224 protein-coding genes, 1 pseudogene and 2 riboswitches (2 of these 227 cut by a window edge) are annotated in these 223,829 nt (G+C 64.6%); of the genes and pseudogenes, 135 read left to right on the forward strand and 90 right to left on the reverse strand.

Features of this window, described 5'->3' with window-relative positions; all coding sequences use genetic code 11:
* Positions 1–768, reverse strand: the 5' portion of a protein-coding gene (gene ftrA / locus MTR66_RS04090; protein ID WP_243918161.1) for a transcriptional regulator FtrA. 213 nt of this gene lie to the left of the window's left edge; only the first 768 of its 981 coding nucleotides appear in the window; the start codon lies at positions 766–768; its stop codon lies beyond the left edge, outside the window.
* 131 nt (positions 769–899) lie between these two features.
* Between ftrA and MTR66_RS04095 the strand changes: the two genes are divergently transcribed.
* On the forward strand, positions 900–1,520 hold the full coding sequence (locus tag MTR66_RS04095) for a glutathione S-transferase family protein (protein ID WP_243918163.1): 621 nt from the start codon (positions 900–902) through the stop codon (positions 1,518–1,520).
* An 18-nt stretch (positions 1,521–1,538) separates the two neighbouring features.
* Here the strand turns inward: MTR66_RS04095 and MTR66_RS04100 are convergent, their stop codons facing one another.
* The 5 genes from MTR66_RS04100 to MTR66_RS04120 form a co-directional block, all read right to left on the reverse strand.
* Positions 1,539–4,331, reverse strand: coding sequence for a tetratricopeptide repeat protein (locus MTR66_RS04100; protein WP_243918165.1), 2,793 nt, complete (start codon positions 4,329–4,331; stop codon positions 1,539–1,541).
* A gap of 113 nt (positions 4,332–4,444) precedes the next feature.
* A complete protein-coding gene (locus MTR66_RS04105; protein WP_243918167.1) occupies positions 4,445–5,113 on the reverse strand; it encodes an energy transducer TonB family protein in 669 nt (222 codons plus the stop codon).
* A gap of 71 nt (positions 5,114–5,184) precedes the next feature.
* Positions 5,185–7,323 carry a TonB-dependent receptor gene (locus tag MTR66_RS04110; protein WP_243918170.1) on the reverse strand — a complete coding sequence of 713 codons (2,139 nt, stop codon included), beginning with the start codon at positions 7,321–7,323 and terminating at the stop codon, positions 5,185–5,187.
* Positions 7,324–7,445: 122 nt separating this feature from the next.
* Positions 7,446–7,850 carry a DUF2946 family protein gene (locus MTR66_RS04115; RefSeq protein WP_243918172.1) on the reverse strand — a complete coding sequence of 135 codons (405 nt, stop codon included), beginning with the start codon at positions 7,848–7,850 and terminating at the stop codon, positions 7,446–7,448.
* A gap of 88 nt (positions 7,851–7,938) precedes the next feature.
* Positions 7,939–9,174 (reverse strand): polyhydroxyalkanoate depolymerase, encoded by a 1,236-nt coding sequence (locus tag MTR66_RS04120; RefSeq protein WP_243918173.1) that lies wholly within the window; start codon positions 9,172–9,174, stop codon positions 7,939–7,941.
* A gap of 128 nt (positions 9,175–9,302) precedes the next feature.
* On the opposite strand from MTR66_RS04120, the gene MTR66_RS04125 reads away from it, so the two are divergent.
* A complete protein-coding gene (locus tag MTR66_RS04125) occupies positions 9,303–9,971 on the forward strand; it encodes a glutathione S-transferase (protein WP_243918174.1) in 669 nt (222 codons plus the stop codon).
* A 96-nt stretch (positions 9,972–10,067) separates the two neighbouring features.
* Here the strand turns inward: MTR66_RS04125 and MTR66_RS04130 are convergent, their stop codons facing one another.
* Entirely contained in the window at positions 10,068–10,892 is an 825-nt protein-coding gene (locus tag MTR66_RS04130; RefSeq protein WP_243918175.1) for a flagellin N-terminal helical domain-containing protein, read from the reverse strand.
* A gap of 254 nt (positions 10,893–11,146) precedes the next feature.
* Between MTR66_RS04130 and MTR66_RS04135 the strand changes: the two genes are divergently transcribed.
* The gene (locus tag MTR66_RS04135) at positions 11,147–12,091 is read left to right on the forward strand and encodes a DUF808 domain-containing protein (RefSeq protein ID WP_243918176.1); all 945 of its coding nucleotides are present in this window, start codon (positions 11,147–11,149) and stop codon (positions 12,089–12,091) included.
* 57 nt (positions 12,092–12,148) lie between these two features.
* Here the strand turns inward: MTR66_RS04135 and MTR66_RS04140 are convergent, their stop codons facing one another.
* Positions 12,149–13,684: a globin-coupled sensor protein gene (locus MTR66_RS04140; RefSeq protein WP_243918177.1), complete on the reverse strand. Its 1,536-nt coding sequence runs from the start codon at positions 13,682–13,684 to the stop codon at positions 12,149–12,151.
* A 197-nt stretch (positions 13,685–13,881) separates the two neighbouring features.
* A complete protein-coding gene (locus tag MTR66_RS04145; protein WP_243918179.1) occupies positions 13,882–15,297 on the reverse strand; it encodes a UDP-N-acetylmuramate--L-alanine ligase in 1,416 nt (471 codons plus the stop codon).
* 134 nt (positions 15,298–15,431) lie between these two features.
* On the opposite strand from MTR66_RS04145, the gene MTR66_RS04150 reads away from it, so the two are divergent.
* From MTR66_RS04150 to fabG, 4 genes are all read left to right on the forward strand, one after another.
* Positions 15,432–16,265 carry an LD-carboxypeptidase gene (locus MTR66_RS04150; protein ID WP_243918181.1) on the forward strand — a complete coding sequence of 278 codons (834 nt, stop codon included), beginning with the start codon at positions 15,432–15,434 and terminating at the stop codon, positions 16,263–16,265.
* A gap of 74 nt (positions 16,266–16,339) precedes the next feature.
* Positions 16,340–17,275 carry an ACP S-malonyltransferase gene (gene fabD, locus MTR66_RS04155; RefSeq protein ID WP_243918182.1) on the forward strand — a complete coding sequence of 312 codons (936 nt, stop codon included), beginning with the start codon at positions 16,340–16,342 and terminating at the stop codon, positions 17,273–17,275.
* 21 nt (positions 17,276–17,296) lie between these two features.
* Positions 17,297–17,899 carry a class I SAM-dependent methyltransferase gene (locus tag MTR66_RS04160; protein WP_243918183.1) on the forward strand — a complete coding sequence of 201 codons (603 nt, stop codon included), beginning with the start codon at positions 17,297–17,299 and terminating at the stop codon, positions 17,897–17,899.
* 9 nt (positions 17,900–17,908) lie between these two features.
* Positions 17,909–18,673: a 3-oxoacyl-[acyl-carrier-protein] reductase gene (gene fabG / locus MTR66_RS04165; RefSeq protein ID WP_243918956.1), complete on the forward strand. Its 765-nt coding sequence runs from the start codon at positions 17,909–17,911 to the stop codon at positions 18,671–18,673.
* A gap of 3 nt (positions 18,674–18,676) precedes the next feature.
* On the opposite strand, the gene MTR66_RS04170 is transcribed toward fabG, so the two are convergent.
* Positions 18,677–19,054, reverse strand: coding sequence for a hypothetical protein (locus MTR66_RS04170; protein ID WP_243918184.1), 378 nt, complete (start codon positions 19,052–19,054; stop codon positions 18,677–18,679).
* Between the two features lie 218 nt (positions 19,055–19,272).
* Here MTR66_RS04170 and dnaN point away from each other — a divergent pair, with 218 nt between their 5' ends.
* Positions 19,273–20,391 carry a DNA polymerase III subunit beta gene (gene dnaN, locus MTR66_RS04175; RefSeq protein ID WP_243918185.1) on the forward strand — a complete coding sequence of 373 codons (1,119 nt, stop codon included), beginning with the start codon at positions 19,273–19,275 and terminating at the stop codon, positions 20,389–20,391.
* A 74-nt stretch (positions 20,392–20,465) separates the two neighbouring features.
* Here dnaN and MTR66_RS04180 read toward each other — a convergent pair whose 3' ends face one another.
* Positions 20,466–21,224, reverse strand: coding sequence for a class I SAM-dependent methyltransferase (locus MTR66_RS04180; protein WP_243918186.1), 759 nt, complete (start codon positions 21,222–21,224; stop codon positions 20,466–20,468).
* 80 nt (positions 21,225–21,304) lie between these two features.
* Between MTR66_RS04180 and MTR66_RS04185 the strand changes: the two genes are divergently transcribed.
* Entirely contained in the window at positions 21,305–22,099 is a 795-nt protein-coding gene (locus MTR66_RS04185) for a helix-turn-helix transcriptional regulator (RefSeq protein WP_243918187.1), read from the forward strand.
* Between the two features lie 126 nt (positions 22,100–22,225).
* Here MTR66_RS04185 and MTR66_RS04190 read toward each other — a convergent pair whose 3' ends face one another.
* On the reverse strand, positions 22,226–23,557 hold the full coding sequence (locus tag MTR66_RS04190) for an FAD-dependent oxidoreductase (RefSeq protein ID WP_243918188.1): 1,332 nt from the start codon (positions 23,555–23,557) through the stop codon (positions 22,226–22,228).
* A 184-nt stretch (positions 23,558–23,741) separates the two neighbouring features.
* Between MTR66_RS04190 and MTR66_RS04195 the strand changes: the two genes are divergently transcribed.
* A complete protein-coding gene (locus MTR66_RS04195; RefSeq protein ID WP_243918190.1) occupies positions 23,742–26,498 on the forward strand; it encodes an EAL domain-containing protein in 2,757 nt (918 codons plus the stop codon).
* Positions 26,499–26,530: 32 nt separating this feature from the next.
* Complete coding sequence (lepA, locus tag MTR66_RS04200; protein ID WP_243918192.1) at positions 26,531–28,348, forward strand: translation elongation factor 4; 1,818 nt, start codon at positions 26,531–26,533, stop codon at positions 28,346–28,348.
* A 259-nt stretch (positions 28,349–28,607) separates the two neighbouring features.
* On the opposite strand, the gene MTR66_RS04205 is transcribed toward lepA, so the two are convergent.
* A complete protein-coding gene (locus MTR66_RS04205; protein ID WP_243918194.1) occupies positions 28,608–28,907 on the reverse strand; it encodes a CcdB family protein in 300 nt (99 codons plus the stop codon).
* Between the two features lies 1 nt (position 28,908).
* Positions 28,909–29,166, reverse strand: coding sequence for a type II toxin-antitoxin system CcdA family antitoxin (locus tag MTR66_RS04210; protein WP_243918197.1), 258 nt, complete (start codon positions 29,164–29,166; stop codon positions 28,909–28,911).
* 264 nt (positions 29,167–29,430) lie between these two features.
* Here MTR66_RS04210 and MTR66_RS04215 point away from each other — a divergent pair, with 264 nt between their 5' ends.
* Positions 29,431–30,450, forward strand: coding sequence for a hypothetical protein (locus MTR66_RS04215; protein WP_243918199.1), 1,020 nt, complete (start codon positions 29,431–29,433; stop codon positions 30,448–30,450).
* Between the two features lie 332 nt (positions 30,451–30,782).
* Here the strand turns inward: MTR66_RS04215 and MTR66_RS04220 are convergent, their stop codons facing one another.
* On the reverse strand, positions 30,783–31,496 hold the full coding sequence (locus tag MTR66_RS04220; protein WP_243918201.1) for a hypothetical protein: 714 nt from the start codon (positions 31,494–31,496) through the stop codon (positions 30,783–30,785).
* A 254-nt stretch (positions 31,497–31,750) separates the two neighbouring features.
* Between MTR66_RS04220 and MTR66_RS04225 the strand changes: the two genes are divergently transcribed.
* The 6 genes from MTR66_RS04225 (at position 31,751) to MTR66_RS04250 (ending at position 36,536) form a co-directional block, all read left to right on the forward strand.
* Entirely contained in the window at positions 31,751–32,317 is a 567-nt protein-coding gene (locus MTR66_RS04225) for a helix-turn-helix transcriptional regulator (protein ID WP_243918203.1), read from the forward strand.
* 75 nt (positions 32,318–32,392) lie between these two features.
* A complete protein-coding gene (locus MTR66_RS04230; protein ID WP_243918204.1) occupies positions 32,393–32,731 on the forward strand; it encodes a hypothetical protein in 339 nt (112 codons plus the stop codon).
* Positions 32,732–32,776: 45 nt separating this feature from the next.
* Positions 32,777–33,289, forward strand: coding sequence for a hypothetical protein (locus MTR66_RS04235; RefSeq protein WP_243918205.1), 513 nt, complete (start codon positions 32,777–32,779; stop codon positions 33,287–33,289).
* Positions 33,196–33,825, forward strand: a complete 630-nt coding sequence (locus MTR66_RS04240) for a JAB domain-containing protein (protein WP_243918206.1) — start codon at positions 33,196–33,198, stop codon at positions 33,823–33,825. Before MTR66_RS04235 ends, MTR66_RS04240 begins: the two co-directional genes overlap by 94 nt.
* A gap of 180 nt (positions 33,826–34,005) precedes the next feature.
* Positions 34,006–35,640, forward strand: a complete 1,635-nt coding sequence (locus MTR66_RS04245; RefSeq protein ID WP_243918207.1) for an alpha-D-glucose phosphate-specific phosphoglucomutase — start codon at positions 34,006–34,008, stop codon at positions 35,638–35,640.
* 128 nt (positions 35,641–35,768) lie between these two features.
* A complete protein-coding gene (locus MTR66_RS04250) occupies positions 35,769–36,536 on the forward strand; it encodes an ion channel (RefSeq protein ID WP_243918208.1) in 768 nt (255 codons plus the stop codon).
* A gap of 222 nt (positions 36,537–36,758) precedes the next feature.
* Here the strand turns inward: MTR66_RS04250 and malQ are convergent, their stop codons facing one another.
* Positions 36,759–38,759: a 4-alpha-glucanotransferase gene (gene malQ, locus MTR66_RS04255; protein WP_243918209.1), complete on the reverse strand. Its 2,001-nt coding sequence runs from the start codon at positions 38,757–38,759 to the stop codon at positions 36,759–36,761.
* Between the two features lie 188 nt (positions 38,760–38,947).
* Between malQ and MTR66_RS04260 the strand changes: the two genes are divergently transcribed.
* The 6 genes from MTR66_RS04260 (at position 38,948) to MTR66_RS04285 (ending at position 45,053) form a co-directional block, all read left to right on the forward strand.
* Positions 38,948–39,826: an alpha/beta fold hydrolase gene (locus MTR66_RS04260; RefSeq protein ID WP_243918210.1), complete on the forward strand. Its 879-nt coding sequence runs from the start codon at positions 38,948–38,950 to the stop codon at positions 39,824–39,826.
* A gap of 14 nt (positions 39,827–39,840) precedes the next feature.
* Positions 39,841–40,668, forward strand: a complete 828-nt coding sequence (locus MTR66_RS04265; protein WP_243918212.1) for a peptidyl-prolyl cis-trans isomerase — start codon at positions 39,841–39,843, stop codon at positions 40,666–40,668.
* A complete protein-coding gene (locus MTR66_RS04270; RefSeq protein ID WP_243918214.1) occupies positions 40,665–41,675 on the forward strand; it encodes a HupE/UreJ family protein in 1,011 nt (336 codons plus the stop codon). Before MTR66_RS04265 ends, MTR66_RS04270 begins: the two co-directional genes overlap by 4 nt.
* Positions 41,676–41,717: 42 nt before the next feature.
* Positions 41,718–43,667, forward strand: coding sequence for a DUF3604 domain-containing protein (locus MTR66_RS04275; RefSeq protein WP_243918216.1), 1,950 nt, complete (start codon positions 41,718–41,720; stop codon positions 43,665–43,667).
* Between the two features lie 226 nt (positions 43,668–43,893).
* Positions 43,894–44,712, forward strand: a complete 819-nt coding sequence (locus MTR66_RS04280) for an arylamine N-acetyltransferase family protein (RefSeq protein WP_243918218.1) — start codon at positions 43,894–43,896, stop codon at positions 44,710–44,712.
* Positions 44,713–44,840: 128 nt separating this feature from the next.
* Positions 44,841–45,053, forward strand: a complete 213-nt coding sequence (locus MTR66_RS04285; protein ID WP_243918219.1) for a DUF4287 domain-containing protein — start codon at positions 44,841–44,843, stop codon at positions 45,051–45,053.
* A 40-nt stretch (positions 45,054–45,093) separates the two neighbouring features.
* Here the strand turns inward: MTR66_RS04285 and moaB are convergent, their stop codons facing one another.
* From moaB to MTR66_RS04300, 3 genes are read right to left on the reverse strand one after another with little or no spacing between them, the layout of a single operon-like run.
* Positions 45,094–45,621 carry a molybdenum cofactor biosynthesis protein B gene (gene moaB / locus MTR66_RS04290; protein WP_243918220.1) on the reverse strand — a complete coding sequence of 176 codons (528 nt, stop codon included), beginning with the start codon at positions 45,619–45,621 and terminating at the stop codon, positions 45,094–45,096.
* A complete protein-coding gene (locus MTR66_RS04295) occupies positions 45,611–47,392 on the reverse strand; it encodes a lytic transglycosylase domain-containing protein (protein ID WP_243918221.1) in 1,782 nt (593 codons plus the stop codon). Before MTR66_RS04295 ends, moaB begins: the two co-directional genes overlap by 11 nt.
* Before the next feature lie 43 nt (positions 47,393–47,435).
* Complete coding sequence (locus MTR66_RS04300) at positions 47,436–48,182, reverse strand: uracil-DNA glycosylase family protein (RefSeq protein ID WP_243918222.1); 747 nt, start codon at positions 48,180–48,182, stop codon at positions 47,436–47,438.
* Between the two features lie 99 nt (positions 48,183–48,281).
* Here MTR66_RS04300 and MTR66_RS04305 point away from each other — a divergent pair, with 99 nt between their 5' ends.
* The 3 genes from MTR66_RS04305 to MTR66_RS04315 all read left to right on the forward strand — a co-directional run bounded on the left by MTR66_RS04305 (position 48,282) and on the right by MTR66_RS04315 (position 51,647).
* The gene (locus MTR66_RS04305; protein WP_243918223.1) at positions 48,282–49,931 is read left to right on the forward strand and encodes an electron transfer flavoprotein-ubiquinone oxidoreductase; all 1,650 of its coding nucleotides are present in this window, start codon (positions 48,282–48,284) and stop codon (positions 49,929–49,931) included.
* Between the two features lie 154 nt (positions 49,932–50,085).
* Complete coding sequence (locus MTR66_RS04310) at positions 50,086–50,901, forward strand: 4-(cytidine 5'-diphospho)-2-C-methyl-D-erythritol kinase (RefSeq protein WP_456094036.1); 816 nt, start codon at positions 50,086–50,088, stop codon at positions 50,899–50,901.
* Positions 50,902–50,921: 20 nt separating this feature from the next.
* A complete protein-coding gene (locus tag MTR66_RS04315; protein ID WP_243918957.1) occupies positions 50,922–51,647 on the forward strand; it encodes an N-formylglutamate amidohydrolase in 726 nt (241 codons plus the stop codon).
* Between the two features lie 13 nt (positions 51,648–51,660).
* Here MTR66_RS04315 and MTR66_RS04320 read toward each other — a convergent pair whose 3' ends face one another.
* Together MTR66_RS04320 and MTR66_RS04325 are read right to left on the reverse strand one after the other, a co-directional pair.
* Positions 51,661–52,557, reverse strand: coding sequence for a hypothetical protein (locus MTR66_RS04320; protein ID WP_243918225.1), 897 nt, complete (start codon positions 52,555–52,557; stop codon positions 51,661–51,663).
* A 92-nt stretch (positions 52,558–52,649) separates the two neighbouring features.
* Positions 52,650–53,081 carry a DUF3806 domain-containing protein gene (locus MTR66_RS04325; protein ID WP_243918227.1) on the reverse strand — a complete coding sequence of 144 codons (432 nt, stop codon included), beginning with the start codon at positions 53,079–53,081 and terminating at the stop codon, positions 52,650–52,652.
* 319 nt (positions 53,082–53,400) lie between these two features.
* Between MTR66_RS04325 and MTR66_RS04330 the strand changes: the two genes are divergently transcribed.
* The 8 genes from MTR66_RS04330 to MTR66_RS04365 all read left to right on the forward strand — a co-directional run bounded on the left by MTR66_RS04330 (position 53,401) and on the right by MTR66_RS04365 (position 60,812).
* The gene (locus tag MTR66_RS04330; RefSeq protein ID WP_243918228.1) at positions 53,401–54,144 is read left to right on the forward strand and encodes a calcium-binding protein; all 744 of its coding nucleotides are present in this window, start codon (positions 53,401–53,403) and stop codon (positions 54,142–54,144) included.
* A 151-nt stretch (positions 54,145–54,295) separates the two neighbouring features.
* Entirely contained in the window at positions 54,296–56,152 is a 1,857-nt protein-coding gene (gene ilvD / locus MTR66_RS04335) for a dihydroxy-acid dehydratase (RefSeq protein WP_243918958.1), read from the forward strand.
* A gap of 83 nt (positions 56,153–56,235) precedes the next feature.
* Positions 56,236–56,616 carry a hypothetical protein gene (locus MTR66_RS04340; RefSeq protein WP_243918231.1) on the forward strand — a complete coding sequence of 127 codons (381 nt, stop codon included), beginning with the start codon at positions 56,236–56,238 and terminating at the stop codon, positions 56,614–56,616.
* A complete protein-coding gene (locus MTR66_RS04345) occupies positions 56,606–58,018 on the forward strand; it encodes an NAD(P)H-hydrate epimerase (RefSeq protein WP_243918233.1) in 1,413 nt (470 codons plus the stop codon). Before MTR66_RS04340 ends, MTR66_RS04345 begins: the two co-directional genes overlap by 11 nt.
* A gap of 48 nt (positions 58,019–58,066) precedes the next feature.
* The gene (locus MTR66_RS04350) at positions 58,067–59,326 is read left to right on the forward strand and encodes a class I SAM-dependent RNA methyltransferase (protein WP_243918235.1); all 1,260 of its coding nucleotides are present in this window, start codon (positions 58,067–58,069) and stop codon (positions 59,324–59,326) included.
* On the forward strand, positions 59,323–59,784 hold the full coding sequence (locus MTR66_RS04355) for a GreA/GreB family elongation factor (protein ID WP_243918237.1): 462 nt from the start codon (positions 59,323–59,325) through the stop codon (positions 59,782–59,784). Before MTR66_RS04350 ends, MTR66_RS04355 begins: the two co-directional genes overlap by 4 nt.
* A 2-nt stretch (positions 59,785–59,786) precedes the next feature.
* Complete coding sequence (locus tag MTR66_RS04360; protein ID WP_243918239.1) at positions 59,787–59,960, forward strand: hypothetical protein; 174 nt, start codon at positions 59,787–59,789, stop codon at positions 59,958–59,960.
* Positions 59,961–60,026: 66 nt separating this feature from the next.
* Positions 60,027–60,812 (forward strand): helix-turn-helix domain-containing protein, encoded by a 786-nt coding sequence (locus MTR66_RS04365; protein WP_243918241.1) that lies wholly within the window; start codon positions 60,027–60,029, stop codon positions 60,810–60,812.
* A gap of 29 nt (positions 60,813–60,841) precedes the next feature.
* Here the strand turns inward: MTR66_RS04365 and MTR66_RS04370 are convergent, their stop codons facing one another.
* From MTR66_RS04370 to MTR66_RS04395, 6 genes are read right to left on the reverse strand one after another with little or no spacing between them, the layout of a single operon-like run.
* Complete coding sequence (locus MTR66_RS04370) at positions 60,842–61,102, reverse strand: hypothetical protein (protein WP_243918243.1); 261 nt, start codon at positions 61,100–61,102, stop codon at positions 60,842–60,844.
* A gap of 7 nt (positions 61,103–61,109) precedes the next feature.
* Entirely contained in the window at positions 61,110–61,538 is a 429-nt protein-coding gene (locus MTR66_RS04375; RefSeq protein WP_243918245.1) for an MAPEG family protein, read from the reverse strand.
* Positions 61,539–61,590: 52 nt separating this feature from the next.
* Complete coding sequence (locus MTR66_RS04380) at positions 61,591–62,568, reverse strand: threonine ammonia-lyase (RefSeq protein WP_243918247.1); 978 nt, start codon at positions 62,566–62,568, stop codon at positions 61,591–61,593.
* 17 nt (positions 62,569–62,585) lie between these two features.
* Complete coding sequence (locus MTR66_RS04385) at positions 62,586–63,230, reverse strand: class I SAM-dependent methyltransferase (RefSeq protein ID WP_243918249.1); 645 nt, start codon at positions 63,228–63,230, stop codon at positions 62,586–62,588.
* Positions 63,231–63,235: 5 nt separating this feature from the next.
* Entirely contained in the window at positions 63,236–63,379 is a 144-nt protein-coding gene (locus MTR66_RS04390) for a hypothetical protein (RefSeq protein WP_243918251.1), read from the reverse strand.
* Positions 63,380–63,383: 4 nt separating this feature from the next.
* Positions 63,384–64,628, reverse strand: a complete 1,245-nt coding sequence (locus tag MTR66_RS04395) for a BtaA family protein (RefSeq protein ID WP_243918252.1) — start codon at positions 64,626–64,628, stop codon at positions 63,384–63,386.
* 186 nt (positions 64,629–64,814) lie between these two features.
* Between MTR66_RS04395 and MTR66_RS04400 the strand changes: the two genes are divergently transcribed.
* The 3 genes from MTR66_RS04400 (at position 64,815) to MTR66_RS04410 (ending at position 68,943) form a co-directional block, all read left to right on the forward strand.
* Complete coding sequence (locus MTR66_RS04400; protein ID WP_243918254.1) at positions 64,815–66,026, forward strand: saccharopine dehydrogenase family protein; 1,212 nt, start codon at positions 64,815–64,817, stop codon at positions 66,024–66,026.
* Between the two features lie 137 nt (positions 66,027–66,163).
* Positions 66,164–67,366: a carboxynorspermidine decarboxylase gene (locus MTR66_RS04405; protein ID WP_243918257.1), complete on the forward strand. Its 1,203-nt coding sequence runs from the start codon at positions 66,164–66,166 to the stop codon at positions 67,364–67,366.
* Between the two features lie 350 nt (positions 67,367–67,716).
* Positions 67,717–68,943 carry a type III PLP-dependent enzyme gene (locus tag MTR66_RS04410; RefSeq protein WP_243918259.1) on the forward strand — a complete coding sequence of 409 codons (1,227 nt, stop codon included), beginning with the start codon at positions 67,717–67,719 and terminating at the stop codon, positions 68,941–68,943.
* A 206-nt stretch (positions 68,944–69,149) separates the two neighbouring features.
* Here the strand turns inward: MTR66_RS04410 and MTR66_RS04415 are convergent, their stop codons facing one another.
* Complete coding sequence (locus MTR66_RS04415; protein WP_243918261.1) at positions 69,150–70,250, reverse strand: NADH:flavin oxidoreductase/NADH oxidase; 1,101 nt, start codon at positions 70,248–70,250, stop codon at positions 69,150–69,152.
* 308 nt (positions 70,251–70,558) lie between these two features.
* On the reverse strand, positions 70,559–71,182 hold the full coding sequence (locus tag MTR66_RS04420; RefSeq protein ID WP_243918263.1) for a glutathione S-transferase family protein: 624 nt from the start codon (positions 71,180–71,182) through the stop codon (positions 70,559–70,561).
* Positions 71,183–71,276: 94 nt separating this feature from the next.
* On the opposite strand from MTR66_RS04420, the gene MTR66_RS04425 reads away from it, so the two are divergent.
* Entirely contained in the window at positions 71,277–71,990 is a 714-nt protein-coding gene (locus tag MTR66_RS04425; protein ID WP_243918265.1) for a helix-turn-helix transcriptional regulator, read from the forward strand.
* A 12-nt stretch (positions 71,991–72,002) separates the two neighbouring features.
* Here MTR66_RS04425 and hemA read toward each other — a convergent pair whose 3' ends face one another.
* The 3 genes from hemA to murI form a co-directional block, all read right to left on the reverse strand.
* The gene (hemA, locus tag MTR66_RS04430; RefSeq protein WP_243918267.1) at positions 72,003–73,217 is read right to left on the reverse strand and encodes a 5-aminolevulinate synthase; all 1,215 of its coding nucleotides are present in this window, start codon (positions 73,215–73,217) and stop codon (positions 72,003–72,005) included.
* Between the two features lie 109 nt (positions 73,218–73,326).
* Positions 73,327–74,124 carry a hypothetical protein gene (locus MTR66_RS04435; protein ID WP_243918268.1) on the reverse strand — a complete coding sequence of 266 codons (798 nt, stop codon included), beginning with the start codon at positions 74,122–74,124 and terminating at the stop codon, positions 73,327–73,329.
* Positions 74,121–74,963, reverse strand: coding sequence for a glutamate racemase (gene murI, locus MTR66_RS04440; protein WP_243918269.1), 843 nt, complete (start codon positions 74,961–74,963; stop codon positions 74,121–74,123). The genes MTR66_RS04435 and murI overlap by 4 nt, the downstream gene beginning before the upstream one ends.
* A 110-nt stretch (positions 74,964–75,073) precedes the next feature.
* Between murI and plsY the strand changes: the two genes are divergently transcribed.
* The 6 genes from plsY to MTR66_RS04470 all read left to right on the forward strand — a co-directional run bounded on the left by plsY (position 75,074) and on the right by MTR66_RS04470 (position 80,823).
* The gene (plsY, locus tag MTR66_RS04445; RefSeq protein WP_243918270.1) at positions 75,074–75,661 is read left to right on the forward strand and encodes a glycerol-3-phosphate 1-O-acyltransferase PlsY; all 588 of its coding nucleotides are present in this window, start codon (positions 75,074–75,076) and stop codon (positions 75,659–75,661) included.
* A gap of 10 nt (positions 75,662–75,671) precedes the next feature.
* On the forward strand, positions 75,672–76,781 hold the full coding sequence (dprA, locus tag MTR66_RS04450) for a DNA-processing protein DprA (protein ID WP_243918271.1): 1,110 nt from the start codon (positions 75,672–75,674) through the stop codon (positions 76,779–76,781).
* Entirely contained in the window at positions 76,781–77,197 is a 417-nt protein-coding gene (locus MTR66_RS04455; protein WP_243918272.1) for a DUF4260 domain-containing protein, read from the forward strand. Before dprA ends, MTR66_RS04455 begins: the two co-directional genes overlap by 1 nt.
* A 98-nt stretch (positions 77,198–77,295) precedes the next feature.
* Positions 77,296–77,949 carry a hypothetical protein gene (locus MTR66_RS04460; protein ID WP_243918273.1) on the forward strand — a complete coding sequence of 218 codons (654 nt, stop codon included), beginning with the start codon at positions 77,296–77,298 and terminating at the stop codon, positions 77,947–77,949.
* A gap of 97 nt (positions 77,950–78,046) precedes the next feature.
* The gene (gene topA / locus MTR66_RS04465; RefSeq protein WP_243918274.1) at positions 78,047–80,647 is read left to right on the forward strand and encodes a type I DNA topoisomerase; all 2,601 of its coding nucleotides are present in this window, start codon (positions 78,047–78,049) and stop codon (positions 80,645–80,647) included.
* Complete coding sequence (locus MTR66_RS04470) at positions 80,644–80,823, forward strand: hypothetical protein (RefSeq protein WP_243918275.1); 180 nt, start codon at positions 80,644–80,646, stop codon at positions 80,821–80,823. The genes topA and MTR66_RS04470 overlap by 4 nt, the downstream gene beginning before the upstream one ends.
* 3 nt (positions 80,824–80,826) lie before the next feature.
* Here the strand turns inward: MTR66_RS04470 and MTR66_RS04475 are convergent, their stop codons facing one another.
* Positions 80,827–82,353, reverse strand: a complete 1,527-nt coding sequence (locus MTR66_RS04475; protein WP_243918277.1) for an ArnT family glycosyltransferase — start codon at positions 82,351–82,353, stop codon at positions 80,827–80,829.
* A gap of 223 nt (positions 82,354–82,576) precedes the next feature.
* Here MTR66_RS04475 and def point away from each other — a divergent pair, with 223 nt between their 5' ends.
* Together def and MTR66_RS04485 are read left to right on the forward strand one after the other, a co-directional pair.
* Positions 82,577–83,149 carry a peptide deformylase gene (gene def, locus MTR66_RS04480; RefSeq protein ID WP_243918279.1) on the forward strand — a complete coding sequence of 191 codons (573 nt, stop codon included), beginning with the start codon at positions 82,577–82,579 and terminating at the stop codon, positions 83,147–83,149.
* A gap of 60 nt (positions 83,150–83,209) precedes the next feature.
* Positions 83,210–84,796: a DNA recombination protein RmuC gene (locus MTR66_RS04485; protein WP_243918281.1), complete on the forward strand. Its 1,587-nt coding sequence runs from the start codon at positions 83,210–83,212 to the stop codon at positions 84,794–84,796.
* A 21-nt stretch (positions 84,797–84,817) separates the two neighbouring features.
* Here MTR66_RS04485 and MTR66_RS04490 read toward each other — a convergent pair whose 3' ends face one another.
* The 8 genes from MTR66_RS04490 to MTR66_RS04525 are packed head-to-tail and all read right to left on the reverse strand — an operon-like array spanning position 84,818 to position 90,629.
* The gene (locus MTR66_RS04490; protein WP_243918283.1) at positions 84,818–85,237 is read right to left on the reverse strand and encodes an META domain-containing protein; all 420 of its coding nucleotides are present in this window, start codon (positions 85,235–85,237) and stop codon (positions 84,818–84,820) included.
* Between the two features lie 50 nt (positions 85,238–85,287).
* Positions 85,288–86,097, reverse strand: coding sequence for a TrmH family RNA methyltransferase (locus MTR66_RS04495; RefSeq protein ID WP_243918285.1), 810 nt, complete (start codon positions 86,095–86,097; stop codon positions 85,288–85,290).
* Positions 86,098–86,102: 5 nt separating this feature from the next.
* On the reverse strand, positions 86,103–86,381 hold the full coding sequence (locus tag MTR66_RS04500; RefSeq protein ID WP_243918286.1) for an HPr family phosphocarrier protein: 279 nt from the start codon (positions 86,379–86,381) through the stop codon (positions 86,103–86,105).
* Positions 86,378–86,782, reverse strand: a complete 405-nt coding sequence (locus MTR66_RS04505; RefSeq protein ID WP_243918288.1) for a PTS sugar transporter subunit IIA — start codon at positions 86,780–86,782, stop codon at positions 86,378–86,380. Before MTR66_RS04505 ends, MTR66_RS04500 begins: the two co-directional genes overlap by 4 nt.
* Positions 86,783–86,830: 48 nt before the next feature.
* On the reverse strand, positions 86,831–87,787 hold the full coding sequence (gene rapZ, locus MTR66_RS04510; protein WP_243918290.1) for an RNase adapter RapZ: 957 nt from the start codon (positions 87,785–87,787) through the stop codon (positions 86,831–86,833).
* 46 nt (positions 87,788–87,833) lie between these two features.
* Complete coding sequence (locus MTR66_RS04515; RefSeq protein WP_243918292.1) at positions 87,834–88,283, reverse strand: HPr kinase/phosphorylase; 450 nt, start codon at positions 88,281–88,283, stop codon at positions 87,834–87,836.
* Positions 88,280–89,872, reverse strand: coding sequence for a sensor histidine kinase (locus MTR66_RS04520; protein WP_243918294.1), 1,593 nt, complete (start codon positions 89,870–89,872; stop codon positions 88,280–88,282). The genes MTR66_RS04515 and MTR66_RS04520 overlap by 4 nt, the downstream gene beginning before the upstream one ends.
* A complete protein-coding gene (locus tag MTR66_RS04525) occupies positions 89,865–90,629 on the reverse strand; it encodes a response regulator transcription factor (RefSeq protein WP_243918295.1) in 765 nt (254 codons plus the stop codon). Before MTR66_RS04525 ends, MTR66_RS04520 begins: the two co-directional genes overlap by 8 nt.
* Positions 90,630–90,863: 234 nt before the next feature.
* On the opposite strand from MTR66_RS04525, the gene MTR66_RS04530 reads away from it, so the two are divergent.
* From MTR66_RS04530 to MTR66_RS04540, 3 genes are all read left to right on the forward strand, one after another.
* The gene (locus MTR66_RS04530; protein ID WP_243918296.1) at positions 90,864–92,480 is read left to right on the forward strand and encodes a phosphoenolpyruvate carboxykinase; all 1,617 of its coding nucleotides are present in this window, start codon (positions 90,864–90,866) and stop codon (positions 92,478–92,480) included.
* A 110-nt stretch (positions 92,481–92,590) separates the two neighbouring features.
* Positions 92,591–92,944, forward strand: a complete 354-nt coding sequence (locus tag MTR66_RS04535) for a hypothetical protein (protein WP_243918297.1) — start codon at positions 92,591–92,593, stop codon at positions 92,942–92,944.
* Positions 92,945–92,978: 34 nt separating this feature from the next.
* The gene (locus MTR66_RS04540) at positions 92,979–93,923 is read left to right on the forward strand and encodes an alpha/beta fold hydrolase (RefSeq protein ID WP_243918298.1); all 945 of its coding nucleotides are present in this window, start codon (positions 92,979–92,981) and stop codon (positions 93,921–93,923) included.
* On the opposite strand, the gene MTR66_RS04545 is transcribed toward MTR66_RS04540, so the two are convergent.
* Positions 93,920–95,815, reverse strand: coding sequence for a DUF885 domain-containing protein (locus MTR66_RS04545; RefSeq protein ID WP_243918299.1), 1,896 nt, complete (start codon positions 95,813–95,815; stop codon positions 93,920–93,922). The two genes, MTR66_RS04540 and MTR66_RS04545, sit on opposite strands and share 4 nt — an antisense overlap.
* A 77-nt stretch (positions 95,816–95,892) precedes the next feature.
* Between MTR66_RS04545 and MTR66_RS04550 the strand changes: the two genes are divergently transcribed.
* Entirely contained in the window at positions 95,893–96,105 is a 213-nt protein-coding gene (locus tag MTR66_RS04550) for a hypothetical protein (RefSeq protein WP_243918300.1), read from the forward strand.
* A 39-nt stretch (positions 96,106–96,144) separates the two neighbouring features.
* Here the strand turns inward: MTR66_RS04550 and MTR66_RS04555 are convergent, their stop codons facing one another.
* A complete protein-coding gene (locus MTR66_RS04555; RefSeq protein ID WP_243918301.1) occupies positions 96,145–96,801 on the reverse strand; it encodes an alpha/beta hydrolase in 657 nt (218 codons plus the stop codon).
* Between the two features lie 145 nt (positions 96,802–96,946).
* Here MTR66_RS04555 and MTR66_RS04560 point away from each other — a divergent pair, with 145 nt between their 5' ends.
* The 4 genes from MTR66_RS04560 to parC all read left to right on the forward strand — a co-directional run bounded on the left by MTR66_RS04560 (position 96,947) and on the right by parC (position 101,768).
* Positions 96,947–97,990 (forward strand): cysteine desulfurase family protein, encoded by a 1,044-nt coding sequence (locus tag MTR66_RS04560; RefSeq protein ID WP_243918303.1) that lies wholly within the window; start codon positions 96,947–96,949, stop codon positions 97,988–97,990.
* Entirely contained in the window at positions 97,987–99,066 is a 1,080-nt protein-coding gene (locus MTR66_RS04565; protein ID WP_243918305.1) for a cysteine desulfurase family protein, read from the forward strand. The genes MTR66_RS04560 and MTR66_RS04565 overlap by 4 nt, the downstream gene beginning before the upstream one ends.
* A gap of 1 nt (position 99,067) precedes the next feature.
* On the forward strand, positions 99,068–99,400 hold the full coding sequence (locus tag MTR66_RS04570) for a 2Fe-2S iron-sulfur cluster-binding protein (RefSeq protein WP_243918306.1): 333 nt from the start codon (positions 99,068–99,070) through the stop codon (positions 99,398–99,400).
* Between the two features lie 79 nt (positions 99,401–99,479).
* Positions 99,480–101,768, forward strand: coding sequence for a DNA topoisomerase IV subunit A (parC, locus tag MTR66_RS04575; protein WP_243918307.1), 2,289 nt, complete (start codon positions 99,480–99,482; stop codon positions 101,766–101,768).
* A gap of 343 nt (positions 101,769–102,111) precedes the next feature.
* Here parC and MTR66_RS04580 read toward each other — a convergent pair whose 3' ends face one another.
* Positions 102,112–102,759 carry a retropepsin-like aspartic protease family protein gene (locus MTR66_RS04580; RefSeq protein WP_243918308.1) on the reverse strand — a complete coding sequence of 216 codons (648 nt, stop codon included), beginning with the start codon at positions 102,757–102,759 and terminating at the stop codon, positions 102,112–102,114.
* Between the two features lie 154 nt (positions 102,760–102,913).
* On the opposite strand from MTR66_RS04580, the gene MTR66_RS04585 reads away from it, so the two are divergent.
* Positions 102,914–103,387, forward strand: a complete 474-nt coding sequence (locus MTR66_RS04585; protein WP_243918309.1) for a hypothetical protein — start codon at positions 102,914–102,916, stop codon at positions 103,385–103,387.
* Between the two features lie 80 nt (positions 103,388–103,467).
* Here the strand turns inward: MTR66_RS04585 and MTR66_RS04590 are convergent, their stop codons facing one another.
* The 6 genes from MTR66_RS04590 to MTR66_RS04615 form a co-directional block, all read right to left on the reverse strand.
* A complete protein-coding gene (locus MTR66_RS04590; RefSeq protein WP_243918310.1) occupies positions 103,468–104,100 on the reverse strand; it encodes a retropepsin-like aspartic protease family protein in 633 nt (210 codons plus the stop codon).
* Positions 104,097–105,242: a CCA tRNA nucleotidyltransferase gene (locus tag MTR66_RS04595; protein WP_268740301.1), complete on the reverse strand. Its 1,146-nt coding sequence runs from the start codon at positions 105,240–105,242 to the stop codon at positions 104,097–104,099. The genes MTR66_RS04590 and MTR66_RS04595 overlap by 4 nt, the downstream gene beginning before the upstream one ends.
* Before the next feature lie 144 nt (positions 105,243–105,386).
* A complete protein-coding gene (locus MTR66_RS04600; RefSeq protein ID WP_243918313.1) occupies positions 105,387–105,995 on the reverse strand; it encodes a CoA pyrophosphatase in 609 nt (202 codons plus the stop codon).
* Complete coding sequence (locus MTR66_RS04605) at positions 105,992–106,537, reverse strand: DUF1285 domain-containing protein (protein ID WP_243918959.1); 546 nt, start codon at positions 106,535–106,537, stop codon at positions 105,992–105,994. Before MTR66_RS04605 ends, MTR66_RS04600 begins: the two co-directional genes overlap by 4 nt.
* 304 nt (positions 106,538–106,841) lie before the next feature.
* A complete protein-coding gene (locus MTR66_RS04610; RefSeq protein WP_243918314.1) occupies positions 106,842–107,360 on the reverse strand; it encodes a GNAT family N-acetyltransferase in 519 nt (172 codons plus the stop codon).
* A 38-nt stretch (positions 107,361–107,398) separates the two neighbouring features.
* Positions 107,399–108,568: a PQQ-dependent sugar dehydrogenase gene (locus tag MTR66_RS04615; RefSeq protein ID WP_243918315.1), complete on the reverse strand. Its 1,170-nt coding sequence runs from the start codon at positions 108,566–108,568 to the stop codon at positions 107,399–107,401.
* Here MTR66_RS04615 and MTR66_RS04620 point away from each other — a divergent pair.
* The 4 genes from MTR66_RS04620 (at position 108,567) to MTR66_RS04635 (ending at position 112,757) form a co-directional block, all read left to right on the forward strand.
* On the forward strand, positions 108,567–109,202 hold the full coding sequence (locus MTR66_RS04620) for a ribonuclease HII (protein WP_243918316.1): 636 nt from the start codon (positions 108,567–108,569) through the stop codon (positions 109,200–109,202). The two genes, MTR66_RS04615 and MTR66_RS04620, sit on opposite strands and share 2 nt — an antisense overlap.
* A gap of 548 nt (positions 109,203–109,750) precedes the next feature.
* Positions 109,751–110,884: a site-specific DNA-methyltransferase gene (locus tag MTR66_RS04625; protein WP_327194478.1), complete on the forward strand. Its 1,134-nt coding sequence runs from the start codon at positions 109,751–109,753 to the stop codon at positions 110,882–110,884.
* Positions 110,885–111,054: 170 nt separating this feature from the next.
* Positions 111,055–112,167, forward strand: coding sequence for a dihydropteroate synthase (gene folP / locus MTR66_RS04630; RefSeq protein WP_243918317.1), 1,113 nt, complete (start codon positions 111,055–111,057; stop codon positions 112,165–112,167).
* Between the two features lie 233 nt (positions 112,168–112,400).
* A complete protein-coding gene (locus MTR66_RS04635; protein ID WP_243918318.1) occupies positions 112,401–112,757 on the forward strand; it encodes a hypothetical protein in 357 nt (118 codons plus the stop codon).
* Positions 112,758–112,829: 72 nt separating this feature from the next.
* Here the strand turns inward: MTR66_RS04635 and MTR66_RS04640 are convergent, their stop codons facing one another.
* From MTR66_RS04640 to MTR66_RS04650, 3 genes are all read right to left on the reverse strand, one after another.
* On the reverse strand, positions 112,830–113,609 hold the full coding sequence (locus tag MTR66_RS04640) for an SDR family oxidoreductase (RefSeq protein WP_243918319.1): 780 nt from the start codon (positions 113,607–113,609) through the stop codon (positions 112,830–112,832).
* A gap of 176 nt (positions 113,610–113,785) precedes the next feature.
* Positions 113,786–114,250, reverse strand: a complete 465-nt coding sequence (locus MTR66_RS04645; RefSeq protein WP_243918320.1) for a nuclear transport factor 2 family protein — start codon at positions 114,248–114,250, stop codon at positions 113,786–113,788.
* A gap of 36 nt (positions 114,251–114,286) precedes the next feature.
* Positions 114,287–115,711 carry a sigma-54-dependent transcriptional regulator gene (locus MTR66_RS04650; RefSeq protein WP_243918321.1) on the reverse strand — a complete coding sequence of 475 codons (1,425 nt, stop codon included), beginning with the start codon at positions 115,709–115,711 and terminating at the stop codon, positions 114,287–114,289.
* On the opposite strand from MTR66_RS04650, the gene MTR66_RS04655 reads away from it, so the two are divergent.
* The 15 genes from MTR66_RS04655 to MTR66_RS04725 all read left to right on the forward strand — a co-directional run bounded on the left by MTR66_RS04655 (position 115,694) and on the right by MTR66_RS04725 (position 128,023).
* The gene (locus MTR66_RS04655) at positions 115,694–115,864 is read left to right on the forward strand and encodes a hypothetical protein (protein WP_243918322.1); all 171 of its coding nucleotides are present in this window, start codon (positions 115,694–115,696) and stop codon (positions 115,862–115,864) included. The two genes, MTR66_RS04650 and MTR66_RS04655, sit on opposite strands and share 18 nt — an antisense overlap.
* A 31-nt stretch (positions 115,865–115,895) precedes the next feature.
* Complete coding sequence (locus MTR66_RS04660; RefSeq protein WP_243918323.1) at positions 115,896–116,030, forward strand: aa3-type cytochrome c oxidase subunit IV; 135 nt, start codon at positions 115,896–115,898, stop codon at positions 116,028–116,030.
* Positions 116,031–116,045: 15 nt separating this feature from the next.
* On the forward strand, positions 116,046–117,185 hold the full coding sequence (locus MTR66_RS04665; RefSeq protein ID WP_243918324.1) for an NAD(P) transhydrogenase subunit alpha: 1,140 nt from the start codon (positions 116,046–116,048) through the stop codon (positions 117,183–117,185).
* 89 nt (positions 117,186–117,274) lie between these two features.
* Positions 117,275–117,652 carry an endonuclease domain-containing protein gene (locus MTR66_RS04670; RefSeq protein WP_327194479.1) on the forward strand — a complete coding sequence of 126 codons (378 nt, stop codon included), beginning with the start codon at positions 117,275–117,277 and terminating at the stop codon, positions 117,650–117,652.
* Complete coding sequence (locus MTR66_RS04675) at positions 117,652–117,954, forward strand: NAD(P) transhydrogenase subunit alpha part 2 (protein ID WP_243918328.1); 303 nt, start codon at positions 117,652–117,654, stop codon at positions 117,952–117,954. Before MTR66_RS04670 ends, MTR66_RS04675 begins: the two co-directional genes overlap by 1 nt.
* Entirely contained in the window at positions 117,954–119,384 is a 1,431-nt protein-coding gene (locus tag MTR66_RS04680) for an NAD(P)(+) transhydrogenase (Re/Si-specific) subunit beta (protein ID WP_243918330.1), read from the forward strand. Before MTR66_RS04675 ends, MTR66_RS04680 begins: the two co-directional genes overlap by 1 nt.
* A gap of 13 nt (positions 119,385–119,397) precedes the next feature.
* A complete protein-coding gene (locus MTR66_RS04685; protein ID WP_243918331.1) occupies positions 119,398–119,715 on the forward strand; it encodes a hypothetical protein in 318 nt (105 codons plus the stop codon).
* 44 nt (positions 119,716–119,759) lie between these two features.
* The gene (locus tag MTR66_RS04690; protein WP_243918332.1) at positions 119,760–120,920 is read left to right on the forward strand and encodes a deoxyguanosinetriphosphate triphosphohydrolase; all 1,161 of its coding nucleotides are present in this window, start codon (positions 119,760–119,762) and stop codon (positions 120,918–120,920) included.
* A gap of 14 nt (positions 120,921–120,934) precedes the next feature.
* Entirely contained in the window at positions 120,935–121,618 is a 684-nt protein-coding gene (locus tag MTR66_RS04695) for an NAD(P)H-binding protein (protein ID WP_243918962.1), read from the forward strand.
* Between the two features lie 63 nt (positions 121,619–121,681).
* Positions 121,682–121,786: riboswitch (glycine riboswitch) on the forward strand.
* Between the two features lies 1 nt (position 121,787).
* Positions 121,788–121,921, forward strand: a riboswitch (glycine riboswitch).
* Between the two features lie 35 nt (positions 121,922–121,956).
* Positions 121,957–123,096: a glycine cleavage system aminomethyltransferase GcvT gene (gene gcvT / locus MTR66_RS04700; protein ID WP_243918333.1), complete on the forward strand. Its 1,140-nt coding sequence runs from the start codon at positions 121,957–121,959 to the stop codon at positions 123,094–123,096.
* A gap of 12 nt (positions 123,097–123,108) precedes the next feature.
* Entirely contained in the window at positions 123,109–123,480 is a 372-nt protein-coding gene (gene gcvH / locus MTR66_RS04705; RefSeq protein ID WP_243918334.1) for a glycine cleavage system protein GcvH, read from the forward strand.
* Between the two features lie 61 nt (positions 123,481–123,541).
* Positions 123,542–124,912 carry an aminomethyl-transferring glycine dehydrogenase subunit GcvPA gene (gene gcvPA, locus MTR66_RS04710; protein ID WP_243918335.1) on the forward strand — a complete coding sequence of 457 codons (1,371 nt, stop codon included), beginning with the start codon at positions 123,542–123,544 and terminating at the stop codon, positions 124,910–124,912.
* Complete coding sequence (gene gcvPB, locus MTR66_RS04715) at positions 124,909–126,462, forward strand: aminomethyl-transferring glycine dehydrogenase subunit GcvPB (RefSeq protein WP_243918336.1); 1,554 nt, start codon at positions 124,909–124,911, stop codon at positions 126,460–126,462. Before gcvPA ends, gcvPB begins: the two co-directional genes overlap by 4 nt.
* 46 nt (positions 126,463–126,508) lie before the next feature.
* Complete coding sequence (locus MTR66_RS04720) at positions 126,509–127,033, forward strand: CcdC protein domain-containing protein (RefSeq protein ID WP_243918338.1); 525 nt, start codon at positions 126,509–126,511, stop codon at positions 127,031–127,033.
* Positions 127,034–128,023, forward strand: a complete 990-nt coding sequence (locus MTR66_RS04725; RefSeq protein ID WP_243918339.1) for a bile acid:sodium symporter family protein — start codon at positions 127,034–127,036, stop codon at positions 128,021–128,023.
* Position 128,024: 1 nt separating this feature from the next.
* Here MTR66_RS04725 and MTR66_RS21155 read toward each other — a convergent pair whose 3' ends face one another.
* The 3 genes from MTR66_RS21155 to MTR66_RS04735 all read right to left on the reverse strand — a co-directional run bounded on the left by MTR66_RS21155 (position 128,025) and on the right by MTR66_RS04735 (position 129,426).
* On the reverse strand, positions 128,025–128,153 hold the full coding sequence (locus MTR66_RS21155; protein WP_268740253.1) for a hypothetical protein: 129 nt from the start codon (positions 128,151–128,153) through the stop codon (positions 128,025–128,027).
* A gap of 92 nt (positions 128,154–128,245) precedes the next feature.
* A complete protein-coding gene (locus MTR66_RS04730; protein ID WP_243918340.1) occupies positions 128,246–128,380 on the reverse strand; it encodes an entericidin A/B family lipoprotein in 135 nt (44 codons plus the stop codon).
* 71 nt (positions 128,381–128,451) lie between these two features.
* Entirely contained in the window at positions 128,452–129,426 is a 975-nt protein-coding gene (locus MTR66_RS04735; RefSeq protein WP_327194480.1) for a DMT family transporter, read from the reverse strand.
* A gap of 44 nt (positions 129,427–129,470) precedes the next feature.
* Here MTR66_RS04735 and MTR66_RS04740 point away from each other — a divergent pair, with 44 nt between their 5' ends.
* Positions 129,471–129,677: a hypothetical protein gene (locus tag MTR66_RS04740; protein ID WP_243918341.1), complete on the forward strand. Its 207-nt coding sequence runs from the start codon at positions 129,471–129,473 to the stop codon at positions 129,675–129,677.
* A 134-nt stretch (positions 129,678–129,811) separates the two neighbouring features.
* On the forward strand, positions 129,812–130,426 hold the full coding sequence (locus MTR66_RS04745) for a YceI family protein (RefSeq protein ID WP_243918342.1): 615 nt from the start codon (positions 129,812–129,814) through the stop codon (positions 130,424–130,426).
* Positions 130,427–130,502: 76 nt separating this feature from the next.
* Here MTR66_RS04745 and MTR66_RS04750 read toward each other — a convergent pair whose 3' ends face one another.
* Positions 130,503–132,047: a CpaF family protein gene (locus MTR66_RS04750; protein WP_243918343.1), complete on the reverse strand. Its 1,545-nt coding sequence runs from the start codon at positions 132,045–132,047 to the stop codon at positions 130,503–130,505.
* 134 nt (positions 132,048–132,181) lie between these two features.
* Here MTR66_RS04750 and MTR66_RS04755 point away from each other — a divergent pair, with 134 nt between their 5' ends.
* On the forward strand, positions 132,182–132,481 hold the full coding sequence (locus MTR66_RS04755) for an HNH endonuclease (RefSeq protein WP_243918344.1): 300 nt from the start codon (positions 132,182–132,184) through the stop codon (positions 132,479–132,481).
* Between the two features lie 255 nt (positions 132,482–132,736).
* Positions 132,737–133,891 carry a sulfatase-like hydrolase/transferase gene (locus MTR66_RS04760; protein WP_243918345.1) on the forward strand — a complete coding sequence of 385 codons (1,155 nt, stop codon included), beginning with the start codon at positions 132,737–132,739 and terminating at the stop codon, positions 133,889–133,891.
* 122 nt (positions 133,892–134,013) lie between these two features.
* Here MTR66_RS04760 and MTR66_RS04765 read toward each other — a convergent pair whose 3' ends face one another.
* The 5 genes from MTR66_RS04765 to MTR66_RS04785 form a co-directional block, all read right to left on the reverse strand.
* The gene (locus MTR66_RS04765; RefSeq protein WP_243918346.1) at positions 134,014–134,271 is read right to left on the reverse strand and encodes an ATP synthase F1 subunit epsilon; all 258 of its coding nucleotides are present in this window, start codon (positions 134,269–134,271) and stop codon (positions 134,014–134,016) included.
* Between the two features lie 3 nt (positions 134,272–134,274).
* Entirely contained in the window at positions 134,275–135,732 is a 1,458-nt protein-coding gene (gene atpD / locus MTR66_RS04770) for a F0F1 ATP synthase subunit beta (RefSeq protein ID WP_243918347.1), read from the reverse strand.
* A gap of 57 nt (positions 135,733–135,789) precedes the next feature.
* Positions 135,790–136,668: a F0F1 ATP synthase subunit gamma gene (locus MTR66_RS04775; protein WP_243918348.1), complete on the reverse strand. Its 879-nt coding sequence runs from the start codon at positions 136,666–136,668 to the stop codon at positions 135,790–135,792.
* Between the two features lie 61 nt (positions 136,669–136,729).
* The gene (gene atpA, locus MTR66_RS04780) at positions 136,730–138,259 is read right to left on the reverse strand and encodes a F0F1 ATP synthase subunit alpha (RefSeq protein ID WP_243918349.1); all 1,530 of its coding nucleotides are present in this window, start codon (positions 138,257–138,259) and stop codon (positions 136,730–136,732) included.
* 14 nt (positions 138,260–138,273) lie between these two features.
* Positions 138,274–138,828 (reverse strand): F0F1 ATP synthase subunit delta, encoded by a 555-nt coding sequence (locus MTR66_RS04785; protein ID WP_243918350.1) that lies wholly within the window; start codon positions 138,826–138,828, stop codon positions 138,274–138,276.
* A 282-nt stretch (positions 138,829–139,110) separates the two neighbouring features.
* On the opposite strand from MTR66_RS04785, the gene MTR66_RS04790 reads away from it, so the two are divergent.
* Together MTR66_RS04790 and ada are read left to right on the forward strand one after the other, a co-directional pair.
* Positions 139,111–139,524 (forward strand): DUF1203 domain-containing protein, encoded by a 414-nt coding sequence (locus tag MTR66_RS04790; protein WP_243918352.1) that lies wholly within the window; start codon positions 139,111–139,113, stop codon positions 139,522–139,524.
* A gap of 14 nt (positions 139,525–139,538) precedes the next feature.
* Entirely contained in the window at positions 139,539–140,582 is a 1,044-nt protein-coding gene (gene ada, locus MTR66_RS04795; RefSeq protein ID WP_243918354.1) for a bifunctional DNA-binding transcriptional regulator/O6-methylguanine-DNA methyltransferase Ada, read from the forward strand.
* On the opposite strand, the gene MTR66_RS04800 is transcribed toward ada, so the two are convergent.
* On the reverse strand, positions 140,567–142,732 hold the full coding sequence (locus tag MTR66_RS04800) for a primosomal protein N' (protein ID WP_243918356.1): 2,166 nt from the start codon (positions 142,730–142,732) through the stop codon (positions 140,567–140,569). The genes ada and MTR66_RS04800 overlap by 16 nt on opposite strands.
* A gap of 317 nt (positions 142,733–143,049) precedes the next feature.
* Here MTR66_RS04800 and fsa point away from each other — a divergent pair, with 317 nt between their 5' ends.
* From fsa to MTR66_RS04830, 6 genes are all read left to right on the forward strand, one after another.
* Complete coding sequence (gene fsa / locus MTR66_RS04805; RefSeq protein ID WP_243918358.1) at positions 143,050–143,700, forward strand: fructose-6-phosphate aldolase; 651 nt, start codon at positions 143,050–143,052, stop codon at positions 143,698–143,700.
* A 192-nt stretch (positions 143,701–143,892) separates the two neighbouring features.
* Positions 143,893–145,707, forward strand: coding sequence for a cobaltochelatase subunit CobT (gene cobT / locus MTR66_RS04810; protein WP_243918360.1), 1,815 nt, complete (start codon positions 143,893–143,895; stop codon positions 145,705–145,707).
* Positions 145,704–146,609 carry an EamA/RhaT family transporter gene (locus MTR66_RS04815; RefSeq protein WP_243918362.1) on the forward strand — a complete coding sequence of 302 codons (906 nt, stop codon included), beginning with the start codon at positions 145,704–145,706 and terminating at the stop codon, positions 146,607–146,609. The genes cobT and MTR66_RS04815 overlap by 4 nt, the downstream gene beginning before the upstream one ends.
* 33 nt (positions 146,610–146,642) lie before the next feature.
* Positions 146,643–148,118: a cysteine--tRNA ligase gene (gene cysS, locus MTR66_RS04820; protein WP_243918363.1), complete on the forward strand. Its 1,476-nt coding sequence runs from the start codon at positions 146,643–146,645 to the stop codon at positions 148,116–148,118.
* Complete coding sequence (locus MTR66_RS04825) at positions 148,115–148,576, forward strand: RES family NAD+ phosphorylase (protein ID WP_243918365.1); 462 nt, start codon at positions 148,115–148,117, stop codon at positions 148,574–148,576. The genes cysS and MTR66_RS04825 overlap by 4 nt, the downstream gene beginning before the upstream one ends.
* Positions 148,577–148,692: 116 nt before the next feature.
* Entirely contained in the window at positions 148,693–150,372 is a 1,680-nt protein-coding gene (locus MTR66_RS04830) for an acetolactate synthase large subunit (RefSeq protein WP_243918367.1), read from the forward strand.
* A gap of 42 nt (positions 150,373–150,414) precedes the next feature.
* Here the strand turns inward: MTR66_RS04830 and MTR66_RS04835 are convergent, their stop codons facing one another.
* Together MTR66_RS04835 and MTR66_RS04840 are read right to left on the reverse strand one after the other, a co-directional pair.
* On the reverse strand, positions 150,415–150,714 hold the full coding sequence (locus MTR66_RS04835) for a hypothetical protein (RefSeq protein WP_243918966.1): 300 nt from the start codon (positions 150,712–150,714) through the stop codon (positions 150,415–150,417).
* A 64-nt stretch (positions 150,715–150,778) separates the two neighbouring features.
* On the reverse strand, positions 150,779–150,979 hold the full coding sequence (locus tag MTR66_RS04840) for a hypothetical protein (RefSeq protein WP_243918369.1): 201 nt from the start codon (positions 150,977–150,979) through the stop codon (positions 150,779–150,781).
* 101 nt (positions 150,980–151,080) lie between these two features.
* Between MTR66_RS04840 and MTR66_RS04845 the strand changes: the two genes are divergently transcribed.
* Positions 151,081–151,719, forward strand: a complete 639-nt coding sequence (locus MTR66_RS04845) for a S24 family peptidase (protein WP_243918371.1) — start codon at positions 151,081–151,083, stop codon at positions 151,717–151,719.
* A gap of 57 nt (positions 151,720–151,776) precedes the next feature.
* On the forward strand, positions 151,777–152,454 hold the full coding sequence (locus MTR66_RS04850) for an MBL fold metallo-hydrolase (protein WP_327194481.1): 678 nt from the start codon (positions 151,777–151,779) through the stop codon (positions 152,452–152,454).
* On the opposite strand, the gene MTR66_RS04855 is transcribed toward MTR66_RS04850, so the two are convergent.
* A complete protein-coding gene (locus MTR66_RS04855) occupies positions 152,451–152,843 on the reverse strand; it encodes an MAPEG family protein (RefSeq protein WP_243918373.1) in 393 nt (130 codons plus the stop codon). The two genes, MTR66_RS04850 and MTR66_RS04855, sit on opposite strands and share 4 nt — an antisense overlap.
* 162 nt (positions 152,844–153,005) lie before the next feature.
* Here MTR66_RS04855 and rpmF point away from each other — a divergent pair, with 162 nt between their 5' ends.
* The 5 genes from rpmF to MTR66_RS04880 all read left to right on the forward strand — a co-directional run bounded on the left by rpmF (position 153,006) and on the right by MTR66_RS04880 (position 156,063).
* On the forward strand, positions 153,006–153,185 hold the full coding sequence (gene rpmF / locus MTR66_RS04860) for a 50S ribosomal protein L32 (protein WP_039284222.1): 180 nt from the start codon (positions 153,006–153,008) through the stop codon (positions 153,183–153,185).
* Between the two features lie 29 nt (positions 153,186–153,214).
* Positions 153,215–154,276, forward strand: coding sequence for a phosphate acyltransferase PlsX (gene plsX, locus MTR66_RS04865; RefSeq protein WP_243918375.1), 1,062 nt, complete (start codon positions 153,215–153,217; stop codon positions 154,274–154,276).
* Positions 154,276–155,244 (forward strand): beta-ketoacyl-ACP synthase III, encoded by a 969-nt coding sequence (locus MTR66_RS04870; RefSeq protein ID WP_268740255.1) that lies wholly within the window; start codon positions 154,276–154,278, stop codon positions 155,242–155,244. The genes plsX and MTR66_RS04870 overlap by 1 nt, the downstream gene beginning before the upstream one ends.
* Positions 155,245–155,359: 115 nt before the next feature.
* Entirely contained in the window at positions 155,360–155,656 is a 297-nt protein-coding gene (locus tag MTR66_RS04875) for an integration host factor subunit alpha (protein WP_243918378.1), read from the forward strand.
* Positions 155,657–155,670: 14 nt separating this feature from the next.
* Entirely contained in the window at positions 155,671–156,063 is a 393-nt protein-coding gene (locus MTR66_RS04880) for a MerR family transcriptional regulator (protein WP_243918380.1), read from the forward strand.
* 151 nt (positions 156,064–156,214) lie between these two features.
* Here MTR66_RS04880 and MTR66_RS04885 read toward each other — a convergent pair whose 3' ends face one another.
* The gene (locus tag MTR66_RS04885) at positions 156,215–156,760 is read right to left on the reverse strand and encodes a SixA phosphatase family protein (RefSeq protein ID WP_243918383.1); all 546 of its coding nucleotides are present in this window, start codon (positions 156,758–156,760) and stop codon (positions 156,215–156,217) included.
* Positions 156,761–156,803: 43 nt separating this feature from the next.
* Entirely contained in the window at positions 156,804–159,518 is a 2,715-nt protein-coding gene (locus MTR66_RS04890) for an ATP-dependent DNA helicase (RefSeq protein WP_243918385.1), read from the reverse strand.
* A gap of 158 nt (positions 159,519–159,676) precedes the next feature.
* Here MTR66_RS04890 and MTR66_RS04895 point away from each other — a divergent pair, with 158 nt between their 5' ends.
* On the forward strand, positions 159,677–160,348 hold the full coding sequence (locus MTR66_RS04895) for a PadR family transcriptional regulator (protein WP_243918387.1): 672 nt from the start codon (positions 159,677–159,679) through the stop codon (positions 160,346–160,348).
* The gene (locus tag MTR66_RS04900) at positions 160,345–160,635 is read left to right on the forward strand and encodes a DUF2218 domain-containing protein (protein WP_243918389.1); all 291 of its coding nucleotides are present in this window, start codon (positions 160,345–160,347) and stop codon (positions 160,633–160,635) included. The genes MTR66_RS04895 and MTR66_RS04900 overlap by 4 nt, the downstream gene beginning before the upstream one ends.
* 70 nt (positions 160,636–160,705) lie before the next feature.
* Here the strand turns inward: MTR66_RS04900 and MTR66_RS04905 are convergent, their stop codons facing one another.
* On the reverse strand, positions 160,706–161,569 hold the full coding sequence (locus MTR66_RS04905; protein WP_243918391.1) for a mechanosensitive ion channel family protein: 864 nt from the start codon (positions 161,567–161,569) through the stop codon (positions 160,706–160,708).
* A gap of 110 nt (positions 161,570–161,679) precedes the next feature.
* On the opposite strand from MTR66_RS04905, the gene MTR66_RS04910 reads away from it, so the two are divergent.
* Entirely contained in the window at positions 161,680–163,278 is a 1,599-nt protein-coding gene (locus MTR66_RS04910; protein ID WP_243918393.1) for a lysine--tRNA ligase, read from the forward strand.
* Positions 163,279–163,311: 33 nt separating this feature from the next.
* Here the strand turns inward: MTR66_RS04910 and MTR66_RS04915 are convergent, their stop codons facing one another.
* A complete protein-coding gene (locus MTR66_RS04915; RefSeq protein ID WP_243918395.1) occupies positions 163,312–163,977 on the reverse strand; it encodes a prolyl hydroxylase family protein in 666 nt (221 codons plus the stop codon).
* Positions 163,978–164,085: 108 nt separating this feature from the next.
* Between MTR66_RS04915 and MTR66_RS04920 the strand changes: the two genes are divergently transcribed.
* Positions 164,086–164,628 (forward strand): cytochrome b, encoded by a 543-nt coding sequence (locus MTR66_RS04920; RefSeq protein WP_243918397.1) that lies wholly within the window; start codon positions 164,086–164,088, stop codon positions 164,626–164,628.
* 87 nt (positions 164,629–164,715) lie between these two features.
* Here MTR66_RS04920 and MTR66_RS04925 read toward each other — a convergent pair whose 3' ends face one another.
* Together MTR66_RS04925 and ettA are read right to left on the reverse strand one after the other, a co-directional pair.
* A complete protein-coding gene (locus MTR66_RS04925) occupies positions 164,716–165,612 on the reverse strand; it encodes an RcnB family protein (RefSeq protein WP_243918400.1) in 897 nt (298 codons plus the stop codon).
* Between the two features lie 202 nt (positions 165,613–165,814).
* Positions 165,815–167,494, reverse strand: coding sequence for an energy-dependent translational throttle protein EttA (gene ettA, locus MTR66_RS04930; protein WP_243918402.1), 1,680 nt, complete (start codon positions 167,492–167,494; stop codon positions 165,815–165,817).
* Positions 167,495–167,681: 187 nt separating this feature from the next.
* Between ettA and MTR66_RS04935 the strand changes: the two genes are divergently transcribed.
* From MTR66_RS04935 to MTR66_RS04945, 3 genes are all read left to right on the forward strand, one after another.
* Positions 167,682–168,233 (forward strand): heme NO-binding domain-containing protein, encoded by a 552-nt coding sequence (locus MTR66_RS04935; protein ID WP_243918403.1) that lies wholly within the window; start codon positions 167,682–167,684, stop codon positions 168,231–168,233.
* A 16-nt stretch (positions 168,234–168,249) separates the two neighbouring features.
* Positions 168,250–169,788, forward strand: coding sequence for a putative bifunctional diguanylate cyclase/phosphodiesterase (locus MTR66_RS04940; protein ID WP_243918404.1), 1,539 nt, complete (start codon positions 168,250–168,252; stop codon positions 169,786–169,788).
* 62 nt (positions 169,789–169,850) lie between these two features.
* A complete protein-coding gene (locus MTR66_RS04945; protein WP_243918405.1) occupies positions 169,851–171,239 on the forward strand; it encodes a M28 family peptidase in 1,389 nt (462 codons plus the stop codon).
* Positions 171,240–171,304: 65 nt separating this feature from the next.
* On the opposite strand, the gene MTR66_RS04950 is transcribed toward MTR66_RS04945, so the two are convergent.
* Positions 171,305–172,198: an HpcH/HpaI aldolase/citrate lyase family protein gene (locus tag MTR66_RS04950; RefSeq protein WP_243918406.1), complete on the reverse strand. Its 894-nt coding sequence runs from the start codon at positions 172,196–172,198 to the stop codon at positions 171,305–171,307.
* Between the two features lie 357 nt (positions 172,199–172,555).
* The gene (locus MTR66_RS04955; RefSeq protein WP_243918407.1) at positions 172,556–173,440 is read right to left on the reverse strand and encodes an SDR family NAD(P)-dependent oxidoreductase; all 885 of its coding nucleotides are present in this window, start codon (positions 173,438–173,440) and stop codon (positions 172,556–172,558) included.
* Between the two features lie 360 nt (positions 173,441–173,800).
* Here MTR66_RS04955 and MTR66_RS04960 point away from each other — a divergent pair, with 360 nt between their 5' ends.
* From MTR66_RS04960 to MTR66_RS04980, 5 genes are all read left to right on the forward strand, one after another.
* Positions 173,801–174,031 (forward strand): biotin/lipoyl-containing protein, encoded by a 231-nt coding sequence (locus tag MTR66_RS04960; protein WP_243918409.1) that lies wholly within the window; start codon positions 173,801–173,803, stop codon positions 174,029–174,031.
* Between the two features lie 62 nt (positions 174,032–174,093).
* Positions 174,094–174,639, forward strand: coding sequence for a peroxiredoxin (locus tag MTR66_RS04965; protein ID WP_243918411.1), 546 nt, complete (start codon positions 174,094–174,096; stop codon positions 174,637–174,639).
* A 127-nt stretch (positions 174,640–174,766) separates the two neighbouring features.
* Positions 174,767–175,894: a peptide chain release factor 2 gene (prfB, locus tag MTR66_RS04970; RefSeq protein WP_243918413.1), complete on the forward strand. Its 1,128-nt coding sequence runs from the start codon at positions 174,767–174,769 to the stop codon at positions 175,892–175,894.
* Between the two features lie 82 nt (positions 175,895–175,976).
* Positions 175,977–176,714 (forward strand): class I SAM-dependent methyltransferase, encoded by a 738-nt coding sequence (locus tag MTR66_RS04975; RefSeq protein WP_243918414.1) that lies wholly within the window; start codon positions 175,977–175,979, stop codon positions 176,712–176,714.
* A 51-nt stretch (positions 176,715–176,765) separates the two neighbouring features.
* Positions 176,766–178,172 (forward strand): NAD(P)H-dependent flavin oxidoreductase, encoded by a 1,407-nt coding sequence (locus MTR66_RS04980; RefSeq protein ID WP_243918415.1) that lies wholly within the window; start codon positions 176,766–176,768, stop codon positions 178,170–178,172.
* Positions 178,173–178,194: 22 nt separating this feature from the next.
* Here the strand turns inward: MTR66_RS04980 and MTR66_RS04985 are convergent, their stop codons facing one another.
* The 3 genes from MTR66_RS04985 to MTR66_RS04995 form a co-directional block, all read right to left on the reverse strand.
* The gene (locus MTR66_RS04985) at positions 178,195–178,716 is read right to left on the reverse strand and encodes a DUF805 domain-containing protein (protein ID WP_243918416.1); all 522 of its coding nucleotides are present in this window, start codon (positions 178,714–178,716) and stop codon (positions 178,195–178,197) included.
* A gap of 31 nt (positions 178,717–178,747) precedes the next feature.
* Entirely contained in the window at positions 178,748–180,052 is a 1,305-nt protein-coding gene (locus tag MTR66_RS04990) for an ammonium transporter (protein WP_243918417.1), read from the reverse strand.
* A 127-nt stretch (positions 180,053–180,179) separates the two neighbouring features.
* Positions 180,180–181,199: a 2-hydroxyacid dehydrogenase gene (locus MTR66_RS04995; RefSeq protein ID WP_243918418.1), complete on the reverse strand. Its 1,020-nt coding sequence runs from the start codon at positions 181,197–181,199 to the stop codon at positions 180,180–180,182.
* Positions 181,200–181,279: 80 nt separating this feature from the next.
* Between MTR66_RS04995 and MTR66_RS05000 the strand changes: the two genes are divergently transcribed.
* From MTR66_RS05000 to MTR66_RS05010, 3 genes are all read left to right on the forward strand, one after another.
* A complete protein-coding gene (locus tag MTR66_RS05000; protein WP_243918420.1) occupies positions 181,280–181,768 on the forward strand; it encodes an SH3 domain-containing protein in 489 nt (162 codons plus the stop codon).
* A gap of 233 nt (positions 181,769–182,001) precedes the next feature.
* A complete protein-coding gene (locus MTR66_RS05005; RefSeq protein WP_243918422.1) occupies positions 182,002–182,214 on the forward strand; it encodes a cold-shock protein in 213 nt (70 codons plus the stop codon).
* A gap of 82 nt (positions 182,215–182,296) precedes the next feature.
* Positions 182,297–182,512: a hypothetical protein gene (locus MTR66_RS05010; protein ID WP_243918424.1), complete on the forward strand. Its 216-nt coding sequence runs from the start codon at positions 182,297–182,299 to the stop codon at positions 182,510–182,512.
* Between the two features lie 86 nt (positions 182,513–182,598).
* Here MTR66_RS05010 and MTR66_RS05015 read toward each other — a convergent pair whose 3' ends face one another.
* Positions 182,599–183,792, reverse strand: coding sequence for an acetyl-CoA C-acyltransferase (locus MTR66_RS05015; protein WP_243918425.1), 1,194 nt, complete (start codon positions 183,790–183,792; stop codon positions 182,599–182,601).
* A gap of 472 nt (positions 183,793–184,264) precedes the next feature.
* Between MTR66_RS05015 and MTR66_RS05020 the strand changes: the two genes are divergently transcribed.
* From MTR66_RS05020 to MTR66_RS05110, 19 genes and pseudogenes are all read left to right on the forward strand, one after another.
* Positions 184,265–184,639 (forward strand): NADH-quinone oxidoreductase subunit A, encoded by a 375-nt coding sequence (locus MTR66_RS05020; RefSeq protein ID WP_243918426.1) that lies wholly within the window; start codon positions 184,265–184,267, stop codon positions 184,637–184,639.
* Positions 184,636–185,193: a NuoB/complex I 20 kDa subunit family protein gene (locus MTR66_RS05025; protein WP_243918427.1), complete on the forward strand. Its 558-nt coding sequence runs from the start codon at positions 184,636–184,638 to the stop codon at positions 185,191–185,193. The genes MTR66_RS05020 and MTR66_RS05025 overlap by 4 nt, the downstream gene beginning before the upstream one ends.
* Positions 185,194–185,308: 115 nt before the next feature.
* Positions 185,309–185,920 (forward strand): annotated as a pseudogene (locus MTR66_RS05030) (NADH-quinone oxidoreductase subunit C); the annotation flags it as partial.
* 14 nt (positions 185,921–185,934) lie between these two features.
* On the forward strand, positions 185,935–187,146 hold the full coding sequence (locus MTR66_RS05035; RefSeq protein ID WP_243918429.1) for an NADH-quinone oxidoreductase subunit D: 1,212 nt from the start codon (positions 185,935–185,937) through the stop codon (positions 187,144–187,146).
* Positions 187,143–187,343: a hypothetical protein gene (locus MTR66_RS05040; RefSeq protein WP_268740257.1), complete on the forward strand. Its 201-nt coding sequence runs from the start codon at positions 187,143–187,145 to the stop codon at positions 187,341–187,343. Before MTR66_RS05035 ends, MTR66_RS05040 begins: the two co-directional genes overlap by 4 nt.
* Positions 187,336–188,004: a complex I 24 kDa subunit family protein gene (locus MTR66_RS05045; protein ID WP_243918432.1), complete on the forward strand. Its 669-nt coding sequence runs from the start codon at positions 187,336–187,338 to the stop codon at positions 188,002–188,004. Before MTR66_RS05040 ends, MTR66_RS05045 begins: the two co-directional genes overlap by 8 nt.
* Positions 188,005–188,007: 3 nt before the next feature.
* Positions 188,008–189,309, forward strand: a complete 1,302-nt coding sequence (gene nuoF, locus MTR66_RS05050; RefSeq protein ID WP_243918433.1) for an NADH-quinone oxidoreductase subunit NuoF — start codon at positions 188,008–188,010, stop codon at positions 189,307–189,309.
* Complete coding sequence (nuoG, locus tag MTR66_RS05055) at positions 189,309–191,327, forward strand: NADH-quinone oxidoreductase subunit NuoG (protein WP_243918434.1); 2,019 nt, start codon at positions 189,309–189,311, stop codon at positions 191,325–191,327. Before nuoF ends, nuoG begins: the two co-directional genes overlap by 1 nt.
* Positions 191,324–192,367 (forward strand): NADH-quinone oxidoreductase subunit NuoH, encoded by a 1,044-nt coding sequence (gene nuoH, locus MTR66_RS05060; RefSeq protein ID WP_243918435.1) that lies wholly within the window; start codon positions 191,324–191,326, stop codon positions 192,365–192,367. Before nuoG ends, nuoH begins: the two co-directional genes overlap by 4 nt.
* The gene (nuoI, locus tag MTR66_RS05065) at positions 192,364–192,849 is read left to right on the forward strand and encodes an NADH-quinone oxidoreductase subunit NuoI (RefSeq protein WP_067732060.1); all 486 of its coding nucleotides are present in this window, start codon (positions 192,364–192,366) and stop codon (positions 192,847–192,849) included. The genes nuoH and nuoI overlap by 4 nt, the downstream gene beginning before the upstream one ends.
* 15 nt (positions 192,850–192,864) lie before the next feature.
* Positions 192,865–193,482: an NADH-quinone oxidoreductase subunit J gene (locus tag MTR66_RS05070; RefSeq protein WP_243918436.1), complete on the forward strand. Its 618-nt coding sequence runs from the start codon at positions 192,865–192,867 to the stop codon at positions 193,480–193,482.
* Positions 193,479–193,784 (forward strand): NADH-quinone oxidoreductase subunit NuoK, encoded by a 306-nt coding sequence (gene nuoK / locus MTR66_RS05075; protein WP_243918437.1) that lies wholly within the window; start codon positions 193,479–193,481, stop codon positions 193,782–193,784. The genes MTR66_RS05070 and nuoK overlap by 4 nt, the downstream gene beginning before the upstream one ends.
* A gap of 4 nt (positions 193,785–193,788) precedes the next feature.
* Positions 193,789–195,813, forward strand: a complete 2,025-nt coding sequence (nuoL, locus tag MTR66_RS05080) for an NADH-quinone oxidoreductase subunit L (RefSeq protein ID WP_243918439.1) — start codon at positions 193,789–193,791, stop codon at positions 195,811–195,813.
* A gap of 4 nt (positions 195,814–195,817) precedes the next feature.
* Positions 195,818–197,350: an NADH-quinone oxidoreductase subunit M gene (locus tag MTR66_RS05085; RefSeq protein ID WP_243918441.1), complete on the forward strand. Its 1,533-nt coding sequence runs from the start codon at positions 195,818–195,820 to the stop codon at positions 197,348–197,350.
* Positions 197,350–198,813, forward strand: a complete 1,464-nt coding sequence (gene nuoN / locus MTR66_RS05090; RefSeq protein ID WP_243918443.1) for an NADH-quinone oxidoreductase subunit NuoN — start codon at positions 197,350–197,352, stop codon at positions 198,811–198,813. The genes MTR66_RS05085 and nuoN overlap by 1 nt, the downstream gene beginning before the upstream one ends.
* Before the next feature lie 15 nt (positions 198,814–198,828).
* A complete protein-coding gene (locus tag MTR66_RS05095) occupies positions 198,829–199,551 on the forward strand; it encodes a biotin--[acetyl-CoA-carboxylase] ligase (protein WP_243918445.1) in 723 nt (240 codons plus the stop codon).
* A 14-nt stretch (positions 199,552–199,565) separates the two neighbouring features.
* Positions 199,566–200,345 (forward strand): type III pantothenate kinase, encoded by a 780-nt coding sequence (locus tag MTR66_RS05100; RefSeq protein ID WP_243918447.1) that lies wholly within the window; start codon positions 199,566–199,568, stop codon positions 200,343–200,345.
* On the forward strand, positions 200,342–201,967 hold the full coding sequence (locus MTR66_RS05105) for a ribonuclease J (protein WP_243918449.1): 1,626 nt from the start codon (positions 200,342–200,344) through the stop codon (positions 201,965–201,967). Before MTR66_RS05100 ends, MTR66_RS05105 begins: the two co-directional genes overlap by 4 nt.
* An 11-nt stretch (positions 201,968–201,978) precedes the next feature.
* Positions 201,979–202,266, forward strand: coding sequence for a DUF1467 family protein (locus MTR66_RS05110; protein ID WP_243918973.1), 288 nt, complete (start codon positions 201,979–201,981; stop codon positions 202,264–202,266).
* A gap of 292 nt (positions 202,267–202,558) precedes the next feature.
* Here MTR66_RS05110 and MTR66_RS05115 read toward each other — a convergent pair whose 3' ends face one another.
* Positions 202,559–203,275 (reverse strand): CPBP family intramembrane glutamic endopeptidase, BDIM_20840 family, encoded by a 717-nt coding sequence (locus tag MTR66_RS05115; RefSeq protein ID WP_243918450.1) that lies wholly within the window; start codon positions 203,273–203,275, stop codon positions 202,559–202,561.
* Positions 203,276–203,302: 27 nt separating this feature from the next.
* A complete protein-coding gene (locus MTR66_RS05120; RefSeq protein ID WP_243918451.1) occupies positions 203,303–206,026 on the reverse strand; it encodes a coiled-coil domain-containing protein in 2,724 nt (907 codons plus the stop codon).
* 69 nt (positions 206,027–206,095) lie between these two features.
* Between MTR66_RS05120 and MTR66_RS05125 the strand changes: the two genes are divergently transcribed.
* The 4 genes from MTR66_RS05125 (at position 206,096) to MTR66_RS05140 (ending at position 210,056) form a co-directional block, all read left to right on the forward strand.
* Positions 206,096–206,398, forward strand: a complete 303-nt coding sequence (locus MTR66_RS05125; RefSeq protein ID WP_243918452.1) for an Hpt domain-containing protein — start codon at positions 206,096–206,098, stop codon at positions 206,396–206,398.
* A 90-nt stretch (positions 206,399–206,488) separates the two neighbouring features.
* Positions 206,489–207,667: a hypothetical protein gene (locus tag MTR66_RS05130; RefSeq protein WP_243918453.1), complete on the forward strand. Its 1,179-nt coding sequence runs from the start codon at positions 206,489–206,491 to the stop codon at positions 207,665–207,667.
* Between the two features lie 50 nt (positions 207,668–207,717).
* The gene (locus MTR66_RS05135; protein WP_243918454.1) at positions 207,718–208,671 is read left to right on the forward strand and encodes a hypothetical protein; all 954 of its coding nucleotides are present in this window, start codon (positions 207,718–207,720) and stop codon (positions 208,669–208,671) included.
* Complete coding sequence (locus tag MTR66_RS05140) at positions 208,671–210,056, forward strand: sensor histidine kinase (RefSeq protein ID WP_243918975.1); 1,386 nt, start codon at positions 208,671–208,673, stop codon at positions 210,054–210,056. Before MTR66_RS05135 ends, MTR66_RS05140 begins: the two co-directional genes overlap by 1 nt.
* 12 nt (positions 210,057–210,068) lie before the next feature.
* Here the strand turns inward: MTR66_RS05140 and MTR66_RS05145 are convergent, their stop codons facing one another.
* On the reverse strand, positions 210,069–210,371 hold the full coding sequence (locus MTR66_RS05145) for a hypothetical protein (protein WP_327194483.1): 303 nt from the start codon (positions 210,369–210,371) through the stop codon (positions 210,069–210,071).
* A gap of 81 nt (positions 210,372–210,452) precedes the next feature.
* Here MTR66_RS05145 and MTR66_RS05150 point away from each other — a divergent pair, with 81 nt between their 5' ends.
* Together MTR66_RS05150 and MTR66_RS05155 are read left to right on the forward strand one after the other, a co-directional pair.
* Entirely contained in the window at positions 210,453–212,585 is a 2,133-nt protein-coding gene (locus MTR66_RS05150; RefSeq protein WP_243918979.1) for a transglycosylase domain-containing protein, read from the forward strand.
* 155 nt (positions 212,586–212,740) lie between these two features.
* Positions 212,741–213,415 carry a c-type cytochrome gene (locus MTR66_RS05155; protein ID WP_243918455.1) on the forward strand — a complete coding sequence of 225 codons (675 nt, stop codon included), beginning with the start codon at positions 212,741–212,743 and terminating at the stop codon, positions 213,413–213,415.
* Between the two features lie 95 nt (positions 213,416–213,510).
* Here the strand turns inward: MTR66_RS05155 and MTR66_RS05160 are convergent, their stop codons facing one another.
* Together MTR66_RS05160 and gltX are read right to left on the reverse strand one after the other, a co-directional pair.
* Positions 213,511–214,794 carry a citrate synthase gene (locus MTR66_RS05160; protein WP_243918456.1) on the reverse strand — a complete coding sequence of 428 codons (1,284 nt, stop codon included), beginning with the start codon at positions 214,792–214,794 and terminating at the stop codon, positions 213,511–213,513.
* A gap of 12 nt (positions 214,795–214,806) precedes the next feature.
* Positions 214,807–216,249, reverse strand: coding sequence for a glutamate--tRNA ligase (gltX, locus tag MTR66_RS05165; protein ID WP_243918457.1), 1,443 nt, complete (start codon positions 216,247–216,249; stop codon positions 214,807–214,809).
* A 29-nt stretch (positions 216,250–216,278) separates the two neighbouring features.
* Here gltX and MTR66_RS05170 point away from each other — a divergent pair, with 29 nt between their 5' ends.
* The gene (locus tag MTR66_RS05170) at positions 216,279–218,459 is read left to right on the forward strand and encodes a ComEC/Rec2 family competence protein (protein WP_243918459.1); all 2,181 of its coding nucleotides are present in this window, start codon (positions 216,279–216,281) and stop codon (positions 218,457–218,459) included.
* 19 nt (positions 218,460–218,478) lie between these two features.
* On the opposite strand, the gene lexA is transcribed toward MTR66_RS05170, so the two are convergent.
* From lexA to MTR66_RS05205, 7 genes are all read right to left on the reverse strand, one after another.
* Positions 218,479–219,165: a transcriptional repressor LexA gene (gene lexA, locus MTR66_RS05175; RefSeq protein ID WP_243918461.1), complete on the reverse strand. Its 687-nt coding sequence runs from the start codon at positions 219,163–219,165 to the stop codon at positions 218,479–218,481.
* Positions 219,166–219,262: 97 nt separating this feature from the next.
* On the reverse strand, positions 219,263–220,483 hold the full coding sequence (locus MTR66_RS05180; protein ID WP_243918463.1) for a molybdopterin molybdotransferase MoeA: 1,221 nt from the start codon (positions 220,481–220,483) through the stop codon (positions 219,263–219,265).
* Positions 220,483–220,965 (reverse strand): cyclic pyranopterin monophosphate synthase MoaC, encoded by a 483-nt coding sequence (moaC, locus tag MTR66_RS05185; protein WP_243918465.1) that lies wholly within the window; start codon positions 220,963–220,965, stop codon positions 220,483–220,485. Before moaC ends, MTR66_RS05180 begins: the two co-directional genes overlap by 1 nt.
* Before the next feature lie 186 nt (positions 220,966–221,151).
* Positions 221,152–221,940 (reverse strand): indole-3-glycerol phosphate synthase TrpC, encoded by a 789-nt coding sequence (gene trpC, locus MTR66_RS05190; RefSeq protein WP_243918467.1) that lies wholly within the window; start codon positions 221,938–221,940, stop codon positions 221,152–221,154.
* A 145-nt stretch (positions 221,941–222,085) separates the two neighbouring features.
* Positions 222,086–223,078, reverse strand: coding sequence for an anthranilate phosphoribosyltransferase (gene trpD / locus MTR66_RS05195; protein WP_243918469.1), 993 nt, complete (start codon positions 223,076–223,078; stop codon positions 222,086–222,088).
* Entirely contained in the window at positions 223,075–223,671 is a 597-nt protein-coding gene (locus MTR66_RS05200) for an anthranilate synthase component II (protein WP_243918471.1), read from the reverse strand. Before MTR66_RS05200 ends, trpD begins: the two co-directional genes overlap by 4 nt.
* A protein-coding gene (locus MTR66_RS05205; RefSeq protein WP_243918473.1) for a phosphodiester glycosidase family protein crosses the window boundary here: on the reverse strand, positions 223,668–223,829 show its end. Its footprint extends 621 nt past the window's final position; 162 of the gene's 783 nt are visible here — the last part of the coding sequence; the start codon falls outside the window, past its right edge; it ends in the stop codon at positions 223,668–223,670. Before MTR66_RS05205 ends, MTR66_RS05200 begins: the two co-directional genes overlap by 4 nt.

Consider the following 223,829-nt stretch of genomic DNA (forward strand, 5'->3'; position numbering starts at 1 on the left):
GCGGATGTGCCGCTGCACGCTGCGCACGCTGACGCGGGCCTCCTGCGCCATGCGCTCGACCGGCCAGGCTTCGCCGAGGCGCCCGCGGATCGTGTCCAGCAGGGCGGAAACCTGCCGTCCCGACGGCGGCACCAGCGGGCGCTGCACGAACTGGGATTGCCCGCCGTCCCGGTGCGGCGCGATCACCAGCCTGCGCGCCACGCTGTTGGCGGCGCGGGCGCCGAAATCCTTGCGCACGATATGAAGGCACAGATCCAGCCCCGCCGCGCTTCCGGCGGAGGTGAGGATGTCGCCGTCATCGGCATAGAGCGTGTGCGGATCGACTTCGATATCGGGGTGCTCTTGGGCGAGCCGGTCCAGATGCATCCAGTGCGTCGTGACTCGCCTGCCCGTCAGAAGCCCGGCCTGCGCGAGGACGAAGGTGCCGCCGCATATCGAAACGATGCGCACGCCGCGCGCATGGGCCCGGCGCAGGGCTTCCAGCAAGGGGACAGAGGCCTTGACGCCGGGGCCGCACCACCCCGGCAGGACGAGCGTGTGCGCTTCCAGCATGAGATCCAGCCCGCCGTCCGGGTGAACCGTGATCCCGCCGCGCCCGCGAACCGGGCCCGGTTCCGCGGCGACAGTGGCGAAGCGGTACCAGTCCGGCCCCATGTCATCGCGGCGAAGGCCGAAGACTTCGTAGGCACATCCGAACTCGAATGTGGTCAGCCCGTCATAGACGAGGACGGCAACGAGGGGTCCTGTGGTCGAGCTGCGTTTTGGCATGATCCTTACGATAATGGCTAAATAGGCCACTGGCTAGGCCGAAGGATGCGCGCCAAAGGGTTGGTTCCTCACTCTTTCCGGCGTCCGTGCTGTGGTTGCAGGACGGACGGCCAATGAACCTGGAAACGCCCATGAAACTGATTGGAATGCTGGATTCGCCTTATGTCCGCCGCGTTGCGGTGTCGCTGACGATGCAGGGCATCCCCTTTGCGCATCAGCGGCTTTCGGTACTGTCCGAGTTCGATGCTTTCGCAGCCGTCAATCCGGTGGTGAAGGCACCGACGCTGATAACCGGCGACGGGGTCATGCTGATGGATTCCACGCTGATCCTGGAATATGCGGCACGGCTGGCCGGTCCGGAACACAGCCTTGTTCCTAACGATCTGCCGAGCCTCGCCCGGGCGCAGCGGATCACCGGCCTTGCGCTCGCCGCTTGCGAAAAGACGGTTCAGATCGTCTACGAACGCAACTTGCGCCCGCCGGAAAAGCAGCATGAGCCCTGGCTGGACAGGGTTCATGGCCAGCTTGCCGCCGCCTACCGGCTGCTGGAGGAGGAGATCCGGGAGGCTGCCGGTCCCTGGCTGTTCGGGAACCGGCCCCTGCAGGCGGATATCACCAGCGCCGTGGCGTTCCGGTTTACCCGCGATATCCTGTCCGGCACGCTCGATGCGAAAACCTGTCCCGCGCTTGCCGCGCTGTGGGAGCGGGCAGAGGGGCTGGAGGCCTTCAAGGCGTTTCCCTATCCGTCGTGACGGGCCGGGGCGGCAGCCTTACGGCTTGATGCCCGCACGGTCATAGAGCGCATGGACATCGGGATCGATCCTGAGCGCAGTGGCCAGATCCTTCTGGCCTTCGGGCTTGCGCCCGAGCCGGGCCAGGACGATCCCGCGCATGTACAGGCTCGACGCCTGGCCCGGGGCATCGCGCAGCGCGGCATCGAGATCGCGCAGGGCATCGTCGAACCGGCCCAGCCGGAAGAACACCACCGCGCGGCTGTCGAGCGGCCCTGCCGGGCTGGCGGACAGTTCGATGGCGCTGGTGCACTCGCGAACGGCGGATTCCACCTCGATCCCGCGCAGCGCCTTGATCCAGCAGCCGATGCCCAGCAGGCTTGCACTCTGCGGGCGGCGGTCCTTGAGATCGCCAAGCAGAGTCAGCGCCTCACCGGCATCGGCATAGACGCCCAGCGTCTGGACCTTTTCCATTTCCCAGTTGCGGCTGTCGTCTCCGCCCAGCGCGATCTTCTCGTCAAGCATTGCGCGGGCCTCGTCCGCCTTGCCCTGGCGGGCCAGCAATTCGGCGGTCATCTGCGTGGCGCCGTTCATCGACGGATCGAGCTGCATGGCCTCGCGGGCATCGGCCAGGGCGGCAGGAATGTCCCCCAGCGAACGATTGACCCTTGCCCGCTGCATATATGTCCATGCGTCGCTGGAATGGTCGATTGCCGTCGTGAAGTCCGCGAGGGCGCCCTTGAAATCGCCGATGCCCTGCCGCAGGCTGCCGCGGGCGATCCAGGGGGCCTGGTCCGGGTCTTTCTCCGCCATCTTCTTGTCCAGCACGGCTTCGATGCCGGTCATCTGGCTTGATTTCATCGCGGCCTTGTCCAGATTCCAGCGGCGCGTCGCATCCGCGGGGGCCACGACTTGCGCGATCTGTGCCTTGGCCTTGGCCAGGCGTGCGCGGTTTGCCGAAATCTCGTCCACAGGCACTTCGGCGCCTGTCCGGTCCTGCCGTTCGTCGTAAGTGAACAGGCCGCCGTTCAGGCTGGCATGGCTGACGAAGTGGGAGCCGGCCACTGTTACGTCAGTGTCGGGCGCGCCTTCGAGCGTGAAGCCCTTGCCCTTGTCCGGCAACTGAATCCGCACATGATAGGCGGCGCTGAAGGGGGCGGGCGTGGCCACCGGGATATTGCGCCATTCGGCGCGGGCACGGTCCGGCGAGAACGTGAAGTTAGCAAGCGGGCCGTTGAGGCGGCGCACTCTGACGCGGTCGCGCGGGCTCCAGTTCGTGGTCAGGATACCGCGGCCCTTGATCACGGCCATGGCATCTTCCGTAGACGTTTCTACCGAAACATCCGTGAACTGCCCGTCTCCCACGACCTTCCTGAGATAGGACTCGATGAACTCGTCCCGTTTCTCGGTATCGAGAGCGTTGATGCCAATGCCCAGTTTCAGTGCTTCGGCTCCGCGGATCGTGACGGTGGCAGTGGCGACGGACGGGAGATCGTAGCTGGTGCTTTCATCGTAATCGATCGAGACCTCGTAGGAGGGGCGGGCATCGGCATGCGTTTTCAGCATTTCCGGCTCGGCCCCGGCCATACGCAGCGGCAGGATATAGCCCAGATCCGGGGTGTTGTGGATGTCCTCGATCCGTGAGCCGATCCGCGTCCCGTCCAGCCACAGCGGCTGGCCGTCCACCGTCGCGCGCACCAGGACATGGTCGAAAGTGGCCGCACTGGGAATGTGGCGCTGCAGGTCATGAACGCCGCTGGCTTTGGCGAGGACGGCCTCGGCCTTGATCCCCAGACGGTCAAGCAAGGCGAGCAGCAGCAGCGTTTTGGCCTTGCAATCGCCGTAGCGCAGTTTCCAGGTCTCGGCCGGGGCTTGCGGCGTGTAATTGCCTGCGTTCATGTTGACCGCGAGATAGCGGACCTGATCCTGCACAAGCTGCAGGGCCGCCTGCGTGCGTTCGAGCGGATCCTGCGTGGCGGCCGCGATCTTGTCTGCCTCCGCCGCGAGCGGGCTGCCGTCCGCGATCTTGCCTTGCGGCTGATAGAGTGGGGCGAACACGCGCGAGACGTCTCCCCAATCCTGGAATGTGGACAGTTCGAGGACCGGCAGCGGCTTGAACCGCGCGGGCGCATCGTCCGGCATTTCCGGCTGCTTGGGCACGGGCAGGGGCAGTTCCAGCTCCATCATGCTGCCGTGCCGTTCGGGCTTGGCGGTAACGTCCTTGGCAAGGACCTGCCACTTCGCCTTTTCGGCAGCGGGCCAGATCGCCCTGACGCGCCCGGTTCCAAGGCGCAGCGGACTGGCGGGAAGGCCCGTGATGCTTTGCACACGCTGGCCCAGCACCTCGTCGCGCGATGTGACCGAATAGCGCAGGCGGAAGATGTCGCCCACACGCAGCCCCTCGATCGCGGCCGTGGCGCTGAGAATGCCGGTGAGCTGGCGCTGTTCCAGCAGTTCTTCCCGGCGCAGCACTTCCAGCTTCATGCCTTTGGCCAACAGATCGATCGTCTGCCCGTCGCGCAGGATCGAGGCTTCGTGGATGATGAGGTCGCCTTTGTCGGGAGACCATTGCGCGCCGATGGTGGAAAATTGCCCCAGCATTTCGGGGGAGGCGATCTTCACCGCGGTGTCCTGATACCGCCAGAGCTGACCATCCTGGATCCGTTGCTGCAGATCGAACACCAGCAACGGCGAGCTGTTATCCGGCTGCTCCGCTGGTATCTGCGCTTCTTCGACCCACTTGGGCTGGTCTTGATAGAGAATTGTCTCGCCAGCAAATGCAGGTCCTGGAACCAGAGCCAGGACGGCCAGCGATACCTTGTGCAACTTCACTCTGTCATACCCCCCAATCAATAGCGGGCCAGTGTTATCGGCTGGAGCGCGTGTTGCAATCCTGTAAGCGCGCTATTTCAATTCTTTCATCGTGTTGTGGGGCATGTCTTGTTCTACTTGTGAAATGCCACTGGCACTGTGAACGTCAGTGCAGCATCGTCCATTCCGGCGGGCGGTGCCGGGAATGGCGCGGCTTTGCGCACGGCCTGCAGAGCCATGCGGTCGAGCATGAACTGGCCGCTGGAGATGCTCACATCCGCCGAAACCAGCGCGCCGCTGCGCCCGATCCGGAAACGGACGGTGACAGTGCCCGCACCGCGCGCGCCGCGCGGGCGGGCGGCGAGGATGCGTTGCCACACCTGCTGGCGGTAGGCGGCGATCCGGCTGGAAGGGGGATCGTTCTGCCGGGGGGCGGACAGCAGCACGGGCGGTGGCGGAGAGGATGGCACCGGTTCTGCCTCGGGAGGCTGTGCGGTCTGCGGGGGAGTGCTGACGGGCGCCAAGCCGGGTGCTTCGGGCAGGACCGGGGCCGGTCTGGGCTCCGGCATGGGCGGAGCGGGTATGGCGGCTTGTCTGGCCTCGGGCTCCGACACTGGCGGCGGAGGGGCTGTCTTGCGTGGGGCGGGGGTGATGGAAATGGTTACCAGCGCGGACCGGGCGCCGGGGGCAGGGGCGTCCGGTCCGCGCATGGCGGCAACCACACCGGCGAGCAGCAGAAGGTTCAGCAACATGCTGCCCGCCAGTGCGGCGCCCCGCCGGGTGAGCGGAAGATCCGAACGCATGCCAATGCCCCGGCCGGGGGTGTAATGGCCGGAGCCCCTGTCTTTGGGGAAAGCAGGGGGCATGCGCATGATCAGAACTTCGTGCTCAGCCCGACGTTGATCGAACGGCCCCGGCCCGGGACGGGACGCAAAGTGCCGGTGTTCTTGAAATCGCCCAGCGAAACCCCGCCGAGCGGCAGGTCATAGCCCTTGTCGAACAGGTTCTGCGCCTCCAGGCTCAGACGCCATCCGGCCAGCCTGTAGGCGGCGTTGAGATTGACGAGAGCATAGGCTGCCGTTTCGGGCTCGTTGCGGCGCGGATCGACGCGGTCCTTGCGGTCCACCCATTCCACTTCGCCGCCCAGTTCCAGCGCGCCCGCGCGGTGGGTGAGGCCGAGCTTCGCATTGAGCGGCATCTGGTGATAGAGCGGCAGGTTCTGGCTGAGGTTCTCGCCATGGACCCATGCCAGCGAGGCCGAGACCATGGTGCCGTTCTCGCGCGTGCCGGCCAGCACGGCATCGCCCGAAACCTCCACGCCGTAGAATTCGGCATCGAGATTGGCGAACTGCAACTGCACGAACCCGGTGGGCATGCCCATCATGTCCGTGAAGGCCTGCAAATAGACCGCGTCGATGTAGTCGTTGACGTGGGTGTAATAGGGCGAGATCTTCAGCGAGACGCCTTCGGCCAGAGCCACGGAGAGCGTGGCGCTTACCGTATCGGCGCGTTCGGGCTTGAGCGCGAGGTTGCCGACATAGCCGTTGCCGTCACCGAACCAGCCGATCATCCGGCTCGCCATCGAGCCCCGGCCCCAGGTGTAGCGCTCGTAGATATTGGGCGAGCGCACCTTGTGGGCATAGCCGAGTTCGACTTTGAGCGTATCCACCGGCGCCCAGGTGACGATGGCCGAGTCGCTCCAGTTGTTGTCGTTGCGGCCGTGGCTCGCGGCGTTGAAGGCATTGGCGGCCATCACGTCGGCCATCTGCATCATCGAGGTGCCGTAGGGCTGCACGTCACCGGTGTTCATCTCGACCCGGTCGAAACGCGCGCCCACCACGCTGGAGAGCGTGTCCGACCACTGCGCCTGCCATTCGGCATAAGCGCCGATGCGGTTGCGGTGGCCCTTGTTGATGTTCACGAACGTGCCCGGGCCCATCATCATCGATCCCGCGACCGGCGGCCAATAATCGTTCAGCCACTGGTGATGGTATTCGAGGCCCAGCTTCACGGTGTCGCGCTTCGACAGCGGCAGTTCGAACTTCGCCGCGCTGGTAAAGGTGTGAACTTCGGTGTTCATCGGCATGTCGCCGGGGAGCTTGTCGGCGAGGAAGTTCATCTTGTGGTCGGTGTCGCGGTAGCTGGCCGAGAGGTCCACATTGCCCCAGTCGAACACGCCCCGGTAGCGGCCCTGCACGAACCAGCTCTTGTTGGAGGTCATGTCCATCCACTGGTTGGCGAAGCCTTCGTAAGGGCTGAAGTGATAGCCGCCCTTGATCTCCCACAGCCCCGCCGCGTTCTGCCAGGCGAGCGCGAGGGCATGGTCGGTCTTGGCATATTCGGTGGAGCGCACCGTGCCTCTCTTGCCGCCGCCCTTGTAGTTGTCCGCCTGGGTATAGGAGCCGGTGTAGGTGGCGCTGAGGTTCTCGCTGGCGGCAGTCAGCGTCACCGCGCCGCCGAAACCGTCTCCGTTCGAGCGGTAGAAGGCGGAAGCCTCGCCGGTCAGCAGCAGAGTGCCGTCAGTGGAAAAGCGCGGTTCGGGGCCGGAGACCCAGATCACGCCGCCGATGTTGTCGCCCCCCAGACTCACCGGCGCGACGCCGGGGATCACCGAAACCGAAGCGATGGTCTGCGGGATCGTGTAGGACAGCGGCGAATTCATGTCGTTGGGGCAGGCCGCATCGATGGGCTGGCCGTCCACCAGCACTTTGATGCGCTGTTCCGACAGGCCGCGAATGGCAGGCATCGAGGAGAAACCGCCGCCGCTGTTGACACTGACGCCGGGGATGGCGGTGAGGGCCTTGGCCGTGTCGCTGGAGGTGGGGCTGGCGTCCTTCAGATCCTGTGCCGAAAGGGCGGTTTCGGCCAGCGGCTGACCTGCGGTTACGCCGCCCGAGGTTTCGACATCGACAGTGGGAAGCGGCGTTTCGCTGTCCTGCGCGAAGACCGGCGTGGAAAGTAGAGTGGAAGTGGCGAGAAGAGCAGCGCGCAGGGCGCGGGTGTGGTGAAACATCGTCTATTCCTGAATCAGCATGGGAAAGCGGCATGGCCTCACGCCCGCGCGCGAAAGCGGGGCATGCGGCGATGCGCGTCATGTCAGCTCGTGCGCGTCCTTCGGAGCGCGTGCGGCCGGTTTCAGGAAAGCGCTGGTGGTCCTCGCAGCGGTGGGGTCAGGAAGCCGATGCGCGAAAGGCGCAGTGGCGAGACGGGCGCAAAGCCCAGCGCCAGAATGAAGGCCAGCGCCAGAACCAGCAGGCCATCGTCGGCCCCGGCCAGCAGATGCATCGACAGCGCGGTGAAAGGGCAGTCCTTCGCCGCCTTCGTATGCTCGTCCGCCGCATTGTGCGGCTTGCCGGGAATGGTCAGTTTGGAGAGCACCGAGCCGCCCTGGCCATCGCAGATCTCGATGGTGAACGACTTGGCGGCGCTGGACCCGATCATGTACCCGGCGGGCACGAACGCCTTCATCGCCAGCGCAAGCGCCAGGATCATGGCCGCGACACGGATATGCCGCTGCAGAAAGGCTCGAATCAGGTGCATCCGCTGGTCCCGTATCGTCCCTTGCCCGCGTTGTCATCGGTCTGAGTCAAGAAACCGGGATGGCGGTGGCGGGTATCAGTGCCCCGGATCAATGCACGGCGAGGACCATGTTGCGCACTTGCGGATAGACCTGCTTTTCCCACTTCGAGCCCGAGAACACGCCGTAGTGCCCGACGCCGGGCTGCAAGTGATGGCGTTTCAGATGCGGGCGCAGGCTGGTGCAGAGCAAGTGCGCCGCCGCCGTCTGCCCGACGGCGCAGATATCGTCGCGCTCGCCTTCTACCGTGAGCAGGGCGGTCTTGCGGATGGCGCCGCAGTCCACGGTGCGGCCGCGGTGCTGCAATTCGCCTTTGGCCAGCAGCGCGCGCTGAAACACCTTGTCTATCGTTTCGAGATAGAATTCCGCCGTCAGGTCCAGTACGGCGAGATATTCGTCGTAGAAACCGGCGATCTTGGCGGCTTCGGCCTGCTCCACATCGGCGATATGCTGGTAGAGCTTGCGGAACTGGCTGGTGTGGCGGCCCATGTTCATTGCCATGAACGCCATGAGCTGGATGAAACCGGGATAGACCTTGCGCCCCGCGCCCTTGTGGCGCCAGGGGACGGTGTGGATGAGGTTCGCCTCGAACCACTCGAAGCTCTGGCTGGTTGCCAGCTCGTTAACCACGGTGGGGGATTCGCGGGTGTCGATCGGGCCGCCCATCAGCGTCATCGAACGGGGCTGGAGCGGATCGTTATCCTGCGCCATCACGGCAACAGCCGTGAGTACCGGCACGCAGGGCTGGCACACGGCCAGTACATGTGCGCCCCGGCCCGTTTCGGCATCGCCGAGTTCCTGCAGGAAGCGGATCACGTAGTCGGTATAGTCCTCGAACCCGAAAGGCCCGGCCGAAACCGGCACGTCGCGGGCATTCTTCCAGTCGGTGAGATAGACGTCGTGATCGCGCAGCAGCGTTTCCACGGTATTGCGCAGCAAGGTGGAGAAGTGCCCCGAAAGCGGTGCGACGACGAGAATTTTCGGCTGCGGCGCGGTGACTTCGGGCTTGGCGAAGTGAAGCAGGTTGCCGAAAGGCAGGTCCAGCGCGATCTCTTCGTGCACTTTGACCAGCGTGTTGCCGGTGAGGATTTCGCCGATGTCGTAAGGCGGGCGGTGGTGCGTGATCGCGGCCTTGTGGAATACTTCGGCCAGCGCGAACAGGCGGCGGGCGAAAGGCATGTCCTCGGCCCCGCCCAGGAACCGGTCGCGGAAACCCGTCGCGGCCCGTGCTGCGAGGCGTGCGGGCGCCATCATGTCGCAATAGGCCTGATATGCCTGATAGAGCATGTGCAACATTTCCCCGGCTGGCCTTATATGCCGGGAATCGCGCCCCAGCATGCAATCGGCTCTGGATTTATGCTGCACTGCGGCATAGGCTGATGCAAGCAAAACCAACCTGCCAAGGGTAAATGCCGATGACCGATGAGGCCACGATCGGGGCCATGCTCACGATTTCCAGCAAGACCTACTCGGCCTGGTCGCTGCGCGGCTGGCTGCTGTGCAGGCTGGCGGGGCTCGACGTTACCGAACGGCAGGTTCCCAACGATGCGGCGAACCGGGCGGAACTATTGCTGTTGTCCCCTTCCGTGCTGGTGCCGCGTCTGACCTATCAGGGGGCGAGCGTGTGGGATACGCTGGCGATTGCCGAATTTCTCAACGAGCAGTTCCCCGAGGCGCAGATGCTGCCGGCCGATCCGATCGCGCGGGCGCATTGCCGCTCAATTTCGGGCGAGATCCATTCGGGCTTCACCAACTTGCGCTCGGCGCTGCCGATGAACCTGAAAGTGAAGCATGAAGCCTTTCCGGTCTTTTCCGGCGCCCGGCCGGATATCGAGCGGATCGAGACGATCTGGACCGATTGTCTGGAGCGCTACGGCGGGCCGTTCCTGTTCGGGGCCAAGCCCACGGTGGCCGATGCGATGTATGCCCCGGTGACGACGCGTTTCGTGACGTATGCGGTGCCGCTTTCCCCGCCGTGCGAGGCCTATTGCCAAACGATCGCGGACTGGGCGCCGATGCAGGAATGGACAGCGGCGGCGAAGGCGGAGCCGGAGGAGATCGAGGAACTCGACGTCGAGTTCTGAGGGGCGGCCATTTTTACAGGCCCCAGACGCCAGTCGACCCGGCGGGCATGTGTTGCCCACCGGGTCTTTCGGGACCTGGTTTGGTCTCGCTGGGGATTACTTGAGCAGGCTCAGGACATTCTGCTGGCTCTGGTTGGCCTGCGAGAGCATCGCGGTGGAAGCCTGCGAAAGGATCTGCGCCTTGGCCATCGCGGTGGTTTCCAGCGAGTAGTCGGCGTCTTCGATCCGCGAACGGGCGTCCGAAAGGTTCGTCACGTTGCTGGTCAGGTTGGTGATCGCCGATTCGAGGCGGTTCTGGCCTGCACCCAGCGAAGCGCGGGTTGCGTTCACATCGTCGAGGGCGGCATCGACATTGTCGAGCGTGGTCGACGCAGCACCGCTCGTCGAAACGTCCAGCGCCGTGGTGGACAGGTTCGTGCCGTCGATTGCGGTCGAGGTGAGAGCCACGGTCTCGCCGGAGTTGGCGCCGGTCTGGATGTTGAAGCTGACGTCCGAACCCGAAGTGGTCGAGAACAGCGTGTTGCCGTTGAAAGTGGTCTGCGCCAGAACGTCGTCGATCTGAGCGGTCAGTGCGGAGACTTCCGACTGCATCGCGTCACGGTCGGTGTTCTGATAGGTGCCCGAGGAGGACTGCACGGCCAGTTCGCGAACACGCTGCAGCATGTTGGTGACTTCCGAGAGCGCGCCGTCGGCGGTCTGGGCCAGCGAGATACCGTCGTTGGCGTTGCGGATGCCCTGGTTCATGCCCTTGATGAGCGAGGTCATCGAGGTGGCGATCGCGAGGCCGGCGGCATCATCCTTGGAGCTGTTGATGCGCTTGCCGGTGGAAAGGCGTTCCATCGAGGTGCCAAGCATCTTGTTGGCTGAAATCGAAGCATTCGAAGCGCGGATGGCGCTGATATTCGTGTTGATAACAGACATGATTAATTCCCCAGTTTTCAGTCGCTTGTGAGCGCCGTTTCGGGGCACCCGTTGGACATGAAGGAGAACGGCGGGGGTGGCGGGGGTTTTAAGGGATTGACGGCGATTAACCGCATTTCGCAGCATTACAGTCATCCATCAGGCCGCCGAAATGCGTGATATTTCCATGGCTTCCAGCACTTTGGCTTGATCGCGGAAAAATTCGCCCGCATGTCACTTTTTATCAATTTTCATGAACGGGGAATCAGCGTTCCATGCCTTCCGGTCTTGTTGCCCTGCTCGATGATGTCTCGGTAATCGCCCGCGCGGCTTCCGCATCGCTTGACGATGTCGGGGCAGGGGTGGCCAAAGCGGGCAGCAAAGCCGCCGGTGTCGTGATCGACGATGCCGCGGTCACGCCGGGCTATGTCACAGGCTTCACCCCGGACCGTGAATTGCCGATCATCTGGAAGATCACCAAAGGCAGCTTGCGTAACAAGCTGCTGATCCTGCTGCCGCTGGCGCTGTTGCTGAGCGCCTTGCTGCCTTCCGCGATCATCCCGATCCTGATGCTGGGCGGGTGCTATCTCTCGTTCGAGGGGGCGGAGAAAGTGATCGAGAAGCTTGGCGGCCAAAAGCATGGCGAAACGCTGGAGGATCCGATCGAGGATGCCGTCAGCTTCGAGAATGCGCGCGTTTCCGGCGCCATTCGCACCGACCTGATCCTGTCCGCCGAAATCATGGCGATCGCTCTGTCACAAGTCGAAGACACCACGCTGCTGACGCGGGCGGTGGCGCTGGCCGCGGTGGGCGTGCTGATTACGGCGGGTGTCTATGGCGCAGTGGCGCTGATCGTGAAGATGGACGATGTGGGACTGCATCTGGCGCAAAAGACCGGCGCCGCGGCGCAGGCCACCGGACGGTTCCTGCTGCGGGCGATGCCGGTGGTGTTGCAGCTCCTGGGCAGCGTCGGGACGCTCGCCATGCTCTGGGTAGGCGGCGGGATCATCCTGCACGGGCTGGAGGAACTGGGGCTTCCGCAGCCTGCGCATGTCGCCCATGGCATCGAACATGCGCTGGCGGGGATCGGCGGACCGCTGGGCGGGGCGCTGGGCTGGCTGGGCTACGCCACGGTTTCGGCGCTGGCCGGGCTGGCGCTCGGGACGGTGATTGCCGTCCTGGCGCATATGGCGGGGGCATTGCGCGGCAAGCCGCACTGAGAAGAGGTGCCCTGCCAAAACGGGCTCTGAGCCTGCTCAGAGCCCGGGAGAGTTCTTTCAGAATTCGGACCAGTCGTCCTGTGCTACTTTGACGGCGGCTGCACCGCCGCCCGCCACGGCGCGCAGCGGTGCGGCGGCCGGACGCGGCGCTGCCGCCGGTCTGGGGGCGAAGGCTGCAGTCTGAGCCTGATTGCCGCCAAGCTTGAACATTTTCACCAGGCTGGCGAGTTCCTCTGCCTGCGATGCCAGATTGCGGGCTGCCGCAGTGGCTTCCTCGACCATGGCGGCGTTCTGCTGGGTCATGCGGTCCATATCACCAACGGCGGAGTTGACCTGCCCGAGCTGCCCGGCCTGATGATGCGCCTGTTCGGAGATCTGGGACGCCAGGCTCGTAATCCCAGTGACCTTTTCGACGATACGATGGAAGACTTCGCCGGTGCGGCCCACAAGAGTCACACCGCGCTCCACCTGCTGTTCGGAATCGTTGATCAGATTCTTGATGCTCTGCGCAGCCTCGGCGGAGCGCTGCGCCAGCGCGCGCACTTCGGTGGCCACGACGGCGAAGCCTTTGCCGGCATCGCCTGCACGCGCGGCTTCGACCCCGGCGTTCAGCGCCAGCAGATTGGTCTGGAAGGCAATCCCGTCGATCACGTTGACGAAGGCGCCGATTTCCTGTGCTGACTTCTGAATGCCGTCCATCGCCTCGACCGCATCTTCAACGACCTTGCCGCCTTCGCGGGCTTCGTTTTCGGCCTGTCCAACCGACTGGTTGACTTCGCTTGCGCCTTGCGCGGCGGATTGCACGCCCGACGTCAGCTGGTTCAGCGCGGCGGCGGATTCCTCCAGCGCCGCAGCCTGGCTTTCGGTTCGCCGGGACAAATCGTCGCTGGCGGAACGGATTTCCGAGGAGCCGACGCGGATCTGATCGGAGGCGGCCTGCACGCTGCCCAGGGCTTTGGTGATCGCTTCGCACATCGTGGCGAAATCGCTCTCGATCTGCGCGAACTCCTCAGGCAGGTCTTCGACGCGCACGGTCAGATCGCCTTGGGCGACGCGTTCGAGCGCGGTCGAGAGGTTCTCCAGAACCCTTTCCCGGTTTTCGTCCTTGGCCTTGAGGTAGGATGACGTCGCGAGTTCCATATCGAGCAGCGCCATCTTGATCAGAGTGCCGATCTTGCGCGCCTTTGCCCGGCCGAACATGCCGCCGATCGATTGGCTCAGATCCGCTTCGATCAATTCGGCAAGAATCGTCGCGTAGCCGCCGATGTAGAAGCTGGGATCGAGGCCGATCTTGGCGTGGATCTGGCCGATGCGTTCGGCGCGCTCCAGGTAGTTGCTGTCCACCGTGCCGGAAAACAGATCGCTCCAGTGCTTTAACTGGCGGGAGCGGGCGCTGTCCATCAACTGCTGTGAGGGGAAGAACTTCCGCCGTGCCGGATCGGCTTTCACCGCCGTGTAGAACTTGTCGAGTATTTTCGGCGCCAGCCGTTCAATCGAACGCCCGATGCTGGAAAAGCGTGCGAAATCGACCGAGTCCAGCGAAAAGGAGCGGAGCTTGGAGGAGATGTCGGGCTGGGAGGACGAGTTGGACATGCAGGTTCCTATGGATTTGCCGAACCTTGCCGCTAGCGGCCTCATCCCCTATTTCGCGTATGTAAATGGCTAAGTACTATCCCCGTGACCTGTTGGACGGGCAGCCTCTTTCTCGTTGAAAACATGACGGCTCATGCCATCAGGCTATGCCATATACATCCATTTTGGACCGTTTTCTGGCTTCGTGCAGGCCGCTTTTAGCGCTCCAGCCGTGTGAGAATCCCGGCGGCAAAGGCGCTCAGGGTATCGTCGCGCGCGCCCATGATGACGATACGGTCCCCCGGCCGGGCCATGGCCGCGATCCGCTCGCCGCAGTCCGCGCGCGAGGGGATATATTCTGCTGAACCTCCGGCCTCGCCGATCAGGCGCACGATCCGTTCGCTGCCTTCGCTGCGGTCCACGGTGCCGCCGAAATAGACCGGATCGCATAGCACAGTCACGTCGTCCGGCCCCAGTTTGCGGGCGAAGACTTGCGCCAGCTCCGCGCCCATCTGGCGCAAGGGGCCGTAGCCGTGCGGCTGAAAGAAGGCGATCACCCGGCCGGGGTGCGCCTTGAGCGTCGCCAGCGTGGCCGAGACCTTGTCCGGATTGTGGCCGAAATCGTCGATCACGGTGATGCCGCTGGCGCTGGTGCCGACGATATCGAAACGGCGGGCAAGGCCGGAGAAGCTGCCCAGCGCGGCGACGGCTTCGGCCACGGGCACGCCTGCGGCATGGGCTGCCGCGATGGCCGCCAGCGCATTGTAGAGGTTGTGCCGCCCCGGCACTTTGAGGTGGAGCGGATAGACGCTGCCGTCGCGCCGATCTAGCACGGTGGCGGTCAGCGCAGTGGCCTGCTCCACGATATCGATGGCGCCGATCTGCGCGTCCGGCGCGGTGATGCCGAAGGTCAGCACGGTCTTGGCGCGCGGGGCCAGCGCGGCGGTTTCCGCATCGTCTAGATTGATCGCCGCCACATCGGCGCGGGCGATGAAGTCGCCGAAGAGCTGGCGCAGTTCCTCCAGGCTCTTGTGATCGAGGCTGACATTGCCGAGCACCGCCACCTTGGGCCGGTAGAGCGCGATCGAGCCGTCGCTTTCGTCGACTTCGGAGACAAAGATATCGCCTTGCCCCACACGCGCGCTGGCGAAGGGCGCATCGGGGGTGACGAAGTTCTTCATCACCGCGCCGTTCATGATCGTGGGATCGCGGCCCGCCTTAGTCATGATCCACCCGGTCATGCCGGTAACGGTGGACTTGCCCGAGGTGCCGCCGATGGCGATGCCGGAAGGCGCGGCGTTGAACAGCGTGGCCAGCAGCTCGGCCCGGCTCATCCGCGCGCAGCCTAGTTCTTTCGCGCGCACGACCTCGGGCACTGTGTCTTCCACCGCTGCCGATGCGACAAGCGTCTGGTCCGCCGAAACGATGCCGCTGCCGTCCTGCGCGAACAGATCGAAGCCCAGACTTTCGAGCCAGGCGAACTTTTCGGGCGTGCGGCCCTGATCGCGGCTGCGGTCCGACCCGGCGACTGCAGCGCCTTGCCCTTTCAGGATCAGCGCAAGGGGCAGCATACCGGAGCCGCCAATGCCGCAAAAGAACCAGGGATGGGAAGTGAGGGCGCGCGCGTCTGTCATGCCCGCATCGGTATGCGGCCTTGGCCGCCAAGACAACTGCCATGCCGCGAAAGGGGGTAGGCGCCTGCCTGCCTGTCGTGGATAAGCAGGGACCCCGCTTTCATGGGGATGTCCGAATGAGGTAGGCCGCCAGCATGACCCGTATTGCCGTCTGCGCGCCGTCCGCGCCTGTCGCCCGCGAGGATGCGGAGCGCGTGAAAGCGCTGGCGCTCGCGGAATTTCCGCAAGTGGAACTGGTGATCCACGATCAGTGCTTCGCCGTGGAGGGCCATTTCGCGGGCAGTGACGCGGTGCGGCTGGAAGCGCTGGTGGAATGCGCCAACGATCCCACGGTGGATGCTGTTTGGTTCGCACGCGGCGGTTATGGCGCCTGCCGGATCGCGGAAGAGGCGTTGGAACGGCTCGACCATGCCGCGCAAGCCAAGACGTTCCTCGGCTATTCGGATTCCGGTTATCTGCTCGGCGCCCTCTACCGCGAGCGGATCGGCAAGCCGGTGCACGCGCCCTTGCTGGCGGACGTGCGGCGCGAGGGCGGCGAGCAGGCGGTGCGGCGCACGCTCGCCTATCTAGCGGGAGACCGCTCGGGCCTGGAACCGTCGCTGGCGGAAGAAAAGCATCCCGTCGCCGCTTTTAACCTGATGACGCTGGCGATGCTGTGCGGCACGCGGCTGATGCCGGGCCTCGCCGGGCATGTCGTGATGGTCGAGGAAGTGTCCGAATATCTCTATGCCGTCGACCGGCTGTTTTTCCACGCGACGGCGCACCTTGGCGGCATTGCCGGGCTGCGGCTCGGGCGGGTCAGCGACGTGCCCGAGAATGACCGCCCGTTCGGCACCGGGGCGCTCGATATCGCCCGTTACTGGTGCGAGCGCCATGCCATTCCCTTTCTGGGAGAGGCCGATATCGGCCATGACGCCGCCAACAGGATTGTGCCCTTCGGGCTTGCGGAGGCGGGCCAAGGGCAATAACCCGCCGCGCCACACCTCAGATTCGCAAACGGCAGGTGCATCGAAGCCTGCCGGACAGACATGGAGCGGCCGCAATGCGTGCATTCGTTTTTCCCGGGCAGGGCAGCCAGAAGGTTGGCATGGGCGCGGACCTTGCCGCCGCGAGCGCCGCGGCGCGTGAAGTCTTTGAGGAAGTGGACGAAGCGCTCGGCCAGAACCTCTTCAAGCTGATGAGCGAAGGCCCCGAGGATCAGCTCACGCTGACCGAGAATGCCCAGCCCGCGATCATGGCTAATGCCATCGCCGTGCTGCGCGTGCTCGAAAAGGAAGGCGGCATTGCGCTTGCGGACAAGGCGGATTTCGTCGCCGGTCACTCGCTGGGCGAATACACCGCGCTCTGCGCTGCCGGGGCTTTCAGTCTTGCCGATACCGCGCGCCTGCTGAAGCTGCGCGGGCGGTCGATGCAGGCGGCCGTGCCGGTGGGCGTGGGCGCCATGGCCGCACTGCTCGGCGCCGATATCGAGAAGGCTACGGCCCTGGCCGAAGCCGCCGCCGAAGGGCAGGTCTGCACCGTCGCCAATGACAACGATCCGGGGCAGGTCGTGCTCTCGGGCCACAAGGAAGCGATCGAGCGCGCCATTGCACTGGTGAAGGAGCACGGCATCAAGCGCGGCATCCTGCTGCCCGTCTCGGCACCGTTCCACTGCCCGCTGATGCAGCCCGCCGCCGACGCCATGGCCGAAGCGCTGGACAAGACGCGCCCGGGCACGCTGAACGTCGCACTCTTCGCCAATGTCACCGCCAGCGTTGTGACTGATCCGGCCGAAGTGCAGCGCCTGCTGGTCGAACAGGTCACGGGCCGCGTGCGCTGGCGCGAAAGCGCGATTGCGATGAAGGAGGCTGGCGTCGACAGTTTCGTCGAACTGGGCGGCAAGGTTCTCGGGCCGATGATCAAGCGTTCGGCGGGCGAGGTGGAGGTGACTTCCGCCGTGTCGATGGAAGACATCGAGGCGCTGGCCAAGGCGCTTTGATCCCGGCTAGAAGCCCTCTTCATGTGGGATGACCGTTTCAGCGAGCCGGGCTATGCCTATGGCACCGAGCCCAACGATTTCCTGAGGGAACGCGTGGCGCAGCTCAAGCGCGGGCGCTGCCTGTGTCTGGCCGAAGGGCAGGGGCGCAACGCGGTATGGCTGGCGGAGCAGGGCTTCGATGTCACGGCGATGGACCAGTCGCCCGCGGGCATGGAGAAAGCGCGCGAACTGGCGGCAAGCCGGGGTGTCACGATTGCCACGCAAATTGGCGATCTGGCCCATTTCGACATGGGCGAAGGCGCGTGGGACAGCATTGTCGCCATCTTCGTGCATCTGCCGCCGGCCTTGCGCGCCGATGTCCACGGCCGCATCGCGCTGGCGCTCGCACCCGGCGGCACCGTGCTGCTGGAAGCCTATACGCCGGACAAGTTCGACTATCCCGGTTTCGGCGGGCCGCCGCGGGATCAGCTTGACCGCACGTTTACCCGGCCGATGCTGATCGACGATTTCAAGGGCCTCGATGTCATCCACGCCGAAGAGACGGTGCGCGATGTCAACGAGGGCAAGTACCATCACGGCCGCAGCGCGGTCGTCCAGTTCCTCGCGAAAAAGCCAGGAGAATAGGAAATGAGCATGTTCGACCTGCATGGAATGACCGCACTCGTGACGGGGGCGTCGGGCGGAATCGGCTCGGCCATCGCGCGCGGCCTTGCATCGCAGGGCGCGCGGCTGGTGGTCTCGGGCTCGAACGCGGAAAAGCTGCGCGCGTTCCGCGACGAGCTGGACGAGCACACCCCGCAGCACCTGCAGGAAGTCGATCACGCGGCCATCGCCTGCAACCTCTCGGACCCCGAGCAGGTCGAAAAGCTGGTGCCCGCCGCGCTCGATACGCTGGGCAAGATCGACATTCTGGTGAACAACGCGGGCATCACCCGCGACAATCTCGCCATGCGCATGAAGGACGAGGAATGGGACGCGGTGATCCGCGTGAACCTCGAATCCACCTTCCGCCTGATGCGCGCGGTGACCAAGCCGATGATGAAGGCGCGCTTCGGCCGCATCATCAATATCACCTCGATCGTCGGCACCACCGGCAATCCGGGCCAGATGAACTATTGCGCGGCCAAGGGCGGCATCACCGCGATGTCGAAGAGCCTGGCGCAGGAACTGGCGACCCGCAACGTCACCGTGAACTGCATCGCCCCGGGCTTCATCCGCACCGCCATGACCGACGTGCTGCCCGACGCGCAGAAGGAAGCGCTCAACACCAAGATCCCGGCAGGCCGCATGGGCGAGGGCGAGGATATCGCCGCCGCCACCGTGTTCCTGGCGAGCAAGGATGCGGGCTACATCACTGGCCAGACGATCCACGTCAACGGCGGCATGGTGATGGTCTGACCGTCAGGCGGGGGTGATGCCTGAGACGATGGTTTCACCCCTGTCATCATGGATTCCGGCATTGAGTTCACTGGCCAGCTTGCGGGCAAGGGGAAGGACGGGATCTCCATCCATTTCCGGTTCGGCGAAGCGCACGGTGCCATCGGGTGTCCAGAACAGGGCGCGCAGCCACCGTTCGCAATCCTTGCGGAACACCTCCGCATCGCCGCCCCGGTTGGGCAGCGTCACGATCTGTTCGGTCAGCGGATTTGGTACGGCGGCATCGCCACAGGCCATGCGGACGCCGTCCACATGGCCGACGGCCTCGGACCATTCTTCCAGCGTGATCGCTTCGTGCCTGCCTTCGGCATCCTGCCGTTCGATGTGAAGATTGCGGACCAAGTCTATTACCTCCGGTCTTTCGTGCCGTTCGCGGCCTGTTCGCGCGAATAGCGGCCCAGTTCATTGGTATAACGCAATAAACCCCGATTTTATCCCCAGATTCGCGGATTTGCAGGTACAACATGCTTGCCGCAGGCTATGGCCGCGTTAGAGATATCTGTCCTGAATTTGGGGATCGACTGTTTCCCAAGGCCTACCAAAGGGGACCTGAGGCTGTCATGAAGGCCACAATCGAACGTTCCACGCTCCTGCGCTGCTTGTCCCACGTGCAGTCCGTCGTTGAGCGGCGCAACACTATTCCGATCCTTTCCAACGTCCTGATCGAGGCGTCCGCTGGCGGCGCGGTGAAGATCATGGCGACCGACCTCGATCTGCAAGTGATCGAAACCCTGGCGGCCGTCTCCGTGGAGCAGCCGGGCGCGATCACGGTATCGGCACACTTGCTGTTCGACATCGCGCGCAAGCTGCCCGAAGGCAGCCAGGTCAGCCTCGATGCGGCGGAGAACCGGATGATCGTGAAGGCCGGACGCAGCCGCTTCACGCTGCCGACGCTGCCGCGCGACGATTTCCCGGTGATCGCGGAGGGCGAACTGCCCACCAGCTTCGAGATTCCGGCGGCCACGCTGGCGCAGATGATCGACCGCACGCGCTTTGCGATCTCGACCGAGGAAACGCGTTACTACCTGAACGGCATCTTCCTGCATGTGACGGAAGACGACCTGAAGGCGGCCGCCACCGATGGCCACCGCCTCGCGCGCTTCACCATCAAGCGCCCGGATGGTGCCGATGGCATGCCGGACGTGATCGTGCCGCGCAAATGCGTGGCCGAACTGCGCAAGCTGCTGGAAGAAGCGCTGGATACCAACGTGTTGGTGGACCTGTCCGCCAGCAAGATCCGCTTCACGCTCGGCGGTGAGAATGGCGTGGTGCTGACCAGCAAGCTGATCGACGGCACGTTCCCCGATTACACCCGCGTGATCCCGACCGGGAACGACAAGCTGCTCAAGGTCGATCCGCGCAGCTTCTTCGAAGGCGTGGACCGCGTGGCGACGATCGCCACCGAAAAGACCCGCGCGGTGAAGATGGCGCTGGAGCAGGACCGCATCGTCCTTTCGGTCACGTCGCCGGACAACGGCACGGCCGCCGAAGAAGTGCCTGCGGACTATTCCTCGGACGGTTTCGAGATCGGCTTCAACGCCAATTATCTCAAGGACGTGCTGGGCCAGATCGAGGGCGACTCGGTGGAACTGCATCTCGCCGATGCAGGCGCGCCAACGCTGATCCGCCAGGACGAGAAGAGCCCGGCGCTCTACGTGCTGATGCCGATGCGGGTGTAATCCCGCTTGCCTTGGCAGGCCATTGAAAGGGCCGGGATCTTCGGATTCCGGCCCTTTCTGCGTGGATATGAGGTTCAGCGTGCTTCGATCAGCACGGTGTCGAGCGTGAACGATCCGTCCTGTTCGATGGCGAAATGCTTGCGCACGTCCGCGCTGGCCAGTTTCTGCAGAGCGCGGATCGCTGCGGACCGTTCGGGCGGCGTGCCCATCCGCGCGGTCCAGCTGGCGAAGTCCATGCGCAGCCGCGCCGTGGCGAGCGTCACGATGGTGAATCCCGCCCGTTCGAGCATGGAGGCCCATCCGGCAGCGGTGTGATTGCGAACATGCGAGGGATCGCGCAGCAGTTCGATAGCTTGCAGATGCGTATCCGCCGCCGCTGAGGGCGGGGCCACGACATCGGCGAACAGGGCCGGAGCCCCGGAGGCCAGAACCCGCCGCGCTTCGCGCAGACCGGCCTGCGGATCGCGCCAGTGGTGCGTGGAAAAGCGGCACGCGAGGAAATCGAAAGTGCCGTCCGCAAAGGGCAGCGCCTCGGCGGCAGCTTCGCACATGGCGATATTGCCGATGGCGCGTTGCCGCGCTTCTTCCGCAACCGCTGCCAGCATTTCGGGCGCAAGGTCGCTGGCGGTCACGTTCCCGGCATAGGGGGCGATGGCGTAGGCCACATGGCCGCCGCCCGTGCCGAGGTCCAGCGCGTGGTGCGGACGGGAATGCCCGGCATGCGCGGCGATGGCGGCGAGGTCGTCTCCGTTCGCGTGGACGGCGCTGGACACATAAGCGGCGGATGCCGCGCCGAACTGGTGGCGGACCAGGGTTTCGTGTTGATCGGTCATGGTTGTCTCCTTGTCCGGTCCGTCTGATCTCACATTTAAACTGTTACAATGAACATATTTATCCTGTTATAAATGACGCCATGCAAACGGATGAACAACGCGATCTGCTGGGGGCTTTCGTGCGGCAGCGGCGCGAAAGCATGGCCCCGCAAGGGCTGGCGCGCCGCCGCCGGACACCGGGGTTGAGGCGCGAGGAACTGGCGGAAAGGGCCGCGATCAGCACCACCTGGGTGACCTGGATAGAGCAGGGCAGGGCCGTGCGCCCTTCGGCGGAAACGCTGGCCCGGCTGGCCGAGGGACTGGCGCTTTCTCTTGCCGAGCGGCGCTATCTGTTCGAACTGGCCGGGCGCCGCGATCCGTCCGCACCGGGGGCTGGCGATGCCGGAGCGGCGCCGCCAAGTATTGCGGCGCTGGTGGGCTCGCTGGCCTGGCCTGCCTACGCGCTTGATCCAGCATGGAGCGTGTGTTGCGCGAATGCCGCTGCGCGGACGCTTTTTACCGGGTTGTTCGATGAAGGACCGGCCCCGAACCTGCTGGTCTATGCTTTCACCCATCCCGCAGCGCACGCGCTGATGCCTGACTGGGGCACCCGGGTCCGGCGCCTGCTGGCCGAGTTTCGCCACGACTACAGCCGGACCATGCGCGATCCGCGTGTGAAGGCGACGGTGGAATGGTTGCTGGCAAACAGCCCGGAGTTTCTGGAAAGCTGGGAAAACCAGTCGGTTCTCACGCGTGAGGGCGGCTCGCGGGCATTTCGCGGGCCGGATGGGGGCATGGCCGAATATATCCAGCACACGCTGGCCGATGTCGAACGCGGCGATTTTCGCGTGGTGTTCCTTGAGCCGGCGGGGGCGGGAGAAGGGGCGAAAGCATGATCATCTTTGAATGAACCACACGTCATTGCGAGCGAAGCGACGCAATCCAGGGCAGTGCCACTGCGCTCTGGATTGCCGCGGCCCTGCGGGCCTCGCAATGACGATTCAAAGTGAAATGATCACGCTCTAGTCCTTGCTGCCCGAGGCTTCGATCATCTGCTCCACCGCCACGAATTTCTCCCGCGGGGCGCCTTCGCGGGCGTTGGCAATTTCGGCTTCGTCGATCTTCTGCCAATCGGTGAATTTGACCACATGGACGCCGCGTTCCTGCGCGAGCGCATCGAAGCCCGGACGGCCCGTTTTACCGCTGCTTTCGCCGGTGCCTTCGCCAATATCCTCGGCGATCTTTTCGATGATTGCGAAGCCATCTGGGCGGTTGGTGCCGATCGTGCCGCTGGGGCCCCGGCGGGCCCAGCCCACACAGTAGAGTCCGGGCCGGATGCGGCCTTCCTCGTTGGCAAAGCGCCCGCCTTTTTCGTCGAAGGGGACATCGGGGATTTTCGATGTCTGATAGCCGATGCAGATGATCACCAGCCCGGCGGGAATGCGATAGATCTCTCCTGTGCCCACGGCCCGCATGCCATTGGGACCATCTTCCAGCCGGGTCCGTTCGACTTCCACTTCCTCGACGCGTTCCGTGCCGGTGATGGCCTTGGGCGAGGCGAAGAAATCAAATTCGACGGCGACGTCCCGTTCCGGGCAGGGGGCTGCCGAGGCAAAGGCCCGCAAGTGCCCCACGGCCTTGCGCTGGCCGGGATCGAGCGCGGCATCTTCCGCCTCTGCGGGCAGATCGGCGGGATCGACGCGCGGGCAGGCGCGGGTAAGGTGCGCGAGCTCGCCCAGTTCCTTGGGTGTCATCGCGATCTGGTGCGGCCCGCGCCGCCCCAGGATGACGATCCGCCGGACTTGCGAGGCATCGAGCGCGGTCAGCGCATGGGCGACGATGTCCGATCCGGCGAATTCATCCTGCGATTTGGCGAGGATACGGGCCACGTCGAGTGCGACATTGCCATTGCCGATGACGACGGCGGTATCGTGGCTGAGCGCCGGATCGAGACCGGCGAAATGCGGATGGCCGTTGTACCAGCCGACGAAGGAAGCCGAACCGAAGACATTGGGCAGATCCTCGCCCGGCAGGCCCAGCTTGCGGTCATTGGGGGCGCCGGTGGCCAGGATCACGGCATCGTAGAGGTCTTGCAGTTCGGCGATCGATACGTCCTGCCCGATCGTGACGTTTCCAACGAAGCGGACATTGTCGGTCAGCGCGGTGGTTTCGTACCGGCGCGAGACGCCCTTGATCGACTGGTGATCGGGGGCAACGCCGGTGCGGATCAGGCCGAAAGGCACCGGCAGCGTATCGAAGATATCGACCCGGACCGAATCGCCCCACTGCTTGAGCGCGGCTTCGGCCGTGTAGTAGCCCGCAGGCCCCGAACCGACGATGGCAATGTGCCGCATGTAAGTCTCCCGCCAGGTAAGATCGAATGCTGTTCTGTTTGCGGCAAGCAAACATGCCGGGGCGCTTTGGGCAAGAAAAATCACGATGAAATGGGGCTTTGCAGAGGCGGCGGGCGCGATAATTGTTAATCGATTTGCGGCTGCGGTTAACCGTTTTGAAATGGCCGCACAGGCATGAGGAGGAATGGCCAGACAGGGGCTTCGCTCATCCTCCGCTGCGGCACGCTCCGGTGCCGGATTCGCGCGCGCTATCGCGCGCCGCGCGCGTGCAGGCGCGGGCCATGCGGAAAGAGCGGATAGAAAGGAACCGGCGGCCGGCCGCGAAGCGCCTGACACAGCCGGTGCAGCGCGTTTCCTTTCCAGGCCTGCAAGCGACCCACTCCATTCTTTCGTGCCTTTCCGCTGGATCGCGATGGCGCCGTCACTGATCGTTCTTGCCTCTTTGATGGGGCTGTTCGCCAGGAACGTGCCGGGGCCGGATACCGCCGTCTGGATAGGCGTGGCTTCGCTGATCTGCCTTTGCGCGCCGATTCTGGCGCGGATTGAGGCGACTCTGGAGCATCGCGACTGGCGGCGCTATCCGGTGATGATCGCCGCGGTCGGATTGCCGATGGCGCTGTTCGGCGCCGGCATGGCGCGCTGGGCCTCTCATCTTCCCCCATCCGGCTGGGACTTGACGGTTCTGGTCTGCGTGATTGCGGTGCTGATTGGCACCGCGCTGCTCAACAAGCGTCTCACGCCGATTGTCGTGGCTACGATCGCGGTGTGGGGTGGAACTGTCCTTGTGAGAGCCGAAATGGCCTCTTTCCTGATGCTTGCCGCCGGTGCCGCGCTGGGGCTGCTGACGGCGGTTCGCGATGCCCGGCACGCGGCGAAGGAAACCGCCCTGCGATCTGAGCAGATGCGGGAGCAACGCCGAGCCGAGGAACTGCTGACCGAATACGAAGAGACCGGGCACGGCTGGTTCTGGGAAACCGACCGGCGCGGGCATGTTACGTATGTAACGCCGCGCATTGCCCATCTGCTCGGCAAGCAGCCGCATGAACTGGAAGGCAAACCCTTTACCGGCTTGTTCGCAATGGAGGCGCATGGCCAGGAGAGCGAGCGCACGCTGCCTTTCCACCTTTCGACCCGGTCATCCTTCCACGAGCTTTCGGTGCGCGCTGCGACGGGCGAGGAGGATGAGCGCTGGTGGTCCATTTCCGGCCGCCCGGTGATGGACAAGTTCAACAATTTCATGGGTTTTCGCGGATCGGGCACGGATCTGACGGAAACCCGCAAGTCGCAGCAGCATGCCACGCAACTGGCGCGTTTCGATTCGCTGACCAAGCTCGCCAACCGCTTTCAGATGTCGGAATGGCTGGAGAAAGTGCTCAGCGCGCCGCGCGTGGAAAGCCGGGCCTGTGCGGTATTCCTGCTCGACCTCGACCGTTTCAAGCAGGTTAACGACACCATGGGCCATCCGGCCGGTGATGCTCTGTTGAAGCAGGTGGCCGAGCGGTTGACGCGCACAGTCGGCGACATGGGCCGGGTCGGCCGCCTTGGCGGTGACGAGTTCCAGATGATCCTGCCCGGCCACCACCAGCGCGAGGGGCTGGCGCATCTGGCGCGGCGCATCATCGAAAACCTGTCGCAGCCCTATTCGATTGATGGCGCGCGCGTTGTTATCGGCGCTTCGGTGGGGATCTCGATCTGCCCCGAAGACGGCACCAGTTCCGAAGAACTGATTCGCAACGCCGACCTAGCGCTCTATGCGGCAAAAGGCGGCGGCCGCGGCCGCCACCACTTCTATGACGACGATCTGCATTCCGATGCCAAGGAACGCCAGGAGCTGGAAGAAGACCTGCGCGATGCGATCGCCAATGGCGCGCTGGAACTGCACTATCAGCCGCAAGTGCGCACCGTCACCGAGAAGATCACCGGCTTCGAGGCCCTGCTGCGCTGGAAGCACCCGAAGCACGGCTACATGTCACCCGCCAAGTTCGTGCCCATTGCCGAGGAAACCGGCCTGGTGGCGCAGATCGGCGAGTGGGCACTGCGCACCGCCTGCCGCGATCTGGCGAAATGGCCGGATAGCGTGCGCGTCGCCGTGAACGTCTCGCCCCTGCAGTTTGCCAATCCGGCGCTGCCCGCGATCGTCGCCAATGCCATTGCCGCAACGGACATCAGCCCGTCCCGTCTCGAACTGGAAATTACCGAAAGTGTATTCCTGGGTGACGACAAGTCGACCGAGACGATGTTCGCCGCGCTCAAGGCCATCGGCGTGCGGCTGGCGCTCGACGATTTCGGCACCGGATATTCCTCGCTGGGCTATCTCAAGAAAGCGCCGTTCGACAAGATCAAGATCGATCAGAGCTTCGTGCGCGGCGCCACGATCGAGGGTAGCCGCAATGGCGCGATCATCTCCTCCATCGTCAGCCTGGCCGAGGCGCTGGGCATGGAAACGACGGCCGAAGGCGTCGAAACCCTGGACGAACTGGATCTCGTCCGGATGCTGGGCTGCAGCCATGTCCAGGGCTACATCTACGAGAAGCCGCTGACTGTGCAGGCTGCGGGGCAGCGGCTGGAGCAGGGCCTCTCCGCCGTGGCCAAGGGGCCGCGTTCGGCCCGGGCGCCGCGCCAGACGATGCTGCGCAATGTCGTGCTGGAGCACGGCAGCCATGTCTACAACGGCACCATCCGCAATATCTCGCAGACCGGGGCGCTGATCGAAGGGCTGTGGAACGTGCCGCCGGGCACCGAATTCGGGATTCATCTGGCCGAAGGCTACATGATGATGGCCACCTCGCGCTGGAGCAAGGAAGACCGCATGGGCGTGCAATTCGCCCAGCCGATGGAGCTGGATGCGAGTGGCAGTGTGGTGTTCACACCGCCCCATCTGAGGCGGGAGCACAAGGCGCCGCAGAGCGCTGCGCAGGCCGGGATGAAAAGGGCTGGCTGACAGGGACGAAAAGCGCTGCTAACGGCGCTTTCATGACAGACCTCGCCCAGATCCGCAATTTCTCGATTATTGCCCACATCGACCACGGCAAATCGACGCTCGCCGACCGGCTGATTCAGTTCACCGGCGGCCTCACCGAGCGCGAAATGTCGGCGCAAGTCCTTGATAACATGGACATCGAGAAAGAACGCGGGATCACCATCAAGGCGCAGACGGTGCGCCTCAACTACACCGCTCAGGACGGTGTGACCTATGAGCTGAATCTCATGGACACCCCCGGCCACGTCGACTTCGCCTACGAAGTCAGCCGCAGCCTTGCCGCTTGCGAAGGCGCGCTGCTGGTGGTGGACGCGGCGCAGGGCGTGGAAGCGCAGACGCTCGCCAACGTCTACCAGTCGATCGAGCACGACCACGAGATTGTCCCCGTCATCAACAAGATCGACCTGCCCGCCGCCGAGCCGGAAAAGGTCAAGACCGAGATCGAGGACATCATCGGCATCGATGCCAGCGAGGCGGTGCTCGCCAGCGCCAAGTCCGGCATCGGCATCGAGGAAACGCTCGAAGCCATCGTCCAGCGCATCCCCGCGCCCAAGGGAGACCGCAACGCGCCGCTCAAGGCGCTGCTGGTCGATTCCTGGTACGATCCCTACCTCGGCGTGGTCATCCTCGTGCGCGTGATCGACGGGGCCATCAAGAAGGGCCTCAGCGTCAAGTTCATGCAGGGCGGCACCGAACACCTGATCGACCGCGTCGGCTGCTTCACCCCCAAGCGCGTAGACCTGCCCGAACTCGGCCCCGGCGAGATCGGCTTCATCACCGCGCAGATCAAGGAAGTGGAGCAGGCCAAGGTCGGCGACACCATCACCACCGTGAAGCAAGGCGCCACCCAGGCGCTGCCCGGCTACAAGGAAGTGCAGTCCGTGGTGTTCTGCGGCCTGTTCCCGGTGGACGCGGCCGATTTCGAGAAGCTGCGCGAATCGATCGGCAAGCTGCGCCTCAACGACGCCAGCTTCACCTACGAGATGGAAACCAGCGCCGCGCTCGGCTTCGGCTTCCGCTGCGGCTTCCTCGGCCTGCTGCATCTGGAGATCATTCAGGAACGCCTCAGCCGCGAATACGATCTCGACCTTATCACCACCGCCCCTTCGGTCGTCTACCGCATCCAGCTCTCCAAATCGAAGAACGAGGAGGCGGCCACCATCGAACTGCACAACCCGGCCGACTACCCCGATCCCAACCGCATCGAGATGATCGAGGAGCCGTGGATCAAGGCGGTGATCTACACGCCCGACGAATACCTGGGCCCCATCCTGAAACTGTGCCAGGACCGCCGCGGCATCCAGACCGACCTCACCTATGTCGGCGGCCGCGCGCAAGTGACCTACGAACTGCCGCTCAACGAAGTGGTGTTCGATTTCTACGACCGCCTGAAATCGATCAGCCGCGGCTATGCCAGCTTCGACTACGAGCAGATCGGCCTGCGCGAAGGCGACCTCGTGAAGATGAACATCCTCGTCAACGGCGAGCCGGTGGACGCGCTCTCGATGATCGTCCACCGCTCGGTCGCCGAGGAACGCGGCCGCGGCATGTGCGAGCGCCTGAAAGACCTGATCCCGCGCCACTTGTTCAAGATCCCGATCCAGGCCGCGATCGGCGGCAAGGTGATCGCCCGCGAAACCATCGCCGCCCTGCGCAAGGACGTGACCGCCAAGTGCTACGGCGGCGACATCACCCGCAAGAAGAAGCTGCTGGAAAAGCAGAAAAAGGGCAAGGCAAGGATGCGCGAGTACGGCAACGTGAGCATTCCGCAGGAGGCGTTCATCGCGGCGCTGAGGATGGGCGAAGAATAAAACCTCGCGCGGCAAAGCCGCCGCGAGCCCACAATCTCCCCTCCCGGCATCCTGAGCTTGTCGAAGGGGGGAGGGGCCGGGGGAGGGCTTGTCCCCCATAAAGGCGCTGCAAATCCTCCCCGATACGGGGAGGGGGACCATGCGAAGCATGGTGGAGGGGCACAGGCGGTTTACAGAACGCAGAAGAAAAGATGCGAGGGTCACAGACCCTCGCGCTCCCCATACCGTCGTCCTCGCGCCTTGCAGCCCTGTTCGGCTGTCAAACCCCGGAAAGCAGCACGTCAATGGCGTCGACTATCTCGACATGCCGGTCTGCGAGCGACGCCACCGCCGGGCCCAGATCGCGCCGCCGGATGGCGCCAGCCGACTGCGTCAGCATCACGTAATCCGCACCGTCCACCTGAAATACAGGATTGAGCCGTGCTACGGGCGGCGGAGCCTGCTTCACCGGCAGCAGCGGAACGACGAACCTGCTGTCGATATGATCGAGCAGGTCCGACTGGCAATTGAGGACAAGGCCATGGCCATTCGCCAGTCTGTGAAGGTCGAACTGTGCCATGTCAGAACAGGCGCAGGTTTTCGAGCGGAAGCCCGTTTTCCTCGACGTAGCGATTGTAGGAATCCAGCGCTTCGCGGTTTTCCTCCAGCCAACGCGCCGCGCGCACTTCGGCAATGGTCTCCACAAGCCCGCGCTCGCAGGCTTGCGAGATATTGATGCCCAGATCGCGCGCTTCTGCCAGATGGTCGCGATTGAGCGAAACATTGGTGGCGCGGCGGGTTTGGTTGCCCGTTGCGGTAGCTGGAAGGGGGTTGGCCATGCGTACGTATTATGCGCATGGCGCGTTAGAGGCAAGGAAGTACAAGATGGCGTAGCGGTAGCCAAGTGCATCGTGTTAGGCTTTGGCTTTGGGCATTTAGGGGATGATGCACCTGACACAGCAATCCCCTGCCCATTGCCTGATTTTGGCCGGTAAGCGGAATGTCGGTTTTTCGGTGGCAGCACTGTGGAAGCGGCTGCTATTTGTTCGCCGATCGCCAACTAAATGCGGCACCGAAAAGTTGAACATTGGACAGGACATCAAATGGCTGCCGAAGATAGGTTTAAGAAGCCCGTAGTCGAGATGTTGGCAAAACGAGCCGGCAATCGGTGTTCAAATCCCGATTGCCGGGCTTTCACCAGCGGCCCCGCTGACGACACCGAGCGCGCTGTGAACGTAGGAGAGGCGGCGCATATCTACGGTGCGAATCCTGGCTCTGCCCGGTATGACGTTTCAATGGAGTCTGTGGATCGCGGAGCGATCACCAATGGCATATGGCTCTGCGGGAACTGCCATAAGGTGATCGACGATGATCCGAACCGCTATCCGGCGGGTTTACTTTTCGAGTGGCAAAAGAGTCACGCGTCGTGGGTTTCAGAACAGGTAGGCAAAACGGGGGCGGTGGTTAGGCGTCGCTACGAAGAGCGGCACTTGGAAGAGTTTGGAAAGCTAAGTTACCTAGCGGAACGCATAATTTCTGAGAAAGGTGATGGTTGGGAATACCATCTTACCGCCGAGGTGCTGAGATATGAGATGACGCCGGTTCTTCGAAGATGGAGCGCTTTGAAGAAGGGGTTCTACATGAAGCCGCCTTTGCCGGTCGGCCTGCGGGAATTTCCCGACTGGCTATCGGTGCGGATGAATGAAGCTCAGGGCATCGTTTCTGCATTTGAAGGATTGATTAGCGGCGAGTTCGAAAGAGCTTGGGGTGATCCGGGCGTTCCGGGGAACGATAGAGATATCGTCGAAACGTGCCGTCTTTTTGGCGAGATGTGCGCGAGTGCCCTTTTGTGGGAAGAGCAAGTTCGGTTTGTCTCAGTTCAGGATGAGTGGCAACAGGTGGCGGAGTTACTTCGAGGGGCGGCGGGGGCAATCATTGAAGAGGCTTTTAAACTGCCGGAATTTATCGAAGAAACTGTAAATGATCCGGTCGCTACTGGAACCTATAAATTGACTTTGGTTCTCCAACTGCCAGATCAGTGGTCTGAAAATTTGGAGGCTGCTATGGCAATTGCAAGAGATAGCATCATCGCGGGAATTCAGTCTGGCGACATTGACTGGTGAATATCGCAATGGGTGGAGAGTATTTCACCTAGAAAGGTGCATGAAAACGGTTGTGGTGATGCTTTACTTAACTTCCATATTCACTCCATCCGTTCAATCAATGCCAACGTGCCACCGGGGCCGCATTTACCATGCTCAACAGGGTGCGCGGCTATGGGGTGTCTAGCTACCGGGCTGCAAGGCGCCACGCCGACAGTAAGGGGAGCGCGAGGGCGATGGCCCTCGCCCTCGCACCTTTCCTTTCTTCCTTCCTGAAACGTCATGCTGTGGGGCCTGTGCCCCCTCCACCACCCTTCGGAAGGTCCCCCTCCCCGGGGTGGGGAGGATCTGGTTCAATCCTCTCTATAGTCGTCCTCTTCCTCATCGCCGTTCGGGGCGGGGAGGGCGCGGGAGCGGCGGGAGTCGGCTTCGGTGCTTTTCTGGTAGGCTTGCCAGAGGCGGCGGGTTCGTGCGCTCATCGTGGCTTGGTGGCGTTGGCGCATCTTGTCGATCTGGGCGTCGATGCTGTTGAGGATTTCTTCCGAGCTCTGGCTGGCTTCGGCCTGTTTTTCCTCTTCCCATTGCTGGCGCCATTCCTTCTTGAGCCGCCGGAGGCTGGACTGGGTGGCGGCGTCGAGGTTGTGGAGGCTGTCGGCGGCGAAGCGGTGGGGGGCGCGGTTGCGCAGGAGGAACATCAGCAGGGCGTCGTTGAACACGCGGCGGGTGCCGATCACTTTGCCGTAGCAGTACACCGGCACTTCGATCCCGTAGAGGGCGCGTTCCATGGCGGCGTCTTCCAGCCGCTGGACGCCGAATGACAGCGCGGCCTGCCAGGCCTTGCGGAAGCTTTTGCCTTCGGGGTGGCGGCGCAGGAGGTAGGCGCCTTCGGGCGTCATGTTCACGGCGTGGGCGGCGGCGCGGACCGAGTCGGTGTCGGCCAGGGCTTCGATGAAGCCGCGCTGGCGTTCCGCCGTCCAGCCGTCGTGGCGTTCGCATTTGCGGGGTACGGGGGTGAAGGCGGGCAGGGACTTGGGGCGGCGCTCGGGGCGGGGTGTCTTGTCGATCATCGGGCGGCTCCGGTTTGCGTGTGGGGGGAGCGATTGTGCCCGAGTCGGCTTGTTGTAGGACAGTGTTTTCTGGGGATGCGATGTCGCGGGAGAGAGGGGCAACTTACGGAAATTGCTCGATTGTGGAGGAAGACGCGGTGACATTTTTGTAATCAGGGGGGTGCATCGTCCGGTGGACCTGGGCTATTATGCCTCCGATGCGATGGTGGGATGGACATGGATCATGAGGCAGCGTCCAGGACGGCAGGCGTGCCATGTCTGTTGAAGGTGAGGCGTTGCGCGGCCGGCCGGAGCGGGATGGCGATCCGGGCTCCCGGCTGCGGCGCATCTTTCCCAAGCTGACGGTCAAGCAGCATGAAGTGCTGCGTTTTGTCTCGGAAAACCGGACAAGCAAGGAAATCGCCTATGAGCTGGGGATCTCCGAAAGCGCGGTGAACCAGCGGATCGAGGCAGTGCGCGGCCGGGCTGGGTCTCCGCCGCGGGCCGAGCTGGCGCGGGCTTACCGCCAGTATCTGCAGGACCTGGAAGAAGCCTGTAAGCCAGTACCAGATAAGATTCCTCAGGTTCCCGATCGGGACGCCGTGCCGCAATCCCGGCGTCAGGACGGGCCTGCCGAGGAGCTGTCCCTTGCCGACGCGGTGACCTTTACGCTGACACCGCCATGGCAGGGGGAACGCATCGGCCGGGTCGTCCCGGAGGTGCTCGACGGCCCGCACGCCGGTCTCAGCCGCACTGCCGCCATGATCGTGATTGCCGGGGGGATGCTCCTCGTTGCCATGATCGGTCTGGGGGTGGTCGAGGCGCTGAGCGATCTGATCTGACCGGCGCGGGCGGACCTCCAGACATGCTTTTTGCAGGCGCATCGATCGGGCCGGTGCTGCGGATGGAGGGTTCTTATGTCGATCTCGATTGCTGCTGCCACGGCGCGCATCTCGCGCCAGCTTCCCGAAGCCGAGCTGTCGCTCGATTCCGCGCTGCTTGCTTCGACGCGGCTGATGGAATCGATGCTGCTGGCGCGCGGGGCCGAAGGTGTCGAGGCTTTCACCGGACAGAGCGCGCTGCTGCGCCTCGCCCGCAGCCAGCGTTCGCTGATCGAGAGCCAGAACGACATGATCCGCGTCCACCGCGAACTGCTCAAGACCGGGCGGGAAATCAAGGCGATCGACGACGAAGTCAATTCCTGTCCGGAACTGGCGGGCCTCAACGAAGCGGAACCGCAGCGCCTGAGTGCCTGAACCCATGCCCGGGCCGTCCGGAGCCGCCGTCATGGGGGATGAGCCATGTTTGAGTGGCTTTGGACGACCAAGCAGGATTTGCAGCACTGGTGGTTCGCGGCGCTGTTCCTCACCGCATTGTGGAAAGGGGCGGCGCCGGAGCGAATCCTATCGGGGGTATTTGCAGGGGTTGTGGCCGTGCATCTGCTCTACCATCTGGCGGTTGGCGGCTCGATTGTCTGGCATCATCTCGAACTGGGTCACCTTGCGATTGATTGCGCGATTTTCGCCATCACTGTGCCCGTGGCGCTTCAGGCCAACCGGACGTACCCGCTATGGATAGGAAGTGCACAGATCATCGCGGTTATGGCGCACGTCTACCGGTTCTCGCTGACGGAGATCGACCGTTTTGCTTATTACATGATGTCGATAGCGCCTTCCTACATCCAGCTCATCGCGCTGACGCTGGGGCTCGGGTTTCACATGTGGCGGCGGAGGATGCTGGGCAGCTATCCGTCCTGGCGGAGCTCCTTTTCCCCTGCGCCGGCGCTGAAGCCGAAGAGGCGGCCCGGCGGCTGATCCGGCATTTCGGATCGCTGCGCACGATCTGGTCCGCCTCGTCCGAAGCGCTCGACCATGCGCTGGCGGAGATTGGGCACGACCGGGCTGCCATCCGGGCCGCTATCGTTGCTGCCCGCCACCTGGCCGAGGCCGCCGCGCGCGAGGCGCTGGTGGGGGAGGCGATCGACACCCGGGCGGCGGAATTCCGCCATTATCTCGTCCGCCGTCTCGGCTTGCGGCGCGAGGAGTGCGTGATGGTCCTTTTCTTTACCGGTGAAGGGCTGTTCATTGCCGAGGATTTCTATTGCGGCGGCCAGCGCGGGGAGGCGGTGATCCCCCTGCGCCGCACCGTGCGCCGGGCTTTCGATCTCGATGCGCGGCGGCTGGTGCTGGCGCATAACCATCCTTCCGGAACGGCTCTGCCAAGCAATGCCGACATTGCGGCGACCGCGAAGCTGCGCAATGTCACGGAGGCGCTGGAGATCGGGCTTGACGATCACTGCATCGTCGCCGGAAATGCCATTGCCAGCATGCGTACCATGGGCCTTGTCTGAGAGGCCGTTCCCAAAGCCGCTTGCCGGCGGCCTTTGAACGGGCGCCTGGCATCACACTGCCGATTGCCGCTTGCCGAGCTATCGAGCGTTTGACATGCATGCTCCGGCACGAAACTGTCCGATGCGCCATTTAGGCGAGCACTTCGCGCCAGGATTTCGCGGCAGAATGGAGATTACCGCTTGAGCCAGATCGTCACGGTCCCCACCCAGCCCTACGAAGGACAGGCCCCCGGTACTTCGGGCCTGCGCAAGAAAGTGAAGGTCTTCGCGCAGCCGAACTACGCCGAGAACTTCATCCAGTCGGTGTTCGATGTGGCCTCTCCCGAACCGGGCGCGGTGCTGGTGATCGGCGGTGACGGGCGCTTTCACAACCGCACCGTGATCCAGCAGGCGATCCGCATGGCGGCGGCCAACGGCTATGGCAAAGTGCTGGTGGGGCAGGGCGGCATCCTGTCCACCCCGGCCGCCAGCAACGTGATCCGCAAGTACCAGGCGAGCGGCGGCCTGATCCTGTCCGCCAGCCACAATCCCGGCGGGCCGGACGAGGATTTCGGCATCAAGTACAATATCGCCAATGGCGGCCCGGCGCCGGAAAGCGTGACCGGGGCGATTCTGGCCCGCACACAGGAAATCGACCTGTGGCTCACCGTCGAGGCGGACGATATCGATCTCGACACGCTGGGCGATGTGCAAGTGGGCGCGATGACCGTTTCGGTGATCGATCCGGTGGCCGACTATGCGGACCTCATGGAAAGCCTGTTCGATTTCGGCGCGATCCGTGCGGCGGTTGCGGAGGGCTTCACCATGCGCTTCGATGCGATGAGCGCGGTGACGGGCCCTTATGCCACCGAGATCCTCGAAAACCGGCTGGGCTTTGCCAAGGGCACGGTCATCAATGGCACCCCTCTGGAGGACTTCGGCGGCCACCACCCGGACCCGAACCTGATCCATGCGAAAGCGCTTTACGACCTGATGATGGGCGAGGGCGCCCCCGATCTCGGTGCCGCGTCGGACGGCGATGGCGACCGCAATCTGATCATCGGGCGCGGGCGCTTCATTACCCCCTCGGATTCGCTGGCGATGCTGGCGGCCAACATCGAATGCGCGCCGGCTTACAAGGGCCGCCTTGCCGGCATTGCCCGCTCGATGCCGACCAGCGCGGCGGCCGACCGTGTGGCCGAGGCGCTGGGTGTGCCGTGCTTCGAGACGCCCACCGGCTGGAAGTTCTTCGGCAACCTGCTCGATGCGGGCATGGCGACGATCTGCGGCGAGGAAAGCGCGGGCACCGGTTCCGATCATGTGCGTGAAAAGGACGGGCTGTGGGCAGTGCTGCTCTGGCTCAACATCCTGGCCGTGCGCAAAGTGAGCGCCGATGCGCTGGCGCTTGAGCACTGGGCCCGTTTCGGCCGCAATTACTATGCGCGCCATGACTACGAAGGGATCGAAAAGGCCGGGGCCGATGCGCTGATGGCGGGCCTGAAAGACCAGCTCGGCACGCTGCCCGGCCAGAGCTTCGGGCCGCTGACGGTCGCCGTGGCGGATAGCTTTTCCTACACCGATCCGGTCGATGGTTCGGTCAGTGCCAATCAGGGCATCCGGGTGCTGTTCGAAGGCGGCAGCCGCGTGGTGTTCCGCCTCTCGGGCACCGGCACGCAGGGCGCCACGCTGCGCGTCTATCTGGAAAACTACACCGGGCCGCAGGGTGATCTGGATGCCGAAACGGGGGACATGCTCGCGCCCCAGATCGCGGCGGCCGAGGCGATTGCCGGGATCGCGCAGCATACCGGACGGACGGCGCCGGACGTGATTACCTGACGGCGGATTGCCTCCGCTCGTCCGATCGGCGGGGGCGTTGACGGGCATCAATGCCGGGCATCTCGTTTCTGGCATTGGACATTGGGGCTGGCAGCAGAAAAACTGTCACGGGCCAGGGAGGGGCACGGGTGACGGCAAACGGTATTTTGTCACGGCTCTATGAGGACGGGGAGACCACGTCCCGGGGCTATGGCTATTTCCTGCTGGTGTTTGACACGGCGATGATCCTCTACGTCATTGTCTCGTCGTTCTTTGCCGGTTCGCCCATGATCGAGGCGGTGGATTTCGCGCTGGGTATTTTCGTGGTGTTCGATTACGCCGCGCGGATCGCGGCCAGCCGGACCCGGTTGCGGACCGCGTTCGGGTTCTGGGGGCTGGCGGATCTGATCGTGATCCTCTCTCTGCTGGCGCCCATTGCCGGGGAAGGCTTTGCCTTCCTGCGCGTGGTGCGCACGTTCCGGCTGCTGCGTTCCTATCACCTGTTGCGGCAGTTGCGGTCCGATTTCTCTTACTTCCGCCGCCATGAAGCGAGTGTCTTCGCCGGGATCAATCTGGCGCTTTTCATTTTCGTGACGACGGCGCTGGTCTTCGAGACCCAGCACGGCGCCAATCCCGCCATTCACGATTATGCCGATGCGCTCTATTTCACCGTCACGACGCTGACCACCACCGGGTTCGGCGACGTGACTCTGGCGGGCCCCAGCGGGCGGCTGCTGTCGGTAGTGATCATGATCTTCGGTGTTTCGCTGTTCGTCCGGTTGATCCAGGTTTTGTTCCGGCCGCCGAAGATGGAATACGAATGTCCGGACTGCGGGCTGTTCCTGCATGATCCGGATGCCATTCACTGCAAGCATTGCGGGCGCGTGCTGCACATCCGGAATGAAGGGGTGAGTTAGGAACCCGGCGATGCCGGGATCACTTGCTTGAAATCTTCCCCCATCGGGGGAGGGGGCAGGCGCGCAGCGTCCGACGGAGGGGCGGGTGTTACACACACTCTATGCGCGCAAGCCCCCTCCACCACCCTTCGGGCGGTCCCCCTCCCCCGATGGGGGAGGATCTGATGAAAATCGTCTGCAAAGCGGGGAGAGCTTCGCACACCAACCCTCGCGGGGGCAGGGCTACGCCTTGCGTGCCGTGTCCAGCGCCGCGATCCGGGCGGCGTTGGCCGGTTCGTCCAGCAATTCGCCAAGAGGGGCGGCCAGCCGCCTCCGCCAGTTGGGGTGCTCTGTCACCGTGCCGGGCAGGTTGGGTTGTTCGCGCCCGGCCAGCAGATCCTCCAGCGGGGCAATGGCCAGCGCGGAGGCCGAATGGCCGATGTGGCGCAGCGCGGCAGTGACGGCGGGTTCGGGGTGGTCCGGTTCAGGGCGCGGGATCGTATTGTGGGTGAGCGTCGCCCAAAGCAGGCCCCGGTCCCATTCGCGGCGTTCGGCTTCCTGTTCGGAGCTGGAGTCCGTGGGCAGGCGGCCCAGCTTTTCCGCCCATTCCAGATCGCGCCCGCTCCACCAGCCCGCGACTGTGGCGGTATCGTGGGTACCGGTCATGGCGAGGCTGTCTGGCGTGTAGTCCTGCCCGCCGATGAAGCCTTGGTCGGCGGCGCGCTCGAACCACAGCACGCGCATTCCCAGCATCTTCTTTTCAGCAATGGGTTCGGCAAAGCCCCAGGGCATGGTGCCCAGATCCTCGGCCACGATCAGCGCTTTTGCCCGGTGCGCTTCGAGCGCGGTGAGGCGGATCAGATCGAGGAAGGGATAGGCCAGGTAGGCGCCCGCGCTGGACTCTTCGCCTTCGGGCACGACCCACAGGCGCGAGAGGCCGAAGGCGTGGTCTATCCGCAGCCCGCCCGCCCGGCTGAGCGCGGCGCGGATCATGGTGATCCACGGCGCATAGCCGCTGCGTTTCAGCCCTTGCGGGGAAAAGCCGGTGAGCTGCCAGTTCTGCCCGTGCGGCCCCAGCGGATCGGGCGGGGCGCCGATGGTGAGGCCTTGCAGCATGGTATCGCGCATCTGCCAGCTATCGGCGCCGCCGATATGGACGCCCACCGCCAGATCCGCGAGCAGGCCGATGGCCATGCCATGCGCGCGCGCATCCGCCTGTACTTTGGCGAGGCTTTCGCGGGCGAGCCATTGGGTGAAGAGGTGGAACTCCACTTCCGGTGCGTTTTCCGCCGCAAAGGCAGCGGCGGCAGGGCCATTCGGATCGTGATAGGCTTCGGGCCACTGCCGCCAGCCGTCGGCGCCTTGGGGGCGGAAATGAACGTCGAGCGCGTCGAACAGCGCCTGCCGCTGCAGGCCTTCGCCGTGCGGGGCGTTGTCGCGGGCGATGCGGGCGCGGGTTTCGGCATCGAGGCTGTCGAACAGGGCGCGCAAGTCCGCGAGGCGGCGGGGCAGGGCGCTTTCCCAGTCGATCAGGCAGCCGGCCGGATCGTCGCCTTCGCGCGCGGGCAGCGGCGGCAGGCCGAGCAGTTCGGGCGCACCCATCGCGCTGTTGAGATAGAGACGGCTGGAGGGCGAATAGGGCGAGAAACCCTTGCCGTTGCCCGGAAACAGCGCGTGGACCGGGTTGATCGCCAGCACGTCCGCCCCGTGCGCGGCGAAGAGGCGCACGGCCTCGTCCAGTTCCCCGAAGCTGCCGAAGGGGCGGGCGGCGTCGGCGCGCAGCGCGGGGATCTGAACCGCCGGGCCCCAGAGCTTGCCGGGCGCGAAATCGTGCACCGTGGGGCAGCTCTTCGGCGCGACGGCCAGCGTGCAATCGTGCCCGGCGAGGGACAGGCGGTAGTACCCGGGCTCTTCAATGGGCGGCAGCGTCCAGCGATCGACTGGCAGTGCCACCGTGCGGCCGTCCTCTCCGGTCAGTTCGGCGCGGGCCAGGCTGGCGGGAAGCGGCGTGGGCTGGCCGACTTCGGTGACGATCATCGCCGGGGGCTGGCGGCGTTCGGCTTCCAGTTGGGCCAGACTCTGCGCGATCTGTGCGGCGCTGCCCGCCGGATAGCCCAGTGCGCCCGCGATGCTGGCCAGCGAGGTATCGGAAACGGTCTGCTGCGCGCCGTCCACGTCCCACCATGTGCGGGCAAGGCCAATCGCTTCGGCAAGCCTGTGCAACTGCTCCATCACTGCGGCCATATCTGCCTCCACCGTTCGCGCAGAGGTGGACCCGCAACGAAGCGAAGGCGCAAGTCTAGCGTGCGCGCCGCCTGGCGGCAATCGCGGGAGCGCCGGGGCGTTCCCCTCTGCCGGGCGTTCCAATCTAGGGACTTGCGCGGGCGCGGCGGGCAGGGGACCATGGCCGCACAAGAAACGGGGAGAGTGACGTGCCAAAGATCGCAATTGGCCTGACCGGCGGCGAAACCGGCATTGCCTACGAACTGATGGGCAAGGAGGGCGATCCGCCGGTCGTGCTGACGCCGGGCGGGCGCTTTACCATGGACGTGCCTGGCCTGCGCGAAATGGCCGAGGCCTTCGTGGCGGCGGGCAAGCGCGTGCTGATCTATGACCGGCCGAACTGCGGGCTGTCCGATGCCTGCCTGCTGGGCGAGAGCGAATCCGAAATGCAGGCCGAGGCGCTTACCGGCCTGATCCGCAAGCTTGATCTGGGGCCGGTGGTGATCGCGGGCGGGTCCGGCGGCAGCCGCGTCTCTCTGCTGGCGGCGGCGCGCGATCCGGAGATCTGCTCGCACCTGGCGATCTGGTGGATTTCCGGCGATCCCATCGGGCTGATGCAGCTTGCCACCTATTACTGCGGGGAAGCGGCTTCGCTGGCGAGCGCGGGCGGCATGGAAGCGGTCCTGAAAGCCACGAGCTGGGCGGAAAACTTCGCCAAGAGCGAGCAGGCGCGCGCATACATCCGGGGCTGCGATCCGGACAAGTTCATCGCGGTGATGCAGAAATGGGCAGCGGCCTATGTGCCTTCGCCGATCACGCCGGTGCCGGGCATGACCCCGCGCGACTTCGCCCGGCTGACGATGCCCGCGCTGGTCTTCCGCAGCGGCCGCAGCGACCTGTCGCACACCCGCGCCACGTCCGAATGGGTGCACCGGCTGGTGCCGCATTCGCTGATGCTCGATCCGCCGTGGGAGGATGACGAGTGGAACATGCGCTCCGCCCAGACCATGGCGGGGACCGAGGGGCACACGCTGTTCCGTTCCTGGCCGAAGCTGGTGCCGCAGATCCTGGCGTTCCTGGAAAGGTGATTGGCCGGGGCGTGATGATGCGGATTGCCCGTGAGCCGCTGACGCATTTCCTGATCGTGGGGCTGGTCTTCTGGCTCGCCGCGGCGCACTATCGCACGGTAACGGACGGCCACCGGATCGAGGTGACGCGCCAGACGGCCGAACGCCTCACCGCCGGATACCGCGCCGAATATGGCGCGGCGCCGTCGCCCGCGCGGCTGGAGCAACTGGTGGATCAGTACGTGACCGGCGAGATTCTCTATCGCGAAGGCATGGCGCGCGGCCTTGCCGAGCGCGACGAGATTGTCCGCCGCCGCGTGATTCAGAAAACCGCTTTTCTGGAAGATGGCACGGGGAACCCGCCCGCGCCCACACAGGCCGCGCTGGAGGCTTGGTATCGAGCCCATGCGGCGGACTATGCCGCGCCCGGCAGAGTGCGTTTCAGCCATGTCTTTTTCGCCATCACACCCGGAGACGAGGCGAAAGCCCGCGCCCGTGCGGCAGCGGTGCTGCGCCAGCTCGATCCCGCTACCGTCCGTGCGCCGGACGAGGGCGATCCATTCCCCGATCTTTATGATTTCACCGGCTTCGGCCCCGATGAGGCGCGCCGCCTCTTCGGCGATAGCGAAATGGCGACGGCCCTGTTCGCCGCGCCTGCCGGGCGCTGGTCGGGGCCGTTCCGCTCCGCCTATGGCTGGCATCTCGTGCGCGTCTCGGCTGCCGAACCGGGCCATGCCCAGCCCTTCGAGGCGGTGCGCGGCAGAGTGCTGGCCGACTGGACCGAAAATGCCCGCAACCAGGCCGGGAACCGCCGCATGGCCGCGCTGCGTGCCCGTTACACCGTAGTGAGGAGCGATCGATGAAGAAGCTGTTCGCCTTGCTGATGGCCCTGTGCGGCCTGCTGTCCCTCCCGGCCTTCGCGCATGAAGTGCGTCCGGCCTATGTCCGGATCGTGGAGACGGCGCCGGACCATTGGGACGTGACGTGGACGCAGCCGGTCATGGGCGAGCGGGCCGTCCGGCTGACGCCGCACTTGTCCAACGGCTGGCTGGCACGGACTCCATCGCATGAGGAACTGACCGCGACGCATTACCTGCGTGGCTGGAGCATCGATGCGCCAGCGTCCGAGCTGGACGGCGCGCGGCTTTCCGTCGATGGCCTGGCAGGCACGATCACCGACGTCATCGTCCATGTCCGCACGCGCGGCGGGAAGGGCGCGGACACGATCCTGCGGCCGGACAGGTCCAGCATGAACCTTTCCCTTTCGCAGCCCTCGCCGCCTGCCGTTCCGGCCTATTTCCGCCTGGGGGTGGGCCATATCCTGAGCGGGCTCGATCATCTGGCTTTCGTCGCCGGGCTGGTGCTGCTGGTGCGCAGCGGGCGGCGGTTGGTCGGCGCGGTGACGGCCTTCACCGTCGCCCATTCGCTAACGCTGGCGGCTGGCACGCTGGGCTGGGTGCAGGCGCCCACCGCGACCATCGAGGCATTGATCGCGTGGAGCGTGCTGTTCCTCGCCTTCGAACTGACACGGCGCGACGGCGGCGCGCAGGGGATCACCGCGCGGCTGCCGTGGATCGCGGCCTTTGCCTTTGGCCTGCTCCATGGCTTCGGCTTTGCCGGGGCGCTGGCCGAAACCGGGCTGCCGCACACCGAAATTCCGATGGCGCTGCTGCTGTTCAATCTGGGCGTCGAGGCGGGGCAGCTCCTGTTCGTAGGCGTATTGCTGGGCGCCGCATGGCTGTGGCGCCGTGCTGCCCGCGCGGACTGGCGCGGGATCGAGCCGCTGATGCTGCGCCGGATCGCCCCTTATGGTCTGGGGTGTTACGCTGGTTTTCTGTTCGTCGAGAGAACGGCCCGGGTCTTCGCCTGAGGCACGTCGAAGTGCGAACAAACAAACAGGGAGAGGAAGAGGATGATCCGCAGAAGGGGAGCCGCCATCGCGGCCTGGGCGGCGCTGGGCGCAGGCCTTGGCGCCTGTTCGCAAAGCACGCCGCCGGAAACGCCGCCGCTCGCCGTCGAGGCCGAACCGGCGGCGGCGCGCGCTCCTGCCGCGCCGGAAACGCGCCGGGCCTATTTCGGCGAGCTGCATTTGCACACAGGGTACTCCTTCGATGCCTATGCGCTGATGGGCAGCCGCGCCGATCCCGACGAGGCCTATCGTTTCGGCCGGGGCGATGCCGTGACTTATCTGGGCGATACGGTGCGCCGCTCGCGCCCGCTCGATTTCATGGCAGTGACCGACCACTCCGAATATCTCGGCAGCTTCATGCGGATCGACCGCGAGCCCGATGGTCCGCTGGCGCAGAGCAAGGGCGGCAAGCTGATGGCGGCCAACCCGCTCGCCGCCGCGCTGGGGCAGCTCGTTTCCGTGTTGAGCGCGGACAAGCCGACCAGCACGGCGATGGACGAAGCCATGGCCTCCGCCTGGCAATACGAGGTGAACACGGCGAACCGCTATAACCAGCCGGGCAAGTTCACCACCTTCGTCGCTTACGAATGGACAACGATGCTGGACGGCAAGTACAACCTGCATCGCAATGTGATCTTCGCGGACAAGGGGCCGGCCGCGCCCTTCACCGCGACCGACAGCCGCCGCCCGGAAGACCTCTGGGCTTTCCTCGATGCGCAGCGCGCCATCGGGATCGAGGGACTGGCGATCCCGCACAATTCCAACGCCAGCGGCGGGCTGATGTTCGATTGGAAAAAGAGCGACGGCCATCCGATCGACGAGGCCTATGCCCAGCAGCGCGCGCTCAACGAGCCGCTGGTGGAAGTCTATCAGCACAAGGGGCAGAGCGAGACGTCGCCGCTGCTTTCGCCCGAGGATAATTTCGCCAACTTCGAACGGTCGGAGGCGCTGCTCACCGGCGGCCCGAGCGCGGTCAACGGCAGCTTCACCCGGCAGGCGCTGGGGCGCGGGCTGGTGCTGGGCCAGAAGCTGGGCACCAATCCGTTCGCCTTCGGTTTTGTGGGTTCGAGCGATTTTCATAACGGCCTCTCGGACTCGGCGGAGAGTGCCTATGCGGGCAATGGTCTCAACAGCACCGATCCGCATGTGAACCTGCCCGATCCGGCCTTTGCCAAAGCCATCCTCTCGCAGAAGGTGAACCCGGCGGGAGAAGCGGCCCCGGCGGCGAACCTGCACCGGCCCAGCGATTCCGAGGCCCTGCGCCACACGCCCGCGCTGCTCAATTGGTCGAGTGCGGGGCTGACGGGCGTATGGGCGGAGGAAAACACCCGCCCCGCGATCTTCGCCGCGCTGCGCCGCCGGGAGACTTTCGCAACTTCCGGCACCGAGCTGCGCCTGCGCATGTTCGGCGGCTGGAACCTGCCTTCGGGCATGATGCAGCAGGCGGGCTGGGTGGCGCGTGCCTATCGCATGGGCGTGCCGATGGGGGCGGACCTGCCGCTCCACCGCGAAGGCAATCCCGCGCCCACGCTGCTGCTCGAAGCCGCGAAAGACCCGATGGGCGCCAATCTCGATCGCATTCAGGTGATCAAGATCTGGCTCGACGGCGATGGCTACAAGGAGAAGGTCTTCGATGTGGCCTGGTCTTCCGAGCGCCAGCGCGATCCGCGCACCGGCAAAGTGCCGCCCGTGAAGAACACGGTGGACCTCAAGACCGCGAAATATGCCAATTCGGCAGGCGCCACCGTGCTGCGCGTGCAGTGGAGCGATCCCGAATTCGATCCGGCGGTTCCGGCTGTCTACTATGCCCGCGCGCTGGAAATCCCGACACCGCGCTGGCCCACCCTGCTGGCCGTGGCGCGCGGGCTGCCGCTGCCGGAAGGCGTGCCGCCCACCTTGCAGGAACGCGGGATCAGTTCCCCAATCTGGTACACGCCGGGGAAGGGGAGCTGAGCTTTCTCACAGCTTGTCCGCAGGTTATGCACAGACTTGCCCACGGGGGGACAAGTTGCCTTTCTGTTACCCTTCCAAGTCCGCTCACCCTGAGCTTGTCGAAGGGTGTTGGTTCCAGCGTCCTTCGACAAGCTCAGGACGAGCGGGCTTGGAGCATGATGAGCATTGTCTGCGCGAGTACCGTTCGTTTTGCTTTTCCTGCACGCCGTTTTAGGGGAGGCGCATCATGGACCTTGACCGCTATCTCGCCCGCATCGGCCTCGATGCCCGTCCTGCACCCGATGCCGAGGGACTGGCCTTGCTGCAATCCGCGCACCGCCGGGCGATCGGGTTCGAAAATCTCGACATTCCGCTGGGACGGGGCATCCGCATCGACAGCGAAAGCGTGTTCGACAAGCTCGTGGTGCGCGGGCGCGGCGGGTACTGTTTCGAACAGAACCGGCTCTATGCCGACGCGCTGGCGGAACTGGGCTTCCAGACGCGGCCGCTCTTGGCGCGGGTGCGGCTGGGGCTGCCGGAAGGGGTGACGCCGCCGCGCACGCATATGCTGCTGCTGGCCGATCTGGGGGGCGTGCCGTGGATTGCAGACGCAGGCTTTGGCGGCAGTTTCGTTCCGCCCCTGACGCTGGAAGACGGCGTGCAAGTGGCTACGCGGGACGGCGCGCGGCACCGTTTACGCAAGACGGGCACTCCCGGCTCGCTCGGCGGCGAATGGCGGCTCGAACGCGCGGCGCCCGGCGCACAAGGCGTCTGGCAGGCGCAATATACATTTGACCTCTCCGAAGTGGCGGCGGACGATCTGGAACAGGGCAACCATTGGACCTCGACCCGTCCGGACACGCGCTTCACCACGCGGCATGTCGCCAGCATCGCCTTGCCGGACGGCTTCGCCGGGATGAGCGACCGGCAACTGACAGTGTCTCAAGGCGCCGCCAGCGAAACGCGCACGATTGCCGATGCGGCGGACTATGCGCGGACGCTGCGCGAGGTGTTCCGGATTGCGTTGAGTGAGGAAGACGCGGCAGGGTTGGCGTTGTTTGCCTGAGCGCAGGCCAGGGAGCATTGCAAACCCGGCCGTAGTTCATTCGTGAGCCGGCTCGATCTTCAGGTTGTGTTTGCCCTGTTTCGCTGGAATTGTGCCTTGGGGGATCAAGGATCGAGGAACTTCGCTCGATGACGGATGATGCAGTAAAGGGCCCCGCTTCGTACTTTCCTTCGATTGAGAAGAAATACGGGCGGCCTATCGAGGAATGGAAAGACTTGGTGCGCAAGCGGCTTCCGGCAAAGCACATGGAACTGGTGGCGATGCTGAAAACCGAGCATGGATTGGGGCACGGCCACGCAAACGCGTTGGTTGCGCACACGTTGGTCGAAGAAAAGGATTAGGGGCCGAAGAAGAGGAATAAGGTCTGGGCGATAAGCCCGCTCAAACCTCCCGCAAACGCGGCATCAATTCCACGAAATTGCAGGGCCGGTTGCGGTTGTCGAGCTGTTCGGCGAGGATGCCGTCCCAGCCGTCCTTCACCGCGCCGTTGGAGCCGGGCAGGGCGAAGATGTACGTCCCGCGCGATACCACTGCCATGGCGCGGCTCTGCACGGTCGAGGTGCCGATGGACTTGTAGGAGAGCCAGCGGAACAGCTCGCCGAAGCCCGGGATGTCCTTTTCCTTCACCCGGTCGAGCGCTTCGGGGGTGACGTCGCGGCCGGTGAGGCCGGTGCCGCCGGTGGAGACGATCGCATCGATGCCCTGATCGTCGATCCAGTTGTTGAGGCGGCTGGCGATGCGGGCGGCATCGTCCTTTTCGATCGCGCGCGCGGCCAGCTTGTGCCCGGCATCCTTGATGCGCTGGGCGAGGATGTCGCCCGAAGTGTCATCCTCGGGGCCTCGGGTGTCGGATACGGTCAGGAGCGCGATGTTGATGGGCTTGAAGGTCCGGTCCGTGTCAATGGCCACGCAATATCGCTCCGTTTGCAGCCATGCGCACGCCTTGCGATCCGGAGAGTCCGGGGAAGGTCGGCCACATGTCCTGTGCCAGTTCCATCCGGCTTTCCGAGGGGCCGCCGGCCTGACGCTCGTACATCCAGTAATTGCGCAGGACAATATTCACGTAGCCGCGGGTTTCCCAATAGGGCAGCGATTCCATCCAGAGCAGAGGATCGCCCTGGTCCTTCACTTCGGTGTTCCAGCGCGTGACGGGCACGGGGCCCGCGTTGTAGGCCGCCATGACTTTCAGCAGCAGCCCCTGCGTTCCGGAGGCGTGATCCAGCGCCAGCAGGTGCTGCTGGCCGAAGGCAAGGTTGACTTCGGGATTGTTGAGATCGCGCGACGAGCCCGAAACGCCAAGGTCCGCCGCATGGTCCTTCGCGGCGGCGGGCATGATCTGCATCAGCCCGCGCGCACCGGCGGGGCTGACGACGCTCGTCCGGAACAGCGATTCCTGCAGCGTATGCGCATAGACCAGCGCAGGATCGACTTTCCAGCCGCCCACCGGGGTCCATTTCGGCGTCGGGAAACGGGTGGCCGGTTCGGGCTTGCCGCCTTGCGGCGCGTTGTAGGCCATCCATAGCTGGGTGGAAGGCAGGCCAAGATCGCGGGCAAGGCGTGAGAGCGGCGCGTATTGCGAGGCCTCGCCGATGCGGGCCTGATGGCGCAGCACTTCGTCGGCCAGGCCGTCCTCGCCGATTTCGGAAAGTTCCACGGCGGTGCGGACATTGGGATTGGTGCGCAGGCGCTGCCAGTCGGTCTGGGTGAAATCGGCCTCGGAATGCTGCTCGGGCAGCTTCATGCCGAGCTGTTCGGCGGCGAGCATGCCGTAGAGCGTCTCGTCGCGGGATGCGGCAGAGCGCAGAACACCGGCGGCACGGTCCGGATGGCGGGAACGGACGAAGGCGCGGCTCTGCCAGTATTGCGCAGCGCTGGTCAGCTCGGCGTTGGTGGAGGTTCCCGCGCACTTCCCGAAAGCATCGGCGGCGCCGTCGTAATCGCCCAGGCGCCATGCGGCGAGCCCGGCGGTCCACCACGCCTCGCCCACCCAGGGGCCGCTGCCCATCGCGGCAAGCTGTGCCATCTGGTAAGCGGAGCTGTCCTGGTTCTCGATATAGAAGCTCCAGGCCACGCGCTGGCGCCATTCCGCGCGGGCGGCATTGCTGAGGCCCGCATCGATCCCGTCCAGCAGAACGCGCGCGCCTACCGGATCGTCATTCTTGATGCGGTCGAGAATACCGGCGGAAATAGACCCGGGCATGGTGCCGTCATCGATCGAGCGCGGGAGCACGCGGCGCGGCATTGAGGGCAGGCGGGCAAAGCTCTGCTCGGCAGGCAGGCTGGGCACAGTGCTGGCCCCGCGCTTGAGGGCAAGGCGGCTGATCTGGTCGGCGCCGGGAAGCTCCGTGCCTTGCGCGAGCCAGGCTTGCAGATCGGGCAAGTCTATCTTCGGCGAACCGGCGGCCAGATAATATTCGGCGCGTGCCTGCTGGTGCAGCGGACCGTCCGGCCGGTCTGCCAGCATCTTCTGCACGGCGTGCCAGTCCTTGGAATCGATCGCGTCGAAGATCTGCTTGTAGTAAGCGCGATCATCCTGGCTCAGCAGCGAGGGCACTGCGGTGTTGTCTGCCCGCGACCGGAAATAGTCTACCGCCGCGCTGTTGGCGTAGGCCGGTGCCGCCATCGCGGTGGCGGCGGCCGCCATGCCGAGCCCTGCGAAGAATCCTGCCCTGCGTCTCATCGTCTATTCCATCCCTGCATCGCGCGATTTTTCCGCCCGCGCGTCAGGCGGTCCATTCCAGCCAGGCTTTCCACAGGACCGGCTTTGCACGCGGCTGTCGCATCAGCGCGGGCAGGCCCCAGGCAGCCAGCATGGGTATCGATCGTTCTTCTTGGTTAAATTTTCTTAAAACGGCAGGCCGTTGCGGTGATTCGTGGCCGATGAGCGGCAAAATGCCGCCACCGAACACCAGCAGCCGTTCCGGAGCCGCCAAAGCCACATGGCGCGCGAGCACGTGCCCGATTCCGAATTGATTCAGCGCGTTCCAGTCCGGCGCAGGTGTATGGCGGGGCAGGGCGCTGGCGAGATAGACCTCTTCGCGCCGCATGCCGAAGGCGGAAAGGATCGCATCGAGCAGCTTGCCCTGCGGCCCGCTCAGCAGCGTTTCGCGGTCTTCCGCCTCCGGTTCCTCGACCACCACCATCAGCTTCGCGCCTGCCGCGCCCTGCGGCGCGACACGGCCCGCGGTGGCGCCGCCGTCGAGCAGCGGCTCGCTCATCCACCAGGGCGTGAAAGCCGCAAGCTCCGCCGGGATCGCGGCCGGATCGAGGCGCGGCGGGCCTGTGTCGGCAGGCTCCACCGGCTGGCGCCGTTCGGGCGGGCGGCGGGGGGCTGTGCCGTCTTCCTCTTCGGGCACGGCCAGCCACTCGCGCGGTTCGTCGAGGAAGTCGTGATCCACGCCCGCCTCGCGCCACCAGTCGAGCGCGCCTGTGATATCGGTCAGAAAATCGGGATTTGCCGCGTGATCCATCAGTGCGGGTCTTGACCTGCCGCGTGCAAGCAATCAAGGCACAACGGGCAATTAATCGGCCAGCTAAAGGGCCGGATGGACAGGTTTCGGGGGATACCCATGATTGAACGCGAAGAGATGCCTTATGACGTCGTCATCGTCGGCGGTGGCCCGGCGGGGCTGTCGGCGGCGATCCGGCTGAAGCAGGCGGACCCGGAACTCTCGGTCTGCGTGCTTGAAAAAGGCTCGGAAGTGGGCGCGCATATCCTTTCGGGCGCGACGATCGATCCCAAGGCGCTCGACGAGCTGCTGCCCACCTGGCGCGAGGACGGCTGCCCGCTGGCGGAAACCCCGGTGACGGACAACTGGCACTGGCACATGACCAGGAAGGGCAAGTTTTCGCTGCCCCACATCATCCAGCCGCCTTTCATGTCGAACCACGGCAATTACACCGGCTCGCTGGGCAACTTGTGCCGCTGGCTGGCCGAAAAGGCCGAGGAGCTGGAAGTCGAGATCTTCCCCGGCTTCCCGGCGGCCGAGATCCTCTATGACGATAACGGCGCCGTCATCGGCGTGCAGACCGGCGACATGGGACTCGACCGGGAAGGCAACCCCAAGGGCGATTTCCAGCCCGGCATGAACCTGCTGGGCAAGTACACCGTGTTCTGCGAAGGCGCGCGCGGCCACCTGACCAAGCGGCTGAAGGCCAAGTACAGCCTCGATGCCGAATGCGAACCGCAGATCTATGGCCTGGGCATCAAGGAGCTGTGGGACATCGATCCGGACAAGCATGTGCCGGGCCGCGTGATCCACACCCAGGGCTGGCCGATGAGCGAGAGCGACAGCTGGGGCGGCGGCTTCCTCTATCATCAGGCGAACAATCAGGTCGCGCTCGGTTTCGTGACCGCGCTCGATTACAAGAACCCTTACGTCTATCCGTTCGAGGAATTCCAGCGCTGGAAGCAGCACCCGGAAATCCGCGCGATTCTGGAAGGCGGCAAGCGCGTGGCCTATGGCGCGCGCGTGATCAACGAGGGCGGCTGGCAGTCGGTGCCGCAACTGGCGTTCCCCGGCGGCGTGCTGGCGGGCTGTTCGGCCGGTTTCGTCAACGTGCCGCGCATCAAGGGCACGCATACCGCGATGAAGAGCGGCATGCTCGCGGCAGAGGCGATTGCCGCTGCGATCAAGGCGGGCCGCGAGCAGGACGCGCTGAGCGAATACGATGCCGCCGTGCGCGAAAGCTGGATCGCCAAGGAACTGAAGCTCGTGCAGAATGCCGAGCCGATGGTCGCCAAGTGGGGCGGCGAGCTGGGCACGATCCTGGCGGGCGCGGACATGTGGCTGCGCACGCTGTTCGGCTTTGGCCTTGCCAAGCCGATGAAGCATCACACCGATGCCTCGGCCCTGCAGCGCGCCGATCTCTACAAGCCGATCGATTATCCCAAGCCCGACGGCACGATCAGTTTCGACCGTCTGACCAGCGTCTCCTACTCGTTCACCAACCACGAGGAAGAGCAGCCCTGCCATCTGCGGCTGAAAGACCCCTCGGTGCCGACCGAGATCAACCTGCCGGTCTATGCCGGGCCCGAGGCGCGGTACTGCCCGGCGGGGGTCTACGAATTCGTCGATCCGGACGGCACGGGCACGCGCCTGCAGATCAACGCGCAGAACTGCGTCCACTGCAAGACCTGCGACATCAAGGACCCGACCCAGAACATCGAATGGGTCACGCCTGAAGGCGGCGGCGGCCCCAACTATCCGAACATGTAATGCAAAACAGGTGGCAATCCTCCCCCGCCGGGGGAGGGGAACCGCCCGCGCAGCGGGTGGTGGAGGGGGCTTTTCGCGCGCCAAGGTCGCGTGATGCCGCGCCCCCTCCGTCAGCCCTTGCGGGCTGCCACCTCCCCCGGTGGGGGAGGATCGGGTGATGATACCGGAAACCGCTTACGCCAAGATCAACCTCGCGCTGCATATCCGCAAGCGGCGGGAGGATGGCTATCACGAGCTGGAAACGCTCTTTGCTTTCGTGGACGATGGCGACCGGATTTCTGCCGCGCCTGCCGCTGCGGACAGCCTGAATGTCCACGGCGAATTCGCGGGCCGGATCGACGATCCTTTCGATAATATCGTCGCCAAGGCGCTTTCGGCGCTGCCGCATGGCCAGGGCTGGGCGGTCACGCTGGACAAGCGTCTGCCGGTGGCGGCGGGGCTGGGCGGGGGCTCTGCCGATGCCGGGGCGGTGTTCCGCATGATCGAGCGGGCACACGGCCTGCCCGGGGACTGGCACGCCCGCGCCGCCGGGTTGGGCGCCGATGTGCCGGCCTGCGTTCTGTCGCGCCCTTGCGTCGGCACCGGCACCGGCACCGATCTGGCCGAAGTGGCGGAGAACGATCTTGCCGGGTGTCCGGTGCTGCTGGTGAACCCGCGCGAACCGGTGCCGACCGGGCCGGTGTTCAAGGCGTGGGACGGGATCGATCGCGGTCCGATGCCCACGGGCAGCCTGCGGCACATCGCGCTGGCCGGGCGCAACGATCTGGAAGCGCCTGCCGTTTCGATCTGCCCGGTGATTGCCGATGTACTGGCGGCCTTGCGCGGGACCGGGCCGTTTCTGGCGCGCATGTCCGGCTCGGGCGCGACGTGCTTCGCGCTCTATGACAGCGAGGCCGAATTGCAGACAGCGGCGGATAAAATCGCCGCCTCGAACCCCGGCTGGTGGCAAATGGCGGGAAAGCTGCGATAGTCGCTGTCATGCAGTCCCCCATGATTTCCGAAGCTTACCGTATCGTTGGCACCCCGCGTTTCGGCGGTATTCTCGTCGTAGCCGATCACGCCTCCAACCGTGTGCCGGAGGACATCGATCTCGGCATCGCGCGCGAGTTGATGGACGAGCATATCGCTATCGATATCGGCGTGGCGGGCATTGCCGAACACATGGCAGCGCGTGAAGGCACGGCGGCGCTGCTGGGGAACGTCAGCCGCTTGGTCTGCGATACCAACCGTACCGAACGCGACCCGGCGGCGATCCCCGAGGCGAGCGACGGCCGTGCCATCCCGGGCAACTGCGGCATCGATCGCGAGGCCCGGCTTGCGCGCTTTCACCGCCCGTTTCACGCGAGGCTGACGGACCTGCTCGAAAGCACCCCGCCCGCGCTGACGCTGATCCTCCACAGCTTCACGCCGTGCCTTGCCAGCACGCCCGGCGAAAAGCGCCCCTGGCACTGCGGCCTGCTCTACGATCGGGACGAGCGCGGCGCCCGCGCAGCCCAGCCTTTGCTGGAGGCTGAGGGGCTGATCGTCGGCGATCAGCTCCCCTATTCGGGCAAAGTCTACAACGCCGCGATTGAGCGCCACGTGGAAAGCGAAGGGCGGCCCTATCTCTATATCGAAGTGCGTCAGGACCTGATCGCCGATGCCGCCGGGCAGGCCGAATGGGCCGAACGCCTGACCCGTATCTGCAATGAAGTGGCGGTCGTGCTCGAAGGCTGACCTGGCAGGCTGTTCAGGCGTCCGGGCCGTTGTCCGGCGGCGTGCCGTCCTGGCGGCGGAACAGCGAGAACAGCGCGTCGCGGAACTTTTTTATCGTGACCAGCAGCGCGGCGGCGGCGGTGAATACGGCTGCAAGGAGTTTCATCCAGACCGGCGCATCGGTCAGGACATCGCGGGCCTTGTCGATGGGGCTGACGGCCACATCGAAAGCGAAAGCGCGCGGGGTGCTCTCGATTTCGTGGAAGTACCCCTTGCGGTCCTTGACTTGCACGGCAGTGCTCAAGGTCATCGTGTGATAGCCGCCGCGCTTGGCGGTGATATCCCATTTCCAGATCGAGGAAGGCCAGGGCGGGCCGAGTTTGACGCGCTGGATGCGGCCGGAGGCGGGCTTGATCTCGAAGCTTTCATCGCCTTGCAGGCTCGCTGCCACGTAGTCCCCCACCACTACGCTGAAAAACTCCGGCCGCCCGGCCATCCGGGCCGCGATTTCGGCAGGATCGGGGGCAATGTACTCCTCTGCCGCCGTTTCGGCGGGCTGCGGCGGGACTGCGCCATCTGCAGCACCATTTCCGGCTTCCCCATCGGTTCGGGCCGGCGTGGAGGCCGCGTTCGGGCGTCCTTTCGGGGGCGTGGCGGCCACGGCCAGCCATACTGTGAAGGTTTCTCCACGCTTGAGCGGGAAGGGGGCATTGAATGCGGCCTTTCCGGGCATTTGCCGGCTGGCTTGCTTCTCGAAATCGCTGCAATCGGCGGGAGACACGTAGTCCGCGATGACTTCGCAGAATTTCGTATCGGTGTCTTCCCCATGGGAGGCCGCAGTTTCGCTTCCGCCCTGGCATGAGGCAAGCAGCATGACAGGTGCCAGAACAATTATCGGCCGCACTGCCTTGAAATACTCGAATGGAGTCATCCGGTCTCTTCCCAAAAAACCGCATGATCAGGGTTCCACGACAGGCAGACGCTGTCAATTATCCGTGTTGCGTGTCGAAATTCGGCTGAAATCTATTCGACGTCGCCTGAAAAGGCGATTTTGTTGAGTTTTTCGCGTGTCATTTCATACATCGTGTCGATGTCGATCCCTTCGCCTTCCTCGATGCGTTGCGAGATCATGGTGAGGGGAAAGCACAGGATGCTGGTGCCTGGCCAGTGCAGCGCGGGCTGGCGGCCGTATTCGTCATCGACCGTCACCCAGTCCAGCATCAGGTCCTGCGCCAGCGCGTCGCCCATGGCGATGCCCAGCGACTGCAGCTTCCAGGTGTCTTCGGGGCCGACCCAGCTCTGGGTCAGGTTGGCGCGGACCACGGCCAGCTTGCCTTCTATCGATGCGTAGGATTCGTCCGGATCGCGGGCGAAGTGGCCTTTGATCCAGCCTCTGGCGAGATCCAGCCATTCCTGCTCCTCCGGTTCGAGGGTGAGGGAATCGGGCGTCGGCATGGATCGAACGTATCAGATCGTGCGGCAGTGACCAAAACTGGCGCAAAGCCCGCGTGTGCATAGGGCGCGGGCAACACTGCTGCCGGTGCGCGGGGGAAGCCATTGGGTCCGTTTCGGTCGTTATACCGGATGAGCCGTTCCGGTCTGTTCCGGGTGCGGGAGTGGTCTTTCTCCGGGGGATATCCGCCTGTCCCTCTCCGCGGCCATGAAGCTCGTCTGCGCAAATTCCGCCAGATTGAACGAAACGGCCGCTTGTTTCCTTTTCCACGGCTCAACATGTTCGCAGCCATGATGGCTTGAAGCGTTCAGGGGAGCGGTAATGAGCAATTTCTTGGCGGGTTTCTGGGGAACAGCCGGTCACGGTTCGGGCTGGCTCAATCTGGCCTGGCATGGCCCGGAATGGGTCAAGCCAGGCTGGGGCAGTCTGAGCTGGCATGGAGGATGGCCGGAGCCCGGAGGGCACGATTGGGGCTGGCCGGGTTCGCAATGGCCCGGCTCCGGCTGGCATGACCACGGCGGGGCTGGCGGAGACTGCGGTTGCGGCGATTCCAGCGGAGAACCCGGGCAGGAGATAACCGGCGACGATGAAGCCAACGTCCTGCGGGGCGGCGGGGGAGATGATTTCATCGTTGCCAATGGCGGTGACGACACCGTCTATGCCGGGGATGGCGATGACTTCGTGCTGGCCAACGACGGCAACGACCGGATCTACGGCGGCTGCGGTAACGACACGCTGCTGGGCGGCGAGGATGCCGATGTCATTTCGGGCGATCAGGGAGACGATTTGATCGACGGCAACCGGGGAGAGGACATCCTGACCGGAGGCAGCGGCGCGGATACGTTCCAGTTCAACGTGGGGCCGGACTATCTGGGATTCGGCTCGGACATCGTGACCGATTTCGAGCTGGGCGAGGATCACATCGCGATCAAGAACGGCGATGAAAGCCTTGTCAGCTTCACCGATACGGGGGCGGACGTCACTGTCTATTACGATGATGTGCTGATCGCGCAATTGCAGGGCGTATCGGACATACCGCAGGATACCGGCCTGTTCTTCGCCTGATTGCAGCGGCAGAACTGATGCCGCCTGCGCATCTTTCGGAAACAAATTCGGCTTTCCGGGACATTTTGTGCTTCGGATAAACGCCTGTTTGGCGTAGGGGCGCGTGCAAGCGCCTTGTATTCCCGCGCGCAAGATGATCGGAGTTCCGCAGATGCCCGCCTACCGTTCCCGCACTTCCACTCACGGCCGCAACATGGCCGGTGCCCGTGGCCTGTGGCGCGCGACGGGCATGAAGGACAGCGACTTCGGCAAGCCGATCATTGCCGTGGTAAACTCCTTCACCCAGTTCGTGCCGGGCCACGTCCACCTCAAGGATCTTGGCCAGCTTGTCGCCGAAGAGATCGCGGCGGCGGGCGGCGTGGCCAAGGAATTCAACACCATCGCGGTCGATGACGGCATCGCCATGGGCCACGATGGCATGCTCTATTCGCTGCCCAGCCGCGATCTGATCGCCGATAGCGTGGAATACATGGTCAACGCGCACTGCGCCGATGCCATGGTCTGCATCTCCAACTGCGACAAGATCACGCCCGGCATGCTGATGGCGGCGCTGCGCATCAATATTCCGGTGGTTTTCGTCTCGGGCGGGCCGATGGAAGCGGGCAAGGTCGTGCTCAAGGGCAAGGAGCACGCGCTCGATCTGGTCGATGCCATGGTCGCCGCCGCCGACGAGAGCTATACCGACGAGGAAGTGAAGAGCATCGAACGCTCCGCCTGCCCGACCTGCGGTTCGTGCTCGGGCATGTTCACCGCCAACTCGATGAACTGCTTGACCGAGGCACTGGGCCTCTCGCTGCCGGGCAACGGCTCGATGCTGGCGACGCACGCCGACCGCGAGCGGCTGTTCCGCGAGGCGGGTCGTCTCGCCGTTGATCTGTGCCAGCGCTATTACGAGCAGGACGATAACAGCGTGCTGCCGCGCGCCATCGCGGGCAAGGCGGCGTTCGAGAATGCGATGAGCCTCGATATCGCCATGGGCGGCTCCACCAACACCGTGCTGCACCTGCTCGCCGCCGCCAACGAGGCGGGCGTGGACTTCACCATGACCGATATCGACCGGCTCAGCCGCCATGTCCCGTGCCTTTCCAAGGTCGCGCCGGCCAAGGCGGACGTGCACATGGAAGACGTCCACCGCGCAGGCGGCATCATGGCGATCCTGGGCGAACTGGACCGTGCGGGTCTGCTCCACACCGGCTTGCCGACCGTCCACAGCAAGACCATGGCCGATGCGCTCAACCGCTGGGATATCACCCGCACCAATGACGCCTCGGTACAGGAATTCTTCAAGGCCGCGCCGGGCGGCGTGCCGACGCAGACTGCCTTCAGCCAGTCGCGCCGCTGGGACGATCTCGATCTCGACCGCGAGAACGGCGTGATCCGTAACAAGGAACACGCTTTCAGTCAGGATGGCGGTCTTGCCGTGCTCTTCGGCAACATCGCACGCGATGGCTGTATCGTGAAGACGGCGGGCGTCGACGATTCCATCCTGAAATTCACCGGCACTGCGCGGGTCTATGAAAGCCAGGACGCGGCGGTCGCGGGTATTCTGGGCGGGCAGGTCCAGGCCAATGATGTCGTCGTGATCCGCTACGAAGGGCCGCGCGGCGGGCCGGGGATGCAGGAAATGCTCTATCCCACCAGCTACCTGAAATCGAAAGGGCTGGGCAAAGCCTGCGCGCTGCTGACCGACGGGCGCTTTTCGGGCGGCACGTCGGGCCTCTCGATCGGCCACGTTTCGCCCGAGGCGGCCGAAGGCGGCGAGATCGGTCTGGTTGAGAACGGCGATACGATCGCGATCGACATCCCCAACCGCACTATCAACTTGATGGTTTCCGACGAGGAACTGGCCGGACGCCGGGCCACACAGGAATCGCGCGGGCCGGAGGCCTGGTCTCCGGTGCACCCGCGCAAGCGCAAGGTGTCCGCCGCGCTGCAGGCCTATGCAGCGATGACCACCAGTGCCGCCAAGGGCGCGGTGCGCGACGTCACCCAGCTCAAGCGCGGGTGAGGGCGGTGCCTGGCTTCCGCCCTTCGACAGGCTCAGGACGAGCGGGATTGGGAAGGGCTGGGGTGTCGAACCCCCGTCCGCTCATGCTGAGCTTGTCGAAGCATGCTGGCGCAGCGCTGCCGCTCCTCCTTGCCGCTTGCTCCTCCAGCAGCGAGCCGCCGCCGGTCGCCGCAGGAGACGAGCACATTGCCTGCGCGGTGGGCGGTTCAGCCAAGCTGGCCGATGTCTGCGCGGTCGAACGCTCGGAAAAGAATGGCAAGCTCACGCTGATCGTTCACCATCCGGACGGCGCCTTTCGCCGTTTCGATGTCATGACCGATGGCAGCGGCCTTACCGTGGCCGATGGTGCCGAGCCGGCGCAGACAAAGCTGGTGGACGGCAAGCTGGACGTTACGGTAGGACCGGATCGTTACGTGTTCCCCGTCACGACGAAAGCGCCTGCCGTCCATGGAAATGCCGGATAGTGAATTTCCCCGTCTCAGCCAGATCCTCACTGTCGCGCAGATGCGCGAGGCCGAACAGGCGCTGATCGATGCGGGGTCGAGCGTCGATGCGCTGATGCAGATCGCCGGGCACGGCGCGGCGGACTGGGTCTGGCGCATGTCCGCGCACCGCAAGGTGACGGTGCTCTGCGGCCCCGGCAACAACGGCGGGGATGGCTACGTCATTGCCGAGGCGATCCGTGAGCGAGGCGGGCATGTCGAAGTGGTTGCCGCCACCGAACCGAAAACCGGCGCGGCGAAGAATGCGCGCGCGCTGTTTGGCGGAGAGGTGCTCGGCCCCGAAGCGGAGGCCCATGGCGACGTGCTGGTCGATTGCCTGTTCGGCAGCGGGCTTACCCGGCCGCTTTCGGACGAGCATCTGGCGCTGCTCACCCGGCTGGCCGCGCATCACCGCCACCGCATAGCCGTGGACTTGCCCAGCGGCGTCCAGTCTGACAGCGGCATGCTGCTTAACCGGGGGCTGCCGCAATACGATCTGACCGTTGCATTGGGCGCATGGAAATTCGCCCATTTCCTGATGCCGGCCACAGCCCTGATGGGCACATTGCGGCTGGTGCCGATTGGCGTGACGCCACTGGAGGGCGCCGCGCAGGTTCTGGACGCGCCGCATATCGCCGCGCCTGCCGCCGATGCCCACAAGTACCGGCGCGGGCTTCTGGCCGTTGTCGGCGGGCGGATGCCCGGTGCGGCGCTGCTGGCTTCGGTCGCCGCGCAAGGGGCGGGGGCAGGCTATGTGAAGCTCTTCACCGAGAGTCCTACGGGCGTGCCCACCGATATCGTCGTCGAGACCGGTGAGCTTTCCGCCGTGCTGACCGATGACCGCAACAGCGCAGTTCTGGCCGGTCCCGGCCTTGGCCGCGATGGCGAGGCGCGTGAACGGCTGGCCGTGGCGCTGGCCGATCCGGTGGCGGTGGTGGCTGATGCCGATGCGCTGGTGCTGCTGTCGCCCCGCGCACTGGCAGGCCGTACAGCGCCCACGATCGCCACCCCGCATGAAGGCGAACTGATCGCGCTGGAGCGCAGCTTCGAACTCGACGGTACCGGGACGCGGCCCGAACGGGCGCTGGCTCTGGCCAAGGCGAGCGGCATGGTGATCGTGGCCAAGGGACCGGACACGGTGATCGCGGCGCCCGATGGCCGGATCGTCTGCGCCCCGCGTGCCTCCTCGTGGCTATCCACTGCCGGGACGGGCGATGTGCTGGCGGGCGTGATCGCCAGCCGTGCCGCAGCGGGCGTGCCCGCGTTCGAGGCGGCTGGCGAGGGCGTATGGCTTCATGGCGAAGCCGCACGGCTGTGCGGTGCGGCTTTCACGGCAAGGGAACTCGCGGCGAAAGTGCCCGAGGCTCTGGCGGTCTGCCTCTGAGCGGGAAAGCTTGCAGGCCCGCTGCGTCCTGCTAGGCGCTGAGGGACCATGACCGACGAATCCGAAGAAATCCTGCGCATCGCTTCCAAGGGCGACGGCGTGACCGCATCGGGCCGCTTTGCCTGGGGCGCGGCGCCGGGCGACCTGTTGCACGGCGATGGCACCCTGGAATGGGGGCCGCACCATGTCGAACCGGCCTGCCGCCATTTCGGGCGCTGCGGCGGATGCCAGTTGCAGCAGCTTGACGAGGAGAGCCTGGCTGCTTTCGTCGAAGCGCGGGTGAGCAATGCCTCGGCCTCGCAGGAGCTGGGCGCCGAACAGATCGCGCCGCCGCATCTCTCGCCGCCGGGCGCGCGGCGTCGGGCCAGTCTGCGGGCGGAAAGCTCTGGCGGGCGCGTGGTGATCGGCTTTCGCGAGGCGAAGTCGCACCGGCTGGTGGAACTGGAGGAATGCCCCGTCCTCGCGTCCGAACTGGTGGCGCTGCTGGGCCCGCTGCGCAAGCTGCTGATCACCATGGGCAAGGCGGCGCCTGCAAAGAAGGGAAAGGGCAAGCCCGGCAAGCACCAGCAGCCGCGCATGGCCGCCGATATCGAAATGACGCTGGTGGAGCAGGGCGTCGATCTCGGCGTCAAGGGCCTCACCGCCGAAGGCCTCTCCGCCACCGAGGCGATGCTGGCCTTCGCGCAGGAACACGGGCTCGCGCGGCTCACCATGGATGGCGGCTACGGCTTCGAGACGGTGTGGGAGCCGGTGCCGGTCACGGTAAAGCTGGGCGCGGTCTCGGTGCCGTTCCCGCCCGGATCGTTCCTGCAGGCGACGCTGGACGGCGAGCAGGCGCTGGCGGGCGCCGCGCGCGAATGGCTGGAAGGCGTGCCCACCGTGGCGGACCTGTTTTCCGGGCTGGGCACGTTTGCCTTCGCCCTGGCCGGGCCGGAGACCAAAGTCCTCGCTGCCGAGGCCGCGCGCGATACGCATCTGGCCTGCAAGGCCGCGGCGGACCGGGCGCAATTGCCGGTCTTCGCCCAGCACCGCGACTTGTTCCGCAATCCGCTCCAGCCCGATGAACTGAGCAAGTTCGCCGCCGTCGTGCTCGATCCGCCCCGCGCCGGTGCGCGCGAGCAGGTGGAATGCATCGCGCAGTCTGACGTGGCGTGCGTGGTCTATATCTCGTGCAACCCCTCAAGCTGGTCGCGCGATGCGGCGCGGCTGGTGGAGGAGGGCTTCCGGCTGGTGGAGCTGCGCCCGGTGGGCCAGTTCCGCTGGTCCACCCATGTCGAACTCGCCAGCCTGTTCGTGAGGGACCAATGAGCGTCGCCTTCCGCCGCGAGGGCGACGACGAGCATCTGGAGCCCAAGTTCGAATTGCCGATCCCGCCCGGCCCGAACCTCGTGACCGCGCGCGGCAAGGCGCTGATCGATGCGAAAGTCGCCGAACTGACAGCGCGGGTGGCCGAACCGCTGGACGAAGGTGCGCTGACGGCGGCCAAGCGCGACTTGCGTTACTGGCAGACCCGGCAAGTCACTGCCGAAGTCCAGCCCGAGCCGGACGGCAGCGTGGTCGCCTTCGGAACCCGCGTCACGTTCCTGCTCAACGGCAAGGAACGCGTGCTGGGGCTGGTCGGCGATGACGAGGCCGATCCGGCGGCAGGGCTGGTTGCGTTCTCCGCGCCGCTTGCCCGTGCCCTGATGGGCGCGGAAGAGGGCGAATTGCTGGCGTTCAATGGGCGCGAGGATGCTATCGAGGTTGTGGCGGTGGAGGCGCTTTAGGGATGGCGCTCCTGGCAACGCTGGCTTTCGTAGTCGCATTCGCAAGCCTGATTATGGCGAGCACTATCTATTTCCCGTGGTGGTTTGGGGGGATCAAAGGGCTCAAGCCCAAACTGAGCAAACGCGAACAGTGTGTTCTGGCCGTGAGCGTCGGCCTGTTTTTGGCGAGCTTTTAGGTTATTCAGCAGACTTTCCCAGAATAAGTCTGCGTCTTGTCCGCACAGCAATCGAGATGGTGGAAGATGACAGAGGGCATTGAAGCACTGAGCGAGCGGGAAAAGGAGACGCTGCGGCTTCTTCTTGGCGGTCATGATTCGAAATCGATGGCCAGCGACCTGGGGCTGTCCGTCCACACCATCAACGAACGCCTGCGCGAGGCCCGCAAAAAATTAGGGGTCTCCAGCAGCCGCGAAGCCGCGCGGCGGCTGGCGGAGGCCGAACAATCTGCCCCCCATTTTCTGGCGGACAAGGTTTTAGGGGATGCGGACGCAGCGCCCCGCGAGGAAAGACATGGGCCGTCCGAAAAGCGCCAGAGCGTGGGTTATCCCCTCGTCTGGCTAGGTGGAGGAATGCTCATCATGTCTCTTATCATTGCTGCTGCTGTGCTCTCGTCGACATTGGCGGGAAGCGCCGCCACGCCGACAGCGGCACAGCCCACGCCTGCCGCCGTTTCTCTAGACGACAGCGCCGATGCCGCCGCTGTGCAGTCCGCCCGGGATTGGGTCAGGCTGCTGGACCAACAGCACTGGAATGACGCCTGGCAGCAGGCGGGCACGGTTTTCCGGTCGAAGATAGCCGCCAAACAATGGGATACGGTCATTCAGACGGTACGGGGCCCGCTTGGTGCCACGTCCCGCCGGACGGTGCAGTCCGTCATGAAAACCCAGGCTCTTCCGAACGCGCCCAAAGGGGAATACCAGATCATCAAGTTCCAGACGGACTTCGCCAAAAAAACCGGGGCGATCGAAACCGTTGTCCTGTTTAAGGAAGGTTCCGACTGGAAAGTGGACGGGTATTTTATCCGCTGATTGTCTGAATCTGGCGGGCGGGGCGTTTCTTATTCTCCGCCCGCCTTGTCCATCATGTCCATGAAGTCCCGCGCGGCGTTGCGGTCGTCCTCGTTGTCGAACGCCACGTCCAGATCGGGCGCGGCGCCGAACAGGTGCATCAGAGTCCACAGCGCGAAGCGGCGGCCCTTGTCCTTTTCCATGCCGAAATCGACGCGCATCTTTTCCACCCCTGCTGCCAGTGCCGCAGGGGTGATGGCGGTGGGGTCGCCGGTGCCGAAATAGCGGCGGAGCTGGTCGTCGAAATCCATACGGTGCTCAGAACAGTGCCAGTGCCGCGCGGGCCACGAGGAACATCAGGCAGAAGGTGGAGAGCGCGAAGAAGCCGAAGCGCACGTTCATCTTGTTGACAGTGGCCTGCACCAGCGAGTGCAGCACGCGAAAGCCCACATAGGCCCAGCCCACTTGCGCGTTCAGCCCGTCGCCCTGGCCGATGATGGCGAGCACGATCGATACTGCATAAAACACCGTAGGTGCTTCATGCAGATGGTTGTAATTATGCGCTTTCCATTGGACCTGCGGCGGCAGAAGGTTGTCCAGCGTGATGCTGGGGTCTTCGGCGAGTTCCTCAGGGTCGATCTTGGCGGCGTTCATGGCTGGGATACGGGTGCCGTAGAGCCAGAACCACATGACCATCGTCCAGGCGGCCAGCGCCACCACGGGTTGCAGGATTGCCATTCCAACCATTGTCATTCCCCTCCGGATCAGGCGCCGAGCGTCGGCCCGGCGGGCGGCCTTGTCAATCGGTGCCGGTCAAAACCTTCGCGAAAGCCGCCGCATCGGTATTTCCGCCGGTCAGCATCACCGCCGTGCGCGGCTTGAGGTCTACCTTGCCCGCCAGCACTGCCGCCAGCGCCGCCGCGCCGCCGGGTTCGAGCACCAGCCGCAGCTTCTCGAAAGCGAGGCGCTGCGCGGCATGTACTTCGGCCGGAGTGACGAAGAGCCCGAAGGGGCAGCGCTCGCGCAGAATTTCGAAATTTATCGGATGGGTTCCCGGCGTTTGCAGGGAATCGCAAGGCGTGGCCGGGGCGTCCGCGGCTACGCGCCGGATTTCGCCGTCGGCCAGGCTGCGGCGGATATCGTCCCAGCCTTCGGGCTCCACCGGCACTATGGCGGCATCGGGGCAGGAGAGGGCAAGGCCCGCCGTCAGTCCGCCGCCGCCGCAGGGCGTGACGATAAGGTCCGGGCCGCCCAGCCCCATGGCGTCCATTTGCTGCGCGATTTCGATCCCGGCGCTGCCTTGCCCCTCGATTACCCAGGGATCGGCGAAGGCATGGACCAGCGTGGCGCCGCGTTCGGCGCAGACACGCTCGGCCACTTCGTCGCGATCCTCGCCGCCCGGCCGGTCGTAAAGCACGACTTCGGCGCCCAGCGCGCGGGTGTTGGCCAGCTTCACCGCGGGGGCGTCGTTGGGCATGACGATGGCCGCGGTAATGCCCAGCCGCCGGGCCGCCCAGGCGACGCCTTGCGCGTGGTTGCCGCTCGACACGCCGACGACGCCGCGCTGGCGTTCCTCATCCGAAAGCTCGGTCAGCCGGTGCCATCCCCCGCGAATCTTGAACGCGCCGACGGGTTGCAGGCACTCGGCCTTGCACCAGACGGTCTGCCCTTCGACTTCCAGCGGAAGCAGGGGAGTAGGCGGCAGGATATCGGCGATCTTGCGCGCGGCGAGGGCGACGCCTTCGCCGGACGGTTTGCGAATCAGGGGCTTAGTCATGAGCCCATGGCATAGACTCAGCGCGTCAGACGCACCATCTGATAATAGCCGAAGGGGCCGCGCACCACTTCCAGTTGCAGCCCGTGGGCATGGGCCAGCCGTTCTGCCACTTCGGGCAGGTCCTGCCGGGGCGCCACGTGGAAGCGGGCAAGCCAGCCGTAGAGCAGGCGGCGCAGGAAGCCGGGCAGACCCTTGCAATCACCGAAATCCACGACATGCAGCGAGCCGCCGGGGGCCAGCGCAGCGGCGGCGTGGCTCAGCGCGGCCTGCCAGTCGGGAATCATCGAGAGCGCATAGGAGAGCACTACCCGGTCGAACCCCTCGCGCCCGAACAGGGCGGCGGTATCGAAATCGGTGGCATCGCCCAGCGCCAGCCGTCCTTCGCCGCCCAGCCGCTTGCGCGCGTTCTTGAGCATTTCGGAGGAGATATCGAGCCCGTGGCACTGCACGCCGGGCCAGGCCTTGCGGATCAGTTCCAGATTGCGCCCGGTGCCGCAGCCCAGTTCCAGCACCGCCATGCCGGGCTGCGCATCCAGCTCGCGGATCAGCCGGTCGCGGCCGAACAGGTAGTACTTGCGCGTCAGGTCATAGATATGGCGCTGGCCGCGATAGACTTTGTCCATCAGCGCGGCGTGATCGGGCGTATGGGGGCGGGTTGCCATGGGGATCACCAGATTTCCGCAAACCGGCCGTCACCCTGAACTTGTTTCAGGGTCCATTTTCCGGTTCGGACCGGACGGCTGATCGGCAAAATGGATCCTGAAACAAGTTCAGGATGACGGTAAGGAAACGGTGAGAGCTTCAACGTCATGGCCTCAGTCCTTCAGCACGTAGAGGTGCACGCCGCCGTAGATCGACGAGCGGTCCGCCAGCGTTGCCGCCTGCGATTCCGCCGCGCGGTAATCCCACCGCTCCAGGATCGCATCGGGCACGCGGCCGGGCAGCAGCGAAGGCTCGGCGGCAGTGCGGAACAGCACGCGCGCGCCGGGGCGGGCGGTGCGGGTGATCTGGCTCCACAGCTCGGTCAGTTGTTCGTCGGTCATCCAGTCCTGCGCGTCGAGCAGGATGTAGCGGTCCATCGAACCTGCGGCGCTTTCCGCCAGGACGTGGGTGAAATTGGCGTGGCGCAAGTCCAGCCGGTCCAGCCGCGCGCGCACCAGCGGGAGGTTCGCGGCTTGCAGATAGGGCGGCAGCGGGGCTTCCTCGCTCTTGCCATAGCCGCGCCCGAAGGCCTGCCAGGCGAAGTAGTTGTCGTTGACCGGAAAGTGGCAGGCGAGCTTTTCCAGCCGCGCGCGCAGCACGTCTGCCATGCGCTGTTCGCCCGCGAGCGCGTCGTACTGCGCGGGCGGAATGCCGAGGCCGAACAGCGAGGCGGGGTGGTTGGTCAGCCAGCGCACCAGCTTGCGCTCGAAGATCGGGGCGAAGCGTTCGTCGAACACGCGGCGCTGGTCTTCCAGCGAGCCGGCGCCGAGGATCTCGCTCGGGTCGATCTTGTAGAGCTTGGCCAGCTTGTGCGCGATACCGATGAAATTGCCGAGCAGCCCGTGGCGATAGACCCCCTTGGTAAAGGCCTTGATGCGGCGGCGGCCGACGAGATCGCGGCCTTCCCAATAGCGGCGCGTCTGCTCGTCGAGATGGGGGGCAAGGCGCTCGCGGTAGGTCGCCAGGTTTTCCGGATGATCGGCCTCGGCAATGAAGCGGCGCAGATCGGCATAGTCGGTCAGGTGTCGGATCGCGGTGTGCTTGAGGTTGTTGAGCGCGATATGCGCGGTGTTGAGATCGACCACCGTGATCGCCGCGGGATCGGCGGTGAGATAGGACAGGGCATTGCAGCCGCCGCTGGCGATGGTGATAATCCGGCTGTCCGGCCCGATCTGCAGCGCTTCCATGTCGGCCACCGGGTCTTCCCAGATCTGCGCATAGACGAGGCCCTTGAAGGCGAGCGCGAAAGCCTTGTCCAGCAGGCGCGCGGCGCGCGGGCTTTCGTGGCGGACGACGGCGCCTTCGATGAGCTTGGTGCGGGTCGTGTCGCCGTTGGTCGTGCTTGCAGTCTTGGCCATGGGTTGCCCCCCGAAAGCGTGGAATGTTTCCCGCCCTTGCTGGCGCAGCATGACCGGGTGATGACGCCGCGATGGCAGATTGTGACAATCCACTGCCCGGCCGCCATGAGAGTGCGCCCGGTTGAGTTGTCGCACGGGCGGTTTATATGCGCGTCTTTATGTTTGGCTCCTGAAGGAGATGGTTAGGTGAGCAAGGTTCTGGTGATCGGCGCGGGCGGCGTCGGCTCGGTCGCGGTCCACAAGATGGCCATGAATCCCGAGATCTTCACGGATATCCATCTGGCCAGCCGCACGGTTTCCAAGTGCGAGGCGATTGCCGAATCGGTGAAGCAGCGCACCGGCGTTTCGATCAGCACGTATGCCATCGATGCCGACGATGTGGCCGCGACCTCGGACCTCATCCGCAAGATCGCCCCGAAACTGGTGGTCAATCTGGCGCTGCCCTATCAGGATCTGGCGATCATGGATGCGTGCCTCGCCACCGGCACCCACTACATGGATACCGCGAACTACGAGCCCAAGGACGTGGCCAAGTTTGAGTACCACTGGCAGTGGGCCTATCAGGAGCGCTTCAAGCAGGCGGGCCTGATGGCACTGCTGGGCTCCGGCTTCGATCCGGGCGTGACCAGCGTGTTCGCGATGTGGCTGAAGAAGCACAAGCTCAAGACCATCCGCAAGCTCGACATTCTCGATTGCAACGGCGGCGATCACGGCCAGCACTTCGCCACCAACTTCAACCCGGAAATCAACATCCGCGAAGTGACCGCGCCTGCCCGGCATTGGGAGAACGGCCAGTTCGTCGAGACTCCGGCGATGAGCAAGAAGGTCTCGTTCGATTTCGAGGGCGTCGGCCCCAAGAACATGTACATGATGTACCACGAGGAGCTGGAAAGCCTCGCGAAGTTCCTGCCCGAGCTGGAGCGCGGCCGGTTCTGGATGACTTTCGGCGATGCCTATATCCAGCACCTCACCGTGCTGCAGAACGTGGGCATGACCCGTATCGATCCGGTCACGTACAACGGCGTGGAGATCATCCCGCTGCAGTTCCTCAAAGCCGTGCTGCCCGAGCCCAGCTCGCTCGGCGCGACGACCAAGGGCAAGACCAACATCGGCGATATCGCCACTGGCGAAGCGCTCGACGGCAGCGGCGAGAAGACGTTCTACATCAAGAACATCTGCGATCACGAGGCCTGCTATGAGGAAACCGGCAACCAGGCGGTGAGCTATACCACCGGCGTTCCGGCGATGATCGGCGCGGCCATGGTGCTCACCGGTACGTGGAGCGGCGAGGGCGTGTTCAACATGGAGCAGATGGACCCCGATCCGTTCATGGACATGCTGAACACACAAGGTCTGCCGTGGACGGTCGAGGAACTGAGCGAACCGCTGCCGTTTTGATTTTGCGGAGAGGGGAGGGGGAATCCTTCCTCTTTTCGTCATCCCCGCGGAGGCGGGGATCCCGCTTGTTCTCGTCCCGCGCAAGGTAGCGGGGCCCCCGCCTTCGCGGGGGCGACGGTGTTGTTGGGGTTTGAGAGATGGAAACCAAAGCCGGCGGTCCGGGCGCCTTTGCCCACTTCGACCTGTCGCGCGTCGACAGCCCCGCATTCGTGGTCGATGCCGCGAAGCTGCGCAGCAACCTGCAGATCCTGCAGGACGTGGGCGAGCGCTCGGGCGCCAAAGTGCTGGCCGCGCTCAAGGCGTTCTCGATGTGGTCCACCGCGCCGATCGTGGGCGAATACCTCGATGGCGTGTGCACCTCCGGCTTGTGGGAAGCGCGGCTGGCGAGCGAGTTCTACGACGGCGAGATCGCGACCTATTGCGCGGCCTACAAACCCGATGAGCTGGACGAAATCCTGCGCCTCTCGGACCATGTGATCTTCAATTCGCCGCAGCAGATCGAGCGCTGCTGGGCGATCATCGAGGCCGCGCGCGCGCGCGGCGAGGATTTTGACATCGGCCTTCGCATCAATCCGATGAAGCCCGAAGGCGAAGTCCCCAAATACGATCCCAGCGCCCCCCATTCGCGCCTCGGCTTCCCGATCGACCAGCTTGCCGACGAACATGTCGAAATGATCGACGGCATCCACTTCCACAACTTGTGCGAGCAGGACTTCGAACCGCTCCAGCGCACGTGGGATAAAGTGTTCGACTATCTCGAACCCTATTTCGGCCAGTTCAAGTGGCTGAATATCGGCGGCGGGCACCACATTACCCGTGCCGATTACCAGCGCGAGGACTTGATCGAATTCCTCTCCGACATGGCCGAGGATACGGGTGCGGAAATCTACATCGAGCCGGGCGAGGCCGTGGCGCTCGATGCGGGTATCCTGACCGGCACCGTGCTCGATGTGGGCTGGAACGGGATGCCGGTGGCGGTGGTGGACGTGTCCGCCACTTGCCACATGCCCGATGTGATCGAGGCGCCCTACCGTCCGGCGATGCTGGGCGAATTGCCTATCGAAGACGCAGGCGCGATCGACGAAGGGCAGGGCGGGGCGGTGCGCCTTGGCGGCCCTTCGTGCCTCGCGGGCGATGTCATCGGCGATTACCGCTTTCCCGAACCCGTCCAGCCCGGCACGCGCTTCGCGTTGCTCGATCAGGCGCACTATTCGATGGTGAAGACCACCACCTTCAACGGCGTGCCGCTGCCTTCGATCTGGCTGTGGGATTCGGAAACCGACTCGCTCGAATGCATCCGCCGGTTCTCCTACGAGGATTTTCGCGACCGCCTGAGCTGACACCGCGCGCACGGCCCATCGCAGATGAGGCCCGGTCAGTCTGTCCTGAAGCGAATCATGCGCAACTATTTGTTAGGGGCTGCGTTTCGCCGATGAATTTCACCGTGCCCCACACAAGCGGGAGCTCATCGGTGTCGCGACGGCAAAGCCTTGTAAACAAAAGGTAAAGCCACACAGAGAGGGGCGGGTTGGAAGCGTGTTGTCACGGATGTGACATTTTTGTGAAACGTTCAGATTTTCACTTGCGATTCACGAACGCTATCCTATATCCGCCCCCTCGCTGCCCCATGGGGACTTCCAAACCGCAAGGCAGCTCTTGTCGCTAACAATTCCACTGGGGGTCCCTTGAGTTGCACAATCATCCTGATGCACCGGCTGTAGCGCGCTTCCTCGCGCCTGACGAACCTGTTATCCTCAACCGCCCGCATGCTGCTGCGCGCGCTGCTCAGTTCTTCGCCACGAAGTTTCCGGGCAAGGCGCTCTATGCGGTGAAGGCGAATCCCTCGCCCGATCTCGTGCAGATCCTGTGGGACAACGGCATCACCCACTATGATGTCGCCTCGATCAACGAGGTGCGCATGGTGCGCGGCGTTCTGCCCGAGGCTACCTTGTGCTTCATGCACCCGGTCAAGACGGCCAGCGCGATCCGTGAGGCCTATTTCCAGCACGGCGTGCGCACTTTCAGCCTGGATACCCAGGAAGAGGCGGACAAGATCGTCGCGGCCACCACCGATGCCGAGGGCAACCCGGCCAAGGACCTGCGCCTCTGCGTGCGCCTGCGCGTCTCGTCCGAATATTCGGAACTGAGCCTTGCTTCCAAGTTCGGCATCGATCTGGCCGATGCAGGCGCGCTGCTGCAGTCCACCCGTCAGGTGGCGGACTGGCTGGGCGTATGCTTCCACGTCGGTTCGCAGGCGATGACGCCGTTTGCCTATGTACAGGCGCTGGAGCGTGCGCGTGCGGCGATTGCCGATGCGGGCGTGGTTATCGACATGATCGACGTCGGCGGGGGCTTTCCCTCCTGCTATCCGGGTATGGAGCCGCCGCCGCTGGAAGATTACTTCGCGATCATCCACCGCCACTTCGAAGCGCTGCCGATCGCCTACAACGCCGAGCTGTGGTGCGAACCCGGCCGCGCGCTGTCGGCCGAGTACAACTCGCTGATCGTCAAGGTCGAGAAGCGCCGCGGCGACGAGCTCTACATCAACGACGGCGCCTATGGCGCGCTCTACGATGCGGCGCACGTGGCCTGGCGTTTCCCGGTGCGGCACATCGCCCGCGACGAAATGAACGACAACGCCGCAATCGACGTGGCCGAGATGCAGCCGTTCTCGTTCTACGGGCCGACCTGCGACGATGCCGACTTCATGGAGGGGCCCTTCATGCTGCCGGCGGAAATCAAGGCGGGCGACTGGATTGAAGTCGGCATGCTCGGCGCTTACGGCGCGGCGATGAAGACGGCGTTTAACGGTTTCGGCGGGGCCGAAGTCGTCATTGTGACCGACGAGCCGATGGCCAGCCTCTACACCGGCCGTGCGGACCCGCGCGTTTCGGACAACGTCGTCTCGCTGCGCTGAGCCGCGGGGGCGGATAAGCCTGAAATTCGTATTCCAATCCCGTCATCCCCGCGCAGGCGGGGATCCCGCTTCTTCACAGAGCAGTGTTGGGAAAGGCAGCGGGGCCCCCGCCTGCGCGGGGGCGACGAATGAAGAATAGACTTTGTTCCACTGCACTACGCCACGAGTGAAACCCCGCCGGGATCGTTTCCGGCGGGTTTTGCGTATCAGGGCGCGATGAACAGATCCTTGTAGCGGTGCGGCTGGCAGCGCAGGAATTGCGGGGCCACCTTGATCTGCGCGCCCAGTGCCGCGGCTGCGTGCCAGGGCCAGCGCGGATCGTAGAGCACGGTGCGGGCAATCGCGATCATGTCCGCATCGCCGGTGGCGACGATGGCTTCGGCTTGTTCGGGCTCGGTGATCAGGCCCACGGCGATGACCGGCACGGAAACGGCCTCTTTCACACGGCGGGCGAGGGGAACCTGATAGTTCGGGCCGACAGGGATGGCCTGCTGCGGATGCAGGCCGCCGCTGGAAATGTGCATGGCGGAAACCCCGCGCTGTTGCAGTGCGCGGGACAGGGCGATGGTCTGTTCGATGTCCCAGCCGCCTTCGACCCAGTCGGTGCCTGAGACGCGCACCGTTACCGGCTTGTCCGCCGGGAAGGCCGCGCGCACGGCGTCGAACACTTCCAGCGGGAAGCGCATGCGGTTTTCCAGACTGCCGCCATAGTCGTCCGTGCGCTGGTTGGAGAGCGGAGACAGGAACTGGTGCAGCAGATAGCCATGCGCGCCGTGGATCTGGATGGCATCGATCCCCAGCCGCGCCGCGCGGCAGGCGGCCTCGGCAAAGGCATCACGGATGCGGGTGAGACCAACGGCGTCCAGCGCCTCGGGGGCGTTTTCGTGCGGCTGGAAGGGAACGGTGGAGGCTGAGACCGTCTGCCAACCGTTCGACGCCTCGGGCGCGATCTGGGCGCCGCCGTCCCAGGGCTTCGCAGTGCTGCCCTTGCGCCCGGCGTGGCCAAGCTGAATGGCGACGGGCATGTCCGACCAGCGGCGCACGGTCTTGAGCACCTTGTCCATGGCCTGCTCGGTCTCGTCGTCCCACAGGCCGACGTCGCCGTAGCTGATCCGGCCCTCGGGCGTCACGGCCGTCGCCTCGATCGTGAGGATGCCCGCGCCGGACAGCGCGAGGTTGCCCAGATGGATCGCGTGCCAGTCCGTCATCCGGCCGTCTTCGGCCGAATACTGGCACATGGGAGCAATGACGATGCGGTTGGGCAGAGTGAGGTTACCAATGGTGATCGGTTCGAACAGCTTGGCCATGAATCGGTCCTTATGCTTGATCGGGCGAGGTCAGGGGGAGGGGCCACGCCGGCCTGCGACACGTGGTGTCCGGACCGGAAAAAGAAAAGGGCCTCCGGCCGGAGACGGGAGGCCCACGGGAAAGAATATCTTGCCGGGAAAAAAGGGAGGCCGGGCGCTGTTCCCCGGATGTGATGGCCCCTACCTAGCTTCGTCATTGCGAGGCCCGCAGGGCCGCGGCAATCCAGGGCGTCGTGGTGCTGCCCTGGATTGCTTCGCTTCGCTCGCAATGACGAAGGTTTGTTCAAAGCCAATGCAGAGGATACAGATCAGATTGAGGCGAGTGCGAGCTCCTGTGGCCCGGAGGCGTTGTCCAGCGCCTGTGTGCGCTGCGCGGCAGGGCGGGCGTGGCAGCGCTCGATATAGGCGTCGATCGCTGCGCTTTCGGGAAAAGCCGCCCGTCCGAAGACAAGCGCACTGCTGACAAGGAAATCGGCAGCGGTGAACACATCGCCCATCAGACAGGGCGACCGGGACAGCGCGCTCTCCAGCCGTTGCATGACGATGTCGTGGCTGCGTTGCTTCTGGGGCGAGGCGGCCAGTTCCCCCGCCAGCCCAGCGAACATCGCGGGTTCCAGCTCGGTGGCGTACCAGGCGAGCCAGGTCAGGTAGTCGCCGCGCCGCGCATCGCCGGGGATAGGGGCCAGACCGGCTTTGGGGAACGTATCGGCAAGGTAGAGCACGATGGCGACCGATTCCGCCACCAGCGTTTCGCCGTGGACGATCGCGGGCACGCGCTTGTCCGGATGCGGGTTGGCGGGATCAGGCGCGCCTTCGCCAGTCATCGGGCGGAAGATCGAGACCGGGCGGATTTCATAAGGCACGGCCAGTTCCTCCAGCAGCCAGATCATGCGCGTCGAGCGGCTGTGCGGGGCGTGGTAGAGCGTGATCACGGGGAATGTCCTTTCGCGTGGCATATCGGGCCGGGCGGCGTGCCCGGCGGCGAAAGGGCTTGTAGGAAAGGGCTGCTGACAGCATTCTGTCAGCATGAGACGCGCCGACCGACTCTTTCAGATCATCCAGATCCTGCGCCGCTCGCCGCGTCCGGTGACGGCGGGAGACATGGCGGGTGAACTGGAAGTCTCGGTCCGCACGATCTACCGCGACGTGGCCGATCTGATCGGCCAGCGCGTGCCGGTCAGCGGCGAGCCGGGCTTCGGCTATATCCTCGACGATGCTTTCGACATGCCCGCGCTGATGCTGACGCCGGACGAGATCGAGGCGGCGGTGTTGGGCGCGCAATGGGTGGCCGGGCGCGGCGATCCGGTGCTGGCGAAGGCAGCGCGCGATCTGATCGCCAAGATCACCAGCGTGGTGCCCGAACACTTGCGGCCGTTCATTGCCGATCCCTCGATCGGCGCGCCCTTTCTGTTTCGTCAGGCGCCGGACGGCATCGATGTGGCGCGCACGCGCACCTGGATCCGCGAAGGCCGCAAGATCCGCATCGGCTATCGCGACGAGCGCGGCGATACGAGCGTGCGGGTGATCTGGCCGGTCATCATCGGCTATTTCGACGAGGCCCGCATGCTGGCCGCGTGGTGTGAACTACGGCAGGATTTCCGCCATTTCCGCACCGATCGCGTGACGAGCGCCGAATTTCTGGAAGACAGGCACGGCGTGCGCCTGGGCGTACTGCGGGCCCGCTGGAAACGCAGCATCGATGCGCGGCTATCGGCGAGAGCGGCTTCGAGCCGTGGGTGAGGCGCGGCCGGTTCAGGCCGCCAGCTTCATCTCCATGCGTTCCCAGATCTCGACCAGAGCGTCGGTCAGTTCGCGCATCATCTCTTCGGTGTGGGCCGGGCCCGGGGTGAAACGCAGGCGCTCGGTGCCGCGCGGCACGGTCGGGAAATTGATCGGCTGCACATAGACGCCGTATTCGGCGAGCAGAATGTCGCTGATCTTCTTGGCCTTGACCGGATCGCCCACCATCAGCGGCACGATGTGCGTGGTGGAATTCATCACCGGCAGCCCGGAATCGCGGAACATCTGCTTGAGCATGGCGGCGGCGCGCTGCTGGCCGTCGCGCTCCTCGCTGGAGCTCTTGAGGTGCTTTACCGAGGCGAGCACGCCCGCCACCAGCACCGGCGAGAGCGAAGTGGTGAAGATGAAGCCCGGCGCATAGGAGCGGATGCAGTCGATGATTTTCTGGTCCGCCGCGATATAGCCGCCCATCACGCCGAAAGCCTTGCCTAGAGTGCCTTCGATGATGTCGATCCGGTGCGCCGCCTCGTCACGGTCGGTAATGCCGCCGCCGCGCGGGCCGTACATGCCCACGGCATGGACTTCGTCGATATAGGTGAGGGCGTTGTACTTGTCCGCCAGATCGCAGATCGCATGGACCGGGGCGATATCGCCGTCCATCGAATAGACGGATTCGAAGGCGATCAGCTTGGGCAGCGCCGGATCGGTTTCGGCGAGGAGCTGTTCGAGGTGTTCCAGATCGTTGTGGCGGAACACCTTCTTTTCGCAGCCCGAATTGCGGATGCCCGCGATCATGCTGGCGTGGTTCAGCTCGTCTGAAAAGATCACGCAGCCCGGCAGCAGCTTGGCGAGGGTGGAGAGCGTGGCATCGTTCGAGACATAGCCCGAAGTGAAGATCAGCGCGCCTTCCTTGCCGTGCAGGTCCGCCAGCTCGCTTTCCAGCTCGATATGGTAATGGGTGTTGCCGCCGATGTTGCGGGTGCCGCCCGAACCGGCGCCGACATCGTGCAGCGCCTCTTCCATGGCCTCGATCACTTTGGGATGCTGGCCCATGGCGAGATAGTCGTTCGAGCACCACACGGTGATCGGCTTGGGGCCGTTGTGGCCGGCAAAGCAGCGCGCGTTGGGATAGGCGCCCTTGTTGCGCAGGATATCGATGAAGACGCGGTAACGCCCTTCGGAATGAAGGCGGTCGATCGCCTGGTCGAAGATGTGATCGTAGTTCACGAAGTCTCGTCCTGCATTGCCTTGTCCGGCTGACCCGTCCTGGTTTGCCGGTATATGCTTAAGGCGGCCATTACATGATCGTCCTGCCCATGGCCAGCGGCTAGTCCCGTTAAGAGTGATCGGAAAACCTTTTCCAGACATGGGGTATATCAACCGGATCGTGGGCAGTGACGACGGTCATATCGGGTGCCGCCCGGCGCAAGGCATTGATCGTCATCAACCACGCTTTCGTTTCAGTGCCGGAATCGCCGCCGGCTTCGGCCACCCTGGCAGGCGGATGAAGCGTATTCAGGCTTTCGGGAGCGGCGGCGGCGGCTCCAGCGAAGAGGAATTCGCGCCCATTGCGCAGGCGGGCGTAAAGCAGCTTGGCGTCCGGGGAGATGCCGGGAGCGGGAATGACCACGACGCCGGGGGCGAGGGCATAAGGTTCGCTTCCGCGCGGCATTGGGATGGCGGTATGCAGGTTGCCGGACTGCAGCGGATCGCTGCTCAGGATCACCGTGTGGGCGGCATGGGCCCGCGCTTTGTTTACGCGGTTCTGCGCGGCCGGGTCGAAGAGGCTAATGCCGTATTCGTGCACGGTTGCGGCGCTGACGCCCGCGTTGATGACGATGGGCTTGGCCCCGCGAACGGTCAGTTCGTAGGCCTGTATGGTAACGGGAATGGGCCGCAGGCCCCAGCCGGCGACCAGTCTGTTGCGCATGATCCGGCATTGGCCCAGAAATTCGCTCCGCACCCGCACAGGGCGGGGGCCAGGCAGACTGTCCGCCAGTTTGCGCAGGCCGGTGATCGATATCGGTTTGGCCTGCACGTCTGCGGCGGCCGGATCATCGATCATGTACCAGTAATAAGGGACGCTCGCGATCAGGAGGAAGGCAAGCAGCCAGTAGTTCAAACGGCGTGTCAAAACCCTTCGACCCTCTCCAGCCCGTAACGCTTTAGCATGGCGCCATAGCCGTCCGGCACGGCTGTGCGGCCAGTCACTAGCGCTCTATCAGGGGCTTGGCGAGCCCATTCCTGCCCCTCCGTGAGACGGGCGATCTGCCGGGCGATCCCTTGCGCGCCATGGACGAAGCGCACGCCCGGTCCGAAAGCCCGCGAAAGTTCGGCCTCCAGCAGCGGAAAGTGCGTGCAGGCGAGGACGACCGTGTCGATCCTTTCTCCCCCCGGCATGGCCCGCAACGCCTCGGCGGCGCCGGTGATTGCTGCGCAATCCACGGGTTCGCCGCGCAGCTTGGCCTCGGCGGCATCGACGAGGGCAGGGGCGGCGTGGCGCAGCAGCAGCTTGTCCGCCGCGAATTCATGTTCGAGCCGGTCGACATAGGCCTGGCGGATGGTCGCTTCGGTGCCCAGCAGGCCGATGACGCCGGTTTGCGTCATCGCCGCAGCGGGCTTGATCGCCGGAACCGTGCCGACGATCGGCACTTCCAGCACGTCCCGCACCATGCCGAGCGCGATGGTGGAGGCGGTGTTGCAGGCGATGCAGACAAGTCGCGGGTGGAATCGCTCGGTCATGCGGCCAAGCAATCCGGCAACGCGCGCCGCGATCTGGGCTTCGGTTTTCGAGCCATAGGGCAGTCCGGCGGTATCGGCGGCATAGATCACCGGGGCGCCGGGCAGCAGCTTGCGCACTTCCTCCAGCACCGTCAGCCCGCCTACACCGGAATCGAACAGGAGAACCGGCGCGGCCGGACCGGCGTGGGGCGCCGGTGCCGGAGGCGGTGCGCTGAGCGTTTCGGATGTCATTGTCATTCCCTGAATCTTGCCGTCTGTTAACCGCGAGGATGGGGAAAGAGCAACGGACAATACTGCAAGCCGGGTTCTGCTTGGCGCGACAAGCGGCTAAGGCAGCGGCCATGAACTGGATTCTCCCTTTGGCGCTGGGCTATGCGCTTGGATCGGTGCCGTTCGGGCTCCTCATTACCCGGCTTGCGGGCGCGGGGGACTTGCGCAGCATCGGATCGGGCAATATCGGCGCGACCAATGTGCTGCGCACCGGGCGCAAGGGGCTGGCGGCCACTACGCTGCTGCTCGATTTGCTCAAGGGTCTCGCCGCGGTGCTGATCGCCGCGCATTTCTGGCCCGTTGCAGCCGGGCTTGGCGCGCTGGGCGCGTTCATCGGGCACTGTTTCCCGGTCTGGCTGAAGTTCCGGGGCGGCAAGGGCGTCGCCACGACGGCCGGGGTCGCCTTCGGTCTCGCCTGGCCGGTGGGGCTTGCTTATGCCGTGACGTGGATTGGCTTGCTCGCCACTGTGCGCATTTCCTCGGTCGCCGGGATGAGCGCGGCCGTGGTGGCGCCGCTCGTGGCACTGGCGCTGGGCCGGCAGGAGGCCGCGCTGGTGCTGGCGGTGATCGCGGCCGTTGTCCTGTTCCAGCACCGCGAGAACATCGCGCGCCTGCGGGCTGGCACCGAGCCGAAAGTCGGCGGCGGCAAGAAGGCATGAGCAAGAAAATATGAGCATGGGGGCGGCACTGTCTCAGGACGAAGCTTTCGCCCGTATCCGCTTGCTGCGTTCGCCCAACATCGGGCCGGTGACATATGCGCAGCTTCTGGCCCGTTTCGGCCAAGCGCAGGCCGCAATAGAGGCGCTGCCGGATCTGGCGGGCCGGGCGGGCAAGCCCTACTCCGCCGCCCCGCCGGAGCGTATCCATGAAGAGATCGCTGCCGTGCGTAAGGCCGGGGCGCGCTATCTCTTTCACGATTCTGCGGGATATCCGCCTTTGCTCGCCGCGATCGAGGGGGCGCCGCCGGTCTTGACAGTGCGGGGGGACGCAGGGCTCTCCTTCCGGCCTTGCGTGGCGGTGGTGGGGGCGCGCAATGCCTCTGCCGGGGCCGTCAAGCTGGCGCGCGATTTTGCCCATGGCCTGGCCGAAGCCGGTTTCACGATCGTCTCCGGGCTGGCGCGCGGGATCGACGGCGCCGGGCATGAGGGCGCGCTGGCAGCGGGAGAGGGCGGTTCGACCATCGGCGTGATCGCCAGCGGGATCGGCATCGCCTACCCGCCGCAGCATGCAGCTTTGCAGGAACGCATCGCGCAGGAAGGCTTGCTGATCGCCGAGCAGCCGCCCGGCACCGAGCCGCTGGCGCGCCATTTCCCCACACGCAACCGCATCATCGCAGGGCTGGCAGCGGGAACGCTGGTGGTGGAGGCGGCGCCGAAATCCGGCTCGCTCATAACCGCACGGCTGGCAGGCGAGATGGGGCGCGAGGTCATGGCCATTCCCGGCTCGCCGCTCGATGCCCGCTCGCACGGCTGCAACCAGCTCATCCGCGACGGCGCGGTGCTGGTGCAATCGGTAGAGGATGTGATCGAACTGCTGACCGGCTTTGACGGCGCACCGCGTTCGATGTTTCGCGATGCGGCGCCGGCATGGGCGGCGCCTGATCCGGTAGCTGACGAGCCCGCTGAAATTGCCGGTCTTCTTACCGCTGCGCCGGTCGGAGTCGATGAACTGATCCGGCAGTCGGGAACAAGTGCAGCAGCGGTACAACTGGCACTGCTGGAGCTGGAAATCGCGGGTCGGCTGGTCCGCCACGCCGGAGGCAGAGTAAGCATAGCATGATGGAACAGGCCGAATTGCAGGAGGCTTCGGGGGATGGGGCTGTTCAAACGCCGTTGCAGGTGGTGCTTCGTCTGGAAGGAGCCGCCATCATGGTATTGTCGCTCCTCTTGTATCATCAGCTTCAGGCAAGCTGGTGGCTGTTCGCGTTATTGTTCCTGGTGCCTGACCTGTCGTTTCTGGGCTATCTCGCCAATGCAAGGATCGGTGCGCTTGCCTACAATTGCGCTCACAGCCTGGTAGGGCCGGTGTCGCTTGCAGTGCTGTCGCAATGGACAGGGAATCACGAACTGATGCCTTTCGCGGTGATCTGGACCGCGCATGTGGGATTTGACCGCATGCTTGGCTATGGGCTCAAATACGGCAGGGGATTTGGATATACCCACCTTGGCCGGATCGGTCCTGCGGCACGGGTGTGATGGACGCCCGCCGTTGCCGGAACACAAAACCGTCGGCGGCTTGCCGGGCAGGTGGAAGGGTGCGCATTGTACACGCGCTGGATATTCAGGGGTAAGATATGGAAATGGCATCGAAGGTTGAAGTCGGCCCGCTGTTCGAGGCGCTCTTTGCGCTGATGCGGCGCTATGTACAGGTGCTGTTGCTGGCCACTTTCAGCCTGGCTGCGCTGGATACCGCGTTGGTGATAGGGCTTGGCGAAAAGGCCCAGTTTCTGGGAAACATTGTCTCGATCGGTGTCGTTTTCGCGGTGCTGCGCCATCTGCTGCGCCGCGAAGGCATGGTGGAGGATGAAGGCGGTTTTGGATCCTACTTTGTGGCCCAGCTGCTTTCCGGGCTGGGCGTGATCGTGGGGTTCGTTCTGCTGATCGTGCCGGGGCTCTACCTTCTGGCGCGATGGTCGGTGGCGCCGTCATTGGTTGTTGGGCGCGGACTTCGCGCCTCGGATGCACTGGGTGCCAGTTGGGATGCGACCCGGAATTGTGCCTGGACGCTGACGATCGTGTACCTGATCTCCATTGTGGTTATGCTGGGGGGCATCTTCGGCACCGGTGTGGCCGTCGGTGCAGCAGGAGGAACGGCAAATTCTTTCGGGCTCGTCGCGTTTACGCAGATTGCCGGTGATTTCTTTGCCGTTGCCGGAGCCTATCTGAACGTGACGATCTATGCGCATGTGATCGGCAATCGTGGAGAACTGCAGGATGTCTTCGTTTGATCGAAGCCTCTTGACGTCTGTCACGATTGCTTTCCACCCTGCACGTGTATGTATGCGCGTGCACGTGCACGCGTAAGGGAATACTTCGGAACACCAAATGCAGCTTGTCATCGTAGAATCGCCCGCCAAGGCCAAGACCATCGAGAAGTACCTGGGCAAGGACTACAAGGTTCTCGCCTCCTACGGCCATGTCCGCGACCTGCCGCCCAAGGACGGCTCCGTCCGCCCGGACGAGGGTTTCGAGATGGACTGGGAGCTGTACGGGGACAAGCAGAAGCAGGTCCGCGCGATCACCGATTACGCCAAGGAGGCCGACCGCCTGATCCTCGCGACTGACCCTGATCGCGAAGGCGAGGCGATTTCGTGGCACGTGCTCGAACTGCTCAAGAAGCGCCGGGCGCTGCCCAAGGACGTGCAGCGCGTGACTTTCAACGCCATCACCAAGGACACCGTGACCAAGGCGATGCAGGCGCCGCGCGAGCTCGATCAGGATCTGATCGACGCCTACCTCGCCCGCCGTGCGCTCGATTATCTGTTCGGCTTCACGCTTTCGCCGGTGCTCTGGCGCAAGCTGCCGGGCGCCAAGTCGGCGGGCCGCGTGCAGTCCGTGGCGCTGCGCCTGATCGTCGACCGCGAGCGCGAGATCGAGGCGTTCAAGCCGCAGGAATACTGGTCCGTCGCCGCGAAGATGGCGCATGACGGCACTGACTTCACCGCCAAGCTGGTGACGTTCGACGGGCAGAAGCTCGACCGGCTGAGCCTGGGCGAGGAAGGCATTGCCATGCGCGCCAAGGCGGCCGTGGAGCAGGGCGCCTTCCGCGTCGAGCAGGTCGAGACCAAGCCGCACCGCCGCAACCCGCAGCCGCCGTTCACCACCTCGACGCTGCAGCAGGAGGCTGCGCGCAAGCTCGGCTTCTCCGCCAGCCAGACGATGCGCGTGGCGCAGCACCTCTACGAGGCGGGCGCGATTACCTACATGCGTACCGACGGCGTGCAGATGGACCCGGGCGCGATCTCGTCCTGCCGCGCCGCGATTTCGGATCGCTATTCGGGGCATTACCTGCCCGAAAAGCCGCGCCACTACGAAACCAAGGCCAAGAACGCGCAGGAAGCCCACGAAGCCATCCGCCCCACCGATTTCACCAAGGACCGTTATGGTTCGGGCGACGAGGCGAAGCTCTACGACCTGATCTTCAAGCGCGCGATGGCGAGCCAGATGGCCTCGGCCGCGCTGGAACGCACCACCGTCACGCTGCGCGACGGCACCGGGCGCCACGAGCTGCGCGCGACCGGGCAGGTGGTGAAGTTCCCCGGCTTCCTCGCGGTCTACGAGGAAGGGCAGGACAACAAGTCCGACGACGAGGATGGCGGCCTGCTGCCGTTCATGAAATCGGGCGACATGCCCGCCAAGAAGGACGTGACGGCCGAGCAGCACTTCACCCAGCCGCCGCCGCGCTTCTCCGAAGCCAGCCTCGTCAAGCGGCTGGAGGAACTGGGCATCGGCCGCCCGTCCACTTATGCGGCGACGATCCAGGTGCTGAAGGACCGCAGCTACGTGCGGACCGAGAAAAACCGTTTCTTCGCAGAGGAATCGGGGCGTCTCCTCACAGCCTTTCTGGAGCGTTTCTTCGAACGCTACGTCGCTTACGATTTCACCGCGGGCATGGAAGACGAGCTGGATGACGTCTCCGGCGGGCGGCAGGAATGGAAGGAGCTGCTCGAAAGCTTCTGGCGCGATTTCAAGCCCAAGTCCGACGAGGTGATGGAGAAGAAGCCCTCGGAAGTGACCGAGGTGCTGGACGAGTTCCTCTCCGACTTCCTGTTCCCGCCCAAGGACGATGGCAGCGATCCGCGCCAGTGCCCCAAGTGCGGCGATGGCAGGCTGGCGTTGCGCGGCGGGCGCTACGGCGCGTTCGTCGCCTGCTCGAACTATCCGGAGTGCAAGTTCACCCGCAAGTTCGCGCAGCCGGGCAGCAATGGCGAGCAGGCGGACGATCAGGAACTGGGCAAGGATCCGGAGACGGGCCTTGAGATCACCCGCCGCGTCGGCCGTTTCGGCCCTTACATCCAGCTTGGCGAGGGCAAGGAGGCCAAGCGCGCCTCGATCCCCAAGGATATCGACGAACTGACGCTGGACTGGGCGCTCAAGCTGCTGAGCCTGCCGCGCACGGTGGGCCCGCACCCCGAAAGCGGCAAGGACATCACCGCCAGCATCGGGCGCTATGGCCCTTATCTCGCGCATGACGGCAAGTATGCGAAGCTGCGTTCGACCGCCGAAGTCTTCGATACCGGCATGAACGCGGCGGTCTCGCTGCTGGCCGATGCCGCCAATCGCGGCGGCGGGCGGGCCAAAGCCGAGCCGATCAAGGTGCTGGGCAACCACCCGACCAGCGAAGGCGAGATGAAAGTCATGGCCGGGCGCTATGGCCCTTACGTGACCGACGGCACTACCAACGCCACGCTCCCGCGCGACCAGAAGCCCGAAGACCTCACTGCCGAGCAGGCCATTGCCCTGATCGATGCCAAGGTCGCCAAGGGCCCGGCCAAGGGCAAGAAGAAGGCCGCGCCGAAGAAGAAGGCTCCGGCCAAGAAAACGGCTGCCAAAAAGGCACCGGCCAAGAAAGCAGCGCCCAAGAAAGCGGCCGCCAAGGCCTCGCCCGATCAGGGCGATGACGTGCCGTGGGAGGCAGGCGAATGAGCAACGCTGCCGCCAAACACAAGCAGCCCTGGAAGCCGCAGGAATTGCAGAAACTCCAGACCCTTGCCGGAAAGGGCAAGGGGCTGAAGGAAATCGCCAAGGCTTTGAACCGCACCGAGGAATCGACCAAGGATGCCGCGCGCCAGCACGGCTTCACGATCGCCAAGGCGCGCTGAGGATCAGTTCCGCAGCCGGTAGAGTTCGAACTTTCGCGTGCCGAGTGTAATTTCGCGGTAGCGCCGGTAGTCCCGCGCCAGAATGCGGCGCATCAGGGCGCGGGTCTGGAGGTTGGGCAGGTTCGATGTGCCGTGCCGGGCCATAACCACCACGCCGGGCCTTGAGGCCATGAGGCGGCGCACTTCCGCGACCGGATCGACGCCGAGCGCCCGGCCTTCCTTCATCGCGTCGAGATGGGAGGGATAGGCGAAGCGGGTGGGGATGCAGGCATGGGTAGTGCGGTAAAGCGCGCTGTCGCCTTCGTAGACGTAGAGGCAGCGGCCGTGCAGTTCGCGGGCGATCAGTGCGGTGGCCTGCCGGAATTCCGCCGCCGTTCCGCGCTCATGGACCTGAAAGGCCGGAGCCGCCACAGCGCCGAGCGTGCCGAAGCCGAGCAACAGACGCCCGTACCAGTGCCCCTTGGGGCCGGTCCATGCCAGCACTGGCGCGGCGAGGATCGAGAGCGGCACCAGCACCGGACCCAGATAGTGATCGAACCACGGCGGCACGGCCAGAAATCCGGCCACCGCGAACAGCGCCCAGATCCGCAGCGGCGGCAAGGCTGCCGGGGCCGTGCCGCTCTTCAGATCGAGCCGCCGGGGGGCGAGCAGGACGGCCAGCGCAAAGGGCGTCATCGCCAGCGTTTCCTTGGCCAATTGCGCCAGCGCGTCGGCCCAGTCGGTGCGCCGGCCGAAGATCGAGAGGAAATTGGCCTGTACGAAAGCCTCGCCGTGGCCAGCGAGGGCATAGCCCGCCAGCACGGCGGCGGTCGGGGCCAGCGCTACGGCAATCCACAGCGCGCCGATGCCTGCCAGCCGTGCCGGTTTCCAGCCGTCCCGGCGGGCGCGGGCCAGCAGCATCAGGCCAAGTCCCACGCCTTCGAATACCGCCGTGTACTTGATCTGGAGCGCGAGACCGATCAGCGCCATGGCCGCGCAACCCGCCCGCACAAGGCCTGCATCCCGCGGCCGCAAGCTCGCCCGCACGACGATCAGCGCGGCGAGCGCCACCGGCAGGTTGTAGAACACCGGCGACTGGCCAAGCGCAACGTTGAACACCGGCTGATACAGCAGATAGGCGAGCCCTGCGAACTGCGCGCCGCGCTCGGGCGCGATCATTCGGGCCATGCGGGCAATCACCAGCGCAGTCGCCACCGAAAAGACGATGCCGAGCACCTGATATGTCAGCACGGGATCGGACGGCAGCAGGAACACGCTGCGGTAGATCAGGAACAGGCCGTAGGGTTTGCGGTCCCACAGATCGACATAGGGCAGGGCGCCCTCGGCCATACGCTGGCCGGCCAGCAGATAGAACTGCTCGTCGCTCTGGAACGCGGGCTTGCCGATCATGACCAGCCGCACCAGCAGGGCCAGCGCGAAATAGCCCGCCGGCAGGTATAGCGACGGCTGGCGGTGTAACCGCACCACGCCGCCTCGCCACGCCGAACGGCGCGGAATCCGGGCGATCAGTCGCCCTGTCGCAGCAATCATCGAATTGTCAGTTCCCCAAGTGTCCCATGCAACGCTTCCCGCCCGGAAGTGATGTTGCAAGTTTGCTGTATGGCTTGATTGTTACAGTGAATCGGCATTCGTCACGGCAAGGACGCCGCAAGGTCTTGAATTCCACAGTCCTGCTATCGCTTCGGATGCAAAACGCCGCGGTTTGGTGCGAGATGCGCTTGCGCGGGCGCGGGCCGATGCTTATCTGGACGCTATGGCTATCCGCGAAATCCTTGAAGTTCCCGATCCGCGCCTGAAGCAGATCTCCGCGCCCGTCGAAGTGTTCGACGCAGAATTGAAGACGCTCGTCGAAGACATGTTCGAGACGATGTACGAAGCGCCGGGCATCGGCCTTGCCGCCATTCAGGTGGGCGTGCCGCTGCGCGTGCTGGTGATCGATCTCCAGCCGGAAGATCCGGATGCCGAGCCGGAGGTTTGCACTGCGCACGGCGGGCATCACCACACGCACCAGCCCACGCTGAAGGAACCGCGGGTTTTCATCAATCCCGAGATTCTCGATCCTTCCGAAGACCTTTCGGTCTATCAGGAAGGCTGCCTTTCGGTGCCCGAGATCTATGCCGACGTTGAACGCCCCGCCCGCATCCGCGCGCGCTGGCACGATGTTGAGGGCAACCAGTTCGAAGAGGAGATAGAGGGCCTGCTGGCCACCTGTCTCCAGCACGAGATGGATCACCTCGAAGGCATCCTGTTCATCGATCACCTCTCGCGCCTGAAGCGCCAGATGGCGCTCAAGAAGCTGGACAAGCTGCGCAAGGCGGCTGCCTGAGCCGGGGATAAACTCCACAAGAGGCTGGTGTTCCTGAAACGTTCCGGTTAAGGTGCCGGGATGGAAATCGCTGTATCCGCTATTCTCGCGCTTGTTATCGGTCTGGTTCTGGGCTGGTTCTTCGGATCGCGCCCGGCGGCGCAGTGGCGCCAGCAGGCCGAAACGCGCGAGCGGGAAGCACGCGAACAGGCGGATACGCGCGATAGCGAGTTGCGCGAGCTTGATGCCAGGTACCTGCGGACGTTCGCCGATCTGGAAGCAGCGCGCGAACGCGCCAGCCGCGCCGATGCGCTGGCGGCCTCTCTGGACGAGGCACGGCGGGAGCATGCGGCAGAGCTGGACCGGCTGCGGGTGGCCTCGGCGCAGGCCACCGAAACGCTGCGGAGCGAATTGACGCAAGTGCTGGAGCGCACGCGCAGCGAGCATGCCCAGCTTGTCGATACCCTGCGGCGAGAGCAGCGCGAACTGGCTTCCGAGCTGGCCACGCTGCGCGAGAAATCCGCGAATTTCGAGGAGCAGAAGCGGCTGCTGATCCAGGCGCAGGAGGCGCTGCGCAAGGAGTTCGAGAATGCCGGGGCCAAAGTGCTCGAAGGCGCGCAGGAGGCTTTCCTGCGCCGCGCGGGCGCGCGGTTCGAGGAAAGCGAGAAGGCGAATGCCGAGCGCATCACGCGCCTGCTTCAGCCGGTGGGCGAGCGGCTCAAGAGTTACGAGGAGCAGGTCAGCGCGCTGGAGGCCAAGCGGGTCGATTCGTTCGGCCAGCTCACCGGCCTGATCCAGTCTATGCGCGAGGGGCAGGAGAAAGTGCGCGAGGAAGCCGCGCGGCTCGGCAATTCGCTGCGCAATGCCCCCAAGGCGCGCGGGCGCTGGGGCGAGCAGCAGCTTCGCAATGTGCTGGAACAGTGCGGGCTCTCCGAACATACCGATTTCGTCACCGAGCATTCGATCGATACCGAGGACGGCCGCCTGCGTCCCGATGCCGTGGTGAACATTCCCGGCCAGAAGAAGCTGGTGATCGACGCCAAAGTCTCGCTCAATGCCTATCAGGAAGCGTTCGAGGCGCAGGATGAGGCGACGCGCGAAGCGGCGCTGCGCCAGCATGTCGCCTCGATGCGCAACCATGTGCAGACGCTCGGCGCCAAGAGCTACCAGAGCCAGTTTGAGGATGCGCCCGACTATGTGGTGATGTTCGTGCCGGGCGAGCACTTCGTGGCCGCCGCGCTGGAGCAGGACCCCGAGCTGTGGGACTTCGCCTTCCGCAACCGCGTGCTGCTGGCGACGCCGACCAACCTCGTTGCCATTGCCCGCACCGTGGCCCAGGTCTGGCGTCAGGACGGGCTGGCCCGCGAAGCGCGCGAGATTGGCCGGATGGGCGGCGAACTTTACGATCGCCTTGCGGTGGCTGCAGAACACATGAAGCGCGTGGGCGCGGGGCTGGAATCGGCGGTGAACAATTACAACAAGTTCGTCGGCAGCTTCGAGCGCAATGTCCTCAGCTCCGGCCGCCGCCTGAAGGACAAGCACATCGAGATCGGCAAGCGCGAGATCGAGGATGTTCCCGCGGTCGAGTCCACGCCGCGTTACGGGGCAGACGCGTTGCCCGGGCCAGAGAGCGAGGATGGAGCGGCGGAGGCCGAAGCAGCCGAATAGACGCGAGCCTCGTCCGCCGCCTTATCCGCCCTTGCCGTGGGATTTGCTGTTTTCCACCCGGATGAGTTCTGCGGTATGGCCGCTGGAATGCAGGGTCATGCGGTCGCCCTCGACGTTGAGGCGCGGTGTGGCGACCAGCAGGGCGCCCACCGCGCGCTCCTGTTTCCAGGCGGATTCGGTGCAGTCACTCTCGGTCTGGTTCAGCGGACCGGCAACGAGCCGGTCCTGATCAACCCGCCAGGGGCCGCCCAGCCGGTTGCAGCCCACCTGCACGCCGATCTTGCCGTTATGGAACGTCATTCCGGCATCTGGAGACTGCGGATTCTGGCCGTCGATCAGCTCGAAACGCCAACTCGTTTGCGCCAGATGCGAATGATTGCCGCTGTCGGAACATCCGGTGGCCAGGACCGGCAGGATCAGGAGGGCGGCGAGTCGTTTCATGACCTCCCGATAATGCCATGCGATGTATTAGAGTTGGGTGAATAACCCCGTCATCGTTTATGCAGATGCGCCAGCGCTTCGTAGGCCAGAACGGCCCCGGCAACCGCTGCGTTCAGGCTGTCCGCGCGGCCCAGCATCGGCATCGTGACCCGAAGGTCGCAGGCTTCTTCGTAGGCAGCGGGAAGGCCCTGCGATTCGTTGCCCACCATCAGAAAACACGGCGCGGCGTAAGGTGCCGCACGGTAGTCGGTGGGATCGCGCAGCGAGGCGGCGACGAGCTGTCCCGCACCAGAGCGCAGCCAGGGCAGAAATTCCTCCCAGCGGGCCGTGGCGATCCGCTGCGTGAAGACCGCGCCCATGCTGGCGCGCACGGCTTCCACCGAAAAGGGATCGGCGCAATCGTCGAGCAGGATCAGCCCGCCCGCGCCCACGGCATCGCCGGTGCGCAGCATGGTGCCCAGATTGCCCGGATCGCGCAGGGCCTGCGCCACCAGCCAGATGGGCGATGCGGTGCGGTCGATCGAGGACAGGCGCGTATCGAATTCCGCGAAGACACCGGCCACGGCCTGCGGGTTGTCCTTGCCGGTGACTTTGGCGAGGATGTCCACGTCCATTTCGACCACTTCGCCGCCCACCCGGTCCACCGCCGCTTCCAGCGCATCGAGCAGCGGGTGCGGCTCGCGGCCCGTCGCCATCACGAGGATTTCGGGCACTTTTCCGCATTCGCGGGCATCGGTGAGCAGCCGCAGTCCCTCGGCCAGGAAGCGTTTCTCGCGCTTGCGGTGCTTCTTCTCCCGCAGCGAGCGCAGGAACTTGACCAGCGGATTGGAAAAGCCGGTTATGGTGCGGCGGTCTGCCAAGGAGGTCACTCTTCGCCGAAACCGCCCCGGACGAGCGCCGCCAGCGCGGCGAGGGCTACATCGGCGCCATCGCCGCTGCAGGCGATCTCGACCGTGTCGCCCTTGGCCGCGCCGAGCATCATCAGGCCGAGGATGGAGTTTCCGGCCGCGCAAGTGCCATCCTTGGACACCGTTACGGACACGCCCGCAGGCAATTCGGCCACATGGTTCACGAACTTGGCGCTCGCCCGCGCGTGCAGACCGCGCTTGTTGACGATCAGCACCGCTTCACGGCAATCGATCATGCATCCTGCCCCAGGTATTCGCTTGCTATCGTTATGTAATTGCGCCCGGCATCGCGCGCGGCATTGGCTGCTTCGCGCACTGGCATGCACTCGCGCGCTTTGGCGAGGCGGATCAGCATGGGCAGGTTGATGCCCGCGATCACTTCCACCTTGCCTGCCTGCATCAGCGAGATCGCGAGGTTCGAAGGGGTGCCGCCGAACAGGTCGGTCAGGATGATGACGCCAGAGCCGCTGTCCACCTTGGTGATGGCCTCGGCGATTTCGCTGCGGCGGCGTTCCATGTCGTCGTTCGGGCCGATGCACACGGTCTCGACATCGGCCTGATCGCCGACGACGTGTTCCATGGCGTGGACAAATTCCTCGGCCAGATTGCCGTGGGTTACCAGGATCATACCGATCATGCTGGGAGTGCGCTCCGAATTTCCTGCAAACGCACCTGGGATTTGGTTTCATTTTTCACGCCGCGGACCCCCTTCCAGAAGATCGGCTGCTCGCGAGCCCAGGTTGCGGTGCAGCAATGTGGGCGAAAATCCTGCCTGACGCAAGGCTGCCGAAATCTGCTCCGCAGTAAAAACCGAGCGGTGTCTTCCTCCGGTACAGCCGAAAGCGATGTGGACATAGGCTTTGCCCTGCGCCTGGTAGCGCGGAAGCAGCAGCAGCAACAGGTCGCGGATCCGGGTAAAGGCCTCTTCGAAGGCCGGATCCTTGCGAATGTAGTTACCCACGGCAGCATCTTGTCCGGTCTGCGGGCGCAAGTCCGGATCCCAGTGCGGATTGTCGAGAAAGCGCATGTCGAAGACCAGATCGGCCACTGGCGGCATCCCGCGCGAGAAGCCGAAGCTGGAGACCGTGACGGTCATTTCCTCGTTCGCCATCGATGCGAATCGTTCGCGGACCGCGCGCTGCAGATCGTTGGAGGTGTAGCCGCTGGTGTCGATCAGCATTTCCGCCCAGCGCCGCAGCGGGGCCATGATCTCGCGCTCGGCCCGCACGCCGGTGGATACCGGTGCGTCGGAGGCGAGTGCGTGGCGGCGGCGGGTCTCGTTGTAGCGGCGTTCCAGTTCCGCGCTGGAGCAATCGAGGAACAGCGTGTTGAGTTCGATATCCTCGCGCCCTTCCAGCGCCTTGACCTGGGCGATGATCCGTTCCGGATTGAAGCCGCGGGTGCGCGAATCGAAACCGATAGCCAGCGGCGTGCGAGTTTCCGCGCCGGTTTCGGGTGCGCTTTCGATCAGCCCGTCGAGCAGGCGGATCGGGAAGTTGTCGACGATTTCCCAGCCCAGGTCCTCCAGCACGCGCAGCGCAGTGGTTTTGCCCGCGCCCAGCATGCCGGTGACCAGCAGCACACGCTGCTTGTCCCGGCTGTTCCCGGTACTGTCTGCGATGCCGGCTGAATCGTCATCCATGCGCGCCTGTTTGCGCCGGGCGGCGTTGAAAGAAAAGGGGGCGATTTCAGAATTGCAAGCCATAGTGGTGCAAGGCCAGTTCCGCCTTGACCGCCGGTGGGGCGTCCTGCGGCCAGATGCGCACCAGTGGCACCGGCACGCCCGCCAGTTCGATGCCGCCGGGCTCCTCGATATAGCGCGGTGCGGCGGGATCGAGAGCGATCACCAGCGCCACGGGCACTTCGCTGCGGCAGGCAAAGGGCAACAGGCCCAGATTGCGCACTTCCATCAACCCGCGCGTGCGCGGATGCGGCCGGGCGATCAGGCGCCCGCCCTCGGCGCCGATCAGCACGCCGTCGTCGCCGATCAGTTCTGCCCCCCGGTCGATCAGTGCCAGGGCAAGCATGGATTTGCCGGTTCCCGGTTCGCCTTCGATCAGCAGGCCGCGGCCGCCGATGGCGACGCAGCCCGCCTGGCGCACAAGGGCAGGGGGTGCGGCAGGGGGGGCGGCCGTCATTCGCCGTCCTGCCAGGCAGGCAGCGACAGGACGAAGCGGGCGCCCGGCGTGCCGTCTAGCCGCACGGTTGCAGACAGCTTGCCGTAATGCGCTTCGACGATGGTGCGGGCAATGGCGAGGCCCAGCCCGGAATGTTTGCCGAATTCCTCGTCCGATGGGCGCAGCGAATGGAAGCGTTCGAATATCCGCTCGCGCGAGGCTTCCGGGATGCCGGGGCCATGATCGGATACGGTCGTGATCACCCGGTCACCGCTGCGGGTAAGGGCGATTTCGATGGCCCCGCCTTCGGGTGAGAACGAGACGGCGTTGTCGAGCAGGTTCTGGAGCACGCGTTCCAGCCGGGCGGCGTCACCGGCCACCACCAGATCGCCATAGCCCTCATGCGCGATGGACACCGGGCATGTGCCGTTCACGCCGCGCTGGCCGCGCTCGCTGACAAGTGCCTGCACCAGCCGCAGCATGTCGACCGGCTCGAAAGTCGTGCGGCTGAGCTGGGCATCGATCCGGCTGGCGTCGGCGATTTCGGTGACGAGGAAATCGACACGCCGCACGTCGTCCTTGGCGATGCCGATGAGCTGGCGGCGCAGGGCGGGTTCCTCCACCCGGTCCAGGCTCTCCAGCGCGCTGCGCAGCGAGGTGAGCGGGTTCTTGAGTTCGTGCGCGACATCGGCGGCAAAGCTTTCCACCGCATCGATGCGGTGGCGCAAGGCGCCGCTCATGTCCGAGACGGCGCGGGCGAGCAGGCCGATCTCGTCGCGCCGGTCGGGCAGGCGGGGGACGATGACGCTGCGGTCCCGGCCCAGCCGCACGCGCACTGTGGCGCGCACCAGCTTGCGCAGCGGCTCGACGATGGTGCGGGCGAGAAACAGCGAGAGCAGGATCGAAACGCCGAGCGCGCCGCCGACGATGATGGCCAGCGTCTGGCGGGCCATGCGCACGTTTTCGGTAATGTCACGGGCATTGCGCGTGACCAGCAGCGCGGCGCCATCGATGCCGACGGGCGTGGCGGCGATGATCACTGGCGTTTGGTCTGGCGCAGCCTTGTGGCTGACATCTGTCTGCCTGCGGGCCAGCGCCGCCGCGATTTCCGGCCAGGCCTTGGCGTTGGCGTCCGCCGGGTCATGGTAATCCGGGATTTTGGGCGCGCCGAGCAGGAAGTCCATGCCCCGGTCCAGCATGCGTGCCGCGTCCTGATACCAGGGTTCGGTGGCTGGATCGATCAGCCGGTAGGCGGGCGGGCCCAGCTTGAAACTATCGGCGATGAGCTTGCCATCCGGCGCAAACAGGCGCAGCCGCAGGTCCTGTTCCGATCCGATGCGGGCGATCAGTTCCAGCCGGCGCTGCCCGTTTTCGTGTTCCAGCGCGGCGGCGGTAATGTCCGCCTCCGACTTGGCCAGGCGGTAGCGTTCGGCCAGCAGTTCGCGGCGGTAGCTGTCGATGTAGAACAGGCTGCCTGCCAGCAGCGCCAGGGCGATGATGTTGACGGCAAGGATGCGCGCCGTCAGCGAGACGCGCCAGGGCAGGCCCAGCTTCGCCGCGAGGCCGGAAAACAACGTGCCCGTCGCGGCGGGGGCTGGCGGTCTAGCCATCGGCGAAGGCGTAACCGGCGCCATAAAGCGTATCGATCGCGCCGAATTCCGGATCGACGGCGCGGAATTTGCGGCGCAAGCGCTTGATATGGCTGTCGATGGTGCGGTCATCGACATAGACGTCTTCGCTGTAGGCCGCGTCCATCAGCTGGTTGCGGCTTTTCACCACACCCGGGCGCAGCGCCATCGCCTCCAGAATGAGGAATTCGGTGACGGTGAGCGATACCGGCTTGCCGTCCCACGTCACCTGATGGCGCGCCGGGTCGAGCCGCAGGCGGCCGCGCACTACCGGCTCGGGCAAGTCGGCGTGGCCGGTGTCTTCGGGAGGGGTACGGGCCAGGTCGCTGCGGCGCAGGATGGCCCGGATGCGCGCGACCAGCAGCCTCTGGCTGAAAGGCTTGGTGATGTAATCGTCCGCGCCCATGGCAAGGCCCAGCGCCTCGTCGGGTTCCTCGTCCTTGGAGGTGAGGAAGATCAGGGGAAGGCTGGATTTTTCCCTCAGGGCCTTGAGCAGGTGCAGCCCGTCCATGCGGGGCATCTTGATGTCGCAGATGGCCAGATCGGGCGGGTTTTCGAGCAGCGCCTTTAGTGCCGTTTCGCCATCGGTGTAGACGCGCGTGGCGAACCCTTCGGCCTGCAGGCTGATGGATACCGTGGTGAGGATGTTGCGGTCGTCATCCACCAGCGCGATGGTCTGCTGGCGCGGGGGGGCGTTGGCGTTCGCCTCGGCGGCGGGGGGCGTTTGGGCATCGGCCATGGCGTTAGCGGCTTTTCCCTTCGCGAACCAAAAAAACCGTGCCTAGCGCTTGGCGCAGCGGCTGACAATCGGGTGGGAATTTTGGCGTATTGTTTCATATTCGTGGGGTGTAAGGTTTAAATTGATGCTAATTTGACGGAAAAGAGCGCGTCGATTATGCGCCAGCCGATTCTTGCATAAGAATTACAGATATGCCCGCCAAGGCGGCCTTTGGCGTGCGATCTTTTGGAGGAGATGACATTGACCGCTTCCCTTAGCTACCCGCTCGAAAAACAAGGTATAAACACAAAGGCGCAGATCTTTGCGAACCTCGGCACCGCGCCGCTGGTTGAGCAGGCTGTCGCCAACGGCGAGGGTATGCTCTCGGCTGACGGTCCCTTCGTTGTCGCCACCGGTAAACACACCGGGCGTTCGGCCAAGGACAAGTTCATCGTCAAAGACGCCGAAACCGAAGATACGGTGTGGTGGGGCAAGACCAACGTCGCGATGACGCCGGAGCACTTCGCCGCGCTGAAGGAAGATTTCCTCGCCGAAGTGGCCAAGCGGGACAAGCTCTACGTCGCTGACCTGTTCGGCGGTTCGCAGCCCGAGCATCGCGTGAAGGTTCGCGTGATCAACGAACTCGCGTGGCACAACCTGTTCGTGCGCACGCTGCTGGTGCGCCCGGAAGAGGACGAGCTTGCCGGTTTCGAACCCGAATACACCATTATCGATCTTCCCAGCTTCCGCGCCGATCCGCTGCGCCATGGCTGCCGCAGCGAGACGATCGTCGCGGTCAATCTCACCGAAAAGCTGATTCTGATCGGCGGCACCGCTTATGCTGGCGAAATGAAGAAGTCCGTCTTCGGCATTCTCAATTACTTGCTGCCGCCCAAGGGCGTGATGCCGATGCACTGTTCGGCCAACATCGGCCCCGATGGCGATACCGCCGTGTTCTTCGGCCTGTCGGGCACCGGTAAGACCACGCTTTCGGCCGATGCCTCGCGCACGCTGATCGGGGATGACGAGCATGGCTGGTCGGACACCGCCGTGTTCAATTTCGAAGGCGGTTGCTACGCCAAGGTCATCCGTCTTTCGGAAGAGGCCGAGCCGGAAATCTACGCGACCACCCGCCGTTTCGGCACGATCCTCGAAAACGTCGTGATCGATCCGGAAACCCGCCAGATCGATCTTGATGACAATTCGCTGGCCGAGAACAGCCGCGGTTCGTACCCGATCGACTTCATCCCGAACTGCTCGAAGCACAATCTCGGGCCTGTGCCGCACAACATCATCTTCCTGACGGCGGATGCTTACGGCGTTCTCCCGCCGATCGCGCGGCTCACCCCGGATCAGGCGATGTATCACTTCCTCTCGGGCTACACCGCGCGCGTTGCGGGCACCGAGATCGGCGTGACCGAACCGGAAGCGACCTTCTCCACCTGCTTCGGCGCACCGTTCATGCCGCGCCATCCCACCGTTTACGGCAACCTGCTCAAGGAGCGCATTGCCAAGGGCGGCGTGAAGTGCTGGCTGGTCAACACCGGCTGGTCGGGCGGCAAGGCGACGATGGAAGGCATCAAGCGCATGCCGATCAAGGCCACCCGCGCGCTGCTCAACGCCGCGCTCGACGGCAGCCTCAACGAAGCCGAGTTCAAGGAAGATCCGAACTTCGGTTTCGAGGTTCCGGTGGCGGTGCCCGGCGTCGATACCAAGCTCCTCGATCCGCGCGGTGCCTGGGCCGATCCGGCCGAGTACGACAAGACTGCGATGACGCTGGTCAATGCCTTCATCGAGAACTTCGAACAGTTCGAAGCGCATGTAGACGAAGGCGTGCGCCAGGCTGCGCCCAAGGCGGCGGTCTCGGCCTGATCGCCTGATCTTGCAGACCATCAGGGGGCTCCGGAACTTCGGTTCCGGGGCCCTTTGTTTTGTCACGAAACGGGTGCATGGTTGCTGCTCAACAACAAGGAGAACCGGTCATGGGACTTTTCGACGGCATCCTCAGCCAGGTCAGCGAACATGCCGACGTTGGCAATCTTGCCAGCCAGCTCGGCATCGATCCGGGCATGGCGGAAAAGGCGATCGCGGCGCTGGGTGTGGCCCATCAGGAACCGGGCGATACGGCTGAGCTGGCCGCGCAGAAGACCGGGCTCGATCTTGCCATGATCCAGAAGATCATCGCGGCCATCGGCGGAGAGCATTCGCTGTCCGAATTCGCCAACCAGATCGCCAAGGACCCTTCGCAGATTTCGGCGTTCTTCGACCGGGACGGTGACGGCAGCGCCATCGACGATCTGACCGACATGGCGAAGGGTTTCTTCGGCAAGAAATAGGATATCTGGCGCGCGCCCCAGCACGGGCGCGCGCATGGTGTGGCCCAGTGCAATGGTGCCGCCATCACTGGTGCGGGAGTGCGATGCCGCTTGGCGTCAGCTTCCGCTGTCCGGTACGAACAAGCGATTGAAGAACGGCATGACGCAATGGCGGCTTCCCGAGCGGATCGGGACAAGCGCGGGCGAAGTGGCTGCGGGCCAGGCTGGTGAGGGGCCTCCCCTGGTGCTGGCCCATGGCTGGCCGTGGTCTTCGTATGCCTGGTCCCGCCTTATCCCGGCGCTGTCGCGGCGGTATCGTGTGTATTGGTATGACATGCCCGGTTACGGGCAGTCCGGGATGCGGCCCGGTCAGCGCACGTCGCTGGACGTGCAGGGCGATGTCTTCGCGGAAATGCTCGACCATTGGGGGCTGGAGAGACCGGCCGTTCTGGCGCACGATTTCGGAGGCGCGGTAACGCTGCGCGCGCACTTGCTCGCGGGCCGGGACTACGCGGCCTATGTGCTGATGAACGTGGTGGCCATGCGCCCGTGGGGCTCGGCTTTCTTCGATCATGTCGGGCGGCATGTGGAGGCGTTCACCGGCCTGCCCCCGCATATCCACGAAGCGGTCGTGCGGGCCTATATCGGCGGCGCGCTGGTCACGCCGCTGGACCCGCAGGATGTGGAAGCACTCGTCTCGCCATGGCTGAGCGAAGCGGGGCGGGCGAGCTTCTACAGCCAGTTCGCGCAGGCCGACGAACGCTATACCGCCGAGATCGAGGACCGGTTCGCAGACGTGCGCTGTCCGGCGGCCATCCTATGGGGACGGGAAGATCCGTGGATCCCGCTGGAGCGGGGCAAGGCTCTGGCCGAGCGGGTCCGTCCGCGCCATTTCGTGGAACTGCCCGGACTTGGGCACCTGCCGCAACTGGAAGATGCCCAAGCGGTATTGCAGGCCGTCTTGTCCGTGCTCGACGACCTGCTTGTCAGGAGCGGTTAGGCTTTCGTCGCTTCGATATAGGCGGTGATATTGTCCGTCAGCACGTCCAGCGGGACGTTCCCGCCGTCCACCACGGCCTGATCGAAATCGCGCAAGTCGTAGGCGGAGCCCAGTTCGGCAATCGCCCGCGCGCGCTGGCGGTTGATCTGGTTGTGGCCCATCTTGTAGCCGCAGGCCTGACCCGGCCATGAGCAGTAGCGGTCCACTTCGCTCGCCACTTCCTCGCGCTTGTTGCCGTTCTTCTGCATGAAGAACTGCACCGCCTGTTCGCGGCTCCAGCCCTTGGCGTGGAGGCCGGTATCCACCACCATGCGGCAGGCGCGGAAGGCGATCGACTGCAGGTAGCCGAGGCGGCCCACCGGATCGTCGTCGTAAGCGCCCAGCTCGTCGGCCAGTTGCTCGCCGTAGAGCGCCCAGCCTTCCGAATAGGCATTGAACGCCAGGATCGAGCGCAGCAGCGGCAGGCGGTTGGCATATTCGCCCTGCCAGACATGGCCGGGGATCGCCTCGTGATGGACGAGCGTGGGCAAGTCGTACTTGCGGTGCAGGTCCGTGGTGCGCAAGTTGATCCACATCTTGCCGGGGATCGTCCCGTCCTTCGATCCGGCGCCGCCATAAGCGGTGGGCGCGCCGGGTTCTTCGGCAATGGGAATGCGGCGCACTTCGACATTGCCGGGCACCAGATGGCGGAACGCGCGCGGCATCTGCGCGCGGATCCAGGCGATGCGCTTCTGGATGAAGGCCATGATCTCCTTGCGGCCGGGATCGCCCGCCGGGAACATGAAGCGCTTGTCGCTGCCCAGCGCCGTCATCCGCGCGCCGACCGACCCTTGCGTATAGCCCAGGCTCTTGAGGATCGGGTCCATGCGGCCGTGCAGTTCGGCGAGCTGTTCCAGCCCGAGCTGGTGGATCTCTTCGGCAGGCACCGGGGTGGTGGTGCTGGCGCGCAGGGCCCAGGCGTAATATTCGCTGCCGTGCGGGCGCTCGCGCATGCCCGGATCGCCGGTGGCAAGGCCGCGCTGGCGCTGCAGCTCGGTAAGCTGGCGTTCGAGTGCGGGAACGATCTGCCCGGAGACGATCTGCCCGGCCTGCTTTTCCCAGTCGCCGGGAATGTCCGCCGTGCGTTTGACCAGCGACTGGACCATGCCGCCGCCGCCCTGGCGGGCTTCGGCAATCGTGCTGGTCATCTGCGCGATCGTGCGGTCGATCAGGAAGTCCGGCGGCACCAGGCCCTGGCCGGCCGCGCTGCGCATGCGGCCGAGTTCGCCGTCAAGCTGGGCGCTCATCTGGCCGAGGCGGGCGATGTAGCCTTCCGCATCGTCCTTGCCGCGCACCGGGTGATCGGCTTCGAGGAAGCGCGGCGTGTCGAGATAGGCGCCGACGTTCTGGATCACCACGTAAGGCGCATTGCGCCAGCCGCCGACCGCCACGTCGCCGTAGGGCTGGGCAAGGCCGTCCAGCGCCGTGGCGTAAGCGCTCTTTACCACCGCGAAGCTGGTGCGGGTGGAATAGTCGAATGAGGACGTATCGATGGCCTTCACCCGGGCGAGATCCTCCCGCAGCGAAGCGGCGAGCGCATCGATGCCCGCTTGCGAAATGTCGTCCAGCCGGTGGCGCAGGGCGGCATGGGCACCGGTATCGACGCCGAGGCCGGTGGCGCGGGTGGGCTGGCGCTCCAGCAGGCGCCAGGCGATGGCATCGAGCATGGCCGCGCCGCTGGCATCGGCGCTTGTATCGGCGCTGGCGGCCGGACTGGCGGCGTTCGCGGCGAGCGGACGGGCCAGTCCCCCGCCCAGGGCGATTCCGGCGGCGCCGGTGGCCAACTGGCGCAGAGTGTCGCGCCGGGACTGGCGGCGCGGAGCGAAGGTGTTGTTTCGGGGGGCGTTTTGCATGGGCGATTGATGGCCGCAGACAAGGAGTGTGTCAAACCGGCTCGCGCGGCTTGCCGGTCTGCGCTACCAGCGCGATCATGGATATTACGCTTTCCCTGCTCGTGCTGACCACGGTGGCTCTCGTGCTGGGGGGCGCGGCGCTGTTCCGGCGGGAAGGCTATCGCAAGCAGGCGGTGCTGATGCTGGTGCTGGCGGCGGTGATGGCCGCCAACATCGCGATCCTGACCGTGCCCACGCCGGGCGGAAAATCGCTTTCGGGCGAAGTCCAAAAGGAACAGGCGCCGGAGTGAGCCCCGGCGCCTGCCTGTTTTCCGCGATAAGGCTGCGCCTTACTTGATCGGGCAATCGGGCGCGAGGCGCATGTCGAGATAGTTGTCGACCGAGCGCATCAGTTCTTCGGTCTCGTGCTCGAAGAAGTGATTGGCGCGCGGGATCTCGTCGTGATGGATGGTGATGTGCTTTTGCGTGCGCAGCTTGTCGACCAGTTTCTGCACGGCGCTTGGCGTCACCACCGTATCGGCGGTGCCCTGAATGATGATGCCCGAGGCGGGGCAGGGCGCCAGGAAGCTGAAGTCATACATGTTGGCCGGCGGCGCGATCGAGATGAAGCCGCGGATTTCTGGGCGGCGCATCAAGAGCTGCATGCCGATCAGCGCGCCGAAGGATACGCCCGCAATCCACGTGGTCTGCGCTTCGGGGTGGATCGACTGCACCCAGTCGAGCGCGGCCGCTGCGTCCGAGAGTTCGCCGATGCCGTTGTCGAAACTGCCCTGGCTGCGGCCGACGCCGCGAAAGTTGAAGCGCAGCGTAGCGAACCCGCGGTTGACGAAAGTCTTGTAGAGGTGCTGGGTGATGCGGTCGTTCATCGTCCCGCCGGCCTGCGGGTGCGGGTGAAGAATCATCGCAACCGGTGCGCGCGGACGCGGAGCGGGCTGGAACCGGCCTTCGAGGCGGCCTTCGGGACCGGGGAAAATGACTGCGGGCATGTGTTTTTCTGGCCTGACCTGTTGAAACTCCCGCGCTGCGCCAGCGCGGTGGCTCGCCTGACGCGGTGCGGGAGTGGAAAAGGGAAGGGACGCTATATAGAAATCTTTGTGTTGAACACAACTTTACAAGCTACACGGGCGCGCGATGTCTTCTGAACGGATCTATCTCGACCATGCGGCGACGACGCCGCTGCTGCCGCAAGCGCGCGAGGCGTGGCTGCAAGGCACCGATATCTGGGCCAATCCCTCCAGCCCGCACGCCCCCGGCCGCGCTGCCCGCGCGGCGCTGGAAGAGGCGCGGGCACGGGTGAAAGCGGCGCTCGGCTGGGAGGGGGAAGTGATCTTCACTTCGGGCGCAAGCGAGGCGCTGGCGCTGGCGATCGGCCGTTCGAAAGCGCCGCTGCGTGCGGTGTCCAGCGTGGAGCACGATTCCGTGCTGCGGCTTGCAGGCGATGCCGTGCGTCTGGACGTCGACGCCTGCGGCCGCGTGGCCCCGGAAAGCGCCGGACTGGCAGGCCTCGTGGCGGTGCAGCAGGTCAATAGCGAGACCGGCGTGGTGCAGGATCTGGCAGCGATTGCCGAAGCGGTGCGCGCCGCAGGGGGCGTGCTGCTCGCCGATTGCGCGCAAGGGGCGGGCAAGTGCGCCTTGCCGGATGCGGACCTGATCGCCTTGTCTGCGCACAAGTTCGGCGGGCCGATCGGCGTTGGCGCTCTGCTGGTGCGCGACTGGGCGCTGCTCCATCCCACTGGCGGGCAGGAGCGCGGCTACCGGCCCGGCACTGAAAACCTGCCCGGCGTGCTCGCCATGGCCGCCGCGCTGGAGGCCGGTGCGGCGTGGCTGGCTGAAGCCGCCCGTCTGCGCGCGGTGCTCGAACGGGCGATCACGGTGGCAGGCGGGGAAGTGGTCGCCGTTGAAGCCGGGCGTCTGCCGGTGATCGGCAGCTACCGCATGCCGGGAAAACCCGCCAATGTGCAGCTCATCCGCTTCGATGCCATGGGCATTGCCGTATCGGCGGGCAGCGCCTGCTCCTCCGGCTCGCTCAAGACCAGCCATGTCTTGCAGGCAATGGCCTATCCGCATCCCGCCGAAGTGATCCGTGTGTCCATCGGCCGGGAGACCACCGAGGCTGCGATAGGCCGCTTCATGGAGGCCTGGCGGCAATTGGCGGGTGCGGGAGTGAAAGCATGATCTATCTCGACTATCAGGCCACCACGCCGCTCGCCCCCGAAGCACGCGAGGCGATGATGCCCTGGCTGAGCGGGCCGGAGAGTATGGGCTTCGCCAATCCGCACAGTGCGCACCGCCCCGGCCGTGCCGCCGCCGCCGCCGTGGAAGTGGCGCGCGAGCAGGTGGCCGCGTTGCTGCCGCCGGGCGGGCGGGTGATCTTCACTTCGGGCGCGACCGAGGCGATCAATCTCGCCATGGCCGGAAGCGGTGCACGCCGCTTTGCGGTCTCGGCCATCGAACATGCCGCTGTGCTGGATACGGCGCGCGTGCTCGATCCGACGGTCCAGGTGATCCCGGCTGATGCCGAAGGGCTGGTTCGTCCGGACACGGCCATCACGCAGGGCACGGGCCTCGTCGCCGTGATGCAGGTGAATAATGAAATCGGCACGGTCCAGCCGGTCGGGGAATGGGCCGAGCGTGCCCATGCGGCAGGCGCGCTGTTTCTGTGCGATGCGGTTCAGGGCGCAGGCAAACTGGCCCCGCCCGGCAATGCCGACATGATCGCGGTATCCTCGCACAAGCTCTACGGCCCCAAGGGCATCGGCGCGCTGTGGCTGCGGGACGGGTTGGAGATCAAACCGCTGATCCACGGCGGGGGGCAGGAGCAGGGGCTGCGCTCGGGCACGCTCAGCCCCGCGCTCTGCGCCGGGTTCGGCGCGGCGGCGGCGCTGGCGAAGACCCGTATGGAGGCGGATTCCGCGCTGGTGGAGGACTTGTGGCAGCGCGCCCGGGCGATCCTTTCGCGCTGGACGCTCAATGGCTCGGCCACGCAGCGCTGGCACGGCAATCTCAATCTGCGCCTGCCGGGGCTCGATGTCGCGCGGCTGATGTCCGATTTGCGCGGCCTTGCCTTTTCGGCAGGATCGGCTTGCGCCAGCGGATCGGGGCGGCCCAGTCACGTGCTGCGCGCGCTGGGACTTTCGGATAGGGAGGCCAAAGCCTCTATCCGTCTGGGATTCGGGCGATATAGTGTCCCCGGGGACATAGAGGATGCCTGCGCTGAAATAGATGCCGCCGCGGCGGCGCAGGGAGTCTGAATTGCTGAACGTGCTATTTGTAACGGCAGAGGGGAACAAGGTCACGGCCGAGGCCGAACCGGGCAGCCGTCTGCTTGAAGTGGGTCAGAGCGCAGGGATGCCGCTGGAGGGCACTTGCGAAGGGCAGATGGCCTGCTCCACCTGCCATGTGATCGTCTCGCCCGACTGGTTCGACAAGCTGCCGCCCGCCTCGATGGAAGAAGAGGACATGCTCGATCTCGCCGCGGGCGTTGCCCGCACCAGCCGCCTTTCGTGCCAGATCGAACTCACCGAAGCGCTCGACGGGCTAGAGGTGCGTATCCCCGGCGTCTCGCACGATATGCAGATCGGCTGACACGCACGCAAGACAACAGCGGAAAACCTGAATGCGGGGCTTTCCGCCACGGCGTTCCCATTGCTAGGACTGTCCGGCCATGGTGAGCACGACCGACGACGAATCCGATCCTTTCGACGCTATCGTAGATGCGCCTTTCGACGCCGCCCTGTCGGAGCGCTATCTCGTCTATGCTCTGTCCACGATTACAGCGCGTTCGCTGCCGGACCTGAGAGATGGCCTGAAGCCGGTGCATCGCCGCCTGCTGTGGGCGATGCGCCAGTTGAAGCTCGATCCGGCGAGCGCCTACAAGAAGAGCGCCCGCGTCGTCGGCGACGTGATCGGTAAGTACCACCCGCATGGCGATGCCTCGGTCTATGACGCGATGGTGCGCCTCGCGCAGGACTTTTCGCTGCGCTATCCGCTGGTGCAGGGGCAGGGCAACTTCGGCAATATCGATGGCGATAACGCCGCCGCCTACCGCTACACCGAAGCGCGCCTGACCAAGACGGCGATCCAGCTCATGGCCGGGCTGGACGAAGGCACGGTCGATTTCATTCCCACCTACAACGGCGAAGAGCAGGAGCCGGAAATCTTCCCCGGCCTGTTTCCGAACCTGCTGGCGAACGGCGCCACCGGCATTGCGGTGGGCATGGCCACCTCGATCCCCAGCCACAACGTGGCCGAGATCATCGATGCCACGCTGCTGCTGATCGACAATCCCCATGCCGAGCACGCCCAGCTTATGGAGGTGTTCAAGGGGCCGGACTTCGCCACCGGCGGCCTCGTGGTCGACAGCCCCGAGGCGATCAGCCATGCTTACGAGACCGGCAAGGGCGCTTTCCGGATGCGCGGGCGTTTCTCCACCGGGAAAGACGCGGCAGGCCACTGGGAAGAGACGGGGATCGAAAAGCTCGGCAGCGGCCAGTGGCAGCTTGTCGTCTCCGAAATCCCTTACATGCTCGCCAAGGGCAAGCTGATCGAGCAGATCGCCCAGCTCATTGCCGATAAGAAACTGCCGATCCTTGAGGACGTGCGCGACGAGAGCGACGAGCAGATCCGCATCGTGCTCGTGCCCAAGAGCCGTAATGTCGATCCGGAACTCCTGAAGGAAAGCCTTTACCGGCTGACCGATCTGGAAAGCCGTTTCAGCCTCAACCTCAATGTGCTGGACGCGCACCGCACGCCGGGCGTGCTGGGGCTGAAGCTGCTGCTGCAGGAATGGGTGTTCAGCCAGATCGATATCCTGCTGCGCCGCACCCGCCACCGGCTGGACAAGATCGCCTCGCGGCTGGAACTGGTCGAAGGCTATATCATTGCCTACCTCAACCTCGACCGGATTATCGAGATCATCCGCACCGAGGACGAGCCCAAGCCGGTGATGATGGCCGAGTTCAACCTTACCGACCGGCAGGCCGAAGCCATCCTCAACATGCGGCTGCGCTCGCTGCGCAAGCTGGAGGAGATGGAGCTGCGGCAGGAGCGCGAGGACTTGCTGAAAGAGCAGGACGACTTGCAGAAGCTGCTCGACAGTCCGGCCCGCCAGCGCACCCGCCTCAAGCGCGATCTGACGGCGCTGCGCAAGGACTATGCGGAGACTACCGAACTCGGCCGCCGCCGCACCACGATCGCGCAGGCGCAGCCCACGGTCGAATTCTCGATGGATGCGATGATCGAGAAGGAGCCGGTGACAGTGATCCTCTCCCAGCGCGGCTGGATCCGCGCGGCGAGGGGGCATGTGGCGCTGGACGGCGATTTCAAGTTCAAGGAAGGCGACGGTCCGGCTTTCGCGTTCCACGCGCAGACCACCGACAAGATCCTGATCGCGGTGGACAATGGCCGGTTCTACACGCTGGGGGCGGACAAGCTGCCCGGCGCGCGCGGTTTCGGCGAACCGATCCGCACCATGGTCGATATCGATGCCGAGGCGCATATCATAGCCGCCATGCCGCACAAGCCGAAGACGCAGCTGCTGCTGGCCTCCAGCGCGGGCCGGGGCTTTGCGGTGGAAACTGACGAGATCATGGCCGAAACGCGCAAGGGCAAGGCCGTGATGTCCACCAAGCCGGGCGTGAAGCTGATGGTCGTGCGCGAAATCCCGCCCGAGCACGATCACGTCGCCGTGGTGGGCGAGAACCGCAAGCTGGTGATCTTCAGCCTTGAGGAACTGCCGGTCATGGCCAAGGGGCAGGGCGTCACTCTGCAGCGTTATCGCGATGGCGGCATGTCGGACGTGACCACGCTCAAGCTGGAAGAGGGCCTGTCCTGGACCATGGGCGGCGACACCGGCCGCACCCGGACCGAAAAGGACATGGTCATGTGGAAAGTTGCCCGCGGCGCGGCCGGCCGTCTCCCGCCGAACGGTTTTCCCCGCGACAACAAGTTCTGAACCTTCCTCCCCCTTGATGGGGGAGGGATACGCAGGCTTGGCGTCGCAGACGCCTAGCCGAAGTTGGGTGGGGGTGATTGAGCTCTCGGACGCAAACCACTCTCCCCGCCCCGCTTCCAACTCCGCTTGGTATGGCGGAAAGGAAGTTTGCATCATAACTCGTCATCCCCGCGTAGGCGGGGGCCCCGCTGCTTTTTCCTACGCTGTGCTGCCAAAAGCGGGATCCCCGCCTACGCGGGGATGACGAGGAATAGTGATGCGAACTTCCTTTCCACCGCACTTAGCCTCGCTGCGTTCGCCAAGGCTCCGTATCCTTCCCCCATCAAGGGGGGGAAGGCGCGCGCTATGCTTCATCCACCGGCTGCGGATGGTGGGGAACGAGGATCAGCGTATTGTTCTCCACCCGCCAGCTGGCGAGGCGGGAGAGCAGGTTCATGCCGATGACATTGGCATCGCCAAGCCCCGGCGCGACCACGGCATCGAGCTCGCGCGCGACGATATTGCCCATGCGCAGTTCGTCGATTGTCGCAACCTCGGCCCGAATGGTGCCATTGGCCGTGCGCATCATCACCGAGCGGCGCAGGGGATTGGCGCGCAAGTCCGCATGGCGCGCGGTTTCGGAGGATATGGCGGTGAGCGTCGCGCCGGTATCGACGAGAAAATCGCGCTCAAGACCGTTCACGCGGGCGCGGATCCAGAAATGGCCGTCCGGCTGCATCGGCACGCGCGTCTCGCGGCCCTCCACGCTCTGGCGCGGCATCCCGAGCTGAGGCAGGGCGATATCGGTGCCGGTGGTAAAGCGCGTGACTTGCGCGATGGTAAGCAGCAGCGCGGCCAGCAGCCCAAGATTGCCCACTCCGCGCACGAACCCGCCCAAAATCGGCACCCCACGACGCATCATGCCGCCGAGGATGCTGACGAAGATACCTCCCAGCGCCAGCGCAAGCAGCGGCTGGGCGGCGAGGTAGGACGTGATTTCGGAAAGCTCCATGTGCGGCTTGTAGCATGGGCCAGCTTGACGGGGGCTGACTGTTGTGGGTTTGGCAAGCTGCGGATAGGGCGCTATCGGCGATTGCTACCCTAAAGCAGTCTTTCCTGAACACGCCGACGTTGCAGATTTTGGGATTCCCGGCCAACATCTATCAATGTTCAGTCGGCGCAACATCATGCTAGTAGGCATAGCAACTTTGATCATGGCGGCCACTGCCGCACCTCTCCCTCTGCTCACAGAGTTGGCTGGGCAATACACTCACAAGTTCAAAAACGGAGACATTTCGGGCGATACCTATTATTCGACTGATGTAGTCAAGATATTCCCGCTTGATCGCGAGAGTGCGTTGATCAGCATGGAACTGAACTTCTTCAATGGTCATGCGTGCAGCGTCTATGGCGTGGCTAAAGTGGAGCGTGAGAAACTCGTGTATCGCGACAGATCGGAATGGTTGCCAGATGAGCGCGAATGCACTCTCAACATCTGGCGCGATCAAGACAGGATTCGCTGGGAAGACGAGGGTACCTGCCAATTCCATTGTGGTTCACGTGGCGGGTTATCGAATGGTGAGATGTCTGTGACCAGCCGCCGTGCTATTTCTGCTCGTCCTACTCCACCGCTTCCTTAAGGGGTGGGCATTGCCCGCTTGCTCAGTCGTAACTGCGATCGGAGAGATGCTCCTCACGCCACCGCTAACTTACCGAAAACCTACGCCCCCTTCGGCACAAGAATCAGCTTGTTATCCTCCACCCGCCAGCTTTTGAGCTGCGAGAGCAGGTTCATGCCGATCACGTTGACGTCGCTTTCCGTGTCCGGTGAAATGGCCATCATGAGGCTGTTCGCCTCGATCCCGCCGAAGCGCAGCGAACCGGCGGTGGCCTTGCGGGCGACGATCGGGCCGTTGGCGGTGTCGAGCACCATGCCTTCATCGCCCTCGTCTGGGCGCAGGCCTGCGCGCTCGGCGGTGGAGCGCGAGACGCCGGTGTACGTCGCGCCGGTATCGACCAGGAATTCCACCGGAACGCCGTTGAGCTGGGCTTCCACCCAGAAATGCCCGTCGACGCGCTGCGAAACCACGGTCTCATTGCCTTCGACCGAGGCCGGGCGGGTGCGGTCGAGCCAGAAGGCGGCTTCGGAGCGGGTGTTGTGCCCGGCCACTTGCGCCACGGTCAGCAGCGCCGCCGCGGCAAGGCCGAGATAGGACGCACCCCGCAAGCCGTGGCCGAGCTGGGGGCGGCTGGCGGAGAGCATTCCGGCCAGCACCGCGAGCAGGATTGCGGCGATGGTCAGCGCCAGCAGCGGCTGCGCGTAGAGGAAGCTGCCCAGTTCGCCCAGGTTCATGCAGCAGGCCCTGCCAGTTCCGCATCGAGCAGTTCTGCGATGCGGCTTTCATCGGGGAAGCCCTCGGCAATCCAGCGGTCTTTAACCCGGTGCAGGATGCGGGCGACTTCGGGCCCGGCGCCGACCCCGCGCGCGACGATCTGGCCGCCCTTGAGCGGGAAGGTGGGGATCGTCCAGTCTTCCAGCGGCGCGATGTCCGCGCCCGCGAGCAGCAGCCGGTCGAGCGCGCCGTCCGTGCCGAGGCGATAGGCGAGGGCGCGGGGATCGCCCGGCTGGTCTTCGCGCGCCGCGGCCGTCGCCAGCCGCTTCTTCTGCGCGCCGGACAGGCGGAAGCGGGCGGCGACCTGCTCGGCCAGCGGCACATTGGCGGGCAGCAGGGCGGCAAGGCGGCGCAGCGGATCGGGTGCCACGCCTTGCGCTTTTTCGTGGGCGATCAGCGCTGCAAGCGCCTGCGGATCGGCCTCGGGCAGGATCACGGCGAGCACGCCGAGATCGGCCATGCGCTGCACGGTCGGCGCCGGATCGGGCAGGCCGAGCAGGTTCATGGTCTCCATGCCCACCCGTTCGCGCGAAAGCCCCTTGAGCGAGGCGGCCAGCTCCGAACAGGCGCTTTCCGCTTCCGCGTCAACGGGGCCGGTCCCGAACCGTGCCTGAAAGCGGAAGTAGCGCAGGATGCGCAAGTGATCTTCGCGGATGCGCTGGCGGGCATCGCCGATGAAGCGCACGCAGCGCTTGTCCAGATCGGCGCGGCCGCCGAAGTAATCGAAGATCTCGCCCGTGGCCGGATCGGCATAGAGCGCATTGATCGTGAAATCGCGCCGCGCCGCGTCCTCCTGCCAGTCGCTGGCGAAAGCGACGGTGGCGCGGCGGCCGTCGGTGCTGACGTCATGGCGCAAGGTGGTGATCTCCACCGGACCGCCGGGCAGCACGGCGGTGACGGTGCCGTGATCGATACCGGTGGGCACATTGCGGATAGCGGCGGCATCGAGGCGGGCGATCACTTCCTCCGGCCGCAGCAGCGTCGCCATGTCGATGTCCTTGACCGGCTGGCCGAGCAGAGTGTCGCGCACGGCGCCGCCGACGAAGCGCGCTTGTCCCTCGCCCAGCGCGGCGTTGAGCGCGGCGATGTCTTCGCGGTGCATCCAGGGGGCGTCGAGATTATGTATCACTTTGCAGCTCCGCTCACCCTGAGCTTGTCGAAGGGTGCTGGCGTGGTGCTGGACTGTCCTTCGACAGGCTCTGGCCCTTCGGCAAGCTCAGGGTGAGCGGGGGAAGGATTTTGGCGTTCAGTCGGCATTCCAGTCCAGCCTGTGAGAGAGATTGTAGAGGATCGCGCCGGTGACGCCCCAGATCACGTGGTCCTGCCGGCCGTCCGGCCAGGTGATTTCCACGAAGTCATGCAGGCGGTCTTCGTATTCGATGGTGCGCGTGGTCTGATTGGCGGGATCGAGCACGAAATCGACTGGCGCTTCGAACCACTGAGCCACTTCGGCCGGGTTCGGGTGGATCGGCAGATCGGGCGGAACCACGCCGAGGACGGGGGTGATCTCGTAGCCGCTGCCGGTACGGTAGCGGTCGCTGGTGCCGACGACGCGCACTTGTGCGGGATCGATGCCGAGTTCCTCGTTGGCTTCGCGCAGTGCGGCCTGCACCGGGTTTTCGCCGGGATCGATGCGGCCGCCGGGAAAGGCGATCTGGCCGGGATGGGCGCGCATCGTCGAGGGGCGGTGCAGCAGCAGCATTCCCGGCCGCGCGCGCTCGGTCATGGCGATCAGCACGGCGGCGGGCTTGAAGCTTTGCATCTCGCACGTGCGCGGATCGATCCACAAGGCGGGCGGCGCCTTGGCGTGCCCGGCCTCGAAGCGGCGGGCGACCCGGTCGTAAAGCGCCGTCATGCCGGTTGCAGCGCGAAGCGCATCCCCTGACTGCTCACCGAAAGATCGCCGCTTTCCAGTGCGATTTCGGCAAGCTGCGCATAAGTGCTGCGGTTGAGCCGGGCCTCCGTGCCGTGGCGCACGCTCACATAGATCGCGGGCGTATCGGGATCGCCCTCGGCGCGGATCGGGTGATCGGGCCCGGCAATCACCAGATCGTCGCTATTGAGCTTGAACACGAGCGCGTCGCCATCCTGTTTCACATCGATGGCGATGAAGGCGGCATCGTCCACCGCGATGGAGAGCTTCTGCGTGGGCGTAACCAGCCAGTGCTGTCCGTCCTCATCGCGCACCAGCAGCGAGGCGAAAGCGCGCACCATCGCCGGGCGCCTGATCTCGCTGCCCTGATGGAACCAGCGCCCGTCCGCGGTGATGCGCATCTCGCTGTCACCCTCAGCCTCGGGGGCCCACTGCGAAACCGGCGGCAGCTTGCGCGCGGCCACCAGCTGAGCAGCTTCGGCCAGCGAGAGCGCGGCCAGTTCCGGGGGCGGTTCGTAAGGCATCGTTTCGCGATGCCAGATAGGGTGCCCCGCGCCAAGGTCCAGTTCGACAAGCCCCGGGGACAGAGACCATCGCCATTGCGAGTGGCCGCAGGCCGCGTGAACCTCTCTGGATTGCTTCACCCGGCGGTGCCGGGTTCGCAATGACGAATGCTGAGTGGGTTAGGTGCTGTTTGCATTCAGTTCAGGGTGAGTCGAAAAGGGTGTTTTTGCGCGACCCGGAGCGCAGCGTACTTTCTGTACGTGAGCACCGGAAGCGCGCAAAAGCGCCCTTTGCAGGCCGCCATGGGCTGAATGCAGACAGCAACTAGCCCACCCAGGGGCCGAGCGTGCCCTTTTCAGGCAGTACCGCCGGGTTCTCGCAGCGAACCAGCAGGCGGGCCTGATCGAACGGGCCGGGCAGGGCCCAGCCGCCGGTATAGGCGTTGGTGAAGCCCCAGAAACGGCCGTAGTATTCGGCATCGCCGATCATCACCTGCGGCAGCGGCGCGCGGGAATCGATGCAGGACAGGCTGGCCGAAACCAGCGCCTGCCCGTACCCTTCGCCCTGACGATCGGGCATGACCGCGACCGGGCCGACCATGATCATCGGATGCGCGCGGCCTTCCGGATCGTTGAGCGCGACCGGCCAGCACTGGATCGAGCCCACCAGCATCTCGTCTCCGTCGAGCGCGGCGAAGCTCAGCGCGGGCAGCCAGTCCACCCCCTCGCGCACCTTGTAGGCGGTGCGCTGGCGTCGCTCGGGCTCGAACGCGCAGTCGAGCAACTGCTCGATCAGGGCGGGATCGACATTGTCGAGCGGGATGATGGTGGCGGTTTGCGACATGGCGCGCGCGGATAGGATCGCTGCGCGCGTTTGTCGATTCAATTCGCAGGGGTGAGCTTCAGCAAATGGCCGCTGCCGGGTGCCGGGCCGTCTTCCAGAAGCCAGATCGCGCCGCCGGGGCCTTGCTCGATTTCGCGGATGCGGTTGTCCAACCGATAGCGCGCTTCCTCGGTGGCTTTCTCGCCGTCGATGCGCACGCGCACGAGGCCGGGCAGAGAGAACGAGGCGATCAGCGCCTGCCCTTTCCAGTCCGGGAACCGGCTGCCGGTGTAGAAGATGAAATCGCCCGGTGCGATCACCGGGTTCCAGCTTATCGCGGGGGCGGCGAGATCCGGCCGGGTGGAATGGCGCGGGATCGGCGTGCCGTTGTAGTGATCGCCGTCGGAGACCAGCGGCCAGCCGTAGTTCTGCCCCGGCTTGACCAGATTGAGCTCGTCCCCGCCTGCGGGCCCGTGCTCCAGATCCCACAGCCGCCCTTCGGGATCGAAGGCCAGGCCCAGCACGTTGCGGTGGCCATAGGACCAGATCTGGCTGCTGGGGGCGGGCTTGCCTGCGAAAGGATTGCCCGGCGCGGGCGTGCCGTCCGGCAGCAGGCGCACGATCGTGCCGAGATTGTTCGAAAGGTCCTGCGCGGGCTGCTGCTTCTGCCGCTCGCCCGAACTGACGAAGAGGTAGCGCCCGTCCGGCGAGAAAACGAGCCGATGCGAATAGTGGCCGCGCCCGGTCACTTTCGGCTGCTGGCGCCAGATGACCTTGAGGCCGTCGAGGCGGCAGTCCGTCTCGCTCTTGCAGATGAGCGTGCCGCGCCCCACGGCCGCGCCGCGTGTGTTACCATGGCCTGCCTCCGCCCAGCTCAGATAGATCACGCGTCCGTCGAGGCTCTTTGCAGACTTGCGCTCCGGTTGCGGGGCGAAGATCACATCGCCGAAGCCGCCTTGTCCGCCGTAATCGACATCCGGCGTGCCGGGGACGAGGACATTGCGCCCGCCGGGCAGCAGCATCCGCAAGTGGCCTTTCTTTTCGGTCACAAGGGCAATGCCGCTGGCCTTGTCGAAAGCCATGGCCCAGGGCTCGTCGAAACCGGCCACGGTTTCCACGCGGAAGGGGGAGGAACTGCCCGCTGGCTTTTCCCCGGTCGCGGCCTCGCCGCAGCTTGCCGTGAACAGGCCGAGAGCCGATACGGCGGGAAGGAGGATGCGCGCGTTCATGTCTGCCTCAACACTGGAAATCCGGTCCGGCGGCCCCTTCGCTCCGGGCTTCGTCATCGGTGTCGACGAAGCCGGGCGCGGGCCGCTCGCAGGGCCGGTTGTGGCCGGAGCGGTCGTGCTGTGCAAGCCCCGACCGGCGGGGCTGGACGATTCCAAGAAATTGTCCAAAACGCGCCGGGCCGATCTGGAAGGCACGATCAAGCGCCGCTGCGCCTGGGCCGTGGGCGTCGTCGATGTCGCGGAGATCGACCGGATCAATATCTTCGGCGCGACGATGCTGGCCATGACCCGCGCGGTGCTCTCGCTATGCGGGCAACTCAGCGGAGAGCCGGGTGAAGTGCTGGTGGACGGTAACCTCACGCCGCAAGGGCGCACGGCGGACTGGCGCTGGAAGGCGCGGGCGATCGTGGGCGGCGATGCGATCGAGCCGTGCATTTCGGCAGCCTCGATCATCGCCAAGGAGCATCGCGACCGGCTGATGCGCGAACTGGCCGAGGCGCATCCGCATTATGGGTGGGAGCGTAACGCCGGGTACGGCACGGCGGAACACCTCGCCGCGCTGCGCGAGCACGGGCCGACCTCGCATCACCGGCGCAGCTTCGCGCCCGTCGCGCAACTGGAAATGCCGCTTTAGGTGCTGTCTGCATTCAGCCCATGGCGGTCTGCAAATGGCGCTTTGGTGCGCTTCCGGTGCTCACGTACAGAAAGTACGCTGCGCTCCGGATCGCGCCAAATCACCATTTTCGACTCACCCTGAACTGAATGCAGACAGCACCTAGGGTGCGATCGTTTCACCCTTGATCGTCATTGCGAGGCCCGAAGGGCCGCGGCAATCCAGAGCGTAGTGGCACTGCTCTGGATTGCTTCGCTACGCTCGCAATGGCGAAGGTTTGTTCCCAAGGCGGTCTCACTCCGGAAGGCGTCTGAGTGGCGGTCGGGTCGGCCTCCCGCTTAGCCGCGTAGCGATAAATTTTTCCCCTGAGTCCCACAGGATACAGCCACCAGATATTGAGTCGCCCATTGCGCGCCTGACTCGATATCTTGTGCTGGATTCGTTTTGTTCCGCACCAGACCTGCCGCGACTCGCAGGATTCCCGACGAGTCGCGACTTGACGTAGAGTCCGCAAAGACTCACCATGGGGGCAATCCACAGATATTCGAAACACCTTCAGCGGAGCATTCATGGGCCAGGTACTCGTCAAGGAACGGATTCGCGCGCGCGCGCCGGCTCCCACGCCAAAGGAGCTGCTGCCGATCGGGCAGATCATTCCGGGCGACTGCATTGAGGCGATGCGGCAGATTCCCGATGCCTCGGTGGATATGGTCTTCGCCGATCCGCCCTATAACCTCCAGCTTGGGGGCGATCTTTCGCGGCCGGACGGCAGCCATGTCGATGCCGTGACCGACGATTGGGACAAGTTCTCCAGCTTCGCCGCTTACGACCAGTTCACCCGCGACTGGCTGCGCGAGGCGCGCCGCGTGCTGAAGCCGGAAGGCTCGCTCTGGGTGATCGGATCGTACCACAACATCTTCCGCCTCGGCGCGATCATGCAGGACATGGGGTTCTGGATCCTCAACGACATCGTCTGGCGCAAGGCGAACCCGATGCCCAATTTCAAGGGCACGCGCTTCACCAACGCGCACGAGACGCTGATATGGGCCTCGATGGGCGAGAAGTCGAAGTACACTTTCAACTACCGCGCGATGAAGACGCTGAATGACGAGTTGCAGATGCGCTCGGACTGGGTGCTGCCGATCTGCGCCGGGCAGGAACGGCTCAAGAAGGGCGGGCACAAGGTCCACCCGACGCAGAAGCCCGAAGCGCTGCTTTACCGGGTGATGCTGGCGACCACCAACAAGGGCGATGTCGTGCTCGATCCGTTCTTCGGCACCGGCACCACCGGCGCTGTGGCCAAGCGTCTGGGGCGCGACTGGATCGGCTGCGAGCGCGAAGGCAATTACCGCGAAGCGGCGATGGAACGCATCGAGATGGCGCTGGAGCTGGACGAATCCGCGCTCAAGACCATGCAGTCCAAGCGCACCGCGCCCCGCGTGGCTTTCGGCACCCTGATCGAAACCGGCTGGATCGCGCCGGGCACGCAGCTGATGGACAAGAAGCGCCGCTTCGTCGCCACCGTGCGGGCCGATGGTTCGCTGGAGGCGGGCACGGAAAATGGCTCCATTCACGGCGTGGGCGCCAAGCTGCAAGGCGCGCCGTCGTGCAATGGCTGGACCTTCTGGCATCTGGAGCATGAGGGCAAAGTGAAGCCGCTCGACGATATCCGTCAGCTTTACCTGCTCGCAACCGAACCCTGATCGGGACACTTGCGGGGTGCCATCACTTCGCAGTCAGAGTTGGGGGAGTGTGCAAAGGCGCGAAGAGGGCGTCCGGTGCCGGGGGGGAACTGGACGAACCGCTGCGGAAGGCCATGCCAATCCGTCTTCGCGCCTTTGCGCCTTTTCATGATCCATCCTAAGGCGGGGGCATGACCCGATCGCTCTACATCCGCCCCATCGCCCTTGCCGAAAGCCCGCAAAGCGAGGAGGGGGAGGCCGTCCGCCTCGGCGGCAGCATGGTCTGGGCCAGCCGCTTTGCCGTGATCGTGCGCGAGGGGGGCAAGGTCGTCTCGCGCGGCCGCTACGGGGCGGCGGAAATGCCTGCCGTGCTGGAAGGGCTGGCAGCCGATCTGGCGCCGGAGGCCGAAGCGCAGTGGGCTGACCTCGCCAAAGTCCATGCGCCTTTGCAATGCGGCGCGCGCACGATCCGGCTGGAGCAGCCGCAGGTCATGGGTATTCTCAACATGACGCCGGACAGTTTTTCCGATGGCGGCCAGTTCCTCGACGATCCGCAAGTCGCCGGGGATCATGCCGCCGCGATGCTGGAAGCGGGCGCGGCGATCATCGATGTCGGCGGGGAATCCACGCGTCCCGGCGCCGGGGCCGTCTGGGAAGGCGATGAGATCAAGCGCGTCGTGCCGATGGTCGAACGGCTGGCGGCGATGGGCGCGGCGATCAGCATCGACACGCGCCGCCCGGCAGTGATGGAAGCGAGCCTGAACGCGGGCGGGCATATCATCAACGACGTTTCGGCCCTGCGCTACGATCCGCGCAGCGAGGAACTGGCTGCCGCGAGCGGGGCGCCGGTGGTGCTGATGCACGCGCCGGGCAAGGCGGACGATCTCCATTCGAACGGCACGTATGCCGATGTCGTGCTCGACGTGTTCGACTGGCTGGCCCGGCGGCGGGACGAGGCGATGGCGGCAGGTATCGCGCGCGAGAAGATCGTGCTCGATCCGGGCATCGGCTTCGGCAAGACGCTGGCCGAGAACCTCGCGCTGATGAACGCGTTGCCGCTGTTCCATGCGCTGGGCCAGCCGCTGCTGGTGGGCGCGAGCCGCAAGCGCATGATCGGCGCGCTTTCAAACGAGGCACAGGCACACCAGCGGCTCGGCGGCTCGATCATGCTGGCGGTGAGGGCGATGGAGGCCGGCGCGCATATCCTTCGCGTGCACGACGTGCCCGAAACCGTGCAGGCCGCCCGCGTCTGGCGAGGCCTGCGCGATGCGGGGCTGACGGACTTCGGGCAACTGGTGCTCTGAAGGGCGGGCTGCCTCCCGCGAAACCTGTACCGCAGATAAACCGCAGATTTCTGCCAAATTAACGGCCTGTTTCGCTTGTGTGCGCCAGACATCACAAAGGCTGCCACAGGCTCAAACGGTCTCGGATGGGTCACTGCCCGCCGCTTGGGCTGACGAAAAACGCGCGGCGGATCGTTCCTCCTTCCAAGCGCAGGCAATCGGGCCTGACGTTACCAAGGAAAGGGGATGAACCCATGAAGCAGATGACCATTTTCCGGACTGCCGCTGTTGCCGCACTGGCCGTTCCCGCAACCGTCGCGATGGCCGCCGTGCCGATGATGTACGAAGAGACGCTTGCCCATCAGGAAGAGGCGCGCATCATCCACTCTCCGATTGGCGGGGTCAGAAATGCCAAGTGGTTCGATTATCGCATCAACGTGACCGAGAGCCGCAAGGAACTGGCCAGCGATCTCAAGCGCGCCACGGATGTTGAGGATGCGCGCGATGCCTGGGGCGAATATGCCCACGAGTTGAAGGACAACCGCTCCGGCTATGTGAAGGCGATGCGCAAAAAGGGATACCGCGTTCCCGAAGTCTATTTCGAAAACTGATCCCCGCGGGCGGCGGCTGCGATTTTCGCAGCCGCCGTTTTTTATGGGGCCGGGGTGCGTTGCCCCGGCCCTTTATCCCGGTGCAGCGGCCGAGCCTGCAAGCAGCCCGCCATCTACATTGAATTCCGAACCCGTAACGTAAGCCGCCTCATCAGAGGCGAGCATCAGCGCGATGGCTGCGACTTCCTCCGGCATGGCAAAGCGTTTGAGCGGGGTGTCTGCCACCAGAGCCGCCATCCGCTCCGCCCGGTCCGGGCCGTCTCCCAGCATTGGCTCCCAGATTTCGGTGAGCACCGCCGCCGGGTGGATCGAGTTGCAGCGGATGGCCCAGCCCTGCTGCGCGCAATAGAGCGCAACGGACTTCGAATGGTTGCGGATCGCCGCTTTGGACGAAGCATAGGCCGCAGCCCCGGGAATGCCGACAAGGCCGGAGCGCGAGGAGATATTGATGATCGAGCCGGTGCCCTGGCTTTTCATCGCCCGGATCGCGAAACGGCAGCCCAGAAAGGTGCCGTCGAGATTGGTGGCATGAACCGCGCGCCAGTCCTCAAGGCTGGCGTGCTCGGGATCGTGCGGCCGCAGGGCGGTCTCGAAGCCGGTGATCCCGGCATTGTTGACGAGAACGTCGAGCTGCGGAACGGCGCTTTCCAGCGTGGCCCACTGCGCTTCCTCGCGCACGTCGAGCGGGAGGAAGCGGCAGCCGATGGCCTGCGCGGCGGCTTCACCGGCAGGAATATCGATATCGGTCAGGATGACCTGGGCGCCTTCGGCATGAAAGGCGGAGCCGATCGCGCGGCCGATACCGCGCGCAGCACCAGTGATAAGGCAGATCTTGCCGTTGAGACGGGGCATGGGAATTCCTTGAACATGTTGGCCGGAACGGCGCACGCGTGCTGGTGCGGGCCGCTATAAAACGTGTCTGTCCGCCGGGGCGGTGTCACTGGACCAACGGGGGAACTCCTTGAAATAGGACTGCCATTTATCGCGGAACGGGATTGGCTTGTCGATGGCAAAGTGGCGGAGGAAACTCAGGCCGTCTCAACCCGCAGCCGTTCGATCCGCGTGGTCTTCAGCTTCCAGCCGCCGCCCCTGTTCTCGTATGTCTCGTGGTAGCGGCCCCAGCCGGTCAGCCGTTCGAAGGGGCCGCCGGGCGGCAGGAAGAAGCGGTCGGTGAAGCACCAGATGCCATGGGCGCTGCTTTCGCTTTCGATCACGATGTCGGGATCGTTGCCTTGATGGACAGTGACGATCTTCGGCCCGATGGGCTCGGCGGTATCGGGCCAGTTATCGCGGCCTTCCAGCACGAGATTCATGGCGGGCATGTGGTCGATGCCGGAGACGGGATCGGTGCAGCAGCCCCTGTAGTCCAGCACGCAATCCTCCGCGAGGATCGAACGGACCAGCGCTGCATCGCCATTGTCCACGCCGCGCCAGTAGCGGGCTTTCAATTGCTTGATATCCTCGATGGCGGCGAGCCGCTCGCAAGTGTCCATGTCCGTCCTCTCCCTTTGCGCAGGAGAGTGGACGGCTCAGGCGGCGTTGTCGATCCCGAGTTCGGACAGCTTGCGGTAGAGCGTCGAGCGGCCGATGCCGAGGCGCCGGGCCACTTCGGTCATGCGCCCGCGATAGAGGCCGATGGCGAGGCGGATAACGTCCGCCTCGATCTCTTCCAGCGGGCGCAAGTGGCCATCGGCGGTGTAGAGCATCACGCCCGAGCTTTCCTGCCTGGGGTTGCTGGCCACTGTGGATGGGCCAGTGCCCAGGATGTTGAGAAGCTGTGGAAAGTCTTCCGAGGTCAGGGCATCGCCGTCGCAGAACACGGCGGCGCGGAACAGCACGGCCTGCAACTGGCGCACGTTGCCGGGCCAGTCATAGGCGGCCAGCAGGGACAGCGCTCCATCGGTGATGCCCAGCTCGCGCAGGCCCGGCTGCTCGCCGATGCGGGCGAGGAAGAAGCGGGTGAGGGCGGGGATGTCGCCAGTGCGTTCGCGCAAGGGCGGAAGCAGCACTTTGGTGGCCGAAATCGCATCGTAAAGGTCCGGCAGGAAGTGCCCGCCCGCGACGAGATCCGGCAAGGGCAAGTTGCTGGCCGCGATCAGCCGCACATCGATGCGGAACGAGTAGGGCGCGCCGATCGGGCGGACGTCGCTTTTCTGGATGGATTCGAGCAGGCGCTCCTGCACGGACAGCGGCAGGCGGTCGATCTCGTCGAGCGCCAGAGTGGCGCCGTCGCAGTGCTGCAAGGCACCGGCCTGACGGTCGAACGCACCCGGGAAAGCGCCCTTTTCGTGGCCGAACAGCACCGATTCGATCGAATTGGCGGGAAGGCCGCTGATATTGACGATCCGCAGCGGCAGCTTTGCGCGTGGGCTGGCCGCGTGCATCGAGCGGATCAGCATTTCCTTGCCGGTGCCGCTTTCGCCCTCGATCAGCACCGGGCTGTGCCCGCGCGCCGCCTTCGCCGCGACGGCGAGAGCCTTGCGGAAATTCGGCGAGGCCCCGATCATCGATTCGAAGTCGGGGTTGGACGGCATCTTCTCGGTCAGAGGGGCGAGTTCGTCGCTCGGCGTTTCGCGCGTGGTGGCCGAGCGCAGGGCGTGCATCAGCCGGTCCGGCGCCACGGGCTTCACGAGATAATCGGTCGCGCCCGCGCGCATCGCTTCCACGGCCAGCAGCGGCGAAGTGCTGGTGGTGAGCATCAGGATCGGCAGCGCCGGGCGGCGCGATTTCAGTTCGGATATGAGGGCGCAGGCATCTTCGCCGGGCACCCATTGATCGAGGATGATTGCGGAAAGCTGCATGCCCTGGCGCGTGCCGAGCGTGGCAATCGCGGTTTCCGCATCGCGCACGATCAGTGTGCGCCAGCCCTCGCGTGAGGCGAGCGCGGAGATAAGACGGCTCTGGGCCGGCTCGTCGTCGATGAGCATGAGAAGGCGTTGATCCAGATCCGCCATTATATTGCCGCGCTGTCAGCCTTCTTCGAAAGTTGGGCTTTCGGCATAGGTCAAACGGGTAAAGACGGGATTAAGCGTGAATTGCCGTTCGCGGCTTTCGCAGTTTCCGTTATGGATGGCTTCGCACTTGAGCGCACGCGCGGCCCCGGCTAGAGCAGGGGTTGAAATTGGAACTCAGAGGGGAATGCAGTTCATGACTTCGGGCAACGACATCAAGGCCGCACAGGAAACCTACAATGGTTTCATCAAGGCCGCGACCTGGGGCACGGGCATTGTCGTGGTGATTGTCGCGATTGTCATTGGCTTGATCACCTCCTGATGGGAGTTTCCTGACTTGACGGAACCGCAGGGTCAACGGATCGCGGTCCTCAAGGAACGCGCTTCGGGAGAGACGCGCGTCTCGGCTACGCCGGAAACGGTGAAGAAGCTGGTCGCGCTGGGCGCAGCGGTTTCCGTCGAGAGCGGGGCTGGCCTGAGCGCCAGCATATCGGACGAAGACTATCGCGCCGCCGGGGCCGATCTGGGCACTGCGGAGGCCTTGCTGGCGGGGGCGGATATCGTCTTCGGCGTGCAGGGCCCCGATCCGGCGCTGCTGAGCGGCGTTAAGCCGGGCGCCTGGGTGGTGGCGACGCTCGATCCTTTCGGGCAGCGCGAGCGCGTCGATGCTTACGCGGCGGCGGGGCTGGAAGCGCTGGCGATGGAATTCATGCCGCGCATCACCCGCGCGCAATCGATGGACGTGCTGTCCAGCCAGTCAAACCTTGCCGGGTACAAGGCAGTGATCGCAGCGGCCGATACTTATGGCCGCGCTTTCCCGATGATGATGACGGCCGCAGGCACGGTGAGCGCGGCCAAGTGTTTCGTCATGGGTGTGGGCGTCGCCGGGCTGCAGGCGATCGCCACCGCGCGCCGTCTGGGGGCGCAAGTCTCCGCGACGGACGTGCGCTCGGCCACCAAAGAGCAGATCCAGTCGCTGGGCGCCAAGCCCATCTTCGTCGAGAATGTCGCCGGGATCGAGGGCGAGGGTTCGGGCGGCTATGCCACCGAAATGAGCGAGGAATATCAGAAAGCGCAGGCCGAACTGGTTTCCAGCCACATCGCCAAGCAGGACATCGTCATCACCACCGCGCTGATCCCTGGCCGCGCGGCACCGCGCCTGATTTCAGACGCGCAGATCGCGACGATGAAGCCCGGCAGCGTGATCTTTGATCTGGCCGCACCGCAAGGCGGCAATGTCGAGGGCTGCGTGGCGGATCAGGTGGTCGAAAGGCATGGCGTGAAGATCATGGGCTTTTCGAACACTCCCGCGCACCTGCCTGCGGATACTTCGGCGCTCTATGCGCGCAACCTGTTCAATTTCCTCTCGGCCTTCTGGGACAAGGAGCAGGGCAAGCCGGTACTGGATGAAGAAATCGGCGATGCGGTGCGGCTGACGCAGGGCGGCAAGGTCGTGAATGCGAGGCTGCTGGGGTGATGGCGGCGTCTCCCAATCCTCCCCGGCACGGGGAGGGGGACCGCGCGCAGCGCGGTGGAGGGGATTCCCGTTTTACACCACGCCCGGCCGTGAAACGCGCCCGAGAACTGCGCAAGGCCATGACCAAACCGGAGTTCGCGCTCTGGCAGCACCTTCGCCAGCGCCCGGGCGGCTTCAAATTCCGCCGCCAGCATCCCATCGGTCCGTACATTGCCGATTTCTGCTGCCTGAGTGCAAAGCTCGTTGTGGAAGTCGATGGCATTACGCATGATATGGGCAATCGCCCAGCGCGAGACGAGGAGCGCATTCGTTTCATTGAGGAAAACGGGTTCAGGGTATTGAGGATATCGGCCAGGCGCGTGCTGGCTGATAGCGAAGACACTGCCACGGCTATCGTCGTGCGGGCCGCGAGTCCCCTCCACCGTCCTGCGGACGGTCCCCCTCCCCGTGCCGGGGAGGACATGTAGTGGACTTTGTTTCGATCCTGTCGATTTTCGTGCTGGCCTGTTTCGTGGGCTATTACGTTGTCTGGTCGGTCACACCGGCGCTGCATACGCCGCTGATGGCGGTGACCAATGCGATTTCCTCGGTGATCGTGGTGGGGGCGCTGATCGCCAGTGCGGCGGCGGGTTCGCCGCTGGCCAAGTGGCTGGGGCTCGGCGCGGTGGTGCTGGCGAGCGTCAACATCTTCGGCGGCTTCGCCGTTACCGAGCGGATGCTGGCGATGTACAAGAAGAAGGACAAGCCCGGCGCGAAGGGGGGCAAGTGATGGAAGCGCACGCGGTCAATCCCTGGGTCGCTGTCGCCTATCTCGTTGCGGGCGTCTGCTTCATTCTGGCGCTGCGCGGGCTGTCGTCTCCGGCGACCAGCCGGGCGGGCAATCGCTACGGCATGTTCGGCATGGCGATTGCGGTGGTGACGACGCTGATCACCCACGAGATCGCCAGCCTGCCGGAGATCATGGGGGCTATCGCGATTGGCGGTGGTATCGGTTTCGTGATCGCCCGCCGTATCCAGATGACGGCGATGCCCCAGCTTGTTGCGGCATTCCACTCGCTGGTGGGGCTTGCCGCCGTGCTGGTGGCGGTCGCGGCGTTTCTTAATCCGGACGCGTTCGGCATTCTCGGGGCGGACGGCAACATCCTCAATGTCAGCCGTGTCGAGATGGCGCTCGGGGCGGCCATCGGCGCGATCACGTTCTCGGGATCGGTCATCGCTTTTGCCAAGCTCAACGGCAATATGTCGGGCTCGCCGATCCTGCTGCCTGCGCGGCATGTGATCAACCTTGGCACGCTGGTGCTGATCCTCGCGCTGACGGCGATGTTTGCCGTAGCCGCACATGCCGGGCCGGGCGAGAGCCCGCTGTTCTGGGCGATCGTGGCGCTCAGCTTTGCCATCGGCTTCCTGCTGATCATCCCGATTGGCGGGGCGGACATGCCGGTCGTGGTCTCGATGCTGAACTCCTACTCGGGCTGGGCGGCGGCGGCGATGGGTTTCACGCTGCACAATACGGCGATGATCGTGACCGGGGCGCTGGTCGGCTCGTCGGGCGCGATCCTCAGCTACATCATGTGCAAGGCGATGAACCGCAGTTTCATCTCGGTGATCGCGGGCGGTTTCGGGGCCGATGCAGGCAGCGCGGGCGGCGGCGAGGCGCGCGAGCAGCGCCCGTGGAAGCGCGGGTCTTCGGAAGATGCCGCGTTCCTGATGAAAGAGGCCGAGAACGTCATCATCATCCCCGGTTACGGCATGGCCGTGGCGCAGGCCCAGCACGCGCTGCGTGAAATGAGCGACCTGCTCAAGGAGCATGGCGTCAATGTGAAGTATGCGATCCACCCGGTCGCCGGCCGCATGCCCGGGCATATGAACGTGCTGCTGGCTGAAGCCAGCGTGCCTTATGACGAAGTCTTCGAACTGGAAGACATCAACAGCGAGTTCGCGCAGGCCGACGTCGCTTTCATCATCGGCGCCAACGACGTGGTGAACCCGGCCGCCCGGACGGACAAGACCTCGCCGATCTATGGCATGCCGGTGTTCGATGTGGACAAGGCCAAGACCATCTTCTTCATCAAGCGTTCGATGGGCGGGCAGGGCTATGCCGGTGTCGACAACGACGTGTTCTATATGGATCAGACGATGATGCTCCTCTCCGATGCCAAGAAGATGGTGGAAGAGATCAACAAGTCCCTGACCGATTGAGAGTCGCACTACAATGAAATGGCTGGCTGGGCTTGCCGTTCTGGCGGGCATTCTGTTCCTGGGCTGGCGCCTGGCCGTGCCCGCCTATGCCGAGTACCGGCTGCGCGGCGCCATGGTGGAGGCGGGCGTGCGAGAGAGCGTCGCGGGTTGCATTGCCGGGCGCATGTCGCGCCGGTTGAGCACGCCGCAACTGCTCAAGCTGGGCGCTCTCGCCCGTGAGGCCCGCACGCTGCGCGGGCTGCGGGAGGCGGCCGGGCGGATGGACGATCCGGACGTTGCGATCGTCGCCTCGTCGTCCGCGGTCTTGTGCTCTACCGGTCTTGCCCGCTAGGGGTCGCTGTTCCCACAACGCCGAACGCGGGAAAGACACAGGTTTTGACACTGGCTCCCTACGCATCCGATCCGGCCCGTTCGCGCGGGCGTGAATTCGCCATGGAAAACGCCGTCGCGCGCGGACCGCGCAGCGCCTATCAGCGCGACCGCGACCGGATCATCCATTCGATCGCTTTCCGCCGCCTGCGTTACAAGACGCAGGTTTTCATCGCGCCCGATGGCGATCACTACCGCGTGCGGCTTACGCACAGTCTGGAAGTGGCGCAGATCGCGCGCGTGATCGCCCGCATCCTCGGGCTTGACGAAGACCTGACCGAAGCGCTGGCGCTGGCACACGATATCGGCCACCCGCCCTTCGGCCATGCAGGCGAGGACGCGCTCGACGCGGCGCTGCACAAGGCAGGCGGTTTCGACCACAACGCCCACACCCTGCGCACGCTGATGCGGCTCGACAGCCCTTATTGCGAGCATGACGGGCTCAACCTGACGTGGGAAACGCTCGAAGGGCTGGCAAAGCACAACGGGCCTGTGCTCGAACCCAACTGGGCCCTATCCGAACTCGACGCCGCCTATGGGCTGGAACTGAACACCCATGCCTCGCTGGAAGCGCAAGTGGCCGCGCTTTCGGACGATATCGCTTATGACAATCACGATATCGACGATGGACTGCGCGCGGGCTTTCTGGATCTCGACGAACTGCTGGCGCATCCCTTCGTAGCTGGCCAGTGGGCCGAGGTGGAGCGGCGCTATCCCGGCGTCCCGCGTGACCGGCAATTGGCCGAGCTGATCCGCACGCAGATCGGCGTGATGGTCAACGATCTCGTGGCCCAGACCCAAGCGAACCTGGCGGGCGTGGGCAGCGTGGAGGAAGTGCGCGCGGCGGGGCGTCCGCTGGTCGCCTTCTCGCCGGAAGTGGCGGAGGGTGAACGCGCCTTCAAGCGCTTCATGTACGACAAGCTCTATTACCATCCCGAACAGCTTGAAACTGCGCGCCGCGCCCGTGCCGTGCTGGCGGAACTCTATTCCGCCTATTCGCAGGAAACGGTGCTGATGGAAGAAAGCTGGATCGATACGATGCCGCGCTACGAGCCCGAGCGCAGCCGCCACATCGCCGACTATATCGCCGGGATGACCGACCGGTTCGCAATTTCCTGCCACGAACAGATCTACGGCCGGACGCCGGAGGGGCTCAGCAATGTCTGAGCGTGCCGGATAGCATGCAGCCGGGTGGTGTTCGCATTTGCCTCGTTGGCGCGACGGGGCTGGTCGGCAGTGCGCTGATGGCCGAAGCGGTGGGCCGCGAGGATGTGCGCCTCGTCGCCGTGGCCCGGCGCGAGGCGGCGATGCCGCCCGGCGCGCGCATGGAAATGCTGGTGGGCGAACCCATCGATTGGCCGCAACTGATTGCGGCTGCGCAAGCCGATGTGATGGTCTGCGCGCTGGGAACCACGATCAGGGACGCAGGCAGCGAGGAAGCCTTCCGTGCCATCGATCACGACCTTGTGCGCTTCAGCGCCGAGGCAGCGCGGGCCGCGGGGATCGAGCACATGGTCGTCGTCTCGTCGGTGGGCGCGGCACGGGCCAGCCGTAACTTCTACCTCTCCGTGAAAGGGGAAATGGAGCAGGCGCTGTCGAAACTCGGTTTTCGCCGTCTCGACATTCTCCAGCCCGGGCTGCTGCGCGGGCACCGGGAGGAGCGGCGGCCGCTGGAGGCCTGGGCGCAGGTTCTGGCACCGCTGGCGGACTGGACGGTGCTGCACGGCAAGTACCGCCGCTACCGTTCCATTACCGCGCGCAAGCTGGCCTGCGCGGTGCTGGCGCTGGCGAAGGAAAAGCCGCGCGGGCGCTTCGTGCACGATCACGATTCGATGCTGCGGGCCATTCGCCGCTCCGGGGATTAATGCCGCAGTGCAGCGGATGGAGCGTTGACTCGCCCGCGCCGCTCCAGCAAGGCTTCCCTATCGCTGGCACACGCGGGAGAGACCTCGCTGATTCGGGCAACCGGTCAAAGAGGCGCCGAAGGAGCAACCGCCCCGGAATCTCTCAGGCAAAAGGACCGCGCAGGGCCTATAGCGAAACTCTGGAAAGAGCCTTGGCTTTCGGGCCGGGCCGCCGACGGTGTAACTTCGCCTGTCCTGTCCTGGATGATTCCGGCCGGGACACCGCGAGGGAAGCTCTCAGGTTTCCGTGACAGAGGGGGCACCGAATGGTGTGCCATGCCCTGTCGCGGAGTTCTGTTTTGAGCGAATACCCAGTCAACGACGACAACCAGACCGAAGACCTCGCCCCCATGCTCCTGCCGCTCGATGCCTGGCATCGGGAAAAGGGCGGCCGCATGGTCGAGTTCGCCGGTTACATGATGCCCGTTCAGTATGAGGGGATCATGGCCGAGCATCTTTGGACCCGCGAGCATGCCGGGTTGTTCGATGTCAGCCATATGGGGCAGGTCATGCTCTCGGGCGAAGGGCTGGAAGCGGCGGTGGAAGCGCTGCTGCCGATCGATCTTTCGACGCTGAAGCTGGGCGCCGTGCGCTATTCGCTGCTGCTGAACGAGACCGGGGGCATTCTGGACGATCTCATGGTTTCGCGCTGGCCGGGCGGGCTCTATCTCGTCGTCAATGGTGCGACCAAGTGGGACGATATCGCCCACATGCGCGAATGCCTGCCGGATGAAATCGTGCTCAACCATCTCGACGAGCGCGCGCTGCTGGCGCTGCAGGGGCCCGAGGCCTTTGCCGCGCTGGAGCGCCATGTTTCGGGCGACTATCCGCTGTCCGCGCTGACTTTCATGCGCGGCGGCAAGTTTGAGCTGGGCGGTGTCGAGGCCTGGATCAGCCGTTCGGGCTATACCGGCGAGGACGGTTTCGAGATTTCGATCCCCGGTGAAAGCGCCGCTGCCGTAGCCGAGCTGCTGTGCGGCGAGCCCGAAGTGAAGCCGATCGGCCTTGGCGCGCGCGACAGCCTGCGCCTTGAGGCGGGCCTGCCGCTTTACGGCCATGACATGACGCCGGAGGCCGATCCCGTCAGCGCCGGTCTGGTGTTCGGCATCAACAAGCGCCGCCGCAGCGAAGGCGGCTTCCCCGGCGCCGCGCACATACTGAACGCGCTGGTGAAGGGCACGGCCCGTCAGCGCATCGGCCTGACGCTGGAAGGCCGCATGGCCGCGCGTGAAGGCGCGAAAGTTTTCGTGGGCGATGAGGAAGTGGGCGTGGTGACGTCGGGCGGCTTCTCGCCCTCGCTGCAGCACCCCATCGCCATGGCCTATGTCGATGCCGCCCATACTGCGGACGGCACCGCGCTTGAAATCGAGATGCGTGGCAAACGCCTTCCCGCGAAGGCCGCGCCCATGCCTTTTGTCCCCCACCGCTATCATCGCTGAGGAGCAGCACCCATGACCCGCTATTTTACCGAAGACCATGAGTGGATCGAAGTCGAAGGCGGCCTCGGCACGGTCGGCATTACCGACTATGCGCAGGGCCAGCTTGGCGACATCACGTTCGTGGACCTGCCCGAAACCGGCGCCACTGTCGCTAAGGGCGATTCCGTTTCGGTCGTCGATTCTGTGAAGGCCGCATCGGACATCTACACCCCCGCTTCGGGCACGATCACCGAAGTGAACGAGGCGCTCGCGGACGAGCCGGAACTGGTGAACACCGACGCCGAAGTGGGCGGCTGGCTGTACCGCATCACGCTGTCCGACGCGTCCGAGCTGGGCAGCCTGATGGATGAGGCCGCTTACAAGACGTACGTCGAAAGCCTGTGATCCCGATCCCCCTCCCCGAGCCGGGGAGGATTTTGAACAAGCGAATGAGGGATACCATTTCATGCGCTATCTGCCCCTGACCCCCGCCGACCGCGCCGAGATGCTCGGCACGATCGGCGCCGCCAGTGTCGATGACCTGTTCGCCGACGTGCCCGAAGAAGCCCGGCTTTCCGGCCCGATCGAGGGCTTGCCGATGCACGCCAGCGAAATGGCGGTCGAACGGCACATGACCAAACTGGCGGCCAAGAACCTCTCCGCCGGTTCGGCGCCGTTCTTCCTCGGGGCAGGGGCCTATCGCCACCATGTGCCGGCTTCGGTCGATCACTTGATCCAGCGCGGCGAGTTCCTGACCGCCTACACGCCCTATCAGCCCGAAATCGCGCAAGGCACGCTGCAAGTGCTCTTCGAGTTCCAGACGCAAGTGGCGCGGCTGCTGGGCACCGATATCGCCAATGCCTCGATGTACGACGGTTCGACGGCGTGCTGGGAAGCGATCCTGATGGCCGCGCGCGTGACCCGCAAGGGCAAGGCCGTGCTCTCGGGCGGGCTGCACCCGCACTACGGCGAAGTGGTGCGCACGATGGCGAAGTTCACAGGCGACGAGATCCACTCGCTCGCCACCGGCCTGACGGCGGAGCCCGACGATGCGGCGGTGATCGGCGCGATCGACGAGGCGACCTCGTGCGTGGTCGTCCAGTATCCCGATGTGCTGGGCCGCATCCCCGATCTCGCCGCGATTGCAGAGGCCGCCCATGCCAAGGGGGCGCTGCTGGTCGCGGTCGTCACCGAGCCGGTGGCGCTGGGCCTGATCGAGGCGCCGGGCACGCTGGGCGCGGACATCGTCGTGGGTGAGGGGCAGTCGCTGGGCGTCGGCCTGCAGTTCGGCGGGCCTTACCTCGGCCTGCTCGGCTGCCGCGAGAAGTTCGTGCGGCAGATGCCGGGACGCCTGTGCGGCCAGACTGTCGATGCCGAGGGCAAGCGCGGTTTCGTGCTCACGCTCTCCACCCGCGAACAGCACATCCGCCGCGAGAAGGCGACTAGCAATATCTGCACCAATTCAGGGCTTTGCGCGCTGGCTTTCAGCATTCACCTGACCCTGCTGGGCGGGGAAGGGCTGGCGCAGCTTGCCGGTGTCAATCACGCCCGGGCGCAGGCCATGGTCGAGCGGCTGACCCGCATTCCGGGCGTCGAACTGCTGAACCACGCCTATTTCAACGAGGCGACGCTGATCCTGCCGCGCGATGCGCGCGATGTGGTGCGCGAGCTGGCCGAGCGCGAGATTCTCGGCGGGGTTTCACTGAGCCGCCTGTTCCCGGCCGCAGAAGGGCTGGACAAGGCGCTGCTGGTGACGGCGACCGAGACCACGAGCCTTGAGGACATCGAGGCTTTCGCAACCGAATTGGAAGCCCTTCTGGTGGGAGTACCGGCATGAACGCGGTGAATGCAGGGGGCTGGAAGCCCACGATGGGCGAGACAGGCGAAAGCGCGGTGCCGCAGACGGCCAGCGGCGACTATGGCCTGATGCTGGAAGAGGCGCTGATCTTCGAGCTTGGCGCGAAGGACAAGTGCGGCGTCGATTTCGAAGCGGTGGACCGTGCGCCCGCCAGCGGCTTGTCGAAGTTCCTGCGCAAGTCCGCGCCGGACCTGCCGGGCCTCACCGAACCCGAAGCGGTGCGCCATTACACGCGCCTCTCGCGGCAGAACTATGCGATCGATCTCGGGCCGTTCCCGCTGGGATCGTGCACGATGAAGCACAACCCGCGCCTCAACGAGACCGTGGCGCGCCTGCCCGGCTTTGCCGACGTGCACCCGATGCAGCCGCAGACCACGGTGCAGGGTGCGCTCGAAGTGATCGAGCAGCTCGCCGACTGGCTGATCGCGCTCACCGGCATGGCCTCGGTGGCGATGAGCCCCAAGGCGGGTGCACACGGCGAATTGTGCGGTCTGCTGTGCATCCGCGCCGCGCTCGATGCGCGCGGCGAGACGCGCGACGTGGTGCTGGTGCCCGAAAGCGCCCACGGCACCAACCCGGCGACGGCGGCTTTCGCGGGCTTCAAGGTGCAGTCGATCCCGGCGACGCCGGACGGCCGCGTCGATGTCGCCGCGCTCAAGGAGAAGCTGGGCCCGAACGTGGCCGGGGTGATGATCACCAACCCCAACACCTGCGGCCTGTTCGAATCCGAGCTGAAGACGATTGCCGATGCCGTCCACGCGGCGGGCGGCTACGTCTATTGCGACGGCGCGAACTTCAACGCGATTGTTGGCAAAGTGCGCCCGGGCGATCTGGGCGTCGATGCCATGCACATCAACCTGCACAAGACCTTCTCCACCCCGCACGGCGGCGGCGGACCGGGTGCCGGGCCGGTGGTGCTCTCCGCAGCGCTGGCGCCGTTCGCGCCGCTGCCCTTCGTGACGCGCGGCGCCGATGGCGGCATCCACCTCGTCGAGGAAGAGAACCGGGGCGAGGGGCACAGCCAGGCGTTCGGCCGCATGGTCGCGTTCCACGGCCAGATGGGCATGTTCACCCGTGCGCTGACCTATATCCTCAGCCACGGCGCCGATGGTCTGCGTCAGGTGGCCGAGGACGCGGTGCTCAACGCCAACTATGTGCTGCGCACCTGCGAGGACGTGCTGCCCGCACCGTTCGCCAAGAGCGGCCCGTGCATGCACGAGGCGCTGTTCAGCGAGGCCGGGCTGGCCGAGGGCTTCTCCACGCTCGATATCGCCAAGGGCCTGATCGACGAGGGTTTCCACCCGATGACGGTCTATTTCCCGCTGGTGGTGAAAGGCGCGATGCTGATCGAGCCGACCGAGACCGAAAGCAAGGCCGGGCTCGACCGTTTCATCGCCAGCCTGCGCTCGCTCGCCGAGCGGGCCAAGGCGGGCGACCAGAGCCTGCACTCCGCGCCGCACTTCGCGCCGCGCCGCCGGCTCGATGAAACGCAGGCCGCGCGCAAGCCGGTGCTGGTCTGGCAGGGGTGACGCCGCTAAGGTCCGCCCTGGTCTAAATCAGGAAAGGGTGGAGCGTATGGGATCGCAATCGGTGCATTGGCTGGCTTACTTGCCGTTTGCCATTTTCGCATTGGTGATGCTCTTGCGCTTCCGCTCCCTGAACCGGGCGCGGCCGCTGCGGGTGGCTACGCTCTGGATCTTTCCGGCGGTGATGCTGGGGCTGGTCAGTTTCGCTCTCTATGGCATGCATCCCTCGCTCAAGGGCTGGGCGCTGTTCACGGCCGGTATCGCGGTGGGGGCGGCGCTGGGCGCGCAGCGTGCGCGGCTGATGCGCCTGCATATCGAGGGTGAGGGGCCGGAGGCCAAAGTGATGATGCGCCAGTCGGTGGCTGCCCTGGTGCTGATCCTGGCGGTCTTCGCCCTGCGCCGTGTGCTGTTTTCCGGCATGGGCCCGTCTGCAGGCGCGCATCCGAGCGCCAATGCGCTGCTGTTCACCGATGCCATGCTCGGTTTCGCCGTGGGGCTGATCTGCGTGCAGCGCGTGGTCTTGTGGCTGCGAGCGCGGCGTCTGGTGGCGGAGCACCGATCCGGGGACCTTTGAGTGACGCGCCTTTTCGAGCGTATTACCGGCCTGTTTGCACTGTGGACCGTGCTGGGCGTCGGCCTCGCCTGGTTTTTGCCCGATCTGTTCCTGTGGGTGGCGGACGGGCGCTTCCAGCCGTTCGGGCAGCCGCTGATCAGTGTGATGCTGGGCGTGATCATGCTGGGCATGGGCATCACGCTCAGCTTCGATGATTTCCGGCGCGTGCTGGCACTGCCTCGGCAAGTGCTGGCAGGGGTGGCGCTGCAATTTACCGTGATGCCGCTGGCCGGGTTCTGCGTGGCCTGGATATTCGGGCTTGAGCCGGGGCTGGCGGTGGGCCTGATCCTCGTTTCGTGCTGCCCGGGCGGCACCGCCTCGAACGTGATCAGCTATCTGGCCCGGGCCAATGTGGCCCTGTCCGTGACGATGACGATGGTCTCGACGCTCGTGGCCATCGCCCTGACGCCGGTGCTGACCGGATGGCTGGCGGGCGTGTTCATCGAGATCGACCGATGGAACCTGTTTCGCGGCATGGTGTCCGTCGTACTGGTGCCGGTTGTCGCCGGAGTGCTGATGAACCGCTACCTGCCCCGGGTTACGCGAAAAGTGACGGTGGTATCGCCGTTCATCTCGGTGCTGTTCGTGGTGGTGATCGTCGCGGCCATCATTGCGAAGTCCAAGCCGCTGGTGGAGATGCACGCGGGCGTGCTGCTGCTGGCGGTGGTTTCGCTTCATGCCTGCGGTTTCGGCCTGGGCTATCTGCTCAGCCGCCTCCTGCGTCTGCAGGAAGCGGCGGCCCGGACGATCAGTATCGAGGTGGGCATGCAAAACAGCGGGCTCGGCGCCACTCTGGCTTCAAGCCCGGCCTTTGCCCGCCAGTTTCCCAATACGATGCAAGCCGCGCTCGCGCCCGTGCCTGCGGCGATTTCCGCTTTCATGCATGTGCTGATCGGCAGCCTGCTGGCCTCGATCTGGAGCCGCTCCGCCCCGGAGGGCGAAGAGGCCTAGCTCAGGTCGCGTTGTCGACGGTGTTTGCCGCGGATTCGAGATCCTGGCCCACGCCGCGCACGGTGTTGCATGCGGCACAGCCCAGCACGAGGCCGCCAGTGGCAAGGATGAGAACGAATTTCCTGAGCATTGCTTTGCTGTTCCTTGTTCGAAGCGTCAGATCATAAGCCAAGGCCGAGGGTATGGAAAGCGGCTGGGCAAAGACCGGGCAATGCGCCGTTCTTACTTGTTGATGGCATCGTCTCCGGCCTGGCCGACGGATTCGATGTCCTGTCCCGCACCCTTCACGGTGTTGCACGCCGCGGCCCCCAGCGTGAGGCTGCCGGCAGCAAGAGCGAATAGGATATTCCTGATCATCTTCGTGTTCCTTCCTGGGTTAGCAGGCCGTACAGACGGCCAGACTGACCAGATCAACACTCGGGATGGAGTCAGGTTCCCTTCGGGTCCTCGGCAGGGTTCTCCTCGGAGAATTCCTCGGCCGCGCCGGAATCGAAAGCGGAGGTGGGGGAAATGTGCCGGGACAGGTAGTGCTCGCGCCAAGTGATGATCAGGCCTGCGGCGATGATCAGCGGTGCCCCCAGCCAGATGCTGTGCGGCGGCAGATCGTCCCAGATCAGCCATCCGTAGAGCGTGGCCCAGACCAGCGCGGTATAATCGATGATCACCACGGTCGCCACTTGCCCGTGACGAAGCGAGGCGGTGATGAGGAACTGCGCGAAAGTGCCAGTAAAGCCGATGGCAGCCAGGATCAGCCAGGCTTCGAGCGGATGCGGCTTACCATAGAGCGGCAGGAGCACGGCGGCAAAGAGCGAGCCGTAGAAGGCGAACCAGAAAACGCAGGAAATCGGCGCTTCGGTGCGGGCAAGGTCGCGGATCTGAAAGCTGACGGTCGCCACGACCACACCGGCCCCCAGGCCGACGGCAAGGCCGAGCGGTGGAACGTGCGTGCCGCCGGGGCTGGCCACCACGAGCACCCCGGCAAAGCCGAGAACGACAGCCGTCCAGCGCCACACACCGACGGTGTTGCGCAGGATCAGCGCGGTGATCAGAACCGCGAACAGCGGCGTTGTGAAGCCCAGCGTGGTCTGGACCGGAAGGGGAAGCAGCGTGGCGGCGGAAACATTGCACAGCAGCCCCAGCGTGCCTGTCGCCGCGCGCCCGGCATGGCTGCCCATGCGGCGTGTCACCAGCATGCCCAGATTGCCCGTGGCCAGCAGCCAGCCGAAAATCATCGGCAGGCTCATCGCCTGACGCCAGAACAGCAGTTCCGGCACCGAAACGCCGTGCGTGCCGGCCAGCTTCACCAGCATGAACATGGTGGATAGCATCACCATGGCGAGCACGCGCAGGCCTATGGCGAGCAAGGGATTCTCTCGCGGCTGGAAACGGGGGGAGGATGTCACACAAGGCGCTTTAACTTGCCTGCATCCCGAGGCAAGGGCGGGGCATGAATGATTCGGCACGATTGATGGTGATCGCAGGTGCAGTGGCCGCGCTTGTCGCGCTGGTCGCGTGGATCGGTGACCGGCGCCGTATGCGCCGCCGGAACATGGACCGGGTGGGATTCATGCCCTGGACACCGATCTTTTTCTGGTCGCTGCTGGCCGCCGTGCTGCTGCTGGGGCTGGGAGGAAGAACGCTGCTGGGCGCCTGAATGCGGGTCGCAGCGGCAGAATGTACAAGTAACTTGAACATGTGGATCGATTTTATCCGGCTGGGCAGAAACCCCGCTTCATGAGATCTGGGGGGCGGTATTTCGTTAGCCCCCATTCTCATGGAGAATTTCACATGAACCGTTTTCTGGCATCGGCCCTGACTGCCGTTTCCATCGTTGCTGCCGCGCCGCTGTTCGCGCAGCAGGCCGATACGCAACCCGCCGCTGTTCAGGCCGGGAACTACGCCATCGACAGTTCGCATACCCTGGTGCGCTTCACGGTCGATCATTTCGGCATCAGCGAGTTCTACGGAACCTTCCCCGGCGCCAGCGGCACGCTCTCGCTCGATCCCAAGAATCTTGCTTCGGCCAAGCTCGATGTCTCGGTGCCGGTGGCCAAGGTTTCGACCACCAACAAGACGCTGGACGGCGAACTGGCCGGTCCGGAATGGTTCGATGCGGCCAAGTACCCGGTGATGCGCTTCGTTTCGACCAAGGTGGTCCGCACCGGCGATCGCACGGCGGATGTTTTTGGCAATCTTACTATGCATGGCGTGACGCATCCGGTTGTGCTCAAGGCGGTGTTCAAGGCCGGGGCGGTCAATCCGCTGAACAAGACCTACACGATCGGCTTCAACGCGACCGGCGTGATCAAGCGCACCGCGTTCGGCGTGAGCAAGTATGCGCCGCTGGTGAGCGACGACACGACGATTGCGATTACCGCTGCTTTCGAAAAGCAGGCTGACTGATAAAAAAGGGCCGCACAGCATTTGAACGCTGCGCGGCCCTTTTCGCATTTCCCGTCTTCCGCAAGGGCGGAAGGCCTCAGAGGCAGGCCTCCAGATAGGCCTGATCGAAACCGAACTGACGAGCCTTTTCCAGCGTGTAGGGGCGCAGGCCCGAACTGCGGAATTCGCCCAGAATCTTGCCGTCGTCGGTCTCGTCCAGATATTCGAACTTGAACAGCTCCTGAGTGACGATGACGTCGCCTTCCATGCCGATCACTTCGGTGATGTTGGTGGTGCGGCGCGAACCGTCGCGCAGGCGCTTCACCTGAACGATCAGGTCCACCGATTCCGCGATCTGGCGGCTGATGGCTTCCTTCGGAATCTTGATGTCGCCCATCAGGATCATGTTTTCCATACGGCCCAGGCACTCGCGCGGGCTGTTGGCGTGCAGCGTGCACATCGAACCATCGTGGCCGGTGTTCATGGCGGCGAGCAGGTCGAAGCACTCGGCGCCGCGGATTTCGCCCAGGATGATGCGGTCCGGGCGCATACGCAGGGCGTTCTTCACAAGGTCGCCGATGGTGATCGCGCCCTGGCCTTCGAGGTTCGGCGGGCGGGTCTCCAGCGGCAGCCAGTGCGGCTGCTGCAGGCGCAGTTCGGCGGCGTCCTCGATCGTCAGCACGCGTTCGCCCGGATCGATCATTTTCGACAGGGCATTGAGCATCGTCGTCTTGCCCGAGCCGGTGCCGCCCGAGATCACCACGTTCATGCGGCAGGCGCCCGCGATCTTGAGCGCGGTGGCCATCTTTTCGTCCATCGAGCCGAAGCCCTTGAGCATGTCGATGGTGATCGGCTTCTCGGAGAACTTACGAATGGAGATCGCGGTGCCGCGCAGCGAGAGCGGCGGGACGATCACGTTGACGCGGCTGCCGTCCTTGAGGCGGGCGTCGGCCAGCGGGGTGGTCTGGTCGACGCGGCGGCCGACCTGGTTGACAATGCGCTGGGCGATCTGGAACAAGTGCTGCTCGTCGCGGAAGCGGATCCCGGCGAGCTGCAGCTTGCCCTTGCGTTCGATGTAGGTCTGGTTCGGGCCATTGACCATGATGTCCGACACGTCGGGGTCGCTGAGCAGCTCCTCCAGCGGGCCGAAACCGAGCAGTTCGTCGATCAGCACCTTTTCCAGCGCGAACTGTTCGCGGCGGTTGAAGGTGATCTTCAGCTCGGCCAGCACTTCCATGATGATCGGGCGGAATTCTTCCGACAGCTCGTCTTTGGTAAGCGTAGCCGCCGCCTCGGGATCGACGCGTTCGAGCAGGCGCGGCAGCACCTGTTCCTTGATCTTGTGGATCGAGGCTTCGAAACTGCCTTGTTCGGAATTGCTGTCGGTCACGGCATTGGCGCGCTCCGCCAGCCGGGACATGGCATCGTCGCGCTGGGGCGCCGCAGCTGCCGGAGCAGGTTCGCCTCCCGGCAGGGGCGGAAACTGGTCTCCGCCAGGCAAGGGAGCTGCGTTCGGCATAGCGCCGGGGACTGTCGGGGTCTTGTCCTGCACACCGCCCTTGAGAGGCTTGGCTACGCCGAATGCAGGCCGGGATCCTTGGCCCATGCCCCCCATGCCACTGCGCCGCCCGAATGCACTCATAAGAAATACAACCTCTTTCAGCACCCGGCTCAGAACCGGGCGTGATCCATCGCGATTGGCACGATCATTAAGGTTGAAACTTTGATAACTTCCTAATGGCGGGCAAGCAGGATCATGGGCAGGCCATGTAAATCATGGAGGTGAAAAGTACCGTGAACGGGAAGGGCGGAACTTGCTGGCTCTGCGCCAGGCCGCTGGGCCGCTGGATCGAATGGCATCATCCTGTTCCCAAAAGCCGGGGTGGCCGCGATACCGTGCCGCTGCACCCGATCTGCCATCGCACGATCCACGCAAATCTGACAAATGCCCAGCTTGCGCGGATGCCGGTGCGTGCGGAAGCCTTGCTGGAGTGTGAGGAAATCCGCAGGTTCGTAATGTGGGTTTCGAACAAGCATCCCGATTTCCATGCTCCTACGCGGCGAATGAAGCGCTGAGTTAAGCCTTATTTCACGGCCTGCCCGTATGGTGAAATTCCAGTTACCGGTGGTGTTACGCGAAAGGAACGCATGCGCGTTGTGCTTAAGCACTGGCCTTGGCGCTGGTGTCTCTATTGGCTGCTCCTGCCCAACATCGTGACAATTGCGATGTGGCCCATCGGCGGTCCGCCGATGGGAGGCGTGATTATCGGGCTGGGGGCACTGGCTCTCATATTCGCGCAGCTTCCTTCGCTCTGGGCGCGCCGGATCGCGGTGGCGGGGCTGACGCTCGCTTCTGCCTTCGAGTACATCATCAACGCGTTCAACCTTGAAATCAGCCGGGTCGATGCGCTGCAGGAGTTCATAGTGAATGCCCGCCCTCTGGCATCGCTCGAATATCTGGCTGGGGGCGCGATATTGCTTGTCGCGCTCTTTTTTGCGGTCCGGGGTGCAGGGCGAACCGAACGGTTCGGCCCGGTGTGGAACTGGATGCTGGGATTTGTGGCCGTGCTTGGCCTGGCGCAGGCCGATTCCCTCGCCACAGCGGCGACGAGCAATACTTACCGGGGCTTGCCTGCCGCCGGGACACCGTTCCATTCCGCAGTCAACGCCAACGGAATAGCGACGCCGGGGAAACGGAAACGCAATCTTGTCGTCATTCTGGTCGAAGCGTTGGGGCGCCCGGTCTTTCCGGAGGGCCGAAAGCTGTTCGAAGCGGATTGGCACCGCACTGAATGGAATGGCCGCTATACGGTCTCTTCTGGCGAAATTCCCTATTTCGGCTCGACGACGAACGGCGAATTGCGAGAGCTGTGCGGCGTCTATTCAAACTACGATGCCTTCGATTTCGAGCATCGCCCCTGCATGCCGGGCCGGTATGCGAAAGCGGGTTACGATACCCTGGCGATCCATGCCTTTGACGGCAAATTTTTCGACCGTGCGGCATGGTGGCCGCGCGCTGGCTTTGCGCACACGATGTTCCGCAGGCAACTGGAGGAGGGCGGGGCGCGCAAGTGCGGCGGCATGTGGCCGGGCGCTTGCGATGTCGACATTGCGGGCCAGATCGGCCACCGTCTCAAGACCGCAGGCAAGCCGCAATTCATTTATTGGGTCACTCTCAACACGCATCTTCCCGTTTTGGCTGGTGCTACGCCTGGGATGGGAGGCTGCGAAGACGGCACCGCTCCGCTGGCCGGGATGGGCTTGATGCGCTGCCGTCTGTTCGTGGCTTACCACGACGTGGCGCAGGCTATTTCGGTTCTGGCAATGGACCCGGATCTGCCGCCGACCGACTTTCTAATTGTGGGTGATCACATGCCGCCGTTCATGAACAGGAATGAACGGCTGGCTTTCGACGGCTACACGGTGCCGTGGATATTCCTGCAGTCGAAGGACCATGCGCCGGAAAGCGGAACGCCAGCGAGCTGATATGGCCTTGAAGACTTGTGCGGCTGCCAAATGAAAATGCCGACGCGCACTGGGCGGCCGGCATTTCACAAATTCGCTTTTAAAGTGCGATGGAGGCCAAGCAGGCACTCCTGCGCCCAAGATCAGCCCTCAACATGCTCCGCAAGCACTGTCAGGCCTGCATCGCCGACTTCGGCGAAGCCGCCGGTGATCCGGATCTCTTCGGGAGCACCGTTTTCAGTCTTGTAAACCGTCAGCGCGCCGTCGGCGATTGTCGACATGAAGGGCGCGTGGCCCGCGAGCACGCCGAACTCGCCTTCCGTGCCGGGGACGACCACCATGTGGACGTCCTCCGAGCGGACGAGCTTCGCCGGCGTGACGAGTTCGAAGTGCAGGGGCATCGCTTAGGCGTCCTCGGCCAGCTTCTTGGCCTTCTCGACCGCCTCGTCGATGCCGCCGACCATGTAGAAGGCAGCTTCGGGCAGGTGGTCGTATTCGCCTTCGACGACAGCCTTGAACGACTTCACGGTGTCTTCGAGCTGGACGAACTTGCCCGGAATGCCGGTGAAGACTTCGGCCACGTGGAACGGCTGCGACAGGAAGCGCTGGATCTTGCGCGCGCGGGCGACGGTGAGCTTATCCTCTTCGGAAAGCTCGTCCATGCCCAGGATCGCGATGATGTCCTGCAGCGACTTGTACTTCTGCAGGGTTTCCTGAACGGCGCGGGCGGTCTCGTAGTGCTCGTTGCCGACGACGCGCGGCTCCAGCACGCGCGAGGTCGAGTCGAGCGGGTCGACCGCCGGGTAGATGCCAAGCTCCGAGATAGCGCGGTTCAGGGTGGTCGTTGCGTCCAGGTGGGCGAACGAGGTGGCCGGCGCCGGGTCGGTAAGGTCGTCCGCGGGAACGTAGATGGCCTGGACCGAGGTGATCGAGCCCTTGGTGGTCGAGGTGATGCGTTCCTGCAGCGCGCCCATGTCGGTCGACAGGGTCGGCTGATAGCCCACGGCCGAAGGAATACGGCCAAGCAGGGCCGACACTTCGGCGCCCGCCTGGGTGAAGCGGAAGATGTTGTCGACGAAGAAGAGAACGTCCTGGCCTTCCTGATCGCGGAAGTATTCGGCCATCGTCAGGCCCGAGAGGGCGACGCGGGCACGGGCGCCCGGGGGCTCGTTCATCTGGCCGTAAACGAGGGCGACCTTCGAACCTTCCGAAGTGGCCACGCCGTTTTCGTCCTTGGCGATGACTTCGGCATCGAGGAACTCGTGATAGAGGTCGTTGCCTTCACGGGTGCGCTCACCCACGCCCGCGAACACGGACACGCCGCCGTGGCCCTTCGCGATGTTGTTGATGAGTTCCTGAATGAGCACGGTCTTGCCGACGCCCGCGCCGCCGAACAGGCCGATCTTGCCGCCCTTGGCGTAAGGGGCGAGAAGGTCGATGACCTTGATGCCGGTGACGAGGATCGCCGCTTCGGTCGACTGCTCGATGAATTCGGGCGCCTTGGCGTGGATCGGGGCCGACATGTCGGAACCGATGGGGCCCAGTTCGTCGATCGGATCGCCGACGACGTTCATGATGCGGCCAAGCGTCTTGGGGCCGACCGGCACCGAGATCTGCGCGCCGGTGTTGACGACGTCCTGACCGCGGGTGAGGCCGTCGGTGCCGTCCATGGCGATAGTGCGCACGGTGTTCTCACCGAGGTGCTGGGCGACTTCGAGAACCAGCTTGTTACCGTTGTTGTCGGTTTCAAGCGCGGTGAGGATGGCGGGCAGTTCGCCTTCGAAGGTCACGTCGACGACAGCGCCGATGACCTGGCTGATCTTGCCGGTAGTGGTCTGGTTAAGCACGGGTGCGGTGGCCATTTTGGTTTCCTTGCCTGCGATGTCTTAGAGCGCTTCCGCGCCCGCGGTTAGATGTTGCTACAGCGCTTCCGCGCCAGCAATAATTTCAACGAGTTCGGTGGTGATCGCGGCCTGGCGGCTGCGGTTGTACTGGATGGTGAGCTTGTTGATCAGATCACCCGCGTTGCGCGTCGCGTTATCCATGGCGGTCATCGACGCGCCCTGTTCGGAAGCGGCATTCTCCAGCAGCGCGCCGAAAAGCTGGGTCTTCAGGTAGCGCGGCAGCAGCGCGGCGAGGATTTCCTCCTCCTCCGGCTCGTATTCGGTCACGGCGTCGCCGTCCTTGGCCTCACCGGCGGCGGGGGCAGGGACGGGGATGATCTGCTGGCTGGTCGGTTCCTGCACCAGCGCCGAGCGGAACTTCGAATAGAACAGATGCGCGATGTCGAACTTGCCCTGTTCGTACAGAGCCACGAGTTCGTCAGCGACCTGTTCGGCTTCGTTGAAGCCCGCTTCACGCACGCCGGTGGTGTCGAACATGTGCACGATCTGCTTGGGGTATTCGCGCTTGATCACCGCACGGCCCTTGCGGCCGATGAGGTAGAACAGCACGGTCTTGCCCTGCGCTTCCAGTTCCTTCGCCTTCACGCGCGCGGCGCGGACGATGTTGGAGTTGAAAGCGCCGCACAGGCCCTTGTCCGAATTGGCCACGACGAGCAGGTGAACCTGATCGCTGCCGGTTCCGGCGAGCAGCTTGGGGCTGTTTTCCGAAACCGTGATCTTGCTGGCCAGCGAGCCCATCACCTCGGCGAGACGCGCGGCATAGGGGCGCGCCGATTCGGCGGCGGCCTGCGCCTTGCGCAGCTTGGCCGCGGCGACCATCTGCTTGGCCTTGGTGATCTTCTGGGTCGATTTGACCGAGTTGATGCGGCCTTTGAGTTCCTTGAGCGATGCCACTCGTTTCTCTCCGTTTCACCGCCCCGGCCGATAGGCCGGAACGGTGGGGATCAGGTCAGTCTCAGGCGAACTGCTTGGCGAAAGCGTCGAGCGCGGCGACGGTCTTGTCCTTGATCTCGCCTTCGAACTTCTGCGTGCTGCGGATCTCGCCGAGAACGTCGGCGTGCTGCGAGCGCATGAAGCTGAGCATTTCGGCTTCGTATTCGGTGACCTTCTCGACCGGGAGCGAGTCCAGGTAGCCGTTGGTGCCCGCGAAGATCGAGACGGTCTGCTCTTCGAACGGGAGCGGCGAGAACTGCGGCTGCTTAAGCAGCTCGGTCAGGCGCGCGCCGCGGTTGAGCAGCTTCTGGGTCGACGCGTCGAGGTCCGAGCCGAACTGCGCGAAGGCCGCCATTTCGCGGTACTGCGCCAACTCCAGCTTGATCGAGCCGGCAACCTTCTTCATCGCCTTGGTCTGGGCCGAACCGCCGACGCGGCTGACCGAGAGGCCGACGTTGATGGCCGGACGCACACCCTGATAGAACAGGCCGGTTTCAAGGAAGATCTGGCCGTCGGTGATCGAGATCACGTTGGTCGGAATATAGGCCGAAACGTCGCCCGCCTGGGTTTCGATGATCGGCAGCGCGGTCAGCGAACCGGCGCCCTTTTCGTCGCTCATCTTGGCGGCGCGTTCGAGCAGGCGGCTGTGGAGATAGAACACGTCGCCCGGGTAAGCTTCGCGGCCCGGCGGACGGCGGAGCAGCAGCGACATCTGGCGGTAGGCGACGGCCTGCTTGGAAAGGTCGTCATACACGATCACGGCGTGCATGCCGTTGTCGCGGAAGAACTCGCCCATCGCGGCGCCGGTGTAGGGTGCGAGGTACTGCAGCGGCGCGGGCTCCGAAGCGGTCGCGGCGATGACGATGGAATATTCCATCGCGCCGTTTTCTTCGAGCTGGCGCACGATCTGCGCGACGGTCGAGCGCTTCTGGCCGACGGCGACATAGATGCAGTAAAGCTTCTTGCCTTCGTCGTCGCCCGCGTTCGGGCCCTTCTGGTTGATGAAGGTGTCGATGGCGACGGCGGTCTTGCCGGTCTGGCGGTCGCCGATGATCAGTTCGCGCTGGCCGCGGCCGACGGGAACCAGCGCATCGATCGCCTTGAGGCCGGTCTGCACCGGCTCGTGCACCGACTTGCGGGGGATGATGCCCGGGGCCTTGGTTTCGACGCGGCGGCGCTCGGCGCCTTCGATCGGACCCTTGCCGTCGATCGGATTGCCGAGGGCATCGACCACGCGGCCAAGCAGGCCCTTGCCGGTCGGCACGTCGACGATGGTGCCGGTGCGCTTGACGCTGTCGCCTTCCTTGATCTCGGCGTCCGAGCCGAAGATCACGACGCCGACGTTATCGGCTTCGAGGTTCAGCGCCATGCCCTGAACGCCGTTGGAGAATTCGACCATTTCGCCGGCCTGGCAATTGTCGAGACCGTGGATGCGGGCAATACCGTCACCCACCGACAGCACGGAGCCGACTTCCGAGACCTGAGCCTCGGTGCCGAAGTTGGCAATCTGGTCCTTGATGACCTTCGAGATTTCTGCGGCGCGGATATCCATTGCTTAGCCTTTCATCAGCCCTTCATGGCCTGGGCGAGAGAGTTGAGACGGGTGCGGATCGAGCTGTCGATGCGCTTGGAACCGATGGTGACGACAAGGCCGCCAAGCAGTTCCGGATCGACGCTCGCCTTGATCTTGACGTTGCGGCCCTCGCGCGCTTCCAGCTTCTGGCGCAGCTGTTCGAGCTGCTCATCGCTGAGCGCGTGTGCGGTCGAGACTTCGGCGGTCGCTTCGCCGCGCTGAGCAGCGGCGATCGCGGCGAAGGCGCGAATGATCTCGGGCAGGGCGGAAAGGCGGCGGTTGCCCGCCAGAACGCCCATGAAATTCTTGGTCAGGGGAGACAGTTCCAGCACGCTGGCCACGGCTTCTGCCGCCTTGGCCGCTGCGTTCCGGCTGATCTGCGGATTGCGAATCAAATCGCGGAAATCCGCGCTCTCCTTGAGGGCAGCACCGGTTTTCTCCAGGTCGCTTTCGACCACGGATACGGTGCCGTTTTCACTGGCAAGATCAAACAGCGCCGAAGCGTACCGTCCTTGCAAGCTGGCTTTAATGCCGCCGGAATTCTCCACGCGTGTCCTATCCTTACATCGGGTGGGCTGAGGCACTGATGGGGCGCAATGCTGCATCGTGCCCCCCGGCCCGCAGACGGGGCGCGCATAGCGGCGATAGTGAAACGATGCAAGGCGCCGCATGACGCTATGTGACAAAGGCCGCGGGTGCGGTTTGAAAGCAACAGGCGGGAAGCGGGCCGCGAAACGATGGGCAATAAGTTCGGCAACACCGGAAAGGAGTTGTTTGTGACCTTTAGAATCATGGGCTTGCCCCGGACGGATTTTGCGCAATATTTCGCCATGACATCGGAAGAACTTGCGCAAATCGGCGCCCGGCGGGTGATTGCCGATGCGGACCGGGGTTTCCCCTGCCGCATTTCGCTTGAAGATGCGCGGGCAGGCGAGAGCCTGATTCTGCTCAACCATGTGAGCCACGATGTCGCTAATCCGTTCCGTACCGCGTATGCGATATATGTGCGCGAGCAGGCGTGCGAGCCCGAACCGTGGATCGACAGCCTGCCGCCGGTCTTCGCCGGACGCGCGCTTTCGCTGCGCGGTTTCGATGCGCAGGGCATGCTGTGCGATGCGGCACTGGCTCAGCCCGAAGAAACGGAGGAAAAGATTCGCGCCTTGTTCGAAAATCCGCAAGTGGCGGGCATCCACGCACACAACGCCGCCCATGGCTGTTTCGCGGCGCGCATCGAACGCGACTAGGATAGAGCATCGACATGGCAACTCCGACTCTCGACGACGACCGGGCCTGGCAGGCCGTGATGGCGCGCGACCGGTCTTTTGACGGGCGTTTCGTGACCGGGGTGCTCACTACCGGCATCTATTGCCGTCCGTCGTGCTCGGCCCGCCACCCCCGGCGGGAGAACGTGCGCTTCTTTACATGCGCGCGCGAGGCGGAGGCGGAAGGGCTGCGCCCCTGCCTGCGCTGCCGCCCGAACGAGGTGTCGCGCGATGAAGCAGCCGTCTCGCGCGCGATCGAAGTGCTGGAACAGGCGGAGGAGACGCCCGCACTGGCCGAGCTGGCCGGGCAGGTCGGGTACAGCCCGGCGCATTTCCAGCGGGTGTTCAAGCGCGCGGTGGGGCTTTCGCCCGCGCAGTTCCTGCGCGCCCGGCGCGTCGAGCGCGCGGGCGAGGCGCTGAGCGCCGGGACCAGCGTGACCGAGGCGATCTACGAGGCGGGGTTCGCGGCCTCGTCCCGATTCTATGAAGCAAGCGAAGGGAGAATGGGCATGGCGCCTTCCGCATGGCGCAGTGGCGGGCATGGCGTGACGATCCACTGGGCCGTCGTACCGACGACGCTGGGCGAGATGCTCGTGGCCGCGACGGACAAGGGCGTGTGCCGTCTGTCCTTCGCCGAAGGGCGCGAGGATCTGGCCGAACGATTCCCGAAAGCCGAACTGGTGGAGGGCGGTGAGGACTTCGCGCGGTTGCTGGCCGACGTGGTTTCCGCCGTCGAGCAACCGGGGGACAGCCGCTCGATCCCGCTCGATGTGCAGGGCACCGCCTTTCAGGAAGCCGTCTGGCGCGAACTCCAGCGCATCCCGCCGGGCGAGACACGCTCCTACGCCCAGATCGCCGCCGCCGTGGGCAAGCCGGGGGCCGTGCGCGCGGCGGGCTCGGCGAACGGAGCGAACAATGTTGCCGTGCTGATCCCCTGCCACCGCGTGATCCGCACCGACGGTTCGCTGGGCGGCTATGCCTATGGGATCGATATCAAGCGCGAGCTGCTGCGGCGTGAAGGCGGTCAGACGAAGGAATAGGGATCGACGTCGATATTGACGCGCACGCCCTTCGGGAACTGCAGCGGCTCCAGCCAGTCGCGCAGGGCCTTTTGCAGTTCGGCCGAGCGGCGGGCGTTGATCAGCAGGCGGAAGCGGTGGCGGCCGCGCAGCAGCGATAGCGGGGCGGGCGCGGGGCCGAGCACCAGCATGTCCGGCAGGTTCGGCGCGGTGCCGCCGATGGCGCGGGCGGCGGCGAGGGCTTCGGCCTGATCTTCCGAACTGACGATGATCGCCGCCCAGCGCCCGAACGGGGGCGCGCCCGCATCGCGGCGGGATTCGGTTTCGGCGGCATAGAAGGCATCGCGGTCGCCGTTCGCCAGAGCGGCGATCACGGCGGCTTCGGGGTGGCGCGTCTGGATCAGCACTTCGCCGGGCTTCTCGCCGCGTCCGGCACGGCCCGCGACTTGCGCGATCTGCTGATAGGTCCGCTCCGCCGCGCGCAAATCTCCGCCTTCAAGGCCGAGATCGGCGTCGATCACGCCTACCAGCGTCAGTTCGGGGAAGTGGTAACCTTTGGTGACAAGCTGGGTGCCGATGATCACATCGATCGCGCCGCCCTCTGCCATGGCGACGAATTCGCCGATCGCCTCGGGATTGTTCATCGTGTCCGACGTGACCAGCGCGGTGCGTGCTTCGGGCAGCACTTCGGCCACTTCGTCGGCAATGCGCTCCACCCCCGGGCCGCAGGCGACGAGGCAATCGGCCGTGCCGCATTCGGGGCAGGCATCGGGCACGGGCACGTCGTGGCCGCAATGGTGGCAGGCGAGGCGCTTGGAAAAGCGGTGCTCCACCAGCCAGGCGGTGCAGTTGGGGCACTGGAAGCGGTAGCCGCAGTTGCGGCACAGCGTCAGCGGGGCATAGCCGCGCCGGTTGAGGAACAGCAGCGACTGCTCGCCGCGCGCCAGCCGCTCCTTCATCTCTTCGACCAGCCGGGGCGCGATCCAGTGGCCGCGCTCGGGTGGTTCCTGGCGCAAGTCGACAATGCGGATGTCGGGCAGCATGGCCCCGCCGAAACGGTCCGGCAGTTCGATCTTTTTATAGATCCCCGCTTCGGCGAGTTGCATCGATTCGAGCGCCGGGGTGGCGCTGGCGAGCACGACCGGGATCGCCTCGAACTTGGCGCGGATCACCGCCACGTCGCGGGCATTGTAGCGCACGCCGTCATCCTGCTTGAACGAGACTTCATGCGCTTCGTCGACAACGATGAGGCCGAGATCGGCATAGGGCAGGAACAGCGAGGAGCGCGCGCCGACCACGACTTGCGCTTCGCCGCTGATGACGGCGCGCCAGGCCCGGCGCCGCTCGCTGGACTTGAGCGAGGAGTGCCACAGCACCGGCGGCACGCCGAAGCGCTGTTCGAAGCGGCGCAGGAAATTCTCGGTGAGCGCGATTTCGGGCAGCAGCACCAGCACTTGCCGCCCCAGCCGCAGCGCTTCGGCGACGGCTTCGAAATAGCATTCGGTCTTGCCCGATCCGGTTACGCCATCGAGCAGGAAGGGGGCGAAGCGGTGTTCGCGCACTGCCGCGACGAACGTATCCGCCGCCGCCTGTTGTCCCTCGCTCAGCTCGGGGACGGCGAATTCGGGCCGGGCGCGGGGGTAGGGGCGGTCGAGATCGACCGTCACCGGCTCCAGCAGCCCGGCGCCCACCATGCCGCGCAGCACGCCTTCGGACACGCTCGCCAGTTCGGCCAGTTCGCGGATCGAGGCCTGCTCGCCCTGCAAGGCATCGAGCGCGGCGGCGCGCTGCGGGGTCAGGCGCGCGGGTTCCGCGCCGGTCAGGCGGTATTCGGTCGCCGTGCCGCCGCCACGCAGCGCCGCCATGCTGCCCAATGCCATGCGCGCGACGGAAGAGAGCGGGGCGCAGTAGTAATCCGCCGTCCATTCGATCAGCCGTCGTAGCTGCGCGGGCAGGGGCGGCACCGGCAGCACTTCGAGCAGCGGGCGCAGCTTCGATTCGGGCACGTCCTGCGCGCTCAGGCGGTCCGCTTCCCACACCACGCCCAGCACCTGCCGCGGCCCGAGCGGGGCGATGACGACCGAACCGTGCTCGACCGCCATGCCCTCGGGCACGCGATAGTCGAGCACGCCCAGCGCGGCGTTGAAGACAAGGAGTCGGACGCGTTTCATCTCAGGGGCATATAGGCACCGGGGCGGCGGTGCGGGAAGGCGGTGCGTGTTCTGGGCTGGGGAATGGTGGGCTGGGGCACTGAATAGCCGGTGCTACGCCTATACTATCCGTTCGTCCCGAGCGAAGTCGAGGGGCAATGACCGAGCGCAGCCGAGGTCTGCGATCTCTCAGGTTCTCGGCTTCGCTCGAACCGGTCCCTCGACTTCGCTCGGGACGAACGGACGTTGGGGGAAGAGGGCCTTGTTGATGGACGCCCTAGCCGCGCCGGAGCCGCTTCCCTATAGGGCTGCGCAGACTCGCCAATCAGGATCGCACCATGAAATTTTTCGCTGACACCGCCGAAATAGAAGACATCAAGGAACTGGCCGCGACCGGCCTGCTCGATGGCGTCACCACCAACCCCTCGCTGATCGCCAAGTCCGGGCGTGATTTCATGGAAGTCACCAAGGAAATCTGCGGCATCACCGATGGCCCGGTCAGCGCCGAAGTCGTCGCGCTCGATCACGAAGGGATGATGCGCGAGGCCGAAGTGCTGCGCAAGATCGCCGACAACGTGTGCATCAAGGTGCCGCTCACCATCGACGGTCTCAAGACCTGCAAGGCGCTGACCTCGGACGGCACCATGGTCAATGTCACGCTGTGCTTCTCGGCCAATCAGGCGCTGCTGGCGGCCAAGGCCGGGGCCACGTTCGTCTCGCCCTTCATCGGCCGTCACGACGACAACGGCTTCGACGGCATGGATCTGATCAGCGATATCCGCCTGATCTACGACAACTATGCGTTCGAGACCGAGATTCTCGCCGCCTCGATCCGCCATGGCGTCCACGTGCTGCAGGCCGCCAAGATCGGCGCCGACGTGATGACCGCGCCGCCCGCCGTGATCAAGGGCCTGTTCAAGCATGTCCTGACCGAAAAGGGCATCGAAGGCTTCCTGGCCGACTGGGCCAAGACCGGCCAGTCGATCTGATCTTGGGTTGAAATATCCTTCGACAAGCTCAGCCCTTCGACAAGCTCAGGATGAGCGGAGCAGGAAGGGATATCTCTCCCCCCGCTCAGGCTGAGCTTGTCGAAGCCCCCGCGCGCAAGGCACACGGGAATCGCGCCCCCGCACACATCGCCCATTTGAGCCGGTCGCACCGATGCGCTAGGCACTTCGGCAATGTCAGACGAATCTCCCGCAGACCGCTTCAAGTCGGTGTTAACAGGCGCCAGCCGCGCCATTGCTCACGACAATGAGATCGAGGTCAACTGGACGGCCGATGCCCCCAGCGCGTCCGGCAATGTCTTTCGCGTGCCGATGCCGGGGCGCAGCCTGCCGCGCGGGGCGGCAATGCAGGCACGCGGCTTTGCCGACAGCTTCGCGCTCAAGGCGCGTCATCACAACGACACGCTGCACATGCGCCACGCGCCGTCCGAACCTTCGGCGCGGGCGTGCTACGATGCGGTGGAAATGGTCCGCTACGAGGCCTTGGGGTCCAACGCCTATCCGGGGATGCGGGACAATCTCGATGCGGCGCTGATGGCGCGCATCGGTTCCGATCCGATTGCCCGAGCAGAGGCGCCCGATGCGGTGCCGGTGCAGTCCGCCCTCGCGCTGCTGCTGCGCGAACGGCTGACCGGGCAGCCGGTCCCGGCCGAGGCGCAGGCGGGCGTCGATATGGTCCGCTCGTGGATCGAGGATAAGGCAGGCGCCGATTTCGAAGCACTGGCCTCCTCGCTGGAGGACCAGAAGGCGTTTCAGGATCTCACGCTCGACATGCTGGAGCATCTCGAACTGACCCGCGCCGAAGACGTCCAGCAGGAGCCCGATCAGGCCGACGACATGGACGGCGACGAGGAGACCGAGGAAGAGCAGGACGGCGACGAATCCGGCAAGGAGCAGCAGCCGTCCGAAATGGCCGCCGAACCCTCGCAGGGCGAGGATGAGGGCGAAAGCGAATCCGAAGGCGAATCTTCCGACGACATGGAGGAAGGCCAGGAAGGCGAAGAGGGTGAGGAGGGCATGATGCCGGTGCGCCCCAACCGCCCGTGGACCGATATTCCCGAAGGCTTCGACTACAAAATCTTCACCGAGGCGTTCGACGAAGTGGTGGGCGCCGCCGACTTGTGCGACGAGGAAGAGCTGACGCGGCTGCGCGCTTACCTCGATGCGCAGCTTAAGGGCTTGCAGGGTATCGTCACCCGTCTGGCCAACCGGTTGCAGCGCCGCCTGATGGCGCAGCAGAGCCGCTCGTGGGATTTCGATCAGGAAGAAGGCTTGCTCGATGCCGCGCGGCTGGCGCGCGTGGTGGTCTCGCCCGGCCAGTCGCTGTCCTACAAGGTGGAGCGCGACGTCGAGTTCAAGGATACGGTGGTCACGCTGCTGCTCGACAATTCGGGCTCGATGCGCGGGCGGCCGATCTCGATCGCGGCGATCAGCGCCGATGTGCTGGCGCGCACGCTGGAGCGCTGCGGCGTGAAAGTGGAGATTCTCGGTTTCACCACCCGCGCGTGGAAGGGCGGGCAGAGCCGCGAGACTTGGCTTTCCAGCGGCAAGCCGCAGCATCCCGGACGCCTCAACGACTTGCGCCATATCGTCTATAAGCAGGCCGACGAGCCCTGGCGCCGCGCGCGCAAGAACCTTGGCCTGATGATGCGCGAGGGGCTGCTGAAGGAAAACATCGACGGCGAGGCGCTGCTCTGGGCGCATAACCGCCTGCTCGCCCGGCCCGAGGACCGGCGCATCCTGATGGTCATTTCCGACGGCGCGCCGGTGGACGATTCGACGCTTTCGGTGAACTCGGCCGGATATCTCGAAGCGCACTTGCGCCGGGTGATCGACTGGATCGAGGGCAAGAGCCCGGTTCAGCTCGTCGCCATCGGCATCGGCCATGACGTGACGCGTTACTATCGCCGCGCGGTGACGATCATGGACGCCGAGCAGCTCGGCGGCACGATGATCGAGCAGCTTGCCGGTCTGTTCGAGGAAGAGTGACCTCCGGCTACCTCTGGGTGCCGTTCACGCTCCTGGCCGCCTTCGCGCAGGTCTTGCGCAATGCGTTCCAGTCACGGCTGACGGCGCGGATCGGCACTGTCGGCGGAACGCAAGTGCGCTTCGTCTATGGTCTGCCGTTCGCCGCGCTGCTCTTCGCGGGCTATCTCGCGGTGGTTCCGGCGCATGTTCCGGCAATTCCGGCAGACGCGCTGGCCTGGGCGGCCGGTGGCGCATTGAGCCAGATCGGGGCGACGGCACTGATGCTGCTGGTCATGGCCAAGCGCGATTTCGGCGTGGCCTATGCCTATATCAAGACCGAGCCGGTGACCGTGGCGCTGCTCGGCCTCGTCCTGATCGGAGACCGGCTATCGTGGGCGGGCTGGCTGGCGGTGGTGATCGTGACTGTGGGCGTGGTGATGGCCTCGCTCAAGGCGGGCGACAAGACCTCGGCGCTGGCCGAGTGGAAGCCGATGGCCGTGGGTATTGCCAGCGGCGCGCTGTTCGGGCTGGCCGCGATCTGTTTTCGCGCTTCGATAGAGGCGGTGCCGCAGGGCACTTTCATGATGCGCGGGCTGACGATGCTGGTGATCTCCATGGCGATCCAGACGGCGACGCTGGCCACGTGGTTCGTGGTGAAGGACTCGTCCGGGTTTTCCGGTTCGTTGCGCGAATGGCGCCTCAGCGTGCCGGCGGGCGTGCTCGGGGCGATATCCTCGACGGGATGGTTCCTCGCCTTTTCGCTGACGCTGGCGGCCAATGTGCGCACGCTGGCGCTGGTGGAAATGCCCGTTGTCGCGCTGGTCTCGCGCTATGTTTCGGGCCAGTGGCTCTCGGCGCGCGAATGGCTGGGACTTGCGTTGATTACCTTCGGTGTGGCGCTGCTGATGGTGGCGCACGCTTGACTGAAACCGCGTGCCGCCTAATGCCCGGTGCCTATGACCTTTCGACAAGCTCAAGATGAGCGGAGCGCGCAACCGCTCACGCTGTTCAACAGCCTCACGCGCCAGCTCGAACCGTTCCAGCCCGTTCACGAGGGCGAAGCGCGCGTCTATAGCTGCGGGCCGACGGTCTATAACTACCCGCACATCGGCAACATGCGTGCCTATGTCTTTGCCGACGTGCTGGGCCGCACGCTGAGCCACAAGGGCTACAAGCTCACCCACGTCATCAACATCACCGATGTCGGCCACCTCACCGACGATGCCGATGCGGGCGAGGACAAGATGGAAAAGATGGCGCGCCAGCAGCACCAGTCCATCTGGGACATCGCGCAGCACTATACGCAGGCCTATTGGGCGGACATTAGGGCGCTCAACATCCGCGAGCCCGCCAAGTGGTCGATCGCCACCAAATACGTGCCGCAGATGATCGATTTCGCGAAGTCGATTGCGGACAAGCACTGCTACGAACTGGACAGCGGCCTCTATTTCGACGTTTCGACCGTTGCCGATTACGGCCGCCTTGCGCGCGCCGTGACCGAAGAGGGTGAAGGTCGCATCGAGGCAGTGGAAGGCAAACGCAACGCCGCCGACTTCGCGATCTGGCGCAAGACCCCGCCGGGCGAGAAGCGGCAGATGGAATGGGATTCGCCCTGGGGCAAGGGCGCGCCGGGCTGGCATCTGGAATGCTCGGTGATGTCCGGCGACCTGCTCGGCTTCCCGTTCGACATCCATACCGGCGGCATCGACCACCGCGAAATCCACCATCCCAACGAGATCGCGCAGAATCAAGCGTTCTGCTGCACGAATGGCCTCGACGTGCCCGCCAATTCGGGCGCGCGGGTGTGGATGCACAACAACTTCCTGGTCGAGCGTTCCGGCAAGATGAGCAAGTCCTCGGGCGAGTTCCTGCGTCTGCAACTGCTGATCGACAAAGGCTATCACCCGCTCGCCTACCGCATGATGTGCCTGCAGGCGCATTACCGCAGCGAACTGGAATTCAGCTGGGAAGGGCTGGGCGCCGCGCTCACCCGCCTCAAGCGCATGATCATGGCCGCCGAACGGCTGGCCGGTGTAACGCCCGGCGAAGCGCGCCATCCCAAGCTGGCGTCGATGCTGGACGCGTTCGAAAAGGCCATTGGCGAGGATCTCAACACGCCCGTGGCGCTGACTGCGCTCGAAGACGTGCTGGCCGCCAAGAAAGTCGATCCCTCGGCCAAGCGTGCCGCCGTGGAGGCGATGGACGCGGTTCTGGGGCTGGACCTGTTCGGCACCACCCGTGCGGACTTGCGCCTCAAGCCCAAGGGGACGGAGATCACCGAAGCCGAAATCGGGGACGTGCTGGCCCGCCGCAAACAGGCCCGCGCGGACAAGGACTTCGCCGCGTCCGATGCCCTGCGCGATGAACTCGCGGCCAAGGGCGTCGAGGTGATGGATGGCGATCCGCTCGGCTGGGAATGGAAGCTGGGATGAAACTCTGGCGCCTGTGCCGCGCGGGCCATGTAGCGCTCGACGGCGCAGGCGCGCAGCAGTTCGGCGGGCGCTATACCCCGGCGGGATGGCCGGTGGTGAACTTCGCATCCGAGGCGGCCCTCGCGGTGCTGATCGCGCTGCGTTACCAGCCGCGTGACGTGTCCGGAATTACCGAGGATTTCGTGCTGGGCTGGACCGAAACCGATGCCCAGCCGGTGCGTTTCCCGCCCGGCGCCGATGACGCGGAGATCCGCCGCGCCGCCGGGCAATGGCTCGAAGCGGGAGAAGCCTTGCTGGCGGCGGCGCCCTCGCGCGTGCTGCCTGAAGGCGATGTGGTGATGATGAACGTGCGCCATCCCGAAGCCGCGCATATCGCACCGCTCGTCACCCGGCCTTTCGATTTCGCCCAGTGCCTTCACACGCCGCCGATGGCCGGGATCTATGGCGGCCAGCAATGACGGCAGCTTCCGGCTGCATTGAAAGTCCATTTGGGAAGTGTCTGGGGCAAAACGCCAATTTGCCTCTGTGAAATCGCCGGGCACCTGTTACCTCTGGGGTGCGGGAAAATCGGAGTATGGTTGTGGCTGAAGCAGACAAGTCCAAAGCGTCGGACGTGTTTATCCAGTGCCTGGAAGAAGAGGGTGTCGAATACATCTTCGGCGTTCCGGGCGAAGAGAATCTGGACCTTCTCGATTCGCTTTCGCGGTCCGGCAAGATCAAGCTGGTGCTTACCCGCCATGAGCAGGGCGCGGGCTTCATGGCCGCGACGTATGGCCGCCATACCGGCAAGACCGGGGTGTGTCTGTCGACGCTGGGGCCGGGGGCGACCAATCTGGTGACGGCGGCGGCCTATGCCACGCTGGGCGGCATGCCGATGCTGATGATCACCGGGCAGAAGCCGATCAAGAAATCCAAGCAGGGCCGCTTCCAGATCCTCGATGTCGTCTCGATGATGCATCCGATCACCAAGTACGCGCACCAGATGGCCTCTGCCGACAATATTCCCAGCCGGGTGCGCGAGGCCTTCCGCATTGCCGAGGAGGAAAAACCGGGCGCCACCCATATCGAACTGCCCGAGGACGTGGCCGACGAGCACACCGATTCGCGGCCTGTTCCCCGGTCGCTGGTCCGCAGGCCGGCCGCGGATATCAAATCCATCGTCCAGGCCGTCGAAGCGCTGGAAAAGGCCAGGCGTCCGCTGCTTGTCATCGGGGCCGGGGCCAACCGCAAGATGACCAGCAAGATGCTGAGCGAATTCGTCGAACTGACGGGCATCCCGTTCGTCACCACCCAGCTTGGCAAAGGCGTGATCGACGAGCGGCATCCCAAGTTCCTGGGCTGCGCGGCGCTTTCGGCGGGCGATTTCGTCCACCGCGCGATCGAGGATTCGGACTGCATCTTCAACATCGGCCACGATGTGATCGAGAAGCCGCCGTTCTTCATGCACAACGATGCGTCCCGCAATGACCGGGTGGTCGTGCACGTTTCGACCAAGACCGCCGAAGTGGACCCTGTCTATTTCCCGCAGATCGAAGTGATCGGCGATATCGCCAATGCCATTTGGCAGATCAAGGAAGCGGTCACGCCTTCGCCGCAGTGGGATTTCAGCGGCATGCTGCGTTACCGCGAGGCGGAAATGGACCACACGGCCAAGCTCGCCGCGGATGAGCGTTTTCCAGTCTTCCCGCCGCATCTGGTGCAGCAGGTCCGCGATACGCTGCCCGATGATGCGATCGTGTGCCTCGATAACGGGGTCTACAAGATCTGGTTCGCGCGCGGCTACTATGCAAGCAAGCCCAACACCGTGCTGCTCGACAATGCGCTGGCGACGATGGGGGCGGGGCTGCCCTCCGCCATGGCCAGCGCTATGGTCTATCCCGATCGCAAGGTCTTTGCGATCTGCGGGGACGGCGGCTTCATGATGAACAGCCAGGAGCTGGAAACCGCGGTTCGCCTTGGCCTCAATCTGACAGTGCTGGTGCTCAACGACAGCGCCTATGGCATGATTCGCTGGAAGCAGGCCGACATGGGCTTTGCGGATTTCGGCCTGACCTATGGCAACCCGGACTTCGTGCAATATGCGCAAAGCTATGGCGCCAATGGATACCGCGCTGAAAGCGCGGCGCATCTGAAACAGCTTCTGGCCCACTGCCGCGATACGCCCGGGGTGCACCTGATCGATTGTCCGGTCGATTATTCCGAGAACGACCGGATTCTGAATCACGACATCAAGGAACTGTCGCGGGCGTTGTGAATTCCGTCCCCCGCGAGGGCTGCGGGGGCGGATTCCGTGATCTTATGCGTCTTCGAGCAGCAGCAGTTCGGCGGCCACCGTCATGCGCGGGACTGGCAGCGTTTCATGCTTTACGGACACGATTGCGGCATCGGCGACAAGCTGGCCGGGAATGGTGAACTCGTGCTCGGGCAAGGCATGTGTATAGGCTTCTCCCTGTCCGATGGCGTCCGCGCCGCTGAAGGCCAGTGCCACCGTGTGGCGAGATCCGGAAAACGTGGCGCTGGACCAGGGCCGTTCGGCATGATGCAGGAATTCCACTTGCCGCCCGGCGAGTTGCAATATTTCGGACAATAGCCTCACCCATGGGCCGCGCTGCCGGGCTGGCATGTGCGGCGATGGGGCCATGTCGTGCTGGCTGGCGAAGTTATTGTGCACGGCAGTCCTCCCGTTCGCTGGCGAGATAGTCTTTCATGAAGGTTTCCACGCGCGTGGCGGTGGATTCGCGCGGGATACGGCCATTGCGCAGATCGAATACGAATCGCGGATCATGGGCGGCGAGGCGCCCGAATTTGGTGCTGGGCATGTCCGTCTGGCGCAGGAAGCGCTCGATATGGCGCAGGAGCATCTGGGCAGGTCCTTCTGGTGAGTCGATGGCTATTTGTTCCCCAAATGTTCCAATTGAAATCCTACTTGTCTAGGAAATTTCCTTCATCTATCCATTACAAGATGGAAAGCTCCGATCCCCGCCGGACTCTGATCGCCCTGGCCGATGCGCGTAAGGTTAGTCTGGCCAGCCTTTCCCGCATGATTGGCAAGAACGGCAGTTATCTTCACCAGTTTCTTTACAAGGGCAGTCCGCGCAAGCTGGAGGAAACCGACCGGGCAACGCTGGCCCGGTTCTTCGGCGTCGATGAAGTTGAACTGGGGGCGCCGAAGGATAAATACAACGATGCGGGCGGAGCCGGTTGGATCGACGTTCCGCGCCTGACGATTGGCGCTTCGGCCGGTCCCGGTGCTTTGCCGGGCGGGGAAGGGGCCTTTGATGTGCTCCGGTTCTCCGCGCGCTGGCTGCGGTCTATGGGGCTGCAGGCGGATGCCTTGTCAGCGATCGCGGTGACGGGTGATTCGATGGAGCCCACCTTGCGTGACGGAGACGAGATCCTCGTTGATCGCAGTGCCGGGGGGCTGCGTGATGGTATTCATGTCGTGCGGCTGGGCGACGCGCTGCTGGTCAAGCGTCTCGATACCGGGCGGCCCGGACTGATCGTGCTGTTGAGCGACAACCCGGCCTACCGTCCCATAGAATGCCGCCCTGAGGAAGTGCAGGTGATCGGGCGGGTGGTCTGGAAGGGCGGGCGTATCTGACACCGCTCCGGCGTCCAATGGTTGCATTCACAGCGGCCTGCCGCCATTTCGACTCGCATGACCGAGACTTCCCAGCCGATGCGCGTCGGCATCATCCCCGTAACGCCGCTCCAGCAGAACTGCTCACTCCTGTGGTGCACGAAGACGATGCGCGGTGCGCTTGTCGATCCTGGGGGCGATCTGCCCAAGCTGAAGCAGGCGCTGGAAAAGACCGGCGTGACGCTGGAGAAGATTCTCGTCACGCACGGGCATCTGGATCACTGCGGGCAGGCAGGTGTGCTGGCGAAGGAGATGGGCGTGCCCATCGAAGGCCCGCAGGAGGAAGACCGGTTCTGGATCGCCCAGCTCGATGACGATGGCCCGCGCTGGAACATGGAGGCGCACACGTTCGAGCCGGACCGCTGGCTGGAACAGGGGGACAAGGTCACGGTCGGCGAACTGGAAATCGATGTGCTGCACTGCCCCGGACACACGCCCGGCCATGTCGTGTTCCATCACGCTCCCAGCAAGTTCGCCATGGTCGGTGATGTGCTGTTCCAGGGCGGAATCGGGCGGTGGGATTTCCCGCGCGGGAATCTTGAGGATCTCGTGAACTCGATCACGCAGAATCTCTGGCCGCTTGGGGACGATGTCACTTTCGTGCCGGGCCATGGCCCTGTGAGCACGTTTGGCGATGAGCGCCGCAGTAACCCCTATGTCGGGGATGCGGCGCTCGAACGCGGGCTGTCGTATTAGAACTGTCCGAGAGAAATCAGCACGGCCACGGCGGACAGGCCGATCAGAGTCAGTACCGTGATCAGAAAACCGATGGCGCGCAGTGGATTCGTATCCGTCCTGTCCATGCCGAAAGCATGGCTGATACGGGCGAGCAGATAGACCGAACCGGCAATGGCGAGCCATGTGCCGCCCTTGCCGGTCATTTCGATGGCTGCCGTCAGGATCAGTACGAAGGGTGTGTTTTCGATAAAGTTCGCTTGCGCGCGCATACGCTGCATCAGCAGCGGGTGGCCGCCGTCGCCGTGCAGGATCTTGGCATTGTACCGGAGCTTGCCCGTGCGCATGCCCAGCCAGATGTTCATTACGGCAGCAGCGGCAGCAAGGCTCAGAGTGGTCTGCAGAATCATGGAAATCGGTCTCCCCTAAGGCGGGCGCGTACATGAGGCAGGGAGGAACGGCTTGCAACTCGCGAAAATTCGGGTATAGGCGCGCCTTCGCAAGCCGCCGTGTCCGCTAACGGTCACTGGCGGCGTTTTTGACAAATTACAGTTTCAGGAACAGGTGCCGAAATGGCTGTCCCTAAGAGAAAAACGACCCCGTCCCGCCGGGGTATGCGCCGCAGCCATGATGCCCTCAAGGCTGAAGCGTTCCACGAATGCCCGAACTGCGGCGAACTGAAGCGCCCGCACAATCTCTGCAACGCTTGCGGCCACTACAACGGCCGTGAGATCGTCGCGGTCGAAATCTAAGACCTTTAGACGAGTTTCGGAGAGAGCCCATGAGTTTGCCGCGTATCGCGATTGATGCGATGGGCGGCGACGAGGGCGTGCGCGTCATGATCGAAGGCGCCGCGCTGGCGCGCCGCCGTCATGACCGCTTCAAGTTCCTGCTGGTTGGGGACGAGGCGCGGATTAAAGCCGCGCTCGAAAAGCACCCCAATCTGCGGGCAAGCTCCGAAATCCTGCACACCGATGACGTTATCAGCGGCGAGGACAAGCCTAGCCAGGCCCTTCGCCGCGCCAAGACGACATCGATGGGGCGCGCTATCGCTGCTGTGAAAAGCGGCGATGCCGGTGCGGCCGTGAGTGCCGGTAATACCGGCGCGCTCATGGCCATTGCCAAACTGACGCTGCGCACGATGCCCGGCATCGATCGCCCGGCACTGGCTGCATTGTTGCCGACACTCGGCGACAATGACGTGATCATGCTCGATCTCGGCGCCAATACCGAGTGCGACAGCCGCAATCTGGTGCAGTTCGCGATCATGGGTTCTGCCTATGCCCGCGTCGCCACCGGGCGCGAGGAGCCGCGCGTGCGGCTCCTCAATATCGGCACAGAGGAAATCAAGGGCACCGATCTGCTGCGCGATGCGGCGGCCACGCTGAAAGAGGCGGCGGGTGATCTCTCGATTTCCTTTGACGGCTTTACCGAAGCGGACAAGATGTGCCGGGGCGACGTCGATGTCGTCGTCACCGATGGCTTTTCCGGCAACATTGCGCTCAAGGCGGTGGAAGGCACGGCGCGTTTCGTGGCCGATCTGCTGCGCCGCAGTTTCGCCAGTTCGCTGCGTTCGAAGATCGGCTTCCTGATCTCACGCCCGGCGACCGAACTGCTCAAGCATCATCTCGATCCCAATAATCATAATGGCGCTGTTTTCCTGGGTCTGAACGGCATCGTCGTGAAGAGCCATGGCGGCGCGAACGCCGCGGGCGTGGCCAATGCCGTGGCCGTAACCGCGCGGCTTCTGGAGGAAAATGTGACCGAGCGCATCACTGCCGACCTCGCCCGGGTGGGCGGGGATAACTGGCGCATGCCGCGAACACAGGAAGAGCGTGCCTGATGATTCGTTCGGTTCTTCTGGGAACGGGCTCGGCACTTCCGCGCCGCGCCGTCAGCAACGCCGAACTCGCCGAAAGCGTCGATACCAGCGATGAATGGATCGTAGAGCGCACCGGCATTTCCAACCGCCACATTGCCGAACCGGACGAAACGACGTCCAGCCTGGCCACGGAAGCCGCGCAGAAGGCGATCGAGGCCGCGGGCATCGAGGCATCCTCGATCGATCTGATCGTGCTGGGCACTGCGACTCCGGATCAGACGTTCCCTGCGACCGCGACGATCGTGCAGAACAATCTGGGCTGCCGCGGGGGCATGGCCTTTGACGTCGCCGCCGTATGCTCGGGCTTCCTCTATGCGCTGGGCGTTGCCGATTCGATGCTGCGTTCGGGCATGGCGAAACGCGCGCTGGTGATCGGTTCGGAAACGTTCAGCCGTATTCTCGACTGGGAAGACCGCACAACTTGCGTTCTTTTCGGAGACGGCGCCGGGGCCATCGTTCTTGAAGCGCAGGAACAGTCCGGCGATGAACCGCGCGGCATCCTGGCGACCCGGCTGCATGCCGATGGCGCGCACAACCAGTTGCTCTTCGTCGACGGCGGTCCATCGACCACCGGTACGGTTGGCAAGCTGCGCATGAAGGGCCGCGAGGTCTTCCGGCACGCTGTCGTGAATCTGGCAGAAGTCCTCAAGGAAGTGCTGGAAGAGACAGGGCTGACAACGTCGGATATTGATTGGCTGGTGCCGCATCAGGCCAATGCCCGCATTCTGGACGCGACGGCCAAGAAGCTCGACATGCCTGCTGAAAAGGTTGTGATGACGGTTGGGCAGCACGCCAATACTTCGGCAGCCTCGGTGCCGTTGGCGCTCGATCAGGCCGTCCGGGACGGGCGGATCGTCAAAGGCGATCTCGTCATGCTGGAAGCGATGGGCGGCGGTTTTACGTGGGGTGCAAGTCTGATTCGGATGTAGGTCCGCGCTCAGAATTCACAATTACGTATAATATTCCTGCCAGCATTGCTTTTTCCCAGCAATTTCATATGATCGAGTATCAAGGGGTTGGCGCTCGAAGGGGAAAGCGGGCTACATGCGCTCCACGGAAACATTGACGAGGGCGGAAATCGCCGAATCCATTCACAGGAAGCTTGGGCTTTCGAGGTCGGAGTCGCTTGCCATGGTGGAAGCGATACTCCAGCACATGACATCCGCGCTCAGTGAGGGCGAGAATGTCAAGATCTCGGGGTTCGGGACATTCCTGTTGCGAGACAAGGGGGAGCGCATTGGACGCAATCCCAAAACGGGTGTGGAAGTACCCATTACCCCACGCCGGGTGATGACGTTCCGGGCCAGTCAGATGCTCAAGGACCGCATCTCCGAAAGCTGATTGCCGGAGGCTGCATGAGCGGATTGCCGACAGGTCCCGTATTTCATGACGGAAAGGATGCAGATGCCCTGCGCACGATCGGAGAGGTCACGCAGGCACTGGGCATTCGCCAGCATGTCCTGCGGTATTGGGAAGAGCAGTTCCCTGCTCTGAAACCGGTCAAGCGCAGCGGCGGGCGGCGTTACTACCGCCCGGCGGACGTGGCGCTGATTGCCGAGATCGACCGGCTCGTTCATCGCGAAGGCTATACGCTTCGCGGGGCCTGCAAGGCGATTTCGGAGAGATCGGCTCCGCCAGCACCATCCGTTACCGTCGAGGAACCGGCTTCCCGTGCAGCGGATATCGAGCTTCGTGAACGGCTCGTGGCGATTCGGCGGGATCTGGCCGAAGCGCTTGCAGCAGCCTGAAACGGACTAGGACGGATCGACATTCAGAAGATGGCGAGCCGAAAATGGTGATTTTGCGCGCTTCCGGAGCGCAGCGTACTTCATGTACGTGAGCACTGGAAGCGCGCAAAAGCGCCATTTGCAGGCCGTCAGGGCTGAATGTCGATCCGTCCTAGCTTATGGCCGTGGGGCCGAGCGTGGGGTCCAGATCCCTTGGCCGGACCAGATGGACTAGCCGTCCGCAGTTTTCCGCGATGCCGGACCATTCATCGATATCGAGTTCCAGCACGGCATAGGCCGCGGTGGGAAACTTGTCTTCCACGATGTCCCGCAAGGGGCAGCTCCCGTCGTCGGGCACCAGATCGAAGATCAGGTCTTCCAGCCCGGGATTGTGGCCGACCAGCATGATCGAGGCGGGATCGCCGTCCTGATCGCGCAGCATGTCCAGAAGCGCTGCGGAATTGGCCAGGTAGATGCGCCGGTCCCAGGTGATCGGCGGCGTTTCGCCTGCAGCTTCACAGGCCAGTTCGATGGTCTGGGTAACGCGTACCGCAGGAGAGGCCAGCACGCACTTCCAGCCCACGGCATGATCGCGGATATGCTTGCCCATGACGGCTGCGCCTTTCCTCCCGCGCTCGTTCAGCGGACGGTCGAAATCGCGCAGGCGCGCATCGTTCCAGTCCGATTTCGCATGGCGGAAAATTCCCAGGGTCTTCATTCGGGCAGGCAACTCTCGGGCGGGGCGCTGGAACAGCGAGGTGTCAGGGATGACCGGTGTTTTCATGATCCGGCGTGGTTTCTCCTGAAGCATGGCCGGACACGCGATGTAAAGCCTCCTCCAGCGAAATCCGCCTGACCGGTGTGCCTGCGGGAAAGGCACTGAGCAGCCGGGACGGGAAGGCGGAGGAGAGAACCACGAAATAGCCGTGGTCCCCGCGGCTGCGGATCAGGCGGCCGAAAGCCTGCGCCAGCCGGGCGCGGATGATCGAATCGTCATAGGCCGAGCCGCCGCCTGCCACGCGCCGGGCGCGATGGAGGATCGAGGGGCGCGGCCAGGGCACCTGCTCCATCACCACCAGCCGCAGCGAATGGCCGGGCACGTCCACCCCGTCGCGCAGGGCATCGGTGCCGAGCAGCGATGCAGCGGGATCGTCGCGGAAGATATCGACCAGCGTGCCGGTATCGATCGGATCGACATGCTGGGCATAGAGCGGCAGCCCGGCGCGGGCGAGCCGGTCGGCAATGCGGCCGTGGACCGCGCGCAGCCGCCGGATCGCCGTGAACAGGCCAAGCACGCCGCCGCGCGAAGCCTCGATCAGCCGGGCATAGGCCGCCGCCAGCGCGGGAATATCGCCGCGCGGCACATCGGTGACGATCAGCACTTCGGCCTGAGCGGCATAGTCGAACGGGCTATCCTGCGCGGTGAGTTGCGGGGCGATGCCGATATGGTCCGCGCCCGAGCGGGCGACGGCCTTGTTCCAGTCCTCGCCGTCGCGCAGGGTCGCGGATGTCATGATCACGCCGTGCGCGGGTTCGAGCACGACTTGCGCGAAGGGCTTCATCGGGTCCAGCCAGCGGCGGTGGATGCCGATATCGAATTCGCGGGCTTCCGAACGTTCGACCGCCAGCCAGTCGACATATTCGGGATCGGCGGGGCCGCCGAGCCTGGCCAGCAGCGCTTCCCACGCGGCAAGCAGATCGATGCGCCAGGACAGCGAATGGCGCGCACCCTCCAGCCGGGCGCGGCCCTGGCCGTCGAGCCAGTCGGGCGGATCTTCCAGCAAGGCTTCCAGCCGCAGGCCGAGCCGCATGAGTGGCTGGCGCAAATCGGCCAGGGCCTCGCGCGCGGCTTCGGATATCTCGACGAAAGCCCCATCAAGCCCGGAGGCCTCGGTTTCGAGGCCATAGCCCGCTTCCTGTCCGCCGCTCTCGTCGCGCGCATAGACAGTGGCGCGCACGGCGGCGAGCAGCTCTTCGAGCGGCCCCCAGGGTGCGCCTTCGGCCAGCCTCTGCATCCAGCCGTCTCCGGGCAGGGCCTCAGCGGCGGCGCACGCGGCGGTGATCGCCTTGGCCCCGGCCTCGTCATAACTGACGATGTCGGCGAGGCGGGCGGAGAGGCCCCGGCGGCGGCCGCGCGCGTTCTTTTCCGGGCCGATCACCCAGCGGCGCAGCTCGATCGTCTCGGCCCCGGTGAGCGCGGCGGCGAACGTGGAATCGGCGGCATCGAAAACGTGATGGCCTTCGTCGAACACGATGCGGGTGGGGCGCGCGGCGGCATCGCGCCCGCGCGCGGCATTGACCATCACGAGCGCGTGGTTGGCGATCACCAGATCGGCCCCGGCACTCGCCCGCGCCGCGCGCTCGATGAAGCATTTGCGGTAATGCGGGCACCCGGCATAGACGCATTCGCCGCGCCGGTCGGTCAGCGAAGTGATGCCGCGCTGGCGGAACAGGGTGCCGAGCCAGCCGGGCAGGTCGCCCCCGATCATGTCGCCATCGCGCGAATAGGAGGCCCAGCGCGCCACCAGTTGCGCGAGGATCGCCGCCCGGCCCGCGAAGCCGCCTTGCAGGGCGTCTTCGAGATTGAGCAGGCACAAGTAGTTCTCACGCCCCTTGCGCACGACGACCGGCTGCGTGCCGTCCACCCGCCGTTCCGGCCAGGCACGGCGGCTTTCCTGCCGCAACTGGCGCTGGAGGGCCTTGGTGTATGTGGAGACCCAGACGGTGCCGCCCGACTGCTGGCTCCACAGCGAGGCCGGAGCGAGATAGCCCAGCGTCTTGCCGATACCGGTTCCGGCCTGTGCCAGCAGCAGGTGCGGGCGGCCGGAGCGTTCGCGGGGGGCAAAAGCATGGGCGGCCTCGGCTGCGTAGGCGCGCTGGCCCGGGCGCTGCTCGGCGCCGGTGCCGGTCAAGTCTTCGAGCCGGTGGAGCACGTCCGCCTCGTCCAGCGTGATCTGGCGCGGCTGCGGCTGCTCGGGGCTTTCCTCCCATTCCGGCAGGCGCGAGAACAGCCAGCGTTCTGCCCGTTGCGGCTTCGCAATGCGGCCGGTGAGCAGGGTGGCCCAGGGCCAGCGCATCCGGACGAGCGATTGCAGAGCCGTCCATGCGCCTTCGCGTTCGGGCCACTCTGCGGATTCGCACGTACCTAGCAGCGCTTCCGCCGCCTGCTGCAGCAAGAGCGGCACGTCTGCATCGCCCTTTGGTTCCGTCAGCCCGAGCGCATGGGCGAGGCCCTTGGGCGTCGGCACCACGAAACGGGCGGGGTGCACGAATGCGAAGAGTTCCAGCAGATCCAGCCCGGCCAGATCGGGATAGCCCAGCCGTGTTGCCACCAGCGGCGCGTTCAGGATCAGCAGCGGAGCATCCGCTGCCGCCGTGACCGCTTCGCCCCGGGAGATCGTGCGCGTCGCCTCGGCATCGCGCAGCCAGCACCCGCCATGGCTGGCGTGGAGGGCAGGGAGGGAGAGGGCGGCCATGCGAATCTCTTACGCACCGGCACCGCGATTGGAAACGCCGCCAACCCGGCAGCCCCCGGCAAAATCCGCGCTGATACAATTTTCAGACTTGCTCAAGATCATTTAAGATATATCTTAAAGCTATCGCAAATGAAGCGAGTCCACACATGAGGAACACCATGTTCAATCACAGGCAGGGCCGCCGCTGCGGCGGCCGTAACGAAGATTTCCCGAGCGGCGAATTCCACGCAATGCGTGGCGGTTGGGGCAAGCATGCCATGGCGCGCGGTCCTTTCGGCCGTGGCGGTTTCGGTGAAGGCTTTCCGGGCGCAGGTCCGGGTTTCGGCGGGCCGGGTGGCGGAGGCCGCGGGCGCGGCGGACGGCGCAAGCGGCTGTTCGACCAGACCGAATTGCAGGCGCTGTTGCTGGCGTTGATCGCGGAAGCACCGCGCCACGGCTATGACCTGATCCGCGAGATCGAAACGCTTTCGGGCGGCGAATATGCCCCCAGTCCGGGCGTGGTCTATCCCGCACTTACCTATATGGAAGAGGCAGGGCTGATCGCGGTGGTGGAGGAAGGCGGCGCCCGCAAGTCCTACGAAGCAACGGCGGAAGGCCGCCAGCAGGCCGAGACCGATGCTGAAAAGGCGGAAAGTCTCAAGACGCGGCTGACGGCTCTGGCCGAGCATCGCGATAAGGTCGATCCCGCACCGGTGCGCCGTGCTATGCACGCGCTCAAGACATCGGTGTTCGACCGCCTGTCGCGCGATGGCGCTGACCGGGATATGGTGCTGCAGATCGCCGATGCCATCGACGAGGCCACCCGCAAGATCGAACGGATCGAAGCGTGAGCACCATTGCAGCTAAAGTGAAGACCGGAAACGGCGGAAAGTATGTGCGCCAGTTGTGCAAGCACTGGAGCCACAAGCTGGAAACCGGGGTGGATGGCGATACCGGGACGGTGACGTTCCCTGCGGCTGTCGCGCGAATGGCGGCCGACAGTGAAGGAATTGCCATCACCATCACCGGCGACAGCCGCGATGAGGTGGAGCGGCTGACCGGTGTCGTCGCCCGTCATATCGACCGCTTCGCATTCCGCGAGGCACCGCTGACTTACGAGTGGGCCTGGCAGCAGTAGACGCATTCGGGCCTGAGGAAGAAGCCCCGGAGGACCATGCGGCTCTCCGGGGCTTTCCTGCATTCGCGGGTTATGCGGCGTTTGCGGGTTGGAAGGAGACCGCTTCCTTGAAGGTGTGGGTGACGTAAGGGAACGGAATCTCGATCCCGGCATCGTCCAGCGCCTGCTTGATGGCGAAGATGACCTGGCTCTTGGTGAGGCGCAGATCCTGCGCCGTGCTGTCGCTCCACCACTGAACGAGGAAATCGATGGAACTGGCATTGAATTCCTGCGCGAAGACGACCGTGCCTTTTTCCTTGTCGATCGCATCCACCGTCAGCAGGGCCTGTTCGATCACTTGTTGCGCATGGGCGAGGTTGGTGTCGTAGGAGACGCCGGCAATCACCTCGTTGCGGCGCAGGTTCTGGTCAGTGAGGATTTCGACCGGGTTCTTGAACAGCATCGAATTGGGCACCACCGTCAGTTCGCCCGAGAACTGGCGGATATGGGTTTCGCGCAAGGTGATCTTTTCCACTTTTCCGGAAATGCCGCTGCAGATGACGGAATCGCCGATGTTCATCTTGTCGCGCAGCATGATCAGCACGCCGGCCAGAAAATTCTCGAAAATATCCTGAAAGGCAAAACCGATGGCTAGAGCGCCGACACCCAGACCGGCGAAAGCGCCTGCCGGTGTGAAGCTGGGGATCGCCACGGTGAGAGCGATGAGAATGCCGCAGATCCACACGAGCAGGCGCACGAGCGTCGCGGCCAGTTGCTTGAGATCGTCGCGGACTTGCGCGCGCGTGGTGATCCGCAAGGCAATGCGCGCCATCAGGCGGGCCAGCGCCCATGTGGCCACGATGATGGCCAGAGCGATGGCAAGCGCGGGAAGGGCATGCACAAAGGCCTGCGCCATCGCTTCGATTTCGGTGTTCAGGATTGCGATATAATTCACGGGTATTCAGTCCTTTCGGTGCCTTTCGCACATAATGTCTGTTGGGGCGGGCGGTTCCAGATTCAGCTTCGCCCTTGCGAAACGCGCGCAATTCGCCAAAGAGCGCGGCCATGACCGACAATGCCCTGATCGAAGCCGCCCGTGTGTCCAAGGCCTGGCCCTTCCAGGAGGCCCAGAAGCTAGTCAAACGTTACCCGCAAGGCAAACCGGGCGGCGAGCCTGTGCTGTTCGAGACTGGCTATGGCCCTTCGGGCCTGCCGCATATCGGCACTTTTCAGGAAGTTCTGCGTACCACGCTGGTCCGCCGCGCCTACGAAGCGTTGACGGGCGGGGCACCGACGCGCCTTGTCGCTTTCTCGGACGATATGGACGGCTTGCGCAAGGTGCCCGACAACATTCCCAATGCGCAGGTGCTGGAGGCCAATCTCGGCAAGCCGCTGACGCGCATTCCCGATCCCTTCGGGCAGTTCGAAAGCTTCGCCCATCACAACAACGCGAAGCTGCGCGAATTTCTCGACCGTTTCGGGTTCGATTACGAATTCGTCTCGGCAAGCGACCGTTACAATTCCGGGGCTTTCGATGCGGCGCTGACGCGCGTGCTGGAATGCAATCAGGCGATCCTCGACGTCATGCTGCCCACGCTGCGTGAGGAGCGGCGCAAGACCTATTCGCCGGTGCTGCCGGTTTCGCCCTCCAGCGGCGTGGTGCTGCAGGTTCCGGTGGAAGTGCTCGACCCGGCCACCGGCATGATCCGCTTCAGCGACGAGGATGGTTCGACCGTGGAGCAGTCCGTTTTCGGCGGGCAGGCCAAGCTGCAGTGGAAGGTCGACTGGGCGATGCGCTGGTATGCGCTGGGCGTCGATTACGAGATGTGCGGCAAGGATCTGACCGACTCGGTCACCCAGTCTGGCAAGATCGTGAAGATTCTCGGCGGGCGTAAGCCCGAAGGCCTGATCTACGAGCTGTTCCTCGACGAGAACGGGGAGAAGATCTCCAAGTCCAAGGGCAATGGCCTGACCATCGACCAGTGGCTGACCTATGGCACCGAGGAATCGCTGGGGTTCTATCTCTTCCGCGAGCCCAAGAGTGCCAAGCAACTCCACGCCGGCGTGATCCCCAAGGCTGTCGATGAATACTGGCAGTTCCGGGGCAATCTGGCGGCGCAGGCGCTCGACAAGCAGCTCGGCAATCCGGTGTGGCATTTGCTGCGCGCCAATGGCGAAGGCGACGGGGCGGGCGATACGCTGCCGGTGACGTTCTCGCTGCTGCTCAACCTTGTCGGCGTGCTGGGGGCTGAGGCGACGGCTGAGCAGGTCTGGTCGTACCTTGGCAACTACGTGGCCGAGGCGACGCCGGAAGCCCATCCCGAACTGGGCGAACTGGTCCGCGCGGCGCTTGCCACCAATCGCGATTTCATTGCGCCTACGCTGGTGCGCCGCGCGCCGGAAGCCAACGAGGCGGAAGCGCTCAAGGCGCTCGATGCCGAGCTGGCCAAGGCCGGGCCGGAGACCACGGCGGAAGAACTGCAGAACACCGTCTACGAGATCGGCAAGAACGAGGCCTATGGCTTCGCCACTCTGCGCGACTGGTTCAAGGCGCTCTACGAGACGCTGCTGGGCTCTTCGCAGGGACCACGCATGGGAAGCTTCATTGCGCTTTACGGCGTGCCTGAAACGCGCACGCTGATCGCGCAGGCTCTGGAAGGCTGATCCCACGGTAACGGGCGGCTGGTTCCGGGGCCGCTATTGCCAGGTGCGCGCCCGGAACCATTTGGTGACGACGTATTTCACGCCGCGCAACACGGGGCGCGCCGCATGCATCGACCAGGGGTTGGGAGTGCCATCCGCCTGGGCGTTGTTCCAGAGCAGCAGGCTGCCGGTCAAAGGCGGAACGCTGAGGCGGACGCGGGTGAAATCGGTGGTCCCGCCTTCGGCGACTTCGTTGAGGTAGATCATCGCCGTCCAGCTGCGCTGCCCGCCGCTGCGCCGTTCGCGGCGCCAGTATCCGGCCGTCGTGTCAAACCAGTCGCAGTGTTCTTCGAAGTACTGGCCGCAGTCGTAGCGCTGCCCTTGCGCGGATTCGCCGCAGGCCAGCGGCAGCCCGGTAAGGGCGGCAAGGCGGTGATCGAGGGAGCGCACGGTATCGTCGTGAATATCGATATCGCCGGAATAGCTGGTGCGGTAATGGGGCCAGGGCGTATCGTCGACCAGGCTGGAAGGGCAGGCAACGGCATCGATCATGCCGATCAGGCGCGCGCATTCCTCCGCATTGAGAAAGCTGTCCACGGCGTAGAGTTCAACCCTCTCTTCGGGAAAGCGTCTGACCGACGGCTCGCAGGACAAGCGCTCGCGCACGGCGGCGCCGATCCTGGCAAGAGCCCTGCAATCGGGATGGGCAGCGCCTGTCATCGCAACAACAGAGTACGTGAGTTTCGATCAGGATCAATCGTCCTGTTTCTCTCGTGAAAAACGGTCTACATACGGGGCTTACAGCAATCTTCATCGGGGTGAAGGACCATGGAAACACAGCACTATTCGCGCGTGGCCGTCGTGCTGCATTGGCTGATCGCGGTGCTTATCGCGCTCAATTTCGCCGCCGCCTGGATCGCGGAAGATATGCCCAAGGTGCAAAAGATGGAGATCATGGCCACTCACAAGGCCATCGGTCTCACGATTCTGGCGCTGACTCTCGTTCGCATCGTCTGGCGGCTGATGCACAAGGCGCCGCCGCTCTCTTCCGCGCTTGCCGCCTGGGAAGCCGCGCTGGCCAAGGTGACGCACGGCCTGTTTTACTTCCTGATGCTGTTCATCCCGCTGACCGGCTGGGGCATGGCGTCCGGCTGGGGGAAGCCGATAAGCTGGTTCGGCCTGTTCGGTGTGCCGCCGCTTCCGGTGGGGGACAGCAAAGTCCTTGGCGGCATTTTCCATGAAAGCCACGAAGTGCTGGCCACGGCGATGCTGGCGCTGATCGCGCTGCATGTCGCCGGGGCGCTCAAGCACCAGATCCTGGACCGGGATGATACGATGGCCCGCATGGTGCCTTTCCTGCGCCGCCGCTGACCGCCTGCAACAGGTGCAAACGAAAAGAAGGCCCCGGCGCGAGAAAAGCGGCGGGGCCTTCGTTTTATCCGGTGCCGTATCGGGCTGTTACCAGAAGAAGTCGTAGATCACGTCGGCGACTTCGCCGGTATAGACGTTTACCAGCAGCACGTCGTCATAGTAGCGGACCCAGCGGTACGGGCCGTAGACGGCAGGCAGGCGATAGGCCCAGGGATCGTTGATCCAGTAGCGGCTGCTGTAGAACAGCGAGCCTAGCCTGATGCCGATACCGAAACGGCGGTACGAGTAGCCGTGGTAGGGCGCGTAGTAGCGGCCGATCCGGTAAGTCGAGCGGTGGCGCGCCCGGTAGCTGCGCCAGTTGTAGCGATGGTCGTTGCGCCAGGCATGACGGTTCCAGTCACGGTAGTTATTGCGGCTGGCCCGGTGCCGCTCATAGCGCTCCCGATCCCGGTTGCGTTCCCAGCGGTCATGATTCCGGCGATCCCGTTCCCAGCGCTGGCGCTCGCGGTTCCGCTCGCGCTCCGCACGCTGGCGGTCCCGCGACGACCTTGTCTCATGGTCCCGGTCGCGGTTGCGGTACTGATCCCGGTCCTGGCTGGAGCGCCGGTCAGGGCTCTTCCAGGCATGGGACCGCTCGTTCTGATCGGAACGGTTCGTGCGGACAGTGGGCGTGCGGGTAGTGCCGCGCCGGTCTTCACGCTGGTTGGCGATGCGGGCGCGGGCCTCGGCCCAGTTCTTGGGGGCGCTCTGGCTGGAACGGCGGGGCCGTTCAGGAGCGGCCTGCCGCTGGCTGCGCACCGCTGCGGGCCTGGCGCTGCGCTGCGGGTTCCGGTCGCTGCGCAAACTGCGCTGATGGCCGGACCATTGGCGGTGCTCGCGTTCCTGCTGCGGGGCCGCTTCGGCGGGGACTGCCATGGCCAGCCCTGCGACAGCGGCGGCCATCGTGCTCCACGCACTGGCACCGAGCCATGCGTCTCTTTTCATAATCTTCCAGTTTGCCATATCCGGTCTCCAAAAACCGGACTTGCCGCACGGCGATGGCGGCTCATCCTTGAGCTTGTTCTAGAAGGGGGGCGCTGACTTAAAGGTGAACCGGTTTACAGGTTCCTGTTCATAATTCTGTTATTTTGTCTGAATGATGCGGGCGTGCGCCCGGCGCAGCGGGGCCGGACGCACGCCGCTTTCATCAGCGCGTCAGCTTCTTGTAGGCCAGCGCGGTAGGACGGTCGGCGGCATCGCCCAGACGGCGGCGCTTGTCCTCTTCGTAGGCTTCGAAGTTGCCTTCGAACCATTCGACGTGGCTGTTGCCTTCGAAAGCGAGGATGTGCGTGGCCAGACGGTCGAGGAAGAAGCGGTCGTGCGAGATCACCACGGCGCAGCCCGCGAAGTTCTCGATCGCTTCTTCCAGCGCGCCCAGCGTTTCCACGTCGAGGTCGTTGGTCGGTTCGTCCAGCAGCAGCACATTGCCGCCCTGCTTGAGCATCTTGGCGAGGTGCACGCGGTTGCGTTCACCGCCCGAGAGCTTGCCGACGTTCTTCTGCTGGTCCTGACCCTTGAAGTTGAAGGCGCCGACATAGGCGCGCGTCGACATGTCGTGGCCGTTGACCTTCATGTAATCGAGCCCGTCGGAGATTTCCTCCCAGACGTTGTGCTTGTCGTCGAGGTGATCGCGGTTCTGGTCGACATAGCCCAGATGCACGGTCTGGCCGATCTCGATCGTGCCGGTATCGGGCTGTTCCTGCCCGGTCAGCATCTTGAACAGCGTGGATTTACCCGCGCCGTTCGGGCCGATCACGCCGACGATGCCGCCCGGCGGCAGGATGAACGAAAGGTCCTCGAACAGCAGCTTGTCGCCAAAGGCCTTGGAAATGCCCTTGGCCTCGATAACCTTGCCGCCCAGGCGCTCGGGCACCTGGATGACGATCTGGGCCTTGCCCGGCGTGCGGGTTTCCTGCGCGTTCTGCAGTTCCTCGAACTTGCGGATACGGGCCTTGGACTTGGTCTGGCGGCCTTTGACGCCGGCGCGGATCCACTCCAGCTCGTCCTTGATCGCCTTCTGGCGGCCGCTCGCCTCGCGGTCTTCCTGCTCAAGGCGCTTGGCCTTCTTTTCGAGGTAGGTCGAGTAGTTGCCCTCGTAAGGGAAGTACTTTCCGCGGTCGAGTTCGAGGATCCAGCCCACCACATTGTCGAGGAAGTAGCGGTCGTGGGTGATCATCAGCACGGCGCCGTGGTATTCGGCGAGGTGATGTTCCAGCCAGTCCACGGACTCCGCGTCGAGGTGGTTGGTCGGTTCGTCCAGCAGCAGGATGTCGGGCTTCTGGATCAGCAGGCGGGTGAGGGCGATGCGGCGCTTCTCACCGCCCGAGAGGCTTTCCACCGGCCAGTCCGACGGCGGGCAGCGCAGCGCTTCCATCGCCACTTCGAGCTGGTTGTCGAGCGTCCAGCCGTCGACCGCGTCGATCTTGTCCTGCAGCTCGCCCATTTCGGCCATGAGCGCATCGAAATCGCAGTCTTCCGGCGGATCGCCCATGATCATGGAGATCTCGTTGAAGCGGTCGATCATGTCCGCCGTCTCGCGCGCGCCGTCCTTGACGTTTTCGAGCACGGTCTTGGTGGGATCGAGCTGCGGTTCCTGCGGCAGGTAGCCGACCGAAATGTTCTCGCCCGGCCAGGCTTCGCCGGTGAAATCGGTATCGATGCCGCCCATGATCTTCATCAGGGTGGACTTGCCGGCGCCGTTCGGGCCGACGATGCCGATCTTGGCGCCCTGATAGAACTGCAGGTTGATGTCGGAAAGCACCGGCTTCTGGGCGCCGGGGAAAGTCTTGGTCATGCCCTTCATGACATAGGCGTATTGCGCGGCCATCGGGTTCCTCTGGATGTGATCTGGCGTGTTGGGATAGCTTGCGCGCCGCTCTACAGGGCAGGGCGGGGATTGCCAAGGGCGGCGGAGGGAAGTCCGGCAGGGTTATGACACTAGGACCGGTTTAAGGATTCCATGATCTGTCGGCGCCATAAGGTTCGCTGGATTCCAGGGCCAGGCAGAAGAGTGCATGAAGGGTATCGTTTTCACGGAATTTCTGGAGCATGTGGAGAGCGCGTTCGGTGTCGATGTGCTTGAAGACATGATCGAGAGAAGCGAGGTTCCCAGCGGCGGCGCCTATACCTCGGTCGGTACTTACGACCATGCCGAGATGGGGGCGCTGATCGCGGCATTGTCGTCGCTTACGCAGACGCCTGCTGCTGACCTCGTTCACCGCTTCGGCATTTCGCTGGGAACAGGTTTTTCCGGGAAATTCGAAAGCTTTTTCCAGGAGAAAGCTAATCTGTTCGATTTCCTGGAGAGTGTCGAAAGCCACATCCACGTGGAGGTCAAGAAGCTCTATCCCGATGCGGAGCTTCCCAGTCTTGTCATGGTTGAACGCTCACCGGAGGCTGCACGCCTGCGGTACAGGAGCCCGCGGAACCTCGACGAGCTGGCGGCAGGGCTGATCGTGTCTTCTGCCGCTTACTACAACGACAGCGTGACGGTTACTCGCGAACCTGGCGAGGACACCGATGGCCCGTTCGTGGATATCGTTGTCATCCGGCAGCCGCAGAACTGAGTCCGGGGCTGCGGGAATGTCAGCGGAACAGGCCAAGCACCTGGAGCGGATGGAACGGCGGGTGGAGCGCGAACGCAAGGCGCGCAAATCCGCCGAAGATCTGCTGGAAAAGAAGAGCCTTGAGCTGTTTGCCGCCAATCAGGAATTGTCGGCCCTGAATGCGACGCTGGAAGCCCGGGTTCTGAGGCGCACCACGGAACTGGAAGCCGAGCGGGAGCGCGCCGTCGAACTGGCGGAAAAGGACTATCTGACGCAACTGGCCAATCGCTTGCTGTTTTCGCGCAAGATCGATGTGGCCGTTGAGGCGTGCCGGCGCGGAGAAGAGGTGTGTACCCTGATCCTGGTCGATCTCGATGATTTCAAGGTGATCAACGATACCTTCGGCCACATGGCTGGAGACACTGTGCTGAAGACCATCGCGCAGCGGCTTCAAGCTCATGTGGAGGCGCCCGGCCTGGCTGCGCGCCTGGGCGGCGACGAATTCGCGGTTCTGTTGCGCGGTGAACAGGATAGTACTGCTATTGAACGGCTGGCCCGGCAGCTTGTGGAAGCCGCGCAGGCGCCAATCCCGTTCGGCGATCAGCAGTTGTTCAGCGGAGCCTCCGCAGGCATCGCCAGTTGCCCCCGCGATGCCTCGACCGCCAAGGAGCTTTTTACCTTCGCGGACTTCGCCTTGTACGAGGCAAAGGCGAGAGGGCGGGGGCATGCCGTGTCTTTCGAAACGCGGATGGCCAGCGATTACAAGCGGCGGCGCGAACTGGGCGGAGATCTGGAGGCGGTCCTCCAGGAAAACGGAACCGATGTCTTCTTCCAGCCCATCGTCGATCTGGAGACGCGCGCGGTCTGCGGGGCCGAGGCCCTGTTGCGCTGGTGCCATCCCCGGCTGGGCTGGATAAACCCGATCGATATCCTGAGCGTGGCGAAAGACCGCAACCTGCTTTCGCACCTGACGTGCCAGATCATCAGAACCAGTCTGAAAAAGGCGGGGCCGCTGCTGCGAAGCGGCGAACTGGCATGGGTTTCCATCAACCTGGCGGATCACGATCTGCGGGACAAGCAACTGGCCGGCTTCATCCTTGCCTGTTGCAACGAAGCGGGGATCAGGCCCGATCAACTCAAGCTCGAACTGACCGAACATACGCTTGTGGTAGACATGAGTGTCACACGCAGAGTGATGAAGCGTCTGAATGACTGGGGTGTGCAGTTCGCCGTCGACGATTTCGGAACGGGGTATTCAAACCTGCTGACGCTGAACCGTTTGCCGTTTCATACGCTCAAGATCGATCAGACGTTTGTGGCGGACTTGTTCGAAAGCGATGAATCGCAAACGATCGTCAAGGCCATGATCGATCTGGCCCATTCGCTCAAGCTGGATGTGATCGCTGAAGGTGTAGAGACGATACAGCAAAGCGAAGTTCTGCGCGCTCTGGGGTGCGATTTCGGTCAGGGCTATCTTTTCGGCCGCCCGGACAGTCTGATCCAACCGCCCGGCCAATCTTCGTTCGAAGCAGGGGGCGGAGCCGGAAAGCGCTCCGCATCCGGGGGGCAGCTTTAACTCCCTGCCGTGTCTGCATTGCCCGTTGGCAAGCCCGCTTCTGCGCGCTACCCATCCCGTCCATGGTTCGCACATCCTCCCATGCGGCGCTGCTCGCCGCCATCGCCACACTTCCCTTCACCGCCACCATGGCCACCGCTACGCCCCAGCAGGGCAGCGGGGTTGCCTGGGATATTGTCGAAGGTCTGACGACTGAGATCGGGCCGCGCATCGCCGGGTCCGATGCGGAAGCGCGGGCGCGCGCCTGGGCAGAGTCGAAGCTCAAGGCGCTGGGCTTCAGCAATGTGAAGATCGAGCCGTTTCGCACCAACGCCTGGCAGCGCGGGCCGGAACATGCGCGGCTGACGGCGCCGTACCCGCAGCCGCTGGCGATTACCGCACTTGGCTTTTCAGTGCCCACGCCCGCCGGAGGACTGAAGGCGGAGATGGTCTATTTCCCGACGCTTGCCGCGCTGGAGGCCGTGCCGGACGGATCGCTCAAGGGCAAGATTGCATTCGTCGATCATGCCATGCGCCGCACGCAGGATGGTTCCGGCTATGGCCCATACGGCAATGTGCGGCGGAAGGGCCCCTCGATCGCCTCGCAGAAGGGGGCGGCTGGCATCGTCATCCGCTCGGCAGGGACGGACAGCAATCGCGATCCGCATACCGGCTCCACCGTATGGGCCAAGGGCGTGACGCCGATCCCGGCAGGTGCGGTTTCCAATCCCGATGCCGACCTGATCGCCCGCATCGCGGAGCGTCAGGCCGCAGGCAAGGCAGGGCCGATGCAGATCGACATGACGCTGCTGGGCAAGCCGTTCCCCAGCGCGCCTTCGGGTAATGTCGTGGCGGAGCTTCCGGGGCGCGACCCCTCGCTGCCGATCGTGCTGGCCGCATGCCATCTCGATTCGTGGGATCTCGGCACGGGTGCGATCGACGATGCGTCTGGCTGCGGCATCATCACGGCGGCCGCACTGGCCGCGCAGAAGGGCGGCAAGCCCCTGCGCACGATCCGCGTGCTCTGGTCGGGCAATGAGGAAATGGGTATGGGCGACGGCGGCGGTGCGCACTATGCCGAAGTTCACGGCAAGGAGCCGCACGCGGTTGCGATGGAAAGCGATTTCGGCGCGGATCGCGTGTGGCAGGTGAAGAACAACTTCGCGCCTGCGGACAAGGCGCTGGCGGACAAGATCGACGCCGCGCTCTGGCCGATGGGGATCGTTCCGCACCGCGGGCCAGTCGAAGGCGGGGCCGATGTCAGCGCGATCATCCGTCAGCAGAATCTGGCGGTGGTCGATCTCGGCCAGGACGGCACGCACTATTTCGATCTGCACCACACGCCTGACGATACGCTCGACAAGGTCGATCCGGCGGCGCTGCAGCAGAATGTCGATGCCTGGACTAAGGTGTTCCAGGTGATCGCCAACGAGCCGGGCAAGATCGCCAAGGGCGTCAATGGCGAGGACTGATCCCGAAACAGGCAACCCGCGGCCCCTGTGCAATGGGGCTGGCGGGTTCCTGAAAGCTCCCGAGCCTAGCCCCTTTCGGCGATCCGTTCCGCCACGGCCACCAGCCGCTTCGCCTGTTCGAGGTGGAGTAGTTCGGCCATTTTGCCCTCAACCCGGATTGCGCCCTTACCCTGGTTTTCCGGCTGCCCGAACGCCTCGATTACGGCGCGGGCCCAGGCCAGATCCGCTTCGCCCGGGCTGAACACTGCATTGCAAGGTTCGACTTGCGCGGGATGGATCAGGCTTTTGCCGTCGAAGCCGAACATCAGGCCTTGCCGGGCCTCGGCCTCGAACACATCCAGATCGCGGAATTCGTTACATACGCCGTCAAGGATGGTGACGCCGTGCGCGCGGGCGGCCGCGACGGCCATCGAGAGAAAGGGCAGGAAGGGGGTACGGCACGGCGTCAGCTGCGCGCGCATTTCCTTGGCCAGATCGTTGGTGCCCATGATCCACAGCGAGAGGCGCGAGGCCGGGGCCATCGCCGCGATTTCCTTGAGGTTGAACACCGCCTCGCAAGTTTCGATCATGGCCCATAGCTGCATCGTGGAAGGGGCCTTTTCCAGCGCTTCCTCATAGCGGCCGATGTCTTGGGTGCAGCTGACCTTGGGCACCAGCACCGCGTCGGCCCTGGAGCCGGCGATGGCAGCCAGATCGTCCGCCCCCCATTCGGTGTCGATGCCATTGGCGCGGATCGCCACTTCGCGGTGGCCGAAGCCGCCTTCTTCCACGGCAGCAATAGCGGCCGTGCGGGCTTCTGCCTTCATCGCGGGTGCGACGGCATCCTCAAGATCGAGCACGACGACATCGCAGGGCAGCGTGCGGGCCTTGGCAATCGCCTTGGCATTGGACGCTGGCAGGTAGAGCGCGCTGCGGCGGGGGCGTTCGGGAGCGGCGGGCGCAATCGGCGCAATCGGCATGGGGCACATCCTTTCGGGTTTGTGTCCCCTTGGCGTGGCGGCCACAGCCGGGTCAAGCGCGGGACAGGCTTCTCTTTCAGAAAGGAAACCTGCCTTGGCTTCAAACTGTTAGCCTGAGAGATCGCGGGAATAGTTCCAAACTGGTGTAAATTCTCGCCGATGCGGCTTCGAGTTGTTATTGCAATCGTTTGCATCTTGCATTATTACATGAGTCATCGAGCACGGAGGTCTTTGACAAGATTTCAGGCCGCCGCTGTTCTTCTCTCTCTACGATCCCTTCGGGTCGCACCTTATCGCCCTCGCGCCGTTCTGGCTCCTCCGGAACTTGCGGGGGCGATGTTTATCGTAGCAGGGGGCTCAGCCGAGAGTGGCGAGAATGCGCTCGCTTTCGGCCCAGAGACGTTTCGCGGCCTCGTCGTCGCGGGCCTGTGGGGCAGGTTCCGCTTCGGCGAGGTCGTGAAAATAGCGGCCGCCGCCACATCCCAGATCAGGAGCGGTAGCCATCCACACGATGGTTCGGGCAGGGGATTCGGGCGGGATGCAGGGCGCCGCAGCCATGTGAGAGCGCAACGTCTCGTCGCCATGACTGGCAAAGTTCGTTCCGACACGGCCCGGATGCATGGCATGGGCGACAATGCCCTTTCCGGCGAGCTTGCGGTCGAGCTCGCGGGTGAACAGCAGATTCGCCAGCTTCGCCTGGCAATAGGCGGCCGTTGCGGCAAAATCGCCGAACATCATCAGATCGTCCCAGTTCATTGCCGGGCAGCCCATGTGGCCGCTGGAGGATACCGCGATTACGCGCACAGAGCCTTTGGGGGAATCTTGCGCGGCCTGTTCCAGCAGGGGCAGAAGCTCGCGCGTCAGCAGGAACGGGGCCAGGTGATTGGCCGCGAATGTCGCCTCCAGTCCCTCGGACGTGCGGTAGAGGCTGTCGCGCACGCCGCCTGCATTGTTGATCAGCACATGCACGCGGCTGGTCAGGCCGGAGATTTCCCGGGCCACGCGCCGTACATCGGCCATTTCGGAAAAGTCGCCGCGCAGGAAATCGATCCGCGCGCCTTTCGCCGCGACGGCGCGGATTTCTTCTTCGGCATCGGCGCAGCGTTCCGGAGTGCGGCCTGTGCCGATCACGTGCCAGCCCATGTGGGCGAAAGCCTCGGCAGTGGCCTTGCCGATGCCGGAACTGGCGCCGGTAATCACGACGGAGCGCGGGGATGCGGGCAGGGGTGCAGTCTGCGTCATTGTCCTCTCCTCGATCGGGTTCGTGTTGCCTTCGTCCGATACGGTCCGGCGCGCCTTTCATGATCGAAGCCTTGCGCCGTTCGTCAGCGCATCTACCGCGAAATGGCACCCGCAGTCGATATCTTCCGGGGCGAGTGCGTTTCCGGACGGGATGAACCGCATGAGGGCTTTGCGCCGCGCCCGCGCAGACCGGGCGATTCCATCGCCCGCGCGAAAAGGATTCGCCGTGAAAGCGCCACGGGCGGCTGCCTCTTGCCTGCGCGAACCTTTGCGCTAGGCATCTGGAGGTAACAACCGGCGCCACGGATGCGCGAAACGCGTGTGCCCGTGCCAGCCGGCCGATGGAGGATCCAGAATACCATGGCCGTTGAAATCCTGCTCCCGAAGATCGGTTTCTCGATGCAAGAGGGCCAGATCGCCGAATGGCTCGTCAAGGACGGCGATCAGGTAACCGAAGGCCAGCCGCTGTTCTCGCTTGAGGCCGACAAGTCGACCAACGAAGTTGAGGCTCCGGCTTCCGGCACGCTCAAGATCGCCGCGCAGACCGGCGAAACCTACGAAGTCGGCACCGTGCTCGGCTATATCGAGTAAGAACCTGACGTAACTGTCCATACCGGCTGGACAATCCCGTTCAGCCGGTACAGGTTGCGGTTATGCGCAAACTGTTGATCCCGATCGCCGCGCTTTCCGCGCTTTTCCTTCCTGCGGCCGCTTTCGCGGACCTGCCTGTCGGGACCAAGGCCCCGATGTTCCGCACGTCCGTGGCACTGGGGGGCAAGACCATGCGCTTTAGCCTGCGCCAGAACCTGCGGCAGGGCCCGGTGGTCGTGTACTTTTTTCCGAAGGCCTTTACGGCAGGCTGCACGGCAGAAGCCCACGCCTTTGCTGAAGCCACGGCCGATTTCGCGGCGATGGGCGCAACGGTAGTCGGTCTGTCAGCGGACGATCTGCCGACCTTGCGGAAATTCTCCACCGAGGAATGCCGCGACAAGTTCGCCGTAGGGGTTGCCTCGCCACAGATCATCAAGGGCTTCGATGTGGCGCTGTCGCGGCCGGGCTTGTCCACGGCCATGACCAAGCGCACCAGCTATGTGATCGCGCAGGATGGCACAATCACCATGGTCCATTCCGACATGGACTATCGCGACCATATGAAGCTCACGCTGGCGGCAGTGAAGAAACTCGCGGCCAAGCGCTGACATCACGCTGCACTTGAAACGCACCGCCCTTGCCGGGTAAGGGCGTCGCTTTCCGCACGGACCTTGTTCGCGTGCCCATCCATCGGGTGCCGGGCAGGGCCGCTGCTGCTTCACTGGAGTTCCTATCATGCGTGCCGAAGGGCAGGCCCATATTGACCGCATCGAAAAGGCCCTCGCGCTCGTCCGCAAATCGCTGGACTGGGAGCGCGCGCTGCGCCGTTTCGACGAGCTGAACGCGCGCGTCGAGGACCCCACGCTCTGGGACAAGCCGAAGGAAGCCGAAGCGGTCATGCGCGAACGGCGGCGGCTGGAAGCCTCGATCGGGGCGGTCAACGATATCAGCGCTGAAATGGCCGATGCCGTCGAGTTCGTCGAACTGGGCGAGATGGAAGAGGACGAGGCCACTATCAACGAGGGGCTCGAAACCCTGGCCGCGCTGGCGGAACGGGCCGACCGCGACAAGGTGCAGGCGCTGCTGTCGGGCGAGGCCGATGCCAACGATACCTACCTGGAAGTCCACGCGGGCGCGGGCGGCACCGAGAGTCAGGACTGGGCTGAGATGCTCCAGCGCATGTATACCCGCTGGGGTGAGCGCAAGGGCTACAAGGTCGAGCTGGTGGAATACCACGCCGGTGAGGCTGCGGGCATCAAGAGCTGCACGCTGCTGATCAAGGGCGAGAACGCCTATGGCTGGGCGAAGACCGAAAGCGGCGTGCACCGGCTGGTGCGCATCAGCCCCTATGACAGCTCGGCGCGCCGCCACACCAGTTTCTCGTCGGTCTGGGTCTATCCGGTGATCGACGATACCTTTGAGATCGACATCAATCCGGCCGATCTGAAGATCGATACCTATCGCGCTTCGGGCGCGGGCGGGCAGCACGTCAACACGACGGACTCGGCCGTGCGTATCACCCACCAGCCTTCGGGCATCGTGGTGGCCAGCCAGATCGACCGATCGCAGCACAAGAACCGCGAAATTGCCATGGGCATGCTCAAATCGCGCATGTTCGAAGAGGAAATGCGCAAGCGCGAGGAAGCCGCCAGCGCCGAACATGCCAGCAAGAGCGATATTGGCTGGGGCCACCAGATCCGCTCCTACGTGCTGCAGCCCTACCAGCAGGTGAAGGACTTGCGCACGGGCGTCGTCTCGACGGCGCCGGACGATGTGCTGGACGGCGAACTCGATCCGTTCATGGCCGCCGCGCTTTCGCAGCGGGTGACAGGTGAGAAGGTCGAGGTCGAAGACGTCGATTGAGGCTTGTCTGCCCGCCCCCGTTTGCGGGGGACAGGGTGATCCGGAATTTTGCCAAGTGCAGGGTGAAGCGCTAAAGGGCCGCATGTTCGCGCACCGCGCCTTAGTTCCCGTTGTTCTGATGCTGGCGCTTTGCGCCTGTGAGCAACGCGTGGCCGACGATGGCCGCGCGCCGGGCGCGCGCGACTTTCCGGCGGCGGACCGGCCGTTCTCCCAGGTGACCGGTGCATCGTTCGGAACCGAAGAGGATCGCGACCGTCTGGGCGAAGGCAAGGCGGTGATGGACCTTGCCGGTATCGAGCCGGGGATGACCGTCGCCGATATCGGTGCGGGCGGCGGCTACTATACCGTGCGCCTTTCCGCTCAGGTCGGCCCCAAAGGCCGGGTGCTGGCCGAGGATATCGATCCGCAGGTGACCGAAGCGCTCGGCACGCGGGTGATGCGCGAAGGGCTGGAAAACGTCTCGATCAAACTCGGCACCGGCGCCGATCCCAGTCTGCCGCCCCGAAGTTTCGATCGCATCTTCATGGTGCACATGTATCATGAGGTGGCAGAGCCCTATGCCTTCCTGTGGCGGCTGCGCCCGGCGCTGCGCCCTGACGGCAAGGTGATCGTGGTTGAAAGTGACCGCGCGACGGGTGCGCACGGCATTCCGCCTGCACTTCTCTTCTGCGAAATGGCTTCGGTGGGCTTTCGTTTGACGGAATTTGTCCGTAAGCCGGAGTTGCAGGGCTATTATGCGCAATTCGAAGCCGTGGGTACGCGGCCGGCGCCGGAAAAGATTACACCCTGCCGTGTGCCGGGGGGCACGCGAGCGGATTGACATTCACAGGCTGCGGCTGAGGGCAGGGCCAGGGGAAAGACGAAAGACATTATGAGTTTCAAGGGTCTCAAGCCGATTGTCTATGGCGGACGCGAAGTCTGGCCGTTGATCGAGGGCGGCAAGGGCGTGGCCGCGACCAACCACATGAGCTCCGGCGCCTGGGCCGCGGCCGGGGGAATCGGTACGGTCAGCGCGGTCAATGCCGACAGCTACGATGCCGAAGGCAAGATCATTCCACAGGTCTATAACGCACTGACCCGCAAGGAACGCCACGAGGAACTGATCCGCTACGCCATCGATGGCGCGGTGGAACAGGTGCGCCGCGCCTATGACATCGCGAGCGGAAAAGGCGCGATCAACATCAACGTCCTGTGGGAAATGGGCGGCGCCCAGCAAGTGCTGGAAGGCGTGCTGGAAAAGACCAGAGGCCTCGTCACCGGTGTTACCTGCGGTGCGGGCATGCCCTACAAGCTTTCCGAGATCGCCGCGCGGTTCAATGTGAACTACCTGCCGATCGTCAGCTCGGGCCGAGCCTTCCGTGCGCTGTGGAAGCGGGCCTATCACAAGGTTTCGGACCTCATGGCTGCGGTGGTCTATGAAGATCCCTGGCTGGCGGGCGGCCACAACGGCTTGTCCAACGCGGAAGATCCGCTCAAGCCGGAAGATCCCTATCCGCGCGTCAAGGCGCTGCGCGATGTGATGCGCAAGGAAGGCATTTCCGACGATGTGCCGATCATCATGGCGGGCGGCGTGTGGTATCTGCGCGACTGGAACGACTGGATCGACAATCCCGAACTGGGCAACATCGCTTTCCAGTTCGGTACCCGGCCGCTGCTGACGCACGAAAGCCCGATTCCGCAGGCGTGGAAGGACCACTTGCGCACGCTGGAGCCGGGCGACGTGCTGCTGCACCGTTTCTCGCCGACGGGCTTCTATTCCTCGGCCGTGCGCAACCCGTTCCTGCGCAATCTGGAAGCGCGCTCCGACCGCCAGATTCCCTATTCCAAGGTTGAGGCGGGCGAGCATACCGTGCGGCTCGACGTCGGGGTGAAGGGCAAGAACTTCTGGGTCGCGCCCAAGGATCTGGATCGTGCCCGCGCATGGTCGGCGCAAGGGTTTACCGATGGCCTGCGCACGCCCGACGATACGATTATCTTCGTCTCGCCCGAGGAACGCGATCTTATCCGTCAGGATCAGGCCGACTGCATGGGCTGCCTGTCACACTGCGGCTTCTCGTCGTGGAAGGACCATGACGATTACACCACCGGCCGTCTGGCAGACCCGCGCAGCTTCTGCATCCAGAAGACGCTGCAGGACATCGCCCACGGCGGCCCGGTCGATCAGAACCTGATGTTTGCAGGCCACGCGGCCTTCAAGTTCAAGCAGGACCCGTTCTATTCCAACGGCTTCACGCCAACGGTCAAGGAACTGGTGGACCGCATCCTGACGGGCGACTGATCGCCCCGGTTCGGACGAGAGTTCAGGCGGCCGGTTCGGGATTGCCCGGACCGGCCGTTTTGTTTGTGCCTGCTGCGTCTTCGCGCGGATCGGGGCCGTAGCGGTTCGCGCTCTTGCTGCCGGGCGCGATCAACAGGGTGATGTAAAGCCATGCGAAGGGCAGGAAGAACAGCCAGTCGACGTAGGAAAGCGGGCTCTCGATCATGGCGCGGGCTTCCCAGCCGCCAAGACGCAGTGCGAGATCGAGGCCAAGGTTTCTGGCCACAACGAGGCCGAGCAATGCCGTCCATTTCCCGCTTTGCCCGAAGTCGTGCAGGCGGCGCGCGGAAAGCGCGAAGAGGGGGATGATCGGGAGATAGGACGTGGCAAAGCGTACCCAGCCAAGCGCATCATCTGCAAGGAACAGGCCGCCCAGTCCGGCCAGAATCGAAAACAGCAGCTGCGAGCCGACGATATAGATGATGATCTCGGTGCGCCGAGCGCGGCCAGCCGCCGTGAACGAACGTTTGATAGCCTGGCCGAAGAGCGGGAGTTCGCCTCTCATGGAGCGATCTCCCGCTGCTGCGGGCCGCTTGTCAATCGAATTCCCAGGCGCGTTCACCGTGGCTGGTGATGTCGAGCCCTTCGCGCTCGGCATCCTCGGACACGCGCATCGGGAAGACCAGGGAGGCCATCAGCGCCAGGATCACGGTCATGATCACGGACCAGATGATGGTCACGCCCACGCCGATCAATTGCGCGGCTGTCTGCGCCACCATGTTCATGCCTTCGCTGTAGCCGACGCCGCCCAGGCTTTCGGACATGAACAGGCCCAGCAACACCGATCCGAGCATGCCGCCGACACCGTGCACCGCGAAAACGTCGAGCGAATCGTCGATCTGCAGTTTCTGCTTCACCAGCTGGATCGCGAAATAGCACACCACCGCGCCCGCCGCGCCGAACAGGATCGCGGCGCCGGGTGAGATATAGCCTGCCGCCGGTGTCACCGTGGCGAGCCCCGCAATCGCGCCGGTGGCAAAGCCGATGCCGGTGGGTTTACCAACCGTGAGGCGTTCCACCCCCAGCCAGACCATGGCTGCGGTGGCCGCGGCCACATGGGTGGCGATGATCGCGGCGGCGGCATCATCATTGGCGGCAAGGGCGGAGCCGCCGTTGAAGCCGAACCAGCCCGCCCACAGCAAGCCCGCGCCCGCCATCGTCAGCGCGGGGCTGTGCGGCAGCATCAGCGTTTGCGGAAAACCCTTACGCTTGCCCAGCATAACGGCAGCGACCAGCGCCGAAACGCCCGCCGTCGTGTGAATGACGATACCGCCCGCCCAGTCGAGCGTGCCGACACTGGCGGAAAGCCAGCCGCCCCCCCAGATCCAGTGCGCCACGGGGGCATAGACCACCAGGCTCCACAAGGAGCAGAACGCCACGACCCAGCCGAATCTCGCACGGTCCACCCAGGCGCCGATCATCAGCGCGGGCGTGATCGCGGCGAAGGTCATCTGGAACAGCGCGAAGGCGCTTTCGGGCACGGATGTGCCTTCGCGCACGTTGCCCAGTGAAACCAGCATCCAGGCATTGCCGCTGCCCAGCCAGCCATTGGTGACGTTACCGAAGCTCAGCGTATAGCCGGCGACGACCCACAGGATCGAAGCCATGGCCGCTACCGCGCCGCACTGAATCAGCACCGACAGGAAATTCCTGGTGCGTACCAGCCCGCCGTAGAACAGCGAAAGGCCGGGCAGGGCCATCAGCATGACGAACGCGGAACTGGCGAGCAGCCAGGCCGTATCGCCGCTGTTGGCCACGTCGATCCGGCCGTCCTGTGCGAAAGCCGCGCCCGGCATGAGAGCCCATGCGGCGGCAAGTGGCAGCAAACGCTGCTTGGTCATTCGATGTCCCCCTTTCAGGCCGCGCTTTGCGCTGGCGCTGGTTCCTCCTGCGGGAGCTCTTAGAGCAGGAAACGAAGGGGAGACAAGCATTTGCAGGTGTTGGCTTCGCCCAAACGGCAGCGGCCGGTCAGGGCAGGTCGGGCAGGACCATGTCTGGCGGCCGGTGACCGTCGACCCAGAAGCGGATATTGGCAATGATACGCTCGCCCGCTGCGCCGCGCCCTTCATACGTGGCGCTGCCCAGGTGAGGCATGGCGACAAGGCCGGGCAGGCTCAGCAGCCGCGGATCGATTTGCGGTTCGCGGGCGAATACGTCGAGCCCGGCCCCGGCGATACGGCCTTCGGAAAGGGCGGCGATCAGCGCTTCCTCGTCGATCAGCTGGCCGCGGCCAGTGTTCACGATGCAGGCGGTGGGCTTCATCAGCGAAAGACGCCGCGCATCGAACAAGTTCATCGTCGCGGCCCCGCCCGGGCAGTGCAGGGTGAGAATGTCCGCGTCCGCCGTCAGCCGGTCGAGATCGGGCTCGTAGCGGGCGGAAAACATGTTCTCCAGCGCAGGGGGCAGGCGATGCCGGTTGTGATAGCGGATATCCATGCCGAAGGCCCTGGCGCGGTGGGCCACGGCCTGGCCGATGCGGCCCATGCCGACGATGCCCAGCGTCTTGCCCATCAGCGAATGGCCTAGCATGGCGGAAGGCGCCCAGCCGGCCCACTGGCCCTCGCGCAGAACCTTAACGTTTTCGCTGAACCGGCGCGAAACGAGAATGATCAGCGCCAGCGTCAGATCGGCGGTATCGTCGGTAAAGACACCCGGCGTATTGGTGATCATGATCTTGCGCGAACGGGCGGCGGCCACATCGATATGTTCGGTGCCCGCACCGAAACTGGCGATCAGCCCAAGCCGTTCGCCCGCCTGTCCGATCAGCCCGGCATCGATTGAGTCGGTGACGGTGGGTACCAGCACATCACAGTCCTGCATCGCGGCGGCGAGCTGATCGCGCGTCATCGGCGTGTCGCTGCCATTGAGCGTGACATCGAACAGCTCGGTCATGCGCGCTTCGACTTCGGGCAGCAGCCTTCGGGTCACGATCACGCGCGGACGGTGCGGGCGATTGGGGGCGGAGGTGTCGCTTGCCGGTGCGGTCATGTCCTACCGGCTATGCCTTCCACAGGGTGCGGGTCAAGAAGCCTTGAAGCGATCGCGTGCCGCAAGGTAAGGATCGGGCCATGAAGCGTTTGCTGACAATGCTGCCGTTGCTGGCCCTTTGCGCGCTTGCCCCCGCCGTGATTCCGGGGGCGGCGAGGGCTGCGGACGAGGACAAGGTGCCCTATTGGGCCTCGATCGATGCCGATGTGGCTAATATGCGGGTGGGGCCGGGGCATACCTACAAGATCGACTGGGTATACCGCAGGCAGCATCTGCCAGTGAAAATCATCCGCCGCGAAGGCCCCTGGCGCCAGATAGAGGATCCGGACGGCGACAAGGGCTGGATGCGCGATTTGCTCCTTTCCCGCCGCCGCGGGGCCATCGTGAAAGGCAAAGAGCCGGTCGAGATGCGCGCTGGCGGCAGCGACTCGTCACCGGTGCTCTGGCGTGTAGAGCCCGGTGTCGTGGGGCAACTGGGGGATTGCAAACAGGGCTGGTGCGCATTCGATACCGATGGCCACCGGGGCTTCGTGCGTGCAGGCGCGCTATGGGGAACCGGGGAGCCCTGAGGCTGGGCCCGCTTGGCATTTCGGGCGAAGTTTGCTTGCAGCGGCAATTCGTGAGATAAACGTCGCGCAGACGTCGAAATTTGCGACGGACTTCGAACTTTGCCGACCGCCGCTTGCCGCTATGCAGCCCCGGCGTAAACCAGACGACGTTTTCCTTTCATCGGACGACTTGACGCACGGCCCGTGCGGCACTCTCGCCTGCGGGCAACTTCTGTTCTGGAAAGGAACACATCATGGCCAAGACTGGCACCGTAAAGTTCTTCAACACCGACAAGGGCTATGGCTTCATCCAGCCCGACGATGGTTCGGCTGACAGCTTCGTGCACATCTCCGCCGTTCAGGCGGCTGGCATGCATTCGCTCGATAAGGATCAGCGTCTCAACTACGAAGTCGAGCGCGGCCGTAACGGCAAGGAAAGCGCCGTCAACCTGTCCGCTGCGGACTGATAGACAAGGCCGTGTGCCGCCGCCCGGCTTTCGGGCGGCGGCATGGGGTTTCCGGCAAGTTCTATAGGAACGGGAGAAACCCATGAGCCAGAGTTTCGAATTCTACGACAGCCGGGCGCGCGAGGCCGCTGCCGAAGCGGCCGCAGCAAAGCTGGACAATGTACGTCAGCGGGCACTGCGATCCGAAGCGACTTGGCGGGGGCTGGCGGACAAGGCCAAGTCCATGGCTGACCGGCGTGCCGTTATCCAACAGGAAAAGGCAGACGCGCGTGCTGAGGAAATGAATTTTCCAGAATAGCCGGACAGCACAATAGCTCGCCATCTAACGAAAAACCCCCGCCGGTAAGGGCGGGGGTTTTCGTGTTCAGTGCTGTAGCCCGGCTATCAGGCCATTTCGATGGCCACGGCCGTGGCTTCGCCGCCGCCGATGCAGAGCGAGGCGACGCCCTTCTTCAGGCCCTTTTCCTTCAGGGCATTGATCAGGGTGACGATGATGCGCGAGCCAGAAGCGCCGATCGGGTGGCCCAGCGCCGTGGCGCCGCCGTTGACGTTGACCTTGTCGTGCGGGATGCCGAGGTCCTTCATCGCGAACATTGCGACGCAGGCGAAAGCCTCGTTCACTTCGAACAGATCGACGTCCGCCAGGTTCCAGCCGGTCTTTTCCATCAGCTTGGTGATCGCGCCCACCGGAGCGGTGGTGAACTTGGCGGGCTCCTGTGCGTGTGCCGCAACGCCTACGACGGTGGCGACCGGGGAGAGCCCCTTGGCTTCGGCCACGCTCTTGCGGGTCAGCACCATGGCTGCGGCGCCGTCGGAGATCGAGCTGGAGCTGGCGGCGGTGATGGTGCCGTCCTTGGCAAAGGCCGGACGCAGCGTGCGGATCTTTTCCGGATTGCCCTTGGGCGGCTGCTCATCGGTGTCGACGATCACTTCGCCCTTGCGGGTCTTGACGGTGACGGGAACGACTTCGCCCTTGAACGCACCGGTCTCGATCGCTTCCACCGCGCGGCGCAGCGACTCGACCGAGTAATCGTCCTGGGCTTCGCGGGTGAGCTGGTATTCGTCAGCGCTCACCTGGGCGAAGGAGCCCATCGAGCCGCCTTCGTAAGCATCTTCGAGGCCGTCGAGGAACATGTGATCGTAAAGCGTGTCGTGACCGGCCCGGGCGCCGCTGCGGTGCTTCTTCGAGAGGTAGGGAGCATTGGTCATCGACTCCATGCCGCCCGCGATCACCACGTCGAGCGAACCGGCGGCCAGCGCCTCTGCGCCCATGATCACTGTTTGCATGCCCGAGCCGCAGACCTTGTTGACCGTGGTGGCCTGGACCGACTTGGGCAGGCCGGCCTTGAGCGCGGCCTGGCGGGCAGGGGCCTGGCCAAGACCGGCAGGCAGCACGCAGCCCATGTAGATACGCTCGATGTCGTCGCCCGCGACTCCGGCGCGCTCGACAGCGGCCTTCACAGCGGTCGCGCCAAGGTCGGTCGCGGCGACTTCGGCCAGCGAACCCTGCAGGCCGCCCATCGGCGTGCGAGCGTAAGAAAGAATGACAATCGGGTCTGAAGCCGAAATCTGAGCCATGTGCGTGCCTCTCAAGTTATAGTGTTAGACAGTTGCCGACCGGATAATGTTGCGATGCACCAAATGCAATGACGGAAAAATGGGGGCCGTAACGGTATACTGTTCCGGAACCGCGACCGCTCGGCGCCGGGCAAAGTCTGGCGGCAGCTCTTCTGGTCCTGCCCACCTTCCGGGCGGGATTTCGAGGAACTTCCCGCATCAAGATGGGAAGCCGGAGGGATATTGCCAGCCCGACTCGCGGCAGGGCAAGCGGCGCCAGGCGATGTCATGAAGTTGCCCGGACCGTGCGTGCAAAGCCCGAATTCCGGCCTTACCGGCCAGAGTCTTGTTGCATTGCAATGGATAAGGCCGGAATAATCCAAGGCGACACCTTGCGATGCCGGGAGGCCTGTCCTAAGAGCGCGCCCAACGACCGGGCGTGCCCCGTATGAGGTGAGTCCGGCAGTCGCATTCCGGTATGAGGCCAGAACCATTGACTGATCTGTCACAATACCTGCCGATCCTGATATTCCTGGTGATCGCACTGGCGCTATCGGCGGTAATCGTTTTTCTGCCGATGGGCGTGGCCCGCCTGACCGGCACGCACCAGCCCAACGCCGACAAGAACAGCGAGTACGAATGCGGCTTTCCCGCGTTCGAGGATCCGCGCAGCCAGTTTGACGTGCGCTTCTATCTGGTGGCGATCCTGTTCATCATCTTCGACCTTGAGGCCGCGTTCCTGTTTCCCTGGGCCGTCTCGCTCAAGCTGACCGGCTGGGCCGGGTGGGTGACGATGATGGTATTCCTCGGCGAACTGGCCATTGGCCTTGCCTATGCATGGAAGAAGGGAGCTCTGGACTGGGAATGAGCACACTCGTGAACTCTGCCGGACGGCCCCTTTCGCAAGGCGGCGCTGTGACGGCCCCCGATCAGGCGTTTTTCAACGACCTCAATCAGGAAGTGTCCGACAAGGGCTTTCTGGTGACCTCGACCGAGGAACTGTTCCAGTGGGCCCGCACCGGCTCGCTGTGGTGGATGACCTTCGGCCTTGCCTGCTGCGCGGTCGAGATGATCCACGTGAACATGCCGCGTTACGACATGGAGCGCTTCGGTGCCGCGCCGCGCGCCTCGCCGCGCCAGTCGGACGTGATGATCGTGGCCGGCACGCTGTGCAACAAGATGGCCCCGGCGCTGCGCAAGGTCTATGACCAGATGTCGGAGCCGAAGTACGTCATCTCGATGGGCTCGTGCGCCAATGGCGGTGGGTACTACCACTACAGCTATTCCGTCGTGCGCGGCTGTGACCGCATCGTGCCGGTCGATATCTATGTGCCCGGCTGCCCGCCGACTGCCGAAGCGCTGCTTTACGGCGTGATGCAGTTGCAGCGGAAAATCCGCCGCGTCGGCACGGTGGAAAGGTGAGGGGCGTGAGCATCCTTCGACAAGCTCAGGATGAGCGGACCTTTACTTTGGAACAAACCCCAACCCCGCTCAGGCTGAGCTCGTCGAAGCCCGCGCGCAACGGCTGGAGTGCTGTATGACCGTCCTCCATTCCGCCCCCAAGTTCGCTTCGAACGAAGGCGTTCTCGATACGCTGAGCGCCGCGCTCGGCTCCATGCTGGTGTCCGGCAAGGAAGAGCATGGCGAAGTCGTGCTCACCATTGCGCGCGGCGAGATCGAGAACGCGCTCAAGCTGCTGCGTGACGAGCACGAATATCAGGCGCTGATGGAAATGGCGGGGGTGGATTATCCCTCGCGCCCCGAGCGTTTCGATGTCGTCTACATGCTGCTGTCGTACACCAAGAACCACCGCCTGCTGGTGAAGGTTAACGCGGCCGAGAATACGCCGGTGCCGACTGTCACCACGCTGTGGCCCAACGCGGGCTGGCTGGAGCGGGAAGTGTTCGACATGTACGGGGTGATCTTCGCGGGCAACCCGGACTTGCGCCGCATCCTCACCGACTACGGGTTCGAAGGCCATCCGTTCCGCAAGGACTTCCCGCTCACCGGCTATCAGGAACTGCGCTACTCCGAAGAGGATAAGCGCGTGGTCTACGAGCCGGTCAAGCTTGCGCAGGACTTGCGCCAGTTTGACTTCATGAGCCCCTGGGAAGGCGCGGAATACGTGCTGCCGGGCGATGAGAAGGCCGAGGGAGACAAAGTATGAGCATGCAGCTCGAACAGTCGCCCACCACCACGGGCGAAGTCGTAGACAACTACACGATCAACTTCGGTCCGCAGCACCCGGCCGCGCACGGCGTGCTGCGCATGGTCATGGAGCTGGACGGCGAAGTGATCGAGCGCATCGATCCGCACGTCGGCCTGCTGCACCGCGGCACCGAGAAGCTGATCGAGCACAAGACCTACCTTCAGGCGCTGCCGTACTTCGACCGTCTGGACTACTGCTCGCCGCTGGGCATGGAGCACTCCTACGTGCTGGCGGTCGAAAAGCTGCTCAACGTCGAAGTGCCGCTGCGCGCCCAGTACTTGCGCGTGCTCTTCGCCGAGCTGACCCGTATCTGCAACCACATGCTCAACATCGGCAGCCACGTCATGGACGTGGGCGCGATGACGCCGAACCTGTGGCTGTTCGAAATCCGCGAGGATTGCCTCAACTTCTTCGAGCGCGCTTCGGGCGCCCGCATGCACTCGGCCTGGTTCCGTCCGGGCGGCGTGCATCAGGACGTGCCGCTCAAGCTGCTGGCCGACATGGCCGAATGGCTCGACACGCGCCTGCCGACGCTGTTCGAGGACGCGATGAGCCTCGTCGTCGACAACCGCATCTTCAAGCAGCGCAATGTCGATATCGCCCTTGTCAGCAAGGAAGACGCGATTGCATGGGGCTTCTCCGGCCCGATGATCCGCGCGGCGGGCATCCCCTGGGATATCCGCAAGCAGCAGCCTTACGACGTCTATGACCGCATGGACTTCGAGATCCCGGTGGGCACCAATTCCGACTGCTACGACCGTATGATGGTCCGCGTCGAGGAAGTGCGCCAGTCCGCGAAGATCATGAAGCAGTGCCTGGCCGAGATGCCCGAAGGCCCGATCTGCTCGGACGACCGCAAGGTCTCGCCGCCCAAGCGCGCCGAGATGAAGAGCTCGATGGAATCGCTGATCCATCACTTCAAGCTCTACACCGAAGGCTTCCACGTTCCGGCGGGCGAAGTCTACGTCGCTACCGAAAGCCCCAAGGGCGAATTCGGCGTCTATCTGGTCTCGGACGGCTCCAACAAGCCTTACCGCTGCAAGATCCGTCCGACCGCGTTCAGCCACCTGCAGGCGATGGACTTCATGTCCAAGGGCCACATGCTGCCGGACGCGACCGCCATTCTGGGCGCCATCGACGTGGTGTTCGGGGAGTGCGACCGTTGAGGCTGACGACGGTGGAGATGATCCGCGTGTGGGCGGCCATGACCGGGCTGTTCCTCGTCGCGCTCTATTTCGGCGTGCTCTCCACCGGATCGCAGCCGTCTCCGACGATCGCCATGCTTGTGAGTGCGATCGCCGGTTTCGAGATTTTCTTTTTCGGCCAGGATCAATGGCTGAAGCGCAGGGGTAAGCATGGCTGACCGCTATATCGAACCTGATACGCCCGAACTGCGGGCGCGTTGGGGCAATTTTGCCTGGACCGAAGCCAACGCCGCGAAGGCGAAGGAGATCGTCGCACGCTATCCGGAGGGGCGCCAGCGCTCGGCCGTGATGCCGCTGCTCGATCTCGCCCAGCGCCAGGTCGGCGCGGAGGAAAACACGCAAGGCTGGCTGCCGATCCCGGTGATGGAATATGTCGCGGCTTACCTCGACATGCCGATCATCCGCGTGGTCGAGGTCGCGACGTTCTACACGATGTACAACATCGCCCCGATCGGCCGTTTCCACGTGCAGGTCTGCGGCACCACGCCGTGCATGCTGCGCGGATCGGACGATATCATCGCCGCTTGCAAGAAGCGCGGGATGAAACCCGGCCACACCACCGAAGACGGCATGTGGTCGTTCACCGAAGTCGAGTGCATGGGCAATTGCGCCTCGGCCCCGATGGTGCAGATCAACGATGACAACTATGAGGATCTGACGGCGGAGCGCATGGACGCGGTGCTCGATGCTCTGGCCAAGGGCGAAACGCCCAAGGCCGGGACGCAGGAGCCGGGCCGCCACACCGTCGAACCATCGGGCGGGCCGACCACGCTCAAGGAGATGGTCTCCGAAAATCACGATTATCGAGGGGAGTGGTAAGCCATGGCTCTCCAGGACAAGGACCGCATCTTCACCAATGTCTACGGCTATCAGCCGAGGAACCTGAAGGAAGCGCAGGCGCGCGGCGCCTGGGACGGCACCAAGGATATTCTCGCCAAGGGCAAGGAAGCCATTATCGAGGAGGTCAAGGCCTCGGGGCTTCGCGGGCGCGGCGGTGCGGGCTTCCCCACCGGCCTCAAGTGGTCCTTCATGCCGAAGGAACCGCCCAAGGATCATAACGGCAATCCCAAGCCCAGCTTCCTCGTCATCAATGCCGACGAATCCGAGCCGGGTTCGTGCAAGGACCGTGAGATCATCCGTCACGATCCGCATATCTTGCTCGAAGGCGCGCTGGTTGCCGGTTTCGCGATGGGCGCGCGCGCGGCCTACATCTACATTCGCGGCGAATACATTCGCGAGGCGGAAACGCTCTTTGCCGCGCGTGATGAGGCTTATGCCGCGGGCCTGCTGGGCAAGAACGCTTGCGGTTCGGGCTACGATTTCGACGTCTTCGTCCATCGCGGCGCGGGCGCCTACATCTGCGGCGAAGAGACCGCGATGATCGAAAGCCTCGAAGGCAAGAAGGGTCAGCCCCGCCTCAAGCCGCCGTTCCCGGCCGGTGCAGGCCTCTATGGTTGCCCGACCACGGTCAACAACGTTGAGTCCATTGCCGTTGCGCCGACGATCATGCGGCGCGGCGCATCGTGGTTCTCCGGCTTTGGGCGGGAAAACAACAAGGGCACCAAGCTCTTCCAGATTTCTGGCCACGTGAACAAGCCGTGTGTCGTCGAAGAGGAAATGAGCATTCCCTTCAGCGAACTCATCGAAAAGCATTGCGGCGGCATTCGGGGCGGTAAGGACAACCTGCTGGCCGTGATCCCGGGCGGTTCCTCTGTCCCGCTGGTTCCCGCCGAGCAGATCTGGGACGCGCCGATGGACTTCGACGGTCTCAAGGCCGTCGGTTCCGGTCTCGGCACGGCCGCCGTGATCGTGATGGACAAGTCCACCGATATCGTGCGCGCCATTGCCCGCCTCTCGCGCTTCTACAAGCACGAGAGCTGCGGCCAGTGCACGCCCTGCCGCGAAGGCACGGGCTGGATGTGGCGCGTGATGGAACGCCTGCGCACCGGTGACGCGGCGGTCGAGGAAATCGACATGCTGCAGCAGGTGACCAAGCAGGTCGAAGGCCACACCATCTGCGCTCTGGGCGACGCGGCCGCATGGCCGATCCAGGGCCTGATCCGCCACTTCCGCCCCGAGCTGGAACGCCGGATCGCTGAAAACATGCCGGAGGCCGCTGAGTAATGCCCAAGGTAACCGTAGACGGCGTAGAAATCGAAGTCCCGCAGGGCGCCACTGTCCTGCAGGCCTGCGAGCTGGCCGGTAAGGAAATCCCGCGCTTCTGTTATCATGAGCGCCTGTCGATTGCTGGCAACTGCCGCATGTGCCTCGTCGAGGTGAAGCCCGGGCCGCCCAAGCCGCAGGCTTCCTGCGCGCTTCCGGCAGGCGAGGGGCAGGAAATCCGCACTGACTCCGAGATGGTCAAGAAGGCGCGGGAAGGGGTGATGGAGTTCCTCCTCATCAATCACCCGCTCGATTGCCCGATCTGCGACCAGGGCGGCGAGTGCGACTTGCAGGACCAGTCGGTGGCCTATGGCCGTGGCGGCTCGCGCTATCACGAGCACAAGCGCGCCGTGACCGAAAAGAACATGGGCCCGCTCATCAAGACCACGATGACGCGCTGCATCCATTGCACCCGCTGCGTGCGCTTCTCCGAGGAAATCGCGGGCGTCGACGAGATCGGCGCGCTCTATCGCGGCGAAAGCACCCAGATCACCACCTATCTGGAGCAGGCCGCGAAGCATGAGATGTCGGCCAATGTGATCGACCTCTGCCCGGTCGGTGCGCTGACCTCGCGGCCCTATGCGTTCGAGGCGCGGCCGTGGGAGCTGAAGAAGACGCTGGGCATCGATGTGTCCGATGCCGTCGGTGCCAATATCCGCATCGACAGCCGTGGCCGCGAAGTCCTGCGTGTCCTCCCGCGTGTCAATGACGACGTGAACGAGGAATGGATCAGCGACAAGGCGCGCTACATGGTGGACGGCCTCACCAAGCGCCGTCTCGACAAGCCCTACCTGCGCCGCGACGGCAAGCTGGTTCCCGCGACGTGGAACGAGGCTTTCGCGGCCATCGCCACGCTGAACCCCGGTAACTCGATTGCGGCGGTTGCGGGCGACATGCTCGACTGCGAGACGATGTTTGCGGCCAAGAAGCTGACCGGCGCACTTGGTTCGAGCTTGCTCGAAGGCCGCCAGACCGGTATGGACTACGACACGTCCAGCCTTGCGGCGGTAAACTTCAACACCACGCTGGCCGGTATCGAGACCGCCGATGCTATCCTGATCGTTGGCAGCCACGTGCGCTGGGAAGCGCCGCTGGTGAATGCCCGCCTGCGCAAGGCGGTGAAGCGCGGCGCCAAGATCTTCCTGATCGGCCCCGAGTGGGAAACCACCTTCGGCGGTGAGTTCCTCGGCGAAGACCTGTCCGTCATCGGCAATCTGCCGAACCACGTCTGGGAAACGATCCGCGATGCCAAGCGTCCGGCGATCATTGTCGGCGGTGCAGGGATCGGCCGGGGCGGTCTGGAAGCTGCGCTTTCGGTCGGCGAGCAGATCGGCATCGTGCGCGAACTGGAAGACGGCACGAGGTGGAACGGCTTCAACGTGCTCCACATGGCAGCGGCCCGCATGGGCGGCCTTATGCTTGGCTTCGCGCAGAAGGGCGGCATCGCCGATATCGTCGCGGCCAAGCCCAAGGTGCTGCTCTCGCTCGGCGCGGACGAGGTGGATTACACCAAGTTCGCCGACTCGATGATCGTCTATGTCGGCCATCACGGCGACAAGGGCGCCCATGCCGCCGACGTGATCCTGCCTGCCGCGGCCTACACCGAGAAGGCAGGTACTTACGTCAACACCGAAGGGCGCGTGCAGTGGGCTGACAAGGCCGTGTTCGCACCGGGCGATGCCCGTGAAGACTGGACCATTCTGCGCGCTCTGGCGGACGCTTTCGGCGTCTCGGTGGGCTTCGACAGTTTCGAGGAACTGCGCGCCGCGATGATTTCCGAAGTCCCGGCCCTTGGCATCGAAGGCCTGGCGGACTACGGGAGCGACCTGCCTGCCGGTGGCGGTTCCGCATCCGGCCCGATCGCCTACCCGGTCAAGGACTTCTACATGACCAACCCCATCGCTCGCGCCAGCGCGACCATGCAGCAATGTTCGGCTGAATTGCTGCACGGTGAGGAGATCGCGGAGGCTGCGGAATGACTGCGTTCTTCCAGACCCTCGGCATGTCCTACGAATGGGCATGGTTCGTTTCGACGATCTGCGGCATTCTGCTGATCGCGCTGCCGCTGCTGCTCGGCGTGGCGATGATCATCTATGCCGACCGCAAGATCTGGGCCGCCATGGCGCTGCGCCGCGGCCCCAACGTGGTCGGCCCGTTCGGCCTGCTGCAAAGCTTCGCGGACGGTCTCAAGGTCTTCCTGCAGGAAACCATCATTCCTTCGGCCGCGAACAAGGGCATCTTCCTGATCGCGCCGGTCGTGACTTTCACGGTCGCGCTGATGGCCTGGGCGGTGATCCCGTTCAATTCGGGCGCGATCCTCGCGGACATCAACGTCGGCCTGCTCTATGTGCTCGCGATAAGCTCGCTGGGCGTTTACGGCACGATCATGGCGGGCTGGGCTTCGAATTCGAAGTACCCGTTCTTCTCCGCGATGCGTGCTTCGGCGCAGATGATTTCCTATGAAGTCTCGATCGGCTTCATTCTGATCTGCGTCGTCCTGTGGGCGGGAACGTTCAACATGAACGGTATCGTCAAGGCGCAGCAGGATCACGTCTGGCTGCTGAACGGCTTCGTGTTCAATCCGTTGCTGTTCCCGATGTGGGTCATGTTCCTGATCTCGGGCATGGCCGAGACGCAGCGCGCGCCTTTCGACCTCACCGAGGCGGAATCGGAGCTCGTTGCCGGATATCAGACCGAATACTCGTCGATGGCTTTCGCCGCCTACTGGCTGGGCGAATATGCCAATGTGCTGCTGATGTGCGCGCTCAACGCGACCCTGTTCTGGGGTGGCTGGCTGCCGCCGCTCGACATCCCCGTTCTGTACCTCGTGCCGGGCATCGTCTGGTTCCTGCTCAAGGTGCTGTTCTTCTTCTTCGTGTTCAGCTGGGTGAAGGCGACCGTCCCGCGGTACCGCTATGACCAGCTGATGCGCCTGGGCTGGAAGGTCTTCCTGCCCGTATCGCTGCTGTTCGTTGTTCTCGTCAGCGGCTACCTCATGGCTACCGGACACTTCGCATGACCGCCGCTCAACTGATCAAGAGCTTCACGCTCTGGGAGTTCGTGAAGGCGCATTGGCTGACCTTGAAGTACTTCTTCAAGCCCAAGGCGACGATCAACTACCCGTTCGAGAAGAACCCGCTTTCGCCGCGCTTCCGTGGTGAGCACGCGCTGCGCCGTTATCCCAACGGCGAGGAACGCTGCATCGCCTGCAAGCTGTGCGAGGCGATCTGCCCGGCACAGGCGATCACCATCGAGGCGGCGCCGCGTGAAGACGGTTCGCGCCGCACCACGCGCTACGACATCGACATGACGAAGTGCATCTACTGCGGCTTCTGCCAGGAAGCCTGCCCGGTCGATGCCATCGTCGAGGGGCCGAACTTCGAATACGCGACCGAAACGCGCGAAGAACTGCTCTATGACAAGGCTAAGCTATTGGCGAACGGCGATAAGTGGGAGCGGGCGATTGCCGCGAACCTTGAAGCCGATGCGCCGTATCGCTAGGAGGCGCGCGGGCTCATGATTCACGTTATCGCCTTCTATCTTTTCGCCGTGATGACCATTGCGTCGGGTGCGATCACCATCCTTTCCCGCAATCCCGTGCATTCGGTGTTGTGGCTGATCCTGGCGTTCTTTAACGCTGCCGGTTTGATGATCCTCGTCGGTGCCGAATTCATCGCGATGCTGCTGGTCATCGTCTATGTCGGCGCGGTCGCGGTACTGTTCCTGTTCGTCGTCATGATGCTGGACATCGATTTCGCGGAACTGCGCGCCGGGTTCGTCAAGAACTTCCCGCTGGGCATGCTGGTGGCGATCGTCCTGCTGGCCGAGATGGTCCTGGGCATCGGTGCCTACAAGGCCGGTGCGCTGCAACTCGGCACGCCCGACGGCACGGCGGCACAGCCTGCTGGCACGACCAACATCGAAGCGATCGGCGCGCTGCTCTACAGCCGCTATCTGTTCCTTTTCGAAGCGGCTGGCGTGATCCTGCTCGTCGCCATGATCGGTGCCATCGTGCTGACCCACCGCCAGCGTGGCGATACGCGCGGCCAGAAGATCAGCAAGCAGATCGCGCGCCGTCCCGATGAGGCGACGGTCAACGTCAAGCCGGAAGTCGGCAAGGGGGTCCAACTGTGATCGGTATCGAACACTATGTCGTGGTGAGCTCGATCCTCTTCGTGCTCGGCGTCCTCGGCATTTTCCTCAACCGCAAGAATGTGATCGTGATCCTGATGGCGATCGAACTCATCCTGCTTGCGGTGAACATCAACCTCGTCGCTTTCAGCGCCTTCCTGCACGACCTGACCGGACAGATCTTCGCGATGTTCGTGCTGACGGTGGCGGCCGGCGAGGCGGCAGTGGGGCTTGCAATCCTTGTGATCTACTTCCGTGGCCGCGGCACCATCGCCGTCGACGACGTCAACCGGATGAAGGGATAAGGCGTTGAACCAGATCCTGATCATCGTCTTCCTGCCGATGCTGGCAGCGATCATTGCCGGGCTTGGCAACAAGCAGCTCGGTAATGTGGCGGCCAAGTCGATTACGACCGGCGCGCTGTTTATCGCGTGCGGGCTGTCCTGGCCGATCTTCATTCAGTTCTTGAACGGCAGCGCCGAGGCGACCGTCGTTCCGGTCATGAAGTGGGTCGCCTCGGGTACCTTGAACTTCGACTGGGCGCTGCGCGTTGATACGCTGACCGCGGTCATGCTCGTCGTCGTCACCTCGGTCTCGGCGCTGGTGCACCTCTATTCGTGGGGCTACATGGACGAAGAGCCGGATCAGCCGCGCTTCTTCGCCTACCTCTCGCTGTTTACCTTCGCCATGCTCATGCTGGTGACGGCGAACAACCTGGTGCAGATGTTCTTCGGTTGGGAAGGCGTGGGCCTTGCCTCGTACCTCCTGATCGGTTTCTGGTTCCGCAAGCCGTCGGCCAGTGCCGCCGCGATCAAGGCCTTCGTGGTCAACCGCGTGGGTGACTTGGGCTTTATGCTCGGCATCTTCGGCACGTTCCTGGTGTTCGGCACGGTCTCGATCCCCGATATCCTCGCCGCTGCGCCGGGCATGGCCGGTTCGACCATCGGCTTCCTCGGGATGCGCTTTGATACCATGACGGTGCTTTGCCTGCTGCTGTTCGTCGGTGCCATGGGCAAGTCGGCGCAGCTTGGCCTGCACACCTGGCTGCCGGACGCGATGGAAGGTCCGACCCCGGTCTCGGCGCTGATCCACGCCGCCACCATGGTGACCGCCGGCGTGTTCATGGTCTGCCGCCTCTCGCCGATGTTCGAGACGAGCCCGACGGCGATGACCTTCATCACCTTCATCGGTGCCGCCACCTGCTTCTTTGCCGCCACGATCGGCTGCACACAGTGGGACATCAAGCGCGTGATCGCGTACTCGACCTGTTCGCAACTTGGCTACATGTTCTTTGCAGCGGGCGTGGGCGCCTTCGGCTCGGCCATGTTCCACCTGTTCACGCACGCTTTCTTCAAGGCGCTGCTGTTCCTCTGCGCCGGTTCGGTGATCCACGCGATGCACCACGAGCAGGACATGCGCTTCTACGGCAACCTGCGTAAGCAGATCCCGATCACTTTCTGGGCGATGACCTTCGGCACTCTCGCGATCACTGGCGTCGGCCTGTTCGGCGTGGGATTCGCGGGCTACCACTCGAAGGATTCGATCATCGAGGCTGCTTACGCGAGCGGCACCGGCATGGGCCACTTCGCTTACTGGATGGGCATTGTCGCGGCGCTGATGACGAGCTTCTACTCGTGGCGTCTGGTGTTCCTGACCTTCTTCGGCAAGCCGCGCTGGGCAGGCTCCGAGCACATCCAGCACGCGGTCCACGATGCGCATGGCCACGGTCATGACGATCATGGGCACGGGCACGCGGATCATGATGACGGTACCGCCGGTTATCACCCGCACGAAAGCCCGCTGGTCATGCTGATCCCGCTGATCTTGCTTTCGGTCGGTGCGATCGCCGCGGGCTATGTGTTCGAGCACGCTTTCGTCAGCGATGGCATGGGCGAATTCTGGAAGGGTTCGCTGGTGTTCCACGAACACCTGATCCACGCGATGCACGGCATCTCGGGCGTGATCAAATACATGCCTTTCATCGTGATGCTGATCGGCCTCGTCATCGCCTGGTATGGCTATATCAAGAACACCCGCTTCCCGGCGGCTGTCGCCGAGCAGCTCGGGCCGGTCTACACCTTCGTGTACCGCAAGTGGATGTTCGACGAGCTCTATCACTACATGTTCGTCGTCCCGGCTTTCTGGATCGGGAAGGTGTTCTGGAAGGTGCTCGATATCGGCGTCATCGACCGTTTCGGTCCGGACGGCGCCGCCTGGGCCGTGGCCAAGGGTTCGACTTACACGCAGAAGGTCCAGTCGGGCTATCTGTACAGCTATGCTCTCATAATGCTGCTGGGCCTTGTCGGCGCCATCAGCTGGGTGATCGCGGGATAAGATGATGAGTGGTTTTCCGATCCTCAGCGTGATGATGCTGGTGCCGCTGGTGGCGGGGCTGGCGTGCTTCTTCCTTGACGCGAAAGCAGCGCGCACGCTGGCGCTGGTTGCGACCCTGGTCGATTTCGCGCTTGGCGTGGTGCTCTGGCTGAATTTCGATATCGGCGGCGCGCAGTGGCAGTTCACAGAACGGCACGAGCTGTTCTCGGGCTTCTCCTATGCGCTCGGCATCGATGGCATTGCCCTTCTGCTGATTGTGCTCACGGTCTTCCTCATGCCGATCTGCATCGGCGCGAGCTGGAAGTCGGTGGAGAAGCGCGTCGGCGAATACATGGGCGCGTTCCTGATCATGGAAACGCTGATGATCGGCGTGTTCTGCGCGCAGGATATCTTCCTGTTCTACATGTTCTTCGAAGCCGGCCTGATCCCGATGTACCTGATCATCGGCATCTGGGGCGGTCAGGACCGTATCTACGCCGCCTACAAGTTCTTCCTCTACACGCTGCTCGGCTCGGTGCTGATGCTGGTGGCCATGCTCTACATGGTTCACGTCGCGGGGACGACCGACGTGCCGACGCTGATGGCCTACAACTTCGATCCGAAGGTGCAGACCTGGCTGTGGCTCGCGTTCTTCGCCAGCTTCGCGGTGAAGATGCCGATGTGGCCGGTCCACACCTGGCTTCCCGCCGCGCACGTTCAGGCGCCGACCGCCGGTTCGGTGATCCTGGCGGGCGTGCTGCTGAAGATGGGCGGTTACGGCTTCATCCGCTTCTCGCTGCCGATGTTCCCCGAAGCCTCGGCACAGTTCGCGCCGCTGATCTGGGGTCTGTCGATGGCCGCCGTCGTGATCACCTCGCTGATCGCGCTGGTGCAGGACGACATGAAGAAGCTGATCGCTTATTCCTCGGTCGCCCACATGGGCATCGTGACGATCGGTCTTTTCGCGTTCAACACGCAGGGGCTGGAAGGCTCGATGATGGTCATGCTGAGCCACGGCCTTGTCGCGGGCGCACTGTTCCTGTGCGTGGGCATCATCTACGATCGCCTGCACACCCGCGAGATCGCCCGGTACGGCGGCCTTGCGATCAACATGCCGCGTTATGCGCTGTTCTTCCTGCTCTTCACGATGGCCTCGATCGGCCTTCCGGGCACCAGCGGTTTCGTCGGCGAATTTCTGAGCCTTGCGGGGATCTATGCGATCTCGACATGGACCGCGCTGATCTGCGCCACCGGGATCATTCTGGGTGCGGGCTATATGCTCTATCTCTACCGCCGGGTTGCCTTTGGCGACCAGAAGAACGCCGATGCCGCTGCCATGCTGGACCTCGACGCCCGCGAATACCTGATGGTCATTCCGCTGGCGCTCGCGGTGCTGTGGATGGGCGTCTATCCCGAGAGTTTCATTGCTCCCATGCGCGCCGATATCGCCGCGCTGGAAGCCCGGATCGCCTCTGCGGCGCCGGAGGGAGACTCCAAGGTCACTGTTGGCAAGGAAAAGCCTGTGCACGAAGAAGTTGCGCATGAGGGGGCACACTGATGGACTGGTCGCAGTCGCTGCGCCTGATCGCGCCGGAAGAAACGCTTAGCATTGCAGGCCTGATCCTGCTTCTCGTTGCCGCCTGGGGCGGGGACAAGGCAAGCCGTCTGATCTCGATCCTCTCGGTGGCCGCGCTGGTGGCTGCCGGAGCCATGGTCGCACCCGCGCTGTGCGGCGGGGCGATGGGCCCGGATACCTCGGCCTTCTTCGGCCAGTTCCACGCCGATGCTTTCGCGAGCTATACCAAGGTTCTGATCTACCTCTCGGCCGCCGCCTCGCTGGTGATCGCGCCTGCCTTTTTCGACCGCTTCAAGGCGATGCGGGCCGAATATCCGATCCTGGTGCTCTTCGCCGCGCTCGGCATGGGCATCATGGTTTCGGCGGGCGATCTGCTGACGCTCTACATCGGCCTCGAAATGAACTCGCTCGCCGCTTACGTGCTCGCTGCCTTCTTGCGCACCGATGACCGTTCGGCCGAAGCGGGCCTCAAGTACTTCGTGCTGGGCGCGCTGGCCTCGGGCATTCTGCTGTTCGGTATGAGCCTGGTTTACGGCTTCACCGGCACCACCGCGTTCAGCGGCATCAACGCCGCGCTGGCGGGCGGTCTTTCGAACGGCGCGCTGTTCGGTATCGTCTTCATGCTGGCAGGCCTCGCCTTCAAGATCAGCGCCGTGCCGTTCCACATGTGGACGCCGGACGTTTACGAAGGCTCGCCGACGCCGGTGACGATGTTCTTCGCCACCGCGCCCAAGGTGGCTGCTCTCGGCCTGATGATGCGCGTGCTGCTCGATGCCTTCGGCGATCAGGCCGCGGCCTGGCAGCAGATCGTGCTGTTCCTGGCGCTCGCCTCGATCGTGGTCGGTGCGCTGGGCGCCATCGGCCAGACCAACATCAAACGCCTGATGGCCTATTCGTCGATCAACAACGTCGGCTTCATCCTCGTCGGTCTCGCCGTGGCGACGCCGCAGGGCGCTTCGGCCATGCTGTTTTACCTAGCGATCTATATCGCGATGTCGCTCGGCGGGTTCGCGGTAATCCTGATGCTGAAGGACGAGAACGGCAATTACGTCGAGCACATCCCCAGCTTCGCCGGCCTGTCGCGCACGCGTCCGGGATTGGCGCTGGGCATGGCCATGGTCATGTTCAGCCTTGCCGGTATTCCGCCCATGTTCGGCTTCTGGGGCAAGTTCCTGGTGTTCAAGGCTGCGGTTGACGGCGGCATGATCGTGCTTGCGGCGCTGGGCTTCGCGGCTTCGGTGATCGGCGCGTTCTATTACCTCAAGGTTGTGAAGGTCATGTACTTCGACGAACCAGCCGATGTGGTGAAGGGCGAAAGCGACGTGTGGCACAAGCTGATCCTCGTGATCTCCTGCCTTGTGATCTCGCCGCTGGGCTTCCTGCTGACCAAGTGGCTCGGCGGTCTGGCCGATACGGCCGCGACCGCGCTGTTCCATGCGCTCTGATCCGATCTGGGCGCTTTGATCCGGACCGTCGAAGAAACCGGTTCCACCAATGCGGATCTGATGGCCATGCTTTCGGGCGGGGAATACCTGCCCGAAGGCGACTGGCTCGTCGCCAACCGCCAGAGCGCGGGCAGGGGGCGTCTCGGCCGCGTCTGGAACGACGGGGCCGGGAATTTCATGGGCTCCACCGTGGTGCGGCCCGGGCCGGGTGATCCGCCGCCTTCTACACTGGCGCTGATGACGGGGCTTGCCGTGCATGAGGCACTGGCTGCGTTCGTGCCGCAAGCGAGGGCGCTCTGGCTCAAGTGGCCTAATGATCTGCTGCTCGATGGCGCCAAGATTGCCGGTATCCTGCTGGAAATGGCGGCGGGCACGGTGATTGTTGGTATCGGCGTAAACCTTGCCGCCGCGCCCGACATTCCGGACCGCGCTGTTGCTTCGCTCGCAGACTACGGTCCAGCTCCGGATCGCGATGCCTTTGCGGCAGCGCTCGCGGCCTCGTTTGATCGGGAACTGCACCGCTGGCGCAGCGCTGGCCTTGCCCCGCTGTTGCGCCGCTGGCAAAGTGCCGCCCATCCTGTGGGAACGCCGTTGAGGGTGCTTCCGCCGGGTGAGGATGTGCTTGAAGGCAGGTTTGCCGGGCTTTCGCAGGATGGAAACCTCCTGCTGGAGCTGGCCGATGGAACGCAGCGGACGGTCCACGCAGGCGATGTCCTGCTTGCAAGCGCGCCACATTGAGGAAGTCAAAACCCATGCTGCTCGCTATTGATGCCGGCAATACCAATGTCGTTTTCGCGCTGCTGGAAGGCCGCACGGTCAGGGGCCGCTGGCGTATCGCCACCGATCCGCGCCGCACCGGTGACGAATATGCCGTGTGGCTGATGCAGCTGCTGTCGATCCGTGGCATCGAAGCGAGCCAGATCAGCCGGATTATCATCTCCACGGTTGTGCCGCGCGCGCTGCACAATCTGGAAATCCTGTGCCGCCACTATTTCAATGTCGAGCCGATGATTGCAGGGCAAGGCAAGGCGGACTATGCGATCGACATCGACGTGGATGAGCCGCGCTCGCTGGGGGCGGACCGCGCGGTCAATGCCATTGCCGCTCATGCCAAGCATGAAGGCGACCTGATCGTCGTGGATTTCGGCACCGCCACCACGTTCGACGTGATCGATTTCCATGGCGCCTACAAGGGCGGCATCATTGCGCCGGGCATCAACCTCTCGCTCGATGCGCTGGTGGGCAACACTGCCAAGCTTCCGCGCATCGCCATCGAAGTGCCGGAAAGCAAAAGCGTTGTCGGCCGCAACACCGAGGATCAGATGCTGATCGGCGTATTCTGGGGCTATGTGGCGATGATGGAGGGCCTGATCGCCCGCATCCGCGCCGAGATCGGCCGCCCGGCCAAAGTCATCGCCACCGGCGGGCTCGCCGTACTGTTCGACGAGGCGACCGACATGTTCGACGCCGTCGATGCCGATCTCACCATCGATGGCCTCGCTATTCTTGCCGAAAGGGCAGCATTGAAGTGATTCCGGGTAACGAACTGGTTTTTTGCGCCCTTGGCGGGTCGGGCGAGATTGGCATGAACGTCAATCTCTACGGTTGCCAGGGCAAGTGGCTGATGGTCGATCTGGGCATGACCTTCGGCATGAACGAATATCCCGGCGTCGATCTCGTCTTCGCCGATCTGGAATTCATCGAGAACGAGCGGGAGAACCTGCTCGGCATCGTGCTGACCCATGCGCACGAGGATCATATCGGCGCGGTGCCCTATTTCGCCGAGGAACTGGACGTTCCGCTCTATGCCACGCCATTCACGGCCAAGCTGGTTGCGGCCAAGCTGGAAGAGGCGGGCATTCTGGACGAGGTGGAACTGATCGTGATCGAGGATCTCGAACAGTTCCAGATCGGTCCCTTTGGTGTGCGTTACGTTCCGCTGGCGCACTCGATTGCTGAGGGCAATGCGCTGGTGATCGAAACGCCTTATGGCCGCATCTTTCACACCGGTGACTGGAAGCTGGACGATGCGCCACAAATCGGCACCCCGGCGACCGCCGAGGAACTGACCGCCATCGGCGACGAGGGCGTGCTGGCGCTGGTCTGCGATTCCACCAATGTCTTCAACGACAAGGCTTCGGGCTCCGAAGGCGAGGTCTACGAAGGTCTGCTGAAGGAAGTGAAGCGGCACAAGGGCAAGCGTGTGCTGGTCACGACTTTTGCCTCCAACGTGGCGCGGTTGCAAACGCTGGGCGATGTGGCACGCAAGACCCGGCGCAGGCTTTGCGTGGCAGGCCGTTCGCTGGATCGCATAATCCGGTCCGGGCAGGCCTGCGGGTATCTCAAGAACCTGCCGGAACTGATCGATCCTGAAGAAGCGATGGATCTTCCGCGCGAGGAAGTTTTGATCATCGCCACCGGGGGGCAGGGCGAGCCCCGGGCGGCGCTGGGACGCATTTCCGAAGGCAGCCACCCGATCAAGCTGGAAAAGGGCGATGTCGTGCTGTTCTCCAGCCGCCAGATCCCCGGCAACGAAATTCCCATCGGCCGCATCCAGAACCGGCTTTCCGAAGCCGGGGTGGAGATCGTGACCGACCGCCAGAGCATGATCCACGTTTCCGGCCACCCCGGGCGCCCGGAACTCGAAGCGCTCTATGGATGGCTGCGGCCGCAGATCCTGATGCCGGTGCACGGGGAAGTGCGTCACATGAAGGAGCAGGTCCGCTTTGGGCTGTCCTGCGGCATTCCCAAGGCAGTGTTCCAGAAGAACGGCGACCTTGTGCGCCTGGCTCCCGATCATCCCGGCAAATTCGGCGAAGTGCGCGCCGGGCGGCTCGTGCTCGATGGCGACATCATCTCTCCCGCCGATGGCGAGGCGATGGTGATGCGCCGCCGCATTGCCTACAACGGCGTCGTTTCGGTAGCGGCGGACCGCAAGGGGCATGTCGAGATCGCGGCCATGGGCCTCCCGCTGGACGAGGACTACGACGAGTTCATCGAGGAAGCCCGCCGGGACGTTGCGGAGGCGCTGGGCCGCGCGAAGAAGGCGGACCGGGACGCCCGTGTCGAGGCCGCCCGCCTTGCCGCCCGCCGCGCCGCCACGCGCTGGTCCGGCAAGAAGCCGCAAGTGCAGGTTCTACTGCTGGAGGATTGAGCGCGATGCAGATGCAATGGTTCTCGATCCTGGCGATCTATGGTCTGCTGTGGATTCTGAGCGCTTTCCTCGTCATGCCCATTGGCCTGCGCACCCCCGATGAATCGGGGGACGAGGTCGGCGCGGGCCATGCCGATAGTGCGCCGGTGAACTTCCGCCCGCGCGTGATCGTGTTGCGCGCTACGCTGCTCGCAGCGGTGCTGTTCGTGCTCTACTACGAAAACTACGTGAACGGATGGATCACGCTGGCCGATCTCAATTTCTTCGGCGATCCGCCGGTGAAGGATCTGGGCTACTAGGCTCAGGAGCTATTAATCCCGCCATCGAGGCGCCCAAATGGCGAACATATCGAGCCAAAGGGCCCGCCGGGAAGGCTGGTTGCCTTTCCAAGGGCGCTTTGGTTCGATATGGAAGCCATGTGGGCGTCCCGAAGGGATTTGACCAAAATGGCCCATGGCTGCGTCAAGAAGCCTTGAAATATCGACATATTCCTGCGCCTTCTTTCCTGGCCCTGAGCCATTTTGCCTCAAACCTCGATGGCGCGATTAATAGGTCCTGAGCCTAGCGGCAGAACGCTATCCGGCGAGGGTCTCAGACCAGCAGAGGGATAGCGTTCCCGAAATTGTGCATGATGACCGGCAGCAGCACGCTGCCGGTGCGCACGCGCAGCCACACGGCAATCAATGCGGGAAGCGCCGTCAAGGCCATGTACAGCGGGTCGAACGTGAAGTGGCCGCCGGAATAGCTGAAGGCATGGGCAAGGCCGAACAGGGCGCAGGAAAAGATCGCGCCCCAGCCCCAGTCTATCCCCAGGAACTGCACTCGTGCCGTGAAGGCCCGGTCCAGCGCGAGCAGCAACAGCCCGCGGTAGAACGGTTCCTCCTCGAAGCCCGGCATTGTCAGCTGGAACGCCACGTCTTCGCCCGTTGCGGGGCCGCTCGGGAAGGCGAGAGAGATGGCCAGAAAGAATAGCCCATAGAGCGCCAGAACCGGAATTGCGGACCTGAGGCTGCCCGGGTTGTGCTTGAGTGTCAGCCCTGCATTGCGCCATTGGAAAGCGGGCAGCAGGGCAATTGCAAATGTGGCGGCCATGGCCAGCACTTTGCCTTGCCAGTTCCACTGCAATTGCGGCGCCACTTGCGGCAAGGTTCCGTAGAAGCCGGTCAGCAGAGCGTCGTTGATGGCAACAAGCAACATCGCGGCAATCAGCCAGCGCGGCGCGAAGTGCTTTCTGTCCGCCAGACCCGCGGCACATCCCGCCAGCAGCAACCGACCGAGAATAGCGCCTAGCGAAATCAGTCCGTTCATGCCTGCCGTCTGCCGGCCGGTCTCAGATCATCCACGCAGCCGCTCGATCCCCTGAGCCAGCGCGACATAGAGCTTGCCCATGTCCGACGAGAGCAGCGTCACACCCAGCGCATTGCCGTCGCGGGTGGAAAGCACCTGGCGCAGCACGGCCTCGAAATCGTGGATATAGCGGCTGACATGCTCGCGGAAAGTATCGTCGCGTTCGAAGAGCTGCTGGATCGCCTTGATCTCGCCGTTTTCCAGAAGGCTGACGGCACGGCGGGTGAAAATGCCCCGGTCTCCGCGCAGATAGGCGGCCCAGGCGGTGTCCGCCACATCGGTGGACAAGGCACCCGCGATATCGATCGCGTTGGAATTGAGCGATTCGGTAATGAGCGCGACGCGGCGCGAGAAGTCGTTGTCGACCTGCTCTTCGGCACGCTGGCGGGCGTGTGAGACCCGGCTTTCGAGATTGCCGGCCAGTTCATCGACTTTGGCGAGCTGATCGCGCAACTGGATCGTCGTTTCGCGGGTGACGCCTGCGGCATGGGCCACAGCTTGTTCGAGCTGCCCGGAAACTTCCGAGACTTTCGTGCGCATGGCCTTTTCGATGGCCTGAGCGCTCTCATCCCCCAGGTTTTGCGCGACGGCGGCGATCCGCTCTGCGCTTTCGCTTTCGATCGCTTCCACGGCCTCATTCAGGGCCGTGCGCAAGGCGCCAATCGCGGCGGTGAGTTCATCGCGCGCCTTGCCAGCACTGCTGCTGGCGGCACTGTCGATCTCGGTGAGAGTGGCCTGCATCCGGGTCAGTTGCTCGGCATGGTCTTCGCCTTGCCTGCTCACAGTGTCCTGCGCTTCGGTCAGCCTTGCCATCAGGGCTTCGAGATGGGAGCCGGACTGTTCGATGCCGGAGGCCAGTTCCTCGCCGCTTTCGGCGGATTGGCGCAGCACGTCCAGAAGTGCGGAAACGCCGCCTTCGAGGCGGTGCAGGCGGTCTTCCGAGATCGCCAGAGCCTCGGGCAGGGCGGTGTGAGTCTGCTTGGCGCTCGCCTGGATCAGTTCGAGCAGGCGCACGCTGTCGTCGGTGAGCTTCTCTACATCCGTTTCGGTTGCGGCCAGCGTGGTCCGGGCGGCGGTGAGGCGGTCTGTCAGTGTCTGGAGGCTGCCGGTCAGCCGCATCTCGGAATCGCCGGTCTGTGTGGCAATTTCGCCAAGACGGCTTTCGAACGCGTCAAGCTGCGCCGTTACCGCTTCGGCGCGCTCGCTCAGCGCGGCGGCATGCTGGCGGTGGCGTTCGAGGCGTTCGGCAATCGTGCCGTCGAGATCGCCCAGCATATGTTCGATACGCGCGATGGCGTGGCGTTCGTGTTCGACCTGGCGGGCCTGCCGCTCTTCCGCCTCGATGACGAGCTTCTCGCCCCGCTCGGAGAGGGCTTCGTCCATGCGCTCAGCTTCGGCAACCAATGTCGCAAGGCGCCCGGCAAGCGAATCCAGCGCTGTCTGCTGGGCCTTGGCGATGCTTTCGGTCGCGGCGGTCTGTTCGCCGTGCAAGTCCGTAAGGGCGGTCTTGAGTGCTTCGATGGTTTCGCGCTGAAGACCGTTGATCCTGTCCACCGTTGCCGACTGTTCCGTCCGCAGCGTTTCGAGCGAGTCCCTGAGGGCTTCCCCGGCCCGCTCCTCGGCATCGCGCAAGGCGCGCGAGACCACGTCGCTTTCATCGCGCAGGGCAATGAGGCGGGCGCGCAGCGATGTGAGGCTTTCGGCTTCGTGATCGTCGAGCTGACCGCGGGTTGCATCGATTTCCGCGGTCAGGGCGGCGGCACGGGTACGGATGGCGGCGAGGGCGTCGATCTCGTGCTTGTCGAGCTGGGTGCGGAAGTCTTCGCCTTGCGCGGCGAGGGCGGAGAAGCGCTCGTCAGCAATGGACTGGAACTGCTCGCTCTGCCGCTGGAATTCCGTCAGCGTCTCATTGACGCGGGCCCGCAGCGATTCGACCTGGCGTTCGCTGGCGGAGCCGAATTCGTTGAGGCGCTTGAAGCCCTGCACCATGTCTTCAAGCTGGGCCTCGGCTGTGCGCCCGGCATTGCCGATATTGTTGGCAACGTCCTTGGCCGAGCTGGCGATCACCGGAAGCTGGCTGCGCAGCTTTTCCATGTTTTCGAGCGCGCTGGAACTCACGGTGCTGATCGAATCGACCCGTGCGCCATTGTCGCGCACCAGATCCTGTAGACGCCCCGCATTCTGGGACAGGCGGTCTGCCGCCACACGGCCGAGCGATTCCAGATCGCGCGACTGCGCTGCGATGAATTCGCGGGCAAGGCTGAGTTCGCGGTTCACCGTGGTCAGCCGCTGTTCGAGCTGCGCGGACTCGGTGGAAAGCAGGCGTGCGACATCGCCGAACCGTTTGCCCTCACGGGCGCTGTGGCGCATCGCCAGCAGCCAGACGAGGCCGGTAAGCAGAACAGGCACGCACCATTGCGTGACGAGGCCCGGCACGTCGGCCAGCGCCAGACCTGCCTGCAACTGGGGCAGGTGAGCGGCAATGAACAGGCCGCTCCAGCCCGCGACCGTCAGCCCGGCCAGCGCCGGAGCTATCCAGCTACGGGACGGTTCGGCGCTTTCTTCGCCCGCGATCCAGGCATCGTCCCAGATGGCCTGGGGCTCTGCTTCCGCGCCGGGCGTGGCGGCGGCGGTGTCCGTGGCGTCCTGCTCCTCCGCGGAGTTTTCGCCGTTTCCCGCGCCGAACGCGATGATCCTGTTTTCCCCTGCCATCCAGGCAGAATACCACGTGCCCGCCAGCAATAAACCCCGGTTTAACGCTTTGCGCAGTATCCTGGGGAAATGGCTTACGAAGCAGGTGCTCTGGAAGAAACTCTCGCCGCTGCGGCGGGCGGCGATGCCGTGCTGCATGCCGAGCTGCGCGCGGCCTATGCCGAAAGCGTGGGGCGGCAGGTGGACTTGCTTGAACGGTCCCGTTGCGATGGCAACTGGCATGTCGCGGCGATGCGCCTGAAAGGGCTCGCGGCCAGCTTTCACTCCGCCGCATTGCTCGCGCTGGCCGAAGACGCGCTGGATGCCGCGCCGGGCGATCCGTCGGTAGTGCGGCGGCTCAAGGCCTATGTCACCGAGTTTTCCCTAAGCTGATTTATCCGTTCTGCTTGGCACTTCGGGCCAGGCCCCCTAAATCGGGTCTTGCGGGGCTGGAGAAACGATTTGCGGATAGCATTGCTGGCGATGACGGAGCCTGCCGGCGCTGGACAGCCGTCCCCGCGGGCGTTCCTGCGCGTGGCCGGTGCCAGTCTTGCACAGCATCAGTTGGGGCTGGTGCTGGCGCTCGATTGCCAGCGCGTGATTTGTTTCGCGCGCGGAACCTCTCCGGAACTCATCGCGCTGCAGCATGCTGCCGAAGATGCCGGGCTGCAGTTCGCCATCGTGACAGGCGCCCGTCAGCTTGCCGGGCAAGTGACGGCGGCCGACGATCTCATCGTGGTGAGCGAGGGGCTGTTCGTGGAACCCGCGGTCGCCGCGCCGCTGCTGGAAGACCGCAGACCGGCAGTGCTGGTGCAGCCCGTGGAGGGGGCGCTGGCGGCAGGGTATGAGCGGATCGATATCAACCGGGCCAGTGCCGGGATCATGAGCCTGCCCGGCCAGCTGGCCGAGCGGCTGCACGAACTGCCTGCCGATTGCGATGTTGTTTCCGCGATGACCCGGATCGCCCTGCAATCGGGTGTGCAGATGCGCGAGGTTCCAGCGGCCGCGCGCGCTGGGACAGACTGGCGCATGGTTCGCAGCGAAAACGAGGCCTACGCTCTGGAAAACGAGTGGCTGCGCCTGCGTTTCGCGGATGGGCCGACGTCGCCCGGCCGGGCGGTGGCCCGCCTTGGCGTCGTCAGTTTCGGTTCGTCGATGCTTCACGCGGGCAATGCCAGCAATGCATTGTCGGCGGGCGTGGTGGTTCTTCTTGCGATAGCGGGCGGTCTGGGCTGGTTCGGGCTGGTGCCCGGCGGGTTTCTGTTTGCTGCGCTGGCCTGGGTGCTGGCGGAGGCCAGCGGCCTGCTGCGTTCGGCCGAACGGCATGCGTTGGGCTTGCTACCTCCGGCGATCCCCCGGGCCGATGTGCTCGCATGGTTGACCGATACGGTGTTCGCGGTCTTGATCCTTGCCGATACGCCGCGCTTTACGGGGCAGCCTCTGCTGTCATGGCTGTCTGTCCCGGCAATATTGATGCTGCTTCTGGGACTTGTCCCGCGTGTGGTGAAGCGCACGGCGTCGCGCTGGATCGGAGACCGGCTTCTGCTTGGCGTGTTGTTGAGCGTGGCATCGGCGCTGGACTTGCTTCTGCCCGGGGTGCAAGTCGTGTCCATTGGCCTTATTGTGGCCGGGCTTTTGCTGGCCGGGCGCCAGCAGAATTAGGTGTTCAGATCCTAACCCGGATTTAACCAAATGAGAATTAGACGGGTGGGATGATCGACAGGACTGTCCAACCGGCAAGCGGAGAAAACGTGGAGGCCGTGCTGCGCGAGGAACTCGCGCGCGGCGATGCCATGGCGGAAACCGTGTTGCCCATTCTGCGCCATCTGGTCGCCGCAGAGGACAGTTCCGTGTTCAGCGATGAGATTCTCGCGCGGGTGCGCGGCATGCTGGGTGATATCGCCGGTGCCTTGCTGGCAGCTGCGGGGCACGATGGCGAACGGGCAGAAGATGCTGCCGAAGCAGAGCATCTTGCCAGTGCACTGACGGACAATCCCGCGTTGCTGGCTCACGTTCATGCTCTCGCGCTGGAATGGCATCTGACGGAAAAGATGCAGGGCCGCCTTGCGATCGATCCGGTGGTTTCGCCGCTGATGCAGGCGTTGATTGCATCGGCCGACCCGGATGTGCAGCGGCTCGCCATGACGTTTCTGGCCGCGCAGGCCCGCTGGTGCCAAGGGCTTCGGCGAATGACGCTGCCCTTGCGCGAATTGCCAGGCGATCTGTTCCATGCCGTGCTGCTGACCTTGCGGGCGCACGCCGTCCACACACCGGGCATGGCGGAGCGGGTTGCGCAGGCCGAGGCCGCGCTCCGGCAGACATATGACGAGAGCACGAGCCGTCTCGGTCTGGCATCGCGGCTGCTTGTTGAGCTGGGGGGCGAGGCGCAGGCTGCGGCCCTGTCTTTGCAGCATGGCGGTGTGGCGCTGTTCGTGACGGCGCTGTCTCACGGATCGGGGCAGGGGCGCGATGGTGTGGTCCTTGCCACACACAAGGCGCAAGTCGCGCGGCTGGCTCTGGCGCTGCGCGCGGCGGGGCTGGAACCTTCCGCCGTTGAGGAACAGTTCCTGGCGCTGCATCCGGACGTGACATTGCCGCCCGGTTTCGATCGCGTCAGTCCCGATCTGGCGGCATCGGTTCTCTCATCGGGGCGCTATCCGGGATGATGGCCGAAGAGGGAACCGTTCTGGCCCGCGCGGAAAGTGATGCCGAGGACCGGCTGCTGCGTGCGGATGAGCCGCTGTCCGGGCTGCAGTTGCGCTGCGGCGGGGAGCTGCCCGGTACGATCGCGATTCCCGAACTGCTCGAACTGGTCCGCAAGGCGCGGCGCTATGGCTTTCGCGTTGCCCGTGCCGTCAGTGCGCATGACGGGCTGGAAACGGTAACGGCCTGGGCCGAAGTCGATCCGCAGGGGGAAGGGCAAGGGTGTGTCATCCGTCTGCGCAGTTGGCATGCAACGCCGGTTCCGGTGGAAGACAGCGCGGCGGCCGAAGGGCGCCGCACGCTGACGGCACGCCATCTCGCCGAGCTTTCCGCCCAGCTCGATGCCGGGCAGCGGGTGCTGACGGTCGTGTCCGACAGCCCGGATCTGGCCGAAGTGACGGCGGCGATGGAAGCGGGGATCGGACGGCCCTGGACCGATTTCCTGCCGCTGGAGGATTTCGCCCACCAGCAGCCGTTGCACTGGCGCCTGCTCGATGGCGCGCGCGTGGCGGTGCCGGGCACGGAACGCGCCTGGCAAGTTGCGCTCATCCCGCATATGCAGCCAGGGTTTGATCCTGCCGGTTTCGAACTGCTGCTGCTCTCTGACGAGGCCGTGATCGAGGGGGCTGTTGTCCCCACGGTGCCGACGGTTCCGCTCGTGCCTGCGCGCCGGAGCCTTGTCGGCCAGGATATCGCGCCGGTGCTCAAGCAGCCGATCTCGCGGATCATCGCCAATGCCGAGACGATCCGCACCCGGCTCGCCGGGCCGCTGCCCGACGCCTATTCGGAATATGCCGGGGAAATTGCCAGCGCGGGCAAGCTGTTGCTCGAACTGCTCGATGACATGGCGGATCTCGAAGTGGTTGAGTCCGAAGGGTTCAGCACGGCGCCTGACCGTATCGACTTGTCCGAAGTCGCGCGGCAGGCAGCGGGAATTCTGGGCGTGCGGGCGCGTGAGAAAGGCATCGTCATCGAGGCGCCGCACCCGTCCGATCAGCTTCGCGCAATTGCCGAGTTCCGCCGGGTCTTGCAGGTGCTGCTCAATCTCATCGGCAATGCAATCCGCTATTCGCCCGAGAATTCGCACATCTGGATCCGGCTGGAGGACATGGGCGAGCGCGCCCGGGTAATCGTGGCCGACCAGGGGCCGGGTGTTTCCGAGGAGCAGCAGGCCTGCATGTTCGAAAAGTACGAGCGGCTGGGGCGCAGCGGCGATGGCGGCACCGGGCTTGGGCTCTACATCTCGCGCAGCCTGGCAAAGGCCATGGGGGGCGAGCTTTCGGTGGACAGCGCGCCGGGGCAGGGCGCCCGTTTCATGCTGGACGTGCCCTCGGACCCGCAGGCCTGATGGAGCCCTGATTCAGCGGCGCCCGTTGCCGCGCCAGAGGAGCCAGAGCAGGATAAAGCCGACCGCCGCCAGCACCGCGCCGCGTATGGCCCAGGTCCTGTCCGCCAGCATGAAGCTTTCCGCCGGCCACATCAGCACGCCTGTGCCCTGGCAGACCCACAGCGCACCCATGGCAACGGCGAGCACGCCGAAAACGAAGGCAATGATCCTCAAAAACAGCATGATGTTGTCGCTTCCCGCCCAGAAGGCTGAAACGATGCAGCCCCGATACGGCAAGATTGTGGCCGTATCCGGCCGAATGTCCAGTGCTTCCATTGCTGTGTAAGAAAGGTTCGTAGCGCGGCGATCCGGTGCTATTGGTGCGCCGTATGGGAAGCATCTGGCCTGACTTTGAAAATGGATGACTTGCGCAGGGTTCCCCCGTTTGACGATGACGGGATGGATTTCGATCTGCCAGACGGCGGGATCGCGTCAGAATCCGAAGAAGGGCCGAAGCGGCGCCATATGCGGCGCCATACGCGGCGCTGGTATGCCGTGCGTATTCTGGCCGCGATGCTGCTGGGCTTCTTCCTGATTGTGGGCTGGCTGGCCGTGACGGCGCCGCTGTCGAAGTCTCTTCAGCCGATCTCGCCGCCCCAGATCACGCTGCTGGCAGCCGACGGCACGCCCATCGCGCGCAACGGGGCCATGGTGGAAGCCCCTGTCGAGATTGCGAAGCTTCCCCAACATGTGCCCCAGGCCTTCCTCGCGATCGAGGACCGCCGCTTCTACAGTCACTGGGGCATAGACCCGCGTGGTCTGGCCCGCGCCTTGTGGACCAACATGACGACGGGCCGCACCGAAGGCGGCAGCACGATCACGCAGCAGCTTGCCAAGTTCACTTTCCTGAATTCCGACCGCACGCTGGGGCGCAAGGCACGGGAGATGCTGATCGCTTTCTGGCTGGAAGCCTGGCTGACCAAGGACCAGATTCTGCAGCGCTATCTCTCCAATGCCTATTTTGGAGACAATGCCTATGGCCTTCGGGCCGCCTCGCTGCACTATTTCCACCGCCAGCCGGAGAAGCTGACACTGGGCCAGAGTGCGATGCTGGCAGGGCTGATGAAGGCACCTTCCAGGCTCGCGCCGAGCCGCCACTACGAGCGCGCCGAACAGCGCATGCGCGTTGTTCTTCATGCCATGGCCGAAGCGGGCTATCTGACGCAGGAACAGGCAAAAGCCGTGCGTGCGCCGCGTCTGGATGTGCGCACGAAGGCGGACCTGCCGACGGGCACGTACTTCGCCGACTGGGCCTTGCCGCAGGCCCGCGCGCTCGATCAGGATAGCTACGCGAAGGAAACCTATACGACGACACTGGACGCCCGCCTGCAGGGCTATGCGCGCCGGGCCATTGCCCGTGCCGGACTGGGCAAGGCGCAAGTGGCGCTGGTGGCGATGCACCCGAACGGAGAAGTCGTGGCGATGGTGGGCGGCAAGGACTATGCCCAGTCTCCGTTTAACCGGGCCACGCAGGCCCAGCGCCAGCCGGGATCGACGTTCAAGCTGTTCGTCTATCTGGCGGCGCTGAGCGAAGGCATGAAGCCATCCGATACGATCGCGAACACGCCGTTCACGGCTGGCAGTTACCGGCCGGAGAATGCAGGCGGCCACTATTCGCAGACGATCACGCTGGAGGATGCCTTTGCGCATTCCAGTAATGTCGCTGCGGTCCGGCTGCTCAACAAGGCAGGCGATGCTGCCGTGATCCGCATGGCGCGTTCGCTGGGAGTGACATCGCCGCTGCCCGAAGGCGATCCCAGCATTGCCCTGGGCACGGCCACGATGAATCTTCTGGACCTGACCGCCGCCTATGCCGGGGTGGCCGGAAACCGCTTTCCCGTGAAGCCGACGGCATTCCCGGCGGAAGAGGAGGGATGGTTCGACGGACTGCTGGGGCGCAAGCACAGCCTTTCAAAGGATGTGCACGCCGATATCGAGAAAATGCTCCGCGCGGCGGTGAACCGGGGCACCGGCCGCGCCGCGATGCTGCAAGCCCCCAACTATGGCAAGACCGGCACCAGCCAGCAAAACCGGGATGCGCTTTTCGTGGGATATGCGGGCGGTCTGGTCGTGGGCGTGTGGGTCGGAAACGATGACAATTCGCCGCTGAAAGGCGTTTCGGGCGGGACTGTTCCGGCCCGCATCTGGCGCGATTTCATGAAGCAGGCGCTGGGTGAAAAAACCGCGCCCGAGCCTGCGCCGCGTCCCGATCCCGCCGGTCCCGTGCAGCCGCTCGACCTTCCCGATCTTGGCGAAATCCCGCTTGGCGATGTCGGTAATTTGCGCTTCGAGAATGGCGAGGCGATCATCAGGGGCCAGATCGATGGCAATCCGATTGACCTGCACATCGATAACGGCGGCCTCAGGATCGATGGCGGCACAGTCTCCGGCGATCTCGGCAAGGCCCGCAGCGAAGTGCAGCGCGCGCTGGACGAGGCGGCCGAGGCGAAACGCAAGGCGGCGGAAGAGGCTCAGAATACAGGCCCCTAGGAGCAAGACTTATGCCGCGAAGAAGCATGACATTGCGAAACTGTTGATGTTCTTCCCGGCCTGAGGGTCTACCATCGGGCGTCGACTCGATGGACACAGCATGGAAAGCCGATGCTGATGACTCTCGCCAATCTTGTCTGCTTTCTTGTCCCCCCATGCGCGGAGCAGGGGTGTGGTACAGCCGCAACCGTTTCGCGGTATCCGGCCGCGTGTGCGCCGCCGTGCCCGCCCCGATCGACGAACAACGCTATGACCAGGAGGTTGGTATGCGGACTTTGACGATTGGTGCCGTTCTTGCCGTAACGCTTGCTGCCGGGGCCGCCGCTTATGCGGGATCGGCTCCCCCGGCCGGGATGCAGGGCGAAAGCCGCGGTTCGGGGCTCATGCAAATGGGCATGGGGCAGATGGGGATGGGGCAGATGGGGATGGGGCCGGGGCGCCGGGGAGGCGGGCCTATCCCGCGGCACCGGGCGGCCATGATGCATGGCATTCCCGAGCCCTATAAATCGATGACCAATCCTTTGCCTGGAACGGCCGAAACGCTGAAGCGCGGGGCCAGGGTCTATGCTGCGACTTGTGCTGCATGCCACGGCGCGCAAGGATTGGGTGACGGACCAGCGGCCGCCGGTCTGACACCGCCTCCGGGCGATCTGGCCTGGCTGGCGAACCGGCCCATGGGGCAGTGGGATCCGTTTATCTACTGGTCCGTGGCAGAGGGCGGCGCCCAGTTCGGGTCGGCCATGCCTGCCTACAAGGAAAGCCTTACTCCGGACGAGATATGGGCCGTGACCGCCTATATCCAGGCGCATTTCCCGAAGACCTCGAAGTAGAGGGAGCAAGGCCCGCCGCCGTGCGGACCGGACATAAAGAAAAAGCCCCCGCTTTCGCGAGGGCTTTTTCTTTATGCGATCGCTCGCGGCTGGTTTCAACGCTTGTCGAGCGGAATGTAATCGCGCTGCGTCGGGCCAGTGTAGAGCTGGCGCGGACGGCCGATCTTCTGGCCGGGGTCCGAGATCATTTCGTTCCACTGCGCCACCCAGCCCACAGTGCGGGCGAGGGCAAAGAGCACGGTGAACATCGTGGTCGGGAAGCCAATCGCGTTGAGGATGATGCCCGAGTAGAAGTCCACGTTGGGGAACAGCTTCTTCTCGACGAAGTACGGATCGCTGAGCGCGATTTCCTCAAGCCGCAGCGCGGTTTCGAACAGCGGATCGTCGACCTTGAGCGCTTCGAACACTTCGCGCACGGTGGACTGCATGACAGTCGCGCGCGGGTCGTAGTTCTTGTAGACGCGGTGGCCGAAGCCCATCAGGCGGAACGGGTCGTTCTTGTCCTTGGCGCGCTCGATGTAGTGCGGGATCTTGTCCGGCGTGCCGATTTCCTTGAGCATGTTGAGCGCGGCTTCGTTCGCGCCGCCATGGGCCGGGCCCCACAGGCAGGCAATGCCGGCCGCGATGCAGGCGAACGGGTTCGCACCCGACGAACCGGCGAGACGCACGGTCGAGGTCGAGGCGTTCTGCTCGTGGTCGGCGTGGAGGATGAAGATGCGGTCCATCGCCTTTTCGACAGCGGGGATCACTTCGTATTCCTCGGCCGGAACGCCGAACGTCATGCGCAGGAAGTTGCCGGTGTAGGACAGGCTGTTGTCCGGATAGAGGAACGGCTGGCCGACGGCGTACTTGAACGCCATGGCCGCGATCGTCGGCATCTTGGCGATCAGGCGGTGGCTGGCGATCTTGCGCTGAAGCGGATCGGAGATGTCGGTGGAATCGTGATAGAACGCCGACAGCGCGCCGACCACGCCGCACATGATCGCCATCGGGTGCGCATCGCGGCGGAAACCCTGATAGAACGTGCGCAGCTGCTCGTGCAGCATGGTGTGGCGGCTGATGGTGAATTCGAAGGTTTCCAGCTCTTCCTTGCTCGGCAGTTCACCATTGAGCAGCAGGTAGCTGACTTCCATGAAGGACGAATTCTCGGCCAGCTGGCCGATGGGATAGCCACGGTGGAGCAGAACGCCTTCGTCACCGTCGATATAGGTCAGGGCGCTTTCGCAGCTGGCGGTCGAGGTGAAGCCCGGGTCGAACGTAAACATGCCCGCCTGGCCATAGAGCTTGCGGATATCGACAACGTCCGGACCCACGCTGCCCTTCAGGACAGGATAGTCGTATTCAGCGCCGCCGGCGCCCAGTTTGACCTGATCACCCACCAGTTTTTCTCCTTATGCTTGAGACCCGGCCGGAACCTCCGCCTGCGCGCCAATGCGCGCAAGGCTCTCATCCCTGCCGAGCAATACCAAAACGTCGAATATCCCTGGCGATGTCGTCTGACCCGTCAGGGCTGCCCGCAACGGTTGTGCGAGCTTGCCGAGTCCCAGTCCCAGTTCCCCGGCCATTGCTTTCAGGTTGGCTTCCAGGCCTTCCAGAGTCCATTCGGGCTCTGCGGACAGGCGCTCGTGAATCGCGGCAAGGCGCCCCCGCGCCTCGCCGGTCAGGAGCCCTTGCGCCTTCTCGGTCATGTCGAGCGGACGCTTGGCGAACAGGAAGGCGGCACCTTCTGCAAGATCGTTGAGGTCCTTGGCGCGGACCTTGAGCACGGGCATCGCGCGCGTCAGCAAGCCGAGGTCCGCATCGCCGCCAAGGCGGGGCAGGACCAGCTCCGCAAGCCGCTCATCGCTGGCTTCGCGCAAGTAATGTCCGTTGAGATTCTGAAGCTTGGCAAGATCGAAGCGAGACGGTGACTTGCCGACGTGCGCGATATCGAACCATTCCACGGCCTGCTCGCGGGCGATGATTTCCTCGTCGCCATGGCCCCAGCCAAGCCGGAGCAGATAGTTGAACAGCGCTTCGGACAGCACGCCCAGTTCGTCGCGGTAGGTATCGACGCCCAGCGCGCCGTGGCGCTTGGACATCTTCGCGCCGTCCGCACCGTGGATCAGCGGAACATGGGCATATTCGGGAATGTCCCAGCCCATGCCCTTGAGGATCACGAGCTGGCGGAACGCGTTGTTGAGGTGATCGTCGCCGCGGATCACGTGGGTGACGCCCATGTCGTTGTCGTCCACAACGACCGCGAGCATATACGTCGGCGTGCCGTCGCTGCGCAGGATCACGAAATCGTCGATCTCCGCGTTCTGCACGGTGACCGCGCCCTGCACGAGATCCTCGATAACCGTCTCACCTTCGCGCGGGGCCTTGATACGCACGACGTAGGGCTGGCCTTCGGGCCAGGTGGAGGGATCGGCGTCGCGCCATTCGCTGTCGATCCGGAACGGGCGGCGCTCTTCCTGTGCCTTCTGGCGGCGCTCGGCGAGTTCCTCGGGTGTGAGGTAACAGCGGTAGGCGCAGCCTTTTTCCAGCAGTTCGGCCGCAACTTCGGCGTGCCGCTGCGAGCGGGCGAACTGGAATACCGGTTCTTCGTCGCCATCGAGGCCGAGCCAGCGCAACCCGTCGAAAATGGCTTCGATAGCCGCATCAGTCGAGCGGGCGCGGTCGGTATCTTCGATACGCAAGAGATAGGTGCCGCCGTGATGGCGGGCATAGAGCCAGTTGAACAGCGCGGTGCGGGCGCCGCCGATATGCAGGAAGCCGGTGGGCGAAGGAGCAAAGCGCGTTACGACAGGCTTCTTGCCAGCCGTTCCACCCGATGCACTGCCGCTTGCCATTACTTCTGCCTTCCTGTCCTATGCGGGCCATGGCGAGCCAGGCCACACCGTCTGAAAATCCGCGCCCGGACGCTGTCCGGGGCGCTGCACTGCAACATCGGCCATGGAACAGCAAACGCCTCTTGTCGAGGGGTTTGGCCGCATTTGAGAGATTTCTTTCCAGTGCCGGTTTTGATCGCGGGCCATGGCTTGCGGTGGCCTTCGGAGCGGGAATCGCCGCCTGGTTCGTACTCCCTTCGCCGGGCTGGTGGATTGCATGGTGCGTGGGCTGGTTTGTCCTGGCCGGGACAATGATTGTCTCCCGGTGGTCAAATGGGAGGTATCCGCATGTTTTTATAGGAGTTTTGTCCGTTTCGGTTCTGCTGGGTGCCGGTTGCCTGACGGTTTGGGTGCGCTCCGCGCTGACGGGGCAGCAGCCTATTGCCCGGCCTATCTTCGGAACCTTCACCGGCAGGATACTCGAACGGGAGGAGCAGCCTGCCCAGGGGCGCGGCAGGCTGATTTTGGCCATGCGCGAACCGGACAGCGCACGTGCGATCAAGGTGCGTGTGAACCTGCCACTGGCAGAAGCCCCGATCCGGCCCGAAGTGGGGGCGGTGATCCGCTTCAGGGCCAGGTTGATGCCGCCTGCGCCGCCGATGCTGCCGGGCGCTTACAATTTTGCACGAACAGCCTGGTTTTCCGGGCTTTCCGCCACGGGAACCGTGCTCGGCACGCCCGAAGTGATCGCGCCGGGGCGAGGCGGAGGCCGTTTCGCAGCGTTGCGGGCGGGGCTGGCGCGCCATGTCCGGGCACGACTCGCACCGGGAGAGGCGGGAATCGCGGCAGCCCTGGCCGCTGGAGACCGGGGCGGCATTGCGGAGGCCGATGCCCAGGCTATGCGCGATGCCGGGCTGGCGCATTTGCTGTCGATCAGCGGGCTGCATGTCAGTGCCGTGATCGGCGCGGTTTATCTGCTGGCGTTGCGGCTTTTGGCGCTGTCACCGTGGCTGGCCTTGCGCGTGCGCCTGCCTGTCGCGGCTGCAGCAGCCGGGGCTCTGGCCGGGATCGGCTATACGCTGTTGACCGGCGCCGAAGTGCCGACCGTGCGCTCGTGCATCGGGGCTTTGCTGGTTCTGGCGGCGCTGGCGCTGGGGCGGGAGCCTTTGTCGCTGCGCATGCTGGCCGTTGCCGCGGTTTGCGTGCTCCTGCTCTGGCCTGAATCGATTGCCGGGCCGAGTTTTCAGATGAGTTTCGGGGCGGTGCTGGCGATCGTGGCCTTGGGAACGGCCGCGCCTGTCCGGCGGTTTCTGGAACCGCGCGAGGAAGCGGCGGCGGCGCGCGCGCTGCGTTATCTGGCAATGCTGTTGCTGACAGGCGTGGTGATCGAACTCGCGCTGATGCCGATCGGGCTCTACCACTTTCATCGGGCCGGGGTGTACGGGGCACTGGCCAATGTGGTGGCCATCCCGCTGACGACATTCGTCGTGATGCCCCTGACCGGTGTGGCGCTGGTGCTCGATCTGGCGGGGGCGGGCGGTCCGGTGTGGTGGCTGGCGGGGAAGGCCATCGGCCTGCTCCTCAGCATTGCCCACGTAATTGCGGCGAGACCGGGGGCCGTCACGGTGATGCCTGCCATGGGCGGATGGGCATTCCTGCTCTTCGTGGCGGGAGGATTGTGGCTGGGCCTGTGGAGCGGACGCATCCGCCTGTGGGGGCTTGTTCCCGCTGCGGCAGGGGCGCTGACGCTGGCCGCCATGGCCCCGCCCGATGTGCTGGTCACGGGCGATGGTCGCCACGTCGGGCTTGTCGATCCAGGCGGCGGCAGGCTTTTCGTCCTGCGCGAGAGCCGCAGCAACTATGTGCGCGACAATCTGCTGGAACTGGCCGGAATGGAGGGCGAGCCCGTTTCGATAGCGCAGTGGCCGGGCGCCCGCTGCAACCGGGATTTCTGCACTGTGCCGGTGCCGCGGGAAGGGCAAATCTGGCACCTCCTCATCGCCCGCGGGCGGGACAACGTGCCGGAACGCATGCTTGCCGCAGCCTGCGACAAGGCGGATATCGTGATCGCTGACCGCTGGCTGCCACGCAGTTGTCACCCGGCCTGGCTGAAAGCGGACCGTTCGATGCTACGCCGCACCGGAGGCTTGGCGATCCATCTCGCCGAAGGCAAAGTCATGACCGTTGCCGAAGGGCAGGGCGATCATGGATGGTGGCACCCCGGCCGGTAGGCCGGATGCCTTCCATGCCTTAGTGATAGCGGCGCAGAAGCCCCGCCAGCTTGCCCTGCACCTCGATCTCGTCGGGGCCGTAGACCTGCGGTTCATAGGCCGCGTTGGCCGGATCGAGCCGCACCATGCCGCTGTCGCGGTGCAGATACTTGAGCGTCGCTTCCTCGCCGCGCACCAGGGCGACCACGATTTCGCCGTCGCGGGCCGTATTGGTGCGTTTCACCAGCGCGAAATCGCCATCGAGAATGCCCGCATCGACCATCGAGTCGCCCGAGACTTCCAGCGCATAGTGCTCGCCGGAGCCGAGCAGGGCGGCTGGAACGGGCAGGGTCGCCTGGCCTTCCAGCGCCTCGATCGGAACACCGGCGGCGATGCGGCCATGCAGCGGAATTTCGATCACGTCGTTCGCAGGCTCCGGCATTGCGCGGGGCGCGGCTGTCTCGTTGCTGTTCGCCGGGGCGGGGCGGGCTGCGGCAGGCTTGTTCGTCGCATCCTCGGGCTGGCGCAGCACTTCCAGCGCACGGGCGCGGTTGGGCAGGCGGCGGATGAACCCGCGTTCTTCCAGCGCCGAAATCAGACGGTGCACGCCGGACTTCGATTTGAGGTCCAGCGCTTCCTTCATTTCTTCGAAGCTGGGAGAGATGCCGCTCTCTTCAAGCCGGGTCTGGATGAACCGGAGCAATTCGTGCTGCTTGCGCGTCAACATGGTCGCTGCCTCTTGCTTGCCATTCGCCGGAATGTTCCGCCGGAAATGTTCTGATCGTGAACATTGAGAGAACAATTAAGCAACGAAATTCGTAACGTCAAGCAATACCGCCATTTTGGAGCAGGAACACGCGCACTTCGTCTCCAGCCGCGCCTGCCGGGGCGAAAGCGGCGCGGTCGATCAGCACATTGCTGAGCGCCAGTGCGGAGAGGGCTCCGCTGTCCTGAAGCGCCTGGGGCACCACGGACTGCCCGTTCCATGTGCCGCGCACGAATTCGCGGCGTCCGCCGTTCGCGCGGATTGGCGCGCCGAGCCGCGTGGTGATCTGCATGGGCAGAACATAGCGCGCGCCCAGCATCCGGCGCAGCAGCGGCAGCATGAAATGATAGGCGGTGACGAAGCTCGACACCGGATTGCCGGGAAGGCCGATAACGATTTGCGGCCCGGTCCGGCGTTTACGGCGGGCGACGAGGATCGGCTTGCCCGGCTTGATCGCGACGCGCCAGAAATCGAGCGATGCGCCCCAGGCTTCCAGCGCCGGACGGATCAGATCGTGCTCGCCCGCGGAAGCACCGCCGCTGGTGACGATGACGTCTGCGTGGTGCGCCTCGTCGAAAGCGGCAATGAGTGCGTCGAGCGTGTCGGCAACCGGGCCGCTTCGCCAGGCTTCCACCGGAAGCTTGCGGGCCATGGCCAGAAGCATCGCGCCATTGCTGGCGGGGATCTGGTGCGGCGCGCAGGTTTCCGGATCGCTGGCGAGTTCGTCTCCGCTGTCGATCACCGCCACGCGCGGCTTGCGGCAGACGGGCAAGTGCTTGTGCCCGGCGGCAATGGCGAGCGCGGCATCGGCCGGGCCGATCAGCGAACCGGCTGCGATCACTTCGCTGCCCTTCCGGAAATCGAGGCCGCAAGGGCGGATGTGCTTGTGCGGGGGAAGCGGGCCGTCCCCTGTCAGCATGATCCGGTCATCCTGCCGGGCAAGGTCTTCCTGAAGGATGACGGCGGCGGCTCCCGCGGGCAGCAGTGCCCCCGTGGAAACCTGCACGGCCTGCCCGCTGGTTACTTCACCCGCGAAAGGATGCCCTGCCGCGCTTTCGCCCACTACGTGCCAGGGACCGGCCATGTCCCCTGCAGTCACGGCATAGCCGTCCATTGCGGAAAGATCTGCGGCGGGCTGGGTGCGGCGGGCGAGCAGCGGCTGCGCGAGATAGCGGCCGATGGCGCCTTCGATATCGACATGCTCGACGGGCAGGGGGCTGGCGAGGGCCAGCAGGTGGGCCTGCGCTTCTTCCAACGGCATGGGTGGAACTTTGGCCATCAGGCGCTTGCCTCCCACGTCCAGTGCCCGGACTTGCCGCCGCGCTTTTCGATCAGGCGGATTTCACCGATGACCATACCTTTGTCGAGCGCCTTGGCCATGTCGTAGATGGTGACGAGGGCAACGGATACGGCCGTGATCGCTTCCATTTCCACCCCCGTCTTGCCTGTGAGAGAGGCCGTGGCGGTGGCGCGAATGGCGCTGTCTTCGAATGTGAAATCGACGTTCACCGCGTCGATGGCGAGCGGATGGCACATCGGGATGAGATCGCCGGTCTTCTTGGCGGCCATGATTCCGGCCACGCGCGCGGTGCCCAGCACATCGCCCTTGGGGGCATTGCCCGCACGGATTGCCGCGAGGGCCTCGGCGCTCATGGCGATCCGGCCCGAGGCGACGGCAAGGCGCTGCGTTTCCGCCTTGGCGCCAACATCGACCATGCGGGCCGATCCTTCCGAATCGATATGGGTAAGGGATTTGCTCATGATGCCGCCGCATAAAGTGACAGAGTTGACACGGTTGACACTGTCCAGGGAAAAAACGCGGTAAGTGTCACCTTGCGCGCTGCGCAACGTGGCGCCGGGGCGTAGTGGAGCGGTACGGATCGGGTCATGCGGCGGGAATGCCAGACTTTCGCGGTGTAGGACACCCCGTTTGCCCAAGAAGCCCGGTTACCCCAGGAGCAGGGTCCGCGTCGCCGCCTCTACATCGGCCTGGCGCATCAGGCTTTCACCGACGAGGAACGTGCGCGCGCCGCAATGGGACAGGCGTTCGAGGTCGGCGTGCGTGTTGATGCCGCTCTCTGCCACCAGCAGCGTGCCTTCGGGCGCCAGCGGGGCGAGGTGTTCGGTCGTGGCGATATCAGTGACGAAGGTTTTGAGATCGCGGTTGTTCACACCGATCAAACGTGATTTCAATCGCGCGGCGCGTTCCATCTCCGCTTCGTTGTGCACTTCGACGAGGCAGTCCATTCCGCGTTCGAGCGCGGCGGCCTCGATTTCGGCCATCAGCGTATCGTTGAGCGCGGCAACGATGATCAGGATGGCATCGGCGCCGATCGCGCGGGCTTCGGCCACTTGCCAGGGATCGACCATGAAGTCCTTGCGGATCACCGGGAGGGATACGGCCGCGCGGGCTTCCATCAGGTAATCCTCGTGCCCCTGGAAATAGGGGGCGTCGGTCAGCACCGAAAGGCAAGCCGCGCCGCCGCGCTCATAGGCCGCGGCATGGTCCGCCGGGCGGAAGTCCGGGCGGATCAGGCCCTTGGAGGGGCTCGCCTTTTTGATCTCCGCGATCAGTGCGAAGCCATCCGTGGCCTTGCGGCGCAGGGCGGCTTCGAACCCGCGCGGGGCGCTCTGGTGGGCGGCATGACTGTCGAGCGTGCCGATCGAGGCGACGGCCTTGCGTTCCTCGACTTCCTCGCGCTTGGTTTCGCAGATTTCGGTGAGCTTGTCGGACATGCCTGCGCCTTATGCGCGTGCGGACATCAAGTCGAGAGGCGTCCTGCGATCCTTCGACAAGCTCAGGATCCGGCGGTTCAGGATGAGGGCGGCATGCGGCCTATCCCTTCGCCGCCCACTCAGAGCTTGTCGGCGAGTATTGGCCTCAGGCCCGAACCGCGTCGATCCAGCAGTTGAGCAAAGCGTTGGCGAGGCCCTTGTCGATAACCTCCGCAGCTTCCTCCGCGCCTTGCTGCCAATTCTGTGCCTCGCCCGCCACGATCAGCGCGCCGGCGGCGTTGAACAGCACAGCGTCGCGATAAGGGCCAGGCTCGCCCTGGAGCAAGGTGCGCAGCGCGGCGGCGTTGTACGTGGCATCGCCGCCGCGGATGGCCTCGACAGGGACCGAAGGCAGCCCGGCATCTTGCGGGGTAACGCGGCGTATGGCCACTTCGCCTCCCTGCACTTCGGCCAGTTCGTTACCGCCCGCGAGGCTGAGTTCGTCGAGTCCCTCGTCGCCAGAAACGACCATCGAATGATCGGTGCCAAGGCGCGAGAGCGCTTCGGCATAGATGGGCACAAAGGCCGGGCGGGCGATGCCGACGAGCTGGCGGCGCACGCTTGCCGGATTGGCGAGCGGGCCCATCAGGTTGAAGATCGTGCGGCGGCCGATGGCCTTGCGGATCGGCATGATCCGGCCCATCGCCGGATGGTGCTGGCCCGCGAAGAGGAAGCAGATGCCGATATCGCTTAGCGTCGCTTCGGCGGTCTCGGCAGCACGGTCGAGGTTGAGGCCCAGCGCTTCCAGCGTGTCGGCTGCGCCTGCCTTGGAACTGGCAGCGCGATTGCCGTGCTTGGCTACCGGCACACCGCAAGCCGCCACGACCAGCGAGACGGCAGTGGAGACATTGAGCGTGTGAAATCCGTCGCCGCCGGTGCCGCAAACGTCGATGGCGTTGTCCGGTGCCGAGATGGGGATCATCCGCGCGCGCATGGCCCGTGCTGCCCCGGCGATTTCGCTCGCCGTCTCGCCCCGGTCAGACAGCGCGGTGAGGAACGCGGCGATCCCGCTGTCGGGCACTTGCCCATCGAGGATGGCGCCAAATGCGGTTTCGGCCTCGGCTTCCTCAAGCGGATAGAGTGGATCGGGCAGGGTCATGCCGAAAGCCGCTGCGGCAGCTTCGCGTCGATCCCGCACAGCTTCAGGAAATTCGCCAGCATGGCGTGGCCGTGCTCGGTGGCGATGCTTTCCGGGTGGAACTGCACACCGTGGATCGGCAGGCTTTCGTGGCGGAAGCCCATCACATGGCCGTCGTCCGAACGGGCATTGACCACCAAGGCTTCAGGGATGTCCTCGACGATCAGCGAGTGATAGCGTGTCGCCATGAAAGGTGAGGGGATACCTTCGAACACGCCGGTGTTGTCATGCGTGACAGGCGAGGTCTTGCCGTGCATCAGCCCGCCGCGCACCACGTGCCCGCCGAAATACTGCCCGATCGACTGGTGGCCCAGGCACACGCCGAGCAGCGGCTTTCCGGCATCGGCCGCCGCGCCCACGAGATCGAGGCTGATCCCCGCTTCGTTGGGGGTGCAGGGGCCGGGCGAGATCAGGAAACCCTGCGCGCCGCTGGATAGGGCCTGTCCGGCGGACATGGCGTCGTTGCGCACGACTTCGACTTCGGCGCCCAGTTCCATCACATAGTGGACCAGGTTCCAGGTGAAGCTGTCGTAATTGTCGATGACGAGGATCATGAGCCGCCTTTCGCCCGTTTCTCGACGACGATCAAGGGGCCGAGCGGGGGCCCGCCATCGACGCGGCCATGGCCCGGGTCCCACAGCGAGGACACGCTGCCGTCGAGGAACAGCGCATTGGGGCAGTGGAGCGTGTCGCGGAAGTACCGCGCGAGCTT

The organism is Novosphingobium beihaiense (genome assembly GCF_022832375.1).
In the GTDB taxonomy this organism is placed as follows: Bacteria; Pseudomonadota; Alphaproteobacteria; order Sphingomonadales; family Sphingomonadaceae; genus Novosphingobium; species Novosphingobium beihaiensis.

Coding starts and splice junctions, on each gene's coding strand:
- MTR66_RS04130 (WP_243918175.1), bottom strand. CDS start 10,892: ATGTCTGTTATCAACACGAATATCAGCGCCATCCGCGCTTCGAATGCT.
- MTR66_RS04295 (WP_243918221.1), bottom strand. CDS start 47,392: ATGAGACGCAGGGCAGGATTCTTCGCAGGGCTCGGCATGGCGGCCGCC.
- MTR66_RS04875 (WP_243918378.1), top strand. CDS start 155,360: ATGCGCTCCACGGAAACATTGACGAGGGCGGAAATCGCCGAATCCATT.
- MTR66_RS04315 (WP_243918957.1), top strand. CDS start 50,922: ATGATTTCCGAAGCTTACCGTATCGTTGGCACCCCGCGTTTCGGCGGT.
- MTR66_RS04350 (WP_243918235.1), top strand. CDS start 58,067: ATGACCGACGAATCCGAAGAAATCCTGCGCATCGCTTCCAAGGGCGAC.
- MTR66_RS04205 (WP_243918194.1), bottom strand. CDS start 28,907: ATGGCACAGTTCGACCTTCACAGACTGGCGAATGGCCATGGCCTTGTC.
- MTR66_RS04145 (WP_243918179.1), bottom strand. CDS start 15,297: ATGACAGACGCGCGCGCCCTCACTTCCCATCCCTGGTTCTTTTGCGGC.
- MTR66_RS04595 (WP_268740301.1), bottom strand. CDS start 105,242: ATGCACCGCGAAGACATCGCCGCGCTCAACGCCGCGCTGGGCGAGGGA.
- MTR66_RS04585 (WP_243918309.1), top strand. CDS start 102,914: ATGTTCAGTCGGCGCAACATCATGCTAGTAGGCATAGCAACTTTGATC.
- MTR66_RS05085 (WP_243918441.1), top strand. CDS start 195,818: ATGAGTGGTTTTCCGATCCTCAGCGTGATGATGCTGGTGCCGCTGGTG.
- MTR66_RS04460 (WP_243918273.1), top strand. CDS start 77,296: ATGGAAATGGCATCGAAGGTTGAAGTCGGCCCGCTGTTCGAGGCGCTC.
- MTR66_RS04485 (WP_243918281.1), top strand. CDS start 83,210: ATGGAAATCGCTGTATCCGCTATTCTCGCGCTTGTTATCGGTCTGGTT.
- MTR66_RS04580 (WP_243918308.1), bottom strand. CDS start 102,759: ATGGAGCTTTCCGAAATCACGTCCTACCTCGCCGCCCAGCCGCTGCTT.
- MTR66_RS04405 (WP_243918257.1), top strand. CDS start 66,164: ATGGAAACCAAAGCCGGCGGTCCGGGCGCCTTTGCCCACTTCGACCTG.
- MTR66_RS21155 (WP_268740253.1), bottom strand. CDS start 128,153: ATGCTCAGGAAATTCGTTCTCATCCTTGCCACTGGCGGCCTCGTGCTG.
- MTR66_RS04455 (WP_243918272.1), top strand. CDS start 76,781: ATGGAACAGGCCGAATTGCAGGAGGCTTCGGGGGATGGGGCTGTTCAA.
- MTR66_RS04115 (WP_243918172.1), bottom strand. CDS start 7,850: ATGCACCTGATTCGAGCCTTTCTGCAGCGGCATATCCGTGTCGCGGCC.
- MTR66_RS04695 (WP_243918962.1), top strand. CDS start 120,935: ATGCAGCCGGGTGGTGTTCGCATTTGCCTCGTTGGCGCGACGGGGCTG.
- MTR66_RS04265 (WP_243918212.1), top strand. CDS start 39,841: ATGATGCGGATTGCCCGTGAGCCGCTGACGCATTTCCTGATCGTGGGG.
- MTR66_RS04920 (WP_243918397.1), top strand. CDS start 164,086: ATGGAAACACAGCACTATTCGCGCGTGGCCGTCGTGCTGCATTGGCTG.
- MTR66_RS04740 (WP_243918341.1), top strand. CDS start 129,471: ATGAATGATTCGGCACGATTGATGGTGATCGCAGGTGCAGTGGCCGCG.
- MTR66_RS04380 (WP_243918247.1), bottom strand. CDS start 62,568: ATGACTAAGCCCCTGATTCGCAAACCGTCCGGCGAAGGCGTCGCCCTC.
- MTR66_RS04345 (WP_243918233.1), top strand. CDS start 56,606: ATGCCGGATAGTGAATTTCCCCGTCTCAGCCAGATCCTCACTGTCGCG.
- MTR66_RS04520 (WP_243918294.1), bottom strand. CDS start 89,872: ATGGCTAGACCGCCAGCCCCCGCCGCGACGGGCACGTTGTTTTCCGGC.
- MTR66_RS04385 (WP_243918249.1), bottom strand. CDS start 63,230: ATGGCAACCCGCCCCCATACGCCCGATCACGCCGCGCTGATGGACAAA.
- MTR66_RS04215 (WP_243918199.1), top strand. CDS start 29,431: ATGGCTGCCGAAGATAGGTTTAAGAAGCCCGTAGTCGAGATGTTGGCA.
- gltX (WP_243918457.1), bottom strand. CDS start 216,249: ATGGCAAGCGGCAGTGCATCGGGTGGAACGGCTGGCAAGAAGCCTGTC.
- MTR66_RS05130 (WP_243918453.1), top strand. CDS start 206,489: ATGACGGAGCCTGCCGGCGCTGGACAGCCGTCCCCGCGGGCGTTCCTG.
- MTR66_RS04840 (WP_243918369.1), bottom strand. CDS start 150,979: ATGCTCCTGCGCCATATCGAGCGCTTCCTGCGCCAGACGGACATGCCC.
- lexA (WP_243918461.1), bottom strand. CDS start 219,165: ATGTTGACGCGCAAGCAGCACGAATTGCTCCGGTTCATCCAGACCCGG.
- ilvD (WP_243918958.1), top strand. CDS start 54,296: ATGCCCGCCTACCGTTCCCGCACTTCCACTCACGGCCGCAACATGGCC.
- gcvPB (WP_243918336.1), top strand. CDS start 124,909: ATGAACGCGGTGAATGCAGGGGGCTGGAAGCCCACGATGGGCGAGACA.
- gcvH (WP_243918334.1), top strand. CDS start 123,109: ATGACCCGCTATTTTACCGAAGACCATGAGTGGATCGAAGTCGAAGGC.
- MTR66_RS05025 (WP_243918427.1), top strand. CDS start 184,636: ATGAGCACACTCGTGAACTCTGCCGGACGGCCCCTTTCGCAAGGCGGC.
- parC (WP_243918307.1), top strand. CDS start 99,480: ATGGTGAGCACGACCGACGACGAATCCGATCCTTTCGACGCTATCGTA.
- MTR66_RS04390 (WP_243918251.1), bottom strand. CDS start 63,379: ATGACGTTGAAGCTCTCACCGTTTCCTTACCGTCATCCTGAACTTGTT.
- MTR66_RS05010 (WP_243918424.1), top strand. CDS start 182,297: ATGAGCCAGAGTTTCGAATTCTACGACAGCCGGGCGCGCGAGGCCGCT.
- MTR66_RS04415 (WP_243918261.1), bottom strand. CDS start 70,250: ATGGCCAAGCTGTTCGAACCGATCACCATTGGTAACCTCACTCTGCCC.
- MTR66_RS04680 (WP_243918330.1), top strand. CDS start 117,954: ATGGAAGCGCACGCGGTCAATCCCTGGGTCGCTGTCGCCTATCTCGTT.
- MTR66_RS05000 (WP_243918420.1), top strand. CDS start 181,280: ATGAAGCGTTTGCTGACAATGCTGCCGTTGCTGGCCCTTTGCGCGCTT.
- def (WP_243918279.1), top strand. CDS start 82,577: ATGGCTATCCGCGAAATCCTTGAAGTTCCCGATCCGCGCCTGAAGCAG.
- nuoG (WP_243918434.1), top strand. CDS start 189,309: ATGCCCAAGGTAACCGTAGACGGCGTAGAAATCGAAGTCCCGCAGGGC.
- MTR66_RS04615 (WP_243918315.1), bottom strand. CDS start 108,568: ATGAACGCGCGCATCCTCCTTCCCGCCGTATCGGCTCTCGGCCTGTTC.
- MTR66_RS04500 (WP_243918286.1), bottom strand. CDS start 86,381: ATGATCGATTGCCGTGAAGCGGTGCTGATCGTCAACAAGCGCGGTCTG.
- MTR66_RS04660 (WP_243918323.1), top strand. CDS start 115,896: ATGCAGTTCATGACTTCGGGCAACGACATCAAGGCCGCACAGGAAACC.
- plsY (WP_243918270.1), top strand. CDS start 75,074: ATGAACTGGATTCTCCCTTTGGCGCTGGGCTATGCGCTTGGATCGGTG.
- nuoF (WP_243918433.1), top strand. CDS start 188,008: ATGGCTCTCCAGGACAAGGACCGCATCTTCACCAATGTCTACGGCTAT.
- MTR66_RS04325 (WP_243918227.1), bottom strand. CDS start 53,081: ATGCCGACGCCCGATTCCCTCACCCTCGAACCGGAGGAGCAGGAATGG.
- nuoH (WP_243918435.1), top strand. CDS start 191,324: ATGACTGCGTTCTTCCAGACCCTCGGCATGTCCTACGAATGGGCATGG.
- MTR66_RS04975 (WP_243918414.1), top strand. CDS start 175,977: ATGTTCGCGCACCGCGCCTTAGTTCCCGTTGTTCTGATGCTGGCGCTT.
- atpA (WP_243918349.1), bottom strand. CDS start 138,259: ATGGATATCCGCGCCGCAGAAATCTCGAAGGTCATCAAGGACCAGATT.
- MTR66_RS04300 (WP_243918222.1), bottom strand. CDS start 48,182: ATGGATCACGCGGCAAATCCCGATTTTCTGACCGATATCACAGGCGCG.
- ettA (WP_243918402.1), bottom strand. CDS start 167,494: ATGGCCGCGCAATACGCCTATGTCATGAAGGGCATGACCAAGACTTTC.
- MTR66_RS04220 (WP_243918201.1), bottom strand. CDS start 31,496: ATGATCGACAAGACACCCCGCCCCGAGCGCCGCCCCAAGTCCCTGCCC.
- MTR66_RS04470 (WP_243918275.1), top strand. CDS start 80,644: ATGAGCAACGCTGCCGCCAAACACAAGCAGCCCTGGAAGCCGCAGGAA.
- MTR66_RS04555 (WP_243918301.1), bottom strand. CDS start 96,801: ATGCCCGCAGTCATTTTCCCCGGTCCCGAAGGCCGCCTCGAAGGCCGG.
- MTR66_RS04150 (WP_243918181.1), top strand. CDS start 15,432: ATGACCCGTATTGCCGTCTGCGCGCCGTCCGCGCCTGTCGCCCGCGAG.
- rpmF (WP_039284222.1), top strand. CDS start 153,006: ATGGCTGTCCCTAAGAGAAAAACGACCCCGTCCCGCCGGGGTATGCGC.
- MTR66_RS05035 (WP_243918429.1), top strand. CDS start 185,935: ATGAGCATGCAGCTCGAACAGTCGCCCACCACCACGGGCGAAGTCGTA.
- MTR66_RS05015 (WP_243918425.1), bottom strand. CDS start 183,792: ATGGCTCAGATTTCGGCTTCAGACCCGATTGTCATTCTTTCTTACGCT.
- MTR66_RS04600 (WP_243918313.1), bottom strand. CDS start 105,995: ATGACGGCGCTTTACGACCGGGTCGCCCGCCGCTTCGAGGCCGGGCAC.
- MTR66_RS04880 (WP_243918380.1), top strand. CDS start 155,671: ATGAGCGGATTGCCGACAGGTCCCGTATTTCATGACGGAAAGGATGCA.
- MTR66_RS04195 (WP_243918190.1), top strand. CDS start 23,742: ATGGCCAGACAGGGGCTTCGCTCATCCTCCGCTGCGGCACGCTCCGGT.
- ada (WP_243918354.1), top strand. CDS start 139,539: ATGGCAACTCCGACTCTCGACGACGACCGGGCCTGGCAGGCCGTGATG.
- MTR66_RS04305 (WP_243918223.1), top strand. CDS start 48,282: ATGATTGAACGCGAAGAGATGCCTTATGACGTCGTCATCGTCGGCGGT.
- malQ (WP_243918209.1), bottom strand. CDS start 38,759: ATGGCCGCAGTGATGGAGCAGTTGCACAGGCTTGCCGAAGCGATTGGC.
- MTR66_RS04990 (WP_243918417.1), bottom strand. CDS start 180,052: ATGACCAAGCAGCGTTTGCTGCCACTTGCCGCCGCATGGGCTCTCATG.
- MTR66_RS04285 (WP_243918219.1), top strand. CDS start 44,841: ATGACGGATGATGCAGTAAAGGGCCCCGCTTCGTACTTTCCTTCGATT.
- MTR66_RS04535 (WP_243918297.1), top strand. CDS start 92,591: ATGGGACTTTTCGACGGCATCCTCAGCCAGGTCAGCGAACATGCCGAC.
- MTR66_RS05125 (WP_243918452.1), top strand. CDS start 206,096: ATGGCTTACGAAGCAGGTGCTCTGGAAGAAACTCTCGCCGCTGCGGCG.
- nuoI (WP_067732060.1), top strand. CDS start 192,364: ATGACCGCCGCTCAACTGATCAAGAGCTTCACGCTCTGGGAGTTCGTG.
- MTR66_RS04190 (WP_243918188.1), bottom strand. CDS start 23,557: ATGCGGCACATTGCCATCGTCGGTTCGGGGCCTGCGGGCTACTACACG.
- trpD (WP_243918469.1), bottom strand. CDS start 223,078: ATGACCCTGCCCGATCCACTCTATCCGCTTGAGGAAGCCGAGGCCGAA.
- MTR66_RS04540 (WP_243918298.1), top strand. CDS start 92,979: ATGGTGTGGCCCAGTGCAATGGTGCCGCCATCACTGGTGCGGGAGTGC.
- MTR66_RS04475 (WP_243918277.1), bottom strand. CDS start 82,353: ATGATTGCTGCGACAGGGCGACTGATCGCCCGGATTCCGCGCCGTTCG.
- MTR66_RS04275 (WP_243918216.1), top strand. CDS start 41,718: ATGATCCGCAGAAGGGGAGCCGCCATCGCGGCCTGGGCGGCGCTGGGC.
- MTR66_RS04375 (WP_243918245.1), bottom strand. CDS start 61,538: ATGGTTGGAATGGCAATCCTGCAACCCGTGGTGGCGCTGGCCGCCTGG.
- MTR66_RS04745 (WP_243918342.1), top strand. CDS start 129,812: ATGAACCGTTTTCTGGCATCGGCCCTGACTGCCGTTTCCATCGTTGCT.
- MTR66_RS05200 (WP_243918471.1), bottom strand. CDS start 223,671: ATGATCCTCGTCATCGACAATTACGACAGCTTCACCTGGAACCTGGTC.
- MTR66_RS05140 (WP_243918975.1), top strand. CDS start 208,671: ATGGCCGAAGAGGGAACCGTTCTGGCCCGCGCGGAAAGTGATGCCGAG.
- MTR66_RS04950 (WP_243918406.1), bottom strand. CDS start 172,198: ATGCCGATTGCGCCGATTGCGCCCGCCGCTCCCGAACGCCCCCGCCGC.
- prfB (WP_243918413.1), top strand. CDS start 174,767: ATGCGTGCCGAAGGGCAGGCCCATATTGACCGCATCGAAAAGGCCCTC.
- MTR66_RS04330 (WP_243918228.1), top strand. CDS start 53,401: ATGAGCAATTTCTTGGCGGGTTTCTGGGGAACAGCCGGTCACGGTTCG.
- MTR66_RS05170 (WP_243918459.1), top strand. CDS start 216,279: ATGGCGAGCCAGGCCACACCGTCTGAAAATCCGCGCCCGGACGCTGTC.
- MTR66_RS04845 (WP_243918371.1), top strand. CDS start 151,081: ATGGAAAGCTCCGATCCCCGCCGGACTCTGATCGCCCTGGCCGATGCG.
- MTR66_RS04360 (WP_243918239.1), top strand. CDS start 59,787: ATGGCGCTCCTGGCAACGCTGGCTTTCGTAGTCGCATTCGCAAGCCTG.
- MTR66_RS04890 (WP_243918385.1), bottom strand. CDS start 159,518: ATGGCCGCCCTCTCCCTCCCTGCCCTCCACGCCAGCCATGGCGGGTGC.
- MTR66_RS04270 (WP_243918214.1), top strand. CDS start 40,665: ATGAAGAAGCTGTTCGCCTTGCTGATGGCCCTGTGCGGCCTGCTGTCC.
- MTR66_RS04355 (WP_243918237.1), top strand. CDS start 59,323: ATGAGCGTCGCCTTCCGCCGCGAGGGCGACGACGAGCATCTGGAGCCC.
- MTR66_RS04940 (WP_243918404.1), top strand. CDS start 168,250: ATGTCAGCGGAACAGGCCAAGCACCTGGAGCGGATGGAACGGCGGGTG.
- MTR66_RS04235 (WP_243918205.1), top strand. CDS start 32,777: ATGTTTGAGTGGCTTTGGACGACCAAGCAGGATTTGCAGCACTGGTGG.
- topA (WP_243918274.1), top strand. CDS start 78,047: ATGCAGCTTGTCATCGTAGAATCGCCCGCCAAGGCCAAGACCATCGAG.
- MTR66_RS04340 (WP_243918231.1), top strand. CDS start 56,236: ATGCTGAGCTTGTCGAAGCATGCTGGCGCAGCGCTGCCGCTCCTCCTT.
- MTR66_RS04985 (WP_243918416.1), bottom strand. CDS start 178,716: ATGAGAGGCGAACTCCCGCTCTTCGGCCAGGCTATCAAACGTTCGTTC.
- MTR66_RS04960 (WP_243918409.1), top strand. CDS start 173,801: ATGGCCGTTGAAATCCTGCTCCCGAAGATCGGTTTCTCGATGCAAGAG.
- MTR66_RS04635 (WP_243918318.1), top strand. CDS start 112,401: ATGAAGCAGATGACCATTTTCCGGACTGCCGCTGTTGCCGCACTGGCC.
- MTR66_RS04095 (WP_243918163.1), top strand. CDS start 900: ATGAAACTGATTGGAATGCTGGATTCGCCTTATGTCCGCCGCGTTGCG.
- murI (WP_243918269.1), bottom strand. CDS start 74,963: ATGACATCCGAAACGCTCAGCGCACCGCCTCCGGCACCGGCGCCCCAC.
- trpC (WP_243918467.1), bottom strand. CDS start 221,940: ATGTCCGACAAGCTCACCGAAATCTGCGAAACCAAGCGCGAGGAAGTC.
- MTR66_RS04885 (WP_243918383.1), bottom strand. CDS start 156,760: ATGAAGACCCTGGGAATTTTCCGCCATGCGAAATCGGACTGGAACGAT.
- MTR66_RS04365 (WP_243918241.1), top strand. CDS start 60,027: ATGACAGAGGGCATTGAAGCACTGAGCGAGCGGGAAAAGGAGACGCTG.
- MTR66_RS04185 (WP_243918187.1), top strand. CDS start 21,305: ATGCAAACGGATGAACAACGCGATCTGCTGGGGGCTTTCGTGCGGCAG.
- MTR66_RS04915 (WP_243918395.1), bottom strand. CDS start 163,977: ATGACAGGCGCTGCCCATCCCGATTGCAGGGCTCTTGCCAGGATCGGC.
- MTR66_RS04515 (WP_243918292.1), bottom strand. CDS start 88,283: ATGACGGCCGCCCCCCCTGCCGCACCCCCTGCCCTTGTGCGCCAGGCG.
- MTR66_RS04225 (WP_243918203.1), top strand. CDS start 31,751: ATGTCTGTTGAAGGTGAGGCGTTGCGCGGCCGGCCGGAGCGGGATGGC.
- MTR66_RS04565 (WP_243918305.1), top strand. CDS start 97,987: ATGATCTATCTCGACTATCAGGCCACCACGCCGCTCGCCCCCGAAGCA.
- MTR66_RS04945 (WP_243918405.1), top strand. CDS start 169,851: ATGGTTCGCACATCCTCCCATGCGGCGCTGCTCGCCGCCATCGCCACA.
- MTR66_RS05135 (WP_243918454.1), top strand. CDS start 207,718: ATGATCGACAGGACTGTCCAACCGGCAAGCGGAGAAAACGTGGAGGCC.
- MTR66_RS04730 (WP_243918340.1), bottom strand. CDS start 128,380: ATGATCAGGAATATCCTATTCGCTCTTGCTGCCGGCAGCCTCACGCTG.
- MTR66_RS05150 (WP_243918979.1), top strand. CDS start 210,453: ATGGATGACTTGCGCAGGGTTCCCCCGTTTGACGATGACGGGATGGAT.
- MTR66_RS04230 (WP_243918204.1), top strand. CDS start 32,393: ATGTCGATCTCGATTGCTGCTGCCACGGCGCGCATCTCGCGCCAGCTT.
- MTR66_RS05100 (WP_243918447.1), top strand. CDS start 199,566: ATGCTGCTCGCTATTGATGCCGGCAATACCAATGTCGTTTTCGCGCTG.
- MTR66_RS04995 (WP_243918418.1), bottom strand. CDS start 181,199: ATGACCGCACCGGCAAGCGACACCTCCGCCCCCAATCGCCCGCACCGT.
- MTR66_RS04160 (WP_243918183.1), top strand. CDS start 17,297: ATGTGGGATGACCGTTTCAGCGAGCCGGGCTATGCCTATGGCACCGAG.
- fsa (WP_243918358.1), top strand. CDS start 143,050: ATGAAATTTTTCGCTGACACCGCCGAAATAGAAGACATCAAGGAACTG.
- MTR66_RS04210 (WP_243918197.1), bottom strand. CDS start 29,166: ATGGCCAACCCCCTTCCAGCTACCGCAACGGGCAACCAAACCCGCCGC.
- MTR66_RS04935 (WP_243918403.1), top strand. CDS start 167,682: ATGAAGGGTATCGTTTTCACGGAATTTCTGGAGCATGTGGAGAGCGCG.
- MTR66_RS05155 (WP_243918455.1), top strand. CDS start 212,741: ATGCGCGGAGCAGGGGTGTGGTACAGCCGCAACCGTTTCGCGGTATCC.
- MTR66_RS04370 (WP_243918243.1), bottom strand. CDS start 61,102: ATGGATTTCGACGACCAGCTCCGCCGCTATTTCGGCACCGGCGACCCC.
- MTR66_RS04180 (WP_243918186.1), bottom strand. CDS start 21,224: ATGACCGATCAACACGAAACCCTGGTCCGCCACCAGTTCGGCGCGGCA.
- MTR66_RS04685 (WP_243918331.1), top strand. CDS start 119,398: ATGAAATGGCTGGCTGGGCTTGCCGTTCTGGCGGGCATTCTGTTCCTG.
- MTR66_RS05180 (WP_243918463.1), bottom strand. CDS start 220,483: ATGGCCAAAGTTCCACCCATGCCGTTGGAAGAAGCGCAGGCCCACCTG.
- MTR66_RS04925 (WP_243918400.1), bottom strand. CDS start 165,612: ATGAAAAGAGACGCATGGCTCGGTGCCAGTGCGTGGAGCACGATGGCC.
- MTR66_RS04855 (WP_243918373.1), bottom strand. CDS start 152,843: ATGATTCTGCAGACCACTCTGAGCCTTGCTGCCGCTGCTGCCGTAATG.
- dnaN (WP_243918185.1), top strand. CDS start 19,273: ATGAAGGCCACAATCGAACGTTCCACGCTCCTGCGCTGCTTGTCCCAC.
- MTR66_RS04910 (WP_243918393.1), top strand. CDS start 161,680: ATGACCGACAATGCCCTGATCGAAGCCGCCCGTGTGTCCAAGGCCTGG.
- MTR66_RS04850 (WP_327194481.1), top strand. CDS start 151,777: ATGACCGAGACTTCCCAGCCGATGCGCGTCGGCATCATCCCCGTAACG.
- MTR66_RS04830 (WP_243918367.1), top strand. CDS start 148,693: ATGGTTGTGGCTGAAGCAGACAAGTCCAAAGCGTCGGACGTGTTTATC.
- MTR66_RS05120 (WP_243918451.1), bottom strand. CDS start 206,026: ATGGCAGGGGAAAACAGGATCATCGCGTTCGGCGCGGGAAACGGCGAA.
- atpD (WP_243918347.1), bottom strand. CDS start 135,732: ATGGCCACCGCACCCGTGCTTAACCAGACCACTACCGGCAAGATCAGC.
- dprA (WP_243918271.1), top strand. CDS start 75,672: ATGAGCATGGGGGCGGCACTGTCTCAGGACGAAGCTTTCGCCCGTATC.
- gcvPA (WP_243918335.1), top strand. CDS start 123,542: ATGCGCTATCTGCCCCTGACCCCCGCCGACCGCGCCGAGATGCTCGGC.
- MTR66_RS04590 (WP_243918310.1), bottom strand. CDS start 104,100: ATGAACCTGGGCGAACTGGGCAGCTTCCTCTACGCGCAGCCGCTGCTG.
- MTR66_RS04825 (WP_243918365.1), top strand. CDS start 148,115: ATGAAACTCTGGCGCCTGTGCCGCGCGGGCCATGTAGCGCTCGACGGC.
- MTR66_RS04755 (WP_243918344.1), top strand. CDS start 132,182: ATGGAGGTGAAAAGTACCGTGAACGGGAAGGGCGGAACTTGCTGGCTC.
- rapZ (WP_243918290.1), bottom strand. CDS start 87,787: ATGGATGACGATTCAGCCGGCATCGCAGACAGTACCGGGAACAGCCGG.
- MTR66_RS04120 (WP_243918173.1), bottom strand. CDS start 9,174: ATGCTCTATCAGGCATATCAGGCCTATTGCGACATGATGGCGCCCGCA.
- MTR66_RS04765 (WP_243918346.1), bottom strand. CDS start 134,271: ATGCCCCTGCACTTCGAACTCGTCACGCCGGCGAAGCTCGTCCGCTCG.
- cysS (WP_243918363.1), top strand. CDS start 146,643: ATGACCTTTCGACAAGCTCAAGATGAGCGGAGCGCGCAACCGCTCACG.
- nuoN (WP_243918443.1), top strand. CDS start 197,350: ATGGACTGGTCGCAGTCGCTGCGCCTGATCGCGCCGGAAGAAACGCTT.
- folP (WP_243918317.1), top strand. CDS start 111,055: ATGACCCGATCGCTCTACATCCGCCCCATCGCCCTTGCCGAAAGCCCG.
- MTR66_RS04750 (WP_243918343.1), bottom strand. CDS start 132,047: ATGAGTGCATTCGGGCGGCGCAGTGGCATGGGGGGCATGGGCCAAGGA.
- MTR66_RS04545 (WP_243918299.1), bottom strand. CDS start 95,815: ATGCAAAACGCCCCCCGAAACAACACCTTCGCTCCGCGCCGCCAGTCC.
- plsX (WP_243918375.1), top strand. CDS start 153,215: ATGAGTTTGCCGCGTATCGCGATTGATGCGATGGGCGGCGACGAGGGC.
- MTR66_RS04605 (WP_243918959.1), bottom strand. CDS start 106,537: ATGCCTTACGAACCGCCCCCGGAACTGGCCGCGCTCTCGCTGGCCGAA.
- MTR66_RS05115 (WP_243918450.1), bottom strand. CDS start 203,275: ATGAACGGACTGATTTCGCTAGGCGCTATTCTCGGTCGGTTGCTGCTG.
- MTR66_RS04505 (WP_243918288.1), bottom strand. CDS start 86,782: ATGATCGGTATGATCCTGGTAACCCACGGCAATCTGGCCGAGGAATTT.
- MTR66_RS04560 (WP_243918303.1), top strand. CDS start 96,947: ATGTCTTCTGAACGGATCTATCTCGACCATGCGGCGACGACGCCGCTG.
- MTR66_RS04320 (WP_243918225.1), bottom strand. CDS start 52,557: ATGACTCCATTCGAGTATTTCAAGGCAGTGCGGCCGATAATTGTTCTG.
- fabD (WP_243918182.1), top strand. CDS start 16,340: ATGCGTGCATTCGTTTTTCCCGGGCAGGGCAGCCAGAAGGTTGGCATG.
- MTR66_RS04125 (WP_243918174.1), top strand. CDS start 9,303: ATGACCGATGAGGCCACGATCGGGGCCATGCTCACGATTTCCAGCAAG.
- MTR66_RS04140 (WP_243918177.1), bottom strand. CDS start 13,684: ATGTCCAACTCGTCCTCCCAGCCCGACATCTCCTCCAAGCTCCGCTCC.
- MTR66_RS04425 (WP_243918265.1), top strand. CDS start 71,277: ATGAGACGCGCCGACCGACTCTTTCAGATCATCCAGATCCTGCGCCGC.
- MTR66_RS05045 (WP_243918432.1), top strand. CDS start 187,336: ATGGCTGACCGCTATATCGAACCTGATACGCCCGAACTGCGGGCGCGT.
- MTR66_RS04980 (WP_243918415.1), top strand. CDS start 176,766: ATGAGTTTCAAGGGTCTCAAGCCGATTGTCTATGGCGGACGCGAAGTC.
- MTR66_RS04490 (WP_243918283.1), bottom strand. CDS start 85,237: ATGAAACGACTCGCCGCCCTCCTGATCCTGCCGGTCCTGGCCACCGGA.
- cobT (WP_243918360.1), top strand. CDS start 143,893: ATGTCAGACGAATCTCCCGCAGACCGCTTCAAGTCGGTGTTAACAGGC.
- lepA (WP_243918192.1), top strand. CDS start 26,531: ATGACAGACCTCGCCCAGATCCGCAATTTCTCGATTATTGCCCACATC.
- MTR66_RS05070 (WP_243918436.1), top strand. CDS start 192,865: ATGATTCACGTTATCGCCTTCTATCTTTTCGCCGTGATGACCATTGCG.
- MTR66_RS04650 (WP_243918321.1), bottom strand. CDS start 115,711: ATGGCGGATCTGGATCAACGCCTTCTCATGCTCATCGACGACGAGCCG.
- MTR66_RS04870 (WP_268740255.1), top strand. CDS start 154,276: ATGATTCGTTCGGTTCTTCTGGGAACGGGCTCGGCACTTCCGCGCCGC.
- fabG (WP_243918956.1), top strand. CDS start 17,909: ATGTTCGACCTGCATGGAATGACCGCACTCGTGACGGGGGCGTCGGGC.
- MTR66_RS04800 (WP_243918356.1), bottom strand. CDS start 142,732: ATGAAACGCGTCCGACTCCTTGTCTTCAACGCCGCGCTGGGCGTGCTC.
- MTR66_RS04135 (WP_243918176.1), top strand. CDS start 11,147: ATGCCTTCCGGTCTTGTTGCCCTGCTCGATGATGTCTCGGTAATCGCC.
- MTR66_RS04955 (WP_243918407.1), bottom strand. CDS start 173,440: ATGACGCAGACTGCACCCCTGCCCGCATCCCCGCGCTCCGTCGTGATT.
- MTR66_RS04645 (WP_243918320.1), bottom strand. CDS start 114,250: ATGGACACTTGCGAGCGGCTCGCCGCCATCGAGGATATCAAGCAATTG.
- moaC (WP_243918465.1), bottom strand. CDS start 220,965: ATGAGCAAATCCCTTACCCATATCGATTCGGAAGGATCGGCCCGCATG.
- MTR66_RS04640 (WP_243918319.1), bottom strand. CDS start 113,609: ATGCCCCGTCTCAACGGCAAGATCTGCCTTATCACTGGTGCTGCGCGC.
- MTR66_RS04550 (WP_243918300.1), top strand. CDS start 95,893: ATGGATATTACGCTTTCCCTGCTCGTGCTGACCACGGTGGCTCTCGTG.
- MTR66_RS04625 (WP_327194478.1), top strand. CDS start 109,751: ATGGGCCAGGTACTCGTCAAGGAACGGATTCGCGCGCGCGCGCCGGCT.
- MTR66_RS04790 (WP_243918352.1), top strand. CDS start 139,111: ATGACATCGGAAGAACTTGCGCAAATCGGCGCCCGGCGGGTGATTGCC.
- MTR66_RS04720 (WP_243918338.1), top strand. CDS start 126,509: ATGGGATCGCAATCGGTGCATTGGCTGGCTTACTTGCCGTTTGCCATT.
- MTR66_RS04610 (WP_243918314.1), bottom strand. CDS start 107,360: ATGTCGCAAACCGCCACCATCATCCCGCTCGACAATGTCGATCCCGCC.
- MTR66_RS05145 (WP_327194483.1), bottom strand. CDS start 210,371: ATGGAAGCACTGGACATTCGGCCGGATACGGCCACAATCTTGCCGTAT.
- MTR66_RS04525 (WP_243918295.1), bottom strand. CDS start 90,629: ATGGCCGATGCCCAAACGCCCCCCGCCGCCGAGGCGAACGCCAACGCC.
- MTR66_RS04110 (WP_243918170.1), bottom strand. CDS start 7,323: ATGTTTCACCACACCCGCGCCCTGCGCGCTGCTCTTCTCGCCACTTCC.
- MTR66_RS04280 (WP_243918218.1), top strand. CDS start 43,894: ATGGACCTTGACCGCTATCTCGCCCGCATCGGCCTCGATGCCCGTCCT.
- MTR66_RS04530 (WP_243918296.1), top strand. CDS start 90,864: ATGACATTGACCGCTTCCCTTAGCTACCCGCTCGAAAAACAAGGTATA.
- MTR66_RS05005 (WP_243918422.1), top strand. CDS start 182,002: ATGGCCAAGACTGGCACCGTAAAGTTCTTCAACACCGACAAGGGCTAT.
- MTR66_RS04105 (WP_243918167.1), bottom strand. CDS start 5,113: ATGCGTTCGGATCTTCCGCTCACCCGGCGGGGCGCCGCACTGGCGGGC.
- MTR66_RS04965 (WP_243918411.1), top strand. CDS start 174,094: ATGCGCAAACTGTTGATCCCGATCGCCGCGCTTTCCGCGCTTTTCCTT.
- MTR66_RS04395 (WP_243918252.1), bottom strand. CDS start 64,628: ATGGCCAAGACTGCAAGCACGACCAACGGCGACACGACCCGCACCAAG.
- MTR66_RS04895 (WP_243918387.1), top strand. CDS start 159,677: ATGTTCAATCACAGGCAGGGCCGCCGCTGCGGCGGCCGTAACGAAGAT.
- MTR66_RS05110 (WP_243918973.1), top strand. CDS start 201,979: ATGCAATGGTTCTCGATCCTGGCGATCTATGGTCTGCTGTGGATTCTG.
- MTR66_RS04620 (WP_243918316.1), top strand. CDS start 108,567: ATGTCTGCCTCAACACTGGAAATCCGGTCCGGCGGCCCCTTCGCTCCG.